This is a genomic window from Pantoea sp. FN0307 (assembly GCF_050113815.1).
Lineage (GTDB): Bacteria > Pseudomonadota > Gammaproteobacteria > Enterobacterales > Enterobacteriaceae > Mixta > Mixta alhagi.
In genome coordinates this window covers 115,344-346,029 of sequence record NZ_JBNJSO010000003.1, presented here as the reverse complement: position 1 = coordinate 346,029, position 230,686 = coordinate 115,344, and the positions used below count along the sequence as shown (strand labels likewise).

Here is a 230,686-nt window from a genome sequence, read left to right as displayed (position 1 = left end):
AGCTCTTCTTCCACCGGCGCAACGGCATCAACCGGCTGCGTCTGTTCCGGCAGGAGTTCTTCTTCCACCGGCGCAACGGCATCAACCGGCTGCGTCTCTTCCGGCAGGAGCTCTTCTTCCACCTGCGCAACGGCATCAACCGGCTGCGTCTCTTTCAGCAGGATCTCTTCTTCTGCTGACGCAACAGCCTCTGTTTTCGCTTCTTGCGGCTGCGCTTCGCGCGCTACGGCTTCAGTTGTCGCCACGATCCCGGCAGCCAGCTTCCCGGCGTCCGGTTTTTCGGCCGCAGGCTCTGGGTTTTCGGCCGCGTTTTCCGCTTGATCCGTTAACGTCTCTTTTTGTTCTTCTGACTGCGCAGGCGTTTCTTCACGACCAAAACCCAGCCAGGAAAAAAAGCCACGCTTTTTCTCTTTTGCCATTGTGTGACTACACTCCTCGATGGCTTTCATCCGGTCGTCTGTTGCGCCGGGCTGAAAAAATAACCTGATAAAGAATTCATTAGTCTAACACTTTCCAGCGAGCGCAACACCAGCACCCTTTTTAACGTTTCCTCAACCGCTTTCGCCCGTTAAACTACGCAACAAATTATGACGAGTTGTGAGCATCATGAATAAAAAACCCCAGGGCGGTGCCGGACAAATCCGCATAATTGGCGGACAGTGGCGCGGTCGAAAACTGCCGGTTCCGGACAGCGCCGGATTGCGACCTACCACCGATCGGGTACGCGAAACGTTGTTCAACTGGCTGGCACCCGATATTCAGCAGGCGCGTTGCCTGGACTGTTTCGCGGGTAGCGGCGCGCTCGGGCTGGAGGCGCTGTCACGCTATGCCGGTTCAGCGACGCTGCTGGAGCTGGAAAAGCCGGTAGCCCAGCAGCTGACGCAAAACTTGCAAACGCTGAAAGCCAGCAATGCCCAGGTGATTCAGACCAACGCGCTCAGCTGGCTGGCGCAGCAGGGCGAACCCTACCACATCGTGTTTATCGATCCGCCTTTCCGCAAAGGTCTGCTGGAGCAGACGCTTCAGCTGCTGGAGAACAATCACTGGCTGGCTGATGAGGCGTTGATTTACGTGGAAAGCGAAGTAGAAAACGGCGCGCCGCCGGTGCCGGTTAACTGGCAGCTGCATCGGGAAAAAATCGCCGGGCAGGTTGCCTACCGCTTATATCGCCGCGCAGGCGTCTCACAGGAGCAGGAAGATGTGGCTTAATCTGGGTCGATTGTTAATGGTGTTCGTTTGGGCGTTTCTGTTGCTGAATATCGTGCACCCTTTTCCCAAACCACTGACATATTTTGTTAACGTTGCGCTGATTTTTATGGTGTTGATGCATGGCCTGCAGCTGGTATTGCTGAAAGCCACACAGCCAAAAGATGGCGTTAAGCTAAGCCGCATCACCCAGATTAAGATCTTCTTTTTCGGCGTGTTTGAGCTGCTCGCCTGGCAGAAAAAACACTATCCCGGGCAATAACGCCTTAAGGATGGTCAGGCGTAAAAGAGATAAAGCGGGTGCCCTGCACTTCAAGTTCGCCTTTTACGCCTTTATCCAGCTGATGGTAATCACGCTCTTTTAGCGTCAGCTTAATATCGCTATCGCCGTTTAATGGCTGAAACCAGGCCTCATAGCGCATCTCCTCTCCGGCAATCACTTCACGCTGACGTGAACGTCGGTTCGGTGCCGGAAACTCACGTTTACTTTTAATTTCTACCGACAGCTGGCGTACCGGCGCAGCGTCATTAGCCGCGTTTTCGCGTCGTTGCTTAATGAACTGACGCGAAGCCAGCACCGCAATGATCGCCAGCACAATGATAAAAATTAATGGGGGCTTACTCATCTCAGCCTCTGACTCCGGTAATTGCGTTTTTTGTTGCAGGCAAGGATACAACCAGCGCCCTTCCATTGTCACATTACGCCCCGCTAACCTAAACTGATTGCAGGATGTTGTTAACACAACGGCGGACAGGCAGAGCGCTGCGCTTGCAGGCTGATGCGGAAGCCGCCCCTTTCAAAAAGGACAACGTAATGATTTGGTCGTTTCTTGCAGTACTTTTTTCCGGCTGGCTCTATGTCGATGCGTCCTATCGCGGGCCGCAATGGCAGCGCTGGCTGTTTAAACCGGTTACCCTGCTGCTGCTGCTGGCCTGGGCCTGGCAGGCACCCACACGGAATCCCACCGACTACCTGATCCTGCTGGGTCTGCTGGCAACCATGGTAGGTGATGCGTTAACGCTATTGCCGCGCCAGCGCATGATGTATGCGCTGGGAGCATTCTTTCTTGCGCACCTGCTGTATACCATCAATTTCGCCAGCCATATGACCATGAGCTTTTTCTGGCCTATCCCGCTGACGCTGCTGATTGTGGGCATTGTCTGGATCGGCGTGATCTGGTCGCGGCTGGAGGAGCTGCGCTGGCCGGTATGTACCTTTATCGGCATGACGCTGGTCATGAACTGGCTGGCAGCGGAGCTTTATTATTTCCGGCCTACCGATTACAGCTTTTCATTGATGGCAGGGGCGACACTGCTGACGCTGGCTAATCTGGTTTGGTTTATCAGCCACTATCGCAAGCGTTTTACGGCGGATAACGCCATTATCGCCGCCTGCTATTTCGCCGGTCACTTTATGGTTGCCCGCTCGCTTTGGCTGTACTGACCATGATATTGCCTCTTGACTCTGGAGGTAGCTCCAGAGTGTAGGATGCAGCTAAGTTTATTTGCTGCATCATTAAGGAGGCGCAATGAGCAAACCTTCTACCTGCGGTCCCGGGCCATCCAGGGCCGCCCTCCGCCTTAACCACAGACAAGGTAAAGCCCCGCTGCAGACGGGCCAGTTTACCCTATCCCCGGCTTCGTCCACTTCAGACACCGCACCATCCTGTCAACAGAAATGCTGTGCCGACAGTTCGGTTTGCGCGCCAGCGCCAGGTCCGGCAGCCGGTTCGCGCTATCGTTGGATCATTAATGGAATGGACTGCCCTAACTGTGCACGCAAAGTGGAAAACGCGGTCAGCGTGTTGGCTGGCGTACATGATGTGCAGGTGCTGTTCGCCACGCAGACGTTATTGATTCATGCAGAAAGAGACGTCAAAGCCGAGGTGGAACACACGGTAAAGCAGGCCGGTTTTTATTTGCAGGATGCCTCTGCGCCTGCAGAGACATCAGCAGGGTTCTGGCAGGAAAATCGCCTGCTACTGGTAATAAGCCTGCTGATGCTGGCGAGTTGGCTACTGTACGCTATCTGGCCAACATGGAGTCAGACAGCGTTTATCTCTACCACGCTGGTCGGGCTCTGGCCGATTAGCCGAAAAGCCTGGCAACAGGCGCGCAACGGCAACCCTTTCGCTATTGAGACCTTAATGACGGTTGCGGCAGTCGGCGCGCTGTTTATCGGCGCCAGCGCCGAAGCGGCAATGGTGCTGCTGCTCTTTCTGCTGGGCGAGCGGCTGGAAGGCATCGCCGCCAACCGTGCGCGGCGCGGCGTTACCGCACTGATGGCGCTCAAGCCGGATAAAGCGATTCGCGTACGTAACGACCAGCGGGAAGAGATTGCCGCCAGCATGCTGCGTCCCGGTGATGTTATCGACGTTGCGGCAGGAGAACGTCTGCCTGCCGATGCCCGCCTGCTTTCCTCGTTTGCCAGCTTTGATGAAAGCGCGTTAACCGGTGAATCCATTCCCACGGAACATCAGCAGGGTGACGTGATTGCGGCAGGCTGTATCAGCATAGATCGTCAGGTCAGGCTTTCAGTGGTCTCCCTGCCAGGGGAAAGCGCCATTGACCGCATTTTACAGTTGATCGAAGAGGCTGAGGCGCATCGAGCGCCGCTTGAACGCTTCCTCGATCGCTTCAGTCGCATCTATACGCCGCTGGTTATGCTGCTGGCGTTGCTGGTGGCTCTGCTGCCGCCTTTGCTGCTGGCTGCCGACTGGCAAACCTGGATCTATAAAGGGCTGACGCTGTTATTGATTGGCTGCCCGTGCGCGTTGGTTATCTCTACGCCCGCAGCAATTACTTCTGGTCTGGCCGCCGCAGCCCGACGCGGCGCGCTGATTAAAGGCGGCGCGGCGCTGGAAAAACTGGGCGGCATCCGTCTGCTGGCCTTTGATAAAACCGGCACCCTGACCCAGGGCAAACCAGAACTCACCGATATTATTCCGCTGGCTGAGATGGAGCATGCGCCGCTTTTGCTGCATGCCGCAGCGGTCGAACAGGGCGCGACCCATCCGCTGGCGCTGGCGATTGTCGCGCAGGCACGTCAGCTGAATCAGCCGCTGCCGCAGGCGCAAGATCAGCGGGTTCTGGCAGGGCGCGGTATCGAAGCGCATATCAACGGACAACGCTGGTTATTAACAGCGCCCTTGCCGGGCCTGCCGGATGCGCTGGCGGCGCGGATTGACGCGCTGGAGCGCTCTGGCAAAACGGTAGTGGTGATTTATAAAGAACAGCAGCCGCTTGGCCTGCTGGCGCTACGCGATACGCTACGGGAAGATGTGCGACCAGCGCTGGCTGAGCTGCAACAGCTTGGCGTAAAAGCAGTGATGCTGACCGGTGATAACCCTCGCGCCGCCGCCGCAATCGCCACAGAGATCGGACTGGAGTATCGGGCAGGGCTGTTACCCGCAGATAAAGTTGCGGCGATCCGGCAGCTCAGTGAGGCTCAGGCGGTGGCGATGGTTGGTGACGGTATTAACGATGCGCCGGCGATGAAAGCGGCCACGCTGGGCATTGCAATGGGCAGCGGCAGCGATGTGGCACTGGAAACAGCCGATGCCGCCTTAACGCATAATCGCTTAACCGGGCTGCCGCCGATGATTCGCCTGGCGCGCGCCACTCAGGCCAATATTCGGCAAAATATCGCTATCGCGCTTGGGCTGAAAGCGCTGCTGCTGGTGACCACACTGCTTGGCCTGACCGGCCTGTGGTTGGCAGTGCTGGCGGACAGCGGCGCGACCGCACTGGTCACCGCCAATGCGCTGCGCCTGTTGCGCAAGCGCTGAAGCTTGCGCCTGGCATGGGAAAGCATTAAAACATCGTAGCGGCCTGCATGAACCAGGCCATCACATCAGTTAAGGAAGCGCCTCATGTCTGACATTTTAAATAAAATCCTGGCGGTGAAGCGTGAGGAGATCGACGCGGCAAAGCGTGTTTCCTCGCTTAGCACGCTGCGCAATCGCGCCCGTGCGCAGACTCAGCGTGATTTTATCGCTGCGCTGCGTCAGCATAACCAGCAGGGCAAGCCGGGCATCATCGCCGAGGTAAAAAAAGCCAGTCCGTCGAAAGGGCTAATCCGTGCGGATTTTAATCCCGCCGGGATTGCTGAAAGCTATCAGCAGGGCGGCGCGGCCTGTCTCTCCGTGTTAACCGACGTGCAGTTTTTTCAGGGCAGCGAAGACTATTTACAGCAGGCGCGCGCGGCGTGCTCGCTGCCGGTGCTGCGTAAAGATTTTATGATTGATAGCTGGCAAGTTGAAGAAGCGCGAGCCATGGGCGCTGACTGCATTTTGTTAATCGCCGCTGCACTGGAAGATAGCCAGATGCAGGAGCTGGAAGCGCACGCGCATCAGTTGGGCATGGCGGTGCTGGTTGAAGTACATGATGGTCATGAGCTGGAGCGGGCGCTAAACCTGACCACGCCGTTGATTGGCATTAACAACCGCAATCTGCGCAGTTTTGAAACCTCCATTGATACCACGCTTGGCCTGCTGTCGCAGCTGCCAGCGGATCGTCTGGTTGTCACTGAGTCGGGCATTGGCACGGTCCAGGATGTTCAGCGGCTACGTCAGGCGGGCGTCAATAACTTCCTGGTTGGCGAAGCCTTTATGCGCGCCGCTGAACCGGGCGCGGAGCTGGCGAAGCTGTTTTTCTGACCGTCAGGAAAGGCCCTTACGCAGCAGATAGCGATAGGGCTTTTCATCCGTTTCCTGCGCCACCAGCGTATGCTCCATAAAGCGACAGAAGCCAGGAATGTCACGGGTTGTCGCCGGATCGTCAGCAATAATCAGCAGCGTTTCTCCATCCTGCATATGACGCACGGTTTTGCGCACCATCATTACCGGTTCCGGGCAGCGTAGCCCAAGCGCATCCAGGGTTTGATCTGGGTTATCGAAGCGATCGCTCATAATTGTCTCAATAGCGGAAGTCTGTTGTGCCCTATTCTACCCCCGGCATTCTGTTGCGCAAGCGATCGGCTAAAGGTGAACGTTTGCGTTAAAATTAACCATTGCAATGCGGAAACAACGCGGTAAGATGCCGCCGCTCTCCTGTATCGACAGGCAGGCAACATCGTCAGCGTACAGGTAACCAGGACTTTTGGAAGCCTGTACATAAAGTAACGCGTTCCGCTGCGTCAGCAGCAAAAATGCGATTACGCTGATTTAACAATGGGTTCCCTCACCCCAACGTAAAAAGGTAAATTATGATCTCCTTTACACCGCGCCAGCGGAAGCATGCGCTTGTCTGGCTTTCCCTGTTTCATATTCTGGTTATCTCCTCCAGTAATTATCTGGTACAGCTGCCTATTTCTGTTTTTGGCTTCCATACAACCTGGGGCGCTTTCAGCTTCCCATTTATCTTTCTGGCTACCGATCTGACCGTGCGTATTTTTGGCGCACCGCTGGCACGCCGCATTATTTTATCGGTCATGGTTCCGGCGCTGTTTATCTCCTATGCCATCTCTGCACTGTTTTATAACGGGAGCTGGCAGGGAGTAAGCGCGCTGCATGAGGTAAACCTGTTTGTTGCGCGTATCGCCTGCGCCAGCTTTATGGCCTATGCGCTGGGACAGGTTCTGGACGTTCATGTTTTTAACCGACTGCGTCAGCTTCCCCAGTGGTGGATTGCACCCGCCTGTGCCATGTTTTTAGGCAATATCAGCGATACCATCGCCTTTTTCTTTATCGCTTTTTACAAAAGTACCGATGCTTTTATGGCTAAGCACTGGGTGGAAATCGCGCTGGTGGATTACAGCTTTAAAGTTCTAATCTGCATGGTTTTCTTTTTGCCAGCCTATGGCGTACTGCTTAACGCGGCGCTTAAGCGCATGGCGGAACGCTCACAACGCGCACAATACAATTTCGGCTAAGCGGCAATAGCCAGCTGGCGTCAGCGCGTCTAAGATCGTGACATACGATTGGTTGCTTTTACGCGCTGATTCGGTTTGTATTAAGCTTTGTATTGCCAGGCAAATAAATAAAAGGGAACCTGATGCGTCAACTTACGAAATATCTTGGAATAGGTTTACTGGTAGTGGGCCTTGCCGCTTGCGACCAGCAGGATAAGGCCACGGCAGACGATAATGGTGCCAGCGCCAGCACCGCAGCACAGACGGTATCGTTAATGGATGGCAAGCTGAGCTTTAATCTGCCTGCGGGAATGTCGGATAAAAGCGGCAAGCTGGGCACTCAGGCTAATAATATGCACGTTTATGCTGATGAAAGCGGTCAGCGTGCCATTATCGTGATTGAAGGCGACGCAACAAATGAAGGGCTGGACGTTCTGGCTCAGCGTCTGGAACAGCAGCAGCGCAACCGCGATCCACAGCTTCAGGTGGTAACCAACAAGGCGATTAACCTGAAAGGTGAAGCGGCACAGCAGCTGGACACGGTGATTTCCGCCAATAATCAAACCGCATGGTCCTCGGTGGTATTAGCGAAGACCGAAGGCAAACTCCTGACGCTGCAAATTACCCTACCGGCTGGCAATCAGCAGCAGGCGCAGACCCAGGCTGAAAACATTATCAACACTATTACGTTGAAATAAGCCGCGCCAAAAGTTGAGATAAAAAACGCCGCCAGATAATGGCGGCGTTTTTTTATCACGCAAACCAGGCGTGAGGCCTGCTCGCTAAGTTAAATTCCTGCTGTCTCACGAATATATTTGCGGGCTTTTACCGCATATTCAAAAGGATTGGCCAACGCAGGATCTTGCTCCGCCTCCACCACCATCCAGCCGCAGTAGCCCGCGTCATCCAGCAGCTTAAATACCGGTTTAAAATCAATCACGCCGTCGCCGGGCACGGTAAAGGTGCCGCGCTTAACGCCATCCAGGAAAGAGAGCTGTTGCTTACGCACTTCTGCCACCACCTCATCACGCACATCCTTCAGGTGTACATGATTGATGCGTGACAGATGTTTTTCCAGCACCGCCAGCATCGCCTGCTCACTATTTTCTGAATAGTAAAGATGACCAGTATCGTACAGCAGATAGACATCATCATTCGTTAACGCCAGGAAGCGGTCGATTTCAGCCGGCGTTTGAATGCCGGTGCCCATATGATGATGCAGGCAAACCTGCATTCCCTTCTCAGCGGCGATTTTTGCCAGCTCGTTATACCCTTCTGCGGTTAAGTACCACTCTTCATCAGTAAACACCGGCTTATGCTCGAACACCGCCAGCGAAGTACCCTGAATGCTTTTACTTTGCTCAGAGCAGCCGATAACTTTCGCGCCCATCGCATGCAGAAAATTCATATGGTTGATGAACTCATCGATGGTTTTCGCCTTTTCGCCATTGGCGAAAAAAGTGCTGAACCAGGCGTTACAGATCTCAATGCCACGGATCTCCAGCATGGGTTTTAATACTGCCGGATCGCGTGGGTATTTGCTGCCGACTTCACTGCCGCTAAAGCCAGCCAGCGCCATTTCACTTACGGTCTGCTGAAAAGTATTCTCTTTCCCCAGCTCTGGCATATCGTCATTGGTCCAGCCAATCGGCGCAATCGCCAGCTTTACGTTATCTTTGTTCATGATGCATTCCCGATTCGGTACGGCGGCCTTTAGCCGTCATGCGGTCAGGCTCCAACGGAGCTAACCACCCTATTTGCCCAGCAGTTCGCGCTCTATCAGTTCGCGCGTTTCCACCGCCTGATACTTCATCTTTTCCGGGTAACCAAACAGCGCCGGGGTAATAATCGACTCGCCGCCCACTTTCCAGCTGCGGCTGGCAAAGTCCATTTCACGCAGCGTTTTAAACAGCGCGGTGAAATCCACCTCGCCTTCACCCACGCCAACGTGCTGATGCACTGCGGCATCAACGCCCGGCGGGTTGACGATATAACGGCAGTGTTTGGTGTGATTCATGGTATCGGCAATCAGTACGTGTGAGAGATCGTCGCCCACGTACTCCAGCATGCTTTTTACATCGCCTTTGCCGTTGTCATAGAAAAAGGTGTGCGGCACGCTGTAGACATACTTAACGTTCTCGCTGCGGAATGACTTAACGATGTCGGCGGTTTCATTGTTGCGCTCGCAGAAATCCCACGGATGTGACTGAATTTCAAGGCGGATCCCTTCGCGCTCTACGATCGGCAGCAGCTCTTCCATTGAGCGATAGAACATCTCTTCGCAAATCTCCGGCTCGTTCGGATTACCGGACAGCTCGGTATTGATGACCTGTACGCCCATCTCAACCGCAATTTCAATCATGCGTTTCCAGTTTTTAACTGCCGCCTGGCGACGCAGCTCATCAGGGCCTGACCAGCGATAAACCACGATAAACGAGGAGATCTCCACGCCGGTGGCTTTCAGCGCGTTTTTGTACTCCGTCATAATTTCCCGGCTGGCCTTCGGGTGCTTATAAAAAGGGTTAATCTGCGGATGCGGCGACTGCTCAATATACTTGTAGCCCCAGTCAGCCACCTGATGAACCATCTTTGTGATGCCTAAATCTCTAATGACATCCACATCGAAAGCGATCTTCATAACCTTCTCCCTGATTGCTCAGTGCATGATGCACGCGCTTCCCGCCAGGGCAGGAAGCGCGCGGGAAATTAAGCCTTATCGTAAAATGCCGGGCGTGGCGGCAGCTCAACGGGCTCGATAGCGCCGCTGTTCTGTGCCTTCAGACAGGCATCGGCAGCCACGGAAGCGGCATAACCATCCCAGGCGGATGGTCCGGTCAGGGAGCCGCTACTGACATCATTAATAAATGCCTGCAGCTCTACGTCATAGGCATCGATAAAGCGATCTTTCCAGTCGGTAAGAATGGAGGTGGAAAGTTGGGCGCTTTTACGCATCTGTACGGCAGAGGGTTCCGGCAGTTTGGCTATGCCCTCTTCGCCGACCACTTCGCACTGGATATCGTAGCCGTAGGCGCAGTTAACAAAGATTTCTACGTCGATGCGGATGCCCTTCTGCGTTTCAAACAGCACGATCTGCGGATCTTTCAGACGAGCATGTGTTTTTGACGTCACGCGCGGGAAAACCACCTGCACGGTTTTATAGTCATCATTGGTCAGCCAGCGCAGCACATCCAGTTCGTGAATCAGCGTGCTGGTGATTGCCATATCGGTGGTATAACTTTCCGGCACCGTTGGATTACGGTGCGCGCAATGCAGCATCAGCGGCTCGCCGATCTCACCGTCAGTAATCACTTTTTTCAGCGCACGATAGCCCACATCGTAAGGACGCATAAAACCAACCTGTACCAGACGTTTGCCGAATTTCATTTCGGCATCAACGATGCGACGGCAGCCTTCGGCGGTCATCGCCAGCGGTTTTTCACAGAAAACCGGCTTACCGGCGGCAATAGCAGCCAGGGTAAATTCCTCATGCGTAGGATCCCAGGACGTCACCAGCACCGCGTCCACATCAGGCGAGTTCACCACGTCATGACCATTGGCGTACACTTCCGCCTGCAGGCCAAGTCGCGTCAGTGCCGCCTTCGCGCTTTCAAGATTAATATCAGAGACCGCCACTACGGTGGCGCCCTGCAACACTTTGCTGCAGCGACGAATATGTTCCTGGCCGATTGCGCCGGTGCCGATAACGCCAAGTTTCAGAGTCATGATGTCTCCAGAATTCAGGGTAGGCGCGAACCCGCCAGGCAGGCTGGCAAGATTCGCTGTCAGGATAGATGTCAGATAGTTAAGGGCTAAATTTTTTAATAGTCAGTATTTACGTGCCTGCTCGACATGCTCGTTCAGCATCTTAGCCACGGCATCAATGCGCTCGGAGGTGGAAACCTGCGCGCCGCCGACATGCCACCAGCTGAAATACTTATGCACCATGGTTTTGGGCAAAACTTTCACGTCAATCAGGGTTGATACGGTTTCTTTACGCGCCGCTTCCAGCGCATGGCTTAGCTCTTCCAGCGTGGTCACACGCCATGTTTTACAGCCGTAACCGGCAGCGATGGCGGCGAAATCAACCGGGATAAAGCCGCCGTCCAGCTTGCCGCTTTTGTTATCACGAAAGCGAAACTCGGTGGTAAAGCTGTCCATGCCGTGTTCCAGCTGAAGGTTGTTGATACAGCCGTTGGTCATATTGTCGAACAGCACGACATTGATTTTGGCTTTCTCCTGAATCGAGGTCACCAGCTCGGAATGCAGCATCATAAAAGAGCCGTCGCCCACCAGCGCATAGACTTCGCGTTGGGGTTCAGCCAGCTTGACGCCGAGCGCGGCGTTAATCTCATAGCCCATGCAGGAGTAGCCATACTCAACGTGATAGCCGTTCGGCGCTTTGGTGCGCCAGACCCGTTGCAGATCGCCCGGCAGGCTGCCAGCCGCCGCGACGATAACTGCATCCTCCGGCAGCTGCTCGTTCAGGGTACCCAGCACGCTGCTCTGAGTCAGAAAGGAGCCGGTCAGGCGATTAAACTCGGCGAACAGCGCTTCGCGATCGATGCTGTCATCAATTTCCGGCACAAAATTTTCTTCACTGTAAGCCACCTGATAAACGCGCTGCGTTTCCTTGAGCAGCTTGCTTTGCGCCTGTTCGATTTTAGCGCCCCATTCGCTGCTAAAACCTTGCGCGCTCAAACGTTCATTCAGTGCGGCCAAAGCTTCACGCGCATCGGCAACCACCTGCACGCCATCCAGTTTGTAAGCGTCGAAATTGCTGATGTTGATATTGAGGAAGCTGACGTCGGGGTGCTGGAATATCCATTTTGATGCGGTAGTGAAATCGGTGTAACGCGTCCCGACGCCAATCACCAGATCGGCCTCTTTCGCCAGCAGGTTAGCGGCCAGGCAGCCGGTTTCGCCAACGCCGCCTACGTTCAGCGGATGATCGGAAATTAACGTGCCTTTGCCCGCCTGCGTTTCCGCGAAAGGAATGTGATGCTGTTCAGCAAACTGACGTAGCGCCTCGCCAGCGCCGGAGTATTTCACGCCGCCGCCGCAGACAATCAGTGGCTTACGCTTGCGTGCCAGCAGCGCTAATGCGTCCTGTAACTGCGCTTCAGTAGCGGGACGGCGATCTAACCGATGCACACGCTTTTGAAAGAAATAATCAGGGTAATCCCAGGCTTCGCCCTGCACATCCTGCGGCAGCGAAAGCGTCACCGCGCCGGTTTCCGCCGGATCGGTTAATACGCGCATGGCATTGATGCAGGCGGTCATCAGTTGTTCAGGACGGCTCACGCGATCCCAATATTTACTGACGGCACGAAACGCATCGTTGGTGCTCAGGCTCAGGTCGTGGCTCTGTTCAATTTGCTGTAGCACCGGATCGGGCTGGCGCGTAGCGAACACATCGCCAGGCAGCAGCAGCAAGGGAATGCGGTTAGCCGTGGCGGTTGCGGCGGCGGTAATCATATTGGCTGCGCCGGGACCCACGGAGGAGGTGCAGGCGATGATTTCACGACGCAGTTTCTGTTTGGCGTAGCCAGTAGCGGCATGCGCCATCCCCTGCTCGTTGCGGCCCTGATGCACTATCAGATCGCCACTATCCTGTTCTAACGCCTGGCCAAGACCCAGCACGTTACCGTGGCCGAAAATGGCGAAGATGCCCTTAACGAACTTAGTTTCAACCCCGTCAACGCTCAGGTACTGATTATCAAGAAATTTCACCAGCGCCTGTGCCGTGGTTAATCTGATCTTGCCCATTTGCTTATCCTTTACCCGTGGAGTAACCGTTAACAGGGTGCGCCGTAATTCGCCTGTGCTGGCGACCAAAACGCTAATCGCCCGACGGCTGATTAGTGAAACGTGAGGCGATTATAAACAAATATTTTTTTCATAAAATACGATTACAGAAGAAACATTTCATTTTGCGAGTGAGATCAAATTATGGATTCAGCCAGCCCGCAAAGCGGCTTCGGTACAGCGAGAAGTGAAACAACAGCAGAACATTGCGTAAAAAATAAATATTCCATTTCATTTACTGTGCGTTGTTAGCTGCTTCAATATCTGTGCTAAAGCAAGAGAACATCGGCTTTTCATCGCAATTAATCACCGCTTTCAGGGCAGCAGAAACGCCAGAAGATTTTTACCCGCCTCACAGTTTTGGGTTGATAATTTCATTTTATATTGTTTTTGAAATATTTATTTCCCATACTGCCAACACAGTTGATCCGGTGCGATCGGATTATCGGGATTTCCCGTAAGATCTCTGGAGACGCTCGACAGTGACTGCTTATCACAAAAGGAAATCACAAGGTATGAGTACACAACAGAAGCGGCTTGATGTGATTTGCATTGGCCGTATTGCCGTTGACCTCTACGGTCAGCAAATCGGTGCGCGTCTGGAAGATACCAGCACCTTTGCCAAATATCTCGGCGGCTCCTCTGGCAATGTCGCTTACGGCACCGCCATTCAGGGCCTGAAATCAGCGATGCTGGCGCGCGTCGGCGATGAGCACAATGGCCGTTTCCTGCGTGAAGAGTTGCAGCGCGTAGGCGTCGATACCGAATTTTTGATTACCGATAAAAGTCGTTTAACCGGCCTGGTGATATTGGGAATTAAAGATCAGGATACCTTCCCGTTAATTTTCTACCGCGATAACTGTGCGGATATGGGCCTGACGCCGCAGGATATTGATGAAGACTATATTGCTTCCGCCCGGGCGGTTGCCGTAACCGGCACCCACCTTTCTCATCCCGACACGCGTGCGGCAGTATTAAAAGCGCTGGAGATTGCGCGGCGGCACGGATTACGTACGGCGCTGGATATTGACTATCGTCCGGTGCTGTGGGGACTGACATCGCTGGGCGATGGCGAAACCCGTTTTATCGAATCAGGGCGCGTGACTCAGCAGCTACAGGAAGTGCTGCACTATTTCGATTTGATCGTTGGAACAGAAGAAGAGTTTCATATCGCCGGCGGCAGCACCGATACGCTGACGGCATTGAAAGCGGTACGTCAGGCCAGTAAAGCGACGCTGGTATGCAAGCGCGGCCCGTTAGGCTGCGTTGTTTTTGAAGGCGATATTCCGGACAGCTGGGATCACACCACGCTACAGAGCGGCGTGCGCGTGGAAGTGTTAAACGTACTGGGCGCGGGCGACGCCTTTATGTCGGGTCTGCTGCGCGGCTGGCTAAACGACGAAGGCTGGCAGCAGGCCTGTCGCTATGCCAACGCCTGCGGCGCGCTGGTGGTATCGCGTCACGGCTGCGCGCCGGCAATGCCAACCAAAGCGGAGCTGGATGATTATCTCAGCCGCGATAGCGAAGTAAAACGCCCCGATCGCGACGTGCGGCTTAACCATCTTCATCGGGTGACCACCCGCAAGCAGAACTGGCAGGAGCTTTGCGTGTTTGCGTTCGACCATCGCAAACAGCTGTTTGATATGGCCCAGGAGGCGGGTGCCGAACCAGCACGTATTCCGCAGCTAAAAATGCTGTTGTTGCAGGCAGCTGAAGCGGCGGCCAGCGAGGCCGGTTTAGAAAATCACAGCGGTATTCTGGCCGATACCACATATGGTCAGCAGGCGTTAAATGCCATCACCGGCAAAGGCTGGTGGATCGGGCGCCCTATTGAAATGCCCGGATCGCGTCCGCTGCGTCTTGAGCATGGCAACATCGGCTCACAACTGATCGACTGGCCGCAGGAGCATGTGGTGAAGTGCCTGGTCTTTTACCATCCGCACGATAAGGCCGAGCTGCGTGAACAGCAGGATGCACTGATTCGCGACGTCTGGCGCAGCTGCAATAAATCGGGCCACGAACTGCTGCTGGAAGTGATCCTGCCGGAGGATAACCCGGATCGTCAGGAATCTTACTATCTTGATATTGTTCAACATTTTTACCGGCTTGGCGTACAGCCTGACTGGTGGAAGCTGCCGCCGCTGTCGCTGCAAAGCTGGCAGGCACTTGGCTCCATCATTGAGCAGCACGATCCCTGGTGTCGGGGCATTCTGCTGTTAGGGCTGGATGCGCCGGAAGATAAGCTTAAAGCGGGATTCCGCGACGCGGCGCAGGCTCCATGGGTGAAAGGCTTTGCCGTAGGGCGGACCATTTTCGGTCAGCCGTCGCGCCAGTGGCTGCAGGGCGAACTGAACGACGAACAGCTGATTGAACAGGTAAAAAACAACTATCTGACGCTCATCGGCTACTGGCGTGAGGCACGGCCGGTACGCCAGGCCAGCTAATATCCAGAGCCATCACGCCGCTGATATCATACCTGTCGGCGGCGTGATTTTTTTTAACCGCAATCGCGCTGAATTGCCTGCTTTTCTGCTTTCTTATCGCTCTACGGCACGCGATTTAGCACCACTTTTTGTGAGGTGATTCATGTTGCGATGAAATAAAGTCTGCTAATCCGTGATTCAAATGAAATTTTCCATTCGTCTGGTAGAATATTGCTCAGCAAAATGCCCATCATTTTTAGCAGGCCGAAGTAATGACAACTAATCCTACCCAGCTTTCCCTGTTACAGGACGACATTCGTCGTCGTTACGATACGCTCAGCAAGCGCCTGAAACAGGTTGCACGTTATATCCTTGATAACAGCAATAGTATTGCTTTTGACACTGTCGCCTCTATTGCTCAGCAGGCTGACGTACCGCCTTCTACGCTGATTCGCTTTTCGAATGCTTTTGGCTTCAGCGGCTTTAACGAAATGAAGCAGGTTTTTCGCCAGCATTTAATGGAGGAAACGGTTAACTATACCGAGCGTGCGCGTCTGTTTCGGCAAACGGCTACCGACGAGGCTGCTGCCTCGCCTGAAAATCCGGCGGAGATCCTGAATGTGTTCACCATGGTGAACTCTCAGGCTTTACAGCAGTTAGCGATGCAGACCAACCCTGAGCAGCTTAATAAAGCGGTGGAGATGCTTAATAATGCTGAAAATATCTATGTCATTGGCCTGCGCCGCTCTTTTAGCGTGGCGTCTTATCTGACTTACGCCCTGCGCCATCTGGAGCGTCGCGCTTTCCTTATCGATGGTTTAGGCGGCATGTTCACTGAGCAGCTCAGCCTGGTGAATCCCAAAGATGTGGTTATTGCCATCAGCTATTCGCCTTACGCCCGTGAAGGAGTGGAACTGGTGGAGATGGGCGCCCGACGTGGCGCGCAGCAAATTGCCATTACCGATAGCCAGGTAAGCCCGCTGGCTGCCTTCAGCGATGTCTGTTTTGTGGTGCGCGAAGCGCAGGTGGATGGCTTCCGTTCTCAGGTCGCCTCTTTATGTCTGGCACAGACGCTGGCGGTATCGCTGGCGCTGCACAATGCCAAAGAGTAGTTCTGCTGCTCATCCCTTCTGACAGTCATAAAGCAGCCCGTGCGGGGCTGCTTCTGACGATTGCGGCTACCGGTGACCAGGCTGCAGTTTCTGACTACGGAGTGGTGCCCTGATGAGTTCCTGGCTTAAGTCACGAGGCGTTCAGACAGCAGAGTACAGCCGCGCAAGCACCTTACTTTGCCAGAAAAAAAGGCAGCCTTTCCGGCTGCCCTGATACGCTTTACCGTGCAGGTTTATTTCTCTTTAGCAGGATAATCGTCGCTGTTAACCCAAGCGTGATCCTTCTCCCAGGTAAATTTCCACTTCCGTACCGGCCCGGCCATGACGTTCAGATAATAGTTATCGTAACCGGCAAGCGTGGCGACTGGGTGGTAGCCGCGCGGCACCGTAACCACATCGCGGTTATAGGGCGCCATACATTCGTCCAGCGAGCGATCGTCGGTATAAACGCGCTGCATGGCGAAGCCCTGCTCTGGTTGGAAACGATGATAGTAGGTCTCTTCCAGATAGGTTTCATCCGGTGAGTCCTCCCGATCATGCTTGTGGCTGGGATAAGAGCTGGTATCGCCCTCATCGGTATACACCTCTACCACCAGCAGACTATCGGCAGGCTTATCATCTGGCAGGATATTATGCACCAGCCGCTTGTTGCGCCCTTTACCACGATGCTCAACGCCCACATCCTGTGGCGCAATCAGCCGTGCGGGTAAATCGCCCTGCCCCGGCGCGCTGCATACGGCCAGCTCCAGATCGGAATCAGCCATCACCTCAACACGATCGTGATGCGGCACATAAACAGAGTAAGGGGGCGTGCGCTCGAAAGGCGACTGCCGTTTGCCAATATCGGGAAACTCTGCATGTTGCGTTTTCACCGACGCCAGCCCCGCAACCAGCACCAGGCACAGCTCTTTCTCCCCGCTTTCCAGCGTCAGGGTTTGCCCTTTTTTCAGCAGATAGACATCAAAGCCAACAAAGCGCCAGCCAGCGCTTTCTGGCGTAATGTGTTGAATACGCCCGTTGGCATCAGGCTGCTGACGTTTAGCAAGTAACGACATTCGCTTCTCCTTGTAAACCCGTTAGCCCAGCGTTGGCATACTGAATTCAGATACTGTTTGCTGGCCGCTCGGCCAGCGTGCCGTTGCCGTTTTCATCCGCGTATAGAAACGCACGCCGTCCGGGCCATGAACATTCAGCGCACCAAATACCGAACGCTTCCAGCCGCCAAAGCTGTGGAAGGCTATCGGCACCGGCACCGGAACGTTGACACCGACCATACCCGCCTCTACGTTTTGTACAAAATCACGTGCGGTATGCCCATTGCTGGTAAAGATGGCGCTGCCATTGCCAAACTCGTGGCTGTTTACCAGCGCCAGCGCGCTCTGGTAATCAGGCGCGCGCATAATGCCCAGCACCGGTCCGAAAATCTCTTCGCGCCAGATAACCATATCTGTCGTGACGTTGTCGAACAGGGTGCCGCCAACATAGTAGCCTTCTGCATGGCCCGGCACCTGAAAATTTCGGCCGTCCACTACCAGCGCCGCCCCTTCCGCTACGCCTTTATCGATATAGCCCAGTACCTTCTTCTGATGAACGGCAGACACCACCGGCCCCATTTCATTTTCTTCGCTGCCTTTATGCATGCCCGGCCCTACGCGCAGCGCTTTTATCAGCGGCGTAAGGCGCGCAATTAGCTTATCGGCGGTATCGTCGCCCACTGCCACCACGACCGGCAGCGCCATGCAGCGTTCACCCGCCGAGCCGAAAGCGCCGCCCATGATGGCATTAACGGTGGCGTCCAGATCGGCATCCGGCATCACAATGGCATGATTTTTGGCCGCGCCGAATGCCTGCACACGCTTGCCATAAGCGCTGGCGGTTTTATAAATATGTTCCGCTACGCCCGACGAGCCGACAAAACTCACCGCCTGAACGCGGCTATCGGTATACAGCTGTGCGGCATCTTCATTAGAACAGTGTACGACGTTGAACACGCCATCCGGCAGGCCAGCTTCGCTCAACAGCTCAGCCATGCGCACGGCAGCAGAAGGATCAAGCGCCGGCGGCTTCAATACAAAAGTATTGCCGCAGGCCAGCGCGATCGGGAACATCCACATCGGCACCATCGCCGGGAAGTTAAACGGCGTAATGCCCGCCACCACGCCCAACGGCTGCATCAGCGAGTAGCTGTCAACGCCGGTGCCGACGTTCGGCGAATATTCCCCTTTAATCAGGTGCGGAATGCCGCAGGCGAACTCCACCACCTCCATGCCGCGCGTCAGCTCGCCCAGCGCATCCGACCATACTTTGCCGTGCTCGCTAACAATCAGCTCCGCCAGTTCGTCGCGGTGCTTTTCCAGCAAGGTTTTAAAATTAAACATAACGCGCGCGCGGCGCAGCGGGGAGGTATTAGACCACTCCGGGAAAGCGTTATGCGCCACTTCTATCGCCTGTGCGACCTCATCCGCCGTGCTCTGCGTGAGTTCGCGCACCACTTTACCGGTAGCAGGATCGTAAACCGGAATAGTTTCATTGCTGGCGCTATAGGTGATTTTGCCGCCAATAAAGTTTCCAACGATATTCATGTGCATGCCTCTTGATATGGTGGTTCCCGCCGAACGGCCCGTTGCGCTTCGCCATCGGTAAGCGGGGTTTAGCCTGTTTCCGTGCATTGACCCTATTATATTGAAATAAATTTTTCAAATAGTTCAGATTGGAAAATTCATTTTTAGCGGGATGGATCGCATTTTTTTCGTAACATCACAACGCCGTTTCAGCCGCTAAGGGCCACATTAGCGCTATTCTCCGGCGCTTTACCGCACAGCTTAGGGCAGCCCCGCACGCGCTTTCCCCCGGTTCCTGTTGATGGAAAATGAAATTTTTGCGAAGCAGATCCAAAAATTATCATTTCACTATTCCATCAATTTGAAATAAATGTTCTCTTTAGGCCAACCGCCCGGCACGTCATCACGTCGGCTTTTACTTAACGTTTTGCAGGAGCACATCATGGCCATCGATCCCACCCGTTTCTGTATCAACCGCAAAATCGCACCCAATCTCAGTATTGAATCGTTCTTCAAACTGGTTCAGCGGCTTGGCCTGAATAAGGTGGAATTGCGCAATGACATGCCCAGCGGCAAAGTGACCGATAACCTAAGCCATCAGCAGGTGAAAAACCTGGCGCAGCAGTACGACATGGAAATTGTGACCATCAATGCGCTTTATCCCTTTAACCGTATGGATGAAGCGCTGCTGGCGCAGGCGGAAGGGTTATTGAAAGAGGCGCAGGCAATTGGCGCTGGCGCGCTGGTGCTCTGCCCGTTAAACGACGGACAGCCGATCGCCGCAGAAAAAACCATCGCCGCGCTGCAAAAGCTCGCGCCGCTATTTGAGCAGTATGGTGTGAAAGGGCTGGTAGAGCCTCTGGGCTTCCCGCAAAGCTCACTGCGATCTACCGTTCAGGCACAGGCGCTCATCCGCGATGCGCAGGTGCCCTTTAACGTGCTGATCGATACGTTCCACCACCATTTATATGAGCAGGCTGAACAAGAGTTTGCTTCCGGTATTGATATTGATCGCATCGAGCTGGTGCACCTCTCCGGCGTAGAAGATGCGCGTCCAACCGCAGAACTGACCGATGAAGAACGTATTATGCTCAGCAACGGCGACGTGCTGAACAGCGTTGCGCAGGTGCAACGCCTTGAGCAGATGGGCTATCGCGGCATTTACGCCTTTGAACCTTTCTCCTCAGACCTGGCGAACTGGAGCGAGGCGGATATCGAACGTGAAATCCGCCAAAGTATTGAACTGTTGCAGGCTTGATGCCGGTACAGTTCTGAAGAAGTTATCTGTTATTTGTGTCTTTGCTGTTTCTTGCCTCCTCTGGGGGCCTTTTTTATCCCTTCTCTGCAGGCGAATCAGATCTTTTCAGCATTGCGGTTTCGCATGCGCCACGTCAGCAACAGCGCCAGACACACCAGCAGCGCGCTCAGCAGATAAATAACCGGTACCCCTGCATAGCTCATGATAAAACCGGCGACCGGCCCGGTAATACCCAGCGACAGATCCATAAACGCGGTGAAGGTAGCCAGCGCGCTGCCCTGGTTTTGCTGCGGCACCGCCTTCACCGCCGCTACGCCCAGCGCCGGGAACACCAGCGAAAAGCCTGCGCCGGTCAGCAAGGCGCCAAGATTAGCCAGCCACGGAGAAAAAGAGAGCCAGACAATAAACAGTCCCAGCGCCTCCACACCAAAACAGACAATCGCCACCCGCAATCCGCCGTAGCGGTTGATACTGTTGGGAAACAGCAGGCGAGTGCCGACAAACGCCAGGCTGAACAAGGTTAACGAGAAAGCTGCGCCAGGCCAGCCTTTCGCCTGATAAAACAGCGTAATAAAGGTGGCGATAACGCCAAAACCCGCTGAGGCCATCGCCAGCAGCAGGCCGAACGGCCAGATTTTCCCCAGCACCGCGCGAAACGGCAGCGGCTTGCCTTTACTGCCGTTTACCGACGGTCGCGGCAACGCCAGCACTATGGCGATAATAACGATCAGCATGATCACCACCGCCAGCAGCAAAATACCGCCCAGATGGTAAATCAGCGCTCCCAGCGGCGCCCCCAGCGCCATCGCGCCGTAGGTGCAGATACCATTCCAGGATATTACCCGTCCAATATGCAGCGATCCCACTACGCTAACGCCCCATAAGGTAGAGCCAGTGCCGGCAAAGCTTTGCCCAATCCCCAGCGCCAGCCGTCCAATACAGAGTAACGTCAGGCTAATCAATGGCCAGGCAGCGCTCAGGGCTGCCAGCGCATAACAAATACCGCTAAGCAGACAGCCGAACAGGCCAAAAATCACTACTTTTTTCGGACCCCATAAATCGGCATAACGGCCAGCGTGAGGACGGCTGAGCAGCGTAGAAAGATATTGCAGGCTAATCACCAGTCCCGCCCAAAAAGCGCTATAGCCCATAACGTCATGAACGTAGCCGGGTAATACCGCCAGCGGTAGTCCGATGGTGAGATAGCTGGCAAAGTTGAAAACAACTATTGAAAGAATGCGCTGATTCAGACGAAATGCGCTGGGGGAAGCTTCCGTCTCAGGCTGTCCAGACATAATATTTAACTCGTTACGGGTAAGCATCACTGGCTAAATTTTTACTATACGCAGGTTAGTGACAATAATCAGTTCGTTAGCAATTGTTAGCAGCTACAATTATCGTGGTGAAATTATTTACAGGGAACACTATGCTCGTACCGCAGCAGGAAAAAATGGGACAAAATATGTTGCTTAAAATGGCAACGCTGGTGGTTATTCTGGCAGGGATCCGTGCTGCATCAGATATTATCGTTCCTTTTCTACTGGCAATTTTCCTGGCGATTATCCTGAATCCGCTGGTGAACATGCTCATGCGCCGTGGCCTGCGCCGTAGCCTGGCGATTACGCTGGTCATGGTCGTGGTGCTAATGGTGATTTTGATGTTGGTCGCCATGCTGGCCAGCTCGGTCAATGAGTTTTCCCTGGTTTACCCGCAAATACGCACCATTCTTGAACAGAAGCTGACCGTGCTTCAGCATTATGCCGGACGGCTAAGGATCCCCGTTTCGTCGACCGCGCTGGCGGAACAGCTCGATCCCAACGCCATTATGAATGTGGCGACAACGGTGTTACGCCAGTTTTCCGGGGCGATGAGCAATTTTGTCCTGCTGATCATGACCGTTATTTTTATGCTGTTTGAAGTGCGCCATCTGCCCTATAAGCTGCGCAATGCGCTGGCTAATCCGCAGATTCGCATTGCCGGGCTGCATAAAGCGCTGAAAGGCGTAACCCACTATCTGGCGTTAAAAACGCTGATCAGCCTGATTACCGGCATCGCCGTCTGGATATCACTGCTGCTGCTGGATGTGAAATTTGCCTTGTTCTGGGGCGTGGTCGCCTTTGTGCTGAACTTTATTCCCAATATCGGGCCGATTATCGCCGGGGTTCCGCCTTTCATCCAGGCGCTGGTGCTGAACGATTTCTATGATGCACTACTGGTGGCGGCGCTGTTCAGCGCCATTCACATGGTCTTCGGCAATATGCTGGAGCCGCGCGTGATGGGCCGTGGCCTGGGTTTATCGACGCTGGTGGTATTTTTGTCGTTGATTTTTTGGGGCTGGCTGCTTGGTCCGGTAGGAATGCTGCTGTCGGTGCCGCTGACCAGCGTCTGTAAAATTTTGATGGAAACAACGCCCGGCGGCAGCAAGCTGGCTATTTTATTGGGCAATGGACGTCCGCAGGTGAAGCGCAACCGCTAACCCTCAAACAGATGATCATAGACGCGCTGCAAATGCAGCGCCATGCTGTCGCGGGCAAGCTGTGGATTCTGTTGCACAATGGCGGCCGCGATCATTTGATGGTCATGGTTTAACGCCTGAGGGAAATCTCGGTCGGCAAAATGATTTTCCAGCCTGACAAAACGCTGGCTTTTACGCCGGTTCCACAGCTGCTCCATCATCTCCCGCAGCACATCATTCCCGGTCATTTCGCTGATCAACAGGTGAAAGCGCTTATCCTCACGCAAAAATTCATCATCATTAACTCTGTATTGCGCCAGCTGATGCGCAACCTCAAGCAGCTCCCGTCGCTGCTCTGCCGTACCGTGACGCGCCGCCAGTTCAGCGGTCATCGCCTCGAACGCCTGACGCGCTTTAATCAGATCGCGTAGGCTAAAGGTATCTTCGGGTTCTGCTGGTTTTACCGGCAGCGGATTAACCACCAGCACGCCGTTACCGCTACGGATCTCTACCCAGCCGGTGACTTCCAGCGCAATAAGCGCTTCACGCACTGAAGAACGACTGACGTTAAGCTGTCTGGCCAGCTCACGCTCCGGCGGCAACAACGTGCCAGGGGCAAACTCGCCGCGTGCGATCGCCGTGCTTATCAGGCTGGATATTTGCCGATAAAGCCGCTCGGTTTTGATGGCGGGTAATGTCATAAAATGCCCTCTTCCGGTTAACGTAGCTTAAACGCACTCATAAGGCGTTATTGTTGCCGCGCCCACTATTTTATCGGGCGCTGCGCCTGATAATGGGACACCTATCACTCTTTCAGGCAAAAAACTCTCCTATTCTGGCCCAGCGGCCTGACCAATGGCCTCTTACCTCTACCGGCAGGCCCGCTGCTTTGGGCCGTCGAACCATGAAAAATCGCATACAGGAGAGCTTATGGAACACACCTGGCGCTGGTATGGCCCTAACGACCCCGTTACGCTGGATGATGCGCGCCAGGCGGGCGCTACCGGCATCGTTACCGCTCTGCATCATATTCCGAACGGTGAAATATGGACCATTGATGAAATCAAAGCGCGACAGGCGCAGCTGGCGGAAAAGGGGCTTTACTGGTCAGTGGTGGAAAGCGTTCCGGTCCATGAGGCGATTAAAACCCAGCGCGGCGACTGGCAACGTTATATTGCCAACTATCAGCAGTCGCTGCGCAATCTGGCCGCCTGTGGCATCGATACCGTTTGCTATAACTTTATGCCGGTGCTTGACTGGACGCGTACCGATCTGGGCTGGCAGTTACCTAACGGCGCGCGCGCCCTGCGCTTTGACGCCATCGCTTTTGCCGCTTTTGAACTGCATATTCTCCGGCGTCCCGGCGCACAGGAAACCTACAGCGAAGAAGAGCAGCGTCAGGCAGCCGATTACTATGCCGCCATGACGCCGGAAGCGATCGCCACGCTGACGCGCAACATTATCGCTGGTCTGCCTGGTGCAGAAGAAGGCTATACGCTGGAACAGTTTCAGGCGCAGCTGTCGCAATATGATGGCATCGATAAAGCGCGCCTGCGTGAACATATGGCAACGTTCCTGCGCGCTATCGTACCGGTGGCGGAGGAGTCAGGAATGATGCTGGCGGTACACCCGGACGATCCGCCGCGCCCTATCCTTGGCCTGCCGCGCATTATCTCTACCCAGGAAGATATGCAATGGTTAACCGAGACGGTGAACAGCCTGCATAACGGTTTCACCTTTTGCACCGGCTCTTACGGCGTGCGCGCCGATAACAATCTGGTACAGATGGCGAAAACCTATGCTGACCGCATCCATTTCATTCACCTGCGCGCCACACAGCGCGAAGAAAACCCCAACAGTTTTCATGAGGCGGAACATCTGGCGGGCGATGTGGATATGGTCGGCGTCATCAAGGTGATTCTGGAAGAGGAGCAGCGCCGACGTCGTGCCGGCAAAGAGCGCGCTATTCCTATGCGCCCCGATCATGGTCATCAGATGCTGGACGACCTGCATAAAAAAACCAACCCCGGCTATTCCGCTATTGGTCGCCTCAAAGGGCTGGCTGAGCTGCGTGGCGTTGAGCTGGCGCTAAAGCAGTGCTTTTTTACCGATTAATCACGCTTACGTTTCTTCAGGACTCAACTTCCCTGCCAAAGCGCCGACGTCAGGCGCTTTATTAACTCACGCCATTTTTTAATCCTGCTGACAGCGGAAAAAACGCCCCTTTCCTGCCATGATTTAAGCAGGCCGCTGCTCCAGCAGAGTGTGCTGCCCTGACGGTAAACGGTTATTTTCTATACGCATTTAGACGCTACTTTTAGCACAGATGTAACATTTTTTGCGTTCTGGCGATATACTGTGAAATCGCAGGGTAATAGTTTCTTAAAGTTATTATCGCAGGCGATGATAAATTGAGCCGGATCTCCCGGCAGGAAAAATTTCCTCAACGCCGCGATCTGACATTTCTCACTTCGGTTTGCATCGTTGAGGAAATTAAATTAATCAGCAAACACAGGGCGAATGATATGAAACTACGTAGGAAGCGTGTAAAACCTATTGCGCTTGATGACGTTACCATCATTGATGACTCACGTTTACGCAAGGCAATTACCGCCGCATCGTTAGGCAATGCGATGGAGTGGTTCGATTTTGGGGTATATGGTTTTGTCGCCTATGCCCTGGGTAAAGTTTTTTTCCCTGGCGCCGATCCCGGCGTTCAGATGATCGCCGCACTGGCGACCTTTTCCGTTCCTTTCCTGATCCGTCCGTTGGGCGGGCTGTTCTTCGGCAGGCTTGGCGATAAGTATGGACGCCAGAAAATCCTGTCGATCACTATTATTATCATGTCGCTCAGTACTTTCTGTATCGGTTTAATCCCCTCTTACGCCTCGATTGGTATTTGGGCACCAATACTGCTGCTGCTGGCGAAAATGGCTCAGGGCTTCTCCGTTGGAGGGGAATATACCGGCGCGTCGATCTTCGTGGCGGAATACTCGCCTGACCGCAAACGCGGCTTTATGGGAAGCTGGCTCGATTTCGGCTCCATCGCCGGCTTTGTGCTGGGCGCGGGCCTGGTGGTCTTGATCTCAACCATTGTTGGCGAAGAAAACTTCCTGTCGTGGGGCTGGCGTCTGCCGTTCTTCCTGGCGCTGCCGCTGGGCATCATCGGTCTGTATCTGCGTCATGCGCTGGAAGAAACGCCTGCGTTCCAACAGCATGTGGAAAAACTGGAACAGGGCGATCGTGAAGGCTTGCGCGAAGGGCCAAAAGTCTCTTTCCGCGAAATTGCCACTAAGCACTGGAAAAGTCTGCTGGCCTGCGTTGGCCTGGTAATTGCCACCAACGTGACTTATTACATGCTGCTGACCTATATGCCGAGCTATCTCTCGCATAACCTGCACTACCCGGAAGACCATGGCGTATTGATCATTATCGCTATTATGATAGGCATGCTGTTTATCCAGCCGATCATCGGCCTGCTGAGCGACCGTTTTGGCCGTCGTCCGTTTGTGATTATCGGCAGTACCGCGTTGCTGCTGCTGGCAATTCCCGCCTTTATGCTGATTAACAGTAATGTGCTGGGGCTGATTTTTGCCGGTCTGCTGATGCTGGCGATTGTGCTTAACTGCTTTACAGGCGTAATGGCCTCATCGCTGCCAGCGATGTTCCCGACACATATTCGCTACAGCGCGCTGGCCAGCGCCTTTAATATTTCGGTATTAATTGCCGGTCTGACGCCAACTGTGGCGGCCTGGTTGGTAGAGGCGTCTAACGATCTCTATATGCCGGCTTACTATCTGATGGTGATCGCGGTTATCGGTTTAATTACCGGTATTATGATGAAAGAGACCGCCAACAAACCGCTGAAGGGCGCAACCCCGGCGGCCTCGGATATTAACGAGGCGCGTGAAATCCTGCAGGAACATCACGATAATATCGAGCATAAAATCGACGATATTACCGAAGAGATCGCTAAGCTGGAGGAGAAACGTAAGAATCTGATCCAGCAGCATCCGCGCATTAACGAGTAACAAAAAGGCCCCTCGCAGAGGGGCTTTTTTTTAGGCCGCCCACTTTAGTTTTGCAGCAACGATCCCATTCACGTAGCGCCATTTCACTCTTCTGCCGCCGCTGCGCAGGTTGCCGTCTGGCTTGCTGGCCCATTAGCGCCCACACTTAGACTTTACGTGTAAGGAGGAAGACTATGCGGATACACCACCTGAGCTGTGGTTCGATGTGTCCTTTTGGCGGCGCGTTGTATGATGGCTTCAGTAAAGGATTGCATGCCCACCTGGTCTGTCACTGCCTGCTGATTGAGACCGAGCGCGACGGGCTGGTGCTGGTTGATACCGGTTTTGGCGAGCAGGATCTCTGTCACGATTCACGTATCGCCCTTTTCTTTCGGCAGTTGAATAATATTCAGCGTCGCCCCGAACTTAGCGCGTTGGCGCAGATTCAACGTTTGGGCTTTCAGGCGCAGGATGTCCGCCATATTGTACTGACGCATCTCGATTTCGATCACGCCGGTGGGCTAACCGACTTTCCCCATGCGCGTGTTCACCTGCTGCAACAGGAGCTGGAAACCAGTCATCACCGCAACAACTGGCTACAGCGACGACGCTACCGCCCGGCTCAATGGCCCGGCAACGTCCAGTGGCAAACCTACCAGCCGCAGGGCGAAAGCTGGCAGGGATTTACCGCAGTGAAAGCGTTAAATGGCCTTCCCCCTGAAATTCTGTTCATTCCGCTGCCGGGCCATACGCCAGGGCATGCGGGCGTTGCCATTCAGCAGGATGATGGCTGGCTGCTGCACGGCGGCGATGCCTGGTTTTATCGCGGAGAAATGTATCAGCAACAGCGCCATTGCACGCCGGGGTTACGTTTTTATCAGTGGATGATAGCGACTGATAATGCGGCGCGGCGGGAAAATCAGCAGCGGCTACGGACGCTGTCGCTGAGCCGCGAGGAAAACATCACTCTGTTTTGCAGCCACGATGCAAAAGAGCTGGCCAGAATGCAGGCGCGCAGCCGATAAAAAAACCCCGGCGACAGGGCCGGGGACGACTATCAGGCGTTGTGTTCAATAACCCGCTGCTGGCTTTCAATCGCAATTTTGCGCGGTTTCTCGCTTTCAGGGATCTCCTGATACAGCGAAATTTCCAGCAGGCCATGCTCCAGACGCGCACGCTCCACTTTGACATGCTGCGGCAGAGCAAAGCTGACGCTAAAGTTATGTCGGCTGATGCCGCGATGCAGCCAGGCGCTTTTTTCATCCTGCTGGTGTTGTTCTTCAAGGCGTTTACCGCTAACGGTCAGCTGGCCGCCTGTGGCGCTGATGTCCAGCTCTTCCTCTTTCCAGCCCGGAACGCTGAGCATTATGGAATAGTGGCTTTCATCAAGACGTTTAATATCACAGGCTGGCGTGGTGGCCAGCGGCGCATCCCCGGTTAACTGACTAAACAGCCGATCGATACGGTTAAAACGATCGGAAAACAGCGTGTCGGTAACGTCGGGGAACAGAGAAAGTGATTTGAATGCCATGAATAACCTCCTGAAAATCTCTCATTGAGCCGTCAAAAGCTTAAACATGTCAGGGAGAGCGCCTCCCTGAGCACTATGTATGTGCTGGCAACCTTTTTTCAAGCGGCGCTTAAAATAATGATTTTTTATATTAAAAATAACTGCTCAGATCCGGCAGGAATATTAAACGGCGGAATGTTGCCTGGCTGTTAAATATAATTATTAAGTCACGGTTACGGTTAATTTTTTGCCTGAAATGTCGCACGGGAAGTTTCCCCCGATAATCTAAAAGCGCGTACACTATGATGACTTTTTCACCTGTACAGCAAATAACTATGTCTGATATTTCTCTGATTAATCGTCCCAGAAGATTACGTAAAAGCGCCGCGCTGCGCGATATGTTCCAGGAAACCACGCTGAGCCGCAACGATCTGGCCCTGCCGATCTTTGTTGAAGAAGGCGTGGATGATTACAAAGCGATTGAAGCGATGCCGGGCGTTATGCGCATTCCGGAAAAACGCCTGGCTTATGAAATTGAACGCATTGCTAAAGCAGGTATTCGTTCAGTAATGACCTTCGGTATTTCCCATCATACCGACGCCACCGGCAGCGATGCCTGGCAGGAAAATGGCCTGGTGGCGCGTATGTCGCGCATCTGCAAAGATACGGTGCCGGAAATGATCGTTATGTCCGATACCTGCTTCTGCGAATATACCTCACACGGCCACTGCGGCGTATTGTGCGATCACGGTGTTGATAATGACGCAACGCTGATTAACCTTGGCAAGCAGGCAGTGGTCGCCGCGCAGGCGGGCGCTGATTTTATTGCGCCCTCTGCGGCAATGGATGGTCAGGTTGCAGCGATTCGTCGGGCGCTGGATGAAGCTGGCTTTACCGATACCGCGATTATGTCCTACTCCACTAAATTTGCGTCATCCTTCTACGGCCCGTTCCGTGAAGCCGCAGGCACGGCGCTGAAAGGCGATCGTAAAACCTATCAGATGAACCCCATGAACCGTCGTGAAGCGATCCGTGAGTCATTGATTGATGCGGCGGAAGGGGCTGATTCGCTGATGGTTAAACCGGCGGGCGCTTACCTGGATATCCTGCGCGATATTCGTGAACGCACTGAATTGCCGCTGGCGGCTTATCAGGTAAGCGGTGAGTATGCGATGATCAGGTTTGCCGCTCAGGCAGGCGCGATCAATGAAGACGCGGTGATTCTGGAAAGCCTGGGAGCGATTAAACGCGCCGGCGCGGATCTCATCTTCAGCTATTTTGCTCTCGATCTGGCAGAACGTAATCTGCTGTAAGGTCTCTTACAGGCAGCCGACCGGCTGCCTGTATCACACTCATTTATAGGTTTTTTCCTTCTCAGGTTTACCTCCTTCCGCAGGCCAGCTAAGGTAAATATTTCACTCAGATTGCTACTGCTTGCCAGGCGGCGCGCTGACGTTGATTTATCCCTGAATCATATCAGCGTGAATTCACCCTGAAGTTGTGCCTTTTCTGACCGATACTGTCACCAGAAGTACATAAATCAAAAAATATAAAGTTTGAAGGCTTTTATGAAAACACCAGGAATCCCTGCAAATGAGCCTCAGCGTCTGAGCGAGCTTCATGCGCTGAAAATATTAAACACGCCCGCCGAGGAGCGTTTCGATCGTCTGACGCGCCTGGCGAAACGGCTGTTTAACGTTTCAGTATCGGTTGTCAGCCTGCTGGATGCCGAGCATCAATGGTTTAAATCAGGAGACGGCATCAGCGTTACCCAAACCGCACGCGATATCTCTTTTTGTGGCCATGCCATTCTGCAGGATGATGTGATGGTGGTGGAGAATGCCTGCAACGATCCGCGTTTCTATGATAATCCGCTGGTGATCGGCGAGCCGCATATCCGTTTCTATGCGGGATGCCCGCTGCGCGCGCCTAACGGGGCCAAAGTGGGCACGCTATGCATTCTGGATAACCAGGCGCGCACTTTTAATGGTGAAGACGTCTGCGCGCTGCGCGACCTGGCCTCTATGGCTGAAGCAGAGCTGCTGAATTTCCAGGCAGCCACTTCTGACGAACTCACGCAGATATCCAACCGACGCGGCTTTATGACCCTGGGACAGATGCTGCTGAAAGAGTGCGCGCTGCGCCACTACTCTGCCTGCCTGGCGTTTTTCGACCTCGATCAGTTTAAACAAATCAACGATACCTTTGGGCATCGGGAAGGCGACCGGGCCTTGATGGATTTTGCTGACGCGCTGAAAACCAGCTTTCGTCAGTCGGCGTTATTTGCCCGTCTCGGCGGCGATGAGTTTGTGGTGCTGTTTATCGATACGAATCAACAGCAGGCGAACGCGCGGCTGGAAGATTTTCGTGCCGAGCTGCAACGTTATATGGAGCCGCTTGATCGCCGCTACCGCCTGGATTTTTCCGTAGGAATGGTGGAGTTTGATCCCACCCAGCCGCAACCGCTTACGGGATTGCTGAGTCAAAGCGACGATATTATGTATCAACATAAAAAAGCGCGTCGCCAGCGCCACTAAGCTGCTTATTCAGTCTCTGCCGCACACTGCCACCACCAGACGCGATCGCACAGCTTTTGATGCCAGGCAATCAGCCCGGGCGCATCCAGACGCTCAAGCAGCTGGCGCGCCGCCGGAGAAGTCAGATCGGGAAAAGCCAGCGCCTGACGCGCCTGCTCCAGCGTATCACCCTCTGGCTGGAGCCGCTGCCACAGTCGTTCACGCTTTTCCGCCAGCTCATCAGCGGAAAGACAGGCAAGCTCATTTTCCATTACCCGTAAAAAACGCTGAATATGCGTTAACAACGCGGCGGCATTATGCTGCGGCGACTGCAGCGCAAACAGTATTCCTGTGCGATCGGCCGCATGATGAAAACTGCAGCTCACCACGTAGCCGACCTGCTGTTCTACGCGCAGACGCTGAAAGAAGGCTGGCTGATAAATCAGCGCCAGCATCCGCCACGCCAGCTGTGCCTCAAGACCAGGCTGCGTCAGCGGGCAAAACAGCAGCAGGGCCGTATCGCCCTGCGTCAGGCGCAGAGCGTGCTGCTGCCCCGGCTGCGGCTCGCATGGCAGCCAGTCGGTTACACGTTGTACGCGCCCCGGCATGCGGCTCAATAGTCGGGAGAGCCTTTGGGTCAGCGCCTGGCCGCCGCCAACCAGCGCCGCCTGCCAGACAATTTCATTGAGTTTCGCACAGAGCGACTGCTGCGCCAGCAGCCAGCGCGGCAGTTGGCTAAGCAGCTGACGTACCGGGATCTCACCCTGCTCTTGCTGCTGCTCTCGCTGCCAGGCGCGCGCGCCTGCATCCAGCGAGGTAAAGGTGTGCAGCCGCGAAACGATCGCCGCCAGCGCTGCCACCATCAATGCCGGTTCACCGCTCAGCTGAAGCTGCCAGATGCCCTGCCGCCGTTCAACGCTTAATCTGCCGCCCTGATGCGCCAGGCTGGCTGATAACGCACGCAGCGCCGCCTGTAAGGCGTAGCCCAACGCGTCGGTAATGGGTTTCTCCGGCACCGGACGCAGCGTTAATACCGCAGGCGCAGAGGCAGGTAAATAGAGTAAGGGAACCGCTCTGTGAGGTAGGGTTTGCGGCGCCAGCAGCGGCGGAAAAGGCCAGAAACGCAGCGGCAAAGCGGTAGTGGCGGGAGTATGCTGCAAAGGCGCGTGGATAAACTCAAATCCGGCCGATGAGGTCATCTCGCCCTGTACGGTCTCATCCAGCCACAGTCGGCTGACTTCGGCGTTCTGTAACTGCTCCAGCCAATGTTGCCACTTATCTGGCGTAACTGACGCGGGCGGCGCGAAGCCGAACGCCCGATCGCGTAGGCGATCGAGCGCGCTTTTATCGGCATGCTGGCGCTGCGCCAGCTGCAAATAATGGTTTAACTGGGAGGCGGTAAAGTCAGCAAGCTGAGCAAGCCACTGCCGCAGCGCAGCCTCCAGCGTTGCAGTGAGCGTGGGGCGCACATGGGCCGGTACAAAACAGACGGCAATCAGCGCCGCCCCTCCGCCGCGCCAGACCTCCTGCAAACTCACGCCATCACAAATATCAGCGGCTCGCAGCTGCGCCAGCAGGCCGCCTTCCGCCTCATCCAGTAGCAGCTGCTGCAACAGTGCGCACCAGCCCGCATCGCTCTCCTGCCAATGGTTAAGAGCCAAGGTTAGCGTGAATTGCGACGCGCCTGTGATGCGCACCGCACCATCCGCACGCGCCTGTAAATGGGCAGGCGATACAGCCGGGGCGTCAATGGATACGGGCAGGCTTGCCCCGCAGCACCGGGCAATAGCTTCCAGCTCAGCCAGCGGCTGCGGGCCGGAAAGCCAAAGCGTCATCGCCCCCGCATGATAGCGCTGCTGATGAAACTCTTGCAGCGCCTGGCGTAATCGGCTGTGATCTTCGCCAAAGCTGGCGCGGTTGCCGACGTGGAAACGCTGCATCGCGGGCGGGCCCTGAAAAAAGTACCGCTGTGCCACGCCGGTTAGCGTTTGGGCATCCTGACACAGCAGACGATATTCGGCGTCAATCACCGCCGTTTCCTGCGCAATCGCCTCTGATGAAAGCTGCGGGCACGCCAGCATATCCACCAGCCGCATCAGCCCCGCTTCCAGCCCGCTGGCGGGCAGGCTAAAGAAATAGGCGGTGCGATCGGCGCGAGTGGTAGCATTAAGGCGGCCTCCCTGCGCGGGTACCCAGCTCATGAGCCGCTGCTCACCGCTATAGCTTGCGCTGCCGGTAAACAGCAGATGCTCCAGCAGATGCGCCAGGCCCGGCCACTGCTCTGGCTCATGATCGCTGCCGCTGGCGACCTGTAGCAGCGCTGCCGCTTCTGACGCCTGCGCGTCGTGCAGCAGCCGCACCGTCAGACCATTATCGAGCCGTAACGAGGCCGCCTGCGACATTATGCGTTCGCCTTAAAGATCAGCTGAGAATTAACCCGATTGCGGAACTGCAGCTGGCTGATTTGCATCTGGGTGCAGTTGGCCGCCTCGCGCGCCGCAATGATTTTGCCGTGATGCGGCGATTTCGCACAGACCGGATCGGCATTATCGGCATTGCCGGTCAGCATAAAGGCCTGACAGCGGCAGCCGCCGAAATCCTTCTCTTTTTCGTCACAGGAGCGGCAAGGCTCCGGCATCCAGTCAAAGCCGCGATAGCGATTAAAGCCGAAAGAGTCATACCAGATATGCTGCAGGTCATGCTCCAGCACTGACGGAAACGTGACCGGCAGCTGACGCGCGCTGTGACACGGCAGCGCGGTGCCTTCCGGCGTCACGCTGAGGAAAATCGCGCCCCAGCCGCCCATACAGCCTTTGGGACGTTCTTCATAATAATCTGGCGTAACAAACAGCAAATTGGTCAGGCTGCCGCTTTCCGCCATGCGCTCGCGGTACTGCTTCACCACCTGCTCGGCACGTTCAATCTGTTCGCGCGTTGGCAGCAGGCCTTCTCGATTGAGCTGCGCCCAACCGTAAAACTGACAGGTCGCCAGTTCGACGTCATCCGCCTCCAGTTCGATGCACAGCTCGATAATGCGATCGATCTGGTCGATATTATGGCGATGCAGCACGAAGTTCAGCACCATCGGATAACCGTGCGCTTTGACCGCCCGCGCCATTTCCAGCTTCTGCCGGAAGGCTTTTTCCGAACCGGCCAGCGCGGCGTTCAGGGTTTCATCGCTGGCCTGGAAGCTGATTTGAATATGATCCAGCCCGGCCTCAGCAAAGCTATCAATCTTTTTCTCGGTCAGCCCGATGCCGGAGGTGATCAGGTTGGTGTAAAAACCGAGATTGCGTGCGGCAGCAATCAGCTCCGGCAGATCTTTACGCACCAGCGGCTCGCCGCCGGAAAAGCCGATCTGCACGCTGCCCATCGCCCGTGCCTGTCGAAATACTTCAATCCACTGCTCAGTAGTCAGCTCTTTATCTTGTTGAGCAAAGTCGAGCGGGTTGGAGCAGTAAGGGCACTGCAGCGGGCAGCGGTAGGTTAACTCCGCCAGCAGCCACAGCGGCGGATTCACCGCCGGTTTCCGTTCAGTCACGGAAGATGATCCACTTCTGTTCATAGGCCTGACCAAAAAATTCAGTAACGTCGTTGCCCAGATCGGGCACGCCGGGGAAGCGCGCGCTCAGCTCGGCGACGATATCGCCCAGCGTCCGCTTGCCGTCCACCAGCAGTAAAATTTCAGCAGCGCTGCCGTTGAGTCGCGCCATTCCTTCCGGATAGAGCATAACATGACAGTTCTGCGTCTCTTCCCACTGCAGGCGAAAGCCACGGCGGAACTGCGGCGTCTGTAAAGCGTTGATTTCCATTACACCAGTCTCGTTTTATGCCAGGCGAGATCCGCCGTTACCGTATGGTAAGGCGGTCGTTTTATTTCATACGCCATCGTCATCGCGTCCAGCATGCTCCACAGGATATCCAGCTTGAACTGCAGGATTTCCAGCATGCGCTGCTGTTTCTCTACCGTGTCGCAATACTCCAGCGCCAGTTGCAGGCCATGCTCCACGTCGCGGTTCGCCTGGCTCAAACGGCTGCGGAAATAGTCGTAGCCTTCCGCTTCGATCCACGGATAGTGCTGCGGCCAGCTGTCGAGCCGCGCCTGATGGATCTGCGGCGCAAACAGCTCGGTCAAAGAGCTGCAGGCTGCTTCCTGCCAGTTAGCGCGTCGGGCAAAGTTGACATAGGCATCTACGGCGAAGCGTACGCCGGGCAACACCAGCGCTTCCGACTGCACCACCTCGCGTTTCAGGCCTACCGCCTCGCCCAGTCGCAGCCAGGCCTCAATGCCGCCTTCGCTGTCGCCGTTGCCGTCGTGATCGAGAATGCGCTGCACCCACTTGCGACGCACCTCCGGATGCGGACAGTTAGCCATAATGGCGGCATCCTTCAGCGGAATATTGGTCTGATAGTAGTAGCGGTTCGCTACCCAGCCCTGAATCTGTTCGCGCGTGGCTGTGCCGTTATGCATCGCGATATGGTAGGGATGATGAATATGGTAATAAGCGCCTTTGGCGCGCAGCGCCTGTTCAAAAGCCTGCGGCGAAAGCGGCTGTGCCTGCGTCATGGTTATACCTCGATTAACATGCCATCCCAGCTCACTTCGATGCCCTGCTGCGTCAGGCTTTGGCGCTCGGCGGACTCTTCATCCAGGATGGGGTTGGTGTTGTTAATATGAATCAGAATTTTGCGTTCTGCCGGCAGTGACGCCAGCAGCGCAGCCAGCCCCTGCTCTTCTGAGAGCGCCAGATGGCCCATATCTTTACCGGTGTTTTTGCCGACGCCGGTGGCCGCCAGTTCGTTATCACGCCACAGCGTGCCGTCAATCAGCAGGCAATCCGCCTTTTGCAGCCATGGCATCAACGCATCATCAGGCTCGCCCAGCCCCGGCGCGTACAGCAGGCTTTTACCGCTGCTGCCGTCTTCAATAAACAGCGCCACGTTGTGGCCCGGCAATGGCCGATCGCGCCAGGGCGAGTAAGGCGGCGCATTGCTTAACAGCGGAATGGCGGTAAAGCGCAGGCTTTGGCACACGCTGACGCTAAAGGTCTGCTCCGGCACGATGGCGTGATGAATCAGGCCGCCGTTCCAGTGGGAAAGCATGGTGAATACCGGAAAGCCGGTAGTGAGATCCTGATGGACCTCCTCCGTACACCAGACATGATGCGGACAGCCTTCACGCAAATTGAGTAAGCCCGCGCTATGATCGATTTGGCTGTCGGTAAGAATAATGGCGCCAATACCGGTGCCGCGCAGCACGTCGGGATTATTCAATTCGGGCGAAGCCAGCAGCTGATGGCAAATATCGGGAGAGACATTGCACAGCACCCAATCTTTTCCGTTATCGCTAATAGCGATAGAGGATTGCGTACGCCGCGAGGTTTTCATCGTGCCGTTACGCACGCCCTGGCAGTTTTTACAGTTACAGTTCCATTGCGGGAACCCTCCGCCAGCTGCGGAGCCAAGAACTTTGATCTGCATGTGATAACCGGGAAAGGAAAGAAACAGGCCCGCGACTGGCGCGGGCACAGGGATTAACGGTTGGAAATGTACAGAGTAACTTCCAGACCCAGACGTAAATCTTCAAATGCAGGTTTGATCCATGCAGACATAACTTTTCTCCTCTTAGCGTTAAAAATGACGGATTGTCACCATTAATTGCGGCAGGCAATCCGTGAGTTGTCAAATATGAAAATTTGGCAGCGCAGATGTTGCTCTAATGTGACCTGAATCGCAACTTTTCTATTGACCCCACGTGCGCTTTAACACGTGTAGCCAGTTACGCCAGGCCAGCTTCTCTTGCAGTTGCGCATCAATGCCGGCAGCGGCTAACGCCTCAAAAAGCCGGGGCATACCGCTCACATCGCCCAACGGCTCCGGCACGCTAATGCCATCAAAATCCGAGCCGAAGCCAACGCGATCTTCACCTAACTTATCAAGCAGAAAACACAAATGTTTAACAATTTCGTTAAGTGAAGTCTCAGCGTTGCGCGCGCCATCGGCGCGCAAAAAGGCGTTGCCAAAGTTTACGCCGACAAAGCCATCGCTGGCAGCGATAGCTTCCAGTTGCGCATTGGTCAGGTTGCGCGGCTGGGCGCAAAGCGCATGCGCATTGGAATGCGTGGCTACCAGCGGCGCATCGCTCAGCTCGGCGGTTTGCCAAAAGGTTTTCTCGTTCATATGAGAAAGGTCGATCAGCAGCCGCCGCTGATTGCAGGCGCGGATCAGCGCCTTGCCCGCCGCCGTCATTCCCTCGCCGGTATCGGGCGAACCGGGAAAAGCGCCGTTCACACCAACACCGAAGCGATTAGGCAGATTCCAGAAAGGCCCAATGCTACGCAGGCCGAGTTGGTAAAAGCGATCCAGCAGCGTCAGCTCCTCATCCAGCATCTCTGCGCCTTCGATATGCATCACCAGCGCCAGCACATCCTGCTGCAGGCACTGTTCAATATCGGCGGCCGTCACACAGAGCCGCGCCCGTCCAGCAGAGGCCTCCGCCAGCTGACGCAGAATGGCGATTTGCGCCTCGGCAATCGCCAGCGCGTCGTGCTGCGCCTGCACCAGGCTCACTTCCTGGCCGCGCTCTCCCGCCAGCCAGGCGACCGGCGGCACAAAGACCGCAAACAGCCCGCCAGCAAAGCCGCCCTGCCGCATACGTGGAAAATCGAGATGGCCCTGCTCCCGACCGGCGAAAAAAGCCTGCGCCGGATTATCGGCATGATTTACCCACAGGCGCAGCAACAAATCGTTGTGGCCATCAAAAAATTTTCCCGCAGTGATCATTTTAACGTTGCTAAATCCTCGATCAGCGCCTGGTGAAATTTCTCCGGCGCTTCCATTTGTGGCGCGTGTCCCATGCCGTCAAACTCTACCAGGCGGGCATGAGGAATGCGTTTTGCCGCCTCTTTGCCCAGCACCTCGTAGTGACCCAGCTGCGCCTTCACCTCCGGCGTGGCAATATCGCTGCCGATGGCGGTGGTATCGGCAGTACCGATAAACAGGGTGGTGGGAACACGCAGATCCGGCAATTCATAATAAACCGGCTGGGTATAGATCATGTCGTAGATCAGCGCAGAGTTCCAGGCGACTTTTTTATGCCCCGGCCCGCTGTTCAACCCGGCCAGCATATCAACCCATTTGTCATACTCCGGCTTCCACTGACCAGAGTAGTAGGTTTGCTGCTCATACTTTTTGATGCCTTCCGCCGACAGTTTCAGCTCGCGCTGATACCAGTCATCCACCGATCGCCAGGGCGCGCCCTTTGCTTTCCAGTCTTCAAGGCCGATAGGATTCACCATCACCAGCTTTTCGGTCTGCTGTGGATACATCAGCGCGTAACGCGTCGCCAGCATGCCGCCGGTAGAGTGGCCGATAACGATCGCTTTCTTCACGCCGAGATGCTGTAGTAGCTGATGGGTATTGTTAGCCAGTTGCTGGAAGCTGTACTGATAGTTAGCTGGTTTGGTCGAGGTACAAAAACCGATCTGATCCGGGGCGATAACCCGATAGCCTTGCTGGCTCAGCGCGCGCAGCGTGCTTTCCCAGGTGGCACCGCAAAAGTTTTTGCCGTGCATCAGCACCACAACGTGACCGTTGGCATTGCCGACCGGCTTAACATCCATATATCCCATGCTGAGCGACTGCTGCTGGGAAGAAAAAGTGAAGTGCTGTAGCGGATAAGGCATCGGAAAGCCTTCCAACTGCTCGCCGTAAGAAGCCGCAGCGGCGTTGCCCGCCGCCAGCATCAGCCCCAGGGCCAAGGACGTTAGCTTATTCATTATTTTGCTCCTGTGTAATGTGACCGCCGAAGCGGTAAAAAAACAACCAGTACGGCAAAAATATAAGCGCAATCAGGCCAGTCTGGAGCATGACTTAAGTAAAAGCAGGTAAAGGCAACTGCTCACTTTAGAAACTAAAGCGATAACCGGCGTTAAACTGTCGCTGATTAAACTGGCTTCCGGTGGAACTGTCCCCCTCCAGATAGAACACGTGCTGGCTGGCAATCTGCGCGCTAACGCCAAGGCCATTATTCCACGCGTTGCCTTTAAAGCTGTGCCATTCCGGCGAACCGTTGAGGCGATAATGAGTTTCACCTTTAAACTCACGCACAATGCCGCTTTTCAGGTAGAGATTGAGCTGTAAGCCATCCTGCTGCACACGATAGCCGAGCAGTGCGCTGGCGCGGCCCAGCAGAGAGTGATAGCCATCGAGGTCGATATGCAGACCGTTGGAGGCGACGAGACGATCATCTTGTTGACGGCTCCAGCTTAGTTGCAGCTGCGGTTCAAGGTAAAAACCCTGCGGTGCTGAGAAGAGCTCGATGCGTTTGCCGCCCTCCAGCGATGCGCTGTAACTATCCGTTGCGCCATAACCAGAGACCGTTGCCCCCTGAGAGTCTCTGACGTTAAAGCTGTTTTTCAGCCGCCCATATTTCACCATGCCATCCAGCCACAGGCCGTTATCCGCCAGCGCAGTGAGATAGATCCCGGCATGTTGCGATCGTTGATCGCCTCTGCCGGAAGCGTAATGGGCATTGCCGTGGGTGACGCCCATAAAGGCACCAAGAATGACCGGCGTTTCAGGCGTAATCTGTTTATCAATACCAAATTGCATGCCGGAGTAACTCAGGCGAAAACCGCTGAGTTTGCCGCTGCCAAAATCATCAAAGCGCCCGCCGATGCCACGGATCCAGCCGTTGCCCATATCTTTCTTTTGCCGCAGCTCGCCAAAGCGCTGCATCAACGTCTGCGTCTCGGCATAGTTAATCAAATAGGTAATATTCAGGAAATTAGCCCCTGCATCGGCCGTGCTGGTGAGCTCCGGCTGCTCGGGCGTCGGTACCGGTGCGGGCGCAGGCTCAAGGTTTTCCTCCAGATCCAACGCTGGCTTCGGCGTTACTTCTGGTGCGGGCGCGGGTTCCGGCGGCGCAGGTGCAGGACCTGGCGGCGCGGGGGTAGGTTCTGGTTCTGGTTCTGGCGCGGGCTCTGGTGCAGGTTCTGGCGGCACGGGTGCGGGCTCAGGGATCTCTGCAGTGCCGGTGGCGGACAGCTGCCAGTTCGGTCCTGTTTTTTGCAGCCCAAACAGATAGCCGCCCAGCTCCACTTTTTCCGTGGTGGGCGAAAGCGCAAAGCGTGCCTGACCATCCTGCGTTTTTACCATCGTCAGCACTTCCTGACCCGTGGTGCGCATATCGCCACGATTGAGTATCTGCAAATAGTGCCTGCCTGCGCTGTTGCCGGTTACCACCAGTTGATCGCTGCGCTGCGCAGCGATATCCGTCGTCAGCGCAAAAGTGCCGCTTCCGGCCAGATTGCCTACCGTAAGATGCGATCCCGGCTCGCCGCTCATAAAGTTAACCGTGCTGTTGTCCAGGGTTAAATTATCCACCCTGGCGTTGCCCGGCATATTCCACTGGCTTTGCTCCATTTTAATATTTAAAGAGCCGCCGTTAACCCTGTCGCTGGCAGTTACTCCCGTCAGCAGCGAGCCTGCCGTCATATTCAGATCGATATTACCGCCAGCGGCACTTACGCTGCCGACAATATCGATTAGCCCACTCAGGCTGATACGGCTGGCGCGAGATCCAGGAATATATTCAGTGCCCAGCGCCATATCCAGCGGCGAGGCCATACGAATAACCGTTTTTCCGGTTAAATCAATTTCACTGCCGCTTACGGCGTATGCGCCAATCGTTCCGCTATTGCCGGTAATCGCCAGGTTATCACCCTGTACCTTTCCCCCGCGCAGCGCCCATATGCCTATTGCCAGCCCATTGTCGCTGCGGATATCAATATCGCTCCAGGAGAGATTAACACTGGCTCCTTCAAACTGCGCCGAGACCGCATAAGAGCCGCTGGAAAAAATGTGGTTTCGCTGCGTCTCGCTACCGTTGAAGTTAACCGTTGCCGCCTCGCCACGCGCAACCAGTGCACCGCTGCGCTCGCTGTAAAGCGAGCTGCCTGCCCCGATCGTCGCCACGCCCTGCTCTCTGACTTCCAGCGCGTTGGCGAGATGACTGCCTGCGGTTTTAATCTGCAGTTCATCTGCCGTCAGCGTACCCAGGTTCCAGATCCCCATTGCGTCTTTGCCATGGGTTTCAATCCGGCTGCCGCGACCTAAATCTACCGTTGAGTTGGCCTGAATATTCATGCCGTAAGCGCGATCGCCTGCGGTGGTAATGGTAAGCCGGTTCGCCTTTAAACTGGCTGGCTCGCCGGATGCGCGATTATCCCGACCAAAAATATAGATACCGGTTGCCTCTGCACCGTGCGTCTGAATAAGCGAGTTCTCACCAATATCTATTCGGGTTCCCGCGTCGGAAATATATAATCCGTTGCCTACACCATGCGTAATTACGGTTAGCTCATCTGCTAATAAAGAAGCGTGATTACCCAGATAAACACCATTGGCCATCAGAGCGTTATTATTTACTTCAATACGGCTGCCGCGGCCTAAATTAATCTGCGCATCCTTTGCATCAACCTGAATACCGTAATGGCCATTGACATTAACCTTTAGTTGATTCGCCTGCAGAGTAGAATTATCGCCTTGTAAAAGAATGCCGCCTGCTACCGGCCCATTAACATTAACGCTGACGTTATTGCCTAAATTAATGGTGCTATTTGTTGCGCTAACGGGGTTACAAATACCGCAAAGGCCATTTTCACTACCCGTCACCACTATTTCATTTCCTTCACTTAGCGTCAGGAGACTATCCTTTTCCGCAGTAACCGACGCAAGCAAGGCCGCATCGTATGCCACAGGGGTAAAAGAGAGTAATGACAAAGATAAAGTGCCGCTAAGCGTTACGCTGTGCCGAATAAAATTCACTAAGGGTTTTATTTTAAATAAAGGTGTAATCACTGACTTTTTCCTCTTAAGCCTCGCCTGTTTCCGCTCGCAAAAAAAATATCACCGCTTGTTATTGCGGTAATAACCATGACGCATCAATAAAACAGAAGAAAAAAATTAAAAGGCGCACACAAAAATACCACCGTTATTAAAACCCTAGCATGAATATGAGTTATCTGGTTATTAACCCAAAAGAAATCATATTTATTAGATGATTGCTTACTGGCTGATTAAGAATATTTAAATAAACAATAGCGTTAAAATATTGATTAAGCGTCAGCAATAATAAATGCCCGCTTGCCCCACGAATTTTCTGATTCATGTAAGGAATTTATTTCAAACGAAATAAAGCGCATCTTCTACACTTAATTTATTCAACCGAGTAAGGAGAACGATAATGAACGAACAACTGCGGCAGGCTGCGTCGGAACTGGGAGAGATACTCAAAGGGGCAAAAGTTAAGCTGGCAACGGCAGAATCCTGTACCGGTGGTCTGGTCAGCATGTCGATGTGTTCCGCCAGCAGCAGTGCAGATTATTTCAGCAGCGGTTTCGTGACTTATACCAATGAAGCCAAAATGCGTTTGTTGAAAGTTGACAAGCGGACGCTGGAAAAATTTACCGCCGTTAGTCAGCCGACCGCCAGAGAGATGGCAGCGGGCGCAAAGGCACAATCTGGCGAAGCGGTGAGCCTGTCGGTTACCGGCTATGCCGGACCTGACGATGGCCCGGACGGCACGCCAGCCGGTACGATCTGGTTTGGCTGGGGCTTACCGGATGGGACCATTAAGGCAGAGAGAAAGCAGTTCAGCGGCGACAGCGAATCTGTTATTAACCAGGCGGCGCTTTTCGCTCTTACCCGACTAATGACCCTGTTAAAAGAAGCGAATCAATAAAAAAAGGGTTTCAGCATTCCGGCTGAAACCCATGGGTAGTCTTTGAAAGCGGTTAAACGTGACGTAACGTTTCGGTCAGGCCCGGCACCAGAATAACTTTGCGGCACTCTTCCTGCCGCTTTTCAAAAATCTTATAGGCTTCTTCCGCCCGCTCCAGCGGCATATGGTGCGTAATAATTTCTTCCGGCTTGATTAAGCCCTGCTCAATTAAATTCAGCAGCTCCGGCAGATAGGCCTGAACATGTGTCTGACCCATTTTAAAGGTCAGCCCCTTATCAAACGCATCGCCAAACAGGAAGCCGTGGATAAAGCCTGCGTAGACGCCCGGCACGCTAACGATCCCGCCGCGTCTTACTGCTGCGATACACTGACGCAACGCTTTACCGCTACTGCCTTCCAGCTTCAGGTTAGTCATCACGGTTTCGGTCAGGCTGCCTTTCGCCTCAAATCCTACGGCATCAATCACGGCATCGACGCCACGATGGTTGGTAGTGTTTTCGATAATGTAGGCCGCCGGATCGTCATTGTCATCGAAGTTAATAGGGATCACATCATAGCGATCCCGGGCAAACGCCAGCCGATAGGGGTGATGATCCACCATAAAGATTTTTTCCGCGCCGAGCATACGTGCACAGGCAGCGGTAAGCAGACCAACGGGACCGGCACCGAAAATAGCCAGGCTGCTGCCTTTGGTCACCTGCGCATTTTTCACTGCCTGCCATGCCGTTGGCAAAATATCGGATAAAAACAGCACCTGATCGTCAGCCAGCACCGGCGGCACCTTGAACGGCCCGGTATTTGCTTTCGGTACGCGCACATACTCCGCCTGTCCGCCCGGCACGCCGCCATAAAGAGCGCTAAAACCAAACAGCGCAGCCGGTGAGGTAATCTGTTTTTTATTCAGGATCGCGCCACGTCCGGGATTGGTGGTTTCGCAGGCGGCAAACTCCTGCAGACGGCAGAAGAAGCAGTCGCCGCAGGCAATAACAAAAGGAATAACTACCCGGTCTCCTTTCTGCACCGCCGTTACTGCGGAGCCAGCTTCTACCACTTCGCCCATAAATTCATGGCCAAAAATATCGCCATGGGAAGTGCCCGGGATCTTGCCGCGGTAAAGATGCAGATCGGAACCACAGATGGCCGTCGCCGTTACACGCAAAATAATATCATCCGCAGCTTCAAGGCCGGGATCGGGAACATTATCAACTTTGACACGATGCGGGCCATGATAAGTCAGTGCTTTCATTGCCTTTCTCCATGTTGAAAAGTGAATGAGATGACCATCTCTTGACACAGGAAATATAAAAAAAACCCGCATCAAGCGGGGAGCGCATCTGCGCCAACACCAGGGAATCTATTAGTTAAAAGTTAGTATCTTGTGGCGATTCCGCAAGCAGCGGCGGGCAAAAACGCGAGATTTGTGGATAGTCAGTTGGGCAGAGCAGCCTGACAGCAGCAAAAGAAGATAAGAAATAAAAAAGCGATGCCTGAAAAGGGGCGCAGCATCGCTTTGTTAGCAACAATGTTTTTGCGTGAACATAAACCGTTACTAAATAGCACTAAGGAATTTTAATCTGTTACACCATGGGGTTTAACAGTCAACATGCAACGATAAGAATCTCTGCTGTTTAATACAGTGGTCGGCTAATAAATTGTGGATGCTTTTGCCGGTTAATGTGTTCTGAAACCAACAGTGACTTATAGATAAAATCGGCCATGCAGTGTAGTGAGCGTGCGTTCATTTTTTTCAGGCCAAAGTTCATCATCACCTTGCGTTTATGGGCCGATACGGTCTTCACAGAGATGTTCATTATTCGAGCTATCACGCCAGGGGTGACGCCACGTATCAAATATTGCAGTACTTTGCGCTGCTGGTTAGTGAGTAAAAACTCCATCGGCCTGACGCCAGCCGTGGATTCAGCAAGCTTGTCTAACAGCGCCGCAGCGGTAATTTTACGCGGTATAACGCCCTGGAAAGAATGATGGCTTTCATGCTGCTCTGAGAGATCGTCTGTAATAAAGAAAACTCTTAGCGTCCTTTTATCCAGTGATGCGAACAGATGTCGTAAAGGTTTTCGCTCATTAGTATCAATAATGATAACCAGTTCATTATCTTCTTTTTCAGAAAACGGATTTCGGGAATGATAAAAAAAGTTCCAGGTCTTATGACCCGCCTGATTCAGTAAGGCGCTTATGCCGTTGGCGAAAAAAAAGTTATCAGAACACACAATGACTTTCATAATACTTCAACATCCCTTTTTGAATAATTACGCAACCAATTTATCAGAACCATCACCATTACCAATAAAGCGAGCATTGCGTCATTCCCTGAACATCATGCTTTAAACCAAATGATTCTCGTATTTCAGGAAAGCCATCCTGGCCCTCCGATAACTCAAATGATATTACCGTTACCGTTAGTTGAGGCAATGACAAACACTTTAAATAAGCTTCTCATCAAATTTAAGAAGTTAAGCCATTCCCTTAAGATAAAGGCAACCGCATGATATTACTGCATAAATAATGCAACAAAACTGTGATAGCTGCACTTTATAGCAAAGATTTACGCTTCGCAATGTTCGATTAACTTGAAGCGGGATAAAAAACAAAGCCGTGAAAAAGTATTTTTATTAGTGGTTATTTAAAGATTTTATTTTTCTCATGTAATTTCACATAATACTGCGTACTGGTAACAAAAAAGATGCTGAAATGCTGCGCCACATATATAAGGCAACTTTTGTCATCTTTTCATTAAATAAACATGTAATTTTATGCCGTTGTATGAAATAACGAAACTTCTGAGGCTTTATAAAGGGTTCATTTACTCCAAATATGGATTAAAAGGGCATGCACATTCTTATAAAAGCGTGATAATGTCTTAATCAACAGTAGCACGTAAATGACTAGCAAACAGGATGTGGCTATGGGTCCAGTTTATCTTATTCACGAATCTATTTATTTTTATCCAAAAAACCATAGGCTTGTCTGTCACTCTCAGGGGAAAGAAGATACTTCACTGACCCAGCCAGCAACAAAATGCCTTGAACTATTAATAAAAACTCATGGGCTGGTATCACAAAATGATCTGTATGATTATGCCTGGGGAGAAAACAGTCATAACGTTTCCCCCAATACGCTTTACCAAAACATTTCGCTAATCCGCAGGGCGCTAAAAAATATTATGCCTGGTGCAGATCGATGGATCATTACCGTACCTCGCAAAGGCTTTAGGTTTGATCACAGCATTTCCACCAAATTGCAGAGCACTGAAGAAATATTACCTGCCATTATCGCAGCCCCTACTTTCCGCATAGAGCCGCAAGGCAACGCTGCGCAGTTTAAGACATTAATCCCGGTTTCCTTTTTTTTGCTTTGCTGCAGCCTGCTTTTCTTTGTTAATTCGGTAAACGCTGACTTTAAAAAATTCATGGGAAGTTATGATAAGATAGCTGAATACGGTGCCTGCCAGCTCTATGTTTCTCGCAATGATTTGCCCCTGAAAGAGAAAATAGACAACACGCTAAGTCAATATATCGACTGCAAAGCTTATCCGCATGTTTATATCACCTACGATAGGTTTATTAAACATATCTCATTCTTCTCTTGCCAGAATCCACTTAACGAAGACAGGAGGTCCTGTACATCCTGGTCGTTAGGAAAAGCCATATGAAAAGCAAGATTAAGTTCATTGTGGCGATTTTATTAGTTATTGGCGTAGCTATCACTTACTTCACCGTTAATAACCGTGACCGTCACTTTTCCTGCCTGGTACAGCATCATGTTCAAAACAATGGCATGCGTGCAAATATGCTGATGCGTTTCTTTTTTGATGGTTCTTCTGGTTTCGTTATCATGAACGGCGAATTTATTGATGCTTCAGGCCATCATAAAGTATTAAGCAGAAAGGTTTTGTTTGATTTTACCGTCAATAATAATAACTATTTATTAACCTCAAAAGCCATTATCCCCTCAGCTTTTGATGAAGTTGATAATAAATCGTTAGTCTGGTTACTTGAGCGGTTTTATACCGATATCAAGCAGCCAGCGCAATATAATATTTATAGCGATGGTAAGGGTGGGCATATATTTATGAATGGTGACGTTCCTGTACTACTCTGCACCGGTACCTGAAGGAATCCTCTTAAGCGGCACCAACACTATTTTTCCTTTTCAGGCCCCGCAAATGCGCCTTATTACGGGGCCTGCTTTTTAGCTTCTTCAGTATGTCAGACCTGATAAATCAAATAAGGCTTTATCTTGTAAAGATCGCGTTCGCTGGCATTCAGGCTGTGATTAACAGAAGTCTGAAAAGGCAGAACAGAAATATCAGGAAGTGATGAGAGGAGTGTTTTACCCACGATTATAGGTGAGTAAAATTTAACCGCGCCTTTTGAAGCCGCAATCGGGCGGTTAAAAATTAAACAATAACGAAATCAACATATTGAAATTTAATTATTTTAATAATGGCTGCGTTAGTTTTTTTGCGCGTTGGGTAAATCACCTGATACGGCAGGATATGTGTTAAGGTTTATAAAACCCTTCGAGGATAAATGATGACGCACTTTCAATGGCTTTTGAATCTCATCAAAAGGCGGGAATCCGGCGTGCAATGTCCAGTCTGCAAGCGTTTCTCCAACCAGACCGCGCTAAAAAGATCGGTAGGCCACACTATGCTCTGTCCACACTGCAAATCACTTTTTGCGGGTAAGCGTTAAGCGATACAGTAACAAAGCAGGTCATTTTGCATGGCCCTAACGAAATAAAATTAACGTCTTCCATTGACGTTGATTTTTGCTTATCGCACCGGATTAGCCGCTCTGCCTTTTACTGAGAATGATTTCACCGCTGTTTTTCAAAGACTCAGCAGCGCTATTTTACAGCGCCTGCGCGCAGGCCCAGGCGGAGCTCCAGGCCCACTGGAAGTTATAGCCGCCCAGCCAGCCGGTGACATCCACCACTTCACCGATAAAATAGAGACCGGGCACGTCACGCGCTTCCATGGTTTTCGAAGATAGCTGCGTGGTATCCACGCCGCCCAGCGTGACTTCTGCCGTGCGGTAGCCTTCGGTGCCGTTGGGTTGCACACGCCAGGCATGCAGGTTTTCGGTAAGCTCGCGTTGCTGCTTAGCGTTAAGCTGCTTTAGCGTCACCTCCGGTACAACGCCCAAGATCTGCAATACCTCCACCAGCCGCTTTGGCAGCGGCTTCGCCAGCGTATTCTTCAGGCTCTGATTCGGGCGCGCCTCCCGCTCCTCATTGATAAAAGCGTCGAGATCCTGTTCCGGTGAAAGATCGATGGTGACAAACTCGCCTGGCTGCCAGTAGCTGGAAATTTGCAGCACCGACGGCCCGGAAAGGCCACGATGGGTAAAAAGCATCGCCTCTTTAAAGCGCTTGCCGTTGGCTGCTTCAATCGTGGTGGGTAGCGAAACGCCCGACAACGTCTGTAGTTGTTCCAGTAGCGGCTTATGCAGCGTAAAGGGCACCAGCGCGGCGCGCGTGGGATAAACGCGCAGACCAAACTGCTCTGCCAGCCGATAGCCGAAAGGCGAGGCACCCAGTCCCGGCATTGACAGCCCGCCACTGGCGATAACCAGTTTATCGGCCCGCACTTCCGCCCCGTTGAGCTGGACAGCATAACCCGCCTCATCGCGGTTAACCGCCAGCACTTCGCTACGCAGCCGCAACGTTACGTGCCCTTTCTCACATTCCGCCATCAGCAGATCTACAATTTGTTGTGCCGAGTCATCACAAAAGAGTTGGCCAAGCGTTTTTTCGTGGTACGCGATACCGTACTGGTTAACCAGCGCAATAAAGTCCCACTGCGTATAGCGCGCCAGCGCCGATTTACAAAAATGGGGATTATGCGAGAGATAGGCCGCCGGTTCGGTATAAAGGTTAGTAAAGTTGCAGCGGCCGCCGCCGGACATCAGGATTTTGCGGCCCGGTTTTTTGCCGTTATCCAGCAGCAGCACACGCAGGCCGCGCTGCCCCACCTGAGCCGCACAAAACAGCCCGGCAGCCCCTGCGCCAATGATGATAACGTCATACTTTTCCACTGCTCACTCCTGCCTACCGGGCAAAGACCGCGATTGTAATAGCTTGCTCTCGTCCAGGCCAGCGTAACCAAAGCGAACTGAAAGTAACATAATATAACTAACGGATTTGTTAGCTTTTTTACTGCCTGATGACGCGCGTTTTACACTTTTATGGCAAAAAAAGTCTAATTTTTCTTTCCCCAGGCGCGGTTTGTCGCTGATAATGCGCCGCGTTCATGTCCCCGAAAATGGCGTAACGCTTATGCTACATCTGTTTGCTGGCCTCGACTTTAATACCGGCCTGTTATTAGTGCTTGCTCTGCTGTTTGTCCTGTTCTACGAAGCCATTAATGGATTCCATGATACGGCTAACGCAGTTGCGACGGTAATCTATACGCGTGCGATGCGTGCGCAGCTGGCCGTAGTGATGGCTGGGGTTTTTAACTTTTTTGGTGTGCTGTTAGGTGGTTTGAGCGTTGCTTATGCCATTGTACATCTGCTTCCTACCGACCTGCTGTTGAATGTCGGTTCGGCGCACGGGTTGGCTATGGTCTTCTCCATGCTGCTCGCCGCTATTATCTGGAACCTGGGAACCTGGTATTTTGGTTTGCCTGCGTCCAGCTCCCATACGCTTATTGGCGCTATCATCGGTATTGGCCTGACCAACGCCCTGATCACCGGCACTTCCGTGGTGGATGCGCTCAATATCCCGAAAATGATCAATATTTTTGCTTCGCTGATCCTGTCGCCAATTATTGGCCTGGTGGTAGCGGGCGGGTTGATCTTCCTGCTGCGCCGCTACTGGAGCAATACCAAAAAGCGTCGTCGTATTCATATGACGCCCGCCGATCGTGAAAAGGAAGACGGCAAGAAAAAGCCGCCGTTCTGGACGCGTATCGCGCTGATTATTTCCGCTATCGGCGTCAGCTATTCTCACGGCGCGAATGACGGACAGAAAGGCATCGGCCTGATTATGTTGGTGCTGATTGGCGTTGCCCCTGCAGGCTTCGTGATTAACATGAACGCCTCTGGCTATGATATTACGCGCACCCGCGACGCGGTAAACCATCTGGAGCAGTATTACAGCCAGCATGGCGATGCGCTGCAGCACGTGGTTGAGCTGACGCCGCCTGCACTGCCGACGCCGGAAGAAGTGCCGAACGGGCCGAAAGAGTTTCACTGCGATAGCTCACGGGCGCTGATTGCGATTAACCGTGCGCAGCTGCTGTTGAACAACCTTTCCAGCTACGATGCGCTTAGCGTTGAACAGCGCAGCCATCTGCGTCGCCTGCTGCTCTGTATTTCGGATACTGCTGAAAAAGCGGCCAGGATGCCGGATGTTAAGGCTGAAGATAAACGCTTCCTTGGCAAGCTGAAAGGCGATCTGCTGAATACCGTTGAGTATGCGCCGATCTGGATTATCGTGGCAGTGGCGCTGGCGTTGTCGCTCGGTACCATGTTTGGTTGGCGTCGTGTCGCCACCACCATCGGTGAGAAAATTGGTAAAAAAGGCATGACCTACGCACAGGGCATGTCAGCGCAGGTAACAGCGGCGGTGTCGATTGGCGTTGCCAGCTATACCGGGATGCCGGTCTCCACCACCCATATTCTGTCATCATCCGTGGCAGGCACCATGGTGGTTGATGGCGGCGGCGTTCAGAGCCGTACGATTAAAAGTATCGCTCTGGCGTGGGTGTTTACCCTGCCCATCTCGATTCTGCTTTCGGGCAGTCTCTACTGGATTGCGCTACAGCTGATCTGATGTCTCTGCGGGCCGGTTAATCCGGCCCGCTTCTTTTCTGATGGCGCTTAATGCCAAATCGCTAATCCCACCAGGCTGATGAAAACCAGAGCGCATAACGCGCTGGTCAAGACAAATTGCCCACGTACCCGCTCACAGCGGCGAATAAATTCTTCGTCATGATGATCGAGGTAGTACCGTTTCCAGATATAGCGCACCAGCCTGACTTGCTTACTCGGTTGACCGTGCGCGGTAAAGAAGCCAGCGCCGTCCACATACTGATAGAGCAACGGATCGCACCCGCGCAGCACAATCAATAACGCCCGCAACGAAGAAAAGTAGCGCGCCATATTTACCAAACAAACCACACACAAAGCCCAGAAAAGCGCGACGGTGCTAATCATGTCTCCCCTCCCGGCTTACAACTGCCGAAGCGTATGCAGCGGGGATACGCTGAATACGCCCCACCCTGATTCGCCAACCACCATTGAACCGGTCTGAATTATTCTGAACTGAAGAGCACGGTGTTCTGCACAAGCAGGACCGCTAAGATTTAGTGTAGGAGATGTGTTTAAAATTTTTCCAGCTTCGATTTTCATTAGGGCTGAAAAGCAGGTAAAACACTCCTTGATCCGGCTCGCAAAGCAGGCGTGCTGGCAGCACATTTGTTAACAACTGGCGCTATACTGACGCTATGTGACACATGGAAGGAGTTCCATTATGGCTTATAAACATATTCTGATTGCCGTTGATCTTTCACCGGAAAGTAAGCTGCTGGTTGAAAAAGCGGTTTCTCTGGCGCGCCCTTACGATGCCAAAGTTTCCCTGATTCATGTGGATGTGAATTATTCCGATCTTTATACCGGTTTGATTGACGTTAATCTGGGTGATATGCAGAAGCGTATTTCTGAAGAGACGCATCATGCGCTGACTGAGCTGTCGCAGGGTGCCGGCTATCCGGTTAGCGAAACCCTGAGCGGCAGCGGCGATCTGGCGCAGGTGTTGGTTGAGGCGATTAAAAAATATGATGTGGATTTAGTGGTTTGCGGACATCATCAGGATTTCTGGAGCAAGCTGATGTCTTCTGCTCGCCAGCTAATTAATACTGTGCATATTGATATGCTGATTGTGCCGCTGCGCGATGAGGATGAAGAGTAAGCGTGGTGAAAGCAGTAGGCGTATAAGTTGCCTGGCCGCAAAAAATTGTGCATGCGAGAGTAGCAGGCGTGTAAGTTGTCTGGCTGCAAAAAATTGTGTATACGAAAGCAGTAGGCGTGTAAGTTGTCTGGCCGCAAAAAATCGTGCATGCGTGGGGCGTTCAGGCCGATCGCAAAGACGCAAAACGCGTCATCCCTGACAGCTCGGCCCGCGCCATCCCTGGCGCGGGACGCTTTACTCTTCTGCCTGAACGCCCCACGCTTTGAGTTAAGAGTCTATTTGTTCGATTAAAGGAACAAAACCTTACTACCTTTTTGACCCGTTTAGCCCACTAACGGCGGGTAAATATCAAAGCGATGGCTTTTGGTGGTGACCGCCGACTGGGTTGCCACGCCTGCCAGCGGCGGCGCATAGTCCGGGCGTTTTACCACCACCCGCTTTTTCGCCAGCTGGCGCGCAGGCAGCAGCAAGCCATCCGCATCATTATCCGCGCCCACCAGCGACTGAAACACGCGCATCTCTTTCTTCACCAGCGCGCTTTTCTGGCGATGCGGATACATGGGATCAAGGTAAACCACATCCGGCGCAGGCGTAATGGCCTCCAGCGCCGTCAGGCTTGAGGCATGCAGCAGCGTCAGCCGCTGCTGTAGCCAGCTGCCGATCTCCGCATCCTGATAGCCGCGACGCAATCCATCGTCCAGCAGCGCTGCTACCACCGGATGCCGCTCCAGCATTCGTACCCGACAGCCGATTGCGGCGAGCACAAAGGCATCGCGCCCTAACCCGGCGGTGGCGTCCACCACATCAGGCAGGTAATCCCCTTTGATACCGACCGCTTTGGCTACCGCCTCGCCGCGCCCGCCGCCGAAGCGACGTCGATGCGCCATCGCGCCGCCGACAAAGTCGACCCAGATGCCGCCCAGCTTTGGCTCATCGCGCTTGCGCAGTTCCAGGCGATCCGGCGTCATCACTAATGCCATCACCGCGTGTTCATCCTGCTCCAGCCCCCAGCGAGCGGCTAAAACAGATAAGGCACCGTCTCCGGTGCCTGATTCATCAACTAAAGCAATTTTCACGCCTGGCGTTATCCCTGAATACCGTAATGTTCCAGCATCGCATCAAGCTGCGGCTCACGGCCACGGAAGCGTTTAAACAGCTCCATCGGCTCTTCAGAACCGCCGCGCGTCAGGATATTGTCCAGGAACGACTGACCGGTTTCGCGGTTGAAAATGCCTTCTTCTTCGAAGCGAGAATACGCATCCGCTGCCAGCACATCCGCCCACAGATAGCTGTAGTAGCCTGCTGCGTAGCCGCCAGCAAAGATATGGCTGAAGGCGTGCGGGAAACGGCCCCATGCCGGGCTTGGCACTACCGCTACCTGTTTTTTCACTTCAGCCAGCGTTTCCAGAATCTGTGCGCCCTTAGCCGGATCGAACTCAGTATGCAGGCGGAAATCGAACAGGCCGAACTCCAGCTGACGCAGAATAAACAGCGCCGCCTGATAGTTTTTCGCCGCCAGCATTTTATCTAACAGTTCCTGCGGCAACGGCTCGCCGGTTTCATAGTGACCAGAGATAAACGCCAGCGCTTCCGGCTCCCAGCACCAGTTTTCCATAAACTGACTCGGCAGCTCAACAGCATCCCACGGTACCCCGCTGATGCCGGAAACGCCCGGGACATCCACTCGCGTTAACATATGATGCAGGCCGTGACCGAATTCATGGAACAGCGTGGTGACTTCATCATGCGTGAACAGCGCCGGTTTGCCGTTGACCGGACGATTGAAGTTACAGGTCAGATAGGCGACCGGCTTTTGCAGGCTGCCGTCCGCTTTACGCATCATACCAACGCAGTCATCCATCCAGGCTCCGCCGCGCTTGTTTTCACGCGCATAGAGATCAAGATAGAAGCTGCCGCGCAGCTCGCCGCTTTCATCAAACAGGTCGAAGAAGCGCACATCCGGATGCCAGACATCCACATCTTTACGCTCTTTAGCGCTGATGCCGTAGATGCGTTTTACCACTTCAAACAAGCCGTTAACCGCGCGTTCTTCCGGGAAGTAAGGACGCAGTTGCTCATCGCTGATCGCGTACAGATGCTGTTTCTGCTTCTCGCCGTAATAAGTAATATCCCACGGCTGCAGTTCATCAATACCGTGCTGCTGTTTAGCAAAAGCGCGCAGACGCTCCAGCTCTTTTTCCGCCTGCGGACGCGCGCGCTGCGCCAGATCGTTGAGGAAATCAATGACCTGTGATGGGTTTTGCGCCATTTTGGTCGCCAGCGATTTATGGGCGTAAGAGTCAAAGCCCAGCAGCTGTGCCAGCTCGTGGCGCAGCGCCAGCTCTTCCGCCATAATCGGGCCGTTATCCCATTTACCGGCGTGCGGCCCCTGGTCAGAAGCGCGCGTCGCATAGGCGCGATACATCTCTTCACGCAGCGCCTGGTTATCGCAATAGGTCATCACCGGCAGATAGCTGGGAATATCCAGCGTCAGCAGCCAGCCTTCTTGCCCTTTGGCCTCCGCCTGCGCTTGGGCCGCCGCCAGCGCGCTTTCCGGCATTCCGGCCAGCTCGCTTTCGTCGGTGATCAGTTTGCTCCAGCCCATGGTCGCATCCAGCACGTTGTTGCTGTAAGTGGAGCCAAGCTCCGACAGACGCGCAGCGATTTCACCGTAGCGCTGCTGCTTCTCTTTCGGCAGACCAATACCTGACAGCTCGAAATCACGCAGCGCATTATCCACCGCTTTTTTCTGCTCCAGGCTTAGCGGCGCGTAGTTGTCGCCCTCTTTCAGGTTGCGATACGCCTGATACAGGCCTTCATGCTGACCGACCCAGGTGCTGTATTCAGAGAGCAGCGGCAGCGTCTGTTCATAAGCCTGACGCAGCTCCGGGCTGTTTTTGACTGAGTTAAGGTGACTTACCGGTGAGAAAATACGGCCCAGACGATCGTCCACCTCCGCCAGCGGCTGACACAGGTTTTCCCAGCTGTAGGGCGCTCCCTGAGCCACCACTTTTTCTACCGTTTCGCGGCACGCCGCCAGCGCCTGCTCAACGGCAGGTACGACATGTTCCGGCTGTATGGCAGAGAAAGGGGGAAGAGTAAATGGCGTCAATAATGGATTGGTCATCGCGCAGTCCTTTAAGTTTGATGTGGGCGCGCACGGGCGCAATATGACTAACATGCGGTTAAGCCGCCCGAAAATCAATGGGCGCGCCCGCTGCTTTAGCGTTACTGATCTGAATTAGTCAGTTTGTTATAGTCTCTCTCCCGTTGATTGTTGATACTTAAGGATGAGAACATCATGTGGTATGTACTGGCGGCGGCGCTCCTGGCGCTTCTGTTTTTCCGCCCCGCTGTGAAACCTTTGCTGTTGGTTGCTCTGGCGCTGGCCTTTTGGCAACAAACGCTGCTGTGGCCGGGTCTGCTGCTGCTGGCTGGGCTGGCGTTGACGGCGTTGATACGCAAAAACTTTGCGCACCATTCGCGTCTGATGCCGGTACTGGAGGCGATTCTGGTCGCCGGTGCCGTGGCGCTAACGCTTCATCTTGTGCCCGGCTTCAATAATCCGCCCATCGTCATGAAACAGCAGGCAGGCCCGCTTAGCGCGCCTTTTACATTTTACTACAACCTCGATAAAGCGCTGGTGCCCTTCATTTTGCTGGCCTGTTTGCCTACCCTGGTGCAGGCGCCTGCGTCCGCGCCGCGCTGGCGTTTCGCCTGGCCTGCGCTGATCGCCGCTATTCCGGCTCTGCTGTTACTGGCTACGCTGGCAGGTGGGTTGCGCATTGAACCGCACGCGCCCGCATGGCTTGGCGAATTTATGCTGGCAAACCTGTTTTTCGTGTCGCTGGCGGAGGAAGCGCTGTTCCGCGCCTGGCTGCAGCAGCGACTGAGCCAGTGGATTGGCCGCTGGCCGGGTTTGCTGATTGCCGCGCTGCTGTTTGGCCTGGCGCATATTGCCGGCGGCCCGCTGCTGATTTTCTTCGCCACGCTGGCTGGCGTTGTTTACGGTCTGGCCTGGCAATGGAGCGGCCGGCTATGGGTCGCGACACTGGTGCATTTTGCCTTTAACCTGACGCATCTGCTGCTGTTTACTTACCCCGTACTGCAACGCTAGCCGAGTATTTTTATCGGCGTCCAGCTATACTAGCCACAGTTTCCGCCGGAGCGTCCATGCTCCGGCCTCATTTCATCAGGCATCACCGGATACATTGTTTATATGCTTAGTTACCGTCACAGTTTTCACGCTGGCAACCATGCGGATGTGCTGAAGCACACCGTACAAAGCCTGATCATCACCGCGCTGAAAGAGAAAGAAAAACCGTTTCTTTATCTCGATACGCACGCTGGCGCTGGCCGTTATTTGCTGAGCGGCGAACACGCGGAGCGTACCGGTGAATATCTGGAAGGAATTGCCCGCGTCTGGCAGCAGGACGATCTGCCGGAAGAGCTGGCTCCTTATATCAGCTGCGTAAAAGCGCTTAATCGTGGGCCGGGCCTGCGCTATTACCCTGGCTCGCCGCTGATTGCCCGCCACCTGCTGCGTGAAGATGACAAGCTGGAGCTGACGGAGCTGCATTCCAGCGATTTTCCTCTGCTGCGCAGCGAATTTCAGAAAGACAGTCGCGCCCGCCTGGCCCGTGCCGATGGCTATCAGCAGCTTAAAGCCAAGCTGCCGCCGCCATCGCGCCGTGGTTTGATTCTGATTGACCCGCCTTATGAGATGAAAAGCGATTATCAGGCGGTGGTGAAAGGGATTCAGGAAGGCTACCGTCGCTTCAGTACCGGCGTTTTCGCCCTGTGGTATCCGGTGGTGCTGCGTCAGCAGATCAAGCGCATGGTGCACGATCTGGAAGCGACCGGCATCCGCCGTATTTTGCAGATTGAGCTGGCGGTACGCCCGGACAGCGATCGCTTCGGCATGACCGGATCCGGCATGATCGTGGTTAACCCGCCGTGGAAACTGGAACAGCAAATGCGCGACCTGCTGCCCTGGCTGCACCGCGTGCTGGTACCGGCAGGCACTGGCCACACCAGCGTTAACTGGATCACCCCGGAATAAGCGCAGGGCCAGGTGGTGCCGCTATCAATAGCGCGTTTCGCCTTTTACCATCGGCCTGTCCATCTGGCGCGCGCGTCAGATGGACAAAGCGCTTTCGCTACAGATTAAATACCGCAAAATCGCGCGCCAGCTCGGTGGCGGGGAATATTGCCTGGCACTCCGCCAGTAGCCGGGGCATATCCTCAAAACGATAGCGTGAGCTAAAGTGAGTGGCGATAAAGCGCTTTGCGCCTGCGTCTCTGGCCACGGTTGCTGCCTGCACGGTAGTGGAGTGTCCCCGACCATTGGCTTTTTCCTCCATCGCCGCCTCCAGCGTGGCTTCGTGCACCATTACGTCCACTTCAGCCGCCAGCGCCAGCGCGGTTTCCACCGGCGCGGTATCGCCGAATATCGCCAGCTTTCTTCCCGGCGTGGCGGGGCCAAGGTAATCACGTCCGTTAATTACCCGCCCGTCTTCAAGCGTGACGATCTCACCCTGTTTCAGCTGCTGAAACCAGGGGCCGCGCGGCACATTGTCCGCCTTAAGCCGCTGAGCATCGAGAAAGCCCGGTTTATCATGCTCTTCAATACGATAGCCAAAACAGGGCAGAACATGATTTAACGGATAAGCGGTGACTTTGAATTTGCCATTATCAAATACCTTTCCCGCCTCGATCTCAACGATCTCAAGCGGATAGGTAACAAAGGATCCGCTCAGGCTAAGCGTGGTCTCCACGAAGGTTTTCAGGCCCGCCGGGCCGTACAGCGTCAGCGGCTCGCTGATGCCGCCCATGGAGCGGCTGGTCAGCAGCCCGGGCAGACCGAAAATATGGTCGCCATGCAGGTGGGTAATAAAAATTTTATCCAGCTTGCCTGGCTTAAGCGCGCTGCGCATAAACTGATGCTGCGTCGCTTCGCCGCAGTCAAACAGCCAGTAGTCGCCCCGACGCGATAAGGTCAGGGCAATAGCGGTAACGTTACGCTGCAGGCTTGGCGTTCCGGCACCGGTGCCAAGAAAAGTCAGTTGCATAGGATTAACCTTGTTGATGTTGAATGGCTTCCCAGCTCAGCCCGAAGCGGGCCAGGTATTTACGTAGCCGATCGGCATCGTTCGGCTGCTTCTTTTGCTGGCGCGAAACAGCAAACGGCTTACGTCCCGCTTCTCACAGGCTGGCGGATTGCTGGCAGATCGTCAACACCGTTTCCGCCGATCGTTATTCTGTGCATCCTTTATGCTTATTTATAAATCTTTATTCGCAAGCCTGCCGTTAACCAGAAATGTAACCCTGTTTAAGGCCGCCAGCACATCGCTTCCGTACGCCTGAAACAGCAGCCAGAAGGAAACGCACAATGAAATCGCAATATCAGGTGTTATCAGCGCCCAACAGCGCGCCGGTAAAAATGTGGACCAATGGCGTACCGGTAGAGCCGGAGGCGCGTAATCAGCTGCTGAATACGGCAAAAATGCCTTTCATCTTCAAACATCTGGCAGTGATGCCCGATGTCCATTTAGGCAAAGGTTCCACTATCGGCAGCGTTATTCCAACGCGTGGTGCCATTATTCCGGCGGCGGTCGGCGTTGACATCGGCTGCGGCATGATCGCGGTGCGTACTTCGCTGGCCGCTGGTGACCTGCCCGAAAATCTCTACGGCATCCGCAGCGCCATTGAGCGCGCGGTTCCACATGGCCGCACCAGCAACCGCTCCGGCAACGATAAAGGCGCCTGGAAACGCGCGCCGGATATTGTGGATCAACACTGGGCCACTTTACAGAAGGGATTCAGGCGCATTACCGATAAGTATCCGGCGCTGCTGAAAACCAATAATTACGCCCATCTTGGCACGCTCGGCACCGGCAACCATTTTATTGAACTCTGTCTGGACGAAGCGGACCGCGTGTGGGTCATGCTGCACAGCGGCTCACGTGGCGTAGGCAACGCCATCGGCACCCTGTTTATTCAACTGGCGCAGCAGGATATGCGTCAGCATATCGCTAACCTGCCGGATCGCGATCTCGCCTGGTTTGCTGAAGGCAACCCGCATTTCGACGATTATATCGAGGCGGTCGGCTGGGCACAGGACTACGCGCGTCATAACCGCGAGATAATGATGCAGCAGGTGCTGGCGGCCCTGTCACGGGAAATCACCAAACCCTTCAGCGCCACGGCGGAAGCGGTTAACTGCCACCATAACTATGTGCAGCGCGAAAAGCATTTTGGCGAACAGGTGCTGGTGACCCGCAAAGGCGCGGTATCGGCCCAACGCGGCGAGATGGGGATTATTCCCGGCTCGATGGGCGCGAAAAGCTTTATCGTGCGCGGGCTGGGCAATGAAGAGAGCTTTTGCTCATGCAGCCATGGCGCTGGGCGCACCATGAGCCGCACCGCCGCTAAAAAACGCTTTACCGTGGCCGACCAGCAGCGTGCCACCGCCCATGTGGAGTGCCGCAAAGACAGCGATGTGATTGATGAAATTCCCATGGCCTACAAGGATATCGATGCGGTGATGGCGGCGCAGTCTTCGCTGGTGGAAATCGTGCACACCCTGCGTCAGGTGGTCTGTGTTAAAGGGTAAAAAAACACGGCTATCAACACGCTCAGAGGATAACGCCGGCTAAAAGCGCCTGGCTGCACAAAAAGACGGCTCCTGTTGCAATCATAGGCGCAAACTTTGCGGGAAATCACCGAGTAACGGTACACTGACGCCAGTTTTCTTTTCTTACTTTGGAGTTCGCTCAATGACCCGACATTATGATTATCTTGCTATTGGCGGCGGCAGCGGCGGGATTGCATCCATTAACCGTGCGGCAATGTATGGGCAGAAATGCGCCCTGATCGAAGCCAAAGAGCTGGGTGGTACCTGCGTCAACGTAGGCTGCGTACCGAAAAAAGTGATGTGGCATGCGGCTCAGATTGCTGAAGCGATCCATAACTACGGCCCTGATTACGGTTTCGATACCACCGTGAATAACTTTAGCTGGCAGACGGTGGTAAAAAACCGTACGGCCTATATCGACCGCATTCATACCTCATACGAAACGGTGCTGGGCAAAAACAACGTAGACGTGATTAAAGGTTTCGCCCGTTTTGTTGATGCCCATACGGTAGAAGTGAATGGTGAGAAAATCACCGCCGACCATATCCTGATCGCCACCGGTGGACGTCCGGTTCAGCCGACGATCCCGGGCGCGGAATATGGCATTAACTCTGACGGCTTTTTTGAGCTGGATGAGATGCCGAAGCGCACCGCTGTGGTGGGTGCGGGCTATATCGCGGTTGAGATCGCGGGCGTGCTGAATGCGCTGGGCTCAGAAACCCACCTGTTCGTGCGTAAAGATGCGCCGCTGCGTCAATTCGATCCGCTACTCAGCGAAACGCTGGTTGAAGTGATGAACGCCGAAGGTCCCACGCTGCACACCCAGTCGGTGCCAAAAGCGGTAGTGAAAAACAGCGACGGCAGCCTGACGCTGCAGCTGGAAAACGGCCAGGAACAAACCGTTGATTGCCTGATTTGGGCCATTGGCCGCGAACCGGCGACCGATAATCTGAACCTGGCCGTGACCGGCGTCGCGCTGAATGAAAAAGGCTATATCCAGGTTGATAAATTCCAGAACACCAGCGTCTCCGGCATTTATGCCGTTGGCGATAACACCGGCGCGGTTGAGCTGACCCCGGTTGCGGTGGCTGCAGGCCGTCGCCTCTCCGAGCGTCTGTTTAACAACAAGCCTGATGAGCATCTGGATTACAGCAATATCCCAACCGTGGTATTCAGCCATCCGCCGATCGGCACCGTTGGCCTGAGCGAGCCGCAGGCACGCGAGCAGTATGGCGACGAGGCGGTAAAAGTCTATAAGTCATCCTTTACCGCGATGTACACCGCCGTTACGCAGCATCGCCAGCCGTGCCGTATGAAGCTGGTTTGCGTCGGCCCGGAAGAAAAAATCGTGGGTATTCACGGTATTGGCTTCGGCATGGATGAAATGCTGCAGGGCTTCGCGGTAGCGTTGAAAATGGGCGCCACCAAGAAAGACTTTGATAACACCGTTGCGATTCACCCCACCGCAGCGGAAGAGTTTGTCACCATGCGCTAAGCATCTTAACGGCTCACATAAGAGGGGAGCCGTTATTATTGATAAACCGCCTGCAACCAGGCGGTTATGCGCTTTTACTTACACGCGTTCTCCCGACTTATCCTCCGCAAGCGCCTTTGCGGCACACACCAGCGACAGATGACTCAGCCCCTGCGGCATATTGCCCAGCCAGCTTTTAGTGTGCGTATCGAACATCTCATTGAAAATCTCAATATTGCCGCGTTGACACAGCTGCTCAAGGATCTCATCCATAGTGCGCCGCGCCTCTTGCCGTTGACCCAGCTCCGCCAGCGCCTCTACCAGCCAGAAGGCGCAGGCGACGAAAGTGGCTTCCTCTTTTTCCACATCCGAATAGCGATAAAGCATCACGCCGCCGTGACCCAGCTCCTCGCGTATCTGCGTCAGGGTCGATAACATTCGCTGCGGATTGACTTTACTGCCGTAATAATGGGTCAGCGCAACGGCGGCATCCAGCCGCTCGCTCCCGGCATAGAAAGTGTAAGCCTGACGCTTTTCCGACCAGCAGTGCGTTTCGATCCAGTCGCGAATGCGGTCCCGTTCACGTTCCCAGCGCTGCAGCCAGGTCGGCTCAATATGATCATCCCGCGCCAGCTCTACCGCCTGATCGAGCGCCAGCCAGCAGGCCATTTTGGAATGCGTATAGTGCTGCTCTTCCGGCAGCTCCCAGATACCGGAATCCTTTTGCCGCCAGCCGTCGGCGCAGTGATTCGCCAGTTTGCCCAGCAAGCGTGAGGTAGAGAGATCCAGCACGTGCCCCGCCTGGATAAACAGCCGCGCGGTCGCCAGCATATCGCCATACATACTCAGTTGAACCTGATCGCGCGCGTTATTGCCTACCCGCACCGGCTGCGTTCCCTGATAGCCCTCCAGCGGCGGAATGCGTTCTTCCGGCACCTGCCCGCCTTCCAGCGTATAGCAGGCGCGCAGGCCGCCATCATGTCGCCGTATGGTGGCCGATAGCCAGGAAAAGGCCGCTTTACAATCTTCCAGCGAGCCAAGATAGACAAACGCCTTGATGATCAGACAGGCATCACGGATCCAGGCGTAGCGATAATCGTAATTTTTGTCGTTGCCGAGCTTTTCCGGCAGCGAGCTGGTGGCGGCAGCGGCCAGCGCACCGGTTGGCGAATACCAGAGAAATTTCAGCGCCAGCGCCGAGCGACGCACATGATTATCGTAAGGGCCATCCCAGCTCAGGCCGTCCGCCCAGTCGCGCCAGGCGATGTGGCTGGTCTCAATCCGTTCGTCGATTTTCTCCGGTGCCGGGATCGCCAGCGGTTCGCGTTCGGTGGTGACTAACGCCACCAGCGTGCGGGAATCAGGTGAGGCGGTAAAGGTGGCAGTAAAGCGCTCATCGCCGCATTCATTAATCTGTACATCATCCGTCAGGCGCAGCATCGCCATCAGTTCGCCAACGTGATAAACCGGATGACCGTTGATGCGCTTTTGCCAGGGCGAACAGGTCTCCGCGCGCGTGCCGGGCTGAAAAATTATCTGCATCTCAACGTTTCCGCTGATGCCTTCCACGCGACGCGCCAGCTCATTCCACGGCAGCCGTCCCGCCAGCGTACTGTTCAGTGATTCCGTTATCAGCACTTCGCCCGTTTTTGTCTGGTAGCGCGTCTCCAGCACATTGCTGTTTTCGCGATAGCTGCGCTGCATTTGCCATTCTCCCTTCGGCGCCACCTGGAAATAGCCGCCCGTCCCGGCGTCCAGAATGCGATCGAACAGCGGCGGCGAATCCATATTCGGCGCGCACCACCAGTCGATCGCTCCGTCAGGCGCAATCAATGCAACGGAACGTCCTTCGCCAATCGCGGCGTAGTCGCCCAGCCCGGCATAACCTTTTTGCCTGGCGGGAGAGTGATAAGTCATGTTTTTCACAGGCGATGTTTTCCTTTTCTGGATAGCGGTACAGGCTCGCATAAACGGTTTTAACATCGTTACGACACCAGTTCCGCGCTACGCTGGAAGGGTCTTTAAAGCGTAGTACACCAGTGATCGTTGTCACATCCTGCTCAAACGCATTGTTCCGTATAACTCTTACCAGGTAGCATAGGGCGACAGCAAGAAGGATTTATGTTCTCTCATTAATGGAGTATTCAGCATGAAAGCAGCCGTTGTAACTAAAGATCATCGCGTAGCCGTAGTCGAGAAAACGCTGCGCGCGCTGGAACATGGCGAAGCTCGTCTGAAAATGGAATGCTGTGGCGTTTGCCATACCGATTTGCATGTAAAGAATGGAGATTTCGGCGATACCACTGGCATCACGCTGGGCCATGAAGGGATTGGGATCGTAGAAGAGGTCGGGCCGGGCGTAACCTCGCTCAAACCCGGCGACCGCGCCAGCGTTGCCTGGTTTTATCAGGGCTGCGGTCACTGTGAATATTGCAACAGCGGTAATGAGACGCTCTGCCGCGAAGTTAAAAATGCGGGCTATAGCGTCGATGGCGGCATGGCGGAAGAGTGCATTGTGGTGGCCGATTACGCGGTTAAGGTGCCAGATGGCCTCGATCCTGCCGCAGCCAGCAGCGTGACCTGTGCAGGCGTCACCACCTATAAAGCGGTGAAAGTTTCCGGTATCCGTCCGGGCAAATGGATTGTGATTTACGGCCTGGGTGGCCTGGGTAACCTGGCGCTGCAGTACGCGAAAAATGTCTTCAATGCCAAAGTGATCGCGGTGGATATCAATGACGAACAGCTCGCCTTCGCCAGTGAGATGGGCGCGGACATGGTAATTAACTCACGTACTGAAGATGCGGCGAAAGTGATTCAGGAACGCGTGGGTGGCGCACATGCGGCAGTGGTGACCGCCGTGGCGAAATCCGCCTTTAACTCAGCGGTAGATGCCATGCGTGCCGGTGGCCGCATTGTCGCCGTTGGCCTGCCGCCGGAATCGATGAGCCTGAATATACCGCGTCTGGTGCTAGATGGTATTGAGGTTGTTGGCTCGCTGGTGGGCACCCGCGAAGATCTGGCCGAGGCCTTTCAGTTTGCTGCCGAAGGCAAGGTGGTGCCGAAAGTGCAGCGCCGCGCTATTGAGGAAATCAACGAGATCCTGCATGAGATGGAGGAAGGTAAAATCCGTGGCCGCATGGTAATCGATTTTACTCGCTCATAACCCTCTGGTCCGGCGCGCCTGTTGCGCCGGGCCCTTTAAATCATTTCTGTTACCAGCGATCGACGACGATGCCGGTAACACTGCCGTTGCGACTCTAGCCAGTCGGTCTTGATTGAAAACACGCTGGCACCGGCTGCCAGAAGAAAACGCCAACGGCTTATCAGGCTTTAATTCCGTTAATTTCCAACGTCAAGCCCACAGAAGACAAGGCAACGGGCAACCCGCTCCGTTATAAAAACAGAGCGTAAGTAAACGTCGGGATGTACCCTTAAAGACCGACGCCGAACAGCGTCGCGAACCGGGGTTTAGCGCAAAAAATGTGATCGCCGTCAGCCTTATTTAACCTGATCCGGTGGTTTTTTACTCTCGCCGCGTCTGCTCTTCCTGCTGTTTCTGCTCTTCCGCTTTGCGACGCGCCTGCTGCCAGGCCTGCCGACGATTAAGCAGCGGCGTGACCGTAACACCATGGATCACTACGCTGGCGGCAACCAGCGTTAAGGCCATATCAACCATCGCGTCGGCCTGCGGGCCGGACATGCCATGCACCCAGGCGTAAGCGATATAGTTAATACTGCCGATGCCGCGAATACCCAGCCAGCCAATCAGTATGCGCCGTCCAACAGGTATTCCGGTGCCGATAGTGGCGATCCATACCGCCAGCGGGCGGATAAACAGAAACAGAATAGCCGCCAGCAGCAGGCCAGTACTGTTCCAGTGCAGCGCCAGCGTAACGCCCAGCACCACCACCATCAGCGCCGCCAGCAAGCGTTCGACCGTGTCGCCAAACGATAGCGCATCCCCCACGACCAGCCCTACCGTATGCGCCGGCGTATAATCCTGCTGCTGCACATGACGCTGGTTGGGATTCACCAGCAGTTCGGCGGGTGGGATACGTTCGTTTTCCGGTTGCTGCTCAGGCGGGAAAGTTCGCATGACGTGGATCTCAGCGCGGCGTAACCCTACGCCCGCCGCAAAGGCCGCCAGGAAGCCGGAGGCTTCAACATACTGCGCCGCCGCATAGGTAATGGCGATCAGCGCCAGCGTCAGAAAATCGTTCGGTGCGGTATCGCTGTTCACGGTTCGCAGCCGGGTCGCCACAATGCCAACGATGCGACCAAAGCTGTAGCCAATCAGCGTGCCCATCCCAATCGCCCACAGCACATCTTTGGCCAGCCAGTGACCAAAGAAACCGGCTGAAAGCGGCTCGGTGTTATGAAACAGCAGTAGCGCCAGCATCAGCAGCGGCAGCGCCGAGCCGTCGTTTAATCCCGCCTCGCTGGAGAGCGCGACACGCAACTCATCCTCATCACCCGCGTGGTTAACGGAGATCAGGCTGGCCAGCACCGGATCCGTTGGCGCGACAATAGCCGCAAACGCCAGCGACAGCGGCCAGGAGAAGCCGGCAATCAGATGAATGACCACCATCATTCCCAGTACCGTCAATAACATGGCGGGAAACGCCAGAAGCAATCCATCACGCCAGTTGGCGAGCCGCTGCGGCAGACGCAGCTTCAAACCGGTAATAAACAGCGAGGCGGCCATGGTGATTTCAGTGATATGCGTGGTTAGCTCAGGATGGCTTAACAGATCGAGCGAGACAAAGTTGAGTACCCAGGGACCAAACAGAATGCCGATCAGCAGAAACAGGCCGAAAGAGGTCACCGGGCCACGGTGGATCCAGCCCGATGCCAGAGACATAATTAAGAGCAACCCGCCGCTGGTAGCGGTCCAGGCAAGGAAATCCATATTACTCCTGTGATAGTGACTAATGAGTAGATTAAGCCTGGCATATATCGTTGGTTGACGCGGGGAAATGCTTTACGGTGAGTAACAACAAGGTCGGATGCGTTGGTGCGCTATTTCATGTGCAGGGGCGATCAAGAAAAAGCCATGCCGGGCGGCATGGCTTCGGTACAGCGATCAACAGCGGCGGCAAAGGTGCGGCTAATCAGTGGCCTTTCTTATCCTGACGCGTGATGTAATCGAGCCAGCCCATAAGAAAAGCTGAAAAAACAAAGGTCAGATGAATAATGACGTACCACATGAGCTTATCGTTAGCGACATGTCGCGCCTCCATAAACACCCGCAGTAGGTGAATGGAAGAGATCGCCACGATGGATGCCGCCACTTTGTTTTTCAGCGAACCGGAATCCATTTTCCCCAGCCAGCTCAGTTTCTCTTTATGCTCGTCAATATCGAGCTTAGACACAAAGTTTTCATAACCGGAAAGCATCACCATCACCAGTAATCCGCCGACCAGCGTCATATCCACCAGCGACAGCAGCAGCAGAATCAGATCGTTCTCTGCAATATCCAGAATATTGGGCAGCAGATGGATAATTTCCTGAAAAAACTTAATTGTCAGCGCCAGCAGCCCCAGCGATAAACCAATATAAACGGGTGCCAGCAGCCAGCGCGATGCGTACATCAGGTTTTCGGTGAAACGTTCCATACAGTCCAGTCAATTGATTAACAAGATGCTCAGTATATACCCGACATCCTTCACGTTGCATATAACGTTGGCTTTGTTTGCCTGCTTCAGTCACTGACTCGTGTAAGCTCCTGGCGGGATTTATAAGGATATCTCCAGGGCTTTATGACGTTATTGCAGCGCTTCATGTTCACTTTCCGGCAGCGGGGGCGGAATGGTCTGCGGCAGGTTGATCAAAAAACTCACGCCACCCTGCGCGCGTGCCCGGGCGCTGATTTCTCCCTGATGCATTTCAATAATTGCTTTACAGATGGCCAGACCCAGCCCAACTCCCGGTACGGCGGACTCCTTATCGCCACGCGTGAATTTATCGAAAATCTTCTCCTCCAGCCCGGCGGGAATGCCCGGCCCGCTATCCCACACCTCAATTTCCAGCCGTCCGCTCTGCTCGGCGGCGCGAATACCACGCGGCATTTGCGGCCCGGCATATTTCACGCTGTTTTCCAGCAGATTGATAAATACCCGCTCCAGCAGCGTGCTGTCGCCATGCAGCCATACCAGCCGATCCGGCAGCGCCAGCTGCACGTTATCGTGCGGCAACAGGCTTGAGAGCTGGGTCAGGGCGCTGCCGACGATCTCTTCCAGCGACAGCCACTCCTGTTGCAGATTCAGCCCGCCCGACTGAATGCGCGCCATATCCAGCATATTGCTGACCAGCCGGATAGTGCTGAGGGTCTGTTCACGGATCTGACTGGCCTGCGGCGCAAATCTGGAATTTTCTCCGGCAAGATCAAGCATCAGCATCTCCGCCTGGCCAAACAGCACGGTAAGCGGCGTGCGCAGATCGTGCGACAGCGCCGACAGCAGCGCGTTTCTCAGCTGTTCCCGCTCGGCCGCCAGCCGCGAAGCCGCTTCGCTGCGCGCCAGAGCGACACGTTCCAGCGCATTGGCCAGCAGCACGCAGTAGGTTTCCAGTAGCCGCTGCTGTTCCGGGATCATTAGCTGACGCAGATTCTCCGGCTCAATCACCAGCAGCCCCCAGCTTTTTTCATGCGTTTTCAGCGCCAGCATTTGCCAGGGCATGGCGGGCAGCGTGTCGGTTCCTGCGCCAGCAGGCTGCCCTTTGCTGAAGCTCCAGCGGGCAATCGCCCCGTCGGGCGGCAGCGTCAGACTGCTGTCGCCGACAATCTTCAACTCGCCGTTCTCATCCGGCAACAGCAGCGCGCTGCGCGCCTGCAGGGTAGCCAGCAGACTACGCTGCCCCGCTGCGGCGATATCCTCATAGCGCAACGCACTACTGAGCGAGCGAGCCATTTCGTACAGATAGCGCGCCCGCTGTTCACGATAGCGTGCCACGCGTGCCTGGTAGCGCACCCCGGCCGTGAGGTTGCCGACAATCACGCCCACCGCCAGCATCACCGCAAAGGTGACCAGATACTGTAAATCGGAAACCGCCACCGTCCCGGTAGGCGCAACAAAAAAGAGATCGAAGGCGAGAATATTCATCACCGTCGCCGCTACCGACGGCCAGCGTCCATAGCGTAAGGCGATAATCACCACGCCCAGCAGATAGATCATTACCCCGTTGGCGGTATCAAAACCGGTCAGCCAGTATTGTCCGACCAGGGTGATCAGCGCGCACAGCAGCAGCGCCGCCAGGGTACCGCGCAGTTGGGTGACCCACTTTTCACTAAACGTGCGTGTATCATTGCGTGCCTCAGGCGCGTCGCGCGCCGCCTCTTCCAGCGCCACCACCACCAGATCCAGCTCCGGTCCTGACTGCCCCAAACGGTCGGCAAAGCTATCGCGTCGCCAGCGCCGCATGGGCCGTCGGCCAATAACGATTTTGCCAAGATTGTGCGCTCGTGCGTAACGCAGCACTGCCTGCGCTTCGTCGCTTTCCGCCAGCGTGGCGGTTTCTGCGCCCAGCTCCTGCGCCAGCCGCAGCGTGCGTAGAATAGCGCGCCGCCGCGCTTCAGGAAGCCGGTAAAGTCGGGGCGTTTCAACATAGACCGCATGCCAGACGCTGCCCAGACGCGACGCCAGCCGGGCAGCGGTACGCACCAGCTTCTCGCTACCGGTATGATCGCCGATGCAGAGCAGAATGGCATCACGGGTGTGCCACACCTTTTCCCGCCCCTGCATATCACGCCAGGCGCGCATCTGATCGTCAACCCGATCGGCAGTGCGCCGCAGTGCCAGTTCGCGCAGGGCAAACAGGTTTCCTTTGCGGAAAAAGTTCTCAATCGCCCGCTCCGCCCGATCGCCAACGTAAACCTTGCCCTCTTTCAGGCGCTGGCGCAGATCGTCCGGCGGCAGATCCACCAGCACCACCTCATCCGCCTTATCAAAAAAGGGATCGGGCACCGTCTCGCGGACCTGGATGCCGGTGATGCCGCCGACCACATCGTTCAGGCTTTCCAGATGCTGAACGTTTACCGTGGTCATGACATCAATGCCCGCCTCCAGCAGTTCATCAATGTCCTGCCAGCGCTTCGGATGGCGCGAGCCTGCCACGTTGCTGTGCGCCAGCTCATCCATCAGAATCACCGCCGGACACCGCGCCAGCGCCGCATCCAGATCGAACTCCTCATAGCGCGAACGTCCGGTTGCCCGACGCGGCAGTAACGTCAGCCCTGCCAGCAGACGTGCGGTTTCCTCACGACCGTGAGTTTCCACAATCCCGACCAGCACATCCAGCCCCTGAGCACGCAGCCGTCGCGCCTCCTGCAGCATGGCAAAGGTTTTGCCAACGCCTGCGCAGGCGCCAAAGTAAATTTTGAGCTTGCCGCGATGGCTGCCGTGTAACAACAGCGCGTCAGGATCGGGGCGGGCTAACTCACCGTTCATCAGCATCCCTGAAAAGATAAAAAGAGAAGGTTAATTACCGCCAGCCTGTGCCGGAGCGGTAAAGAAAGCCAGGATCGGCTAGCGTGCGGGAGCCAGCGCATCCAGAGCCATATTTAGTTTCACCACATTCACCCCGGATTCGCCAGAGAATTTCAGCAACGGGCGTTCGGTATTGTCATCAATCAGCCGCTGCACGGTGCTGAGCGGCAGCTGACGCGCTGTCGCCACGCGCGTCGCCTGCCATCTGGCCGCCGCTGGTGAAATGTGCGGATCCAGCCCGCTGGCGGAAGCGGTGACTAAATCAACAGGCACTGACCGGCTGGCCTGTGGATTTGCGGCGCGCAGCATCGCCACCCGTTCGCGAACCGCCTGGTCCAGCGCTGGGTTATTTGCCGCCAGGTTACTGCCCGACGAAGCCGCGCCGTTATAGGGCGTTTCCGCCGTGGCCGATGGCCGTCCCCAAAAATAGTCGGGGCGGGTAAAGGCCTGGCCAATCAGCGCCGAGCCGCGCACGCGCTCTTCTGCCGACAGCAGCGAGCCGTTGGCCTGCAGCGGAAACAGCCGCTGCGCCAGCTGTGTGACGACCAGCGGGTAAATGCCCCCCGTTAACAGCGCCAGCAGAACGAACAGCGTCAGAGCGGGACGTAAAATAGACATATTTTTCTCCTCAGGCCCAGCCCAGCAGGGTGAGCGCCATATCAATCAGCTTAATCCCGGCGAAAGGCACCAGCAGACCGCCCACGCCATACAGCCACAGGTTGCGACGCAATAACGCCGCCGCGCTTAGCGGTCGATAGCTAACGCCCTTCAGCGCCAGCGGGATCAGAAAAACAATCACCAGCGCATTGAAAATCACCGCCGACAGAATGGCGGAGTTGGGTGAGTGAAGATGCATCACATTAAGCTGGTTGAGCTGCGGATAAGTTGCGGCGAAAGCGGCCGGAATGATGGCGAAATATTTTGCTACGTCATTGGCAATACTAAACGTGGTCAGCGAACCGCGCGTCATCAGCATCTGCTTGCCGATATGCACGACCTCCAGCAGCTTGGTAGGGTTAGAGTCGAGATCGACCATATTGCCCGCCTCTTTTGCCGCCTGAGTGCCAGAGTTCATCGCCACCGCCACGTCTGCCTGCGCCAGCGCTGGCGCATCATTGGTGCCGTCGCCGGTCATCGCTACCAGACGCCCTTCCGCCTGATACTGACGAATCAGTGCCAGCTTGGCTTCCGGCGTCGCTTCCGACAGGAAATCATCCACGCCCGCTTCTGCGGCAATCGCCGCCGCCGTCAGCGGGTTATCTCCGGTGATCATCACGGTTTTAATGCCCATTTTGCGCAGTTCGGCAAAGCGCTCGCGGATACCGCCTTTAACGATATCCTTCAGCGCCACCACGCCCATGACCCGCTCGTTGTCCGCTACCACCAGCGGTGTGCCGCCGGTACGGGCGACCTCTTCAACCAGCGCCTCGACCTGCGACGGGAAGAGACCATGATTGGCGGCGATATGTTTGCGCACCGCATCCACTGCGCCCTTGCGAATGCTACGTCCCTGCACGTTAACGCCGCTCATGCGCGTTTGCGCCGAGAACGGAATAAAAGTGGCGTCCATGTTTTGCAGATCGCGCTCGCGCAGATTAAATTTCTGCTTCGCCAGCACCACAATGCTGCGCCCTTCCGGCGTTTCATCCGCCAGCGAAGCCAGCTGCGCTGCATCCGCCAGTTGCTGTTCGCTGACGCCCGGCGCAGGCATAAAATGCGTCGCCTGACGATTACCCAACGTAATGGTGCCGGTTTTATCCAGCAGCAGCACATCCACATCGCCTGCCGCCTCTACCGCACGCCCGCTGGTGGCAATCACGTTAGCGCCCAGCATGCGGCTCATGCCCGCCACGCCAATCGCGGAGAGCAGGCCGCCGATGGTGGTCGGGATCAGGCATACCAACAGCGCCACCAGCACCGTAACGCTGACGGCATGACCGCCCCACGCAGAGAACGGCCACAGCGTGACGGTTGCCAGCAAGAACACGATGGTCAGCGAGATCAGCAGAATGCTTAAGGCAATTTCATTTGGCGTTTTCCGCCGTTTCGCCCCTTCCACCATCGCAATCATGCGATCAAGAAACGTTTCTCCTGGATTCACGCTGCACTGGATCACCAGCCAGTCAGAAAGAATACGCGTGCCGCCGGTGACCGAAGCGAAATCGCCGCCCGACTCGCGAATTACCGGAGCGGACTCGCCGGTGATCGCGCTCTCATCCACCGAGGCGCCGCCCTCCACCACTTCGCCGTCGCACGGCAGGATATCGCCCGCCTCCACCAGCACCCAATCACCCTTGCGCAGGGTTTCTGCCGCGACCTGCCGCCAGGGTTCATCGTGACGTGGCGTCCTGAGCTTTTTGGCAAAGCTGGTTTTTTTTACGCCTTTAAGGCTGCTGGCCTGTGCCTTACTACGCCCTTCCGCCAGCGCTTCGGCAAAGTTAGCGAACAGCACGGTAAACCACAGCCACAGCGCAATCGCGCCGGTAAAGCTCGCCTCACCGGCCAGCAGCCTTGCCGCCATCGCCGCCGCCAGCAGGGTGGTCAGCAGGCTGCCAAGATAAACCAGAAACATCACCGGATTACGAAACTGCACGCGCGGATGCAGTTTTTTGCACGCGTCGACGATAGCGACGCGCATTAGCGCCGCATCAAACAGCGCCTGTTGTTGACGACTCATCAGCTTCTCCGCCCGTTAACGCAAAACAGGATGTAAATGCTCTGCCACCGGCCCTAACGCCAGCGCAGGAATAAAGGTCAGTGCCCCCACCAGCAGCACGGTGCCCGTCAGCAGGCAGACAAACAACGGGCCGTGGGTTGGCAGTGTGCCGCTGCTGACCGGCTGGATCTTTTTCGCCGCCAGCGAACCGGCAATCGCCATCACCGGAATGATGATGCCGAAGCGGCCCACCAGCATGCAGAACGCCAGCAACAGGTTCCAGAACGGGGTGTTGGCGCTGAGGCCGGCAAAGGCGCTGCCGTTGTTGTTGGCCGCCGACGAGACGGCGTACAACACTTCGCTAAAGCCGTGGGTGCCGGGGTTCGCCATGCCTGCGCGTCCAGCTTCGCTCATCATCGCCAGCGCGGTGCCGAGCAGCACCAGCGTCGGCGTGACCAGAATTGCCAGCGCGGTCAGTTTCATTTCACGGACGTCGATCTTTTTACCGAGGTACTCCGGGGTGCGGCCTATCATCAGGCCAGCGATAAACACCGCCAACACCACGAACAACAGCATGCCGTACAGCCCTGCGCCGACGCCGCCGAACACCACTTCGCCCAGTTGCATCAGCCACATCGGGATCATGCCGCCCAGCGCGGTAAAGGAGTCATGCATGGCGTTTACTGCGCCGCATGAGGCAGCGGTGGTGATCACTGCAAACAGGCTGGAATTAAGAATGCCAAAGCGTGTCTCTTTGCCTTCCATATTGATGGCGCTGTCTGCGCCCAGCGTCAGAAAGTGCGGATTGCCGCGCAGCTCAGCCCACATCACCACCGCAACCGCTGTGATAAACATCAGGCTCATGCTCCAGAGCAGCGCATGGCCCTGTCGGCGATCGCCTGCCACTTCGCCAAAGGTGAAACAGAGCGCGGCCGGGATCAGAAAGATCGCCAGCATTTCAATCAGGTTGCTGATCGCGTTGGGGTTTTCAAACGGATGAGCCGAGTTAACGTTAAAGAAGCCGCCGCCGTTGGTGCCGAGCATTTTAATCGCTTCCTGTGAGGCGACTGGCCCAAGCGCCAGCGTCTGTTTTGCGCCTTCCAGGGTTTGTAAGTCCACGCTGGCGTTCCATGTTTGCACCACGCCCTGGCTCACCAGCAGCAGCGCGATAATCAGGCTCAACGGCAGCAGCACAAACAGCGTAATGCGTGTCAAATCACGCCAGGCATTGCCCAGCGTAGTCAGGGATTTACTGGTGAAACCACGTATCAGAGCAAACGCCACGGCAATACCGGTAGCCGCTGACAGGAAGTTTTGTACCGTCAGGCCGACCATCTGGCTAAGGATGCTCATAGTGGTTTCACCGCCATAGGATTGCCAGTTGGTATTAGTGACAAAACTCACGGCAGTGTTCAACGCCAGGTGCCAGCTCAGATTGGGCAACTGCTGCGGATTAAGCGGCAGCGCCTGCTGGGTCAGCAAAATAACCAACAGAAATACCAGCCCTGCGGCGTTAAACAGCAATATCGCCAGCAGATAATGCAGCCAGCCCATGCTTTTTTTATCGATACCGCAAAGCCACCCTATTCTGTTTTCCAGCGCTGGCAGCACCGGCCTGTCACGCACCATACCCGCTATCACCTTGCCCAGCGGATTTGCCAGCAGCATCAAAACTGCCAGATAGCTGGCTAACAGTAAAAATGCGGAAGCTATCATTAAAACGCCTCCGCATTCACCAGGGCATAAACCAGATACCCCAGCAGTAAAAACAGCAGCACAATACCAGCCACAATTTCTGTACTCACAGCCACCTCCACGGCGCATTTCAGTTAGCCGCAAGGATAAAAAAGTGCGTATAAAATTGGCGTTAAATTACCGGGCCGGGGTGTAAAAAAAGTATAAAAATGGAGGGAGGGCTGATTGTAAAAACATCAATCTCTATTGCTCAGCTATAAAGCAGCGGCCCGCTTCGGCGGATTCGGCAAACGATCTTCCCGGCGTTATTCTTTCCGGCTTACGCCTTGTGGTTAAGACTGGCTGACAGGCAATACACAGACCACCGCAGCGGCAGTTGTTGAGATAGTAACTGATTTTTATTATCATTTGGTTTTCCATCTCTCTAGCCTGACCCATGCGCAAACTTCTTTTTCTGCTGTTACTGCTCAGCCACTCTCTTCTTGCGCGGCAAATCATTGATATTACTGGCACAACCGTTACCGTTCCCGATCGGCCTCAGCGCATTTTTCTGGGGGAAAGCCGGATGCTCTATACGCTCGCCCTGCTGCAACCCGGCTATCCGGCGGCACATATCGCGGGCTGGCCTGGCGATCTGGCAAAATATGATGCGCAAAGCTGGCAGCAGTATCTGCAACGCTTTCCCCAAATGGCGCAGATCCCTCAGTTGGGAACAGGCAGCGTTCGCGAACTGAACGCTGAACGGGTTTTACAACTGCATCCCGATCTGGTGATCCTGCCACGGCTGGCGAAAACCGGCGGCGAAGAGGCGCGTTTTCGCCAGGTTATGCAGCAGGCGGGTGTGCCGGTTATTACCGTGGATTTACGTGTCGACTTGCTGCATAACACGCTTCCCAGTATCAAAATTCTGGGCGACGTGCTGAACCAGCCGCAGCGCGCGCAGGCGTTTAGTGCGTTTTATCAATCCCATATGCAACGCATTCAGCAGCGCCTGGCGAACCGACAAGGCCCACGCACCACGGTAATATTACATCTGCATCTGGGGCGCCGCGATACCTGCTGCACCACAGCGGTTAAGGGTAACCTCGGCCAGCTGGTGAGCTTTGCAGGCGGTGAAAATATCGCGGCCGGTACGGTAAAAGGGGTATTCGGTGAGCTAAATCCAGAGCAGGTGCTTGCCGCCCAGCCGCAGGTCTATATCGCCACCGGAATGGCCCGCGCCGACAGCGATGCCAAAACCGTTGCGCTGGGGCCGCAGGTTAATGCGCAGCAGGCCAGACAAAGCTTCCAACAGGTAATGGCTGCCCAGCCGCTGATCGGACAGCTGGCGGCGGTGCGCAACGGACGTGCGGGTGCATTGTGGCACAACTTCTATCTCAGCCCATATCACGTCGTTGCTACCGAATGGATCGCTAAAATGCTCTATCCGCAGCTGTTTGCCGATGTCGATCCGCAGCAAACCATGCAACAACTTTACCAGCAGTTTTTACCGCTGGATTTTTCAGGGACCTTCTGGAGTCAATTATCAAATGAATAAAATCGCCCCGTGCCTGCTGGCCAGCCTGCTGCTGCCGCCAGCGTTGCAGGCCGAGGAAAATACGTTGGTTGTCACGCAGGAAACCGCTGATGACACGGGCTATCAGCCACACAGCAGCGTGACTGCCACGCGCTCGCCAATGAAAATCATTGATACGCCGCAGAATGTGACGGTGGTGCCGCAGCAGTTTCTCGACGATCGCGATGCGCAGGATGTGGATGAGGCGCTGAGCTATGTCAGTGGTATTACTCAGTCCAACACGCTGGGCGGCACGCAGGACGCCATTATTAAACGCGGCTTTGGCGATAACCGTGACGGCTCCATTCTGCGCGATGGCGTGCGTTCGGTTCAGGCTCGCAACTTTACACCCACCAGCGAGCGCGTAGAGGTGCTAAAAGGGCCCTCCTCCATGCTGTACGGCATGAACGAGCCGGGCGGCCTGATTAATGTCATCAGTAAAAAGCCGCAGCTGACGCCGCAGGTGCATCTGGAAGGACGCAGCAGCAGCTTTGGCGGCGGCGGCGGTCAGCTGGATGTCACCGGCCCGCTTGGCACCACAGGCTTTGCCGGACGCATGATTATCGATCATAGTGAAACCGACTACTGGCGCAACTTTGGCCGCAACCGTCAAACGGTGATTGCGCCCTCGCTGATGTGGTACGGCGAAAACACCACCGTACGCGTCTCCTGGGAGCACATGGAGTATCTGACGCCGTTCGATCGCGGCACGGTAATTGACTCCCGCACCGGCAAGCCGGTGGATACCCCGCGTGAGCGCCGATTCGATGAAGGCTACAACGCCACGCGTGGCGATCAGGACACGCTCAGTTTCCAGCTTGACCAGACGCTGAACGATCGCTGGCGTTCACAGTTAACCTATAGCTTTAGCCGCAACCGCTACAGCGATAACCAGGCGCGCGCCACCGCCTTTGATGCAGAAACCGGCATTCTGACACGTCAGGCGGACGCCACTGCCGCCGCAGAAAGTCGTTCGCAGATGGTGCAACTGACGTTTAACGGCGACGTTGACTGGGGCCAGGTCAATCATCAGTTGATGTTCGGCTTTGATTACGAAGCGGATCGCACCTTCCGTGGCGATATGATCCGCGGCACAAAAGATAGCTCGTTTAATGTTTACGATCCGGTTTATGGCGTTCTGCCTGCCTCAACAACAGTCAGCGCTAAAGACAGCGACCAGCGGGAAAACGTCGATAGCCGCGGCTGGTTTATGCAGGATGCGATGCGCCTGAATGAGCACTGGCTGCTGCTGGGCGGGCTGCGCTATGACAGCTTCGACGTGATGTCGGGCAAAGGCCGCCCGTTTGTCACCAATACCGACGCTTCCGATAGCCGTCTGGTGCCGCGCGCCGGGGTGGTTTACAACATCAATAGCTGGTCGAGCCTGTATGCCAGCTATACCGAATCCTTTAAGCCGAATACCTCTATCTCCACTCAAATCGGCGCGCTGCCGCCGGAGCTGGGCAAAGCGTATGAAGTGGGCGCGAAGATCGATCTTGCGGGTCGGGTAACCGGTACGCTGGCATTGTTCGATATTCACAAGCGCAACGTGATGGTCAGCGAACTGGTGGATGGCGAAACCGTTACCCGCACGGCAGGTAAGGTGCGTTCACAGGGTGTGGAGCTGGATGTCGCGGGCAAGTTGACCAACAGCCTGAGCCTGGTCGGCAGCTATGCCTGGACCGACGCGCGCGTCACGTCCGATCCGGATAATAACGGCAACGAACTCGCTAACGTCGCGCGCAATACCGCCGCACTGTTTCTCACCAACGATTTCGGTTCCACCGGACTGCTGCCGGCAGACGACCTGCGTGCCGGGATTGGCGCACGTTACACAGGACGTCGTGCCGGTGATGCCGCCAACAGTTTTTATCTGGATGATTACATCGTCGCCGATGCCTTTGTTGCATGGAGTACGCCAGTGGATAGTTATCGGGTGAAATGGCAGGTCAACGTGAAAAACCTGTTCGATACCACCTGGTACTCCTCCAGCGGCAATAACCTGCGCGTGGCGGTAGGCGACCCCCGTGAAATTGTGCTCAAGGCCAGCGTTGATTTCTGATTTCTGTTAGCGGGCGCCGCGTTGCGCCCGTTTTTTTGCCGTTTCGCTGTCTGATTCAGACAGATCCCGCCCCAAAGCCGCTATCCCTTCCTACACTTATGGACAAAAAGGAGGAAAGAGATGTTAAAGCTGATGCGTTCATTGTTCACCAGTCCGGAAAAACTACTTCAGGTCATGTCCCAGGATGATGTCCAGGATTCGATTGACGATGGTGATCGTATTGTTATCGATGAAAATGGCAGCGCGATGGTCAATATTCACAGCAAGGAGGTGCAGAAAGATTTTGCCCGCCACGTCGAAGCATTAAAGAGGGCATAACATGGGAACGGCAATATTTATGGTGCTGATGGTTTGTGGCTACTGGTACAGCAGTCGCGATCTCTCTACGCGCTTCAAATTTAAACGTACGTTTGGCTGGGACGTCTATTTCCTGGTCGCACTTTATGGCTGTATTTTTGTTATCCAGGGCGTGATTGCCACCGCGATTATCTGGCTGCTGTTGCTGGTCACCTCTGCGGTGATGAATAAACTGCCGCAATATTTCGGCAGCGGGCATCATCATTACCATATCGAATTTATGAACTGGAGCTTTCTTGGCATTCAGGCGCCGGTGGTGATTATGCTGACCTTTGCCGTGCTGTTTTGTCTCTATCGCTCTAACTGGGCGGGCAGCGCGCGGCTTGATGGACGTGGCCGTCGCGAACTCTATAATTCGCTTACCCGTACCAATGGCGTGGAACATCTGCTTTATCAGTGTATGGAAGGAGGCGAACTGGCGTGGATCACGCTGACCTCCCACCGTATCTATATCGGCATGATCATGTCCTCTTCCTTCGACAGTTCTGATGCCAACAACGTGGTAGTGATCCCGATGCTGAGTGGCTACCGTGACAGTAAAACGCTTGATTTGGTGGTGGAGCACAACTACAGCGCCTGGTATGCCAAACACGATATTGACCTGACCTCAGAGCCGCAGTCGGCGCTCGATTTTCGTAAGGTTATCCTGCTTGACCAGATCGAAAGCCTGTCGCTGTTCGATCCCGCCAGCGCGCTGGCGCTGAATATGCGTGAAGACAGTGATTAAGCCAAATATGCTAAGGTGAAGTTTCACTCTCGGGCAACCGGTTTATGGTTCGCCCGCCATCTGTCGGAGCCTGTTGATGTCGTTCTCCTTTCTCACTTCGCTCGCCGCCGTTTCTGCCGCCGACTGGGATGCGCTACTGCCTGATAACAATCCGTTTTTACGTTACGCTTTTTTGCGTTCGCTGGAAGAGAGCGGCAGCGTTGGCGCAGAAAGCGGTTGGCAACCCGCACACTGGGTCGCCCTGGAACAGGGACAGCTGCGTGCGGCGCTACCAGGCTATCAGAAAAGTCATTCCTGGGGTGAATATGTGTTTGATCACAGTTGGGCGGACGCCTGTTATCGCGCCAACATTCCCTATTATCCGAAATGGCTGGGCGCTATTCCGTTTAGTCCGGTCAGCGGGCCGCGTCTGCTGGGCGATGCCACATCGCTGACGGCGCTGCTGGAAGCCTTGCCTGAGGCGCTTGCCCGCCAGGGGTTCTCTGGCGCCCACATTAACTTTACCGATCCACGCAGTGATGTGCTGTTGGCTGCGCAACCCGGCTGGCTGTCGCGCCTTGGCTGCCAGTATCACTGGCATAATCCCGGCTATCGCGATTTTCAGGATTTTCTCGATACCTTGATGTCGCGCAAGCGTAAGCAGATCCGTAAAGAGCGTGAACAGGTTGCCGCTAATGGCATTAGCTTTCACTGGCTCAGCGGCGGTGAGCTAAGCGAAGCCCAATGGGATTTTGTTTATACCTGTTATGCCAATACCTACGCAGTACGCGGACAGCAGCCTTATCTGACGCGTGACTTTTTCAGCCTGCTGGCGGAGCGTATGCCCGGCGCGATCCAGGTGGTTTTTGCCCAACGCGGGACGCAGCCGGTGGCGATGGCGTTTAGCCTGATCGGCGACGATACCCTGTATGGCCGTTACTGGGGCTGCCTGGCGGAATTTGACCGTCTGCATTTCGAGACCTGCTTCTGGCAGGGAATGGATTATGCCATTGCCCACGGCCTGCGCCATTTCGATGCGGGCGCACAGGGAGAACATAAACTGGTGCGCGGTTTTGAACCTACGCTTACCCGCTCATGGCACTGGCTACGGCATGAGGGATTACGCGCAGCGGTTGGCGATTTTTTACAGCAGGAGCAGGCGGGCGTACTGGCCTGGGCGGAGGAAGCGCGTGATGCGCTGCCCTACCGCCGTGGACAGGCTTAGTGATCGCCGACAAAGTTGCCGGTTTGATGACGCCACAAACGGGCATACAGCCCGTTATGCGCCAGCAACTGCTGGTGATTACCCATCTCGATAATTTTGCCCTGTTGCAGCACCACCAGCCGATCGAGTCTGGCGATTGTCGAGAGACGGTGGGCAATGGCGATCACCGTTTTGCCCTCCATCAGGGTATCCAGACTCTCCTGAATCGCCGCCTCTACCTCTGAATCGAGCGCGGAAGTGGCCTCATCCATGATCAAAATTGGCGCATCCTTTAACAGCACGCGTGCGATAGCGATACGCTGGCGCTGACCACCGGAAAGCTTCACGCCGCGCTCGCCCAGATGCGCATCCAGCCCGATACGCCCTTCGTTATCGGAAAGCAGCGGAATGAATTCATCGGCGCGCGCCCGACGGATCGCCGTCCACAGCTCCTCTTCGGTAGCGTCCGGACGACCATACAGCAGGTTATCGCGAATGGATCGATGCAGCAGCGAGGTATCCTGGGTGATCATGCCAATCTGTGCCCGCAGGCTGGTTTGGGTGACTTTTGTAATATTTTGACCATCAATGCTGATGCTGCCGCCTTCCAGGTCATACAGCCGCAGCAGCAGATTAACCAGCGTCGATTTTCCCGCGCCCGATGGTCCAATCAGCCCGATCTTTTCGCCGGGCTGAATATCCAGGTTGAGGTTATTGATTACCCGCCGACCGCCGCCATAGTCAAAATGGACATTTTCAAAACGGATCCCGCCCTGCGTTACGCGTAGCGGTTTAGCATTCGGCTCGTCGGTGACGCTTAGCGGCTGCGCAATGGTGGTCAGGCCATCCTGAACCGTACCGATATTGTCAAAAATGCCGTTGACCACCCACATAATCCAGCCGGACATATTCACAATACGGATCACCAGCCCGGTTACCAGCGCAATCGCGCCGACGGTGATCAGCGACTCGCTCCACAGCCACAGCGCCAGCCCGCAGGTGGAACCGATCAGTAAGCCATTCAGCGTAGAGAGCGTTATATCCATGCTGGTCAGCATCCGGCTGGCCTGCTGCGTTTTCTGCGTTTGCTCGCCTATCGCCTCCTGCGCGTAGCGCTGCTCCAGATCGGTATGAGCAAACAGCTTTAACGTGGTGATGTTGGTATAGCCATCAACAATGCAACCCATCAGCTTTGAACGCGCCTCAGAAGAGATCACCGATCGCGCTTTGATACGCGGCACAAAATAGCGCAGCGTGCTGGCATAAGCGAAAATCCAGGCGATCAGCGGCAGCATCAGCCGCCAGTCCGCTTCGGCAAACAGCACCAGCGAGGTGATGGCGTAAATAGAAACGTGCCACATAGCGTCAACGGTCTGGACTGCCGAATCACGCAGCGCATTACCGGTCTGCATAATGCGCTGGGCGATTCGCCCGGAAAAATCGTTCTGGAAGAATTTCAGGCTTTGACGCAGCACGTAGCTGTGGTTCTGCCACAGGATCAGGCTGCCCAGGCTGGGGCCAATGCTTTGATGGATGAGCAGATCGTGCAAACCGATAAACAGCGGACGCAAAATCATCGCTACCGCCGCCATCCACAGCAGCGTTCCCCAGTTTTCCTGAAAGAAGATGGCAGGCGTTGAGGCGTTGACCATATCGATCAGCTGACTTAAATAACGGTAGAGCGCGACTTCAATCAGCGCAACAATCAGGCCGACCGCCAGCAGCGCGGCAAAGCTGCGCCAAACCTGACGCAGAAAATAACTGTAAAAGGCTCCAACGCTATCCGGCGGTGCTTCGCCGGGTGCATCCTGAAAGATATTGATATAACGTTCGAAACGGCGAAATAGCATAAATGTGCTCATTTTTTGCCCTACGAATCACTGATCTTAGTGCAAATAGCCGCAATGGTTTAACTTCGAAATGTAAAAGCGCAGGACAAAACTTTCCACGCGGAGGCGAAGATGACAAAAAAACTGGTGATTTTTCTACACGGCGTTGGCAGCAACGGTGACGATCTGGCCGGGCTGGGCCCGCACTGGGCGCCGCTGCTGCCTGCCACCGCTTTTGCCGCGCCCGATGCGCCCTTTCGCTTCGAGCATGGTCCCGGCTTTCAGTGGTTCAGCCTGGACGGCGTAACCGCGCAAAACCGAGGGGAACGGGTAAGAGAAGCCCGCGCCGCCTTTGATAAGACGCTGCATGGTTTGCTGAGCGCGCATCAGATTACACAACCGGAAAAGGTACTGCTGGTGGGCTTTTCGCAGGGGTCGATTATGGCGCTGGATGCGCTGGCGTCCGGGCGCTGGCCGTTAGCGGGCGTGGTGGCTTTTTCCGGTCGCCTGGCTACGCCCGACCCGCTGATGCCGGTACGTAACGCGCCGGTACTGCTGGTGCACGGCAGAGCCGATCCGGTGATCCCGTGGGAGGAGACGGAATCTGCCGCGCTGCGCCTGAAGGCAACGGGCATGTCGGTAGAAACCCTGTTTGAAAGCGGCGTCGGCCATACCATTTCCGGCTCCGGTGCACAGCGAGCGGTTAATTTTATTGCCCGCTGCTTTAAAGGCAGCGAGCACTAATCATTACAGGCGTTAAGGCCAGCACCGGCGCAGGGCGGCAAACGCCTGCGCAGCAGCAACCTGCGGCGGTTGCTGCTTCAGCCGATCGTTAAACACCTCAATTCCGACCGGGCCGCGATAGCCTTTACGCTGCAGCGCAGCGACAAAATCCGCTACCGGCAAAATGCCATCACCGGGCAGCAGACGATGATGACGCGCGCTATCGATCAGCTGCGACATATCGTCTGGCGTGACCGCCTCAGCCATATCGCACAACTGTACTTCGTAAATCCGCTGCGGCGGAATGTCTTCCAGCACGCTGGCATCATCGTCACGCGCGGCGATATGGAACAGATCCACCACCAGCCCGACGTTGGGCAAATCGAGCCGTTTCAGCCGTTGCCAGGCCGTCCCCAGCTGGTTATCCACCGTGCTCCAGGCCATCGGCTCATACATGATGCGCAAATCATGCCGCGCCGCCTCGGCGGAGAGCCAGCACAAATCTTCATCAATCAACTCAGCCTGGCAATCCTCGCGTGTGCAGGCAGGTGCCTGAACCGTGCGGCAACCTATTGCCTGCGCCAGCTGAAAAAACTGCTGCGCCTGCTGTCGCTTCTCTTCACGCAGTGCCAGCGGTGCGCCAGCGAAATCGCGCAACACCTGACAGTTGGTGAACCCCAGATTAAGCCGCTGCGCCTGCGCCCGGATGGCCTTTGCACCGCCTTCTGCCGCCTGCACATTTTCCTGCCAGATCTCCACCTCATCGAAACCAGCCTGCTTCGCGGCGTGCAGCAGCGTAAGCGGTTCGCCTTCCAGCAGTACCAGATTAAGAAATACAGGGTTAGCCATTCATCCTCCTTGTTCACCGGGAAAACCGGCGCGTAAATTGCGCCGCCCGGTTTAACTGTAGAAGGTTATCTAGCCCAGCAGGGTAACCAGGGTGAAACCGGCAAAGGTCATTAGCAACGAGCCAACAACATGAACCAGCACGTGACCCATTGCCCAGATATATTTGCCGCTTTGCATCAGCAACATGATTTCTGTGGAGAAGGTGGAAAAGGTGGTCAGCCCGCCACACAGTCCGGTGACAATCAGCAATTTCCACTCTGGAGAAAGGTGCGGATTCTTCATAAACCAGGCGGTGGCGATACCGATGATCAGGCCGCCCAGCAGATTAACCAGCAGCGTACCCGGCGGTAAATTTGGAAACAGCGCATTAAAGCGCAACGAAATTAGCCAACGCAGCGTACAGCCTGCGGCGCCCCCGAGCATAACTGCCAGCATAGATTTCAACATTGTCGTTAAGGCTCAATAATGGTTTTAATTCAACGAGATATGACGCAGCAAGAAGGCAGAGCGCTATCCTGACATGCGTCACACCTTCCCGGTGAGAAAGTGTGGTGTCAGGCGTCATCAGCGCTCAAAGGAAGAGTAGCGGTTGGGTAAGGTGGAACGCCATCACCCCGGGCAGTTATTTTAGCCACAGCCTGAGCGGCCTGGCAATGAAAACACTCTGGCATTCTGCCTACAGTGAACGATGATGCAGCTGCTCACGCCCTTGAGTCACAACCTTTTGTTATGATATAACGTTTCGCTCTTTATACTACCAGGAAAAGGATATGTCCGATAAGCTTGTTCAACGGCTGCAGGCTATTGATGCGCTGCGTGGCCTGGTGATCCTGTTAATGCTGCTGGATCACGTGCGTGAAACCTTCTATCTGCATAAACAACTTGCCGATCCGATCGATGTCGCTAACACCGATCCGGCGTTGTTTATCAGCCGTACTCTGGCGCATCTGTGCGCGCCGGTTTTTGTATTTTTAACTGGTCTCTCCGCCGCGCTTTATCAGCAAAAAAAGCAAAGCCGTAAGGCCGTGTCGCTGTTCCTGCTGAAGCGCGGTCTGGTGCTGGTGGCACTGGAGCTAACGCTGGTTAACTTCGCCTGGACCTTTAGCTTCCCGCCGGAAGTGCTCTATTTACAGGTGATTTGGGCGATTGGCCTGAGTATGCTGGCGCTTGGCGGGCTGCTGTGGCTGCCGCTGTGGGCTATTGTCACCATCGGAATTGTGCTGGTGGCGGGACATAATCTGCTTGACCATATTCATGCTGCACCCGGTACGTTCTGGCACCTGCCGTGGGCGATCCTGCACGATCGCGGCTGGATTGAATTAGGCGATTCGCTGCGGATGCGTACATCCTATCCGGTGCTGCCGTGGATTGGCGTCATTGCGCTGGGCTACTGTGCGGGCCAGCTCTGGCAACCGGCCTGCAACCGCGCAACGCGCGGCAAAATATTGCTGACCAGCGCCGCCAGCCTGCTGGGGCTGTTCGTGCTACTACGTTTGCTTAACGGCTATGGTGAAAAGCCGTGGCAGGCGGGCAATACGCTGGGCGAAAGCGCAATGGCGTTTTTTAATATCACCAAATATCCACCCTCCCTGCTGTTTATCTGCCTGACGCTGGCAGTTGGCCTGACGCTGCTGGCGCTGTTTGAACGTATCGAAGAGCGCAGTCGTACTATTGCCTGGCTGGCGGTATTTGGCAGCGCGCCAATGTTTTTCTATTTGCTGCATCTTTACGTTCTGAAAGGTATGTATCTGGTCGCTGAAGCAAGCTGGGGGAAAAATCAGGGTGACTGGTTCGGCTTCGATGCCGTCTGGCAGCTGTGGTTCTGTATGCTGCTGCTGGCGCTGCTGCTGTGGTGGCCGGTACGCGCCTTTGCCCGACTAAAGCAACAAAGGCGTGATATCCGCTGGCTGAAGTATTTCTGATCGGTAAGTGATGGCTATACTGACCCGCCTTTAACCGGGCGGGTCATACTGGCGATAACTTATTCCTTGCCCGCTAACTTTTAACACCTCAATGCAATAAGCGATTTAGCAAAATAAATTGATGAAATAAGTATCATCAACATTTTTGCAAATTACACTCTTTACTCATCAATGATGCGCTGATGTTAATTACGCCAATTGAGCCGATAAATTATTTTTGTTTATTACGCAATTAGCTAAAATAGTTAATCTGCTAAATTATCTGGTTAAGGCCACGTTTACCGGATACGACGAGGCAAAGGCGTAAAGATAGCATTGCTGCTTCACAGAGACCTGGTGAAAGGCACGTCTCTCATGAATCAAAGAGATGTAAAACAGAGAGCCTGCTCCGGCGCCAGCAGCGTGGCCGACGCCGGTAAAAATCAAATTAACGTACCTGAGAGGAGGCATTCACAGGTTCGAAGGCATGACAATGCCGCCGCAGCCACTGCGCAGAGCGAAAAACCGCGCCGCCGTTACGGAACAGCAGCCAGGCCACTTTACCTTTCTTCAATACGATAAAGGATCCCAGATGGGGAAGCTCACGGGATCGTAACCATGTGGTATTCATCAGTCATCTCCTCCGTTGTGAATTAGCTTGCTGAATAATTAAAGACCAAACAAAACGAAACGGCCTGCTTTTTTTCACTGATCCGACCTGCGGAAAGCGCGTTGTGATCCTGAGCCAGGAAGAGTTTATTATGGGTAGCCGCAGAGGCTTTTCTGCCTTTCTGGCATTAACAGACGAGGCGCCAGATATATATTTCAGGCGTCATTCATAAAATATAACATTTTCATTTACCCGTTATGTAACGCGAACTTATGCTCTATAAAACGCCATAAGAAAAACTTTTAGCTGCCATCGCCTTGCAATATCATTCTCAACCGCTAAATTTAAAAACGTTGGATGCGCATATATTTATCGCCCACTGATAAATATATGCATTCTGTTAATACACACGAGGAGAAATAATATGACTCAGCATCGTGGTGGTTCAGGTAACTTTGCAGAAGATCGTGAAAAAGCCTCTGAAGCCGGTAAGAAAGGCGGCCAACAAAGCGGCGGTAACTTTAAAAATGACCGCGAAAAAGCCTCTGAAGCAGGCAAAAAAGGCGGACAAAATAGCCGCCGCAGCTAATTTAAAGCCGGGTAACTCCCTGTAAAATTAGTTAACCCGTAGTGCGCGCTGGCGTACTGCGGGTAAGTGTGTTACTTCTTGCGCCCGTTCTTTTTTCTCTGCTTTATCGCCTTCTTTGTATCAGCCTATTCCCTGCCCTTTTATTAATAAGCCAGGCAGCGCAGACTTTATTTAAAACAAGCGAGGCGGTAGCAGCAGGATGAATCCTAATCTCATCATTCTGCCGTTGCAGTTGTTTATTTTTGTCTATACTGAAATTAACAGGGCATGCCACCCCTGAACTTATAAATTATTATCCTTTGGTTATGGAGATTACGATGAGTATTAAAACGCTGGAAGAGATGTTTATTCACGATCTGTCTGATGTTTACAGCGCTGAGAAGCAAATTAGTCGTGCCCTGCCAAAAATGGCGCGTGCCGCTAGCGATGAGAATCTTATCGAAGCGTTCAAAACTCATTTGGAAGAAACCCAGGGCCAGATCGAGCGTCTTGATCAGCTGGTAGAAGCGACCCCTGAAGTGCGTATTAAGCGTATGAAATGTCATGCGATGGAAGGCCTGATAGAAGAAGCGCAGGAAATCATCGATTCCGTCGAGAAAGGCGTGGTGCGTGATGCTGGCCTGATCGGCGCAGCACAGAAAGTGGAACACTACGAAATCGCGGCTTACGGCACGCTGCGTGCGCTGGCACAGAAGCTGGGCTATACAGAAGCGGCTCGCCTGCTGGAAGAAACGCTGCAGGAAGAGAAAGCCACTGATGAAAAGCTCACCCTTATTGCTGAAAAAGCGCAGTAATTGTTGAGTAGCAGTCAGGTCACAGGGCCTGACTGCTCATCTTGTTTCTCAGTTATGTAGCAAACACTCCACCTGAAATTTTTCCCCGTAACGCTGTACACCCGCTAAAAATGTTTCAGTCGTCAGCGGTTCTGGCGGCGGTAACAGCGGCGATCTCTGTTTCAGTTCCTCATCAAAACGCGATAACGTTGCGAAATCACGCGGGAAGCGTTCCGTATCAACACCGACAAATGCGCCTTCATCGGTAGCGTAATTCAACAGCTGTTGCCAGCGTTCAATCGAAGCCATCCCGATACTTTCCGTGCCGTGAGAAAACAGCAGTAGATCGATATTACGGAACCGAGGCTGACGCTCAAGATAGCGCTGTAGTGAGCTGGCAGAAGGCTCGGTACAGAAGGTCAGCCAGAAAGGAATCGCATATTGCTGCATGGTGGTCCAGGGATCCATTAACAGGAAATTATCCACCACCAGCCGCGAAGCGATCACGCCTGCCGAAAGATACCAGTCACGATAAATTTCGGCAGTCACAAAGCTCAGCGCTTCCGGGTTTTCATAACGCAGCTCTACCAGTTTCCAGTTCTGGCTGTTCGCCAGTTTTTTCAGCTCGGCCATCAGGTGCGCATCAAACCCCCACTCTGCCTCCGGTACGGTAACGTCCGGCGCAGGCGGCTCCCATTTTTCACGTTCAACGCCGTTACGTGCCAGATATTCCATTACTCGTGGCCCGCCAGAGAAATATTCCTGCTCCGTTGCGCCCCCTACCGCTCCAAATTGATAAAAAGAGCGATCGCTGGTACGCGTGGCGGGCCACTGCTGCGTACAGTGATTGATTACCAGCGTTCCGCCTGGCGGCAGCGCGCTAAGCAAAAACTCATGATATTCCAGCGGCAGTTTACGGTGCTTTAAACGGAAATAGGACATCTGGTCCAGCATCAAACGATCCTGATTCGGATCCTGCATATGATGAACCGCCAGATGGGGTGAGGCCGCCAGCAACGCATCGGTAATCGGCTTGCCGTCCGCCATGCCTTTCTGTGCATCATCCGGGTCGTTGTGCGATGAACGTACCGGACACAAAAATGTTTGCGGCAGCCAGGGCACGCCCATCGCCGCCGCCAGATGTACCATCGCGCCGTTAGAGGAGCCGACAAAAGCGGCCTGATACTGCTGCTGCGGATATTGATTCGCTACCCAACGCGCGATGCCTTCAATATCCAGATGCTGCGCCTGACTTAGCGTAATGCCTTCAGCCATACCGCCAAGCGCATAGCCCCATTCACGGACGCGCTCAGGCAGTAAATTCAACGCCGGCAGCATGCGATCCAACGTAGGCGACTGGCTTGGGCTGCTAAAAGGGCGCTGATGTAGCGCATTGCTGAGCGCCATTACCATCGTTGCCGAAGAGTCAAAGCGGGCAACGCCTTTTGGTGGTTTACTCATGGTTTTCCTGCTCCTTCTGCACGCGAGCAATAAAAGGTCGGATAGCGCGGCTGTAGCTCCACGGGTAAACGTAGTGCAGCGTATGCGTACCTTGCGGGATGGTCATCAGCTCGCCACGCGGCAGCAGCGCCACCATCTCTGTGACCCAACGAGCGGGCGAAACCACATCAAACGATCCTCGCACCACCAGCGTTGGCGCTTTGATATGTGGCAGCCGCTGCTCGATGCGATCGCGCATCATGAGGCGCATGGTATTCATGGCGCGCCAGATACCCGCTTTGGCATAATCGATACGGCTAAGCGCGGCGGGAGAACGATGCGCTTCCCGTCGGCCATTGATCCAGTCGCGCCAAATTTGGCGCAGCAGCGTACGGTTATGACGATCGACAGTAGGCCCTTGCAGTACCAGCCCGGCAACCGCTTCAGGATGCGCAACCGCCAGCGCAGCCAGCACCTGGCATCCCATAGAGTTGCCGATAAAAATAGCGCGCGACAGCTGATTTTGCTGCATCCACAGCCATAACGCCTCTGCCAGTTGATCAACGCTTAACACCGGCTGCGAGGCCGGAAGCGAACTGCCGCCAAAACCGGGCAGATCAGGAACCAGTACGCGATATTCCCAGCCTAATGCCAGCGCCAGGTCTTCCATGGCACGCCCGGACAGCACCAGACCATGCAACAAAACCACCGGCAGGCCAGGGCGGCTTTCTGGCGTTACGCGGGTAAACATTCGCCACGGCCCGACTTGCTGGTAATAGCCCGCCAGACCTGCCTGATGGCTATGAATGCCCACCGGCGGCGTCTGCTGCCATTTACGCCATTGCTTAACAAATAGCGCCGTCCCGGCCACTGCTGCGGCCATACCGAGAAGAAGTGTGCGGTTATTCGGCCCGCGCCTCCGGGTTGCTCTCTTCATCAGCTGCTCTCAGGTTAGGGATACCCGCTAAGTTTAGGCGTTAAATAACGCTTCGCCTTGTTTGCCGGGACGCTTAATCAGAACGGTTGATAAAAATGTGCGGCGGTTATCAACAAAGGGCGTTTAAGAAACAGGCTGTAGGCCCTTGTCAGCGCAAAACTTTTAGCGGTGAAAACACCGCCGATAAGGCGATTGGATAAGAGCGAAACAAAGCTGGAGACAAGAAGAATGAAGCGGAAGGATACATAAAGCGGGTTTGATAACCATCGGTCGTTCCCTGGCCGCGGTTATCGAGGGTGTTAGTGCGGCGCTGCCGTTAGTTCAGCGCGCCGGGCGGCACATGCTTAAAGGTTTCAACATAAGCGCGAAACACATACCGAAAGAACTTTTTCATAACCCATGACCTGCTTAACTTTTGTTGAAAAAAACAACGAAAATTATAACGGCAGCGGTTTTTTTCAGCAACTTTTTTTGAAGCGGCTCACAAAATTGACGGCGATTATGCAAAGCCTGACTTAAACAAAAGCTAAACGAATCCTGATTATAGGCCTTTTTTCAACGTGGGTTATCACACAAGCCATTGATTTAATGCTGAAGATATTCACCCTGCGCCATGATGACCACGCCAAACATTGAACCATCATGCTGAATCCCGGAGAATGAACGTCTCTTTTTCTTTTTGTCCTGAATTCCATGAAATCCACTTTTGAAAACTGGCTGGCGCCAATGAGCATTCTGCTGCTGGGCTTTCTCTCCGCGCTGCTATTGCCTGCGCCCTCTCCGGGTCCGCAGTTTACTGCCCGTATGATGTCGCTGTTTCATTTCAGCGATCTCAATCAGTTTTATACCTTTGTGCTCTGCCTGTGGTTTTTGCTGCTGGGCACGATAGAGTTTTTTGTGCTGCGCTTTCTCTGGCGTCGCTTTGGTAAGGTTTAAACGTTCTGTTGTCTCGTCAGCTTTATAATTAACTGGCCCAGGAAGTAGACGGCCGAAGAGGCCGTCAGATAAGTTGTTTTCTTTCTCGCAATCAAAACCACTCTTTAAAAATAGTGGAATTAATGCACCAGAAAAATAATCTAAAATTATTATTTCACAATCATTAAATGAAAATATAAAAACCTCGAATTATTTATTTATTTATAACCAACCATTAAGCAGACAAAGAAAAGTATAAATTAACTATATGTAAAACTATTTTTTTATTTTTATAGTTAATCTCAAAAAAAGACAGATTAAATATTAACAACATACAAAGGTAATTTATGAAATGAAAAGAAAGTTATTTTTATCATTCTTTAAATACTCCATTTTTTTCGCAACCATACTCATTGTGTCTGGGTATTTTCATTATGGTTTTTTTGAGAACATACCCAAGAAAGTATGTTACTCAGTTATAACAGCTATGGTTTTTGTAATATTAAAACCATTGATAACAAGGAGATCAGACTAATGAAATGACTAAACCGTGAAGAAACTCAACTAGCTTCGGGCGGAAGAGATGCATCCCAGGCGGTAGGCACTCTTATTAGAGGATTGTTAGGTAATATGTCAAAAATACCACATGGTGGGCTTTATGGCTCAGTGATAGGGGGCTATTTAGGCGCAAAAATTTATGACAGCGCAAGAGAAACGATTGTCATTCCCCCCGATGTTAAATTGATTATATAAACAATGGTCGCCCCTGGGGAACAATCAATATACCAACTTCTCCTGTATGGCATTAATCATGCAAAAGATAGCATGATGTTTTTCAAGTCAGGCACCATGCCATTTTACAGAAATATCGCATTAAGCGGAATCAATTACTGTGACTTACCATGCGTTTTCTTTATTCAAACGACTATATTTATTTTTTAAACCAATCCGCGTTATTAATACCGCTGTAAAATTGAGCGCTGCTCAACGTTAATCATTGCCTGGTTATGCCTGTGATTTCAGCTGCCAGGCATGCTGTAACACTGCCGCCCGCTCCGGACAATTTTCCTAAAGTTGTGCAATATCAATGCGGCCGTACGCTGATTTCCCCCGATTTCATCAGACTGTGCCAGGCTTATATCCTGCAAAGGCATATTTCGCCTGGCCCGAACGGATGGTTATTAAGGAGAATGTATGGCTAAAAAATTGACTATCGCCGCTCTGATTGCCCTTTTCACGCTGCCGGCTTTTGCCGAAGATAGCGGCGGCTACAAAAGCGGCGAAAAACCGCCGGAGAATCAGGACAGCGGTTATAAAGGAACGGAAGACACGACCTCAGCGCGGCTTGAGCTGGTAAAAACAATGCGTGACGGCGCCTGGGTAACGGTTGAGGGTTATATCGTTAAGCAGAAAGACGCTAACCGCTATCAGCTGCGCGGTCACGGCGATCAGACTATCGATCTGGTTATCCCGGAAAAGGTCTGGGCAGGGAAAACCTATGATGCCAAAGACCAGGTGCGCCTGAACGGTCGCGTACGTCAGGATGGCGAACGTCGCTGGATTGATGTGCAGCAGCTGGGCGACCCCTGATAGCGCAGCGGTAATTCATGTGGTTAATGACCGCAGGAGATGGCAATGAATAAAATCCTGACGCTGTGTCTGGCTACACTGCTTGCCGCACCAACGCTGGCCGCCGATGGCGGCTTTAATCCGGACGGCAAAGCACCGCCGCCGGAAGATCAAAAAGATGGCTACCGTGCAGTAACAGATAACCAGCAACTGAATACGGCTCATCAGCTGGCACAGCTTTCTACCGGAACCTGGGTAACCCTGCAGGGCAACATTATCCGGCAAACCGGTAAAAAAACCTGGGAGCTGCGCGATCGCACTGGCACCGTCCAGTTACAGATTGACGACGGCGTCTGGCAGGGGCAGGAAGTGAAACCGGATGATTTGATTTCAGTTAACGGTACTTTACTGCGCTACGGCAAAAGCCTGCTGATTGACGTAAAAAAATTACATCTGCTTTAACACTCCGCTCTCCTGTTCCCTTGCTGTAAAAGCAAGGGAACGCTTACCTACATCCCTTTTCCTCTGCTGTTAGCTAAACAATTTTTGTACTGTTAGGCTAAGAAGTGTGAAGCTGATCGCTTCAGCGTGGTTAAAATTCAAACAACTTTTAAAGTTTAAACAAATTATTCAATTTTATTACGAGAATGTTATATTTCTCAGCACGCCTATAACGTGTGGTTAACCCATGCCGTTCGTGCGGTTATGTCACTCGCTTTTTTAGTTATGGAAAGAGAGCAACCCGCCTGACAGAAGCTGGACGCTCTCGCCTGCAATTACCTGTTGAGCAATCAACAGACGGAGATGTCGCCACATGCGTAAAAAAGCATTGCTTCTGGCGCTGTGTATGAATGCTTTCGGCCTAAGTAAGCATGCAGTAGCAGAAGATAAAAAGGACGTCGATGTACTGCTCATCGGCGGGGGAATTATGAGTGCCACCCTGGGAACCTATCTTCAGGAGCTGGAACCAGACTGGACTATCGAAATGGTAGAGCGTCTGGATAACATCGCAGAAGAGAGCTCAAACGGCTGGAACAACGCCGGTACAGGCCACTCCGCGCTGGCGGAAATGAACTATACGCCAGAAAAAGAGGATGGCTCTATCGACATCAGCAAAGCCATTGAAATTAACGAATCCTTCCAGATTTCTCGTCAGTTCTGGGCCTCTCAGGTACAGAAAGGCGTTCTGCACGATCCGCGCAGCTTTATCAATTCTACCCCACATATGAGCCTGGTCTGGGGCGAAGAAAACGTTAATCTACTGCGTAAACGTTATGAAGCGCTGCAAAAGAGCACGCTGTTCCGTGGCATGGAATACTCTGAAGACCACGAACAAATCGCTAAATGGGCGCCGCTGATGATGCAAGGCCGCGATCCGCAGCAGAAAGTGGCCGCCACGCGCATTGATATCGGTACTGACGTCAACTTCGGTGAAATCACGCGCCAGCTGGTGGCATCAATGGGGAAAAGCCCAAACTTCAGTCTGAAGACCCGTCACGAAGTGCGCGATATTGAGCGTAACGACGATGGTAGCTGGAACGTTACCGTTGCCGATCTCAAAAACAACGGCGCAGAGCGCGTGATTAGGGCGAAGTATGTCTTTATTGGCGCTGGCGGCGCGGCTCTGCCGCTGCTGCAGAAGAGCGGCATCCCGGAAGCAAAAAACTACGCTGGCTTCCCGGTAGGTGGCTCCTTCCTGGTAACGGAAAATCAGGAAGTCGTTAAGCAGCATCTGGCAAAAGTGTATGGTAAGGCTTCGGTTGGCGCGCCGCCGATGTCCGTGCCGCATCTGGATACCCGCATGCTGGATGGAAAACGGGTTCTGCTGTTTGGCCCCTTCGCCACCTTCTCGACCAAATATCTGAAACACGGTTCCCTGTGGGATATGTTCGGCTCCATCACCCCCAGCAACCTGATGCCGATGGTACATGTCGGTCTGGATAACTTTGACCTGGTGAAATATCTGGTCGGCCAGCTGATGCTGAACGATGACGATCGCTATGCGGCGCTGAAAACCTGGTTCCCGCAGGCGAAAAAAGAAGACTGGCATCTGATCCAGGCAGGTCAGCGCGTGCAGATCATCAAAAAAGATGCAGAAAAAGGCGGCGTATTGCGCCTGGGCACCGAAGTGGTAACCTCTCAGGACGGCACCATTTCTGCTCTGCTGGGCGCATCGCCAGGCGCTTCTACGGCAGCGCCAATTATGCTGAATCTGATGCAGAAAGTGTTTAAAGATAAAATCGCTACGCCAGAATGGCAGGCGAAGCTGAAAGAGATGATCCCCTCTTACGGCCAGAAACTGAATGGCAATATCAGTGCCACCGAGCATGAGCTGGCGGAAACCAGCCGCATCCTGCAACTTGATTATTCGCCGATGACGCCAGCCGCCGCTAATGACGAAACGTCTCACGCCGCTGCAGCGGCAGGCAAGTAAGCCTTAACGTTTCAGATCGGTGCGCTATTCAGGGGCGGCAGCAATGCTGCCCCTTTTTTAATCGTATCAGCCATACAGCCAGAACTTTATCGCTGTTATAAATAGCCCAGCAGTTGGAACCAGCCGTAATAGAGCGGCAACAATACAACGATGCTGACCAGCGCCACCAGCAGGCAAAGCCTGAGACCGTCTCGCGCTGACACATTGCCTAATCCCATCGCCAGTACAATCGGCGAGGCCTGATAGGGCAGCAGCGGCGTGGCGTAGGCCAGCACCTGAAGCATAATGACACTGCCTAACGGAAAACCGGAAGCGGTGGCGAAACTCTGCGCCATCGGCGTAAACATCGCCGGGACGCCGTTAGCGGTTACCACAAAATTCAGGGTGCTGGTTAAAGCGCTCAGCGAAATGAAATTCACGAAAGGCGTGGCGGGATCAAGCGGCGTAATGTCCAGCAGCGCCTGCGCGATAATGTTGCCGAGGCCAGAATCAACCACCACCGCCGTCACGCCTAAAATGGCTGCGACATACAAACAGGTTCGGAAATTAACGCCGCTGGCGAACGCGTCGCTGGAAATAAAGCCCACGCGCGGCAATAAGCAGAAGCAGGCGGCGCACAGACCGATCCAGGCGGGTGAAATGCCGTGCTGGCTGTCGGTCATCCACAATATCAACGTCAACAGCAGCAGGATAATCAGACGCCACGCCTTGCCACTGAGGGCAGGCAGGCGCGCACTATGCGTCACCGCCTCAGGCCGTGCCGGAAACAGCCAGCAGATGCACAGCGTTAATATTACCCCTTTCAGTACCCCCACCACCGGTGCCTGTAAAAACAGCCACGGCATATAGCCCAGATGGAGATGATAAGCGGTTTCCGCCGCCCCGCTCATGACCAGATTTGGTACGTTGGCGGGCAGAATGCTGGCAGAGAGCTGAAAAGTGCCAAACCCCACCGCCAGCGCCAGGCCAACCCAGCCGCGGCTGCCCTCTTTTATTCCTGCCTGCTTCGCCAATGCCCCGATCACCGGCATCAGTAACGCAATGCGGCCCATATTAGAGGGCATCACAAACGCCAGCAGATAACTGATAACGATCGTTCCGCCTACCATGCGCGGCCAGCTGGCGCTTAAGCGCGGTACCAGCGCATGTGCCAGCCGATCGGCCAGCCCTACTTTGCGGATCGCCACGCCCAGAATAAAACCGCTCAGCACCAGCCAAAAGGCAGATGAGGCGAAGCCGCCAAACACGCTGGCTGCTGGCGCAATGTGCAACATCATTGCGGCGGCGAAGAACAGCAGTGCAGTAATGAATTCCGGCAGGCGCGCACTGGCCCACAGCAGAATCGTAACGGTAACCACCAGTGCAGTTAGCCACAGGTGAGAATCAGAGATAAGCACAGCGCAGCTCCTTGCCAGCACGCTAAAAAGCCTGATTTTTGGCTGATTAAGATTTCTTCTAGTAGGGTTAAAGAGTATTGATTTTCATTTCGCCCGGGTAAAGCGCTTCCTGGCCAAAATTGTGATTGTCGTCACCGGAGGAAAAGCATGACGAATGCACCTGATATCCAACAAGAACTCCAATTGCTCGATCGCTACTGGCGCGCCGCTAACTATCTGTCAGTGGGCCAAATCTATTTAATGAACAATCCCCTGCTGCGCGAGCCGCTACAGCCTGAACATATTAAACCGCGTCTGCTGGGTCACTGGGGCACCACGCCCGGCCTTAATTTTATCTATGCACACCTTAATCGCGTTATCCGCCATCGCGATCTGGATATGATCTATATCTGCGGGCCGGGCCACGGCGGGCCGGGCATGGTGGCGAATACCTGGCTGGAAGGCAGCTACAGTGAGATCTATCCGGAGATCAGCGAAGACGCTATCGGCATGCAGCGACTGTTTAAGCAGTTCTCCTTTCCCGGCGGTATTCCCAGCCACGCCGCGCCGGAAACCCCAGGCTCGATTAACGAAGGCGGCGAGCTGGGCTATTCCCTGTCACACGCCTTTGGCGCGGTGTTCGATTATCCCGATCTGATTGCCGCTTGCGTGATTGGCGACGGCGAAGCGGAAACCGGCCCGCTCTCTTCCAGCTGGCACGGCATTAAATTCCTCAACGCCGCCCGCGACGGCGCCGTGCTGCCGATTCTGCATCTCAACGGCTATAAAATTGCCAATCCGACGCTGCTTGGGCGCAGCAGCGATGAAGACCTGCATCAGCTATTCAACGGCTACGGTTATGAACCGCTGTTTGTCTGCGGCGACGAGCCAGAGAAAATGCACCGGCAGATGGCGGAAACGCTGGATAACGCCTGCGATAAGATCCACGAGTATCAACGCCGCGCCCGCAGCGGCGACGCGCCGGAAGCGATCCCGCGCTGGCCAATGATTATTCTGCGGAGTCCGAAAGGCTGGACCGGCCCGAAAACGGTAGAGGGCAAAAAGGTTGAGGATTTCTGGCGCGCGCATCAGGTGCCGGTCTCTTCCTGCCGTGAGAATCAAGAGCATCGTCAAATTCTGGAGCAGTGGATGCGCAGCTATCAGCCGGACGATCTGTTCGATGAACAGGGCAGGCTGAAGCCGGAGCTGCGTGCGCTCGCCCCGCAGGGGGAAAAGCGCATGGGCGCATCGCCTTATGCCAACGGCGGACGGCTACGCCGCGAGCTGGATACGCCTGATATCCGCGAGTTTGCCGTGAAGGTCACCACGCCTGGCGAAAAGCAGGTGCAGTCCACCGAAATTCTGGGGCAATATCTGCGCGCGATTTTCCAGCGTAATAAAGATAATTTCCGTCTGTTTGGCCCTGACGAAACCGCATCCAACCGTCTGGGCGACGTGTTCGACGTTACTAACCGCACCTGGATGGAGGAAGTCAGGTCTTACGATGAACAGCTGGCGCGCGATGGCCGGGTCATGGAGATCCTGAGCGAGCATCAGTGTCAGGGCTGGCTGGAGGGCTATCTGCTGACCGGACGTCACGGCCTGTTTAACTGCTATGAAGCCTTTATTCACATCATCGATTCGATGTTTAACCAACATGCGAAGTGGCTGAAAGTCACGCGCAAGCTGCCGTGGCGCGAGCCGGTATCCTCGCTGAATTATCTGCTCTCTTCTCACGTCTGGCGACAGGACCATAACGGCTACAGTCACCAGGACCCTGGCTTTATGGACCATGTCGCCAACAAAAAAGCTGATATTGTGCGCATCTATCTGCCGCCAGACGCTAACACGCTGCTGTGGGTAGGCGATCACTGTCTGAAAACCTGGGACCGCATTAACGTTATCGTGGCGGGCAAGCAGCCGGAGCCACAGTGGCTGACCATGGATCAGGCTATCAAACATTGTGAAGCGGGTCTGGGAATTTGGTCGTGGGCAGGCACTGAACAGCCAGGAGACGAGCCGGATGTGGTGATGGCCTGTGCCGGCGATGTACCTACCATGGAAACCCTGGCGGCAGTGGATCTGCTTAAAACCTGGTTGCCGGAGCTGAAAGTTCGCGTCGTCAACGTAGTAGACCTGATGGCGCTGCAAACCCAGGATCAGCACCCGCACGGCATGGAAGATGCCCAGTTTGACCAGATATTTACCCGCGATAAACCGGTAATCTTCGCATTTCATGGCTATCCCAGCCTGGTTCACCGGCTCACTTATCAGCGCAACAACCACCATAACTTCCATGTGCGCGGCTTTATGGAAGAAGGCACCACCACTACGCCGTTCGATATGACGGTGATGAATGAACTGGATCGCTATCACCTGGCGCAGGAGGCCATCCAGCGTATTCCATCGCTAACAGGCAAAGTGGATCACATCCTTGACGCGCTGGCAGAGAAAATTGCCGAACATCATCGTTACGTGCGCGAACATGGCGAAGACTTGCCGGAAGTACGCAACTGGAAATGGCCATCGCAGCAGGGCAGCAGCGACGTGCCGGAATAATCTTTGGGCGGCCTCCTGCGTGGGGCCGCTTTTTTCACTTACCGCCATACCTCATACAGCATCCACAGCGCCGTCAGCGCCAGCGAACCGGCCATTACGCTATTAAACAGACGTCGTTTCCACTCCACCGTCAGCAGCACGCGCAGCCGTTCGCCCAGAAACGCCCAGAGTAAAATGCAGGGCAGATTCAGTAGCGCATATCCTGTCAGCACGGTAACAATGCCGTTATCGGCGATATAGAGCAGCGCCACATTGCTGACCATCAGCCATGCCTTGGGGTTAATCGCCTGAAACAGCGCGCCGCCTAGCGTGGTCATGGGTCGTGCTTTGGCCTGTAGCGTAGGCGCTGCCGAACGCCAGATTTTCCAGGATAACCACAGCATCCAACCACAGCCCAGCAGCGTTAACGGTTTGCGGATCTCCTGCATCCAGCCCAGCAGCAAATCCAGCGCCAGTGCCAACAGCAGCAGCTGCACCATGCAGCCCAGCAAAAAACCGCCGATCATCGGCAGCGTGCGACGCAAACCAAAGTTAACGCCAGAGGTCGCCAGTAACAGATTGTTCGGCCCAGGGGTTATCGACATTACGGTGACATAGCTGAAAAAAGAGGGATCGATCATGGCAGGCTCCAGGCTGATAACAGAAGCTTTATGTTATGCAGCGCCGGAGAATGGTAACAGAGACAGCAAAAGACTATTGTAATGGGTACAAAGCCTGTTTGATAAAATTGTACCCCACCGTTCAGGGAGCAACTGTGTCCATCGATCTCAGCGAAAACCGGCGTTATCAGCAGCTGGCGGATAATTTTGCCAGCGCCATTCATGACGGCACCTGGCTGCCAGGCAGCCGTTTGCCGGCGATTCGCCGGGTGGCAATGGCGCAGCAGGTCAGCATCAATACCGTTCTGAGCGCCTGGCGGCTGCTGGAAGATCGCGGGCTGATTGAGTCACGCCCGCAGTCCGGTTATTACGTGCGCAGCATGCTGCCCGCGCCGGAAAAAAGTCCGGGCTATCTGACCACCATCAGCACGCCGGGGCAGGCCAAGCTGGATCTGATTGATACGGTGTTTGCGGCGCAGAATCACCCCGACTATATCAATATCTCCCTGGCCTGCCCGCGTGATGGCGACTTCTACCCCACGGCCAAACTGGCGCGTATTACCGCCTCGCTGCTACGCCGCCATCCGCAGATTATCGGACGCTATGCGCTGCCGCCGGGTAGCGAAACCTTACGTAAAGAGATCGCGCGGCGCGCCAGCTATATGGGTATGAAACTCACAGCCGAAAGCGTTACGCTGACGCATGGTTGTATGGAAGCGCTACAGCTGGCGCTGCGCGCCACGACGCGTCCGGGCGACTGCGTGGGCCTGGAGACGCCGACCTACTTTTTCCTGTTTCCGCTGCTCTCCAGTCTTGGTCTGAAGATGCTGGAAATCCCTACCGATCCACAAACCGGCCTGTCGCTGGATGCGCTGGAGATGGTGTTACAGGAAGGTCGTATTCAGGCGCTGATCGCCATGCCCGGCCTGCAAAACCCGTTGGGCTGTAGCATGACGCCGGAAAATAAAAAGCGGCTGGCGGCGCTGATGAATCAATGGCAGGTGCCGCTGATTGAGGATGGTTTATATGATGAACTGCAGTTCCGCGAGCCACAGCTGCCGACGGTAAAGGCGTTCGATCGCGACGGCTGGGTGATCTACTGCACCAGCTTTACCAAAACGGTGGCCCCGGACTTTCGTATCGGCTGGATGGCGGCAGGCCGCTACAGCAAAGAGATTGCCCGGCTGAAAGCCTTCTCTTCTATGGCGGAATCGGCGTTGCTGTGCGAGACGCTGGCACAGTTTCTGGCTACCGGCGGCTACGATCGTCACCTGCGATCGCTGCGCCGTCGCTATGCTGCCAATCTGGATGAAGCGCGGGCGTTAATTGCGCAGCATTTTCCGGTTGGCACCCGCGCCACGCTGCCACAGGGCGGCTTTGTTTTCTAGATAACGCTGCCGGACAGCATTGATACCGAGACGCTGTTTCATCGATTGTTGCAGGAAAAAATCTGCCTGACGCCCGGCGCGCTTTACACCCTGAGCGATCGCGCTAATCATGCAGTACGTCTTTCCTGCTGTTATCCCTTTGACGATCGTTATCGTTACGCCATCAGTCGTGCGGGCGCGGTGGCCTGTGAAATGAGCGGGTTGCCCGCTGGCGCGGTTGAGCCCCGGCAGGCTTGATCCTCTGCCTTTACGGGATACCGTTGCGCCCCCATTTTACGTAACCTTCCCGCCCGGTAAGCCGTTCATAATAGGCGCGAACGGCGGGATAATTTGCATGCTCAAGCGGCGTTTCATACCAGCGGTTAACCGACAGGCCAATAGGAATATCCGCCAGGCTAAAGCGATCGCCTGCAATATAGCGTCCGGTTTTTTCCAGCTGCTGATTTAAAATCCCCATGGTGTAAGTCCAGCCTTTACAGGCGGCGGCCAGCAGCCGTTCGTTCTGATGGGCGGGCGACTGACGCACCAGCGCCATAAAGGCGTAGCGCCAAGCCGTATTCAGTTCGGTGGCCTGCCAGTCTATCCAGCGATCAACCAGCGCACGCGCACGCGGGGCAGTCGGATAAAGCCATTCACCCTGGTAAGCGTTTGCCAGGTAGCGAATGATGGTATTCGATTCCCACAGCACAAAGTCTTCATCTTTGATCACCGGTATCATCGCATTAGGATTCAGCGCCAGGAAGCGCGCCTCATGGGTAGATTTGAACCCCTGGCCCCACTCTTCCCGCTGATAAGGCAGGGAAAGCTCGTCGCATAGCCAGAGCACTTTACGCACGTTGATAGAGGAGGCGCGTCCTAATATTGTCAGCATCAATTCAGCCCTGAATTTTTATATGGTTACTCTATTCATAGTGGTTGCCGTTGACGTTAGCAACGTAAACAGGGTAGTAATCAGTTTTCTGCCGTTATCAGGGCGCCCCTCTTCGCAAAATCTGGATGAAACGTGGCCGCTTATTGCCTGGCACGCCCCGATCGGTATCCACACAGGTATAGGGGTCTGTGAAATAAGCGTATGCTCCACAAGTTAAAATATTATGTCTAAAATCTTCATTGTCTCTATATATAAGATAGTTTTATCTTTTAGCAAAAGGTGATGCTTCTCATAAAATATGAATTAATCGATCTAATCACATAAAAAGCCAGCTTTTATTATCTGATTAACTGACGCTATGACATTCATGTCTCTCAATAATTAAGCATTGGGATAATCATGGGAAATTTAAAAAAAAGTGCCATATCTAATATAGTGGGATTATGCTTCAGTATATTACTTGCTCATCTTTCTTCATTGAGAATAATGTACGATGGCAGTTATCAACATACATGGGATGTTATTACTATCGTGATGGTATTCTTCGGCATCAAATATATAACAGTGTTACTCATTGACTTTATCTTCAAAAACAAACGACCATGAAAGCAAACTACACGAGGAAAATAAAATGAAAGAAATTCCTTTGAGCGTATTAAATAAAATAACTGGAGCCAGAGGAGCTCCTGCTACACCAGCTAATAACATTGGCGCATCTATGATTACAGGAGCTTTAGCTGGCATGTATTTGGGTTAGTTAAAAACCTGCTTATTCCCCCCCATCAAAAAAACCTTTAAGCGGCAAAAAATATATTGCCGCTTTCTGGGATAATTAACGTACCTGGAAAAACCTGCTTATCGAAAAACTTGCTTATCCAGTAATTACTGACCAGCTTGTAAGAAAAGTGAGTTGGGGACCAGAAGCAAGGTATAAAGCAATCTAAATATTGACGTTAGCAACCTAAACAGGGTAGTAATCAGTTTTCTGGATCAACGTTGGGATGGTTATGGCACTCACTCTTCCGTTTAAGCAGGTCGATGTTTTCAGTAATATCGCTTTCTGTGGTAATCCACTGGCGGTGATCCTTGATGCCAGCGCGCTGAGCGATGCGCAAATGCAGGCTATCGCCCGCTGGACTAACCTGTCTGAAACCACCTTTGTCCTGCCGCCTCAGCATCCTGACGCTGATTATCGGGTGCGCATTTTTACTATTGAGGGCGAGCTGCCGTTTGCCGGTCATCCTACGCTGGGTACGGCGCACGCGCTGCTGGAGGCGGGCCACCCGGTTAAAACGCCGGGCCGTATGGTGCAGGAATGCGGCGTGGGGCTGGTGTCCATTTCTGTGGCCGCCAACGGCGATCTGGCCTTTGCCGCGCCGGAGGCGGTGCTAACCGGCTGGGAGCATCCCGGCATCGCCGCCGCCCTGAACAGCGAAGCTTTTGATATGCAGCAGGCGGTGACAATTGTTGATATGGGTATCCGCTGGTTGCTGGTGCCAATGGCCTCGGCGCAGGCGGTGCTGGATATTGTTCCCGACGTACCGCGTCTGGCGCAGCTGTTGCAGGATGCCGGGGTCTCTGGCGTGATGCCGTTTGGCCCGGCCAGCGACGGCAAAGTGCAATATGAGGTGCGCGGATTGCTGGTGGAACAGGGCGCGTTAACGGAAGATCCCGTTACCGGCAGCGCCAATGCCTGCCTGGCGCGTTATCTGGCGGCACAGGGCCGCCCGCATGATTATCTGGCGCGTCAGGGCACCGTTATTCAGCGTAACGGCCTGGTTTCCGTTCAGTACCGCGATGATGGCATCTGGATCGGCGGCAAAGTCGTTACTCTTATTGACGGCACCCTGACGGTGTAAATCTTATGCGGCCAGTGCGGAAGCCCTCCGCCTGGCCTGCCATCATCATCGCCTGTTCAGGGTTACAGAAACATGCCGCCAGATGCCTCGATGCGCTGGGCGGTGATCCAACCGGTATCTTCACTAAGCAGTGCAGCCACGGCACGTCCAATATCATCCGGCTGTCCGGCGCGTCCCATAGCAGTTTGCGCAGCGATCCAGGCATTAACCTCCGGATTATCGCGCACCGAACCGCCGCCAAAATCGGTTTCGATCGCACCGGGCGCCAGAATATTTACCGCAATACCGCGCGGCCCCAGTTCACGCGCCTGATAGCGCGTCAGCACTTCCATTGCGCCTTTCATTGATGCGTATGCCGCATAGCCGGGCGGGCTAAAACGCGCCAGTCCGCTGGAAACGTTGAGAATGCGGCCGCCGTCATTAATCAACGGCAGAAGACGCTGTGTCAGAAAAAAGGGACCTTTGAAATGGGTGAGCATCAGCGTATCGAATTGCTGCTCGCTGGTTTCAGCAAAAGCGTTGTACATGCCAACGCCTGCATTATTGAACAGATAATCAAAGCGCTCACGTTGCCACTTCGTGCGCAGCGTCTGCTGCAGGCGTTCGATAAAATCTGCGAAGCTCGGCACCTCAGCCACATCCAGCTGCAGTGCCACAGCGCGCTGGCCCAGAGCATGAATGGCTTCGACCACTTTTTCTGCTTCCTGCTGCTGTTGACGCCAGGTAATTATCACATCAACGCCTTTTTCCGCCAGTTTCAGCGCCGCATTACGTCCTAAACCCCGGCTGCCACCAGTTATCAATACAATTTTATCGCTCATGATGCGTCTCCTGCCTTTTTATCGCTTAAAAATCCAGCATATTGAAAACATTTTGTGCGATAAACTATGCTAATAACGTTTCACTGTTTCATTCCTGATAACAAACGGTGCATAAATGGATAAAATTCACGCAATGAAAGTGTTTGTCACGGTGGCGGAGATGGAGAGCTTTACCCGCGCGGCAGAAAGCCTTGGACTACCGAAAGGCAGCCTGTCGCGTCAGGTGCAGGCGCTGGAAGATGGATTAGGCACACGTCTGCTGCATCGCACTACCCGACGCGTACAGCTTACTCAGGATGGGCTGGCCTATTACGAACGCTGCCGCGATGTGCTGGCAACGCTGGAGGAGATGGATGCGCTGTTTCAGAACGAACCGGCCACGCTAAGCGGCCGCCTGCGGGTAGATATGCCGGTGGCGCTGGCGACCGATATCGTTATTCCACAGCTGCCGCAGTTCCTGCAGCACTATCCTGGCCTGGAACTGGAGCTAAGCAGCAGCGATCGACAGGTGGATGTGATTCGGGAAGGCTTTGACTGCGTGGTGCGCGTCGGCCAGCTTCAGGATTCCGGCCTGATGAGCCGTACGCTGGGCCTGCTGCAAATGGCAAACTGCGCCAGCCCCAGCTATCTGATGCGTTTTGGCATGCCGCTGCGGCTGGAAGAGCTTTCACAGCACGCGATGGTGCATTACAGCCAGCAATTTGGCGGCGCGCCCGCAGGCTTTGAATATTATGACGGTCAGCGCAGCCATTTTATCCAGACCGGCGGCGCGCTGACGGTTAACTCGACGCAAGCTTATCGTCACGCCTGCCTTGCCGGGCTGGGTATTATTCAGGCACCGCGTCACGGTATTCAGCCGCTGCTGGAAAATCAGCAACTGGTGGAAGTGCTGCCCGGTTTCCACGCCCGCGCTATGCCGCTGTCACTGCTTTGGCCGCACCGCCGCAATCTGGCCCAGCGGGTGAGAGTTTTTATGGAATGGCTGACGCAGCTGTTGAAAGGCTACGTTGCGTAACAGCGCGGCTATAATGACAAGCTAAAGCCCTAAACAAAAGGATGATTCCGGTTGATGACGGACAAAAACGCCCAGCCTCCTGTTGAGCAGGCAGAAGAGAAACCCCTGATTAATATCAAGACTGGCAACGCTACGGTTGATCGCTCGATTAGCCGGGTTTCACATTTTATAAGGTGGTTTCAGGCGATCCCGGCGGTAGCGCATTTTATTCGCGCCGGAGCACGTTTTACCGATCGCATGGGCAGCCAGTTTGGCGCCGCAATTACCTATTTCTCGTTTTTATCGCTGATCCCGATTCTGATGGTCTCTTTTGCAGCGGTGGGTTTTGTGCTGGCGTCGCATCCAACGTTGCTGAACGAATTGATTGAACGCATCGCCAACAGCATCAGCGATCCCACGTTAGCCAGCACGTTAAAAAATACGGTCAAAACGGCCGTTCAGCAGCGTACCACGGTGGGTATCACCGGTCTGCTGGTCGCGCTCTATTCAGGTCTTAACTGGATGGGCAACCTACGTGAAGCGATTCGCGCCCAGTCGCGTGACGTTTTTGAACGGGGTAAGGAGGATAAAGAAAAAATCTACTTTAAATATACCCGCGACTTTATTTCCCTGACCGGGCTGGTGCTGGCGCTGATTATTACTTTGTCGCTGACCTCTATCGCTGGCTCAGCGCAGGATGCGATTGTGCGGGCGCTGGGACTGGAAGATATCGAATGGCTGCGTCCGGCGATGACGCTGATTGCTCTCTCGATTTCTATTTGCGCCAACTATTTGCTGTTTCTGTGGATTTTCTGGATCCTGCCGCGCCATCGTCCCCATAAAAAAGCGCTGCTGCGTGGCACGCTGCTGGCGGCAATCGGCTTTGAGATCATTAAATTTATTATGACCATGACCCTGCCGAAGTTGGCCGCTTCGCCCTCCGGAGCTGCTTTTGGCTCAGTGCTGGGGCTGATGGCGTTTTTCTACTTCTTTGCTCGCCTGACGCTGTTTTGCGCTGCCTGGATTGCCACTGCCAACTATAAAGATGACCCCCAGCTGGAACTACGCAAGAAAAAATAGCCCATGCACGACGCGGTATATCAGACGAAAATACCGCGTCGTGTACACTATTTAAGCAACAGTTAGCATGAATAACTAACCCCTCACTTTTATTTTCCCGTTTTGCAGTGATTCCCGCCAGAAAACCAGCCATTCACCCTGCCATCCGCCGATAAAGCTTTATTGTTAAAAATTATCCTCTTTTCACCTGCTGAAGCCAGCCGTGACGCGGCTTTTCACCGTTGAACGCGCCTGAGGCAGTGCGTAAGATTCCTGAACACGATTTACAAATAAGAAACAATTATGCAAGCATCCATCGCTCCAACAATCGATACTGAAAACGACAACGCTCAGGTTAACTCGCGCAGTAAAGTGGTTATTGCGTCGCTGGTGGGAACCGCTATCGAATTCTTCGATTTCTATATTTATGCCACCGCCGCAGTGATTGTTTTCCCACATATTTTCTTTCCGCAGGGTGACGCCACCGTCGCCACGCTACAGTCGCTGGCAACTTTCGCCATTGCTTTTATCGCGCGCCCTATCGGCTCAGCGCTATTTGGTCATTTCGGCGATCGTGTGGGTCGTAAGGCCACGCTGGTTGCCTCGCTGTTAACCATGGGGATCTCTACGGTAGTTATTGGTCTGCTGCCCGGCTACGCTACCATTGGCGTTTTTGCACCGCTGCTGCTGGCGCTGGCGCGCTTTGGTCAGGGGTTGGGTCTGGGCGGCGAATGGGGCGGCGCAGCGCTGCTGGCAACGGAAAACGCGCCCGCGAAGAAACGCGCGCTCTATGGCTCTTTTCCGCAGCTTGGCGCGCCGATTGGCTTCTTCTTTGCCAACGGCACCTTCCTGCTGCTCTCCTGGCTGTTAACTGACGAGCAGTTTATGAGCTGGGGCTGGCGTGTGCCGTTTGTGCTGTCGGCGGTGCTGGTGATTATTGGCCTTTACGTGCGCGTGTCGCTGCATGAAAGTCCGGTATTCGCTAAAGTGCAGAAAGAGAAAAAGCAGGTACGCATTCCCATCGGTACACTGCTGAGCAAGCATCTGGGTGCAACGATCCTTGGCACCTTTATCATGCTGGCGACCTACACGCTGTTTTATATTATGACCGTTTATTCAATGAGCTATGGCACCGCGCCGGTTCCAGCCGGTCTCGGCTTTTCACGCAACAGCCTGTTGTGGATGCTGATGGTGGCAGTGATCGGTTTTGGCGTGATGGTGCCGATCGCCGGTCTTCTGGCTGACCGCTATGGTCGCCGTAAAACCATGATCGTGATTACGTTGGGGATTCTGGTTTTTGCGCTGCTGTTCCCGTCGCTGATGGCATCTGGCAGCCAGACGATGATGATGGTGTTTCTGCTGCTCGGCCTGAGCATTATGGGCCTGACTTTTGGCCCGATGGGCGCGCTGCTGCCGGAGCTGTTCCCCACAGAGGTGCGTTATACCGGCGCGTCATTTTCATACAATCTGTCGTCGATTCTCGGCGCATCGGTAGCACCTTATATCGCCGCCTGGCTTAACGCTAATTACGGCCTGTTTGCCGTCGGTCTCTATCTGGCGGCAATGGCATTGCTCACGCTCATTGCGCTAATCGCCTGTAAAGAGACGCGCCATCAAACGCTATATGAGGCGTAACCAAAAGCGGTAATAAAAAAGGCGTCTAAATGACGCCTTTTTTACGTTGCGCGTTACTTCTGCTCCTTCATTTGCTGTAAGACATTCACGCACTGATTGTCTTCATTATCGCTGGGGGAAATCAGCGCCAGTAGCGCTGCTGCCGGAGTCAGTACCGTGCCTAACGCTACTGCCGCCGCGCCGCGCGCCAGCAGCGGGCCTTTTTTCACGCCTGCATCCGGGTTTTTAAAGGTACCGCGCACGTATAGCGGCGAGCGCAGAGTAACAATACGTACGCCTTTGCTTTCCGGATTGATAGAGAGATCCATGCGCTCATTGGCAAAGTTAACGTTACCGGAAAGGTAAACCACGGCATTCGTGGTATCAAAAACAAACAGCCGCGACGAGGCAACGCCGTTACGCACCTCCAGATTGGCGGCTGCACAGTTGATACGCACTTCTTCATCGCCAAACAGCTTGCCCACCACGTAGTTACCCACGTTCAGACCAATAATCTCCATCAGGCTACGGCTGATCACGCCCTCGTTCATCAGCAGCTTCATATCGCCATCGCTGGTAGCCAACAGATCCGCTACGGAATTGCCGGTGCCGCTTAACTTCGCATCGCCATTCAACTCACCCATACTGCTACGCATCGCCTCTACGTCCGGTAAAAGCTGGCGCAGATGCAACCGACGAGCATGCAGGTCAGCCCGGCCACGCATGGGCGTTCGGCTACCTTCCAGACGAATAGTTGAATTGATAGAGCCGCCCGCAATGCCAAAGCGCAGCGGATCCAACAGCAGATCGCCATCTTTTAGCTGTAAATGGGTATAAAGATCGCTTAACGGTAGCGAATTACTGTGCTCGATACGCTTGCCGCTGAATTTCACATCAGCATCCATTACGTCCCAGTTTTTAGTATCGAAACGATCATGCGGCAGCACACGATCGGCAGGTTGATTGCTGTTGTCGCTACCTTTTGCTTTTGTACGCTTGCTGCTGTCGCTGTCTTTGCCAGAATCCACGCCAATCAGCGGCCCTAAATCCGCCATGCGTAGCTGGCGAGACTCTACTTCCCCGCTCAGCTTCGGTCGCGGTTTGCCCTGCGTATAGGTCAGCGTGCCGTGAACATCGCTATCGCCGATATGACCATTGAAATTCTCGTAATGGTAAACGGTAGCGCCCTTTTCACGGAATTTTACTTTCAGATGACCATCGGTCTCATATGGCGGGGTATCCGGCAGCAGTACGCCGGTTAAATCGTAAAGGTTAGCCAGCGTATCGCCGGAAAAACGCACGCGCAGATCCAGCCCGCCCAGATTACGCGGATCCTGCAGGCTGCCGGTAATCCCGACGCGCGTCGAGCCATTGCGTACCTCAGCCTGCACCGGGAAAGGCGTCGTTTTGCTGCGCAACGACAGCATGCCGCCCAGCTTACCGCTTCCCTCAAGCTGCTGATCGTTCCAGGTGCCGCTGGCGCGCCAGCCAAAGATGAAATCCGCTGCGCCCTTCTGCTTATCATCGCCGCCAGCAATCTGGCTATAAGCCACCGGCTTGCCCAGCGGATCCACTTCCATTTTCACATTGGCTTTATTAATGGCATCGCGCCAGGCGATATGCGCCCGATCAAACACAATATTATCCAGGCGAAAAGACCAGGCGGAAGGCTGCTGCTCCGTCTCTGGCTGGTCGCTGCTGGCGAGTTCAAAGGTCCAGTTGTTCTTTTTATCGGCGGTTTGGATCAGGCGGGCGTTTGGCTGCTGAAGCTTGATCCAGGGAATAAAAATCTCTTTGTGCAGCAGCGCCAGCGGTGAAATTGTCGCGTCGGCACGCTGTAAGTGCACCATTGTGACGTCAGGAATATCGGGCGGATTGCCCAGAACAATATCTTCGGCATGTATTTGCGGCCAGGGCACCCAACGACGCCAGCCCGGCTCATCGCGGTTGCGCACCCAGTTAACGCCAAGGTCGCCGCGAATCGCGAAAGGTCGGTTCAGCTCCGTAGAGACTTTCTGGTTGATGGTTGGCTTCAGGCGATTCCAGTCGAAGGTTGCGATTACAACCACAATCACCACAACCAGCAAACAAAAAATCCCAATAACCCAGCTGGTAACTTTTCCTGTGCGTGACATCTCCATCTCCTTACCTGCAATCTATCTGGTAAAGATAGTAGAGAGGAGACAAATCAGCATCCGGCAAGCTGAAACGGCAGATTAACCAGTTCATCAAAAGGCTGCGGACGCGCAAAGAAATAGCCCTGCGCAGCGAAAGCGGGCGAATTGCGCACCTGCTCCCACTCTTCGGCCGTCTCCACTCCTTCGACAATCACCCCTTTACAGTAGCGATTAATCAGCGCCAGCAGTGATGTAAACAGGCAGCGGCCCTCTTCGCTGTTACGCAACAGAATAAACAGCTCGCGTGCCAGCTTGATGTAATCGTAGCTTAGCTCTGTCAGCGCAGAAAAGTTCGCCATGCCGGAGCCAAAGTCGTCCAGCCACAGCGCGCCCAGTTCCGGCATCTGCACCACCATCTCTTCCTGCGGCAGAACATGATGCTCAACCAGCTCAAAGCGAACCCAGGGCAGGCGGGCAATCAGCGCACGCAGCGGCGCGTGATGCTGAATCGCCAGTAGCGCCGGCCCGTCGATATTCACCGACGCAACACATCCGGCATCTTCGAAAAAGCGTTCCCGCTGGCTTAGCAGCTCCAGCTGTTCCTGAATAACATATAAGCGTTGGGGAATATCCAGTGCAGCGAAATAGCGTTCCGGCGACAGTTTCTGACCCGGCGCAGACGCATGCGACACCGCAGTCAGTAGCTCAATTGCCATCAGGCGGCCCGTAACCTGATAAATCGGTTGGAAGGTGTAAAAACGCTGGCATCCCAGCCAATAGTGCCGCTGTTCTTGATGTTGTTGCATGACAATTGAGGAAGGAAGCCGATGACTTATTTTATTCATCATCATGATTTTTATCCTGATAGTCAGGCCCTGTTCCTGAGTCAATCGCAGCATACTGGTAAAGTTTTCGGAGCCAGCGCTGCGTTGAAGGCAGCTACTTTAACAGCAAGAAACCTTTTCAATCGTAACAATAACATGGTGATTTATTGCTTTATCGCTGCTTATCTCAGCAAATTAACAACTTAAGTTAAATTAAAACGCTGTTTTAAAATATTGACTCACCGCCGCGCTCGGTGGAGACTAAAGCCTTTTATTACGGGGGTGATTATGATGGCAGGGAAAAAAATAGCGGTAATCGGCGAGTGCATGATCGAACTTTCATCACAGGGAGAGGCGCTGAAGCGAGGCTTTGGCGGCGATACGCTGAACACCGCCGTCTATATTGCACGTCAAACGCAGGCTGATCAGCTGACGGTCGAGTACATTACCGCACTGGGCAACGATAATTTCAGCAGTGAAATGCTTGCCGCATGGCAGCAGGAAGGCGTGCAGACCGGGCTGGTTCAGCGCCTGGATAACCGCTTGCCTGGCCTGTACGTGATTGAAACTGATGCGCACGGCGAACGCACCTTTAGCTACTGGCGTAATGAAGCCGCTGCGCGTTTCTGGCTGCAAAGCCCACAGGCAGAGGCGATTTGCCAGCAGCTGGCGCAATTCGATTATCTCTATCTCAGCGGCATCAGCCTGGCGATTCTGTCAGCAGAAGATCGGCAGCGGCTGATGACACTGCTCTCTGCCTGTCGCGCTAACGGCGGCAAAGTCATCTTTGATAACAACTATCGACCACGCCTTTGGGCAAGCCGCGAGGCGGCGCAGCAGGCCTATCAGGCCATGCTCAGCTGCACCGATATCGCTTTTCTGACGCTGGATGATGAAACCGCGCTATGGGATGAAGCGCCTGTAGAGCAGGTGATTGCCCGCACTCGCGCCGCCGGCGTAAGCGAAATCGTTATCAAGCGCGGCGCGGATGCCTGTCTGGTGGCGCTGAACGATGAGCCGCTGCTGGAAGTACCGGCCATCCGGCTGGAAAAAGAAAAAATTATCGATACCACCGCAGCGGGCGACTCCTTTAGCGCAGGCTATCTGGCGGTGCGGCTGTGCGGAGGCAGCGCGCAGGAAGCGGCGCAGCGTGGTCACCTGACTGCCAGCACGGTTATCCAGCATCGCGGCGCAATTATTCCGCTTAATGCTATGCCGCGCTAAAAGCGGCGCTTATGCTGTAGGCTCCGCTATCGCTCAGGAGAGTAAGCAATGCTTAAGGTTTGGGGACGTAAAACTTCATCGAATGTACAGACTGTGATGTGGTGTATTGGCGAGATGGGGTTGCCTTACCAGCGCATCGACATCGGACACAAATATGGCGGTAACCATACATCAGAGTTTTTGGCGATGAACCCCAACGGCCTGGTGCCGGTGCTGCGTGATGGCGACAGCCAGCCGCTGTTTGAATCCGCCGCCATTGTCCGTTACCTCGCCAGCCGCTATGGCGATGATGCGTTCTGGCCACAGGACGCACTGGCGAGAGCGGCGATTGATGTCTGGGCGGAATGGGCGAAATCTAACGTTTATGTCAGCTTTATGCGCCCGATATTCTGGCCGGTTTTTGTCGTCGCCCCGCAGGAACGGGATGAGCAGGCGATTGCCGCTGCGCTGGATAATCTAACGAAACTATTAAAGATTGCCGACCAGCGGCTGGCGCAGCACGATTATCTGGCGGGCGATCGGCTTACGGTAGCGGATATCCTGTTTGGCACACTGCTTTACCGCTATTACACGTTGGAAATAGAGCGTCCCGCGTTGCCTGCACTGGAAAATTATTATCAGCGCTTAACGCAGCGTCCGGCCTATCAGGAGCATGTGATGGTGCCCTATGCCGAGTTGCGTAACTGGTAGCGCCAGATAAGCGACCTTCTCATCCTCAACCGCTTCCGGTTAACAGCCCCTGCCAGTTATGGGGCTTTTTCCAGGCAGCTTAACGTTTTCTGTTACGCGTTAGCGTCACTGCGACCGCAAAAATAATAACGGCAAGAATCAGAGAGATAATAAAGGTTATATTTACCAGCATATTACCAATCTGCTCTGCGCCAGCCACGCCAGCTATATTTGCTATCCGATATTGAAGATCAACCGAAATAAACTGTGGCACAATAAGATTGAGCATCAGCAGTAAAATGACAAAACCCAATGTCCACACTATCCATTTAATAATTTTCATTAATTTACCCGCACTGTGCCAAAAGCTTTCATACTCGTTCCTGGGATACTAAATGTAGTAGTTTGCAAAAGACTAGCACGCAAATAATGAAAATCTGGAATGTGATTAACTGTTATACATCCTTCACTTAAGCCTCTTGGTCCAACCGGATGTAACCGGAACCGCCCGCGCCTGATGCCATTCTCAAAAGTAAAATCATCTATTTGCCCGTCATCTCGGTATAATGCAAACCATTCATTACGGTCAGTTCCGTAGCCATAGCGCAAAGCCATATCGTATAAAAATCCCATTCGCCCGCCTGACTGACGATTGAGAATATAGTATCGCCCTTTTGGAATCGGACCAATATTCTCCCGCCCTGTCATTGTAGGATTATTTCGACCATATTTCTGGCCAGAGAAAGCAGGGAACTTCCCCACATCTTTACATTCTAATATTGATAAAGGCATACCATTGAGCGTGAAAATGCATTCTATAGCCATAACTACTCCTTGTTATTAATCAAAGCTTTTTGATTAAACCACGTTTACTATCCCGTATAATGATAACGCCATCTAATTTTAAAGATCTTATATTCACTAATAACCTTGCTACATTCCCCCGGAAAAAACCAATAATCTTCTCGCTACATTCTTCTTTAGACAAAAATTATTAATAAACCTAACTATTTTCCCATAAGATAAATTCAACTTTCCCGCGCCAGGCTAATTCTGATTCTGCCGGTTAGCGCACAGTAAATGCTGGACGCGCACGCCCCTTAACGCCAATGATTAATGATGCCCCGCCTTCGTAGTACCTGGCTCCGGCACCTAACATCACGCTAATCAGGACAGGTTATGAAAGCAGATATTTTCAATCTCTGGCCACAAGGCGACGCGCCCGGAGCCAGTCAGTCGACCGCTAAACCGCAAATCATCGATTTAGCCAAAGAATTTGAACCTTACAATCGGGCAGCGTCCGGCGTTCGCTGTCCTGAACTGGCCGTCTGGTATCCGGAAGAATCAAACGGCACCACGCTGCTGGTCGCGCCAGGCGGCAGCTTTGCGCGCATTATGATTGATAGCGAAGGCAGTTCGTTGGCGACGTTCTTCACCGCAATGGGTTATACGCTGGCGGTAATGACCTATCGCCTGCCGGGAGATGGACATCATGAAGGGGCCGATGCGCCGCTGGCTGACGCACAGCGGGCAGTTCGCGTTTTGCGCGATCGTGCCGCGCGCGGCCTTAACGGTAAACGCATTGTGATGCTGGGTTTCTCCGCCGGCGGATACGTTGCCGCCAGCGTGGGTACGCGCTTTAGCGAAAAGCTTTATCCACCGCAGGATAACGCAGACAAACTCTCGGCGCGTCCTGATGCGCTGGTGCTGGTCTATCCGGTTATCTCCATGCGCGATGGTCTGGCGCACGCCGAATCGCGTCAGCGGCTGCTTGGCGCATGGCCGGACGATAAAACTCTGGAAGCTTATTCGCTGGAAACCCGCGTGACGCGTGAAACACCACCGGTGCTGCTGATCCATGCCGTTGATGATGAAAGCGTGCCGGTCACCCACAGCATGGCCTTTTTCAGCGCCCTGCGGGAGCAAAAAGTGCCGGTGGAACTGCATTTTTATGAGCGCGGCGGCCACGGCTTTGGGATGCGCAATCTGGCCGATTCGCCGTTAGCCAGCTGGCCAATGCTGGTAACTGAATGGCTGCGGGCGAAAAAAACCGCTACCACCACAGTCTGACAGCGCGCAAAAAAACGCCGGTGAGATTTAACCCTCACCGGCGATGATTTTATGACTGTGGCACCGGAATATCTGACACTTCCGCTTTGCCCTCTTCCTGTGTGGCAGCCACCGGAGCCGGCGGCGGGGTCATGATTTTCTGCCAGCTCTCATGCAGCGCTTTGATATTGGCTTCTGGTTCGCCCTGCGGCTGCATCAGCGCCATCGTCAGCTCCTGCGACAGCTGTTGACGCAGCTCCTGGTTCAGCGCAGTCAGCGTCAGGCTATTCAGGAAATCCTGCCGGTATTTTTGATACTGCTCCGGCGCAATATCCACTACCGCGTTTTGCTGCGAGCGTAAACGCTGGCTCATCAATACATCGGTATCGGTACGCGCATAAGTGGCGAACAATTTATTCAGCTCGGTGGTTTTCTGCGCCATCAGCGCGTCAAACTCCGACTGCGGCAGGCCATTATCACGCACGTTAGCCAGCTCGTGAGCAATCAGGGTCATATTCTTCTCCAGCGTTTCTGCGCTGGAATCCATGCTGATCGCACACTGCGCCCGCTGGTAAAGCACGCGGCAGTCAAAGCCCACCTGAACGCCCTGCGCTTTGCTGTCGCTTAATACGCGCTGGACATGCCAGAACAGCGCTTCACGCGCCAGATCGCTCTGCCAGTAGCGGATAAGATTTTGCGAATCACGGATGGGCTGCCAGGGCATATCCCAGATTAGCGACAGACGATCCTGCTTCAGGCTGGGATTCACCAGAGTAACCGGCTGCGGCGGCAATGGAGCAAGCGTCGGCATCGGTGCTGGCGTATCACGCTTGCCTGTTAACGGCGAGAAGGCTTTATTAATCTGCTCGCTAAGGGCGCGGCTATCAACATTGCCAACCACAAAGAGCGTCATGGCATCGGGCGTATACCATTGCTTATAGAAGCTGCCAAGCTGATTGATATCAACCGGTGCTTTGGGCTGCTCGGCGGGATCGTGCCCCAACAGCGTGGAACCTTTCAGCCGGTAACGCCACCAGACGTCACGTGGATTAAGCGGCCAGCTGGCGATGGGATCGTCAGCGCCAAGCGCGGTGTTTACCACCTGCTCATTGATCGACATTTTGCCTGCCGTGGCAGAAAGCCAGCTTAACGCCTCCTTCAACAGTTCCGGGCGGTTATTTGGCAGGCTGAGATTGTATAACGTGAATTCATAGGATGTAACGGCTGGCGGCAACGGACGATCGGGGTCCATTCCCTGCTGCCAGAGCGAGCGCTGCTGCGCTGGATCAAGCTCGGTATTATGGACCATCGCCAGGCGAGGCAGCAGATGACTAAAGCCGGTTTGCTGGGCATTTTCCATCAGCGATCCGGTATTCACTATCAGGCGAACTTCCACACGATCGTTGGGACGCTGCGGCGTGCTGAGCAGCTGCCATTTAAAACCGTTATCTAATTTACCCTGCTGCCAGGCGGGATCGGGTTGTAGTGTTTCAGCCTGCAATGTGCCGCTGACGGCCGCCAGCAACAACCCACCAACCAAAAGACGCATTCTGGTGCCCTGCATGTGAACCCCTACTCAATTACCAACTTAATCTCATTGATGACGCACGATAGTCTGACGCTATCTTCCTGTTGATAACGCACAGCGGGCGCACCGGCAGTTAGACCACGCAAAAACGAGGTTGTCACACAACGACGTGAAATAAAATGAACGCTAACCGTGCCCGGCCATCTCCGGTGCAATGAGCTGACACAGTCTGTGTGGGCTTTATTATGCAAATGCCCGCTGCAAGGGCAAGTCACAGCGGGCACAGATAAAGGTTTTTTATGGTTATTTATAGATTTAGCGCGTTTGTAGCGTCGCAGGCGTTCATAAGCTGTACAACTCATGACGCCATATGCGGCGGTTACCCAATAAAAAAGGACGCGGCCTGATTGCCAGGCGGCGTCCTCATGCACGTTAGCGCAGGGCGATGCGCTTTATATCAGGCGTTAGACCGACGTTTCCGGCAGTTTTTTCGCCTTTTTCGCTGATGACAGCTGATCGTGCAGCTGCTTTTCATCCAGCTGATCGACCCATTTCGCCACTACGATTGTCGCCACCCCGTTACCGACCAGGTTGGTTAACGCCCGTGCTTCGGACATAAAACGGTCGATGCCCAGAATCAGCGCCAGTCCGGCGACCGGCAAATGGCCTACCGCAGAGAGCGTTGCGGCCAGCACGATAAAGCCGCTGCCGGTAACGCCCGCCGCGCCTTTCGAGGAGAGCAAAAGTACGACCAGCAGCGTGATCTGATGGAAAATATCCATATGACTGTTGGTGGCCTGGGCGATAAATACTGCGGCCATCGTCAGATAGATTGAGGTGCCGTCAAGGTTAAATGAATAGCCGGTAGGAATAACCAGCCCGACCACTGATTTTTTACAGCCCAGCTTTTCCATCTTATCCAGCATGCGCGGCAATGCGGACTCAGAGGAGGAGGTGCCAAGCACAATCAGCAGTTCTTCTTTGATATAGGCGATAAATTTAAAGATATTAAAACCGGTAACGCGGGCGATAGTGCCCAGCACCAGCACCACAAACAGAAAGCAGGTAAGGTAGAAGCAGATAATCAGCTGACCCAGCTGCACCAGCGATCCAACGCCATATTTACCGATGGTAAAGGCCATGGCACCGAAAGCGCCAATCGGAGCAAGGCGCATAATCATATTGATGATGCCAAAGATGACTTTCGAGAAGCTCTCAATCACGTTAAAAATCAGCGTGCCTTTATCGCCCAGTCGATGCAGCGCAAAGCCAAACAGAATAGCGAACAGCAGAACCTGCAGGATATTGCCGCTGGCAAAAGCGCCAATGACGCTGCCGGGGATCACATCCAGCAAGAAGGCCACAATGCCCTGCTGCTCTGCCTGCTGGGCATAAACCGCCACTGCCTTGGCATCCAGCGTAGCGGGATCGACATTCATACCGGCACCCGGCTGGATCACATTTACCACTACCAGGCCGATGATCAGCGCAATCGTGCTGACCACTTCAAAATAGAGCAGCGCCACCGCGCCGGTGCGGCCAACCGCTTTCATGCTTTCCATACCGGCAATACCGGTGACGACCGTACAGAAAATCACCGGCGCGATAATCATTTTGATCAATTTGACGAAAGCATCACCCAGTGGTTTCATCTGGGCACCCAGTTCCGGGTAAAAATGCCCAAGCAGGATACCGACGGCAATCGCGGTTAATACCTGGAAATACAGGCTCTTAAGCAGAGAAGTTTTCATAAAAGCGTATCCGTTGACGGCGTGGGGACGAGGCGTTAGCTGTTTTTATCATCAATACATAGCGCGAAAAAATAACACTGCATTAACAAGATTGATATGTTCTGTCACCACCCGAACGGGCCATAATCAAAATTTATGAACTGAAACGCTTCAGTTAAAAGATCTATAACCAGATATTCAGAATTAAATGCTGGGGTTTTGCAGGCCTCGCTATACCCTTCACGCGTTATGAGCGGGAGCGCGGCCCTTTACCACTAGTTTTGAGGAGAGAGTGTTGCCAGCCATTTCTCGAAATCTTTCAGCGACAGCGGCCCGTCAAACAGATAGCCCTGCCCAATGGTAATGCCGCGCGCCAGCAGCCAGTCGCGTTGCGAAGCCGTTTCAACGCCTTCCGCCACCACATCCAGCGCGGTGATTTCCGAGATAGCCGCCACAATCCTGACCATCGTATCGTCATTGGGCAGCGCCGACACAAAACTGCGATCCATTTTTAGCTTGCTGATTGGCAGCGAGCGGAACTGATGCAGATAGCTCAGATTCGCATAGCCGGTGCCGAAATCATCCAGCGCTACCGCCACGCCCACCTCCTGCAGCGCGCCAAGCAGGCTTTTTGCCTGAGCGGTATCGCCAATCTGCGCGGTTTCGGTTAACTCCAGCACCAGACTGCCGTGTTGAATACGGTGGCGCTCTAACAGCTCCTGCAGATGCCAGACAGTGCCCGGTTCGCGTAGCTGCATAGCGGAAATATTTACGCTCAGCGGCAGCTGAATACCCCGCTTCTGCCAGGCTGCCAGTACCCGGCACGCCTCTTCCAGCGCCCAGCGCCCAAGCGCGCCGATAACGCCAATTTCCTCAGCATTGGTGATCAGCTCTTCCGGCAGGCTATAGCTGCCGTCTGGCTGGCGCATGCGCAGCAACGCCTCTGCGCCGACCAGCTCCCCGCTGGCCATATTAATCTGCGGCTGTAAAAACAGTGCAAACTGCTCCTGCTCCAGCCCCTGCAAAATATCGTGTTCCTGCGTCAGCCGCCGCTGCGCCCGCTCGGTGAGCAACGGATCGAAAAACAGAATCTGATTTTTGCCCTGGTGACGGGCAGACATCATGGCGGAAACCGCGCGCCCCAACAGTTCTGGCGCGTTCATATTGCTGGCGTCGCGCTGAGCAATACCAATGCTGAGCGTCGGGCGTAGCTGCACCTCATGCAGGCTGACCGGCTGATGCAGACGATTCATCAGATTACGTGCCAGACGGTAGGCACGAAACGGGTTGTTCGCCTTTTTTACCAGCAGCGCAAAATCGCTGACGCCAAGCTGACCCAGCACGGTTCGCTCTTCAATAACGCCGCGAATTTTTTCCAGCAGCGTCAAAGTTAGCGTATCGCGCTGCTCTTCCGTCAGCACGCCGTTGGCTTCCAGCAGCGTCTCTATGCGCACCACCATTACGGTAAACGGCCCGCTGTAGACGGCGGCTTTTAAGTGCTGCTCCAGCAGCGCCAGAAACAGCGTGCGGTTGGGAAGGTCGGTTAAAACATAATGCGTGGTCAGGCGGCTCATCTCATCATGCACCGACTCCAGCACCTGCAGGTTACGGTTATAGCTGCGAATTAGCATGCCGATTTCATCGTCATGGTGCAGCTTTGGCAGCGGCAGTTTATGGGTCAGGATATCCTGCGGCGGCAAATCCTGTAGCGCATGAGCAATATCGCGCAGCGGATGGATCACTATCCGGTTAATACACCAGCTGATCGCAATGGAGAGGATCAGCGCCAGCAGCAGATAAGTGGTCAGCATTGTGGCCATGGTGCTGAGGATAAACTGGTACACGCGCCATGAATCGGCCTGCAGCACCAGATAGGCCAGTGGCTTCGGCGAGGCGGCGCTCTCCACCGAATACAGCGGTACGGTGATCTGTACCGGCAGTTCAAACAGCCGGGCAATCAGGCGCGGCACCGCTTTTTCATTCTCAAAATCAGTATGCAACGCCTGAAAAGCATTAGGCAGCACCACTTCGGCGCGTGAAAGAATACCGGCGGGTTTTAAAGATTGCAGGATGCGTTCAGCCTGCGGGATATTGGCACGCAGCACCGCTTCGGACAGCGGCTGACGCACCGTATGCGCGATGTTTTCCATCTGCTGGGCGTAGTCTGTCCTGCGCTGCTGCACAAAATGAAAAAGTTGAATAACGATAAAAATACAGATAGTCACTACCGCAACGCCAGATACCGTTGCCATCTGCTTGATCGTAAGTGACCGACTAACGCGCAAAGCTATTCTCCAGGCCCCGGGAAGCGGGCAATAACGATAAAAGCAACCAGGAGTATATCTCATGGTTGCTGTTTTTTAAGCAATGATGGTGACGGCAGGAAACCGTTTTAGGGTTTTTCCAGGCAGGACGCTACTTGAAGTCAGCGTAAGGAGCTAAAGGCTGCGGCGGCAGGTCGAGGTCGCCTTCCCAACCGCTCAGCGAATAGCGAGCGTAAATCAGACCGTGGCTGGGCGTATAATCTTTCGCCTGCTGAATATCCACTGCCACGCCCAGCGTCCAGTGCGCCGTCAGACGTCGCTCTACCGCCGCACGCAGCGTATAGCCGAAGCCGCTGCCGGAACTTCCTGCGACGGTTTCATTCGCCGTCGTTTCAAAACCAGGATAAACCGGATAGCGCTGCTGCGAATGGGTTTTTGAACGCGACCAGGAAACCGAGCCGCCAACCTCAAATGACCAGTTCTCAGTGCGCTGCCGCCAGTTTAACGGCACCGCCAGGGAAAAATATTGTTGCGGGCTGTAATAGCCTCCCTGCCCAAAAGCATAATCGCTAAGATCCTTTTGGTAATGCCACAGCATGCTGTTCAGGCCAATGGTGGCGCGCCGGTTATCCTCGTTTATCAACTTATAATAGTAGCCTGCCATCAAACGCTCGCGACTGTTATCGGCAACATTTTTACCGGTGATTTGATGCGCACTAAGATCGGCCCAGACGCCATGCGATCCGCCGCGATCGTAGCTCAGGCCGACTGCGCCGCCAGTCGCCACCACGCCGCCCCAACTTTTTCCGCCCTGCGGGCTGGGATCGCGCGCGCCGGCATAGGCCAGCAGCGAGCTGGAAATCGGTCGCCGCGAGGCGGTAAAAGTCAGGCCCACATCCTTAACATCGGTGTTCCAGCTGACGCCGCCCACCCAGTTCACAACTTCAAAGCCCATCGGCGACGTGCCGATATCCGCCGACCAGCGATCGTTTTGCCAGCCTGCGCCTACGGCCACCCCTTCCGCACGCTGTTTCAGATTGCCGCTACAGCCTGCGGTGCCGTTATCGGCACAGGTGCCGAACACTTCGGTATGTTGGCCGTTTTCAGTGGAAAACGTGCCTGCCGAAACGTCAACGCGATCGACGCGCACAAAGCTTTTTCCAGCGGCCAGCGGCGTCTCCAGCTGCAACATAGTGGTATGCGCGGTGAGATCGGAAATCCCGCCGGTGCCTTTATTACGCGAATAGTCCTGCTCCAGCTTCAGCGTGGTATCCTGGCGCTGGTAAAGCTCGGCGCCATCGCTGCGAATACCGCGCTTCAGCCAGTCATCGCTCGGGTTATTACGCATTAACCGGGTAAAAGCGAGGTTATCTTTCGGCAGCGTCGGCGTAATGCCACTGGCCACCATCGCCTGCTGATAATCCCGTAAAGCCCGTTCAGGCTGCTGCTCCAGCCGCGCCGCATCGCGAAACACCAGCGCGCTGCCTTGCGAAGGCGCTTCCTGCTGCGCGCGCGGTTTCAACTGCTGATATAGCTGACGCGCACGCGCGGCATCGTCCACGCTTTGCCAGGCATTCGCCAGCCGTCGTCCGACATTAAGGCTCGCCTCCGCCGCTCCGACAGGCATCGCGTTCAGCGCGCTACGCGCCTCGGCCTTGCGATTCAGCGCCACCAGCGCTTCTATCTGCCCCAGCGCGGCGTCCTGACTGGTTTTATCCTGCGCCAGCACCTGTTGGTAACCTGCCAGCGCCTGCTGCGGATAGCCTTCTGCCAGCGCCCAGTCAGCCAGCGTAATATCGCGCCGTGGCGAGGCGGGCAGTTCATTAAGCAGCGCGACCGCCGCGCTATTATTGCCCGCTGCCCGCTGCGCCTCAGCCTGCGCATAAACTTTATTCTGCTGCAGGCGTTCTGCCAGTTCGCGCATATTCTGATCCCAACGCGCCTGCGGCAGGCTGTTAAGCTGGATCAGCGCTTCGTCATCCCGATCGCTGCCGGAGAGATAAAGGCTGTGGGCATAAACTTGCGTGGGATCGGCTGGCAGACGCTGCGCCATGGTGGTCATCAGGCTATCAGCGCGCTGCGGCTCGCCGGTATTAACCAGCGCGTTGGCCAGCCGATAGTTGAGCCAGACATCGTCCGGCGCGTTTTGCTGCGCCGCGCGATATTTTTCCGCCGCCTGTGCCCAGTTGCCCTGCTGGGCCAGCGTATCCGCCTCGGCGCGCAGCATATCGCTACGCAGGCTGTTCAGCGTGCTGCCAAGCGCCCGCTGCTGTTCGCTGCTTAGCCCATTGATAAAGGCGATCGCTTTTTGCGGCGACTGCTGCTGATAAATTGCTGCCAGCCGCCGCACCGCCGTACTGTTGGTGCGATCCATTTTCCATGCCTGATGGAACAGCCGCTCCGCCTCCGCACTGTTTTTACGTGCCAGCGCCACATCGCCTAAACCGACCAGCGCATAGCTATCGCTATTATCCAGCGTGCGCGCCTGCTGATACTGGCGCTCGGCTCCGGCAATATCGCCTTGCGCCAGCGCCTTATCACCGTTTTCGATCGTCAGCCAGTAGCGGTTGGTTTGCAGCAAACTCTGCCACATGCCCACGCTGGTACTTTGCTGACCTGCCTTCAACGCCTGCTCAAAATAGCGGGCAGCGGCGGCACGATTATTGGCACGCGCCTGCGCCTGCCCCATTGCGCCCAACAGCTCGGCGTCGTTTGGGTTTAGCCTCAGTGCCGCCTGCAGGGCCGGTATCGCCTCTGCGCCTGCGCCTTTATCCACCAGCGCCAGCCCGCGCGAACGCAGCTGGAAGGCGGGATCAGCCAACATTTTTTGCCGACGCGCCAGCTCCTGTTCGCCGTTTTCACGCGCCTCGCCGCTGGTAAAGGTTGCCAGATATTGTTGCAACTGCGCCACGCTCTCTGCGGTGACCGGCTGCGCCTGAATATTGCTCAGCCACAGTTCGGCAGCCTGATCGCGTCCGGCCGGATTCGCCGCCAGCGTTTTCAGCTTTTCGGTCGCCTGGGTGGAGTTATTATTCTGGTACTGTAGCCGCGCCAGCTGCATACGCACGCCGACGTTGCCCGGATAGCGCTGATCCAGCGCCTGCAGATTAGCCAGCGCCACCGACTGCTGGCCGTCGATACGGGAGACCAGGCTCCAGTACTCCAGCGCCAGGTTCACGTCGGGGAAGGTGCCGTTAAACAGCGTATCCCAGGCCGCCCGCGCCTCCGCTAAACGACCGGAAGTTGCCAGCAAACGCGCCTGCTGCAGCTGCTGACGCCCCTCGGCGTTAATCAGCAGCATGCCGGACTGCGCTTCTTTTGTTGCCCGTGCGTCGGGCGCAATCTGCTTTAACTGCGCCATATACTGCTGCGCTTTACCCTGATCGCCCTGACGTAACGCCAGCCGCAGATGGGCGGCAATCACTTCCGGGTTATCAGGATCGATTTTATCCAGGCGATAAAGCGCCTGCGACACCAACTCATATTTGTTGGTCGCTTCCCCGGTGCGCACCTGTTCCAGCAGCCATTCAACCGGCGACACTTCGCGCGCCGCTTCGGCCGCCCAGGCAGGCAAACTGTTGATGCCGAGCATGCCCGGCAGTAAAAGGCTCAGGCAGCTTAATCTGACGTTGCGCATTGCGGATCCCACGCCGGTAGCAGGTCACCCTGCAGGTTGAAACGGTAGCGTTTATCACTCCAGCCACTGCCAAACAGGTTAAGAACGCCACTGTAGTAGGCGTCGCTGCCGGGTGGACTTTGCTCCAGGCGCTGTTGCTGTGCTGTCAGCGCACTTGAGCCTTCCAGGAACGGTAGCAGCGCCGCCGAAAAGCCCACGTTGCCATGATTCGCTGGCTCACCGGTCAGCACATTCACGCGCTCCGGCGGCGCGCCTGATGCTTCTGTCAGGCGTGCCATCGGCGCAAAATGCGCCAGCAGCGGCGCTTTGCGCGGATCCTTATCACTCAGCATGCCGGCCCACAGATAGACCCGGATAGCGTCATAGCTGCCGATCGGCCCTTTTGTTTTATCAGGACGCCAGCCGCTGCCGCTCTGCCAGACATACCAGTCCGGCGCAAAGCCTTTCGGGGCGGTCTGCTGCAACAGACGCAGCGCGTTGCGGTTGATCTCCGGCCAGGGGCCTTTTAACGCGCTAAGACGTGTTAACAGCTGCAGTGGCAGATAGCTGGGATTAATCATCCAGCTATCCGACTGGATAAAACCTGCTTTGCCCGGCATCAGCATCAGGCCAAAGCCTTTCAGAGTGGCGACTTCCTCTTTCGCGACCCGGTTTAACAACAGCGTGCCGGTGACCTGATAGCTGCGGCTGTGCCATAACTGGCTTGCCTGCAACAGCGTCCAGCCGATCCACACATCGGCGTCGGAAGCGGGATTCTCATCCAGCACCTGCCATTTACCGCTTTTACTCTCCTGCCCCCACAGCCAGGCAGGTAAACGCTGCGTCAGATCGCCCGCCGCCAGGTTGTTTTCCGTCCAGCGCAGCAGCAGATCGAACGTTGGCCGATCGTTGGCCACCAGCGCGAAAAACAGCGCGTAGCTCTGTCCTTCAGAGGTGGTGATATTTTTCCCCTCCCAGGGATCGATCACCCGTCCCTGATCGCTGATGTAGTGGTGTTTAAACTGCTCCCACTCCGGCCAGGTGGCGCATTCCGCACTGGCGCGCCCTGCGGCCAGTAACATCAGCGCCAGCATTGTGTAACGCAGTATTAGCGCAATCACTCATCATCCTCATTACCCAGTCGACGACGCGTCACCAGCCGCATCAGCCGCCAAACCATCAGAGCCACCAACAGTACGACAACCACCGCAAACAGCCCCATCAGCAGCGGATGGGACGCCAGCGCGTGCCAGAGACGTTCCCACCACGGCAGATGCCCGACAAAGTAACTGTCGCCTACGCGCAGGCTGTTAATGCCAGATTCGCGGATAATGGCGGCGGAGCCGTAGATCGCGGCGCGTTTACCGCTATCAAGCAGGGCGTTATTTAACAGCTGGTAAGCGCGTGGGCTGTCCGCCAGCAGCGCCACGACGCTGCGCTGATCGTGGAAGGGAGACTGGAAGCCAATGATCGCCGCCATCGGTCCGTCGGAAACAATGGTGGTGCGGCTGGCGGCGGTGCGATCGCCTGCCGGCGTATCAACATTATCCAGTACCGCCTGGCGCATCGGCTTATTCACCCAGCTTTTTGCCCGCTCGACCAGCAGATTTATGCGGCTATCTTCGCGTAAATCATCAGGTACTGTGCCGATCAGCAAGATATCTACATCCGTTGATTTGGCTTTTGACCAGTCGTCGCTGATCTGCACGTTTAGCGCCGGAAAACCGGTTTGCGCGCCGATATTGCCTACGGCATTCAGCAGAGCGCTTACCTGTTCAGCCTGCGGCTGGGCGTTCACCAGAACCAGCGTCTGCGATAAATCGGCCATGCGGCTGAACGGGAAACCAGCGTTGGCGAAAGCACGCAGCGAAGGCATCGCGATATAGTGACGATAGCCGGAGAGATCGATAGTGGAATTACCATCCACTACCACATGATTCGTTACCGGCGACACCGTCTCACAGCGTCCATCGCTGCTGCCGCCGATCACGGTGGCAGCGTAATCGAAATCGAAACGCAGCTGGTTAATCACTCCCAGACGCAGCGCCGGAATAGTGAGCGAAGTGCCGTTATCCTGTAATCCCTGAATCAGCGGAATATGCAGCAGCTGTTTGCCGCTATCGTCTTTTACCTGCAGCGGGTAATCCTGCATAAACTGGTTATTCAGGTTAACCGCCAGCCGCGAGCCGTCGTTTTGCAACGGCGAGGTGTAACGGTAGGCCAGATCCATTTTGATACCGCGCGCGCGCACCAGAAACAGGTCCGGCGGCAGGTTTAGCGTCAGGCTAATCGGAGAGGGCTGAATGCCGTCTGCCTGCAGCTGGTTTTCATACTGTTGCAGCTCAGAGAACCGGGTGGCGCGATCGGTACGCACCCAGTTTGGCGCATCATAAGGCTGGCGAGCCGTCAGCTGTTTCACCTGTTCAACGGTAGCGGACTGACCGCGCAGCAGCACATCGCCCTGGGCGATACCTTTTACCGCCGTGAGCAGATCCTCATTGTTGCGCCCCAGAACCAGCAGCATCTTCTGATAGGGGTTGTCGGGCTGACTGATGATTTCCACGGTGGGTTTATCAACTGCCGGATAATCCTTCAGGAAGTCGGGCCGGTGCGCGTTGGTGGCGAAAACCACCGCATGCTGCTGTTGCGGCAGCTGATTATAGAGCACCGGAAATGACTGGCCGCGCCACTGCGCCCGTACGCCAAACCATGAGGCGAGCAGCGCCGCCGCGTGTTGCTCATCAGAGTTCGGCGCGCTGGCAAATATCATTGGCAGCTGCAACGGACGATTATCACGGCTGTCGAAAAAAGGTTCCGGGAAGTCAGAAAGGTCGTTTTTCAGCGGCAGTTTTTGCAGCGTTAAATCGAGCCGACTCTCTTTACCAATATCGAGCCAGATGGCGCTGTTGGCAGGATTTTCACAGATGTTGGTGTAATGCCCGACCAGCTCGAAGCGCACACGGTTAAAATCGCTGATGAAGCGTGGATCGATGTTAACTGTCGTCTGGCTCTCTTTACCCAGCTGTTCCGGCGTGATGGTTACCAGCCCCACCAGCTCATCATTCAGGTAAATCTTGAAATGCGATAAGGTTGGCAGCAGCGCCGGTGAAGGGCGCCAGGTCAGATGCAGCACCGCCTGCGTTACCAGTTCATCGCTGCGTACGCCAAACTCGATTTGTCCATCCGTACGGATGCCCCGTAGCGCCAAACTGCCCGGCGGCGGCGCAACGTTAGTGAACTTTAACTCGCTGTTACGCACCGGCGCACCGGCAACTGACAGCGTAACAACCGTGGCCACGGGCTGAGCGTCAGCGGGTTGCGCATCGGCAGGCTGAATCTGAGCGGGCGCAGCAGCTTCCTCCACCTGAGCAATACCCATCGCCTGCTGCGCAGGATGGGGTTCAGGGGCAGCATGGGCTAGCGGGAGCAGCCCCATCAGCATTGCGGTAAACCAGCTTATTTTTCTCGTCATTGTCGCATCATCAGTTGAGTCATTGTTTCACACCGGCAACGCCTGCCGTTGCGCTTCCTACGCCTTTGGGAAAAAACGACGCCAGCCAGGAAAGGAAGGCAGTCAGCATTAAGAACAACTGGCGTAATCGCGCCGGCCCATACTCAGCCAGGCGGATATAGCCTTTAAAGCCCAAAATCATTATGTCGGTCAGGCTTTGAATCGGTTTATCTTCCGGGAAGCCGTCCTGCCACAGCGCCCAGGTATCAGCGCGGGCAAAGGTACACTGGATAAATTCAATATGTTCCGCCGTGGAAAGGTTAGTCAGACGGATACCGGCCCGGCGGCCAAATACGCGCTGCACCTTTGCCGGGAAGCTGAACTCCTGCTGACCACGTCGCAGCAGCAGAGAGATCTCTTCGCCATCTTTCAGCGCATCCGTTTCGCGCAGTTCGACGCCTACGCCGCCGTCCGAATAGTCGCGCAGCGTACAGGGCAGCATATGACCATCCTGACGGGCAATCGCAGCGGGCATCGCCATCTCCACGCGATGCGCCTCACGAATCTGACGCGCTTCGACCGAAACAGCCACCGCCCCGCCAAGAATAATCATGTTGTAGAACACCCACAGCAGGCTAACCAGTACCGTCAATACCTCATTTTCCGGGCCGTAAGCGATACGCCAGACCGCCATGAAAACGCCTGCCAGATTAAGCAGCACCAGAGCCATATAAGGCTTGGTAATCACCCAGTCGAGATGCTGTTCTTCCACCAGGCCGCCCTTCGCCGTCACGTTAAATTTGCCCTTGTGCGGATTAAACAGCGCCACGGTGGTGGGCCGGGCAATGTACCAGGCCAGCACCGTTTCATAGACCTCACTCCAGAAAGAGTGACGGTAGCGGCCCTGAATGCGCGAGTTGGTCAGGCTGGTATGCAGCATATGCGGCAGCACATAAATGGCGATCGCTAATGCCGGGGCAAAAATGATATAGGCATGCGCCAGCAGGAAGGCGAGCGGCGCCAGCAAAAAAATCAGGCGCGGAATGCCCGACAGGAAGTGCAGCATGGCGTTGGCATAGCAAAGTCGCTGTACCAGCTTCAGGCCACGGCCCATGAGGGGGTTATCGAGACGGAAAATTTGCACCATGCCGCGTGCCCAGCGAATACGCTGACCGATATGCGCAGAAAGACTTTCCGTTGCCAGGCCAGCCGCCTGGGGGATGCGTATATAGGCGGAAGTATGGCCGCGACGATGTAAACGCAGCGAGGTGTGCGCATCTTCCGTCACGGTTTCTACCGCGATGCCGCCGATCTCATCCAGCGCGCTGCGGCGCAATACCGCACAGGAGCCGCAAAAGAAAGTGGCGTCCCAGGTATCGTTGCCATCCTGTACCAGACCATAAAACAGCGTGCCCTCGTTCGGCGTGCGACGAAAACGGCCCAGGTTGCGCTCAAAAGGATCGGGAGAGAAAAAGTGATGCGGCGTTTGCAGCATCGCCAGCTTTTTATCTTTGATAAACCAGCCCAGCGTCATTTGCAGGAAAGAGCGCGTCGGCACATGGTCACAGTCAAAAATAGTGACAAATTCGCTCTGACATTCGGTACGCAGCGCATTATTAATATTGCCCGCCTTGGCGTGCTCATGCGTCGGGCGCGCCACATAACGCACGCCAACGCTGGCCGCAAAATCGCGAAACTCCTGGCGGTTACCGTCATCAAGAATGTAGATATTGACCTTATCTTTCGGCCAGTCGATGCCCAGCGCGGCGTAAATTGTGGGTTTTACCACGCTCATCGGCTCGTTATAAGTGGGCACCAGCAGGTCAACTGTTGGCCACAGGCGCGGATCTTCCGGCAGCGAGACCGGCTGACGATGCAGCGGCCACAGCGTCTGGAAATAGCCCAGCACCAGCACCACCCAGGCGTAAGTTTCCGCGCCGATAAGCAGCAGACCGAACGTCAGGCTGAGCGGATCGTCCCAGTTCAGCGTGGAGGTATAACGCCACCAGAGATAGCGGCAGGAAACCGTCAGCGACAGCACGATCAGCATCATGGTCGCCAGCCGACCCGGCACACGGCGCACCACCATCGCCAGCCCCCACAGCATCGCCACAAAGATAAACTGTGTAAAGAGATCAAGCGGCTGAGAGATACAGAGCAGCGCCAGCAGGGCAGCAGCAATGCTCGATAAAACAAAGACTAATTTGCGCAGCGCTGGCGGCAAGCGGCTGAGCCGCTGTTCCAGCCGATCGCCATGTTGAATACGCTGCGGCAGGCGATCAAGCCACTGATGAAAGCCCTGACGCCAGCTGAACAGGTGGCGAAACGCGTTAAACCTTTTGCGTTGACTAACAGCGCTGCCATCCTGCGGCAGGAAAAGCAACAACCACAGGCTCTGTGTAAAAAAGCGCACGATGTCCAGCGGGCGCGGGCGCTCCGGGGAAATATGCGGGTAGAGCGTGCGGCGCTGCGCAATAATCCGCTGCCAGCCAGCGCTTTCAAAACGCAGCAGCGACCAGCCCAGCACCAGCCAGAAGCAGTGAATGCTGGCCGCCAGCCTTGAGGTGCCAGCCTGAAGATAGCCGTTATAACGCGCGCTCAGTGCCTGCCAGGCTGGCGCCGCAATTAGCCAGCGTAACGGATTCATACGCTCTCCTCGCGGATATGCAGCATTAGCCAGCTCGCCAGCGTGGTGATCTCTTCGCTGGCCAGCGCCAGCGGCCGGTATTCTCCCAGCGGCTGTTTATTCAGCAGTGCTTCAAACAGCGCTTCATCACGATGTATCATCAGCGGAATCAGATTGCGCAGCGTGCTGATCCACAGCTGATGCAGATCCTGCTGAACTTTGCTATTGGCGTTAAACTGGTTGAGCAGATAAAGCGGCTGAAGCTCGTCAACGGGCTGATGCAGCCGCAAATGAACGTTGCCGTCGGCTACCAGTAGCTGAATCAGCTGATTAGCCTGGGCATAAACCGGCTGCAGCCAGGGCTGCTCGCCGCCCGGCAAATCGAGTAAAACCCAGCGGTAATGGGTTTTTAACGCGTCAAGGTAAGGCAGCCATCCATTTACGAACGGCGCTGGTTCGGTGTAAAAGCGCGTGCGTTCTGCGCAGGTTAGCTGGCCAAACGGGATAAAGTCAGGGCCGTTGGGGTAGCGTAACGCCACATGCTGTGGGTCTTCACCGTCCAGCATGGCGCGCATCCAGCCGCGAGTCTCGCTCTGCGGCGTATTAAAATGCTGGCGCAGCTGATTGCTGGGCGACCAGTCCATCACGATGGTCGGCTCGCCCAGCTGCTGTAACGCCCAGGCCAGAGCCGCCGTCACGGAAGTGGTGCCCGCGCCTCCCCGCACGCCCTGTAGCGCTAAGACCGGCATGCATTTTCCTTTTGTTGCGCGGATAGCTCATTTAATAATGGCCAGCGTGCAAGAATAGACGCCAGTCGTTCTTCACGCGCAATATCAACATAGCGAAATGCAGAAAAAGAAAAAGCTTCGCCAAGCTTACTAATGTCATCATTTAGCCTGAAATTGTCAGACATAACAGAAATTTCTTGCGGTTTTTTCATTTACCTTGCCATTTAGAAAGACATTGAATAGCGTTGAGTTTCCTTACCCACAGTAAGGATAAAGACATAAGCGTATGAGCTGGCACTTTATTATATTTGTTTAAATTATCCAGGCGAAATAAATCCCTGTCTATAATAAAATAGCTTCTGTTGAACCAATTTGCGAAACTTCTATGGCACTCTCTTTTACGCTCGGCATTGAGCAGGTTCAGAATGAATTAATAGAAATGCAGCCGCCGGGCTGCTACTGGCTTACCGTTAACCGGCCTGATGATGCCCGGTTGCTGGCGCGTCAGGTTATTGGCGCTCAGCAGGCGCTGACGCTAATTAGCGCTGGTGAAAAGCCGCAATCATTACTGGAACCCGCGCTGCCCAATGGGCCAGAGCGTATTCCTTTTTATTCTTTGCCGGAAAAACGTCGTGCGCTGTTAGATTTACCGGAAGATTTAGCCCGCACGCTTTCAGCGAAGCCGCGATTGATATTATTTTTCACTAATTTTTCTTTCATAGAAAAACTATCACCTGTGGAATTAATCGCATGGATAAAAAAAATCAACCGTACACTGGCCGCTCGGGATTGCTGCCTGTTAATTATTACTTCCGGCTCCGGTGTAAATAGTTTACGACAGACTTTACTGAGCACCTTTCGGCAATTAAACGGCCTGGCGCATCTGGAATATCAGCAGGACAGCTGGAATTACCGTGTTAGCTGGTGGTGTCACGATCAACGTTTGATGGCGGATCGGGCGCTACGCTTAACCGCACGTGACGCCGGCTTTGCGGCAATGCGTGAAAATGACCAGAATACGCCGTTGACGCTGAATGATGAAGCCATCTGTATTGCAGAACGCCAGGTTCTGGAGGGCGCGCCGCCCCTCTCCAGCCACTGGCAGCTGTTTGACAGTAACGATATGGTTGCCTCACGCGCCCAGCAGGCGGATTCCGCTACGGTGATTTTCTCGCTAAATCATAACGAGGAGATCCGCATACTCTCGCAGCATATCCACACTCTGCGGCGCATGCGCGGAGCCGCGCTGAAGATTATGGTGCGTGAAATGCAAACCAGCCTGCGTTACAGCGATGAGCGGCTGCTGCTGGCCTGCGGCGTTAACGCCATCGTGCCCTTTGGCGCACCGATGTCGCGCTTTTTGACCACGCTGGAAAGCCTTCAGGGACAGCGTTATAACCGCCATGTGCCTGCCAATCTTGATGCACTGTTGCAGTCGCTACAGCCGCTGCAGCAGCGCGGATTTCTATCGCTGGATACCTTTTGCCAGTCGGTTACGCAGCTGGTCAGCAATACGCTACTGCCGGAAAACGGCAAAGGGCTGCTGGTGGCATTGCGCCCGGTGCCTGAGCTAAGACCAGAGCAAGCGCTCACATTGTGTAAGCCGCGTCGTTATGGCGACCTGGTAACGGTACGCGGCGATCGGCTCTATCTGTTTCTCTCCTCATGCCGCTATAACGATCTTGATACCGCGCTGAAGTTTATTTTCCGTCTGCCGCACGATGAGCTGTTTTCCAACCGTCTGGTCTGGTTTGAAGATTTACAGATCCTTTCGGAAGTCAGGCAGATGAAAACGCTGGTGCCGGAGGCGTGGAAAGATATGCCGCCAGCAACGAAGGTGGCGCAGCCGGAAGTAACGCCGCCGCAGCCGGTTGAACGTCAGACACCGCAGCCGGTAGTGCTCAGCTTTAATAAATCGGGGGTTGTGCGCGAATGACACTTATTGATGGCGTGCAGATTTTAATTCTGCTGGTGCTGATCGCGCTGCTGCTGAGACCACTGTATACCCGTTGGCTTCCCGCCCGCTGGCGCAGCGTCACGCAGCGGCTGTTGTCGCCACGCTCATTAAAATATGAAGGTACCTGGCAACGTCGGCCTAACAAAACGGATAAAGATAAATAATGACTGAGAGTAAAAAGACGCCGTCTTCCACGGCTGCTTTCTGGCGTAGCTGGCGCGGGCTGGGCGGCTGGAATTTCTATTTTTTAATTAAGTTTGCGCTGCTGTGGTTCGGCTATCTTAATTTTCATGCCTTGACGAACCTGGTATTCCTCGCCTGGCTGTTGTTTCCCCTTCCCTCGCTGCGGCTGCACCGTCTGCGTAGCTGGATCTCATTACCGCTCGGCTTTGCGCTGTTCTGGCACGATACCTGGCTTCCCGGCCCGGAAAGCATTATCAGCCAGGGCGGGCAGCTGGCAAGCTTTTCCGGCGCTTATCTGCTTGACCTGGTGAATCGGTTTATTAACTGGCAGATGGTCGGTGCCGCCTTTGTGATGCTGGTGCTGTATCTGTTTATTTCTCAGTGGTTACGGATCACGGTGCTGGTGACGCTGCTGCTGATCTGGATAAACCTCATTAATCTTGCCGGCCCGGCTGTTTCACTGTTGCCAAATAAGGCGGCCACGCCGGATGTGGTGTTGAACAATAAAACACCAGCCAATAACGCCGCTGCGGATAAAAACGCGCTGGATGAATCCGCCCCGCCGACCAGCGCCAACCTGACCGCTTATCTGAACCGCTTTTATCAAACGGAGAAACAGCGCGTTACGCAATTCCCGGCTGCGCTGTCGCCTGACTCGCAGCCGTTTGACATCCTGATTATTAATATCTGTTCGCTCGCCTGGTCAGATATTGATGCGGTTCAGCTGCGTGACCATCCGCTGTGGAAGCATTTTGATATTCTGTTCAGCAATTACAACTCGGCAACCGGCTACAGCGGCCCGGCCGGTATTCGACTGCTGCGCGCCAGCTGCGGTCAGACTTCCCATAGCGATCTTTATAAACCTGCGGATCGGCAGTGCTACCTGTTTGATAACCTGGCAAAGCTGGGCTTTAAAGAACAGTTAATGATGGACCATAGCGGCGTATTCGGTAATTACCTGAAGGAGCTGCGTGTGGATGGCGATCTTCAGGCACCGTTAATGTCGCAGGCCGGGATTGCGCCGGAACTGACCTCGTTTGACGGTTCGCCGGTCTATAACGATGCGCAGCTGATGCAGCGCTGGCTGGACGATCGTATTCAAAGCAGTGATGCACGCACCGCGACCTTTTACAACCTGATCCCGCTGCATGACGGGACGCGCGCGCTCGGCAGCACCGGCACCGCACCCTATAAGCCGCGTGCGCAGGTATTGTTCGATCAGCTGGATGCTTTCCTGACGAACCTGGAAAAATCGGGACGCCAGGTTCTGGTGATGGTGGTGCCGGAGCATGGGGCCGCCGTGGTAGGCGATAAGATGCAGATGTCCGGTCTGCGTGATATTCCCAGCCCAGGCATTACCCACGTTCCGGTAGGCATTCGTTTTGTCGGCATGAAGGCACCGCATCAGGGACAGGCGTTAACCGTAGATACCCCGACCAGCCTGCTGGCGATTTCTGAACTGATTTCACGCGTGGTTGACGGACAGGTATTTAATGCGGCGAATGTAAATATGTCGGTGCTGACGGAAAATCTGCCGCAGACGCCGGTTGTTTCAGAAAATGATAATGCGATTGTGATGATGTATCAGGGCAAGCCGTGGATACGCCTGAACGGCGGCGACTGGGTGCCCTATCCGCAATAAATCCCGGTTCTGGCGGTCGCGTTATACACCGGCGTCCGCCACGTTTTAACATCGGGAGATAAGAAGTCCGTACCGTTTCACTACGCTGACTTGATCGTTAACCGTCAGCGTACGCTAAACGATGCGGGCTTTTTTAATGGCCGTGAGACTCAGGCAATATCGTCCGGAGCAATTTGCTCGATCAGGCCATCGATAATCAGGATTACCTGCGAGCTGGCCTGCTCCATTTTCTCCAAAAAGTCGGCCATTGCTTTAACATCATTCTGGCAAAATGCGGTTAACGCTGCACGTCCACTGTTATGAACTTCAGCGTGAGGCCGTTCAAGCTGACGAAATTTCTCGTTTCCGGCAAACAGCACAAGCCCTTCCCCTTCGTAATACCATTTGCCCAATCGGCATTCATGATGGGTGTTAACTTTGCCTCTCTTATCTTTATTGAACAGCAGGGAATAGACCTGTTGCTTCCAGACAATATGATCAAGTTTCACCGTATTCAGAAATTGTTGCCGGGAAATAAAGCGCATAACGGATTGCATACGCGTTGAACGTTTGATCACCTCTTCTAAGGCTTCGCAGGCTTCATTAACCTCTTGTCTAACAATTACGTGGGCCTTAATTACGGTTGTACAGTTATCAGCAACCTGATCGGCTGACTTTTTAATATCGTTAGTAATTTTTTCTATTTTGCCTGACTGGTTTTTTACTTCTTCCGCAAGGCATTTTACTTCCTTTGAAAGCACAGTAAAACCACGCCCCATGGTGCCCACCCGGGCAGCCTCTATCGCTGAATTGATCGCCAGCAGATCGGTTTGGTTAGCCAGACGGTTAATATCGCTTACGCATTCCCTGATATCCTCTACCGATGCCTGTAGCGCCCGACTGACCTCATTGCCATTTTCAGCATGCTTTTCAAACTCGCACATCTTATCCAACAGCGCATGAATAAAATTTCGTGCCTGTAGGTTCTTTTCATTAAGTTTTTCAATAATTTCCTCCTCTTTTTTCAGCTGATCGCTGGAGGTAAGCAACGAGTTGCGAATAACCTCAACGTTATTAATTCCTGACAGGAGGTTTTGACAAATAATACGTTCATAAAGCGAATTATGATGTGTTGCTATTATTTCTTTTAGCACCATTTCATTTTCATCTACCGGTTTCTTCCTTGACCTAAACAATCCAGCAGTAATTTCCATATTAACCCTTATTATTCATCTATTAATTTGTAGGCGTTACACCTTTTATACCCCGGCCATTTCCTTTTATGAAGTCTTAAGTTCGACCATAAGAACGTTCTTATCATTATGATATCTGGCCTGGTAAGTATAGTGTCTGCTTTGTATAAAAAGGTCATCAAAGCTAAAGAACTTAATTTGAGAGATTTCTTGTAATAGTTAGCGAAATGCATATTAAAGAAGAACTATGTATCTCGCCAGATTAGCTAAGAGGTAACACATCAACGCCTTTTAACTTCATAAAGTTAAACTAAAAAAATTATTATCAATAACGATAATCCTGTTAATTAAATCTAACCCAACAGATGGCAATAAACACAATAAATTATTGAAAGGAATTCAATAAGTTTAGGATGGGATCACCTGTATATAAATACAGTGACATTTCACCCTGTTTTACAAGGAGTAGATGATGGGAAACAACAAAAATGACGGTTTGACTAAAGATAGTATTCCTACCGATGGCGTGATAGGCGGGAATACTATGATTGTCTGGCCGAAAACAAACAAGCCATCTCCTGAGGAGATTTTCAATCAGATTACCAGTACCGGCTTCGATCCGCTTACCGGTAATGGTTGGTTACCTGCTGTTGATGGCATGCAAATCGCTGTTCCGCAACAAATGCGAAAGGAGACGCTGGCCTCCATTACTCAGGTTAAGCAGAGCTATGCCTCACCGCAGGGAAATAGCCTGATGAGCGCGGATTTTTGGGTATTTGAGCCAGCGTACGCCGAACCATCAATGTGGAATTCGGAAGTGCCGGTTATTACTATTGTGCCAGCCAGCGTGATGACGGATGCCTCCCTTCCTGCGGCGGGCTCTTCCCTGCCTAAAAGCGTAGGCGTTAATACGCGCATTCTGGATGAAGTACATGGCGGGAAACAGCACCTTGCCGCCGTCGGGACAAAAAAAAGCTTATTTCATATACCGCTAATCCCGGTAAGAGCCACAAAGTATGGCGGTTCGACGGCTTTTTTCTGCGGCATGATGCCTGGGGAATTTAACTTTCTGGAGTTCTACCTCAGCTTTCCGGCCAAAGGAGTAAAAGAGCAGAAACTCCCCTGGAAAACATCAGTCAAGAGTGGAAAATTGCGCCCAGCCGGAGCGACGGTTGGTAGTAATACACATGATTTTATTGCCTGTTTTCCACCTGGCAGTAAGCAGGCACCCCTGTATATTGCTATGACTTGCGTAATTACAGCAGAAAAAGTGCGACAGCGTCAGGCTGCTGAAAACCAGGCGGCAACAGCCAAAGGCACCACTGAAGCAAAAGCCAGAGCGCAGGCGGAAGCTAAAGCGAAAACGGCCGCTGAAGCAAAAGCCAGAGCACAGGCGGAAGCTAAAGCGAAAGCTGCCACTGAAGCAAAAGCCAGAGCACAGGCGGAAGCTAAAGCGAAAGCTGCCGCTGAAGCAATCGCCAAAATAGAAGCGGCAATGCCGCCCTTATTCTGGGCGGCCTGCCAGGTACCATAGAATTTACTATTGCGGGCTACGGCACATGGATTGGTTCCTCCGCCACGGCAACCACCATAGCTAAAGAAATCACTATCGGGGGCAGTTACTACATTAATCAGCTTTTCAAAGCGCCTCAGTTAGTTAAAAGCCTGCAAAGCGCGTGGCTTCAGGGTGCCGCAGCGTTGCTTAGTTCATCCAGCCTAAGTGCAGCCGTTATTATTGCAGGGCTCTGGCCAGCAAATGCTGGCAAAGGTAGCGACAAAGTTCCTCTGGCACTTTCGCTGCCGTTAGACGCCTTAACAGGGACAAACCCTCCTCTCCAGCCAGGCGTTAATACTGTGGAGCTACCGGTGCGCGCCTCGCTGGCAGAGGAGCATTACCATCCTGTGCTGAAATTACTAAAAACAGGGGATGGCGGTCTGTCAAAAACGGTACCGGTGCTTAAAGTAGAACGCGATGAAAAAACAGGGCTGGATCGCATTATCGTTCCCGCCGGAAAGGACACCCCGTCACGCACGATATTAATTAATCCCGTTCCGGTAAATACGCCATCACCCTCACATACCGGTGATATACATGGAAACTCACTTTTTGATTTCCCTCGCCATCTATCCGGTGAAATTCAGCCGATACCCTATGCTCAGGTGATCACGACGCCAATAGCGGATATTGTAGAACCTCAGGATTTTATCTACTGGCGCCCCGATGCCAGCGGTACAGGCGTAGAGCCTGTATATGTAGTGCTTAGCAATCCTTATGGTGAAACGAATGCTAAAGGTAAACATAGCGGACGCGAGTTTCATACTGAAAAGGCAGGCGGCCCGATTAAAGATCTGGATTGGCGTACTGCCGTCATTGATCGTGAAGGAATAGAAGAAGTAAAGCTGCATACAGGGCGGTTTGCTGAATCTGCTGCAAATAAAGTAATGATTGAACGACTGGAGAAAATCCTGAAGGGTGAGCTGCAGGCTACAGATATCGATAAACGCTTTTATACCCATGAGATTAGGGAGCTTGAGCGATATCGTAACTTAGGGATTAAAGATGAAGCAATACCCAGCAATCAGGCAGAAGTCTGGAACAATACTCATACAGCTACCTTAGAAGACTACAAAATTAATGAGAGGCATGAGCCTTTATATACGCCTGAGGCCGTTAAAGCTTCAGAGGAGCAAGCCTGGAGGGAAGGACTATGATTGATTTTAAAACGATGATTGAAAAAGAGAGCGTTAGCGATGTGGTATCTTTCTTTGCCAGTTCAACAAAAGGGATCGGATATCCTCAATTAGATAATTTTTTTGTACGTTACCGGTTTGATGTCGTAGGTAATGGCGAGCTGTTGAAAACATTTGAAAGACTACATAAAGCAGGCATTGTGGAGTGGGGAGATAAGATGCTTATCAAAAAAGGCCCCAACTGGAAACAGCCTGACTTCGTTAAACAGAAGAAATATGGTATCGAATAATCGATAATCTTGCTGCCTTAACTAAAAAAGCCCGCCAATCGTCTATTGCCAGGCTTAAAGATGAATGTAGACTTCAGGCCACGTCATAAAGCTGCGGCGGAACGGATACAAGCTTGCCCGCCGCGCCTAAAGCTTAACTCACTTTCTGCTGCTCATCCTGATCCACGGCGAAACAGGCAATCTGCTGATCGCCATACTGCTTCAACTGCGGCTGTAACTGGACGCAGGTGCCGAAACGGCGACGGCAGCGCGCGTTAAAGGCGCAGCCGGGCGGCGGGCTCAGCGGGCTGGGCAGCTCGCCGGTCAGCTTGATACGTTCGCGGCGGTCGTCCGGATTCAGACGCGGCGTCGCGGAAAGCAGCGCCTGCGTATAAGGATGACGCGGATTGGTGAAAATTGCCTCTTTGGTGCCTTTCTCTACGCAGCGACCCAGATACATCACCATCACCTCATCGGCAATATGTTCCACTACCGATAAATCATGCGAAATAAAGACGTAAGAGAGCCCCATCTCCTGCTGCAAATCCATCATCAGGTTCAGCACCTGCGCGCGCACCGAAACATCCAGCGCCGAGACCGGTTCGTCGGCGATCAGCACATCAGGATCCAGCATCAGGCCGCGTGCAATAGCGATACGCTGACGCTGCCCGCCGGAAAACATATGCGGATAGCGGTCATAATGTTCGGTCTTTAGCCCTACCTTGGCCATCATTTCCAGCGTTTTTTCCCGGCGTTCCGCTTTGCTGAGCGACGTATTGATCAGCAACGGCTCTTCCAGTATCTGGCTCACTTTCTTACGCGGGTTCAGCGAGCCGTACGGGTTTTGAAACACAATCTGGATTTTTTGCCGACGCAGCGACTGCGCCTGCGGATCGTGCTTCAGCAGATCCTGACCATGCCAGAACAGCTGCCCTTCAGTCGGCGTTTCAATCATTGTCAGCAGGCGGCCCAGGGTGGATTTGCCACAGCCTGACTCGCCCACCACCGCCAGCGTTTTCCCGCGTTCAAGGTTAAAGGAAACGCCGTCCAGCGCTTTTACCAGCCGTGGCTCGCCGAACAGCCCCTTCTTCACCGGGTAGTGCTTTTTCAGGTCGATAGCCTGCAGCAGGTATTGCTGCTCTTGAGTTTCAGGACGCATAGGTTGGTCTCCCGGCATCATCCAGCGGATAGTGACACTTGGACTGACGCCCCGGAATATCACGCAGTTCAGGTTCTTCCACACGGCAATGGTCGGTGGCGTAAGGGCAGCGCGGGTTCAGCAGGCAGCCGCTGGGCCGATCGTATTTGCCCGGCACCACGCCCGGCAGCGAAGCCAGACGTGCTTTATCGGCCGCAAATTCCGGCAGGGCGCGCAACAGCGCCTGGGTATAAGGATGGCGCGGCGCTTTGAAAATATCGCTCGCCTTGCCCGTTTCCACCACCTGTCCGGCATACATCACAATAATGTGCTGCGCGGCTTCCGCCACCAGCGCCAGATCGTGCGTAATCAGGATCAGCGCCATGTTCTCCTGCTTTTGCAGCTCCAGCAGCAGCTCAATAATCTGCGCCTGGATGGTAACGTCAAGCGCGGTTGTCGGCTCATCGGCAATCAGCAGACGTGGCCGACAGGCGATAGCCATAGCGATCATCACGCGCTGGCTCATACCGCCGGAAAGCTGGTGCGGATAGACATCCAGCCGCGATTCCGGATCGGGGATGCCGACCTGATTCAACAGATCAATAGCGCGTTGTCGCCGGGTACGACGGTTGCCGCCCTGGTGAACTTTTATCGCTTCCATAATCTGATAGCCGACGGTATAGCACGGGTTCAGGCTGGTCATCGGATCCTGGAAAATCATCGCCACTTCCGACCCCACCAGTTGACGCCGCTCTTTTTCAGAGATGCGCTTCAGGTCGCGCTGGTTGAATTCCAGCTTATCCGCCATTACGCGGCCGGGATAATCGATCAGCCCCATAATCGCCAGCGAGCTAACCGATTTACCGGAGCCAGATTCCCCTACGATACCCACAACCTGGCCCTGTTCAACCTGGTAACTAATGCGGTCAACCGCACGGAACGGTGCTTTCTCTTCGCCGAAATGCACCGACAGTTTTTCTATATTTAATAATGCCATCTCGGTGCCTCTTTACTGCTTGAGTTTCGGGTCGAGCGCATCACGCAAGCCATCGCCCATCAGGTTAAATGCCAGTACCGTCAGCAGGATCACCAGTCCAGGAAAGGTGACCACCCACCAGGCACTCTGCGCATACTGCAGAACGTCGGAGAGCATGGTGCCCCACTCCGGCGTCGGCGGCTGCGCACCCATACCGAGAAAGCCCAGCGCGGCCATATCCAGGATCGCGTTGGAGAAGCCCAATGACGCCTGCACAATCAGCGGTGCCAGGCAGTTAGGCAGAATGTTAATAAACATCTGGCGAATGGCACCGGCCCCGGCTACACGGGAAGCGGTGACATAGTCGCGGTTGATTTCCACCAGCACCGCAGCGCGGGTCAGACGAATATAGTGCGGCAGCGCAACAAAGGTCAGCGCCAGCGAAGCGTTAACAATCGACGGGCCGAAAATTGCCACCAGCACCAGCGCCAGCAGCAGGCTTGGCAACGCCAGCATAATATCGACCAGACGCATAATGGTGGCATCCACCGCTCCGCCAACGTAGCCCGCCAGCAGACCGAGGATCACCCCAAGGATCAGCGACAGCAGCACCACCAGACAGCCCACCAGCAGCGACAGCCGCGCGCCGTACATCAGGCGCGACAGTACATCGCGGCCCACGTCATCAGTACCGAGGAGGTATTGCCAGCTGCCGCCCTCCTGCCATACCGGCGGACGCAGCAACGCGTCACGGAACTGCTCCGCCGGGCCATGCGGCGCCAGCAGATCGGCGAAAATCGCAAGTGTCACCATTATCACGATATAGACCAGGCCGACGACCGCGCCCTTATTGCGTTTAAAATAGTGCCAGAACTCCTGAAAAGGGGTCATCGGCACGGGTGCAGCGCTGACGCCGCCCGGATTTACAACAGACATAGCGCCCCCTTATTTTTTATGTCGAATGCGCGGATTTACCACGCCATAGAGCAGATCAACCAGCAGGTTAACCAGAATAATCAACGTGGCGACCATCAATACGCCGCCCTGCACTACCGGATAATCGCGGCGCTGTAAGGCCTCAATCAGCCAGCGTCCCAGGCCCGGCCAGGAGAAGATAGTCTCGGTCAGGATCGCGCCCGCCAGCAGCGTACCGATTTGCAGACCGATAACGGTAACCACCGGCAGCATCGCGTTGCGCAGCGCGTGGACAATAATTACCCGCATCCGCGTCAGCCCTTTGGCGCGGGCGGTACGAATATAATCTTCGCCCAGCACTTCCAGCATTGATGAGCGAGTCATGCGTACAATTACCGCCAGCGGGATGGTGCCCAGCACGATAGCGGGCAGGATCATATGCATCACCGCGTCATGGAAATCGCCCGGCTCGCCCCAAATCAACGTATCGATCAGAACAAAGCCGGTCAGCGGCTGCGTATCATCCAGGAACACCGCATCGCCTAATCGTCCTGATACCGGCGTCAGGTCAAGCTGCACCGATACCAGCATAATCAGCATGATGCCCCACCAAAAAATCGGCATCGAATAGCCGGTCAGCGAGATGCCCACAGCGGTATGGTCGAATATGGAGCCGCGTTTTACCGCTGCCAGCACGCCAACCGGGATACCAATAGCGACGGCAAACAGCATGGCGCAAATGCCCAGCTCCAGCGTAGCCTTGAAGCGCGGCACAAATTCATCCCATACCGGCGTACGGCTTTTCAGGGAGATGCCGAGGTCGCCGTGCAGCACGCCATTGATGTAGGTGAGATATTGTTTCCACAGCGGCTGATCCAGCCCCAGTTGGGCCATAAGCTGTGCGTGACGTTCAGGGGAGATCCCGCGTTCGCCGGCCATGATCAGTACCGGATCGCCGGGGATCAAGTGTACAAAAGCGAAAGTTAATAAGGTAATACCGATAAACGTTGGGATCACCAGACCCAAACGTCGGAATATGAACTGCAGCATAATCCGGTTTCTCTATTTTTATCCCACCGCTCAGGGCGGGTTTTTGCTCACATCCTGCGCTGGCGTGAAGCCAGCCGCGACGCAATAGATTGCGCCTTAGCCATTTTTTTCGTCCGGGAAAGAGGATGAAAACGCTTCAGCCTGCAGACATCGCCGTCGGGCCATCGCGACCCGTAAAATCACCGGCAGCGACAGCAACGTAATTTATCGGGCCAGACGCTGCCGGCCCGGTAGATTATTCAGCGATATCAACGTTTACGAAGTAGTGGCCGCCCAGTGGATCTACCACGTAGTTGGACACTTTTTTACTTACCGGCTCATAGACCGTGGAGTGGGCGATAATCAGCGCAGGCGCCTGATCGTGCATTACCACCTGAGCCTGCTTGTAAAGCTGAATACGCTTTTCATGATCGTCCGTGGCGCGGGCTGGCTGAATCAGGTCCTCAAACGACTTATCGCACCAGCGCGAGTAGTTAGAACCATCTTTTGCCGCCGCGCAGCTGAACAGCGTGGCGAAGAAGTTATCTGGATCCCCGTTGTCGCCGGTCCAGCCCATCATCACCGTCTGGTGCTCACCATCTTTGGCGCGCTTCAGATATTCGCCCCACTCATAGGTCACGATTTTGGCTTTCACGCCGATTTTCGCCCAGTCGGACTGGATCATTTCAGCCATACGGCGCGCGTTCGGGTTGTAAGGACGCTGGACCGGCATCGCCCACAGGTCGATAGCAAAACCATCGGCCATGCCTGCTTCTTTCAGCAGCGCTTTGGCTTTAACCGGATCGTAGGAGTAATCCTGCACCGCATCGTTATAGCCCCACATGGTCGGCGGGATCAGGTTTTTCGCTGGCTGACCGGCACCCTGATAAACGGCCTCAATGATTGCGTTTTTGTTTACCGCCATGGTCAACGCCTGACGCACTTTCAGGTTATCCAGCGGTTTTTTCTCGACGTTAAACGAGAGATAGCCAACGTTCAGACCTGGCTGCTCCATCAGGTTGATGTTCTTATCCTGCTTCATGCGGGCAATATCCGCCGGGTTCGGGTAAGGCATAACATGGCACTCGCCTTTTTGCAGTTTGGCGTAGCGCACCGAAGCATCCGGCGTAATAGAAAACACTAAACGATCGACTTTCGGCCTGGTGCCCCAGTATTCGGCGTTGGCTTTGTACAGGATGCGTGAGTCTTTTTGATACTGCAGCAGCTGGAACGGGCCGGTACCAACAGGATTGAGGTCGACTTTTTCCGGCGTACCCGCCTGCATCATCTTGTCAGCATATTCTGCTGAGAGAATAGAGGCGAAATCCATCCCAAGGTCGGCCAGGAAAGGTGCTTCCTGACGGGTCAGCGTAAAGCGCACGGTATAGTCATCAACCTTCTCAACTTTGCTGATCAGGTTGGGCATGTCCATGCCTTCGAAGTATTCGTAGTTACCGCCAGAGACGCCGTGATATTTGTTGTTTTTATCAAGCTGACGCTCAAAGGTGAATATCACGTCATCTGCATTAAAATCGCGGGTGGGTTTGAAATCTTTAGTGGTGTGCCACTTCACGCCTTTACGCAGGTGGAAAGTATAGGTTTTGCCATCTTCGCTAATGTCCCACTTTTCGGCCAGCGCCGGATGCAGCTCGGTAGTACCGATAGTGAACTCCACCAGACGGTTATAAACCTGGCGGGAGCTGGCATCATAAGTGGTACCGGAGGTGAACAGCTGCGGGTTAAAACCTTCTGGCGATCCTTCTGAACAATAAACCAGAGTCTTTGCCTGAACGCTAACGGCAACGGTCATCGCCATCAGGCTCAGGCCGACCTTTAGCACCCCTGATTTAGCCAAGGAAATACTCATGCTTATGCTCCAATATGTGATGTGTGTTGTGCGCGTATGCCCGGCCTGTGTTTTTTTTGTGCGGCCGGTGCGAGTTGCCCGAAGGCAACAGGAGAGAAGGGGTGGCGGGTGGTTCTGATAGCATGAAATCTATCAGAAGAATCTGCTTCCCTTACTCCAGTGAAACATCAATTTGTCAACAGAATGAAAGAACGTCAATACAGATATGAGGTATTTACACAGAGTGTGAGAAACAGCAAGCAAACATAAAAAAAACCATCCGATAACAAAACCAGTTGGAAAGTTTATTGCAAAGCCGTTTAACCCTATAAACGTCGGGTGAAAAATGCGCCAGCCAGTAGGTTTAACCGCAAAAAAACGATTAAAATTTATCGTTGAACGCTGCATAACTGAACGATTAGCGAGCTGTTCAGTCAAAGAGCTAGCTAAAAATGCTGCGATATCGGCACAAGAAAACGGCAATATGCAATCTTCGGCCATAAGTTATGCGTAGAGCGAATTAAGCACAGAAGCCAGATGTGACGGTGAGCGAAAGGATAAAAGCGCGATTAATGCTGGTTTTCCTGCGCTGGTGGCGCCTGAGGTGCAAAAGAGGAAGTTATGGCCTGAGCGCGCGTCATAACTTTAGATAATGGTCCGGGAAATGGCATAAAACTATCGGTTCTCTAATTCCGGATGATAAAGCATGTTGATTTCATCAATTCGACGCTGATTCATATTAATCTGGCAACGTGCCTGCGCCTCACCATAAGCATGCGTGTTTTCCTCAGGCGCAGCAATGGTGTCGCAGTAGCTCTTCCTGTAATCCAGCCATAGCCGCTGACTGTTGATAAAATTATTGGCCATTCGCGTTTTTTGTAGTTTACTGCCTAGCCACCAGCGCATTTCATCTGCCGTTTTTATTTCCTTAAGCTTTTTATTGTAAGCCAGATTTAAAGCGCTTTCCGATCTTTCCGTAATAGTAATAATGCATTCGAGGCTGTCCTCATCTGGACGAAAACAGGGCTTTAGCATATTGCCATCTAGCATACTTGAACCATAAGCGATGGATATAAAAAACAGCTGAAAAATTAAAACACATGATTTTTTCATTTTAAATATTCTACCCTGGCCCGGTTTCTTGCATCCATTTGATAATAGTTATTGTCTTTAAGATGCTGAATTATTTTTTCTCTGCTGCTTCCCTGCGCGATTAATTTTGCCATAACTTTGGCATTTTTATTACCCTGGTAAAGAGTATCAATAAATATGTCCTTTATTTTCTTATCTATCCGCTCCCAGGATAAGCGCGGTGTGACATTTGTCGAATGCCTGAGATAAACGCCGCGGGCATAATCAATCTTTGTATGCCAGGCGATCTCAAACAGCTGAATCTGCTGCTGATGGGTAATTTCTCCAACCATTGGGCCAAACACCGTGACAAACTGCTGCGCCGCCCTGCCGCTCAGGCCCGCCGCGCGGGAACAGATCACCGCCTTATGCTCTTCCAGGCCAGCCTGACGCAATATGCTGTAGATTTCCCCTGCGCTACGTAGCTTCATATCAAACCCCCGCCCTAACGTGACACCAGAAAAGCCTCCCGGCCAGTGCAGCACACGTGAAAACCAGGGGGTTGGCGTCGCCCGGTAAGGCACCGTTGCGGTGCTGTAGTCCAGCCCTTCGTTATCAAAGGTGAACTGTCCCTGACTCACCCGCAGTAAACCGCCAGGATGATGCGGCTGGTTATCGGGCGACATCGCTTTTAACGCATCCATAAAGTAGATGGAAACAGGCGTAACCAACCCGGAAGGTGAAAGATTCAGCAGGCGCTGATACCAGCGGATCGCTTCTAAAGTCTGCTGGCCGCAAACGCCATCAATAGCCAGCCTGCGTCCAGTGGCGAGCCGGTAACCGGCATTCATCACCATACGCTGTAGCTTTTTCACTTCACTGGGTTGATTGGTGCCGCAGGTTCCAACTGATGTAAACAGGCGATTGGGATGCAGCACCATGGGGTCATGGTATTTCCTGCTCATTGAAATCCTTTTTCAGAACACAAAAAGGCGTTATCGCAGAGCGAGGAAACCAGAAACGTGACGGGGAAAAAAAAGCCGCGGTTTTGAGCCAGGTCTTATAAAGATCGCTGCCCTGAAACGCAAAAACCCCAGTCATTGCTGACTGGGGCTGGGAATTTGGTCGGCGAGAGAGGATTTGAACCTCCGACCCACACGTCCCGAACGTGTTGCGCTACCAGGCTGCGCTACTCGCCGATGGGGGCGCATCTTACTGAGGTCGCCGTCAGGCGTCAATGACTTTTTCATGCAGCGCGCATCAACTGCATGAAAAGCATTCACTCAGGCGGGGTGCGCCCTGCGGGTTAACTTTTGCTGCTCGTTACGGTCGCAGGAGCCTGACACCAGTTATTCGCCGCCTTGATCCCGCCATCCGGCGAGGTATAACCCAGACAGCCAAGAATGGTATCGAAGAACTCAACGTGACGATGGGTTTTCCCAATGCGCTGCTGTGCCTGCAAACGTTCAAAAGCCTGCTTATTGCGCGCATCGGCCAGATATTTATCAGAGGCCCAGACAATCATTGGTACGCGGAACTGCTCTGGCGGTGCCATCTCACGCGGCGTACCATGCAGATGCATATTGTCACTGATCGACTCCCCGTGATCGGAAGCGTAAAACACAATCGCTTTCTTATCACGCAGCTGATCATAAACGCTGTCCAGCACGGTATCGGTATAAAGCACAGAATTATCAAAGGCGTTAATTAGCTGGGCTTTGCTGCACTCCTCATCCACGCCCATACATTCTGGCGTATAGCGTGCGTAGCTACGCGGATAGCGCTGCGAATAGAGATAGTGCGAACCTTTGGTATGCAGCACCACCAGATGTTTGCCGTTGGGATGACGATCGAGCGAGGCTTTCAGCTCCGGGATCAGCAGCATATCGTCCACTGCCTTGCCCTGGTTACGCGGTTCTGAGCCAATCTGCTCGCGAAAAGCGAAGTTATCGACATGGGTATTATCGTAAAACCAGACTTCGCTCTGCATGGCGAACAGCTCTGAACTGAAGCCCAGCGATTTCAATACGGCGAAGATATTCTCTTCTTTCAGCGTCCGACCAGGGTTATCCATGGTGCCGCCTTCACGAACAAACATGCAGCGCAGCGAGAGCTTGGTAGCGGTATCGCAGGACTCACCGCGAAAAGCCACCAGATTTTTTTCATGGGAAAGCTTAGGGGTGGTGTCGCGCTCATAGCCCAGCAGCCCCATGTGATCCCAGCGGGTGGTTTCGCCAATCACAAACACCACGTAAGTATCATCAATACCGGGCGGGGCCACGTAGGTGAATTTTTTCGCCGGATCGAGCAGCTCTTGCCCGTCAACGGTTTCGTCGATGCGCGTCCAGGCAAACAGACCCAGCGCCGACAGCCAGTTAGAGGGTAAATAAGAGTGCGCCACCACGCCGCCATAGCTGGGCAGATCGATGTTAGTGATCTCTTCGTTGGCTTTTTGCAGCTTGTCAAAATAGCGAATCGGCAGCCAGACCAGCGCGACCGCCAGCAGCATAATCGCTATCGGCCTGATCCGCTGACCGGGCGTTTTAAGCTGTTCGATTAATGTCAGGCGCAGCCGGTTACGCCAGATCATCAGCAGCGGTAACGCGCTGACCAGCACCATCCACAGAACAAACTGATAGCCCACCACTTCTTTAGAGAGATCGGTATCGGTGGTCATCACTGAAGCGATGATACCGTAGCCAATCACCACATTAAAAAAGGCCATATAGTAACCGGCGGCCACGGAAAACAGCACCAGCATGGTAGCCAGGATACGGTAAAAAAGTTTTCCGCCCAGCGACAGCAAACGCATCAGGAAGAAAGTGAGCAAAACGATAGCAACGACTTCTGCCGCCGCTGATAGCCAGTCAGAAAAAGTAGACTTGCTGAGGAAAGGATCAAACCGACGATAAAATATGGGGAGATTCAGTAAAATACCAATGTAGAGTGACAGCAAAAGAGAGAGTTTTTGCTGAGTAAGTGATTTTATATAATTCATTCGACCTTCTATATTCCCGGCGTAGCAGTTACTTTACGAGCATTCTTCAGACCGCTTCGTTGCGCCAGAGTTCTCACCGGTAATCGCAATATTCATTTTGTGTGATGAACAAGAGGATTCTGAACGGAAAAAGGAACCTTTTCCGGTGAAGCGCTGCCAGTTAACCACAATTAGCCGACCGGATCAGCGAAATTTCGCCATCGTAACCAGAAAGCACACCCTTAATAGACGGGAATTAGCGGCAAATAAAAGAGCGAACGCGCAAAAAGTGGCGTTCGCCAGGCTGTATTAGTTGATGATATTTAGAGTGACATCGATGTTATTGCGGGTCGCATTCGAGTAAGGGCAAACGATATGCGCGGCGTCCACCAGCTTTTGCGCTTCTGCCTGATCCATACCCGGCAGATGGATATTCAGCGTGACTTCAATACCAAAACCGGTCGGCAACGGGCCAATACCTACTTCGCCTTCGATAAAAGCCTCTTTCGGCATATTGATTTTATCGCGCGCGGCCACAAACTTCATCGCGCCGAGGAAACAGGCGGAGTAACCTGCCGCAAACAGCTGTTCCGGGTTAGTCGCTTCGCCGCCTGCGCCGCCCATCTCTTTGGGTACGCCCAGTTTTACGTCCAGCACGCCGTCAGAAGAGGTAGCGCGACCGTCACGTCCGCCCGTTGCCTTTGCTTTTGCCTGATAAACGACTTTTTCTAATGACATAGATAACCCTCTGGTTGGTTTATTCGCTATTAAATCGCGAGCTATTTAATAAGCCCGGCATTATAGATCTTAGTTGCTTCCACTACCGTTGTCAGTGGCTGAAAAGTAGACGGCTAACGGATGAGACTATCGCGCAGCCTGTTCAACTGTGCTTTCATATCCTGTAGCGTCGCGACATCACACTCCGCAGCACAGACTACCGCTTCAGGAATGCTTAATGCTTTTGCGCGCAGCGCCCGCCCCGCTTCGGTTAAGGTGACCACCACCTGGCGTTCATCCTGTCTCGAACGCTGGCGCAGTACCAGCCCTGCCGCTTCCAGCCTTTTTAGCAGCGGCGTCAGCGTGGCGGAATCCAGAAACAGGCGCTCGCCAATGTCGGAAACCGTAATATCATCCCGCTCCCATAGCACCAGCATCACCAAATATTGTGGATAGGTAATATCAAGCTGCGTCAGCAGCTGCCGGTAAAGCTTGTGCATCGCCAGATTGGCGGAATAGAGCGCAAAACAGAGCTGGCTATCCAGCGACAGTAGCGCACCCGAAGCTTTTTTGTCATCTTGATGTTTACTCATGCGTGACAAGTTAAATAGTACACTACATAATTGCAAGCGATATTTAAACCAGGCCAGGAGGGTAAGATGCAATCACTGGAAGAACAGGCAAGACGCTATGCCACCGAAGTGCACGCCGCAGCCGGACAACGCCGCAAATATACCGATGAACCCTATATTGTTCATCCAGCGGCGGTAGTAGAGCTGGTGCGCAGCGTTACGGATAATGAACATATGCTGGCCGCCGCCTGGCTGCATGACACTGTGGAAGATACCGGCACTACGCTTGCGGATATTGAACGGCAATTTGGCGCTGAGGTCGCTACGCTGGTCGGCATGTTGACCGACAGCAGCCAGCCGCAGGCAAAAAATCGGGCAGCGCGTAAAGTGGCGCATTTTCGTCATACTGCCGACGCCGCGCCGGACGCACAAACCATTAAGCTGGCAGATATCATTGATAACACGCGCGCTATCGTGCAGTACGACCCCGATTTCGCACGCATTTATCTGGTGGAAAAACAGGTGCAGATCGGCTTGCTACAGCAGGGTGACGCCACGCTTTGGCAGCAGGCGAAGGTGACAATAGAACAAGGCATGGCGCAGCTGCGCGAAAAGCCTTACAACGTGCCGGAAGCCTGGTTTACTCGTCAGGCGGCAAAATATGTGCTCTGACCATCATGCTGAGGCAATTCTGATAATCGCGCTGCGTCAGTGGTTCCAGTGATAAATAAAGTGCGGTCACTTTTCTGATTAAAAAACAACCAGTGCAGAGTGACCCTTGTGATTATCAACGGAATTATTTTTTGACTTAAGCCGTTATATCAGACGTTTATGCCAGCAAAAAAGCGTGCTTGCTGGCAGATGCTTGATTATATCTGATATCGCTCGTTCCTCCTCAACCCTGCATACGAGACGATAATCATGAGCAAAAAACCCTGCCTTACTATTAATCCTCTGTTTGAAGACGGCTTCTCTGCCACCTCCCCCGCTGACTATTACGCCTTCGCCAATCTCTCTGGCACCGCGCGCAATGTAGAAAGCGGCAATTACGTTCAGGTTACCCTTAACGGCCAGACTTATCAGGGTCTGGTGGATAAAAATGGCGAATGGCGTATTCCCCTGTCGCCCTCAACGATTACCAACCTGATTAATGTTGATCCCAGCGTCACTCACGATCTGGTGGTCAGCGTGACCAACAACCAGGGCTACGCCACCGAGCAAATCCGTAAGGTGTCGGTTGTTGATATGTTAGATGGCCGCGCGGCGGGTATCGCCATTAGCCCTATTGCCGGGAATGATGAACTGATCGGACGGGAAAAGATGCACGGCCAGGTGATCTCCGGCCTGACGGAGCGGGTAGCGGAAGGCGAGATGGTGACCATCACGCTGGAGGGAAAAAGCTGGCAAGTGCCGGTAGATGCCAACGGCGCATGGAGCAGCGTGCTCACGCCAGAAATGATGAAAGACCTGACGCCCGGCGAGCATACCCTTACTGTTAGCGCACCGAGTATTTATGGCGACAGCTACAGCAGCGACGAGCGCACCTTTACCGTAACCAACGAAAAAGGTACCTCGTATGCGGCAGAGATTAACGTCAACAGTATCACTGGCGATGATCTGCTGACGGCAATTGAGCAGCAAAGCAGTCTGATCGTCAGCGGCACCACCGCCAATGTAGCCAGCGGTAAAGAGGTTTGGGTACAGCTCGGAGACGATATCTATGCCGCAACGGTAAAAAATAATCACTGGCAGGCGGAGATCCCGGCCAGCGATCTGGCGGAGCTGAATAATGGCCCTGCCACGCTGATCGCCTGGGTAAAAGATCTACGCGAAACCGCCACCACGGTACGCGAATTTACCGTCGGTGAATCATTAACCATGCCGTATATCACGCTCGATGTGCCTTACAACAACTTTGACGCCGATGACATCCAGTGGGCGCTGCTAACAGAAGTGCTGTCCGGTCATGTCACTAACGTCGCGGCTGGCAGCTACCTGAATATCACCTTTGGCGATCTGCGCTATCAGGCGCGGATAGATGAAAATGGCGACTGGCGTTTGCCGGTTGCCCCTGACGATCTGTTATCACAGCCAACTGGTGAGATACCGCTGGTACTGAGCATCACCAATGCACAGGGCGAAACCGCTGAACTCAGCAAAACCATCTATTTTAGCGGCATCGATACCGGCAGCGAAACCAGAGTGGTGATTAATCCTGTCTCCGGCGATGACATCATCAACGCACGCGAAAAACAGACGGAGCTGACCATCACCGGGGATAGTTTAAATGTGCCAGCCGGACAATTGGTTGAGTTACGCTTCCCCGATGCGCTGGGCAATAACGCCTTTTTCGGTATTGTTGATCAAACGGGCGAATGGCGCGTTTCTCTCTCTGCCGATGATTTGAAAAATTTACCGGCGGGTGCGCTACGCATAGAAGTCACGGTTCCGGGTTCAACCCTCAACGGCGGCCCGCTGACTGGCGAGCACTGGGTCACTATCGAACCGGGCAACGCCACAGAAAACGTTGCCTCCCTGACGATTGATTCGCTGGAAGATTATAGCCGTCTGACGCTTGACCAACTGAGCGGCCTGGTGGTCAGCGGCAGTGCTACCAACATCTCCGACGGCAGTGAAGTCTGGCTACAGCTGGGCGACTGGGCCTGGACCGGGGAAGTACATCAGGGTCAATGGCAGGTCACGATCCCGGCAGATAAAGTCCCTGAGCTACGTACCGGCGGCGTTATTTTTGAAGCCACGGTGCGGAACAACGCCAACGGCGACAGCGCTGACGATACGGTTTACATTAATCTCGATCCGGCGGTGCCACCTGACGGCCCTTATGTGCGGCTTGATGCAGTTTGGGGCGATGATGTCATTATCCGTACCGACGATATCCGACCAGATTATCTGATTACCGGTACTTTTACCGGCAACGACTGGAGCGATATTAACCTGACGTTAAACGGCAAAAGCTATAGCGCACAGGTAACCAACGGTAGCTGGATGGTCTGGATCCCGGATCAGGATATTCGCGCCCTGCCCGATGGCGAGGTTCCGATAAAGGTACAGTGGGGCGAGCTAAGCGACACCAGCACCCTGACGCTGAATACCGATACCGACGTGCCGCTATTTGGCGCTACTCTGGATACGGTAGACGGACAAAATCTGATCACCTCTTTCGAGGTTTATGACAAGGGTTTGACCCTTAGCGGCGGTGTGCTGGACGCCAGCGTCGCGCCGCTGGGCACGCGCGTAAACATAGAGTTCCATAGCAAGCACTATCAAACCACGCTGACGGGCGATGACACTAATCCACGCTGGAGCCTGACGATCCCCGCCGAAGATATGCAGGCGCTGGACAGCTATGATGCACAAATCGTTCGCGTCACGCTGGGCGAGGCGGGGCAACACAATGTGGTTACTGCCCGAAATCTGGAATTTACCGAGGATGAAGGTAGCAGAGCCTATACCCCGCAAATGCTGATAAACCCGCTGGGCGACGACATTATCGACCAGAGCGAAGTGGACAGCGTACAGGTGCTCAGCGGCACCAGCCTTTATTTTTGGACCGGTCAACAGGTTGTAGTTACCCTGGATAATTTACGCTGGGAGACCACCACTGACAGCAGCGGTCACTGGAAAGTGGCCATTCCGGCAGGCGAGCTGGCGGGCATTGCCGACGGCGAGCATCGCTTAGAGGCGGGCATCTATTTCAACGATCCCGATAGCGGCGAATGGGCCATCGCCAATGAAACGTCGCTGACGTTCAATACCGGCACGTCTGACGCCATGCTATCGGCGAAGACCTTAACGCTGGCCGACCTCGGACTGGATCAGGGGCTTGTGGAGGACGCATCGCACAGGGAAAGTACATCATTACCCGATGACGCGCTGACATCTGCTGGTTTTGTGTTGCCAGCGGCAACCGGCGATCTCTGGGCGATAGCTGAACGGGCAGAGCTTGATACAACATCATATCTCATCCCTCCCACCGCACCTCAGACAGATCCGCTGATTCATCATCCCGTCTGAGCGTCAGGCATAAAAAACCCGCCATCAGGCGGGTTTTCAACGTTCTGTGCATTCAGTCAAGCAGCTGTCGCCCCAGATAAGGATTGGAGTGCAGCAGTTGCATCAGCTTTTGGGCGCTACCTGATGGGCGGGTGCGTCTCGCTTCCCAGCTTTTCACTGAAGAGACGCTCACGCCCATCACGCGGGCAAATTCATCAATTTTCATACCGGTCATTTCGCGCAGGCGTTGTGGTTCTGGCACTGAAACCGTTTTTTCTTGCTGCGCTACAGGGGCACCAACGACATTCCGTGTTAATACAATTTGTTCAAGACTGCTAAGTAACTCAACCATGGGGTCTTTTACTTCCATAGCAAACTCCTAAAACTCACTTTGAACAACGTGAAGGAAAACAGAGATAAGAACCTGAAGCCCAGGCTCAGAATGCCGGTTTGTTGCATAAATGAAGGGGTCAGAACTGTGCAACATCAATCGGGAATTTAATTATTAGATGATTCCTGGGGTTTTGCCGCCCAATTTTAAAAAATTTTTTGATCTTGCTGGCGGCTTTTAGCCGTGCCGCCAGTTAGCGCCTTACCAGGCCTGCATTCTGCTTAAAAAGAGTTATCACAAACACGAAATCGCTAACTTCACGATAATTCGTGATTAATTCATTCTTCCCCATATTCAGCCTAATCGCATTGATCTATGCTTTAGACACCTTAAAAAGGCGGCGAGATGCGGCCTTATTAAACAGCGAGTTTGTTAATTTACAGGAGTAAACGCTATGGCGACCGGAGTTTCCCGCGGCTGGACGCGTCTGTGGCTGCCGTTGGCAGCAGTACTGGTCATCCTGCAGCTTACCGGCTGCGGTGATAAAGAGGGTGAACAGCGCAAGGCCTTTAGTGATTTTTTACAGAATACCGTCATGCGCAGCGGCGAACATTTGCCTGCGCTGAGTGAGGATCAAAAACAGCGCTTTGGTAATTACGCCAGCGATTACGCTATTATTTATGGCTTTTCACAACAGATAAACAAAGCGGTGGACCAGGGTCTGCGTCCGGTAGTGGACGAGCTGTCCGCGCTGCGTGTTCCGCAGGATTATCTGACGCGCCGCGATGCGCTGCGTCAGGCAAGCGGTACGCTGAGCGTGCTGGCGCAGCAGCTGCAAAACGCGAAAAGCCAGGCGGACAGCAGCAAAGCCGCGCTGAAACAGCCTGACGATCTGAAGTCAATTTACGATCGCGCCTATACCCAGGTCGTTACACAACCGGCAGCTACCCTGCAGCCGCTGCTGCCAGCGCTGCAATCGCTGAGTCAGGATGTGGTGCAGGCAGGTGATTTTCTGCAACAGCAGGGAACGCGCGTTTCCTTTAATGATAACGGTGTGCAGTTCCCTACCCAGGAGCAGGCCAGCCAGTACAATACGTTAATGAGCAACGTATCATCGAAAGCGCAGGCGCTGACGCAGGCGCAAAACGCCGTACAGAATGGGCTACGGTAAAAACCACAGCGGGTGCCCTATACATTTCGGCACCCGCATTTCGGTCCAGGCAAAAGTGTGATCTGCCGCATTTTTATCCAAAAGTTTATTGTGATCAATATCACAATTTAGAAACAAACTAACAGCAATAAACTGTGATCTTAATCACATAAACCCGCGTGAGTGCGGTGATTATTTCAGCATAGCGCTTTTCAGGAAGCCTCTTTATGTGATCCTACTCACGAAAAACGCCCTTTTCCCTCCCCCAAAAGCGTGATCTCTCTCACATCAGGTGGCTCACTACGCAGCGTCATAAACGCGTGCTAGAGTCCGCCTGCATACAGTAATTCGACGGCTCCCCGCCGAAGCGTCTTAACAAAATCACGCGCTCTCTTATTTGTCAGCGCGTAACAATAAGGGGTGTGTTTTTATGTCCTCATCAGTCAAGGTCAAGGTTCAAAGCTTTGGTCGCTTTCTGAGTAATATGGTGATGCCCAATATCGGTGCGTTTATCGCCTGGGGTATCATCACCGCGCTATTTATTCCTACCGGTTGGTTACCTAACGAAACGTTAGCGAAACTGGTTGGCCCGATGATTACCTACCTGCTACCACTGCTGATCGGTTATACCGGTGGCCGCCTGGTAGGCGGCGATCGCGGCGGCGTAGTTGGCGCTATCACCACCATGGGCGTGATCGTTGGTGCCGATATGCCGATGTTCCTTGGTGCCATGATTGCCGGTCCGCTGGGCGGCTGGGCGATCAAAGCCTTTGACCGCGCGGTAGAGGGTAAAATTAAAAGCGGCTTCGAGATGTTGGTTAACAACTTCTCCGCCGGCATTATCGGCATGCTGCTGGCTATTCTGGCGTTTCTCGCCATTGGTCCGCTGGTGGAAGGTCTCTCCCGTATTCTTGCCGCTGGCGTGAATGTCATGGTGCAGAACAACCTGCTGCCGTTGACCTCTATCTTTGTGGAACCGGCGAAAATTCTGTTCCTGAATAACGCCATTAACCACGGTATCTTCTCGCCGCTGGGCATTCAGCAGGCCAGCGAAGCCGGGAAATCCATATTCTTCCTGATTGAAGCGAACCCGGGTCCGGGCATGGGCGTGCTGATGGCCTATATGTTCTTTGGTCGAGGCAATGCGAAACAGTCTGCTGGCGGAGCGGCCATTATTCACTTCCTGGGCGGCATCCACGAAATCTACTTCCCGTATGTGCTGATGGCGCCGCGCCTGCTGCTGGCGGTGATCCTCGGCGGTATGGCCGGCGTCTTCACCCTGACGCTGCTCAACGGCGGCCTGGTCTCTCCGGCTTCCCCGGGTTCGATCCTTGCCGTCCTGGCGATGACGCCAAAAGGGGCCTACTTCGCCAACATCGCCGCTATTCTGGCTGCTTTCGCCGTCTCCTTTGTGGTGTCCGCAATTCTGCTGAAAACCAGCAAAGTCAAAGACGAAGACGATATCGAAGCGGCAACCCGCCGTATGCAGGATATGAAAGCGCAGTCTAAAGGTCAGGCGGGTGCGCCTGCTGCTGCCGCGATGAACGGCGATCTGAGCCACGTGCGTAAAATCATCGTTGCCTGCGATGCCGGTATGGGTTCCAGCGCGATGGGCGCCGGCGTGCTGCGTAAGAAAGTGCAGGATGCCGGGCTGACGCAGATTTCCGTCACCAATACCGCCATCAATGCCCTGCCGGGCGATGTTGACCTGGTGATCACCCACCGCGACCTGACCGAGCGCGCCATGCGCCAGGCACCGCACGCACAGCATATTTCGTTGAATAACTTCCTCGACAGCGGTCTGTACAGCGATTTAACCGCACGTCTGGTAGAAGCGCAGCGCAGTGCCAGCCATCGTGAAAAGGTAACGGCTACCCTGAGCGACAGCTACGACACCAGCAACGAACATCTGTTTAAGCTGGGTGCCAGCAACGTTTTCCTTGGTCAACACGCCGCCAACAAAGAAGAGGCGATCCGCTTTGCCGGTGAGCAGCTGGTGAAAGGCGGTTATGTTGAGCCGGAATATGTCGATGCGATGCTGGAACGTGAGAAACTGACGCCAACCTATCTGGGCGAATCCATTGCGGTGCCGCACGGAACGGTTGAAGCGAAAGATCGCGTGCTGAAAACCGGCGTGGTGTTCTGCCAGTATCCGCAGGGCGTACGCTTCGGCGAAGAAGAAGAAGATATCGCCCGCCTGGTGATTGGTATTGCCGCCCGTAACAACGAGCATATCCAGGTTATCACCAGCCTGACCAACGCGCTGGATGATGAAAGCGTCATTGAGCGTCTGGCCAACACCACCAGCGTGCAGGAAGTGCTGGATCTGCTAACCGGTCAGCCCGCCTGATCGCTTACTTAAATTAAGGGGCCACGTCGGCCCCTTACCCTTTTCTTGTTTAAAGGTTTAGCAACGATGAAAGCATTACATTTCGGTGCCGGTAATATCGGTCGTGGATTTATCGGCAAGCTGCTGGCAGACGCCGGTATTGAACTGATTTTCGCCGACGTGAACCAGGCCGTGCTTGATGCGCTGAACGCGCGCCACCAGTATCCGGTTCACGTTGTCGGTGAACAGGCGCAGGTAGAGATGGTCACCGGCGTTAGCGCGGTAAATAGTACCAGCGATGAGGTAATCGCCCTGATTGCCGAGGTTGATATCGTTACCACGGCGGTTGGCCCACAGATTCTGGAGCGCATCGCTGGCAGTATCGCGCGCGGCCTGGCCAAACGCAGTGATAGCGCTAATTCCCGCCCGTTAAATATTATCGCCTGTGAAAATATGGTGCGTGGCACCAGCCAGCTAAAACAGCATGTGCTGGCCGCCCTGCCGGAAAATCTTCACGCCTGGGTTGAGCAGCACGTCGGCTTTGTCGATTCTGCCGTAGACCGTATCGTGCCGCCGGGCGAAGCGGGCAGCAACGATCCGCTGGCGGTTACTGTCGAAACCTTTAGCGAATGGATTGTGGATAAAACCCAGTTCAAAGGCGAGTTACCCACCATCCCGGGCATGGAACTCACCGATAACCTGATGGCGTTTGTTGAGCGTAAGCTCTTTACCCTGAACACCGGTCACGCGATTACCGCTTACCTGGGACAGCTGGCCGGGCATCAAACCATTCGCGACGCTATCCTCGATCCGGCGGTACGCGCAGTGGTTAAAGGTGCGATGCAGGAGAGCGGCGCAGTATTGATCAAACGCTACGGTTTTGATCCGGGGAAACATGCCGCCTATATCGACAAGATCCTGGGCCGCTTTGAAAACCCTTACCTGAAAGATGACGTAGAGCGCGTTGGTCGTCAGCCGCTGCGTAAGCTCAGCGCCGGTGACCGTTTGATCAAGCCTACGCTGGGCACGCTGGAGTATCAGCTACCGCACGATAATCTGGTGAAAGGCATCGCTGCCGCCATGCATTATCGCAGCGCGCAGGATCCGCAGGCGCAGGAGCTGGAAGCACTATTGAAATCAGCGGGTCCGCAGGCTGCGCTGGCACAGGTTTCCGGTCTTGATATTAATAGCGAAGTGGTTGCCGCGGTGGTTAAGGCCTATGCTGCAATGCCATAATGCGCACGCTGCCGATGCGGTTTAACGGCGAGCAACGAGGGCACAGCCCGGCTGTGCCCGCGCGCAGAATGATAAATGTACAGGCAACAATGGAAGAGAAGCAGGCTTTTGAAAATCAGGTGCTGGAGCGCCTGAATGCCGGACGCTCGGTAAGAAGCTTCCTGATTGCCGCCGTCGAGCTGTTGACCGAGGCGGTCAATCTGCTGGTGCTTCAGGTGTTTCGCAAGGATGACTATGCGGTGAAATATGCCGTCGAGCCGCTGCTATTCGGTAATGGCCCGCTGGGCGAGATGTCAGTCAGGCTGAAGCTGATTTACGGCCTGGGCGTGATTAGTCGCCAGGAGTATGAAGACTGCGAGCTGTTGATGGCGCTGCGTGAAGAGCTGAACCATGACCACAGCGACTACCGTTTTAGCGATGATGAGATTCTGGGACCCTTCAGCGAGCTGCACTGCGTCAGCGCCTGGCCGCCCCGCCCTGACTTCTCTGCCGATGACGAGCAGCTGCGTGCCATGCAGCAACAGCGTTATCAACAGGTGCTGCGTTCAACCATGGTGCTTTCGCTGACCGAGTTGATCTCCCGCATCAGCATGAAGCAGGCCTTTAAAAAGTAGCCCCGCGTCCCGCACGCTTTTCGTGTATCCTATCGGTTATTCATCAGTACAGGTAATCGTCATGAAAGAGCAGGAAAAAGCCGAAATCAAGCGCCTCAGCGATCTGCTGGATGCGCTCAATCGTAAAGAGCCGATGTTACTGGAATCGGGCGATGCGGAGAAACTCGGCGCGCTGCTGAAAGAAAAAGAAGCGCTGGTCAAAGAGATCGAACGTCTGCGCGACGTGCGTGACCAGAAGCTGAGCAAAGAAGCACAGAAGCTGCAAAAATTGCCTTTCAGCCGGGCTATCACCAAAAAAGAACAGGCAAATATGGGCGCGCTGAAAAAAAGCGTGCGCGGCCTGGTGGTGGTGCACCCAATGACCGCGCTGGGTAAAGAGATGGGTTTGGAAGAGATGACGGGCTTCGCGCCTAAAGCTTTCTGAGTCTGCAGGCCGGGATTAAGCCCGGCCTGATGCCTTACCCGGCCACAACCTGCGCCAGCTGCTGCTCCAGCGCATCCATAAACTCATAGCGCCGACGGTACTCCGCGCGTTTTTTACTGGCGATCTCTTCCAGCGGTTTACGCGGCATCGCCAGCGGCAGCTGGTACAGACCATTCGGCAGCGCCTCCCCATTTAACGACAGCCAAAATTCACTGTAACTGGCGTGAAACACCTCTTTTTTGCTGTGGCGATAGCGCAGGCTGCGAAAAACATGCGTATTATCCCCTACCGCCTGAATCTGTTTAATTTGGCAGCGCCCGGCCAGGTAAAACAGCGTTTCCATTAATACGCGTTTAGGGAACAGGCCGTGGCTGGCTTTCGTGGCCTCGCGGATCATATCGGCATTTACCGTTTTACGGGGTCCCTGTAATCCCCCAATTAATATTGCTCGCTGCCCTTGCTGTTCAATAAACGAAAAAGAGAGCGAGGCAAGGGTCACCGCGTTATAGAGCAGTACCAGTGTTATTTCGCCTTCCCGATCGTAACGCCCGGTACTGCAAACAATATCAAACTGCTCATTATTTTTACCCTGCAGGCGCGCCATGGTTTGATCAACCGGCGACAGGAACAGCTGATATAACGTATGCGGCAACTGCTGTAGGGTACGGTAATGCGCCAACAGCGCCTGCGCCCGCTGTTTCACACTAAATAGCGAGCAAAGGTAAGGGCGATGGATCTTCGCTGGCAGCAATCCCTGAATAAGCAGAGCCTGACGCATGGCCGGCAGTTCAGCCATCTGCTCCATATAGGAAAAAGTGGTTACGGGATAAGCCAGCGAACGCAGTAAAAACTTCAGCCGAAAGCGTGGGCATTCCCAGAGTTTATTTGGCTTAAATTTCCCGAAGCTTAGCTGGAAAAACAGTGACCCCATCGACAGTCCGGGCGTCGGGTTCTCAGTAATAGTTGACATAATATTTATCAGAATGGATGAACTATATGGCGATATTACGGCAGCGAAGATAAACAGGACGTTAATGCGCTAATAGATTTAGCAAGCAGGAGAGTTTATTTAATAACAATACGGAGGATAGAATATGACTAAACACAAATTAATAAGATACTCTCTAAATAAAACCGGCAGGCCTTAGCCCACCGGTTCTTTACTCGATCGTAGCCTGCGCTTATTTTGCGTTAGCAAAACGTGCCGCAGCTTCGTCCCAGTTCACTACATTCCAGAATGCTTTGATGTAGTCAGGACGTTTGTTCTGATATTTCAGGTAGTAAGCGTGTTCCCATACGTCCAGGCCCAGAATCGGGTAGCCGGAAGCGCCGGAAATAGCTTCGCCCATCAGCGGGCTGTCCTGGTTAGCAGTAGAAACCACCGCCAGCTTGTCGCCTTTTTTCACCAGCCACGCCCAGCCGGAGCCAAAACGGGTTGCCGCTGCTTTTTCAAACTCTTCCTGGAATTTCTCAACGCTGCCGAAATCTTTTTCAATCGCAGCTTTCAGCTCGCCCTGCAGAGTCGTGCCGGTTTTCAGACCTTTCCAGAACAGGCTGTGATTGTAGTGGCCGCCCGCGTTGTTGCGCAGTACGGTTTTTTTCTCTGCCGGAACCTGATCCAGTTTGGTGATCAGCTCATCAACCGGCAGGTCAGCGAACTCGGTGCCTTCCAGCGCTGCGTTAGCGTTGTTAACGTAGGTCTGGTGATGTTTAGTGTGATGGATTTCCATCGTCTGCTTGTCGAAATGCGGTTCCAGTGCGTCGTATGCGTAAGGCAAGGATGGCAGTGAATAACTCATGTTCATCATCTCCATTTATTGTAGGAGCGGCACTTTTTAGTTGTAAGCACCGCGTAAGCAGTTGGATCATTATAGTTAAATTAATGATCGGGAAAAGGATTATCAATGCCCCTCTCTTTATAAGGTTATAACAGATATCACTTACGCGTGCGTGGACCGAACAACGAATATGAACGGAATATAACTGCCGTGCAGATTACGGGCAGTTATATCTGCATTTCAGCAGAATGAGCTTTGTCTTATATTTTAATCCTGCGACCATGTCAGCCGCTGAGGATGCGTATAAACCGTTGCACGGCCTGGCTTGCTGAAACCCACCAGCGTCAAATTACTGCGTTCGGCGACGTCCACCGCCAGTTTGGTGGCCGCTGAGACGGCAAACAAAATTTCCACGCCGCACATGGCTGATTTCTGCACCATTTCATAACTGGCGCGGCTGGAAACCAGTGCCGCCCCACGAGCCCATCCCCGACGGCTGCGGTAACCCAGCAGCTTATCCAGCGCAACGTGACGACCTACATCCTCACAACCGCCGGTCAGATCGCCGGCATCTCCAATCCATGCCGCCGCATGGGTACAGCCGGTCAGCTGTCCGACCGGCTGAAAATCTTTTAGCTGGCGCAATGCATTATCCAGCAAGCGCAAATCAAACTTCTGTGTAAACGGCAGCGGCTGGATCGGTTTCCCGATCTCATTAAGCTGTTCAACGCCGCATACGCCGCAGCCGGTGCGCCCGGCCATTGCCCGACGCTGGGCCTTCAGCGCCATAAAGCGGCGGCTGGAAAGCTCTATTTGTACCTCGATTCCGTTACAGCCGGGCACTACATCCATGCCGTAAATCTCTTCCGGCGCGGCGATAATGCCTTCCGATAAGGAAAAACCCAGCGCAAACGCTTCAAGATCTTTTGGCGTGCTCATCATAACAACATGTGAAATGCCGTTATACACCAGCGCCACCGGCACTTCCTCGGCCAGCCAGTCACCGCGTGATTCCGCCAGCGCATCGCGCTGCCATACCTGTACTTCGCTTACGCCGGTAAGAGGCGTTATCGTCCCGACATTTTGTTGATCTTCAGATTTCAATTTACGTCTACCCGATTGCCACAACCACACAGGCTAAGGTGTAACCTTAAGCCGCACAGCGTGTGAATTTTGTGCCGCAATTCTGAACCTGCCGCCTGCGCATGGCAAAAAAATCGCTACACATAAAATGCGAATAACGTAACCGTATCCCTTTAATTAAAATATCCACGTCAAAGCGACGCCCTTAAAAGGTCGGAAAATTCACATCACCGTTAATTAATTTAATCAAACCTTTAAATTGAACAATTTAAGCGATATACCTCTTTATAATTAACCGTTTAAAAAACGATAACAATATAGTTACTTATTGACGCTCATCAAAAAAATTAGCCTGAAGAGTGTTATTTTTTGGGGCTCCGGCAATGTTTTGAGCAAAAAATAATACTATGCATATTAACAGACGCAGTTTTTTTAAAATCTGTGCGGGTGGCATGGCAGGGACAACTCTAACATTATTAGGCTTTACGCCCTCTGCTGCCCTCGCAAACGTGAGAGAATATAAATTGCTTCGGGCAAAGGAAACCCGAAATAACTGTACTTATTGTTCCGTTGGCTGCGGCATGCTGATTTATAGCCGAGGCGACGGTGCTAAAAACGCCGTTTCCTCTATTTACCATATTGAAGGCGATCCCGATCATCCGGTCAGCCGGGGCTCGCTCTGCCCGAAAGGGGCCGGCGTTCTGGATTATATCCATAGCGAACAGCGGCTTAAATACCCTGAATACCGCGCGCCAGGCAGCGATAAATGGCAGCGTATCAGTTGGGAAGAGGCGTTCGATCGTATTGCCCGGCTGATGAAGGCCGACCGTGATGCTAACTTCCAGCAAAAGAATGCGCAAGGCACAACGGTAAACCGCTGGACCACAACCGGCATGCTTTGCTCCTCCGCCGCCAGTAACGAAACAGGCCTACTCGATCATAAATTCGCCCGTGCTTTAGGCATCGTCGCGCTGGAAAACCAGGCGCGCCTCTGTCACGGCCCAACGGTATCGGCTCTGGCTCCCAGCTTTGGCCGGGGCGCGATGACCAATAACTGGAATGACATCAAAAACGCCAATGTTGTGATGATTATGGGCGGCAACCCGGCGGAAGCCCATCCGGTGGGATTTAAATGGGTTATTGAAGCCAAAACCCATAATAAAGCCAAAGTTATCGTGGTCGATCCGCGCTTTAACCGTTCGGCGGCGGTAGCGGATATGTATGCTCCACTGCGCGCGGGCAGCGACGTGGCCTTTCTGATGGGCGTGGTTAATTATCTGCTGGAGCATAACCAAATCCAGCACGAATATGTTAAAGCCTATACCAATGCCTCACTGATCGTCAGCGAAGGCTACCGCTTTGAAGAGGGCCTGTTCAGCGGCTACGATGAAGCGTCGCAGCAATATGATAAAAGCAGCTGGCATTATGAACTGGACGCAAACGGCGAGGCCAGGCGTGACCATACGTTCACGCATCCACGCTGTGTGCTGAACCTGCTGAAAAAACATGCCAGCCGCTATACGCCGAAAATGGTCAGCCGCCTGTGCGGAACATCGCAGGAAGCGTTTCTCACCATTTGCCAGACGCTGGCCAGCACCAGCGTGCCCAACCGCACCGCCACCATTCTCTACGCGCTGGGCTGGACGCACCACACCAACGGCGCGCAAATCATCCGCACCGCTGCGATTATCCAGCTGCTGTTGGGTAACATTGGCATGCCGGGCGGCGGTATTAACGCGCTTCGCGGCCACTCAAATGTCCAGGGCTATACCGATCTCGGCCTGCTGGCGCAAAGCCTGCCGGGCTACTTGCCGCTGCCTTCTGAAAAGCAAACCACGCTCTCTCACTATTTGCAGCAGGCGACGCCCGTTTCTCCACTGCCCGGCCAGGTTAACTACTGGCAGAACACCGATAAGTTTTTTGTCAGCCTGATGAAAAGCTTTTACGGCGATAACGCCACGGCGGATAACCAGTGGGGTTACGACTGGCTGCCCAAGTGGGACAAAAGCTATGACTGCATGGCGCAGGCAGAGATGATGGAAGAGGGGAAATTCAACGGCTATATCATTCAGGGCTTTAACCCGCTGGCTGCCTTCCCCAATAAAAACAAAGCGTTCCGGGCCTTATCTCGCCTGAAATATATGGTGGTTATCGATCCACTCAGCACCGAAACGGCCAGCTTCTGGCAGCACCACGGTGAATTTAACGATGTCGATCCTGCCAAAATCCAGACAGAAGTGTTCCGTCTGCCCTCCTCCTGCTTTGCAGAGGAAAACGGCTCGGTAGCGAACTCTTCCCGCTGGCTACAGTGGCACTGGGCCGCCGCCGAGCCACCGGCGGAAGCGCTGCACGACGGTAAAATTCTGGGCAACATCTTCCTGCGCCTGCGCGAACTTTATCGTCAGGAAGGCGGCACCGCGCCGGAACCGTTACTGGCAATGAACTGGAACTATACCGATCCTGCCAACCCGGAACCGGAAGAGGTAGCGCGTGAAAGCAATGGTCAGGCGCTGACCGATATTTATGATGATAACGGCAAGCTGCTGCTGAAAAAGGGCCAACAACTTAACTCCTTTGCTGAACTGCGCAATGACGGCACCACCGCCAGCGCCTGCTGGATCTATACCGGTAGCTGGACCCCGGAAGGCAACCAGATGGCGCGGCGTGATAATGCCGATCCTTCCGGTCTGGGCGCAATCTCCGGCTGGGCATGGGCATGGCCCGCTAACCGCCGCATTCTGTATAACCGCGCCTCCGCCGATCCACAGGGTAAAGCCTGGGACCCGGAACGTAAGCTGATTGAATGGAATGGGCAGCGCTGGCAGGGCTACGACGTGCCCGATTATCCGTTAACCTCGCCGCCAGAAAAACAGGTTGGGCCGTTTATTATGCTGCCGGACGGCATGGGGCATCTGTTTGCGCTGGATAAGCTGGCCGATGGCCCTTTCCCAGAGCATTATGAGCCGATGGAAAGCCCTACCGGCACCAATCCGTTGCACCCAACTCAGGTCCACAGCCCGGTAGTACGTATTTTCCAGCGCGATGCCGATACGCTGGGGCAAGCTGATAAATTCCCTTATGTAGCAACCACCTACTCGATTACCGAGCTGTTCCGCCACTGGACCAAGCATGCGCTGTTAAACGCTATCGCTCAGCCTGAGCAGTTTGTTGAAATCGGCGTTGAGCTGGCGGCCGATAAAGGCATTAAGGCTGGCGATGAGATCAAAATCAGCTCACAGCGTGGCTATATCAAAGCCAAAGCGGTGGTGACCAAACGCCTGCGTCGTCTGACCATTAACGATAAGCAGGTGGATACCGTCGGCATACCTTGCCATTGGGGCTTTGAAGGCGCGACAAAAAAAGGCTTCCTGGCCAATACCCTGACGCCGTCAGTTGGCGATGCCAATTCACAAACGCCTGAATACAAAGGCTTTCTGGTTAACGTGGAAAAGGTGTAAGGGAGAACGATTATGGCTTATCAATCGCAAGACATCATCCGCCGCTCCGCGACCAACGGTTTAACGCCGCCGCCGCAGGCGCGCGATCATCAACAGGAAGTGGCGAAGCTGATCGACGTAACAACCTGCATCGGCTGCAAAGGATGCCAGGTCGCCTGTTCAGAGTGGAACGATATTCGTGATGAACCCGGTACTAACGTCGGAGTGTACGATAACCCGATCGATATGACCGCGAAATCCTGGACGGTTATGCGCTTCTCGGAAGTAGAAGAGAACGGCAGGCTGGAGTGGCTGATCCGCAAAGATGGCTGTATGCACTGCGCCGATCCTGGCTGCCTGAAAGCCTGCCCGGCGGAGGGCGCTATCATTCAGTACGCAAACGGCATCGTTGATTTTCAGTCTGAACACTGCATCGGCTGCGGCTACTGCATTGCAGGCTGCCCTTTCAATGTGCCGCGCATGAATAAAGAGGATAACCGCGTTTATAAATGCACCCTCTGCGTGGATCGCGTTACCGCCGGTCAGGAGCCTGCCTGCGTGAAAACCTGTCCTACCGGCGCTATCCACTTTGGCAGCAAAGCGGACATGCAGCAGCTGGCGGCAGAGCGCGTCGAGGAACTGAAAACGCGCGGCTATAAAAATGCTGGTCTTTACGATCCGGCAGGCGTCGGCGGTACGCACGTTATGTATGTGCTGCACCATGCCGATAAACCGCAGCTTTATCACGGTCTGCCGGAAAGCCCCTGCATCAGCCCGACGGTGACCTTCTGGAAAGGGATTTGGAAACCGCTGGCGGCCATCGGTTTTGCAGCCACCTTTGCCGGTTCGCTTTTCCATTACGTGGGTATCGGCCCGAACCGGGTCAAAGACGATGAGGATAGTGAACAGCAGGACAAAGAGGATCGGAAATAATGAAAAAACGCGACCTGATTGTGCGCTACAGCGCGCCGGAACGCATCAATCACTGGATTGTGGCATTCTGCTTCATGTTCGCCGCCGTTAGCGGTCTGGGCTTTTTCTTCCCATCGTTTAACTGGTTATTAAACCTGCTGGGCACGCCGCAGCTGGCGCGCATTCTGCATCCTTTTATCGGTGTAGCGATGTTCCTGGCCTTTATGCTGATGTTTTTCCGCTACTGGAAGCACAACCTGGTTAACCGTGACGACATTGAGTGGGCAAAAAACATCCATAAAGTTGCCATGAATGAGGAGGTCGGCGATACCGGCCGCTATAATTTCGGACAGAAGTGTGTATTCTGGGCTGCTATCATCAGTCTGTTGCTGCTGCTGGCGAGTGGTATTGTCATCTGGCGTCCTTACTTCGCCGCTGCCTTTCCCATTCCGCTTATCCGGCTGGCCTTACTGGTGCATTCGCTGGCGGCGGTGGGCCTGATTGTGGTGATCATGGTGCATGTTTACGCTGCGCTGTGGGTAAAAGGCACGCTGACTGCAATGGTGGAAGGCTGGGTGACGCCATTATGGGCGAAGCAGCACCATCCGCGCTGGTATCGCGCTGTTCGTGAACAGCAGAGCCAACCGACAAAACAGGAAAAACGTCCCTGATGACTATTCGCATCATCCCGCAAGAACAGCTGGAGAAGAGCGACAAAACCACGGCGGATATGATTCCGCCGTTACTTTTCCCCAGGCTGAAAAATTTATACAGCCGCCGCGCTGCGCGTCTGCGCCAGCTGGCAGAAAAAAATCCGTTGGGCGACTATCTGCGCTTTGCCGCGTTTATTGCCGAAGCGCAGGAGATCGTACTTTACGATCACCCGCTGCATATGGATCTCCATGCGCGCCTGGTAGAAACTGCCGCCAGCGGTAAACCGCCGCTGGATATTCATACTTTGCCGCGCGATCCCCACTGGCAACGTTTGCTGCATTCGCTGATTGCCGAACTGAAGCCGGAGATGACCGGTCAGGCATTGGCGGTGCTGGAGAATCTGGAAAAAACTTCTGCGCCGGAGCTGGATGCGCTGGCGACTGCCCTGCTGGAGCATGATTTCGCCCAGGTAAGCAGCGATAAGGCGCCCTTTATCTGGGCTGCCCTGTCGGTTTACTGGGCGCAAATGGCGGCGTTAATTCCTGGCAAAGCGCGCGCTGAGTATGGTGAACAGCGGCAGTTTTGCCCGGTCTGCAACAGCGTGCCGGTATCCAGCGTGGTGCACATGGGCACCCAGGGCGGCGGACTGCGTTACCTGCACTGCAACCTGTGTGAAAGCGAATGGTATGTACTGCGCGCCAAATGCACCAACTGCGAGCAGACGCGCGATTTGCACTACTGGTCGCTGGAAAGTGAACAGTCGGCAATAAAGGCGGAAAGCTGCGGTGACTGCGGCACCTATCTGAAAATGCTGTGGCAGGAGAAAGATCCGGCGGTTGAGCCGGTAGCTGACGATCTCGCCTCGCTGATTCTGGATGCGCGTATGGAGCAGGAAGGCTTTGCACGCAGCAGCCTGAATCCGTTTCTGTTTCCTGGCACTGACTAATCGTTAACGGCCAGGCCGCCGACGGCGACGGCGACGGCCTGGCAATTTCAACTATTTGCTGGCAGGGGATCACCTTAATGAAACTTATCGGCAGTTATACCAGCCCTTATGTACGCAAAATTTCAGTTATCATGCTGGAAAAAGGCCTGACCTTTGAGTTTGTCAATGAATCGCCCTGGACCGAAGAGAGCCACGTACCGCAATACAATCCGTTAGGCAAAGTTCCGGCGCTGGTCGATGATAACGGTGAGTGCTGGTATAACTCGTCAATCATCGCCGCGCGGCTGGAAACCCTGCCACAGACGCCAAAACTGTTACCGGAAGATGCTTTTCAGGCGGTAAAGGTCAGGCAGCTGGAGGCATTGGCTGACGGGATCTGCGACGCAGCGCTGGTTATTGTGCGGGAACAGCTGCGCCCGATTGAACAGCAGTCGCCAGAAGAGATGCTGCGCCAGCGGCATAAGATTCAGCGCGGGCTGGATGCGCTGGAGCGTGAAGCGGCAAACCAGACCTGGCTTAACGGCGAGCAGCTTAATCTTGCTGATATCGCTGCCGCCTGCGCCATCGGCTATCTTAATTTCCGTCACGTCGCGCCGAACTGGTGCGTTAATCGCCCGTCGCTGGTGAAACTGGCGGAAAAAATGTTTCAGCGTGAAAGCTTTGCCCGCACGGTGCCGCCTGCGGCCTGAACGGAGGTACCGGATTACAGCCTAATCACCCGCCTGGACTCTGCGCTGGCGGGCGTAATTATCGCGCCCTGCTCGCTCACAGTGTAGCGACCCTGCTGCACCTCTTTAACTTCATGGATATTACGCAGACAAAGCGTCCAGTTTGTCGCGCAGCCTTCGCCCTGCACCGTTAACGTTTCCCCTTCGCGACGCGCCCTCAGCGTAAACAGCGTCGCACCGTCGGCGGCGGGCACCTCACACCGTGCTTCACGCCCATCATCCAGGCTAAACAACTGGAAAGCTGTCTCTTTATGCCAGTCATAGTCTGGTTTTTGATCGTTACTGCCCAGCGCCAGCAGCGTATTATCGCGATCGTAGAGCGGCAGGCTTAAGAAAGTATGCCGCTGCGCCAGGTTGTATTCTGTTTTCTGGTTATCAAATTACGTTTATTGATAACTGTGATCCGGATAGCTTATTGGTTTGGCATTAGGCGTTATCGGAAAAAGAAGCTCTGTCGGTGCACATGCGTTTCGTTTATTTCGTATATTTTTCTTTTCGTATATTTTGATTAATCTTTTAATGCTGCCGCTGCCTGTATTTATGCTAAGCATCAGTTAAATAAAATAAATAGCTAAATTTATTATTATATTTTCCGAACTTCATTTCTAACCCCAGTAAAAAATATGACGGACTCAATTCTGGGCAGCTTGATCCTCCCGGCTGCGAAAAAATTGAGGCCGCTTTGCGTGGACAAAGAGAAATGGCTGCATTTCTCTCTACAAAGCTGGAAACGCAAAAAATATCAATTCAGGATGCAAATAACGTTGCTCATCATATTGAGTTACCCACATCCGCCCTGATGTTGCTAATGAACATACTGGGAGAACAGGCCGAAGGTAACGCAGTCAGGTTGTGCCAATTCATGCTGATTAACTACGCAGGAAGCTGCCAATATTCTGAATGTTTCCCGACCTCACATGGTGAAGCTTTCAGAAAGTGGAACGTTGCCATTTCATAAAACGAGTCGTCATCGCCGCGTGCTGTTTTCTGACCTTATGCAATACAAAGAAAAGCGTGCCAAAGAAAGTAATGAAGCACTACAGGAGTTGGTAGACCAGAGTCAGGAGCTGGGCTTTATTAATGAAACATTCCAGGCCTGAAAAAGCCGCCTGTGAACGCGGATGAATATCTACAGACGCTATTAAGACAGAGCCTGCCGATGACGGTTAAAGCGCTGGAAGGCTATCGCTTTATGCTATAGCTCGCGCCTGAAAGGCAGGTTAGGCTGGACGAAAAACAACAACGCCGGACAACCTGTAAAGATTGCCCGGCGTGAATCATCACAAGAAAGCGGTTACTGCAGCAGAGAAATATCCGCCACCTGCAGGAACAGCTGACGCAGTTTCGCCAGCAGCGTCAGACGGTTAATACGCACCGCCGGATCCTCGGCGTTAACCATTACCTTGTCAAAGAAGTTATCTACCGCTTCGCGCAGCTGCGCCAGCTCGATCAGCGCATCCTGATAACGCCCTTCAGCAAACCACGGTTGCAGCTTGCTCTCCAGCGCAGTCACAAAAGTCGCCAGCTTGATCTCTTCATTCTCTTTCAGCAGCGACGCCTGCACGCTGCTGTTCAGCGGTTCAGTCGCTTTTGCCAGAATGTTAGAGACACGCTTGTTGGCGGCAGCCAGCGAGGCAGCATCTTCCAGCGTGCGGAAGTGCGAAACCGCCTTCATGCGCGCATCGAAATCGGCCGGACGGGTAGGACGACGCGCCAGCACCGCCTGAATCGTATCGACGCTGTGGCCCTCTTCCTGATACCAGGTACGGAAACGGCCCAGCATAAAGTCGATCACCTCATCCACAACCTTCTCGTTGCTCAGCTTGCTGCCATACAGGCGCACCGCTTCTTCGGTCAGGGTTTGCAGATCGAGCGGCAAATGCTTCTCAACGATAATGCGCAGCACACCCAGCGCGGCACGGCGCAGCGCAAACGGGTCTTTATCGCCTTTTGGATGCTGTCCAATGCCGAAGATACCGGCCAGCGTATCCATCTTATCGGCAATCGCCAGCGCACAGGCAACCGGGCTGGAAGGCAGATCGTCACCGGCGAAACGCGGCTGATACTGCTCGTTCAGCGCTACGGCAACCTCTTCTGCCTCACCGTCATGGCGCGCATAGTGCATGCCCATTACGCCCTGGGTGTCGGTAAACTCAAACACCATATTGGTCATCAGGTCGCATTTGGAAAGCAGACCGGCGCGGGTCGCCATATTGACGTCCGCACCAGTCTGGGCGGCAATCCAGCCCGCCAGCGCCTGAATACGGTCAGTTTTGTCACGCAGCGTGCCCAGCTGCTGCTGGAACAGCACGGTCTCCAGACGCGGCAGATTATCTTCCAGGCGTTTTTTACGGTCGGTATTAAAGAAGAATTCGGCATCGGCCAGACGCGGACGCACCACTTTCTCGTTACCGGCGATAATCTGCTGCGGGTCGCTCGATTCAACGTTAGCGACAAAGATAAAGTGCGGCAGCAGTTTGCCGTCATTGCCGTAAACCGGGAAATATTTCTGGTCGCCTTTCATGGTGTAGACCAGCGCTTCCGCCGGCACCGCGAGGAATTTTTCCTCAAAGGTCGCCGTCAGTACGACTGGCCACTCAACCAGCGAAGCCACCTCTTCCAGCAGGCTGTCGCTCAGATCCGGGTTGCCGCCGATCCCACGCGCCGCCGCTTCGGCGTCCGCTTTGATTTTGGCTTTACGCGCTTCGTAATCCGCCATCACTTTACCGCGCGTTTCCAGAATCTCCGGATACTGGTCAGCGTGATCGATGGTGAACTCCGGCTCACCCATAAAGCGATGTCCGCGCAGCGTGCGGCCTGACTCAATGCCCAGAATGGTAGCCGGGATCAACTCGTCGCCCAGCAGCAGCGTAACGGTATGTACCGGACGCACAAATTGCACGTCGCTGTCGCCCCAACGCATCAGCTTCGGTACCGGCAGCTTCGCCAGCGCCGTGGCGATCATGCCCGGCAACAGCTTCTGTGCGCTCTCGCCCTGCACCTGGGCGCGATACATCAGCCACTCGCCCTTATCGGTTTTCAGACGCTCGGCCTGATCCACGGTAATGCCGCAGCCGCGTGCCCAGCCTTCAGCCGCTTTGGTCGGCGCGCCGCTGGCGTCAAAGGCCGCAGCGATAGCCGGGCCGCGTTTTTCAATTTCGCGATCCGGTTGGGCCGCGCTCAGGTTGGCCACTTTCAGCGCCAGACGACGCGGTGCGGCATACCATTTCACCTCGCCGTGGGCGAGGCCCGCGCTATCCAGTTCGGCGGTTAGCTGAGCGGCAAAAGATTCCGCCAGGTTACGTAGCGCTTTTGGTGGCAGCTCTTCGGTGCCGATTTCCACCAGAAAAGTTTTGTCAGTCATGGCTGCCTCTTATTTGTTGTTATTGCACATCGGGAAGCCCAGCGCCTCACGGGAGGCATAGTAGGCTTCAGCCACGGCTTTGGTCAGGGTGCGAATACGCAGAATATAGCGCTGACGCTCGGTAACCGAGATCGCTTTGCGGGCATCCAGCAGGTTAAAGCTGTGCGCCGCTTTCAGAATGCGCTCGTAGGCCGGTAACGGCAGCGGTTTTTCCAGCGCCAGCAGCATCTGCGCCTCCTTTTCATACTGCTCAAAGCAGGTGAAAAGGAAATCCACGTCGGCATATTCGAAGTTATAAGTGGACTGCTCAACTTCGTTCTGATGGAACACGTCGCCGTAGGTGGTTTTACCCAGCGGACCATCGCTCCAGACCAGATCGTAAACGCTGTCGACGCCCTGGATATACATCGCCAGGCGCTCCAGGCCGTAAGTGATTTCACCGGTAACCGGTTTGCACTCCAGGCCGCCAACCTGCTGGAAGTAAGTGAACTGCGTGACTTCCATGCCGTTCAGCCAGACTTCCCAACCGAGCCCCCAGGCGCCCAGCGTCGGGTTTTCCCAGTTGTCTTCCACAAAGCGGATGTCATGAACGCCAGGATCGATGCCCAGCTCTTTCAGCGAGCCAAGATAGAGTTCCTGGATGTTGTCTGGTGACGGCTTAATGATCACCTGGAACTGATAATAGTGTTGCAGACGGTTCGGGTTTTCCCCGTAGCGCCCGTCGGTAGGACGGCGAGAAGGCTGCACATAGGCAGCGGCGATAGGCTCCGGGCCCAGCGCTCGCAGGCAGGTCATCGGGTGAGAAGTGCCAGCGCCTACTTCCATGTCCAGCGGTTGAACAATGGTGCAGCCCTGACGCGCCCAGTAATCCTGCAAGGTCAGGATCAGGCCCTGAAAGGTCTTGGTATCAAACTTTTGCATGTTGAATTCGCACGCGATACGGGTGAGTTAAAAAAGTGTGCGTCAGTATACCCTTTGACCGGGCGTTATGCAGCCTGTGATCTCGTCTGGCCGCCGCTTTGTTTCATTAAGGTTCAACCGCAGGCGACGGCGGGATGGAATCTGATTCCTGCTGGCGGAAAGTTGTTGAAGCGCGGCGGCCTGGCTACGCTCATAAACGTAAGTGCTCGCTTTATGAGGAAAAAATGTCGGCGCAAAAGATCAGTTGGATAGATAATTTACGTGCGGTGGCCTGCCTGATGGTCATCATGATCCATACCACTACCTGGTATATCACCAACAGCGGCCAGGTGGCGGAATCTGCCTGGGATAGCGCAAATCTGCTGAACTCCGCTTCGCGCGTCTGCGTACCGCTGTTCTTTATGATTTCCGGCTACCTGTTTTTCGGCGAGCGCAGCGCGCAGCCGCGTCATTTTCTGCGCATTGTGCTCTGTTTGCTGTTTTACAGCGCCGTCGCGCTGATCTATATCAGCTGGCTGACGCCGATCAGCGAAAAGCTTTCACTGCTGCATCTGCTACAGAAACCGGTGTTTTATCACCTGTGGTTTTTCTTTGCGATTATCACTATCTACCTGTTTTCGCCGCTGATTCAGGTGAAACCGGCCACGGCGCGCTACGTTATCTTGATGGTTCTGGTGGTAGCAGTACTGGCGAATCCAAACACCGCCGAGCAGGCTGCAGGCCGCTTTCAGTGGCTGCCGGTAAACCTCTATATCAGCGGGGACAGCATCTACTATCTGCTCTATGCCCTACTGGGCCGTGCGCTTGGCACCATGCAGTGTGACAGGCGCGGCGTGAGTTGGCTGATGGCGCTGCTGTTTATCGTGTGCGTGGCGGGCATCTCGGTCGGCACCAAAAAAGAGCTGCATGTTAACGGCGCATTTTCCGATCTCTGGTATCTCTACTGCGGGCCGTTGGTATTTATCGGCGCGCTGAGCCTGTTTGTCCTGTTTAAAAACTGCCTTAACCGACCCCTGCCGGGACTGGCGCTGATTTCGCGCAATTCCCTGCCGATCTACGGCTTTCATGCGCTGTTCATCCACTTTATGCGTACGCACTATCTGGACCATAAACAGTGGCCGCTGCTGGATATTGCGCTGGTTTTCACCACTACGCTGGCGGGCAGCCTGCTGCTCGCGCTGGCGCTGCGTCGCCTCGACCGGCGTCACCTGGTGAGTTAAGCGCTAGCTGAACGACTCAGTCTCCATCAGCATGCTAAGCTGCTGATAAATTTTGGCAAAATGCGCACGCCGCGCCTGATAACGTTGATGGCGTTGCGCATCGGGCTGATGACGCTGCGCTAAAGGCAGCATGGGCAACAGCGTTTCTGGCGGCTGCTGCGGATGCAGCGCCAGCTGCGCCAGACGCGCGGCCCCCAGCGCCGGACCAACATCGCCGCCCTGGCAATAATCCAGCGTCTGTCCGCAGATATCCGCCAGCATCTGTCGCCAGTAAGCGCTGCGCGCGCCGCCACCGATCAGCATAATGCTGGATGGCTTGATGCCGCAGGCATGTACCGCATCCATCCCCTCCGCCAGCGCATAGCCCACGCCTTCCAGCACCGCCTGCGCCAGCTCCGGCCTGCCATGCTGATGGGTCATCCCGAAAAACACGCCTTTCGCCTGCGGATTATTGTGTGGCGTGCGCTCGCCTGAAAGATAAGGCAGGAAAAACAGCGGCGGCACATCGGATCGCGCCCGTTCGGCTTCCGCCAGCAATGTCGGCACATCGGCGCAGCCGGTCAGCGCGGCAGTCCACTCCAGACAGGCGGCGGCGCTGAGCATCACTGACATTAAATGCCAACGATCCGGCAGCGCATGACAGAAGCTGTGTACCGCGCTTTCCGGATTCGCCAGAAAACCCTCGCTTACCACAAAGTAAACGCCGGAGGTGCCCAGCGACAACATGCCCTGCCCGGCGTTAATCATCCCGCTACCGATGGCACCTGCGGCATTATCGCCGCCGCCCGCCACTACCGGTACGCTTTCCATTCCCCATTGCTGCGCCAGCTGCGCATGCAAATAGCCGGTGATCTGGTTGCCTTCAAACAGCGTCGGCATTTGCGTCAGGGTCAGCCCGCAGGCGTTAAGCAGCGTTTCGCTCCAGCAGCGCTGCGCCACATCCAGCCACATGGTGCCTGCCGCATCGGACATATCGCTGGCGAAAACACCGGTCAGCCGCCAGCGCAGATAATCTTTCGGCAGCAGTACCTTAGCGATACGCGTAAAAATCTCTGGCTCATGCTGCTTTATCCACAGCAGTTTGGGCGCGGTAAAGCCCGGCATCATCAGGTTACCGGTGATCCTGCGCGCTTCAGGCAGCGCCTCTTCCAGCTGCTGACACTGTGCCAGGCTGCGGCCATCGTTCCATAAAATCGCCGGACGCAGCGGTTGATGCTGCGCATCCAGCAACGTTGCGCCATGCATCTGCCCGCTCAGACCAATGGCCCGAACCTGGCTCAGCGGGTGCTGCTGAGCCAGTGCCCGCATCGCCTTATCGGTCGCCTGCCACCAGCTATCGGCATCCTGCTCGCTCCACAGCGGCTGCGGACGAGAAACCGTTAGCTTTTCCGTCTGGCTTGCAACCACCTCGCCCGCGTCGTTCAGCAATACTACCTTCACGCCGGAGGTGCCTAAATCGATGCCGATAACCATGCTGCGATTCCCTTTGATTGATTAACGATAGAGCCAGCCGTTCACCAGGTTTTCCAGTTGCTCCTGGCGGCCGCTCTGATGCTGTGGATTAAACTGCTGCGCTAACGCATGCGAGGCCAGCGCCGCCAGCGACATTTCGCCCTGCAAAATCTGCTGGCCCAGTTCGCCATTCCAGCCGCTGTAGCGCTGTGCCACACGGCGATCAAGCTCGCCCGCTTCAATCATGCGCACCGCCACTTTTAACGCCAGCGCCATGGTATCCATCGCACCAATATGACCGTAAAAAAGATCGTACTTGTCGGTGCTTTGACGCCGCACTTTGGCATCAAAGTTCAGCCCGCCGGTAGAGAAACCGCCCGCCTTGATAATTTCATACATTACCAGCGCATTTTCTTCGACGCTGTTAGGGAACTGATCAGTATCCCAGCCCAGTTGCGGATCGCCACGGTTGGCGTCCACCGAACCGAAAATACCCAACGCAATCGCGGTGGCGATTTCATGATGAAAGCTGTGTCCGGCCAGCGTGGCGTGGTTCGCTTCCACGTTGACTTTAATCTCTTTTTCCAGACCAAACTGCTTCAGGAAACCATAAACCGTGCCTACATCGTAGTCATACTGGTGTTTGGTCGGCTCCTGCGGTTTCGGTTCGATCAGCAGCGTGCCCTGGAAGCCCGTTTTATGCTTGTGCTCCACCACCATCTGCATAAAGCGGCCCAGCTGTTCGCGCTCCTGACGCAAATCGGTATTCAGCAGGGTTTCATAACCTTCTCGTCCGCCCCACAGCACGTAGTTCTCTCCGCCGAGCTGGTGCGTTGCCTGCATGGCGCTGCACACCTGGCTGGCGGCCCAGGCGAACACTTCCGGGTCAGGATTTGATGCGGCGCCCGCACCGTAGCGCGGATGGGTAAAGCAGTTGGCGGTGCCCCACAGCAGCTTAACACCGGTTTGCTGCTGTTTTTCCTGTAGCACGTCGGTCATCAGCGCCAGATTATGCTGATAGCTTTTCAGCGAATCGCCTTCCGGCGAGACATCCACATCGTGAAAACAGTAAAAAGGGACATTCAGCTTATAAAAAAACTCAAAGGCGACCTCTGCCTTACGCTTCGCCATCTCCAGCGCATCGCCCGATTTTTGCCATGGGCGATCGAACGCGCCGACGCCGAACATATCTACGCCTGTCCAGCAGAAGGTGTGCCAGTAGCAGGCGGCAAAGCGCAGATGTTCCGCCATGGTTTTACCCAGCAGGATCTCCCCAGGATTATAGTGACGAAACGCCAGCGGATCGCTGCTGTCCGGCCCCTGATAGCTAACGCGTTCAATCTGATCGAAATAAGCCTGCATCGTTTACTCCTTAACAAGTTGACCGGAAATGGTCAGCGAAGATGGCTCTATTTTGGTAAGCGTCAGCCTCTCTCTCAATTACGTTATTTCACACCGCAATTAAGATAATTATTAACTGTGCGTCACGTCGCAAAATAGGGCTGGCGGCGGCTTTTACTTCGCGTCGACGCGCAAAAAATAACGTTACCGAATCTCTTTCACGCTAAAACATCGATCGCCATCATAAAACCAGCAATAAACCAAAAAACGTAATGCCGGGATAAAAATCTGTAATTGAAGAAAGCATGCGCTCAGGTCAAGAATCCAACAGCCTGTTCAGGAACCTTCTGATAAAAAACACCTCAACCTACAGGGTAATGATGATGAAAATGAAACAGAATTTACTGGCCGTTTGCGCCGCGCTGGCTCTGTTTAGCCAGGCCGGCAACGCGCAAGAGGTCAAGATCGGCATGGCTATTGACGATCTGCGCCTTGAACGCTGGCAAAAAGATCGCGATATTTTCGTCAAAAAGGCTGAAGCGCTGGGCGCCAGCGTATTTGTCCAGTCAGCCAACGGCAACGAAGAAACCCAGATGGCGCAAATTGAAAATATGATTAATCGCGGCGTTGATGTGCTGGTGATTATTCCTTACAACGGCCAGGTATTAAGCAATGTGATTGCCGAAGCGAAGCAGGAAGGCATTAAAGTACTGGCTTACGATCGCATGATTAATAATGCCGATATCGATTTCTATATCTCTTTTGATAATGAAAAAGTAGGCGAACTTCAGGCGCAGAGTATTGTTAAGCAGGTGCCGCAGGGGAATTATTTCTTAATGGGCGGCTCGCCGGTGGATAATAATGCCCGTCTGTTCCGCGCAGGCCAAATGAAAGTGCTTAAGCCGCTGATTGATGAGGGCAAAATAAAAGTCGTCGGCGATCAGTGGGTGGACGCCTGGCTACCGGAAAATGCGCTGAAAATCATGGAGAACGCCCTAACCGCCAATAATAACCAGATCGATGCGGTGGTTGCCTCTAATGATGCTACCGCTGGCGGCGCAATTCAGGCGCTTTCCGCGCAGGGGCTGGCGGGGAAAGTGGCTATCTCCGGTCAGGATGCGGATTTGGCGGCGATCAAACGCATTATGAACGGCACGCAAACCATGACGGTATATAAACCGATCAGCAAACTGGCCGATGAAGCGGCAAAAATCGCCGTTGAGCTGGGGAATGATAAACAACCACAGTCCAACGCCACGCTCAATAACGGCAAGAAAGCGGTTCCCGCCTGGCTGTTAACGCCGATCCCGGTTGATAAAAGCAATATTGACAGCACCATCGTCGCTGACGGCTTCCATAAAAAGAGCGATCTCTAAGCCCGCTGCCGCCGCCCGGCGGCTATTCCATTGCTGGAGAAAGTCATGACCACGCTACTGGAAATGAAAAACATTACCAAGCGCTTCGGTGCCGTAAAGGCCGTGGACGATATTTCTTTGCGCCTTGAGCCGGGCGAAGTGGTGTCGCTGTGTGGCGAAAACGGCTCAGGTAAATCGACGCTGATGAAGGTGCTGTGCGGCCTCTATCCGGCGGGCGACTACGAAGGGGAGATCCTGTTTTCTGGCGAACCGCTGCGCCCTGCCAATATTCGCGATACCGAACGCAAGGGCATCGTGATTATTCATCAGGAGCTGGCGCTGGTCCGGCAGCTTACCGTGCTGGAAAACATCTTTCTCGGCACCGAGATCGGCCGGGGCGGCGTGGTGGATGACGAAACCATGGCGCTACGCTGTCAGCGGCTGCTGAAGCAGGTAAAGCTGGATATCTCGCCGCATACGCGCGTCGGCGATTTGGGGATTGGTCAACAGCAGCTGGTGGAAATCGCCCGTGCGTTGAACAAACAGGTGCGCCTGCTGATTCTGGATGAGCCAACCTCTTCCCTTACCGAACAGGAGACCAGCGTACTGCTGGGGATCGTTAAGGATCTGCGCGATCACGGCATCGCCTGCGTTTATATCTCGCACAAGCTCAACGAGGTTAAGGCGATATCCGACACCATCTGCGTGATTCGCGACGGCAAGCATATCGCCACCTGTGCGGCAGAGGGCCTGAGCGAGGACGATATTATTACCATGATGGTCGGGCGCGAGCTGACGGCGCTCTATCCACGTGAGCCGCATGAACAGGGCGAGGCGATCCTGCGCGTGGAAAATCTTACCGCCTGGCATCCGGTTAACCGTCATCTGCGGCGGGTAAATAATGTCTCCTTTACGCTGCGACGCGGGGAGATCCTCGGTATCGCCGGGCTGGTCGGGGCCGGACGCACAGAGACCGTTCAGTGTCTGACCGGTCTCTGGCCTGGGCGCTGGGAAGGCCAGATCACCATCAAAGAACATCGGGTTAATCCGCGCCGCTGGGACTGCCAGCAGGCCATTCAGCACGGCATCGCCATGGTGCCGGAAGATCGTAAAAAAGATGGCATCGTGCCGCTGCTGGGCGTAGGGAAAAACATCACCCTGGCGGCGCTGGGGCAGTTCAGCAACACATTCTCTGTTCTGGATGAGGCGCGCGAGCAGGTTGCTATTAATACGTCTATTCGCCAGCTACGGGTGAAAACCTCTTCCGCAGAGTTGGCGGTAGGTCGCCTGAGCGGCGGCAATCAGCAGAAGGCGGTGATCGCGAAATGCCTGCTGCTTAACCCGCAAATTTTGATCCTCGACGAACCCACGCGCGGCATCGATATCGGTGCCCGCGTCGAAATTTACAAGCTGATCCATCAGCTGGTGCAACAGGGCATCGCCATTATTGTGATCTCATCCGAGCTGCCGGAAGTACTGGGATTAAGCGATCGCGTACTGGTAATGCACGAAGGACAAATCAAAGCTGACTTGCCGAACCATAACCTGACGCAGGAACAGGTGATGGAAGCGGCCCTGCGGAGTGAACATTATGCTTAAAACCCATACCGCTATGCTGCCCACCAGCGGCGGCGGCGCGCCAGGCAAGCTGCGCCTGCTTAATCTGCAGGTGCTGGTAATGCTGGCCGCGATTATTGTGATTATGCTGTTTTTTACCTGGATGACCGACGGCGCTTATCTCAGCGCGCGCAACGTCTCTAACCTGCTGCGCCAGACAGCGATCACCGGCATTCTCGCGGTGGGGATGGTGTTTGTGATTATCTCTGCGGAAATCGACCTGTCGGTTGGCTCAATGATGGGGCTGCTGGGCGGCGCGGCGGCGATTTTTGATGTCTGGCTGGGCTGGCCGCTGCCGTTGACCATTGTGGTTACGCTGGCGCTCGGCCTGCTGCTGGGCGCCTGGAACGGCTGGTGGGTCGCCTATCGTAAAGTCCCCTCGTTTATCGTCACGCTGGCCGGGATGCTGGCCTTTCGCGGCGTGCTGGTCGGGATCACTAACGGCACTACCGTCGCGCCCACCAGCCCGGCGATGTCGCAAATCGGGCAAAGCTATCTGCCGGACGGCATTGGCTTCGGTTTCGGCGTTATCGGCCTTGGTCTGTTTATCGCCTGGCAGTGGCGGCTGCGGCTGCGGCGTCAGCAGATGGGGCTGGAGCAATCGCCAGCCCGCAACGCAGTGACACGTCAGACGATGACCGCGCTGCTGGTGCTGGGCGCGATTTGGCTGCTGAACGACTATCGCGGCGTGCCTACGCCGGTGCTGATTCTGGCATTGCTGATGCTGGCCGGGATGTTTATGGCGACCCGCACCGCTTTTGGTCGCCGTATTTATGCGATTGGCGGCAACCTTGATGCGGCCCGCCTTTCTGGCATCAACGTTGCGCGCAACAAAATGGCGGTTTTCGCGATTAACGGCCTGCTGGTAGCCGTGGCGGGATTGATCCTGAGTTCACGTCTGGGCGCGGGTTCACCTTCCGCCGGTAATATTGCAGAACTGGATGCTATCGCCGCCTGCGTTATCGGCGGCACCAGCCTGGCGGGCGGCATCGGCTCGGTAGCGGGCGCGGTGATGGGCGCGTTTATTATGGCCTCGCTGGATAACGGCATGAGCATGATGGATGTGCCGGCGTTTTGGCAGTACATCGTTAAGGGCGCCATCCTGCTGTTAGCGGTATGGATGGACTCCGCCACCCGGCGGCGCGTGTAATCGTCGAAGCAGATCACAGGGCTCACCAATTTTTTTCTGCGGCTGGTTTCACTGTGGTAATCAAGATGCAGAATAAAAAACAGGAGTGATCATGTTTGAGAAACGTTTTCGCATCAGCCTGCTGTTTAATGCCAATAAAATCTATGACCGCCAGGTTGTGGAAGGTGTCGGTGAATATCTGCAAGCCTCGCAAACCGACTGGGATATTTTTATTGAAGAGGATTTTCGCTGCCGTATCGATAACATGCATGAGTGCCTCGGCGACGGCGTGATCGCGGACTATGACGATAAAGATATCGAGGCGCTGCTGCAGAATGTGGATGTGCCGATCGTGGGCGTGGGCGGCTCTTATCATCGGCCAGAAGATTATCCGCCCGTGCACTATATCGCGACCGATAACGCCGCGCTGGTAGAGAGCGCTTTTTTGCATCTGAAAGAGAAAGGCATTAACCGCTTTGCTTTTTATGGCCTGCCCGCCTCCTGTGGCAAACGCTGGGCGCAGGAGCGGGAATATGCCTTTCGGCGGCTGGTAGCGAAAGAGCGCTATCAGGGCGTGGTTTATCAGGGCATGGAGACCGCACCCGCCTACTGGCAGCACGCGCAAAACCGGCTTGCCGACTGGCTGCAAACGCTGCCGCAGCAAACCGGTATTATCGCCGTTACCGATGCGCGTGCCCGCCATCTGTTGCAGGTATGTGAGCATCTGAAAATTCCGGTTCCGGAAAAGCTGTGCGTGATTGGCATTGATAACGAAGAGCTGACGCGCTATCTGTCGCGCGTGGCGCTCTCCTCAGTGGCGCAGGGTACCCGACAGATGGGCTATCAGGCGGCCAAGCTGTTGCATCGGCTGCTGGATCGGCAAACCTTGCCGTTACAACGCATTCTGGTGCCGCCGGTGAAGGTTATCGCCCGGCGCTCAACAGATTTTCGCTCGCTGCACGATCCGGCAGTGATTCAGGCGATGCACTATATCCGCTTTAACGCCTGTAAAGGGATCAAGGTTGAGCAGGTGCTGGATGCAGTAGGCATGTCGCGTTCCAACCTTGAAAAACGCTTTAAAGATGAAACCGGCGAGACCATTCACACCATCATCCACAGCGAGAAGCTGGAACGGGCACGGGCGCTGCTGGTCTCCTCTTCCGTGCCGATTAATGAGATTTCACAGATGTGCGGCTACCCTTCACTGCAATATTTCTATTCGGTGTTTAAGAAAAGCTACGCCAGCACGCCGAAAGAGTACCGGCAGCAAAATGCGGAGGTGATTAGCTAGCGAGGAGCAGCGTTCTGGATTTTACAACGTTAGCGACGGCGGTTTTATCAACGTAGTTCAACCAGATCCCATAAGCTGTGTTGCCCGCTAATATCGTTAATGTTTAATAGATACGGTGTCGGAGTACAGAGCGCCAGACTAAGAGAACCGGCGATAAAAGTTTGGCTCACGAAGGAGTGCGCCAGTGCCGTGCTATCAATCTGCGCCATTTGCCATACATGGCCGCCAGATTGCTTCAAAATCGCCTCTTTACATGTCCAGATGCGCCAGAATGCAGCAAGCTGAAGAGGTTCTGGTTCTGCTGCTATTAACTGGCGCTCGCCTGCACTGAATACTGCATCAGCGAGCCGTGGCCAGTTTTCACGAGGTCGGATAATCTCAATATCACAGCCGACTTCTCCTTCATCGCTGACTATCAGCGCAATATTATTTCCGCTATGGCTGAGGTTAAACCACAGCGGCACACTGGCATGAAAAGCGGGTTTGCCATTATCGCTATAGATAACTTCAGGCAACGGCAGCGGGAAAAGCATGCGGCTAAGCAGCACGCGTCCGGCCAGCCACGCCGCACGCCGTGGCCCTGTGGGAGCTAACTGACGCAGGCCTGGCGAAAGCGGCTGCTGTTGCAAATCAGAAATTTTGCCCAGCGCAACCTGGTACATCTTTAAGCCCAGCGTTTGATAATAATGGAAGTATTGATGCCGCCGAAGGCGAAGTTATTGCTTTGCAGGTATTCGCAATCAATATGGCGGGCCTCGCCCATGATGTAATCCAGCGCGCCGCATTGCTCATCCGGCTGCGTCAGATTTATCGTTGGCGCAAACCAGCCTTCACGCATCATTTGCAGGCACATCCATGCTTCCAGCGCACCGCATGCGCCCAGCGTATGGCCAAAATAACTTTTTAATGAAGAGATTGGCGTTTTGTCGCCGTAAATCATCGCTGTCGCCTGGCTTTCTGCAATATCTCCCCGCTCAGTGGCCGTACCATGCGCCGAAATATAACCAATCTCTCGCGGCGTTAATCCAGCCATACGCAGCGACTGTTCCATGCATATCTGCATCGTCTCCCGCTGCGGTTGGGTAATATGCGCAGCATCACAGTTGGTCGCAAACGCGACGATTTCACCGTAAATGGTTGCGCCGCGTGCTCTGGCATGCTCAAGCTCTTCAAGGATTAGCGTCCCGGCACCTTCACCGATGACCAGTCCGTCGCGTTGCTGATCGAACGGCGACGGCGTGATTTCAGGCGTATCGTTGCGCTGGCTGGTAGCAAACAATGTGTCGAATACGGCAGCTTCAGAGGGACAAAGTTCCTCTGCGCCCCCTGCAACCATCACCGTTTGATAACCGTGGCGAATGGCTTCCCAGGCATAGCCGATCGCCTGACTGCCGGAGGTACAGGCGCTGGAGGTTGGAATAACCCGACCACGAAGACCAAAAAACAACCCGGTATTTACCGCCGTGGTGTGCGGCATCATTTGCACATACGTTGTGCCACTGATGTTATTGGTGTGTTTCTCAGTGAGCATGGTGGCAAATTCGCTTACCGGACCGGTGCTGCCGGTGGATGAACCGTAAGCGATACCTGTCTGACCATTTATCAGCACCGGATCGCCGATCAGACCAGCCTGTTCCAGCGCCAGCTCAGTTGCGCGGGTAGAAAGCAGCGAAACCCGCCCCATAGCGCGGATACGCTTGCGGGTATAGTGATCGGGCAAGCTGAAATGATCGATCGGCGCGCCCAGCAGCGTATGCAGACCCTCATAGATCTGCCACTCCGGCATTTTACGTACCGCGTTTTGATAAGTCAGCAGACGGCGAGAAACATCCTGCCAGGTTTCGCCTAAAGCGGTAACGCCACCCATACCCGTAATAACGACACGGCGAATCATAGCATCCCTCCGTTCACAGAAATGACCTGTCGAGTAATATATCCCGCAACGTCAGACATTAAATAACGGGCCAGTCCGGCAACTTCTTCTGCCTGTCCCATGCGCTTCATGGGGATAAGCGCCATTGCCTCTTTTAACGCCACCTCTTCCATCTCGATCATACCGGTATCAATCAGCCCGGGTGCGATGCAGTTAACGGTAATTTTGCGCTTTGCCAGCTCAATCGCCAGCGCTTTAGTCGCGCCGATAATCCCTGCTTTAGCTGCGCTGTAGTTTACCTGGCCACGATTGCCCATGACGCCTGAGACCGACGAAAGCGTAATAATGCGTCCGCCGCGTCGTGCGCTAATCATTGGCATAATGCAGGGATGAATGACGTTATAAAAGCTGTCAAGGTTGGTGTGTATTACATCATCCCAGTCATTTTCACTGAGCGCCGGGAAGGCTCCGTCCCGGGCAATACCGGCATTGTTTACCACACCATACCATGCACCATGTGTAGCAATCTCCTGCTCAAGAATGTCACGGCACTGTTGACGATTACCAACATCAAAGCAGAGTAGACGACCCTGGCCGCCAGCCCGTTCTATCGCCTGTAGCGTTTCTCTGGCACCCGCCTCATCGCGATGGTAATGCACGCCAATGATGAAACCATCAGCGGCAAGCTGACAAGCGATAGCGCGTCCGATTCCTTTACTGGCGCCGGTGACCAGCACTGAACGATTCATCCTTTATTCCCCTGATTAAAAAGCGAATTCAACTCTTCCGCCGTCGGCTGGAAAGTATTTACGCGGCCTGTCGCCGCTGTCTCTTCGTCGATACGAATCGCACAGTCAAAACTGCCGAAACGCTCATCTTGCATCAGCAAGCTGACGTTAATATCCAGCGTGACGCCGCCAGGTAAATGCCCCACCGCGCAAACCAGCTCACGCGCTCCCAGAACCATGCCAAGCGCGATGCTCTGTTGACCACGCCGTTGGCGATGCCAGCCGGACCAGACGCCCACGGTTTGCGCCATTAGCTCCAGCGCAAACCAGCCGGGTAAGTTGCCTTGTGCATCAAGGAATGGTGCCAGCACACCGTCACGGTTCACTGCCACCCGGCAATGAGCGCCATTGTCCGTCACGCAAACAACATCGTCTAATAACAACATTGGCGCATCGTGCGGCAGATACGCTACCGGCGGCAAATAGTGACTCATACGCTTCTCCCCAGCAAAATGCTGGCATTATTACCGCCAAAGGCAAAAGAATTCGACAGGATCACCGGACGAACCAGCGGCTGTGCCTGTCGCAGAATAGCGCAGGCAGGCAGCGTAGGATCGATGGGGGACAGACTAAAATCCTGTGGTGGCAGCGGCAGGTTCTTCTGCAAAATCAGGGCACTGATAGCCGCTTCGGTAATGCCCGCCGCGCCTAACGTGTGACCGGTCAGATGCTTGGTTGAGCTACAGGGCACGCGCTCACCGAACAGGTCATGTACTACTTTCGATTCAATTTGATCGTTAAGCGTGGTGGCGGTACCGTGCAGATTGATGTAACCCACATCATCAGGCTGCATGTTAGCCTCTGCCAGCGCCTGACGAATAGCGCGAATGGCTCCTTCGCCCTCCGGATGCGGTGCGGAGATATGCCAGGCATCGCTGGATTCACCGACGCCCAATATCGCAATAGGCTGCGGTTCACGCGTTAGCAACATCAGCGCTGCGCCTTCACCGATAGTTATGCCACAACGGTCGCGGCCAAACGGTTGGCACAGACTGGGCGATAACGATTCCAGGCTATGAAAGCCGCCGATCGGCATACGGCTCAGCGTATCCGCGCCGCCGACAAGGGCCACATCAGCCAGACCGGCCTCGATCAGACGCCGACCGCTGATGATAGCCCGGGCGCTGGATGAACAGGCGGTAGATAGCGTAAAAGCCGGCCCTTCCAGACCCAGCCAGTTCCTGAGAAAGCGCGAGGGATCGCCCAGTTCCTGCTGCGGATACTGCCAGCACAGGCTTGGCTCATTATTAAGCGTCAGACGAACATGTTCGTCTCCTTCATTCAGCCCTGAGGTGCTGGTACCCATCACAACAGCGATGCGATCACGGCCAAATTGCGTAATAGCGCGCTCTACCTGAGGCTGAATTTGCGCCAGCGCCGCCAGCAGCAACTGGTTGTTACGGCTGCGGTGCGCAGACAGCGCGTCGGGTATAGCGGGCAATTCGCCGTCCACCCCACCCAACACTGCCTCGGGATGATTATGTAACCAACCGGCACGCGCACGCATGCCAGGAGCAACCCCTCGCACCAGGTTGGCAGCAATCTCTGCGGTATCATTCCCTAATGCGTTAAGCAGGCCGAAGGCAGAAATATAAATCATGTCAGTCACCCAGATATTGAATGGTGATGTGGTATTTAAAGACGTATTGCTCAATGCTGACAGGCATACGCTGGCCTTTTCGCCGCATATAAACGATCGCGGTGACCAGCTTACCGTTAGCATTGCGTAATTCACGCCTGTCGCCTTTATCGTTCAACGTCCAGCCCGCGGGTAGTTGCTGTTGCCAGACGACAATCGGCCAATGGCTGAGCATAACGTCTGCCAGCACCTGGCTGGCTGGGGGAAGCTGCGGTACGATAACAGACTGCTCGGTATGCAACCCTTTTTCGTCATAGGTCACTAAAAACAGGCGGATCCCGATGGATGACAAGCCTGCCAGAGTGATTTTTTTATTATCGGCATTTAGCATCACCAGCAACGATTGCGTCTGGCCATTAAACGTCCCGGTCAGCAGTTGCTGAGAATTGACCGCAGAGGAAATGCCTGGCGCAGGGAGCGTAACGCGTGTGCCTGGCTCCAGCCAGGCCTGTGGTCGGCTACTGCTATTATGCTGTAAATCATGGCTACAACCGGTCAGCAGCACTACGGCGAGCAGGCTAACGCCACGCCAAATGTTATGTAACTTCATTTTTTCTTTTCTCTTTTTCTATCAGGCATCGCCAATGGCGAGAGCAGCCAGGCAGTAAAGATGCCGCTGACCAGAACAATGCCAAAACTGCTGATCGCTTGCGTGGCGCTAAAAACCAGCATCCCCAGCGTGAGTAAAGTTGTCATCATCGCCAGCGTAATCGCCAGGAGCGAAGTTAACGGTGTGCCGCGCGGGTTGCTAAAAAACAGCGTGTAGTTGATGCCGATACCCAGCACCAGCACCAGGGCCAGCAACGAAAATAGATTCACCGAATGCCCGCTGAATGAAAGCACCGCCAGCCCGCACCCTAACGACAGCACGGAGGGCAGCAGGCTTACCAGCCCTTTGCGCCAGCCGAGACGCGCTATAGCGCCGCAGGCAAACACCAGCAAGGCCACGCCCAGCAGACCGCTCAGCACCGTGCGGTAAAGTGCAAATAACGTATCAAACGCCTGCTTGCGATCGATCCATGCCACCCCTGGCTGTTTATCCGCCAGTCGGCTCAACGCCGCGCTATTTTTTACGCCGTCGACCGGGAGCAGCACACCACTTGTGCCATCAGGCAATGTCAGCCACATCAGACGCCAGCCTTCACTGACGGGGCTGGCAAGCCAGGCATCTACCGATACAGGCATGGCGCTGAGATCAGGGTTAACCGTGCCCAGCCCGGCATGTTGTAGCAACCGCGTTACGGCGGGCATAGCTGCGCGCAATAGCTGTAAATCCTGCTGCTGCCGTGCCAGTGAATTAAGCGGGATGGTACGGTAGTGGCTTATCATACCTGCGCGTCTCGCCTGCTCCAGGGTTGACGCAAAAGTTTCCATCCGCGTCAGCGTTTGCTCTGGCGTTTTGCCGTAAACCACAAACCATTTTTGATCAACGCTTTGTCCGGTCAGACGCGTGATGGTTTTTTCCTGTGCCAGCAGCGTTGGCGGTAACGCCTGTAACTGCGAGATATCGTCATCGATACGCAGCGTCGCGAGTCCGGCCAGAGAAAACAGCGCCAGTGCCGCCACCAGCCCCCAGGAAAGCGCTTTTTTACGTCGCCATGCAGCCAGCCAGCGCAGCATCCAGGTCATTAACGGTACCGGGCGCACCGGCAGGCCACGACACAACCATGGATGCCAAAAAAGCACGGTTAAACAGGAAGCGCTTAGCCCTACCGCCGCAAAGATCGCCATCTGCCGAATGCCGGGGAAAGGCGCAATCATCATGATCAGATAAGCCGCTACGGTAGTCAGTAGCGCCAGCAGCAGTGCGTTACGTACTTTCGCCAGGCTTTGCCACGGCGTGGTCTCTGCACCATGCACCATACGTTCTGTCAGAAAATAAAGCGTATAGTCTGCTGAAATACCGATAATGCTCATGCTCATGACCAGCGTCATCAAATGAAGCTCGCCAAAAATAAGCAGAGTGACGACAGCCCCCGCCAGCGCACCGATGGCTATAGAGATCAGGCATAACAGCAGAGGGCGCAGCGATCGAAACGTCACAATAATCAGCAGAACTACGCCAAGAAGGGTCGCCACGCCGAGGGTTGAAATATCCCGTTTCGCCTGCTGACTGGCATAGTCGCTGTAAAACACCGTGCCGCGTGATAGCAGCCGCGCCTGTGGATATTGCTCTCTGAGCTTTTGCTGCATCGCGTCCAGCGTAGTGACCAGTTGCCGGGTTTGTTGCATATCAAACGCGTTATTCGCCAGTTCACCGTGCAGAAAGTACCAATAATTGCCTTCCTCATCTTGCGTAACCAGCCAGCCATCCATTAGACGCAGACGCTGGCTGTTTTGCGCCAGTGCCAACTGCGAGCCACGCATCAACATCAGCGGGTCGTTTTGCAGTTCTTTGCTACTGACGCCGGCAAAAGCGGAATAAAGCTGCGACAGGATCCATTGCGCCTGTGCTTCACCACCATTCTGCAAGCGCGTACGCGTCGCGCTATCAATCAATCCGTTACGATGTTGCCAGAAAAACGCTCCCCAGGCCTGTTGACTGGCTACATCCATCTGCCCTTTTACATCGGCGAGCGCACGCGAATCTTTAAGCTGTGCGTACCATGCCTGAGCGACTGTAGGATCGGCGGTTTTTCCGGGGCTGACCAGCCAAACCATCTGGCGATCAAGACGCTGTATAAAGCCATCATTTAACGTGGGAGGTATCGCTCCCAGCGCCTGCTTTGGCAGCATTGCCAGCACGCTGCTGTTCATTCTGGATTGCGGCAGCAATAGCAGTAACAGGCTCAGCAGCGCCAGACATACGATGCCCCACAATAGCGCCGAGCGCCGAGCGCTAATAGGCGGCAAAGTGTTGGCGTTCTTCATCAGTTAACCGGGTAGGCGACAGTTGGTGTTGGGAAAGCGTAATATCGGTGCAATCGCCTTGTTTATCATTGAGTTGAATCGTCTCAAGGTATGTCTGCCCGGCAAGATCTATGGTGGCGAATATTTTATCCAGCGGCGTGGTAACAGGCGTTAAACGCAGCGACCAACGACCTTCACCGTTGTCCTGAAAATTGATACGGAAATTTTGCGCCAGCACTTTACGATCCGCCTGAAATAACGCACGCAGCAGGTGATTAAACTGGAACATTTGCGGATTGTTTTCTGCGGTGAGTACCTGTGGTGCCTGGCCGTTGATCACCTGAACCATACGTGAATCATCCAGCAGCATCATCATCGGGAATGGGCTTTTTTGCTCCCAAAGCAGCCCGGTGTCACGGGCGATCAGCATATCCCCCTGCGAACGCAACGGCTGCGGTAAATCTTTAATGGCGCGCGTTTGCGTAAAATGAGCACGGATGACAGGTTGTTCAGTAAAGCGCTGCTGAAGTTCATCCAGGGTAACAGCGCTGGCCCATGGGCTGAGCAGCAAAATAAGTAAGGGCCAGTATTTCATTGGGCGGCTCCAAGACATTCAAACAGCACAGGCGGACTGACGAAACACATCTCCCGGCTACTTTCTTCCACGGCAACCTGTATGGTGTAGCCAGTTGTCGTGCGCTTGCCTGTAGCTGCATCGAAAATCTGGTAGCCGATACGCAGGCGGTTCTCATACTCCTCCAGTTGCGCACGAACGCGAATGCGCTGCTCAAAGGTCAGGGCGTTGCGATATTTGACACGCGTATCGACTATCGGCCAAACGTAACCTGATGCCTTCATCTGGCGGTAGCCGTAGTTAAACTGGTTCAATAGTTTTTCACGGGCAATTTCAAAATAACGAAAATAGTTGCCATGCCATACCACGCCCATAACGTCAACATCGTGAAACGGCACGGTAAGCTCTAGCTCGGTCGTAAAGCGGGGATCGTCAAGCACTCTCTATTCCTTATCGTCGGCGTCAGGTAAATGCCAGAAATCAAAAAAGTTAAACCAGTCCAGCGGCGCCAGCAGTGCGTAGTGCTCAAGGCGGGCAGCATAGCGGTTGACTGTATGTTCCAGCGCTGTCTGGCGTTCTGCGCGAGGCAGCAGTAGCGGATCGGCAAACGGCTCGCAGTAGATATGGAGTTTATTCTGTTGCTTAAGGGCAAAAATCAGCAGTACCGGACAACGCAGCACGGCAGCGAGCACAAACGGCCCCTGGGGGAAAGGTGCAGGTTGGCCCATAAATGGACTCCAGACCACCCGCCAGTCGCCGCCTCGCTGGCGATTAACCGCAAGGCGATCGCCGACTATCGCTACCCATTCACCGCGATCCAGTTTTTCTTTCAACATAATGGCCGTATCCGGGCCAATGTTGGTGACCGGTATCAGATTCAGCCCAGCCTGCGGCACGTTCTCAGCCATGATCTGTTTAAAACGTTGCGCATTTTCGCTAAACACCAACGCATTAATGACTTTCCCACCCTGCAACTGTGCCAGCGCACGGCAGGCTTCAACATCGCCTAAATGGGACGCCAGCAGCAACTTACCCTGGGGTTGATGCAGGTTAAGCACCGCTTCCACGCCAGGGGCCAATACCACATCGCGTCCTACCTGTAGCTCACCGCGCCAGCTGGCCACTTTATCCAGCATGGCGTCACCGAAACGCAGGAAATGACGATAGCTGTTGAGATGTGGCGGCGTAATCCCATGACGTGCCTGCAATTCACGACGCACGCGCGCCAGCCATGACTGCGATGCCCGGCGGGCAGAATTAGCCGTTAGCCAGTAAACGCCAACGACCGGCCAAAGCAGAAGTGAGAAGGCTCGACGTCCCAACAATCGCCAGACTGCCAGCATGATGCGCATTCCCCACAATCCTTTCACTTCGCGTTGTTTCGCCCAGTGATGTGTACGCCGTCGCATTAACAGTGAAGGAATACGTGGGAGCATGCCGAAGAACAGACGGGTATGCATCAGCGATATCCGTATGTTGTCTTTTAGCGCATCAAAATGCGACAGCCCATCCTGCGGATAAGTGACACGGGTTGGCACAAAGTAGCTGGTATTGCCCTGCCAGTAGAGACGCACCATCACTTCAGTATCAAAATCCATACGTTGACCCAACGTGATGCGTTGTGCCAGTTGCAGTGTCGGAGCGATCGGGTAAACGCGAAAGCCACACATACTGTCTTTCAACTGCAATGAAAGCGTTTCGATCCATACCCAAATATGTGTGACCCAACGCCCGTACAGGCGCGAGCGCGGAATCGAGTCATCATAAACAGGCTGGCCGGAAATCAGCGCGTCGGGGTGCTGCGCCGAAAGCGCCAGCATTGCCGGAATATCTTCAATGGCATGTTGCCCGTCGGCATCCACCTGTACCGCATGCGTAAACCCTGCCTGAGACGCCACCTCCAGGCCACGGATCACCGCCGCACCTTTGCCTGAATTTTGTGCAAGACGGATAAGCGTCAGCTGCGGGTAAAGGACGGCGAGCTCTTCAAGCGTCTGCCGTGTTCCTTCATTGCTACCGTCATCGACAATAATTATTGGTAGCTGGAACGGAGCGAGGCGTGCAAGCACTTGCGCCATCATTGTGCCGTGGTTGTAGCAGGGGATTACGGCACAGGGCGTATATTTTAACGGCATAAGCGAAGCTTCCCGCTGCTGGCCGTATGACGCACATCCCCCTCATGACGCTGAAAGCTGAACGTCAGGATCTGCCGCTCCTCCTGCCAGCTCAACGTTAACGTAACGGTATTACCCGGCAGCAGCGGCGCCTGAAATTTCACATTCTGCATGCTGTGAAAACGAAAGTCGGGGGCCAGCAGCATCCCAGCGTAGTGCATCACCCAGTCAAGCTGTGCCACACCGGGCAACAACGGCTGAACAGCAAAATGCCCCTGGAACCAAAACAGCGTCGGATCGAGATACAGGACAATCGCAGCCTGCCCGGGTGCCATCTGATAGATTTCAACTTCACGGGCTTTCATGAAATGTCTCCTGTAATTGTGCATAGACACGCTTATTCATACTATTAACGGGGATCTCATCCACTATCCGCCAATAGCGGGGAATGGCGACCGGTTCCAGCCAGGGAAGTAGCGCGCGTCGCCATGACAGTTCCAGCTTCTTACCGCTTGTCTGCTGCCACATCCTGCGTAGTGGCTCTTCCAGTACCAGCACAGCGCCAATTCCCTGTCGTCCGCCCCGCGTGACCGGTAACGCCGCTGCATCACGGATACCCTCCAGTGCCATCAGGCGGCGTTCCACTTCGCTTAGTGAGATGCGCTTTTCTTCAATTTTCACGACGCGTCCATGTCGTCCGACCAGGTGAAATAACCCGTTATCTTCAAGCTGTAAAATATCATCCAACAGCAATCCTTCTTGCTGGGCAATCAACGGTGAGAAGACGCGAAAAGCGTCATCCTCAGGCGTAATACGTACGCCCGGAAAGGGAAGCCACGGAATCATATCTTGATGGCGGTGCCGCCAGCCGAGAATGCCGGTTTCAGTGCTGCCATAGATTTCATCAGGCCAGACGCCAAACCAACGCTGCGTATCGAGGACGTGCTGCCATGAGAGCATACCGCCAGCGGAAAGGATCACCTTCACGGGCGGCGGCGTCAGCTTATGATCCAGACGCTTAAGAAAAGCCGGACTGCTGACGAAGAGATAACGGTGCTGATGATCAAGCGCGGCCAGCTGTTCAGCATAATAGAGCATCGCAGCGTGCAGCGGCATTCCAAGCGCTAAGGGCAAGAAGATGCGGAAAGTCAAACCATAGAGGTGCTGGGGAACCACAGATGCAACAACCCGGCAGCCTGACAGCTGCCCGCCAAAGCGGTCGGCCAGCAGGGCAGCTTCTTTATCAAGCGCAGCGATGCTTTTTATTACCCGTTTGGGCTGGCCTGTAGAACCGGACGTGTAGAGTTCAATGCAACGGCTGGGCGTGATAGTGGGCAACACCGTGGCTTCCGGTGCGCTCGTGTTTGCTGAGGAAACCACGCGTAGCACACCGTGCCAGTCCAGCGCCTGGTCGCTCAACACACCGTGAAACAACGAACGCTGCTCTTCCAGCAGGGAAACCCGACAGTGTCCGGGTATCACCGGCGTTTTACCCGCGCTTAGCGTTGCCAGTAACGCGACAATAAACAGGTAGCTGTTCTCGAAACAGAGCGCCCAGCGCTCTTCGTCTTGTTGACCTTGCAGCTCATCAACCAACAGGGCGACATCATAACGCAACTGCCCTAGCGTCCAGGTATGATCGCCAAGCCAGGCGATGACGGTATCATCCGGACGAGATTTACTAAGCCACTGCGATAAAGGGAGAATGTGATTCATGATGTTTTCCGCTTTATTACCTGACGCCGCACCAGCCATTCGGTCGCCATCAGCGTCCCCATCAGCACATAAGCGATGATACCGTTCCATGCGGTCCACAGATGCATATCGCCCTGTAGCGCAGTAAACAGAGCGATACTGCCATTGATAATGAAAAAGAGGCACCATACCTGGGTGACACGCCGGGTGTAACGAACGCCTTCCGGGGGAAGCTGAGGCTCACGCAGGCGCGCCAGGCGTTCGACCAGCGGCATTGCCGTCCATAACGAACCGCCAAACAAGATAAGCATTAACAGGTTGACGACCACCGGATAAAACAGCAACAACTGATGCGTTTTTAGCAGGGTACTGGCAACGCACAGGACAATACCCACCAACGATGCGCTTTGCATCATAAAGCGCATCGGCCCCGCTTTCCGTTTTGCCTGCCATAAGCGTAACACCAACAACGCTATTATTAAGGGCAGCAACCAGTGCAGACTGTTATGCGACAGGCCGAACCAGACCACAAACGGCCAGGCCAGCAACGTCATTCCTGTTACTACCTGAACACCCGGTAGCTTTCTGAAACCACACACGATAATCAGGCTTCGCGTAACAGACGCTCTACCGCGTCGACAACATCCTGCACCGTGCGTACGGCTTTAAATTCTTCCGGTTTGATCTTCTTGCCGGTTTTTTTCTGTAGCTGCACAATCATATCCACAGCATCAATACTATCCAGCTCGAGATCTTCATACAGGCGGGCGTCGGGTTTGATATCGTCAGGATCGATTTCAAACAGTTTGGTCAGAAGCGCAGAAACTTCCTGATAGATTGCTTTTTGTTCTGTCATAGCAGGCTCGTTATCAAACGCGTTGTGAATGGATAAAAGAGGCCAATGTAGCCACAGAGAAAAAGTGCTGGCGCGTTTCTTCACTTTCAGCAGAAAGTACGATGCCATACTGGTTTTTTACTGCCAGTCCCAACTCCAGAGCATCAATAGAGTCCAGCCCTAAGCCCTCCCCGAACAGCGCCGCATCAGTGTCAATATCGTCTGCTGTCAGCTCATCCAGATTCAATGTGTTGATAATGAGTTGTTTAATTTCTAAATAAAGCGCTTGCATTATTAAGTCCTGGAAGTGTTCTCAACTGATTGTAATTGCGCTAAAAGATGCCGGTTCAGCTGCCTTGCCGCCAGCGCCGGTTCTTGTGTATTAGCATGATAAAAATATTCAATCTGTACCCGCTGACCTGCGGTAACCTCGAACAGAGGTTTTGCCGGGGGCACGTTATACCATTTGCTCTGTTTGTCGAGCAGATGTTCGCTGCAACGAATAGTCACTACACGAAGATCGCTACAGCAGCGTACTGCGATATTGGCCGCGCCGCGTTGTAGGATCATCTCTTCCCCAGGCCGGGTACGCGTGCCTTCCGGAAAGATTAATAGCGTGTCGCCATGGGCCAGCCGCGCCTGGCTTTGTGCCAATAATCGATCGGCCTGGCTGTTGACCAGATAATCCGCCGCGCGGATTACGCCGCTAACAAACGGATTTTTCAGCAGCGCCTCCTTTACCAGGCAATCCGTTTCTGGCATGACGGAAGCAATGAGCACATAGTCAATTAACGTTGGATGGTTTGCCACGACCAGACAACCACGCTCGCTACGCAAAATCTCAGCGCCGTGAATGCGGTACGCCAATACGCCAACCCCCTTCGCCACCATCAGGAAAAAACGGAAGCTGGCTGAAATAGAGCGGCGGGCAACACGCCGCCGTCGTTTTTTATCGCGAACAATAAGTAACAGGAGATTAAACCAGATCAGCGACAACAAAAGCCCGCCGATGCCGAACAGCGCGAAACAAAAGCCCGTCATTAACAAACGCCAGAGCCGATTCAACCAGGCGAACTGTCGCATCATTTGCGGCTCCAGTTCCACTGAACCTTCTCTCCGGCAACGGTGAACTCAGCGGTATCGTTCAGGTAATGTTGCAAAAATTGCAGGCTCTGCGGCAATGGCGGCTCCGCCCCTTCGCTTCCACTCTGGGTTGTGCAGCGCAGCATAGTGCCCGTTTCAAACACCATCGCTACAGCCCATGCCCAGGTTGGCATGTGTGGCGGCAGAGTTGGATGATAAAAAGCAGGTAACAGACCGTCGAAATCCACCATCAATACGCGTTGATAACCCGCCTGCAACAGACAAATGACCTCACATAGCCCTTGCTGAAAAGTATCCATACCTGCCGATAATGAGGAAGAAACTATCGGCTGCTTTGCAGCGATCGTCAGATTCCCTACCGCAGAGTTATGTACCGACATGGCGAAGTCAGTCGGCGACATATCTTCGCCATACGCCAGAGCCTGAAGAAGGCGATAGTTGCGCTCCAGTTCGCCGTGGCGACTACTGAAAAGCACCGCGTCAATACGGTGGCGACGTAACATTGCCAACCCGCAGTCCACAGCTAATTTGCTGCCGGAACACAGCCGTCTGGCGGTCATCATCGGGAGTTCTGTCAATTTTGCCTGTGGCTCGTCAGGGTTGATGGCATAAGGCTGACGCGCCCAATCTCCCCATTGCGAAGCGTCACTGAGTCCAGGCGCTCTGGCCTGCCAATCGATAAGGTTTAAGGTAAATTTCATCAACGGCATCCGCAATCGATCAGCCACTCTGTGGCGCATTAATCAACGCCACAACCTGCTGGAATATTAAAATTTCTCACATAGCAATAAAGAATGACCAACGCCGAGATTATCGATGCGTTGCTCCACCCGGAAGCCAGCCATTTCCAGATAGTGATAAAACTTCTCTACGCTGTAAAAGCGACTATTACCGTTGGCCATACAGGTAAAATAGAGCGATGTAGCATTCAGGCTGAATGATGCAGCGTCGAATTTCTGCGCATCCCAGAACAATTCCATTACACACAGCCGAGCGCCCGGCTTCATCTTATCTGCAATGCGCTTGAGCATTGCGATAATTTGATCGGGAGAAAAACAGTCGAGGAATTGACTCATCCACCAGATGTCGGCCTCTTCAGGCAACGGCGCGTCACCCAGCATATCTACCGCATGAAAACCGATACGATGCGACAGACCTGCATTTTCAATATTCTGGCGGGCAAGTTCAATTTGTTGTGGCAGATCAAGCAGAGTAACTACGATATTTTCGTCGTACTGACAACATTTCAACGCCCATTTCCCGGTATTGCCGCCAATATCATATAATTTTTTTGGCCCGCTGGCGAAAATATAAGGTAGTGCCGCGTTAAAAGCAGCATCAGAATAGAAATGATCAAATGCGAACCAGCTTTCGCGAGCGGGCGAAGGTAGCTGTGACAGTACCGGGTAGATCGTTTCCGCATCGCTAAATACTTTTAATCCGGCAGGTTTTGTTTCTTCTAATGCCTGTTCTAAAAAGAATAACCCCTGATAACAGACATCCTGAGTGAAATCCATATTTACACGCGTCATGGTGTCGTGCAGCAAAAAATGCCCTACTTTCGCCAGACGATAGTATTTATCCTGGCAAGTCACAATGCGACCGCTTAACCCCATATCCAGCAGGACGCTAATAGCATATTCGCTCAAATCACAGTGGGCAACGATCTCTTCCAGAGTAGCGCCTTCCTTTCCGATCCTGTCGAGATATTCCAGCACACCGGCGTTACGTAAGCATAATGCCGTCTGAAATAACATTGGCGCAAAAGCAATTCGTTGCGCTTCGGTAATAGCATCCAGTGCGCTGAGCGTGTCCTTTTCGTACATGAAGAGCAATCCTGTCCTGGGGAAAATGAGGTTATCGGACCATTACTGGTCCGACTTTAGGGTAAATATTTATTACATAGCGCTGGTGGCGAGATTGATCTGGATGTCTTTGTCTAAATTGCGGACCCAGCGATTATAATTTTTGTGAATTTTACCACCGGACGCCAATAAATTAAGGCTGTTCTCATAGTTGATGGCGTAGCCGGTAGCCGAGTAATTAATCAATACTTCGGCCATATGGTCACGTGACTGCTGGCGCGCTTTGATAACGTTCGGACCCGCTTCGCTCATAATCCACTTACGCTGAGCACCTGCTTTCAAAATCGCATTTTTGACCTGCGTTTGCGTATGGCCAGCGTTAATTGTGGTGTGAATATTATCAACTGGCGCAGTACGTGCGCAGCCTGCCAAAGCCCCTATAACCGCGAAAACGGTTAATAACTTAACTAAACTTTTCATAAGAACTCCATTCAAAGTAGTGCACTAATAAAGTGAAATTTCCAGCCTGATTTCATTGTTTCAATGAAGACGATATCACTGTTAGTCTGATACCAGACAGAACAGTGGAAACGCCCTGCCTATCTTAATAAATCTATTTGATCGCTGATAGGGCTTTAACAAGGTTTATCGTTATCTGTGTCAGCCCCTGAGGTCGTTTAATTAACGACAAAAAACTTGCAACAATAAAAAATTAGCTTTTCCCGCGAGACTTTTCCTCACTGAAATAGATGACTCTTCTTATTTGGCTTAAGTTTTCAGGTTACACTGTTTATCTGTCAGTATTGAGAATCAGCTCATTACGATAAAGGTCTTTTTTAAGCCACAACAATTTATTGCATTTTGGCGTAAGCCCTTCTGATCGCCGTCATATTTGTATTAATTTCATCCAGAAAAAGAGACCTTATACAAACAGCTCACCCTAACGCCCGTCAGCAATCAGCAATCAGCAATCAGCAATCAGCAATCAGCAATCAGCAATCAAGAAAGAGCGTCAGCCATTATAATGGGTTCCGCCACGCTTTGTTCTACCAAAAGGCCGTCTGTTTAGCTCCTGTTTTTACTTTACTTGTCGCCCGACATACTATCTACGCCATGAGTGACCGTTCGGTCCACGCGGATGCATTAAGGAAGCTGGGATGAAAGCGAAGTCGACAACCCTTTATGATGTGGCACAGTATGCCGGCGTCTCTTACCAGACCGTTTCGCGGGTAATAAACCAGGCGGAAAACGTATCAGAGAAGACCCGACAAAAAGTTGAAGCAGCGATGCTGGCGCTGAACTATGTGCCTAACCGCGTGGCACAGCAGCTGGCGGGCAAAATTGGTCACACTATCGGGCTTGCGACCTCTGATCTTTCACTGCACGCGCCTTCGCAAATTGCCGCCGCCATTAAATCCCGGGCTGGGGAAAAACGTTTTAACGTCGTGATTTCAATGACCGAGCAGAGCGGCGCGGCAGCGGCCAGAGCGGCAATTAATAATCTGCTGGCACAGCGCGTGGACGGCCTGATCGTGAATATTCCGCTACAGGATGAAGAGGCGCAAAGCCTGGTGGCGCTATGTCGGGAGGTGCCGGTGCTGTTTCTGGATGTCTCGCCGCAGCTGGACGCCAACAGCGTCATTTTCGATCCTGACCAGGGCGCACGTTTGGGCGTGGCGCATCTGCTGGAACTGGGTCATCGGGAAATTGCGCTGTTAGCCGGGCCGCAAAGTTCAGTTTCGGCGCGTCTGCGCTTTGAAGGCTGGCAGCAGACGCTGGCGCAGCATCAGCTACAGGCAACGGCGATCATGGAAGGTGACTGGAGCGCGCTTTCCGGCTATCAGCAGGTGACGCGGCTGTTGAATGAAGGCCCACAGCCTGGTGCGATTCTGGTAGCGAACGATCAGATGGCATTAGGCGCGCTACGGGCCATTACTGAAGCGGGCCTGAAAGTGCCCGGTGACATCTCGGTTATCGGTTATGACGATACCGCTGACAGCGCCTGCTTTATTCCACCGCTGACCACCATCAAGCAGGATTTCAGAATGTTAGGGAAAAACAGCGTGGAGCGGCTGGTGGAGATGATCTGTCAGCCCGATGCGCCGACGCGTTCTGAGCTGCTGCCGGTTAGCCTGGTAATACGTAAAACCACCGCAGCGCCGGGAAGTGAGACGCTTTCTCCGCAGGCGCTGTCAGATGCGCTGATGCAGCTGGCGCGTCAGGCGGCACGTCTGAAATAGTCGCCCCGAGGCGTTGCTTTCCCGACGAATCAGAAGCGTATCATTAAATATTTCAGAAGGTTAGACAAGCCGTCCCCATTATACATTTACTTGCGGGTCAGGCCACGGCCTCGCCCGTTTGCGGCAGGCTGATGCCAGCAAAGCCGCCCACTACCCCCTTTTCGGCTACTCCTTCCCAGATTATTTGTGAATCCCATCACCGATTCCGGCTACGCGCCTTTACATCCCTGTGAGTCAAAACCATATTGCTATTAAATGTGAGCGCATCACAAAAGCATAAGGAAAAGCACATGACTGTAACAGCAGGCACATCAGCCGCCACGCTAAGCGCCATCCTGGCACGTCGCGACTGGGAAAATCCGGCGGTAACCCAACTCAATCAGCTCCCTGCCCATCCGCCCTTCTGCAGCTGGCGATCGCCGGAGGCGGCGCGAAATGATACGCCTTCCACCAGCCTGCAGAGCCTGAACGGGCACTGGGCATTCAGCTATTTTTCCCGACCGGAAGCGGTGCCGGAAAGCTGGCTGCAACAGGATCTGACTGACGTGGATGATATCAAGGTGCCCTCAAACTGGCAGATGCTGGGTTACGATGCGCCAGTTTATACCAATGTGACCTACCCGATTCCGGTTAACCCACCTTTTGTTCCGGCAGATAACCCAACAGGTTGTTACTCGCTCACATTTCATGTGGATGAAAGCTGGCTCGCCTCTGGTCAGACACGTATTGTTTTTGACGGCGTGAATTCCGCCTTTCATTTATGGTGCAACGGCCACTGGATCGGCTATGCCCAGGATAGTCGTCTGCCCTCCGAGTTTGATCTGAGCGCAGTGCTGCAGCCGGGCGCTAATCGTCTGGCAGTTATGGTGCTGCGCTGGAGCGACGGCAGCTATCTGGAAGATCAGGATATGTGGCGCATGAGCGGCATCTTCCGCGATGTCTCACTGCTGCATAAGCCCCACACCCGCATTAGCGATCTGCAGGTGGTAACCCAGCTTAATGAAAGTTTTAGCCATGCCGAGCTTAAGGCGCAGGTAGTGGTTAACGGCGCGTCGCTGTCGGACGTGCAGGTTACGATGCAGCTCTGGTTCGGCGAAGAGATGCTGGGCGAGCGTCAGCAACCGCTCGGCAGCGAGATCGTTGATGAGCGCGGCGCCTGGAAAGATCGCACCACGCTGCGCCTGCCGGTTGCCGCGCCGCAGCTCTGGAGCGCCGAAACGCCCACGCTTTATCGTCTGGTGGTGCTGCTGCATGACCGTAGCGGTATGTTACTGGAGGCGGAGGCCTGTGATGTTGGCTTCCGTAAGGTAGAAATCTCGCAGGGTCTGCTGAAGCTGAACGGCAAACCCCTGCTGATCCGCGGCACCAACCGCCATGAGCATCATCCAGAGAACGGTCAGGTGATGGATGAAGAGACCATGCGCCGCGATATTCTGTTGATGAAACAGCATAATTTTAATGCGGTGCGCTGCTCGCATTATCCGAATCATCCGCTCTGGTACCGACTGTGCGATCGCTACGGACTGTATGTGGTAGACGAAGCCAATATCGAAACGCACGGCATGGAGCCCATGAACCGCCTCTCCAGCGATCCCGTCTGGCTGCCCGCGATGAGCGAGCGCGTGACGCGCATGGTGCAACGCGACCGCAATCATCCCTCAATCATCATCTGGTCGCTGGGCAATGAGTCGGGACACGGCGACAATCATGACGCGCTTTACCGCTGGATTAAATCTAACGACCCGACGCGACCGGTGCAGTACGAAGGCGGCGGCGCTAACAGCGCGGCCACCGATATTATTTGCCCGATGTATGCGCGCGTCGATCAGGATCAGCCTTTCCCGCAGGTGCCAAAGTGGTCGATAAAAAAATGGATCGGCATGCCGGATGAGCATCGTCCGCTGATTCTGTGCGAATACGCACACGCCATGGGCAACAGCTTTGGCGGCTTTCATAAATACTGGCAGGCGTTTCGTCAGTATCCGCGTTTGCAGGGCGGTTTTGTCTGGGACTGGGTCGATCAATCGCTGACCCGCTATGACGATAACGGCAAACCCTATGCCGCTTACGGCGGCGACTTCGGCGATAAGCCGAACGATCGTCAGTTTTGTATGAATGGCCTGGTCTTTGCCGATCGCACGCCGCACCCGGCGCTATTTGAAGCGCAGCAGGCGCAGCAATTTTTCCGCTTTACGCTGAACAGCACGCAGCCGGTTGAGCTGGAGATCGCCAGCGAATATCTGTTCCGCCGCTGCGATAACGAACAGCTGATCTGGACGCTGGCGCAGGAAGGCTGCACTCTGGCCAGCGGCACGGTTCATCTGGATATCGCGCCTGAAGGCACGCAGCTGATTACCCTCAGCGATCTGCCTGCGATTACCGCCAGCGGTCAGGTATGGCTGACGGTGCAGGTGCAGCAAATTGCCGCCACCGCCTGGTCTGAGGCAGGACATATCTGCGCCTGGCAGCAGTGGCCGTTGGCCTCGCCATTAACATTGCCCGCCGCGCCGCACGGTACAGGCGAAGCTCCTGAGCTTCGCGTCAGCGAGCACGCCTTTGATATTCAGCTTGGTGCACAGCGCTGGCAGTTCAGCAGGAAAAGTGGCCTGCTGACTCAGTGGTGGAAAGGCGGGGAAGCGGCGTTGCTACAGCCATTACAGGATCAGTTTACGCGTGCGCCACTGGATAATGATATCGGCGTTAGCGAAGCCGCACGCATCGATCCCAACGCCTGGGTAGAGCGCTGGAAAGCGGCAGGCTTCTATGAGATGGAGCCGCAGCTGGAACGGTGCGAAGCAGAGCGTCTTAGCCGTGAAGTACAACTGCATACGGTGCACAGCTGGCGCTATCAGAACCAAATCCTGTTTATCAGCCGTAAAACGTATCGCATCGACCACACCGGTGAACTGCATATCAGCGTGGATGTGGATGTCGCGCCAGGCATCCCGGCGCCAGCACGTATTGGACTCACCTGCCAGCTGGCGCAGGTGCAGCCGCAGGTAAGTTGGCTCGGCCTTGGCCCGCATGAAAACTATCCGGATCGCAAACAGTCTGCCCGCTACGATCGCTGGCAGCTGCCGCTGGCGGCGCTCTATACCCCGTATGTTTTCCCCAGCGAAAACGGCCTGCGCTGCGACAGCGAATGGTTGCAGTATGGCGACAACGAATGGCGTGGTCGTTTCCACTTTAATCTCAGCCGCTACAGCCAGGCACAGTTGCGCGACGTTACGCACCGCCATCTGTTACAGGAGGAGCCGGGAAGCTGGCTGAATCTGGATGGGTTCCATATGGGCGTAGGCGGCGATGACTCCTGGAGTCCCAGCGTCTCGCCGGAATATCTGCTACAGGATAACCATTATCACTATGAAGTGAGCTGGGTGCGTGTTTAACACGCGCTGAGCGTTAGCCGGGGCAGGTTTGGCCTCTCTGCCCCGCGATAACCTTAAGGAAAAACGTTATGTATTACCTGAAAAATACCAACTTCTGGATGTTCGGGCTGTTCTTCTTCTTTTACTTTTTCATCATGGGAGCCTATTTTCCGTTTTTCCCGATCTGGTTGCATGACATCAACCACCTCAGTAAAAGCGATACCGGTATTGTTTTCGCCTGCATCTCGCTGTTCTCCCTGCTGTTTCAACCTGTGTTCGGCCTGCTTTCCGATAAGCTGGGATTAAGAAAACATCTGCTGTGGATTATTACCGGCATGCTGGTGATGTTTGCGCCCTTCTTTATCTACGTGCTTGGCCCGCTATTGCAGACCCACATTCTGCTCGGCGCGATTGTCGGCGGCATCTACCTTGGCTTTATTTACAACGGCGGCGCGCCCGCTATTGAAGCCTATATTGAAAAAGTCAGCCGCCGTAGCCAGTTTGAATTTGGTCGCGCGCGTATGTTCGGCTGCGTGGGTTGGGCGCTGTGCGCCTCGATTGTCGGCATTATGTTCACCATCAATAACCAGTTTGTGTTCTGGCTTGGATCGGGCTGTGCGGTGATTCTGGCGATCCTGCTGTTTATCGCTAAACCGCAGGCGCAGCCTTCCGCCACGGTTGCCGACTCGCTGGGCGCTAACCCCTCGCCCTTTAATCTGCGTCTGGCGCTGGAGCTGTTTAAAAATCCTAAGCTCTGGTACTTGTCGCTGTATGTTGTCGGCGTTTCCTGTACCTATGATGTGTTCGACCAGCAGTTCGCCAATTTCTTTACTTCGTTTTTTGCCTCCGGCGAACAGGGCACGCGCGTCTTCGGCTACGTCACCACGATGGGCGAGCTGCTGAATGCCAGCATCATGTTCTTTGCGCCGTTGATTGTGAACCGTATTGGCGGGAAGAATGCGCTGCTGTTGGCGGGCACCATTATGTCAGTGCGCATTATCGGCTCCTCTTTTGCCACTTCAGCGCTGGAGGTGGTGATCCTGAAAACTCTGCATATGTTTGAGGTGCCGTTCCTGATTGTCGGCTGCTTTAAATATATTACCAGCCAGTTTGAGGTGCGTTTCTCTGCCACTATCTATCTGGTCTGCTTCTGCTTCTTTAAGCAGCTGTCGATGATTTTTATGTCGCTGTTTGCGGGCTATATGTACGACAGTCTGGGCTTCCACGGCGCTTATCTGGTGCTGGGTCTGGTGGCGCTCACCTTTACCCTGATCTCTGTTTTCACCCTGAGCGGAGAAGGCCCGCTCACAGCGCTACGCGCACGCGGCAAAAAAGAGGCGAAACCCGCCTGATGGCACTGGCTGAAGGTGAGTAAATGCATTATCCGTGCCGCAGCGATCGGGCTGCGGCCTTTTTTTAGCCCAATCTGAACAGCAGCATAATCTGCGAGAGCCGGGTAAATACCACTTCCATTAGATGATAAAAGTAAGGTGCGAAATGATTCATTAACGGCAACATCACCAGCATTCCTATGCCGAGCGTCAGCGGAAACCCCACCACAAAAATGGATAGCTGCGGCGTCAGGCGGTTCAGTAAGCCAAGCGTCAGGTTGATTGCCAGCAACAGCGTGATCACCGGCAGTCCCAGCGCAATGCCGAACTGAAAAATCAGGCTGCCGGAAGTCGCGATGGCACTAAATGCGTCGCGGTTCAGCGGCGCGGTGCTTACCGGCAGCAACTGAAAACTTTCCGCCAGCACTTCCAGCATCAGCAAATGACCGTTAAACAGCAGAAACAGCAGGATGGCCAGCAGGTTCAGCAGGCGGGAAACCACCGGCATATTATCGCCGCCGTTAGGATCGTAAAACATGGCGAAAGAGAGGCCCATTTGCAGCCCGATAATCTCACCGGCATAGCGTACGGCAACAAACAGTAACTGGATAGTCAGGCCCATCGCCGCCCCGATCAGCAACTGCTGGCAGCCGACCCAAAGCCCCATAATGGAGATCAGTGGAATGGCGTTATCAGGCAGATTTTGCCCCAGCAGCAGGGCGATAATCGCCGCCAGCCCCACCTTAACCCGAGCGCTGATCGACTTGTCATTAAATACCGGCGCGGTGCTAAACAGCGCCAGCACACGCATCAGCGGCCAAAAGTAGTGGCTCACCAGCAGTGGCAGCGCATCCAGCGACAGACTCTGCATATCAGCCAATCATCTGAGGAAGAGTAGTATAGAGCGCCCGCATATAATCCAGCATCGTTGAGAGCATGCTCGGTCCAAGCGCGACCACCACCGCGACAATCATCAGAATTTTGGGAATAAAACTCAGCGTCATTTCATTGATTTGCGTGGAAGCCTGTAAAATACTGACGATCAGGCCGGTGACCAGTGCCGCCAGCAGCAGCGGCGCGGCCAGCATGAGTCCTACCCGGATGGCCTGAAACCCCATCGCCATTACGCTTTCTGGCGTCATCTGTTATCCCGTCAGTTGATAAAAGTCTGAGCCAGCGAGCCCATAATGAGCTGCCAGCCATCCACCAGCACAAACAGAATCAGCTTGAACGGCAGAGAAATGGTGGCGGGCGGCAACATCATCATCCCCAGCGCCATCAGCACGCTGGCGATCACCAGATCGATAATCAGAAATGGAATGAATACCGCGAAGCCGATTTGGAAACCGGTTTTTAGTTCGCTGGTAACAAAAGCGGGCAGCAAAATACGCAGCGGCACCTCATCCTGACTGGCGTAGTTATCTACCTTCGCCATGCGGGTATAAAGCGCCAGATCGGCTTCGCGCGTATGGCTCAGCATAAATTCACGCATCGGCTTCGCCGCGCGCGGCAGCGCCTCTTCCATGGTGATCTTATCCTGCGACAGCGGCAGCCAGGCATTCTCATACACCTGATTAAACACCGGCGACATCACAAAAAAGGTAATAAACAACGCCAGCCCCAGCAACACCTGATTAGGCGGCGTGGAGGGCGTACCCAACGCATTACGCAGCAGGCCCAGCACAATAATGATGCGGGTAAACCCCGTCATCATCAGCAGAATGGCAGGTAAAAACGTCAGAGAAGTGAGCAGAACCAGCGTCTGGATCGGCAAAGACCAGCTTTCGCCGCCGCCGCCCCGCGTCAGCAGAATATCGCCGTTGGCGGCCAGGGCCGCATGCGGCAGCAGCAGTAAAGACAACAACGCCAGCGCCAGCCGGCAACGCGTTACGGTAGAGAGTAAAGAACTCATTGTTCAGGTTCCGCTTTGCCGCGTTTCAGCAAGCGCCTCAGGGTAAGCTGAAAATCTGCCGCCGCCGCAGTCTGTGCCTCAGCGGGGTGAGCAAGGCGGCTAAGGCGGGTAATCGCGCCCGGCGTAACGCCCAGCAGCAATCGTTGACCATCCACCTCTACCACCACCAGACGCTCGCGCTGGCCGAGCGAATGGCTGCTTTTCACCACAATCGCTGCCCCCTGCGCGCGGCCATGGCTGACAAAGCCACAGCGACGCGCCAGCCAGGCGCAGAAAATAATTAGCAGGACGACAATCGCCAACGCGCCGCTCACCTGAGTGATCAGCGAGAGGGTGGTAGAAGCATCATTCATAACAGATCTGCATTCTGGTTAACCGTCACCTGCTTAAACGCTGCATACGTTCAGAAGGCGTAATAATATCGGTGATACGAATACCGAATTTATCGGAAACCACGACCACTTCGCCCTGGGCGATAAGATAGCCGTTAATCAGAATATCCAGCGGTTCACCAGCCAACCCATCGAGTGTGACCACTGAGCCCTGGCTCAGACGCAACAACTCTTTGATTGTCATTTTGGTACGGCCCAGTTCCACGGTCATTTTTACCGGGATATCAAGGATAAGCTTGAGATCTTCGCTAAATGCAGCAACCTGTGTGTCTTTCGTTATAACCGGTGCGTTAGCCTGACTTTCCTTAGTCTGCTGCTCGGCTAACGCTTCCCCCCAAAGGTTGTCTGTAGACTGATCCTCAGTCTCAGACGGTTGTTTTGCGTCACTCATGGGGATATTGCTCCTTATTTAATGACGGTAAATTAGGCTTTAATAATTTCTCGATTTTGAGAGCATATTGACCGTTAACACAGCCATAGCTGCCCGAAAGAACCGGGAAACCATCAACACATGCTTCAATGTATTCCGGCTTGTCCAACGGAATAACATCGCCCTTTTGCAGCGCGAGAATTTTTGACAGGCGTGTTTGCATGTCGGTGAAGTTCGCCACCAGCTCCAGTTCGGTATCTTTTACCTGCGAAGCCAGTACTGTGCGCCACTGAGCATCTTCCTGTTGCGAATTTTCCAGTGGCGGATTACTTAACAGCTCACGTAGCGGTTCAATGATGCTGAAGGGAATACAGATATCAAATTCGCCGCTTTGCGAACCTATTTCCACATAGAAGGGCGTGGTCACCACAATATCGTTAGGCGACGAGGTGATATTAGTGAATTTAACCTGGATCTCAGCGCGCACATATTCAGTTTCTAATTTGAAAATAGAGCTCCAGGCGTAATCATACGCCTCCAGCGCCATCGACAGCATACGCTTGATAATACGCTGCTCGGTTGGCGTGAATTCACGTCCTTCCGCCTTGGTGAGAAAACGCCCGTCGCCGCCAAACAGGTTATCAACCGCCATAAAAACCAGGCTGGGCGAGAAAACAAACAGTGCCGTTCCGCGTAGCGGATTCATATGCACTAAATTGAGGTTGGTCGGCACCGGGAGATTACGGGCAAAGTCATGGTAGGGCTGGATTTTTATATTGCCAGCGGTGATATCCGGACTGCGTCGTAACAGATTAAACAGCCCCATCCGAAACTGCCGGGCAAAGCGTTCATTAATAATCTCAAGCGAGTGCAGACGTTCACGTACCACGCGGCGCTGAGTGTTGGGATCGTAAGGCTTGATGTTTTCATCGCCAATCAGCTCTTTCTCGACCTGTTCAGGTTCACTACTGCCGCCGCCGTTGAGCAAGCGATCAATTTCAGCCTGCGATAATATGCTGTCAGACATAAGCGTTACCGTAATATAAAGGCGTTAAACAAAACATCCGTAACAGTCACTCCTGGGGTTTCATCAAGAGGCATGTTTAATATTTTTTTAATATCCTGGATTAATTGCGACTTGCCTTCGTTAACCGATAACTCTTCCGCGCTGCGTCCGGAAAATAGCACTAATAAACGGCTGCGTACTTCCGGCAAATATTTTTCTATCTTGGTTTTATCTTCTTCATTACTTACGCGCAGCGTTAAGCCAATATAAAGAACGCGATCGTACTCTTCACCGCCAGGCTTCAGGCTAACGGTAAAGGTATCCAGCGGGACATAAATGGGCGCTATCGGCTCGACAACTTCAATGACCTCAGGAGGTGTATCATCTGACAGCAGGCGCGCCTGCATGTTTTTCATTTCGTACATAGTCCAGGCGGCAATGGCGCAGGCAGCTATCGCCAAAAGTAAAATGACAAAAATAAATAACGATCTTGCTTTACTTTTCCCTGTCTTCGTCGACTTTTTTTTATTTGACATCGAATTAACAATTCCTGTTATAAACTACCTGACGTTCAATTATACAGATCCATTGAATAGCAAATTCTATTACAAGCAAGCCCCTGAACAATTCGTCAAAAAGAAGAAATTACTGATGGTAAATCATTGACTCTATTCTTCATGCAAAAATGCTTATGCCCGTGGGAGAATAAATTCGCTGAGGCGTAATTTCCTCTTCCACATCAATTAGCGGTTCTGCACCGGTCTCTTTTTGAGAAAGCGAAGATTGCCCTGAATCAGCATCAGCTGAAGAACCCCATGCTGCAGCGCCATCATGGCCAACGCTACCCTGACCCAGCTGAATTCCCGCTTCGGCCAGCGAGGTACGCAGATGAGACATAGCGGCCTCCAGCGCAGCGCGCACCGGCTGATGATCGGTAACGAAGTGCAACTGAACCTGATCCTGATCCAGACGCAGCTTGATCTGTAACGGCCCTAAATGTTCCGGATGTAAACGCAGCTCGGCATGATGAACGCCATTACGGGTAAAGGCGCTAAGTTTCTGGCTAAGCGCCTGCTGCCAGGCTGGCGATCCTACTTCCGGTTCCAGCACGCCATATGCGACCGGTAGCAGGGTGCTGGACGTTGAGGATGTAGCAGCGGGTGTCGCCAGCGATGCCGGGGAGGTAGCGGGTGCGGCGGTAAGAGGCATTGTCTGCGCGCGATTATCAACGGACAGAACAGCATTGTCACCTTCACCTTCCAGACCCTGCGCTACGCCGATAGCTTGCTTAATTAAGGCGTCAGGAGCGGGGCTTTGCTGCGTGTTCGGCTCGGCAGGCTTTCCGCTGTGATGAGCGGCCCGCGGGCTGGCGATCATGCGCAGCATCTCATCGGCGGAATTTTGATGTGCCGTTTGCAACGTGCCTTTTTCTGTTGTGGCCTGAAGCGCATCGGTGTCATTGATTAATGCATGTAGCGCATTGCCAGGCTGCCCGATTTGCGGCGCAGCGACAGCTTTAGCCAGGCTGGCCATAGCAGGTTGCGCAGCGGCAGTGGTTTCTGCCACGGCCGCAGACGGCAGCGAGGCACATATGGCATCAGGCAGAACAGCCGGCAGCAGCCAGGCCGCAACCGCATCAAGATCCTCTTCGTTCAGTTTGTCGCTGGCTGGTCGTTGCTCTTTTCCCTGTATAAGAGGCATACACCTGTCCGTAACAGCGGCGAGTTCACTATCCAGCACACTGGCGAAACCGGTATCGATACTATTGCCTGCCGCCGCTGCGGGGGCCACGCCCGGCAGGGAGGCGATGGTATTAATCATCATAAACCGCTGTTCCTTAAGCTTGCGCGCTGCGCGAATTCATCCATTAACTTCTGATCCAGGCGATTTTCTTTCGCCTGCTTTACACTATCGGCCCGGCTAACCAGGGTTTCAAAGGCGTTCAGCCGTCGCTTGTCTTTTTTCCAGCGATCCAGTGCCTGATCGACCGACTGCTGGCAAGCAGCAACATGACCGGCATGCTGTTTAACAACCCGACCAAGCGACGAGATAAAAAATTGATGGCTGAGCAGGTTGATCACCGGCATGCCGGTAGCTGACATCGTCGTCTGTAACTGTTGTCCATATTCCTGCTCATAGCGGGTTAGCTGCTCAAGCTGTGCGGCGGCATTGGCGTGAACCTGGCGCACCTTGCCAAGCTGGCTCGTGGTATCGCTTAAAGTCTGTTCCGCCAGCTCGCACAACACCTTCATTGGGGAACGCTGTGTCATTCGCTACTCTCCTTGTGGTGATCAGGTAAATCGGGAAACAGCGCAGAGAGCGCGGCGAACGAGGCTTCATATTCGCTGCGGTCATAGATTCCCTGCTGCAAAAAACGCTCCATTTGTGGATAGAGCTCAATCGCCCGATCCAGCAAGGGGTCGCTGCCGGCAGCGTAGGCGCCGACGCTAATCAAATCGCGGTTACGCTGCCAGGCAGAAAGCAGCTGTTTGAAACGCTGTACTTTTTTGTAGTGTTGGGGTGGGATCAGCTCGGTCATGGCGCGGCTGATAGAGGCTTCAATATCGATGGCGGGATAGTGTCCCGCCTCCGCCAGTCGACGCGACAGCACCACGTGACCATCCAGAATCGCACGCGCCGAGTCGGCAATCGGGTCCTGCTGATCGTCCCCTTCGGTAAGTACGGTATAAAATGCGGTAATCGAGCCGCCTCCCTGCACGCCATTGCCGGCGCGCTCCACCAGCGCAGGCAAACGAGCAAAAACCGAAGGCGGATAGCCTTTGGTGGCCGGAGGTTCGCCAATTGCCAGCGCAATTTCACGCTGCGCCATCGCATAGCGGGTTAACGAGTCCATAATCAGCAAGACGTTTAACCCCTGGTCACGGAAGTCTTCCGCGATGCGCGTCGCGTAGTCGGCGCCCTGCATCCGCAAGATAGGTGAAACGTCGGCCGGTGCGGCGATCACGACAGCGCGGCTTAGCCCTTCTTTTCCCAGGATATTCTCAATAAAATCTTTAACTTCGCGGCCACGCTCGCCAATCAGCCCAACCACAATAACATCCGCTTTGGTATAGCGCGCCATCATGCCGAGCAGCACCGATTTCCCCACGCCGGAGCCGGCAAAAAGCCCCATTCGCTGCCCACGCCCGACGGTTAACAGGCCATTAATAGCGCATACGCCCACGTCCAGCACAGACTTGATCGGCTCACGCAGCAAAGGGTTAAAAGGCGTGGAAAAAAGCGCGCCGCGCTGGCGCGTTTCGGGGGCAGGCAGGTTGTCCAGCGGTCGGGCGCGCGCATCCAGCACCCGACCCAGTAATGCCTGTCCCAGCGGTAACATTTTGCCTTTAGTCGTACCGGTATCCGGGGCATAAATTCGCGCGCCCGGCAGAATGCCATCCGTATTCTCCAGCGGCATCAGATAAAGCAACTGTCCGTTAAAGCCGACAACTTCGCTTTCCACGCTGTCGCCGCCGTGCGCGCTGTCACGCTCTACCCGACACAATGTGCCGATCGGCAGCGTTAAGCCCACGGCTTCTAATATCAGGCCGGTAGCTCGCGTTAATCTGCCGTAGCGGCGTATGCCGGATAAGCTCACCATCCGCTGTTCTTTGTCATCAATGGCTTGCAGCCATCGTGCAAGTCGCTGACTCATGCGCCATAATCCTCACGGCTGAGCTGACACAGCGCCTGCCAGCTGCTGGAAACGGTGGCATCCAGTTCGCATTCTGCCGAGGTGATGCGGCAGCCGCCGGGCAACATAGCGTCATCGGCGCGCAGCTCCCAGCCCTGTTGCGCCAGTACGGTACCCAGCTGCTCCTGCACCGTGGAAAACTCGTCGGCATTTACCCAGAGCTGAACAGGCCCCTGGAACAGCGGCTCCTGCTGCAACAGCGACTGGATTTTCTCCAGCAGCAAATTGTTGTCGAAAGCCAGCTTTTTACCCAGGGTGGCACGGGCTGCTGTCAGCGCCAGCTGCACCAGACGCGACGGAATGACCTTCTCAAGGTTATCAATCGCCGCCTGGAACGAGTGCAACAGCTCGGTAAATTGCGCCGTGGTTTGTTGCTGGCGTTCTCTGGCTTCTGCCAGGCCCTGCTCAATACCGGCCTGATGCCCCTGTTGAAAACCCTCCTGGTGCCCCTGTTTACGACCTTCTTCAATGCCCTGCGCCAGCCCCTGCGCCAGACCTTTTTGTTCTGCCTGGCGTCGCAGCCGTTGCAGTTCTGCCTGCTGCTGCTCTGGCGTCGATTCGCTGTTCATGATCTGCACATCGTCAGACAGCATATCTGCTTTACAAAGATCTTCCGGCTGCCAGATCTGCCAGCCGGTTAACTGCTGAAGATCAGACATAGACATCCTCACTGCCGCCAATGTTAATTTCACCGCTTTCCGCTAAGCGGCGCACAATCTGCAGAATGGTTTTCTGTTCGGCTTCCACCTGCGACATACGTACCGGCCCGCGTGCACTGAGATCCTCGCGCATAATATCGGCCTGACGCTTCGACATATTGCGGAAGAACTTATCGCGCAGCGGCGCCTCTGCGCCTTTCAGGGCAATAATCAACGTTTCGTTATCCACATCCTGCAGGATGCGCTGGATACTGCGATCGTCGGTATCCAGCAGATTTTCGAACAGGAACATCTCGTCGATAATTTTCTGTGCCAGCTCATGGTCAAATTCACGTACCGCCTCAATCGCTGCCTCTTCCTGCTGCGATTTCATCAGGTTAAGAATTTCGGCAGCCGGACGAATACCACCCATTTTGCTGCGTTTGAGGTTCTGGCCATGTAGCAAATTATTCAGTACTTCTGTCAGTTCCTGCAGCGCCGCAGGCTGTACGCCGCCGAAGGTGGCAATACGCAGCATGATGTCGTTACGATCGCGCTCATCAAAGCGCGTCAGCACGTCCGCCGCCTGGGCACGTTTCAGATGCACAAGAATGGTGGCGATGATTTGCGGATGTTCTTCATGAATCAGTTCAAATACCGCCAGCGGCTCCATGAAGTTCAGCGTTTCAATGCCGCTATTATTGCCCTGGGTATCCAGCAGATCTTCCAGCAGGCTGGAAGCGCGCTCTTCACCCAGCGCCTGTATCAGCACATTGCGCAGATAATCATTGGTATTAACGGTAAGCGCGGCGAAATCGCCCGCATCTTGCTGGAACTCTTTTAGCACTTCAGCCAGTTGCTCATGGGTAAAGCCACTCATGCTGACCATCGCGCTACTGATTTGCGTTACTTCATGGGTATTGAGATGACGAAAGACCTCCGCAGCACGCTCTTCGCCGAGCGTTAGCATGATGATCGCGCTTTTGTCGCATGCATTCATGATGACTGTTCCTTATTCATCCACTGACGGAGTACCAGAGCGATAACCTGCGGGTCCTGCTCAGCCATACTGCGCAACTGCTGCACGTTGACTTCAGTTTCCACACGCTGCTGCGCTTTCGCCTGCTCACGCATTTCTGCTTTACGTAGCTGTGCATCCAGCTTGGCCTGACGCGCTTCCTTTTCCAGTTCGAGACGCTGTAGCGCCAGCTCCTGATGCTTAATCCAGAAAGGCTGCAGCATCTTGCGCCATAGCACCAATGCCACCAGCAGCACCAGCAAATAGCGACCCGCCATCAACATCGAATCGATAAAGACAGGACGCAGCCAGAACGGCGTTTCAGGCTCGGCCGGCTCATCAGTAAACAGGGAGTTGACTACGTTTAAGCTATCGCCGCGCTCGCTGGAGTAGCCCATCGCCTCTTTAACCAGCGCCTGGATCTTCTCCATTTGTTCTTTATCCAACGCGACCGGCTTGCCTTCCTTATCCAGCTGATAGTTCACCACGACCGCCACCGAGAGGCGTTCGATCGTGCCGGGGCTGCGTTTGGTATGGGTAAGCGTACGGTTCAGTTCGTAGTTGGTGGTTTCATCTTTTTGGCGGCTATAAGGCTGAGTTGATACGGCCTCGCTATTAGCGCCCTTCTGTAAATTATTTGCCGTAGCGGGTTGCTCAATCGGTGCGGTGGTGGGAGCGGAGGGCTGATTGCTTAGCGCGCCCGGCACGCCGCCCGGCCCTGCTTTATTCCCCTGCTCGCTGCTGTTGATTTGGCGGCTACGTACGGCCATGTTTTCCGGCGCGCTGTTCGGCTGATATTGCTCTGCCGTTTGCTCATGCGTAGTGAAATCAATCTGCGCGGTGACCTGTGTTTTGACGTTGGCCGCGCCTACCACCGGAGCCAAAATAGCCTGAATACGTTGGCGATAATCCGCTTCGATCTCATTGATATATTTAAGCTGATTGGTCTGGAGCGCCTGATCGCCGCGCTGAGTCAGCAAATTACCACGCTGATCGACCAGCGTGACATTATCGACATTCAGGCCGGGCACCGCACTGGAGATAAGCCAGCTAATCGCATTAACCTGCCCTGCACCCAGTGAGCGGCCCGCATTTAAATCCAGCGTTACCGAGGCGGAAGGTAACTTTTGCTCGCGTACAAACAGCGTTTGCTTAGGGATCGCCAGGTGCACGCGCGCGCTGCGTACCGGGCCCAGTTTCTCAATAGTGCGCGCCAGTTCGCCTTCAAGCGCGCGCTGGTAGTTAATCTGCTCGTTAAACTGGCTAAGACCAAATTTTTCCTGGTCGAGCAGCTCGAAACCCACCTGTCCGCCTTTTGGCAATCCCTGCTGGGCCAGTTTCAGGCGGGCCTCATATACCCGATCGGCGGGCACCATAATGGCACCGCCATGCTCCTGAAAACGGTAGGGCACGTTCATCTGTGTCAGCTGCGCGACAATGGCTCCGCCATCTTCATCGCTGATATTGCTATACAGAACACGGTAATCGGGAGATTTCGCCCAAAATAACAGCGCAATAATCACTGATATAAATGCAGCGGCAAGAATAATAAACAGAAAGCGAGGATTCGCACGAAATCGCTCTACCATCGAGGTAAAGTTTAATTGGGTGTTAGGTTTACTACTGTTATCACTGGCATCCATGCGGTCATCCTACCTGAATAAAAGATGATGCAATCTGCACCATAAGCCATTAGTCTGCGCGCCAGTTCCGATACCAATATTAACAGGCGGAATGCCTTTTACCGGCAACGCGCCTTTAAGGATTATCCTCCATTTGATAAAAATATTAAGCGCTAATAAATGCGAGCTTATGTCGGCTATTTGCATTATCTACCACATTCAGAAACATGTTATTCTCACTATTAATCAGAAGTTAATAAAAGGAAAAAGGCTGGTATGACGTTTGCGTCTGTCAGCGTTTATTTATAAGGGAATGCTATGTCAATCCAATCTACAGGTGTGCTGGAACAGATTCAATTTCTGGCGAATAAGATTTCAATGTCAGGAAATAGCCTGTCTGTTCATGATACAAAAAATAGCGAACCAGTATCTTTTTCCGGCCTTTTACTTAACAGCCTTAACAATATTAGCCAGTTACAAAACCATTCCAAAAGCCTGTCAGAGAATTACATGACTGGCACCCCGGGCATTGGTCTCAATGACGTCATGGTTTCCATGCAAAAATCTTCTATTGCGCTCAACCTGGGCATCCAGGTTCGTAACAAATTAGTCAGTGCTTATCAGGAAATAATGAACATGTCCGTGTAACGAGAAAGGTTCATTATTTATTTCAGGTATTTCTTATCTAACTGACATCGCAATCGGCAGCCTTCCCTGCGGTATTTATTATCTGTCATCAGAAGGTTACTTGCTGCCACAGGCTACGCGTTGGTTTCGGATATGGCTGCTCTTTATAGAAATCAGTGCGGTAAGAAAAGTGAAATCATCCCATTGAATAATACAACTGTGAATATCCAGAGCGACTTTGTTTTAACCGGAGCGGAACTGCAAAAAATCACTGCGCTGATTTATCAGCGTGCGGGCATCGTATTGACGCATCAAAAACATGACATGGTTTATAACCGCCTTACGCGCCGCTTACGTCAGCTGGGCATGAAAACCTTTACCGCTTACTTAAATTCACTGGAGTCAGATCCATTCAGCGATGAATGGCAACAGTTTATTAATGCCCTGACAACCAATCTGACCTCCTTTTTCCGGGAGGCCTACCATTTTCCCATTCTGGCTGAACATGCTCGCTCAAGGCAAAGCAACTATAGCGTTTGGTGTACCGCCGCTGCGACAGGCGAAGAGCCCTGCTCTATCGCTATGACGCTGCATGAAGCGCTGGGTCCCCATCTCAATGGTCCGCGTATCTGGGCAACGGATATTGATACCGAAGTGCTGGCAAAGGCTGAAACCGGCGTTTACCGACATGCGGATATTCAAAATCTGACGCCGGAACAAAAGCGCACCTGGTTTTTACGCGGTACCGGCGCGCAGCGGGAGCAGGTTAAAGTGAAGCCCGCGCTGCTCTCTAACATTCATTATCAGCAGCTCAATTTATGTCGCCTGAGTGGCGGGTCCCCGCCCCCTTTGATACCCGCTTCGACGCCATATTTTGCCGTAATGTCATGATCTATTTTGATAAACCAACCCAACTTCGCATTCTGCAACGCTTTGAGAACATGCTAAAGCCGGGCGGCCTGCTGTTTGTCGGACATTCAGAAAACTTCAGCAATATAAACGGGCCGTTTCGTCTGCGCGGACAGTCGGTTTACTGCCTGGCTCAGGAGCGAACATGAATAAAATCAAGGTACTTTGCGTTGATGACTCGGCGCTAATACGCAGCATTATGAGCAAAATCGTCAACGAACAGCCCGATATGGAAATGGTGGCAACGGCCCCCGACCCGCTTATCGCCCGCGATCTGATCAAGCGCCATTCGCCTGACGTCCTCACGCTGGATGTAGAGATGCCGCGCATGGATGGCCTGGACTTTCTGGAACGCCTGATGCGCCTGCGTCCGATGCCGGTGATCATGGTCTCATCCCTGACGCAGAAAGGGTCAGAAATTACCCTCAATGCGCTGGAGCTGGGCGCCATTGATTTTGTTACCAAACCTCAGATGGGGCTGCAGGACGGTATGCTGAAATATAGCGAACTGATCGCCGATAAAATTCGCGTGGCTGCCCGGGTACGTAATTTTCAGCGCTATAGCGAAACTTCTGCGCCGGCACGCCTGCCAACCGGCCCCTTAATCGGCAGTGAGAAAATCATTGCGATCGGCTCATCAACCGGCGGTACGGAAGCATTGCGCCAGGTATTAACCGCCATGCCGCTTAACTGCCCCGGGATCATGATCACTCAGCATATGCCTGCCGGTTTTACCCGCTCCTTTGCTGAACGGCTAAATAAGTTATGCCGTATTACGGTGAAAGAGGCGGAAAACGGTGACCGGATTTTGCCCGGTCATGCTTATCTGGCTCCTGGCGGCATTCATCTTGGACTGACCCGTAGCGGGGCGAACTATCACGCCCAACTGCAGGATCTCCCGCCGGTAAACCGCCACTGTCCTTCCGTGGATCTGCTTTTTCATTCTGTCGCGAAATATGCCGGGAAGAATGCGGTCGGCGCGATTTTAACCGGTATGGGTCATGACGGTGCGCAGGGAATGCAGGCGATGCACCAGGCAGGCGCCCGTACCCTGGCGCAAAGCGAGAGAACCTGCGTGGTGTACGGCATGCCGCGCGAAGCCGTCGCGCTCGGCTGTGTGGATGAGATTGTCGATATCGATCAGATGTGTCAGCACATCCTGAGCAATGTGGTCGGGCAGGCGCGCCGTATATAGCGGTTTATCAGCATGACCAACCCCTGTTATTTCACTTTCACTATGGACAGATAATAAAAATGGCAGACAAGAATTTACGTTTTTTAGTGGTAGACGATTTCGCAACCATGCGTCGTATTGTGCGTAATCTTCTAAAAGATTTGGGCTACCACAACGTAGAAGAAGCAGAAGACGGCAACGATGCGATGGGCAAGCTACAGCTTTCGCCGTTCGATTTTGTCATCAGCGACTGGAATATGCCCAATATGGATGGCCTGGAACTGCTCAATGAAATCCGCAAAGACGAACGCCTCAAAACCTTACCGGTGCTGATGGTGACGGCGGAAGCCAAAAAAGAAAACATCATTGCGGCGGCGCAGGCGGGTGCCAGCGGTTACGTGGTTAAGCCTTTTACCGCCGCCATACTGGAAGAAAAACTGACGAAAATCTTCGAAAAACTGGGATGGTAGGAAGCATGGAAGCAGAGCAGAATGCGCAATCCGCTGAAAATCTAAGGATTATTTTTTCACAAATTGGACATCTGACGCGTCAGCTACGTGACAGCTTAAATAATTTGAGCCTCGATCGCGCCATTATGGATGTGGCAGAGGTCATGCCAGACGCCCGTGATCGCCTGAATTATGTGGTCAATAAAACCTCTCAGGCCGCCGATCGCGTACTCACCTGCGTGGAAATCGCCCGTCCTTTACAGGACAACCTTAACAGCACGGCGGACAGCCTGGCGGCGCGCTGGGATGAGTGGTTTGAAAATCCGATTGAGTTGACCACCGCTCGTGCGCTGGTGATCGACACACGGCAGTTTTTAAAACAGACGCCGGACGTTGCTCAGCAGACCAATCAGCAGCTAATGGAAATCATGATGGCGCAGGATTTTCAGGATCTTACCGGTCAGGTGATCAAGAAAATGATGGATATGATCGCCCATATTGAGCAGGGTCTGATACAGATGCTGGTGGACAATATGCCGGAGAAACCACAGGCCGCCGTCGCCGCCGACCACCCGGGTAACCTGAAAAATGGCCCGCAGCTTGATCATACCAAAGCAGGCGTCGTCGCCTCGCAGGATCAGGTTGATGATCTGCTGGAAAGCCTTGGCTTTTAGCGATGTCTGAAGAAAGTGATGTAGAAAAAACGGAAGACCCCACGCCCCACAGACGACAAAAGGCACGGGAAGAAGGACAGATCCCACGATCCAAAGAGCTGACCTCTTTGATGATGCTACTGGTGGGATGGTCGCTGATGCTGGCAGGCGGTGAGAATGTGGTCGGCCACCTTACCCATCTGTTAAAAGGCGGGCTGACATTCGACGCGCTGCTGGCACGCGATCCGGCACAACTCTGGCTTCATCTGCGCAATCTGGGCGATCTCGCCATAAGTGCGCTGCTGCTGCTGCTGCCGGGGCTGTTCCTGACCGGGTTAATGACGCCCATGCTGCTGGGTGGTCTGCAGCTCGGCGGTAAATCTTTTAAGCTGGATCTGAAGCGGCTTTCACTGCTCTCCGGTCTTAAGCGCATGCTTTCCGCGCAGTTCGTCTCTGAACTGTTAAAGGGTTTGCTGAAGGTCACGCTGGTCGGCTGCGTTTGCGGTTTTTACCTGTTTATGCATAAGCAGCAACTGATTCACCTGATGAATCAGCCGCTGAACGATGCGCTGCGTCATTTTGGCCAGTTGATTATGGACTGTCTGCTGATGGTGATCCTGGCGCTGATCCCAATGGTGGGTTATGACGTTTTCTACCAGCTCTTCAGCAATATGAAAAAGCTGCGTATGAGCCGACAGGAAATACGTGACGAGCATAAGCAGCATGAAGGCGATCCCCATATTAAAGCGCGTATCAAGCAGCTACAGCGTGCTGCGGCAACGCGCCGCATGATGGCGGAGCTGCCAACGGCCGACGTGGTCATCAATAACCCCACGCACTACTCCGTTGCGTTGCGTTACAAAGAGGGCGCGATGGCTGCGCCTGTTTTAATCGCTAAAGGCGCAGGTGAAACGGCAATGCGTATTCGCGCCGTGGCTGAAGAGCACAATATTCCAATGCTGCAGGCAGCGCCGCTGGCGCGTGCACTGTATCGCCACTGCGAACTGAATGCGCCGATTCCCACCACCCTGTATAGCGCAGTGGCGGAAGTTCTCGCCTGGGTTTATGGCCTGCGCCGCTGGCGTAACGCAGGCGGCATACGTCCGAAAAAACCCGTCAATCTTCCGGTGCCTGAAGCGCTGGATTTCAAACCTAAGAGCCAAGAGTGATGTCAAATTTAGCGAGCAAACTACGCTTGCCGCAGTTTAAACAGACGCAGTGGCAAATTCTGGCCGGCCCGGTATTGATCATGCTGATTCTGGCTATGATGATTTTGCCGCTGCCGGCGTTCTTACTGGATATGTTGTTCACCTTCAATATCGTGCTGTCGCTGATGATATTGCTGGTGGCGATGTTTACACAGAAAACACTGGAATTTTCCGCCTTCCCTACCGTGCTGCTGTTTTCAACGCTGCTGCGGCTGGCACTGAATATTGCCTCCACGCGTGTGATCCTGCTGGAGGGTCATACCGGCGGAGCGGCGGCTGGCCGGGTGGTCGAAGCTTTTGGTCACTTTCTGGTTGGCGGTAATTTCGCTATCGGCATAATCGTGTTCGCCATTCTGATCATTATTAACTTTATGGTCATCACCAAGGGTGCCGGACGTATTGCGGAAGTCGGCGCGCGCTTTGTGCTGGACGGCATGCCAGGCAAACAGATGGCGATTGATGCCGATTTGAATGCCGGGTTAATTGGCGAAGATGAAGCAAAACGCCGTCGTAACGAAGTGACCCAGGAATCTGACTTTTATGGTTCTATGGATGGTGCCAGTAAGTTTGTGCGCGGTGATGCGATTGCCGGTCTGCTGATTATGGCCATCAATATCATTGGCGGCCTGACGATCGGCATGCTGCAACACGATATGTCATTTGCCCAGGCTGGTGAGACCTACACGCTGCTGACTATTGGCGACGGGCTGGTCGGTCAGATCCCCGCGTTGATTATCTCTACCGCTGCTGGCGTCATCGTGACGCGGGTTGCCACCGAGCAGGACGTAGGCGAACAGATGGTCAGTCAGCTGATGACGAATCCACGCGTCATGCTGCTCTCCGCCGGCGTAATCGGCCTGCTGGGTATTATTCCGGGCATGCCTAATCTGGTGTTTTTACTTTTTACCTCTGCTCTACTCGGCACCGCCTGGTGGCTGCGCGGGCGTGAACAACAGGCCGCGCTCAGCGGTACGCCTTTGCAGGGCAACAAGGATCGTGAAACGGCAAAAGGCAAAGCGGAAGCGGCCCAGGTGGCAGAGGCTTCCTGGGAGGACGTACAGCTGGAAGATGTACTCTGTCTGGAGGTAGGCTATCGTCTGATTCCGCTGGTGGATACTGCGCAAAGCGGGCAGTTGCTGGCACGCATTCGTGGTATCCGCAAGAAATTTGCGCAGGATATGGGCTTTCTGCCGCCGCCGGTTCACATTCGCGATAATCTTGATTTAGCGCCCGGCGACTACCGCATTCTGTTAAAAGGCGTTGAAATTGGCCGTGGCACCATTCAACCTGAACGCTCAATGGCGATCGACCCAGGCTGTGCGGAAGGCGAGCTGCCGGGCGTAGCCTGCCAGGAACCCGCGTTTGGTCTGCCTGCGGTATGGATTGATGAGATATTGCGCGAGCAGGCAACGATTCAGGGCTATACCGTGGTTGATCCCAGCTCGGTGGTCGCCACGCACCTTAATCACCTGATTGGTCTGCATACCGATGAGCTGTTCAGCCGCCAGGAAACGCAGCTGCTGTTGGATCAGGTCGGTAAAGAGATGCCTAAGCTGGTGGAAGATTTCATTCCAGCCGTGCTGCCGCTGAACACCTTTCATAAAGTACTGCAGAACCTGCTGGCGGAGCGCGTCTCTATCCGTGATATGCGAACCATCATCGATACACTGGCCGAGTTCGCCCCAGGGCAAAATGATGCCGACGAGCTGACGGCGCAGGTACGAATTCGACTTGGCCGTGCCATTACCCAGCAATGGTTCCAGAATAATCAGGAGATTCAGGTTATTGGGCTGGATACCGAGCTGGAGCGCTTACTGACGCAGGCGATTCAGAACGGCAGCGCCATTGAGCCCGGCATTGCGGAAAACCTGATTGCACAAACCGAACGCGCCATTCAGCAGCAGGAAGCGATCGATGCGCCGCTGGTCCTGCTGGTTAATCAGCCACTCAGGCTGATGCTATCTCGTTTTCTGCGGCGCGTTTTTCCACAGCTGGCCGTGCTTTCTAACCTTGAGCTGACCCATAACTGTACGGTACGCATGACCTGGGTGATTGGTGGCAAAAAGTGAGGACAAGATCTGTCTTAACCCTTCTGCTGGCGGTTGCATCGCTGCCAGCTTTGGCTATGCATGGTTCGTGGAGCGGCGCGGCGGCCGGACCTTTGCTCAGCGTGGGTAAGCAGACCTATGTGGGAGAGCCGCTGCGTCCGGCTGTGCCGATACCCGCTAATGCGGCGCTGCGTCGCATTAGCTGGCGCATAAGTTTGCTTTCGCCATCGCCGACAGGGCTGGAGATCAAGCTTTGTAGCGTGACGGCCTGTATCCTGCTGGATCGGTTAACAGGCCAGAAAGCGGCGCCGTTACCCTTTTCGCCGGGAGAGGCGTTACGTTTTATCTATGTGATTAACACGAAAGGGCAGCTGAAGCCGCCCGTTCGTGTGGTCAGTCATCAGGTAACCATCAATTATCAGGCGGGTCGTTAGTCAGATAGTAAGCGCGCGGAGACGGCAAAATTATCAATAATGATGTGCTGGCATTACCGGAAGGGCGAGATAACTTGTGCAAGATATGCCTTGTTACCCTTTTTACTTTGATGCAATGAAGACATCTCTTTTTTTAATAGCGCCATGCGACCTTCCAGTGCCCGGTTTATCTCTTCTTCATTACTTTGTAGCGTTATTAAAAAATTATAAAATTGTTCTTTTTCATCGCTGGACAGCGTATCGGGAACCTGTTCCAGCACAGCACGCAGGGTAATAATATAGCGCTCCGCCATTGTGACGAAATTACCCCATTCTCCCTGTTGCGCCATAACCAGCATAGCCTGATTCATTTTATAAATATTATTGTGTTCTTCAATAAGGAATGTAGCCATAGCCTGCCTGTTTTCAACGTGGTTCGATTTCTTTCCATGCCTCAGCGATATTGGTTAATATCTCATCAACATGTGCTAACTGAGAAGGATCGTTATTTAAATTAGCCTGTAATAGCGTGCGCGACATATAGTGATAAAGTGCATCCAGATCGCCTGCGATCTGTTTTCCCTTTTCATGATCGAGGGCGGATCGTAATCCATTATCAATAATGTTAATTGCTTTTGAAATCATTTCACCGCGTTTAGCGATGTTGCCGTTTTCAAAATAAAGGCGCGCGCGCACAATGGCGCTGTGCGCGCCATCGAACAGCATAGTAATCAACTGATGCGGCGTCGCACCTGCCACCTTGCTGTGAAGATCGACCTGCGCGTAGGCCTGGGTTCCTTGCTTTGCGTACATGTTAGTCTCCATAAAAATAAGCAGGTATACGCCTGCTTATTTTGGCGGTTTGCGCACATTATTTATTAAGGCTGGATAACATTGAGATCAGCTGGTTACTCAGGCTAGTTAACTGCGACATGGTCGAGTCCAGATTCTGGAACTGAACGCGATAGCGCTCTACCTGCGCATCGATCAGCTTTTGGGTTTTATCTATCTGCTCTTTTACCAGCTTGACCTGCTCATCAAGGCTATCGGTGGTGTTTTTGATGATGCCGTCGGTTTTGCTCTCTTCGTCACCGGCATATTTGGTAATAATATCAGTCAGCGTGGAGGCCAGGCCCTGATTTCCGGCATGGTCTTTAAACATCTGGCCAATTTGATCGGGATTATCGGCAATCGCTTCGTCCAGCGTTTTCTCACTTAGCGTCATCTGACCTGTGCCGGCATCGAAGGTGATGCCCAGCGAAGCCAGGGCGTTATAGTCGCTGTTTTTATCGCCATAGACACCGTTAACCGCAGCGCGCAGTTCACCCACCATACTACGCAACGTACCATCGCCCATCAGCGCGCCGTTCTCCTTGTTGGGTTTGGCCACCTCGTCGTCTTTCAGGCCAGAGGCGTCGTTCGGCACATATTTACTGGAAGCGGTGGTTTGCTTTAGCAATGCATTGTAGTTTTTGACAAAATCCTGCAGCGTACTTTTGATGGCGGAGTTATCTATGCTGAGTGTGAGCTGCTCCGACGCTCCCTTTTCAGAGGTGGCTTTCAGATTTAGGGTAACGCCTTCGATGATGTCGGTAATATTATTACTGGATCGCGTGTACGTGATGCCATCAACCTTCAGTTGTGCATCCTGTGCTTTGGAAACGACAATCATGCCATTCGTCTCGTCCTCAGCCTCTCGTCCGCCCTCCTGGGTATTCAACAGCGCGCCCAGCGTATCGTCACCCTCGACGCTTACCGACATTTCGCCGTCGGTACCGGCGGTGCGTGAACTGAGCACCAGCTGATAACCATCATCGGTACGCTGCACCGAGGCGCGTACATCGCCCTCTTGCTTATTGATCGCTTTCGCCATCTGGTTAAGAGAGGTTTCATCATCTGCCAGTTTGACTTTCAGCTCTTTGCCATTTTTTTGCGTAATGGTAATAGTACGGGTTGTTCCGGTGGTTTCACCCAGGTTTTCAGCGGCGTCTTCGTAACCCGTGGTGCGCAGCTTATGGGAAACCGCCAGCTGCATTACGGTGACATCATGCGCATCGGCGTTGGCCTCCGCCGTGGCGGTAGCCGTAAAGGCCTTGTTGTCACTGACCTTCAGCGTATTAAACGCTTCACCGCTGAGCTTCTTAACGCTGCCATGCAAGGCATCGAGCGCGCTGGAGATTTTCCCCCATGCGGAAATTTTGTTTTCGTAACCGCTTTTTAAATTGGTGTAGGGCGTCAGACGGGTTTGCTCTGCAACTTTCATCTGCGCCAGCATGGCGGCCGTATCAAGGCCGGAACCAATACCGAGGGAAGACATGGTTGGCATTATCTACTCCTTTAGGGATTATTATTTAAACCTGTTCTCTTTTAGCTATCGGTTTAAACGGCGCGGAGATAAGTTTTTATTTTCAAATCCCATCATTATAAGCGTAACGCTTTCGTTATTATGCAACGGACATTCTATTATTAACGCCTTATAAAAGCCTTAATTATTACATCTTACCTTAAAATTTTAAACCTCTATAACCCGCCAGAATTGCTGGCTTTTATACGCTTTGATGTTTATTTAAAAAATAATCCAGGGATTTAAATATTCCTCTTACCAAATCTTTATCTTTGCCTGAAATTTGCGCAAAAGGCATTTTTTTTGAATTTATTTTTTAGAGAATTTATCTGAGGCCGATATTTTTAATATGCGCTTGTTAACGCATCAACAAATTGCAGAGAACTGCAATAAAAGAACTCAACCTATATATGAGGGAACAATATGTCACAGGTGATTAATACTAACGCCCTGAGTTTGATGGCTCAGAATAACCTGAATAAATCACAGAACTCTCTGGGTTCTGCTATTCAGCGCCTTTCTTCCGGCCTGCGCATTAACAGCGCAAAAGATGACGCGGCAGGTCAGGCAATCAGTAACCGTTTCACCTCTAACATTACCGGCCTGACTCAGGCTTCACGTAATGCGAACGACGGTATTTCTCTGGCTCAGACCACAGAAGGCGCGCTGAACGAAATCAATGACAACCTGCAGAACATTCGTCGTTTGACCGTACAGGCTTCCAACGGCACCAATTCCGCTTCTGACCGCCAGTCAATTCAGGACGAAATCACCCAGCGCCTGTCTGAGATCGACCGTATCTCTGAACAAACTGACTTCAACGGCGTAAAAGTGCTGAAGACCGATCAGAGCCTGACGATTCAGGTTGGCGCGAATGACAGCGAAACCATTAGCCTGAACCTGAAGCAGATCAACTCCGAGACGCTGAACATGGCGAAATTCGACGTCAACGCCTATGCCGACCGTCCTGATTTAGGTACCAAAGCTGCCAAAGGTATGGATATTACCACCGGTACTGGCACATCCGCCAAGTCGCATACGCTGACTGATGCTGACTTGCAGAAAATGAAAGAGACGGCCTTCGGTACGGGCGGTACCGGTGATATCTATATTGGTAGTGATGGCAAAATCAGGGCGATAGGCACTAAAGCCGACACGACGACTGAAGTCGCTGTAGAGCTCACCCCAACAATTACCGGTACCGGGACAACCAGTGCGACTTTTGCCGTAGGCGATGCAGTCAAGGATCCGAGCGCCAAGCTGATGGAAACGGTGGATGCGGCCCTGAAACAGGTCGACAGCCTGCGCTCAAGCCTGGGTGCCGCGCAGAACCGTTTTGCTTCAGTGATCAGCAACCTGGACAGCGCAGTAAACAACCTGTCTGAGTCACGCTCGCGTATCCTGGATGCAGACTTCGCTTCTGAAGTTTCCAACATGAGCCGTGCTAACATCCTGCAGTCTGCCGGTACCACCGTGCTGGCCCAGGCTAACCAGGTTCCGCAGAACGTGCTGTCCCTGCTGCGCTAAGTTTAACGCGGCGAGCGTAACGCTCCTTTAGCTTAATAAGCTGACGCCCTGCTTTTATCGGTAGGGCGTTTTTTATGTCTGTGACTTACCGCCTGACTGCAGCCGGCCATCACGTCGGCAATAGAAACGACACCGCGTCGGCTATAGGTAAGCAACATCACGCAGCAGCAGACGGCATCACGTCAGCAGCAGATAAGCAACATCACGCAGCAGCAGACGTCATCGCGTCAGCAGCAGATAAGCAACATCATGACAGGCTAAGCGGGCTGGCAAAGAGCCAGAGCCAGAGCCAGAGCCAGAGCCGGAAAAAAATATAAAGGAGGACAACAGAAGGATAAAACGCGGAAATAAAAAAGGGCAGCCGCGGCGCATCTGTTGCCGCTGCTGCCCAGAAAAAATTACAGCGTCTCGTTGACGCTCTTCTCAACCAGTTCCATCTCTTCGCTGGTAAGTAATTTCTCGATATCTACCAGGATAATCATTCTTTCATCCACTGAGCCCAGGCCCAGCAGATAATCCGTGGAGAGCGTAACGGAAAAGTCCGGCGCCGGCTTGATCTCTTCAGCATTCAGCGATAGCACATCAGAAACGCCATCCACGACAATGCCCACTACCCGCTGCGCCAGGCTCAATACAATCACCACTGTTTTTTCATTAATCTCTGTGCCAGCCAAATCGAATTTAATACGCAAATCAACGATCGGTACAATCACGCCGCGCAGGTTGGTGACGCCGGTAATAAATTCCGGCGTATTGGCGAGGCGGGTTACCCGTTCGCAGCCACGTATCTCCTGCACCTTTAATATTTCGATGCCGTATTCTTCATTACCCAGCGTAAAGACCAGGTATTCGTTGCCGTGATTGTCGGTTGCTGTTTTCTTTTCAGTTGCGGAAGCTGTCATTTTGTTTGTCCTTAAACAGGGAGCGCTTGCCCGGCTTTCGTCGCGACGCGCTTGGATTTACACAGTTTCGCCAGCGCAGCGACGTCAAGAATCAACGCCACGCTGCCATCGCCTAAAATGGTTGCGGCAGAGATACCGGGCACTTTGCGATAGTTAAGCTCAAGATTTTTTACCACTACCTGATGCTGGCCAATGAGCTGATCGACCATCAGGGCGTAACGCACGCCAGCACTTTGTAAAATCACCGCAACGCTGTCATTAATCGCGGCAGGCTCCTCTGTCATATCAAATATGTAGTGCAGCGTAATGAGTGGAATATATTCGCCCCGCACCTGCAGCATCAGCTCATCGCCTGCCATACGATAGAGAGAATCTTCGGTGAGTTTCAGCGACTCCATAACGGCGCCAAGCGGCAGTACATAGGTTTCATTGGCAACGCGGACCGACATACCATCAAGTATCGCCAGGGTTAACGGCAGAATAATGCGGATCGTCGAGCCTTTATTTTGCTCAGAGGTAATCTCTACATGGCCGCCCATTTCCTGAATATTGCGTCTCACCACATCCATGCCGACGCCGCGCCCGGAGACATCGGTTACCTTTTCCGCAGTGGAGAAGCCAGCCGCAAAAATCAGCATCCAGACATCTTCATTACTGATATTTTCGTTAATTGCCATCCCCTGAGCGTGCGCACGCGCAAGGATCTTTTCACGGTTCAGGCCTGCGCCATCATCACTGACTTCAATAACAATATTTCCGCCCTGATGCTCCGCTGACAGCGTCAGGTTGCCCATCGGGGATTTGCCTTTCGCGATGCGTTCCTCACGGCTTTCAATACCGTGATCGAGGCTGTTACGAACCAAATGCGTCAGGGGATCGATGATGCGTTCAATCAGGCTTTTATCCAGTTCGGCGGACCCGCCTACCAGCGTCAATTCAACCTCTTTGCCCAACTTGCCGGCTAAGTCATGTACCAGCCGTGGGAAGCGGCTAAATACATACTCCATCGGCATCATGCGAATGGACATCACCGATTCCTGTAGATCGCGCGCGTTGCGCTCCAGCTGAACGATGCTGTTTAACAGCACGTCATTTGCTGATGGCTCCAGAGTGGCGGAAAGCTGTGACAGCATCGACTGGGTGATAATAAGTTCGCCGACCAGGTTAATGATCTGATCAACCTTTTCTACCGCAACGCGAATGCTATTGGACTCGGCGGCCTGCGCACGAGCGGCGGGCCTGACGGGCGCGCTTTTCGCCGCTGCCGGAGGGCTTTCAACAGCTGCGACTGACGTTACGCAGCTGTCTGTTTCTGCCGGCGCGCTGCCCGCTGTAATAGCTACCTGTTCCGCTTCAACGATGAAGCAGAGCACAGCCTCGATTTCATCGGCGCTGGACGTGGTTTCTAACTGAACCTGTAGCCGATCTTCTTGCTGTTGCTGGCTAAGCACTTTCCCCAGATTAGAGAGCTCATCAACCAGCAGACGCCCCTCATCTTGTTTAACATTTAACAGGGTAATATTCAGGAAAGCGCGTTCTGCTGGTGCATTTACCGGCGCTGCTGCAGCCGTGGTTGCCTGATCTGCCGAGCCATCTTTACTTTGTTGCGCAATTTGCCGTAGCGCCTCGCAAATATAGTTAAATGTTTCTTGGTCTGGTTCCTGAGAAGATTTATAGGCATCAAGCTGATCTTGCATAATATCCTTGCTCTCCAGAAACAGATTAATGATTTCGCCGGTTAGCCGCAGGACACCGCAGCGCGCATCATCCAGAAGGTTTTCCATTAAATGGGTGGTTTCTTGCAATATTTTAAAACCGAACGTTCCAGCACCGCCTTTAATAGAATGCGCTGCGCGGAAAATAGCATCTAACATTTCCTTGTCGGGCGAAATGACATCAAGCTGTAGCAGATATTTTTCCATATCAGCTAACAGCTCATCGGCTTCATCAAAAAAAGTCTGATAAAAATCGCTTACATCCATATTGTTCAACCCTATCCTGATTTAATTCGCAAGCGCGGCGGCATCTTCATTGGTTTGCGGCGTAATTTTTAACTCATCTTTTATCGCATCAATATTTTCATGGCCGGTAACACTCTGGATTAAGCTATCGTCCCTGATCAGCGATTTTTCTTTATCCTGGCTTAAAACCAGAATACTAATACGGCGGTTGATGGGGTTGTGTGGCTGCGTGTTGTCCAGCACCATTGAATCTGCCGTTCCCACTACCCGCAGAAATTTATTGGCCGCCAGGCCGGCGGCTATCAATGCGCGGCGCGAAGCGTTTGCGCGATCGGCGGAAAGTTCCCAGTTGCTGTAGCCAGTATCGCCATGCGCATAAGGAAGCGAGTCAGTATGTCCCGTCAGGCTAATACGATTGGGTAGCTGGTTGATAACCGGTACCAGCGTTTCGAAAATGCCCCTTAAATATCCCTCCAGTTCTTTGCTGCCCAACTTAAACATCGGGCGGTCCTGGCTATCAATAATTTGAATGAGCAATCCATTTTCGGTGAGCTGCATGCGCAGGTTTGATTGAAAGTTGTTGAGCCGGGGATCGGTTTTAATCATGTTTTGCAGCCGATCGCGGGCTCTTTTTAACCGTTGCAGATCGGCGTTATCGCGTGGTGTGGATCGGTTAACTTCACCCGTCTTATGCACCACATCGCTACCGCCGCCCGGTATAACGCTTTCACTCAGGCTGGGCTGGTTACCCTGTGAGAGCGCAACCTTTAAGGGCATTTGAAAATATTCTGCAATTTGGTGTCTCTGCTGCGGAGAAGTACTGGTGATCAGCCACATCACAAGGAAAAAAGCCATCATCGCCGTCATAAAATCGGCGTAGGCAATTTTCCATGAGCCTCCATGATGACCGTGGTCCTGCTTTTTCCGCTTGCGGACGATAATCACAGGATGCTTATTTTTACTCATGGTACGCTTCCCGAATCACTGCTTGTATTCGATTTCACCTGGCGCACATGCTCTTCAAGCTCAATAAAGGTAGGACGTTCAGTGGAATAGAGAATTTTACGTCCGAACTCGATCGCTATCTGTGGCGCATAACCGCTCATGCTGGAAAGCAACGTTACTTTGATGCATTGCAGCATCTTCACTTTCTCGCTGCTTTTTTGACGCAGCAGCGCTGCCAGCGGCAGGATAAACCCATACGCCAGCAGAATCCCCAGGAAGGTACCTACCATGGCGTGCGCGATCAGTTCGCCCAGCTCAGCGGCGGGTCGATCGGCCGCAGCCAGCGCGTTAACTACCCCCATTACGGCCGCCACGATGCCGAAAGCAGGAAAAGCGTCACCCACCGAGTTCAGGCTGCCAGCAG

Annotated in this window: 201 protein-coding genes, 1 tRNA gene, 6 pseudogenes and 1 riboswitch (2 of these 209 only partly in view); of the genes and pseudogenes, 88 read left to right on the top strand and 120 right to left on the bottom strand. The window is 54.1% G+C overall.

Translation table 11 applies throughout. The features are described 5' to 3' along the window. A protein-coding gene (gene ftsY, locus ACQE3Z_RS12065; protein WP_426973995.1) for a signal recognition particle-docking protein FtsY crosses the window boundary here: on the bottom strand, nt 1-419 show its 5' portion. It extends 1,219 nt beyond the left edge of the window; the window shows 419 of its 1,638 coding nt (coding positions 1-419); the start codon lies at nt 417-419; its stop codon lies off the left edge, out of view. Nucleotides 420-606: 187 nt separating this feature from the next. Here ftsY and rsmD point away from each other — a divergent pair, with 187 nt between their 5' ends. Beyond that, the gene (rsmD, locus tag ACQE3Z_RS12060) at nt 607-1,209 is read left to right on the top strand and encodes a 16S rRNA (guanine(966)-N(2))-methyltransferase (RefSeq protein WP_250651476.1); all 603 of its coding nucleotides are present in this window, start codon (nt 607-609) and stop codon (nt 1,207-1,209) included. After that, on the top strand, nt 1,199-1,468 hold the full coding sequence (locus ACQE3Z_RS12055; RefSeq protein WP_250651475.1) for a DUF1145 family protein: 270 nt from the start codon (nt 1,199-1,201) through the stop codon (nt 1,466-1,468). Before rsmD ends, ACQE3Z_RS12055 begins: the two co-directional genes overlap by 11 nt. Nucleotides 1,469-1,472: 4 nt before the next feature. Here ACQE3Z_RS12055 and ACQE3Z_RS12050 read toward each other — a convergent pair whose 3' ends face one another. Next, nucleotides 1,473-1,832, bottom strand: a complete 360-nt coding sequence (locus ACQE3Z_RS12050) for a DUF2500 domain-containing protein (RefSeq protein WP_426973994.1) — start codon at nt 1,830-1,832, stop codon at nt 1,473-1,475. A gap of 188 nt (nt 1,833-2,020) precedes the next feature. On the opposite strand from ACQE3Z_RS12050, the gene ACQE3Z_RS12045 reads away from it, so the two are divergent. The 3 genes from ACQE3Z_RS12045 to trpC all read left to right on the top strand — a co-directional run bounded on the left by ACQE3Z_RS12045 (nt 2,021) and on the right by trpC (nt 5,864). Then, nucleotides 2,021-2,650 (top strand): lysoplasmalogenase, encoded by a 630-nt coding sequence (locus tag ACQE3Z_RS12045; protein WP_426973993.1) that lies wholly within the window; start codon nt 2,021-2,023, stop codon nt 2,648-2,650. A gap of 85 nt (nt 2,651-2,735) precedes the next feature. Further along, the gene (locus tag ACQE3Z_RS12040; RefSeq protein ID WP_426973992.1) at nt 2,736-4,994 is read left to right on the top strand and encodes a zinc/cadmium/mercury/lead-transporting ATPase; all 2,259 of its coding nucleotides are present in this window, start codon (nt 2,736-2,738) and stop codon (nt 4,992-4,994) included. An 84-nt stretch (nt 4,995-5,078) separates the two neighbouring features. Further along, a complete protein-coding gene (trpC, locus tag ACQE3Z_RS12035; RefSeq protein WP_426973991.1) occupies nt 5,079-5,864 on the top strand; it encodes an indole-3-glycerol phosphate synthase TrpC in 786 nt (261 codons plus the stop codon). A 3-nt stretch (nt 5,865-5,867) separates the two neighbouring features. Here trpC and tusA read toward each other — a convergent pair whose 3' ends face one another. Beyond that, complete coding sequence (tusA, locus tag ACQE3Z_RS12030; RefSeq protein ID WP_085068686.1) at nt 5,868-6,116, bottom strand: sulfurtransferase TusA; 249 nt, start codon at nt 6,114-6,116, stop codon at nt 5,868-5,870. Between the two features lie 296 nt (nt 6,117-6,412). On the opposite strand from tusA, the gene ACQE3Z_RS12025 reads away from it, so the two are divergent. Continuing rightward, the gene (locus ACQE3Z_RS12025; RefSeq protein ID WP_426973990.1) at nt 6,413-7,078 is read left to right on the top strand and encodes a 7-cyano-7-deazaguanine/7-aminomethyl-7-deazaguanine transporter; all 666 of its coding nucleotides are present in this window, start codon (nt 6,413-6,415) and stop codon (nt 7,076-7,078) included. 122 nt (nt 7,079-7,200) lie between these two features. Beyond that, nucleotides 7,201-7,755: a DcrB family lipoprotein gene (locus tag ACQE3Z_RS12020; RefSeq protein ID WP_250651470.1), complete on the top strand. Its 555-nt coding sequence runs from the start codon at nt 7,201-7,203 to the stop codon at nt 7,753-7,755. Between the two features lie 89 nt (nt 7,756-7,844). On the opposite strand, the gene iolE is transcribed toward ACQE3Z_RS12020, so the two are convergent. The 4 genes from iolE to iolD all read right to left on the bottom strand — a co-directional run bounded on the left by iolE (nt 7,845) and on the right by iolD (nt 12,823). Next, a complete protein-coding gene (iolE, locus tag ACQE3Z_RS12015; RefSeq protein WP_426973989.1) occupies nt 7,845-8,741 on the bottom strand; it encodes a myo-inosose-2 dehydratase in 897 nt (298 codons plus the stop codon). 69 nt (nt 8,742-8,810) lie between these two features. After that, on the bottom strand, nt 8,811-9,695 hold the full coding sequence (locus tag ACQE3Z_RS12010) for a sugar phosphate isomerase/epimerase family protein (RefSeq protein WP_250651468.1): 885 nt from the start codon (nt 9,693-9,695) through the stop codon (nt 8,811-8,813). A 68-nt stretch (nt 9,696-9,763) separates the two neighbouring features. Beyond that, the gene (locus ACQE3Z_RS12005; RefSeq protein ID WP_426973988.1) at nt 9,764-10,780 is read right to left on the bottom strand and encodes a Gfo/Idh/MocA family protein; all 1,017 of its coding nucleotides are present in this window, start codon (nt 10,778-10,780) and stop codon (nt 9,764-9,766) included. 102 nt (nt 10,781-10,882) lie between these two features. Beyond that, nucleotides 10,883-12,823 carry a 3D-(3,5/4)-trihydroxycyclohexane-1,2-dione acylhydrolase (decyclizing) gene (gene iolD, locus ACQE3Z_RS12000; protein WP_426973987.1) on the bottom strand — a complete coding sequence of 647 codons (1,941 nt, stop codon included), beginning with the start codon at nt 12,821-12,823 and terminating at the stop codon, nt 10,883-10,885. Nucleotides 12,824-13,377: 554 nt separating this feature from the next. Here iolD and ACQE3Z_RS11995 point away from each other — a divergent pair. Both ACQE3Z_RS11995 and ACQE3Z_RS11990 read left to right on the top strand, forming a co-directional pair. Then, complete coding sequence (locus ACQE3Z_RS11995; RefSeq protein WP_426973986.1) at nt 13,378-15,306, top strand: bifunctional 5-dehydro-2-deoxygluconokinase/5-dehydro-2-deoxyphosphogluconate aldolase; 1,929 nt, start codon at nt 13,378-13,380, stop codon at nt 15,304-15,306. Nucleotides 15,307-15,557: 251 nt separating this feature from the next. Continuing rightward, nucleotides 15,558-16,397, top strand: coding sequence for a MurR/RpiR family transcriptional regulator (locus ACQE3Z_RS11990; RefSeq protein ID WP_250651464.1), 840 nt, complete (start codon nt 15,558-15,560; stop codon nt 16,395-16,397). A gap of 233 nt (nt 16,398-16,630) precedes the next feature. On the opposite strand, the gene iolB is transcribed toward ACQE3Z_RS11990, so the two are convergent. Both iolB and ACQE3Z_RS11980 read right to left on the bottom strand, forming a co-directional pair. After that, entirely contained in the window at nt 16,631-17,452 is an 822-nt protein-coding gene (iolB, locus tag ACQE3Z_RS11985; protein ID WP_426973985.1) for a 5-deoxy-glucuronate isomerase, read from the bottom strand. Between the two features lie 21 nt (nt 17,453-17,473). Then, nucleotides 17,474-18,979, bottom strand: coding sequence for a CoA-acylating methylmalonate-semialdehyde dehydrogenase (locus tag ACQE3Z_RS11980; RefSeq protein ID WP_426973984.1), 1,506 nt, complete (start codon nt 18,977-18,979; stop codon nt 17,474-17,476). 421 nt (nt 18,980-19,400) lie between these two features. On the opposite strand from ACQE3Z_RS11980, the gene ACQE3Z_RS11975 reads away from it, so the two are divergent. After that, complete coding sequence (locus ACQE3Z_RS11975) at nt 19,401-20,216, top strand: TIM barrel protein (RefSeq protein ID WP_426973983.1); 816 nt, start codon at nt 19,401-19,403, stop codon at nt 20,214-20,216. Nucleotides 20,217-20,311: 95 nt separating this feature from the next. Here ACQE3Z_RS11975 and ACQE3Z_RS11970 read toward each other — a convergent pair whose 3' ends face one another. Next, a complete protein-coding gene (locus tag ACQE3Z_RS11970) occupies nt 20,312-21,511 on the bottom strand; it encodes an MFS transporter (protein WP_426973982.1) in 1,200 nt (399 codons plus the stop codon). Between the two features lie 131 nt (nt 21,512-21,642). Between ACQE3Z_RS11970 and ACQE3Z_RS11965 the strand changes: the two genes are divergently transcribed. After that, complete coding sequence (locus ACQE3Z_RS11965; RefSeq protein WP_426973981.1) at nt 21,643-22,692, top strand: AI-2E family transporter; 1,050 nt, start codon at nt 21,643-21,645, stop codon at nt 22,690-22,692. Here the strand turns inward: ACQE3Z_RS11965 and ACQE3Z_RS11960 are convergent. Continuing rightward, the gene (locus ACQE3Z_RS11960; protein ID WP_426973980.1) at nt 22,689-23,372 is read right to left on the bottom strand and encodes a FadR/GntR family transcriptional regulator; all 684 of its coding nucleotides are present in this window, start codon (nt 23,370-23,372) and stop codon (nt 22,689-22,691) included. The genes ACQE3Z_RS11965 and ACQE3Z_RS11960 overlap by 4 nt on opposite strands. A 229-nt stretch (nt 23,373-23,601) precedes the next feature. Here ACQE3Z_RS11960 and uxuA point away from each other — a divergent pair, with 229 nt between their 5' ends. From uxuA to ACQE3Z_RS11945, 3 genes are all read left to right on the top strand, one after another. Next, a complete protein-coding gene (gene uxuA / locus ACQE3Z_RS11955) occupies nt 23,602-24,786 on the top strand; it encodes a mannonate dehydratase (RefSeq protein WP_426973979.1) in 1,185 nt (394 codons plus the stop codon). Nucleotides 24,787-25,196: 410 nt separating this feature from the next. Then, nucleotides 25,197-26,702: a glycine betaine/L-proline transporter ProP gene (gene proP / locus ACQE3Z_RS11950; protein ID WP_426973978.1), complete on the top strand. Its 1,506-nt coding sequence runs from the start codon at nt 25,197-25,199 to the stop codon at nt 26,700-26,702. A gap of 173 nt (nt 26,703-26,875) precedes the next feature. Next, nucleotides 26,876-27,706, top strand: a complete 831-nt coding sequence (locus ACQE3Z_RS11945) for an MBL fold metallo-hydrolase (RefSeq protein ID WP_426973977.1) — start codon at nt 26,876-26,878, stop codon at nt 27,704-27,706. Nucleotides 27,707-27,738: 32 nt separating this feature from the next. Here the strand turns inward: ACQE3Z_RS11945 and ACQE3Z_RS11940 are convergent, their stop codons facing one another. After that, complete coding sequence (locus ACQE3Z_RS11940; RefSeq protein WP_426973976.1) at nt 27,739-28,212, bottom strand: Hsp20 family protein; 474 nt, start codon at nt 28,210-28,212, stop codon at nt 27,739-27,741. Between the two features lie 314 nt (nt 28,213-28,526). On the opposite strand from ACQE3Z_RS11940, the gene hemB reads away from it, so the two are divergent. Both hemB and ACQE3Z_RS11930 read left to right on the top strand, forming a co-directional pair. Beyond that, on the top strand, nt 28,527-29,504 hold the full coding sequence (gene hemB / locus ACQE3Z_RS11935; RefSeq protein ID WP_426973975.1) for a porphobilinogen synthase: 978 nt from the start codon (nt 28,527-28,529) through the stop codon (nt 29,502-29,504). 255 nt (nt 29,505-29,759) lie between these two features. Beyond that, nucleotides 29,760-30,728 (top strand): sensor domain-containing diguanylate cyclase, encoded by a 969-nt coding sequence (locus tag ACQE3Z_RS11930; RefSeq protein ID WP_426973974.1) that lies wholly within the window; start codon nt 29,760-29,762, stop codon nt 30,726-30,728. Nucleotides 30,729-30,733: 5 nt separating this feature from the next. Here ACQE3Z_RS11930 and pqqF read toward each other — a convergent pair whose 3' ends face one another. From pqqF to ACQE3Z_RS11885, 9 genes are all read right to left on the bottom strand, one after another. After that, nucleotides 30,734-33,109 (bottom strand): pyrroloquinoline quinone biosynthesis protein PqqF, encoded by a 2,376-nt coding sequence (gene pqqF, locus ACQE3Z_RS11925; protein ID WP_426973973.1) that lies wholly within the window; start codon nt 33,107-33,109, stop codon nt 30,734-30,736. Beyond that, a complete protein-coding gene (pqqE, locus tag ACQE3Z_RS11920) occupies nt 33,109-34,272 on the bottom strand; it encodes a pyrroloquinoline quinone biosynthesis protein PqqE (RefSeq protein WP_426973972.1) in 1,164 nt (387 codons plus the stop codon). Before pqqE ends, pqqF begins: the two co-directional genes overlap by 1 nt. After that, nucleotides 34,241-34,519 (bottom strand): pyrroloquinoline quinone biosynthesis peptide chaperone PqqD, encoded by a 279-nt coding sequence (gene pqqD, locus ACQE3Z_RS11915; RefSeq protein WP_426973971.1) that lies wholly within the window; start codon nt 34,517-34,519, stop codon nt 34,241-34,243. The genes pqqE and pqqD overlap by 32 nt, the downstream gene beginning before the upstream one ends. Beyond that, nucleotides 34,519-35,274, bottom strand: a complete 756-nt coding sequence (pqqC, locus tag ACQE3Z_RS11910) for a pyrroloquinoline-quinone synthase PqqC (protein ID WP_426973970.1) — start codon at nt 35,272-35,274, stop codon at nt 34,519-34,521. Before pqqC ends, pqqD begins: the two co-directional genes overlap by 1 nt. A gap of 2 nt (nt 35,275-35,276) precedes the next feature. Further along, nucleotides 35,277-36,188, bottom strand: coding sequence for a pyrroloquinoline quinone biosynthesis protein PqqB (gene pqqB / locus ACQE3Z_RS11905; protein WP_250651450.1), 912 nt, complete (start codon nt 36,186-36,188; stop codon nt 35,277-35,279). A gap of 53 nt (nt 36,189-36,241) precedes the next feature. After that, nucleotides 36,242-36,319: a pyrroloquinoline quinone precursor peptide PqqA gene (gene pqqA, locus ACQE3Z_RS11900; RefSeq protein ID WP_071883753.1), complete on the bottom strand. Its 78-nt coding sequence runs from the start codon at nt 36,317-36,319 to the stop codon at nt 36,242-36,244. 130 nt (nt 36,320-36,449) lie between these two features. Further along, on the bottom strand, nt 36,450-37,490 hold the full coding sequence (locus tag ACQE3Z_RS11895) for a dipeptidase (RefSeq protein WP_426973969.1): 1,041 nt from the start codon (nt 37,488-37,490) through the stop codon (nt 36,450-36,452). Beyond that, complete coding sequence (locus ACQE3Z_RS11890) at nt 37,487-38,485, bottom strand: alpha/beta fold hydrolase (RefSeq protein ID WP_426973968.1); 999 nt, start codon at nt 38,483-38,485, stop codon at nt 37,487-37,489. The genes ACQE3Z_RS11895 and ACQE3Z_RS11890 overlap by 4 nt, the downstream gene beginning before the upstream one ends. Before the next feature lie 127 nt (nt 38,486-38,612). Then, on the bottom strand, nt 38,613-41,387 hold the full coding sequence (locus ACQE3Z_RS11885; protein WP_426973967.1) for an autotransporter outer membrane beta-barrel domain-containing protein: 2,775 nt from the start codon (nt 41,385-41,387) through the stop codon (nt 38,613-38,615). A gap of 568 nt (nt 41,388-41,955) precedes the next feature. Here ACQE3Z_RS11885 and ACQE3Z_RS11880 point away from each other — a divergent pair. Next, nucleotides 41,956-42,453, top strand: coding sequence for a CinA family protein (locus ACQE3Z_RS11880; protein WP_426973966.1), 498 nt, complete (start codon nt 41,956-41,958; stop codon nt 42,451-42,453). A 52-nt stretch (nt 42,454-42,505) separates the two neighbouring features. On the opposite strand, the gene ACQE3Z_RS11875 is transcribed toward ACQE3Z_RS11880, so the two are convergent. Together ACQE3Z_RS11875 and ACQE3Z_RS11870 are read right to left on the bottom strand one after the other, a co-directional pair. Then, entirely contained in the window at nt 42,506-43,699 is a 1,194-nt protein-coding gene (locus ACQE3Z_RS11875) for a zinc-dependent alcohol dehydrogenase (protein ID WP_250651445.1), read from the bottom strand. A gap of 382 nt (nt 43,700-44,081) precedes the next feature. After that, complete coding sequence (locus ACQE3Z_RS11870; RefSeq protein WP_426973965.1) at nt 44,082-44,693, bottom strand: helix-turn-helix transcriptional regulator; 612 nt, start codon at nt 44,691-44,693, stop codon at nt 44,082-44,084. 683 nt (nt 44,694-45,376) lie between these two features. Here ACQE3Z_RS11870 and ACQE3Z_RS11865 point away from each other — a divergent pair. The 3 genes from ACQE3Z_RS11865 to ACQE3Z_RS11855 all read left to right on the top strand — a co-directional run bounded on the left by ACQE3Z_RS11865 (nt 45,377) and on the right by ACQE3Z_RS11855 (nt 47,168). After that, a complete protein-coding gene (locus tag ACQE3Z_RS11865) occupies nt 45,377-46,123 on the top strand; it encodes a winged helix-turn-helix domain-containing protein (protein WP_426973964.1) in 747 nt (248 codons plus the stop codon). Further along, nucleotides 46,120-46,584 carry a hypothetical protein gene (locus ACQE3Z_RS11860; protein WP_426973963.1) on the top strand — a complete coding sequence of 155 codons (465 nt, stop codon included), beginning with the start codon at nt 46,120-46,122 and terminating at the stop codon, nt 46,582-46,584. The genes ACQE3Z_RS11865 and ACQE3Z_RS11860 overlap by 4 nt, the downstream gene beginning before the upstream one ends. Before the next feature lie 419 nt (nt 46,585-47,003). Then, nucleotides 47,004-47,168, top strand: a complete 165-nt coding sequence (locus ACQE3Z_RS11855) for a YnfU family zinc-binding protein (RefSeq protein WP_426973962.1) — start codon at nt 47,004-47,006, stop codon at nt 47,166-47,168. Between the two features lie 159 nt (nt 47,169-47,327). Here the strand turns inward: ACQE3Z_RS11855 and ACQE3Z_RS11850 are convergent, their stop codons facing one another. Further along, nucleotides 47,328-48,512, bottom strand: coding sequence for an NAD(P)/FAD-dependent oxidoreductase (locus ACQE3Z_RS11850; protein ID WP_426973961.1), 1,185 nt, complete (start codon nt 48,510-48,512; stop codon nt 47,328-47,330). Between the two features lie 241 nt (nt 48,513-48,753). On the opposite strand from ACQE3Z_RS11850, the gene pitA reads away from it, so the two are divergent. Continuing rightward, nucleotides 48,754-50,253, top strand: coding sequence for an inorganic phosphate transporter PitA (gene pitA / locus ACQE3Z_RS11845; RefSeq protein WP_426974077.1), 1,500 nt, complete (start codon nt 48,754-48,756; stop codon nt 50,251-50,253). A gap of 47 nt (nt 50,254-50,300) precedes the next feature. Here the strand turns inward: pitA and uspB are convergent, their stop codons facing one another. Further along, nucleotides 50,301-50,636: a universal stress protein UspB gene (gene uspB, locus ACQE3Z_RS11840; protein ID WP_085068755.1), complete on the bottom strand. Its 336-nt coding sequence runs from the start codon at nt 50,634-50,636 to the stop codon at nt 50,301-50,303. Between the two features lie 316 nt (nt 50,637-50,952). Here uspB and uspA point away from each other — a divergent pair, with 316 nt between their 5' ends. Further along, nucleotides 50,953-51,390 (top strand): universal stress protein UspA, encoded by a 438-nt coding sequence (gene uspA, locus ACQE3Z_RS11835; protein WP_426973960.1) that lies wholly within the window; start codon nt 50,953-50,955, stop codon nt 51,388-51,390. Nucleotides 51,391-51,713: 323 nt separating this feature from the next. Here uspA and rsmJ read toward each other — a convergent pair whose 3' ends face one another. Together rsmJ and prlC are read right to left on the bottom strand one after the other, a co-directional pair. Beyond that, entirely contained in the window at nt 51,714-52,466 is a 753-nt protein-coding gene (rsmJ, locus tag ACQE3Z_RS11830) for a 16S rRNA (guanine(1516)-N(2))-methyltransferase RsmJ (RefSeq protein WP_426973959.1), read from the bottom strand. Between the two features lie 8 nt (nt 52,467-52,474). Beyond that, the gene (gene prlC / locus ACQE3Z_RS11825; RefSeq protein ID WP_426973958.1) at nt 52,475-54,517 is read right to left on the bottom strand and encodes an oligopeptidase A; all 2,043 of its coding nucleotides are present in this window, start codon (nt 54,515-54,517) and stop codon (nt 52,475-52,477) included. 174 nt (nt 54,518-54,691) lie between these two features. Between prlC and ACQE3Z_RS11820 the strand changes: the two genes are divergently transcribed. Together ACQE3Z_RS11820 and ACQE3Z_RS11815 are read left to right on the top strand one after the other, a co-directional pair. Then, a complete protein-coding gene (locus ACQE3Z_RS11820; RefSeq protein ID WP_426973957.1) occupies nt 54,692-55,507 on the top strand; it encodes a CPBP family intramembrane glutamic endopeptidase in 816 nt (271 codons plus the stop codon). 102 nt (nt 55,508-55,609) lie between these two features. Then, nucleotides 55,610-56,452 carry a 23S rRNA (adenine(2030)-N(6))-methyltransferase RlmJ gene (locus ACQE3Z_RS11815; protein ID WP_250651435.1) on the top strand — a complete coding sequence of 281 codons (843 nt, stop codon included), beginning with the start codon at nt 55,610-55,612 and terminating at the stop codon, nt 56,450-56,452. A 97-nt stretch (nt 56,453-56,549) separates the two neighbouring features. On the opposite strand, the gene rnz is transcribed toward ACQE3Z_RS11815, so the two are convergent. Together rnz and ACQE3Z_RS11805 are read right to left on the bottom strand one after the other, a co-directional pair. Continuing rightward, on the bottom strand, nt 56,550-57,461 hold the full coding sequence (gene rnz / locus ACQE3Z_RS11810; RefSeq protein WP_426973956.1) for a ribonuclease Z: 912 nt from the start codon (nt 57,459-57,461) through the stop codon (nt 56,550-56,552). A gap of 4 nt (nt 57,462-57,465) precedes the next feature. Continuing rightward, nucleotides 57,466-57,636, bottom strand: a pseudogene (locus ACQE3Z_RS11805) (sigma 54-dependent transcriptional regulator); the annotation flags it as partial. Nucleotides 57,637-57,781: 145 nt separating this feature from the next. Here ACQE3Z_RS11805 and ACQE3Z_RS11800 point away from each other — a divergent pair. Both ACQE3Z_RS11800 and gorA read left to right on the top strand, forming a co-directional pair. Continuing rightward, entirely contained in the window at nt 57,782-59,005 is a 1,224-nt protein-coding gene (locus ACQE3Z_RS11800) for an RtcB family protein (RefSeq protein WP_250651433.1), read from the top strand. 163 nt (nt 59,006-59,168) lie between these two features. Next, a complete protein-coding gene (gene gorA / locus ACQE3Z_RS11795; RefSeq protein WP_426973955.1) occupies nt 59,169-60,521 on the top strand; it encodes a glutathione-disulfide reductase in 1,353 nt (450 codons plus the stop codon). A 78-nt stretch (nt 60,522-60,599) separates the two neighbouring features. Here the strand turns inward: gorA and ACQE3Z_RS11790 are convergent, their stop codons facing one another. Continuing rightward, nucleotides 60,600-62,426 (bottom strand): glycoside hydrolase family 15 protein, encoded by a 1,827-nt coding sequence (locus tag ACQE3Z_RS11790; RefSeq protein WP_426973954.1) that lies wholly within the window; start codon nt 62,424-62,426, stop codon nt 60,600-60,602. Between the two features lie 223 nt (nt 62,427-62,649). On the opposite strand from ACQE3Z_RS11790, the gene adhP reads away from it, so the two are divergent. Further along, on the top strand, nt 62,650-63,663 hold the full coding sequence (gene adhP, locus ACQE3Z_RS11785) for an alcohol dehydrogenase AdhP (protein WP_426973953.1): 1,014 nt from the start codon (nt 62,650-62,652) through the stop codon (nt 63,661-63,663). Between the two features lie 360 nt (nt 63,664-64,023). Here the strand turns inward: adhP and ACQE3Z_RS11780 are convergent, their stop codons facing one another. The 7 genes from ACQE3Z_RS11780 to kdpF form a co-directional block, all read right to left on the bottom strand. Further along, entirely contained in the window at nt 64,024-65,409 is a 1,386-nt protein-coding gene (locus tag ACQE3Z_RS11780) for a cation:proton antiporter (protein WP_426973952.1), read from the bottom strand. 202 nt (nt 65,410-65,611) lie between these two features. Beyond that, entirely contained in the window at nt 65,612-66,115 is a 504-nt protein-coding gene (locus ACQE3Z_RS11775) for a TIGR00645 family protein (RefSeq protein WP_426973951.1), read from the bottom strand. A gap of 150 nt (nt 66,116-66,265) precedes the next feature. Continuing rightward, nucleotides 66,266-68,944 (bottom strand): two-component system sensor histidine kinase KdpD, encoded by a 2,679-nt coding sequence (gene kdpD, locus ACQE3Z_RS11770; protein ID WP_426973950.1) that lies wholly within the window; start codon nt 68,942-68,944, stop codon nt 66,266-66,268. Between the two features lie 78 nt (nt 68,945-69,022). Beyond that, nucleotides 69,023-69,601 (bottom strand): potassium-transporting ATPase subunit KdpC, encoded by a 579-nt coding sequence (gene kdpC, locus ACQE3Z_RS11765; protein WP_426973949.1) that lies wholly within the window; start codon nt 69,599-69,601, stop codon nt 69,023-69,025. Between the two features lie 10 nt (nt 69,602-69,611). Then, nucleotides 69,612-71,660, bottom strand: coding sequence for a potassium-transporting ATPase subunit KdpB (kdpB, locus tag ACQE3Z_RS11760; RefSeq protein ID WP_426973948.1), 2,049 nt, complete (start codon nt 71,658-71,660; stop codon nt 69,612-69,614). 15 nt (nt 71,661-71,675) lie between these two features. Further along, nucleotides 71,676-73,355: a potassium-transporting ATPase subunit KdpA gene (gene kdpA, locus ACQE3Z_RS11755; RefSeq protein WP_426973947.1), complete on the bottom strand. Its 1,680-nt coding sequence runs from the start codon at nt 73,353-73,355 to the stop codon at nt 71,676-71,678. After that, nucleotides 73,355-73,444, bottom strand: a complete 90-nt coding sequence (kdpF, locus tag ACQE3Z_RS11750; RefSeq protein ID WP_426973946.1) for a K(+)-transporting ATPase subunit F — start codon at nt 73,442-73,444, stop codon at nt 73,355-73,357. Before kdpF ends, kdpA begins: the two co-directional genes overlap by 1 nt. A 326-nt stretch (nt 73,445-73,770) precedes the next feature. Here kdpF and ACQE3Z_RS11745 point away from each other — a divergent pair, with 326 nt between their 5' ends. The 5 genes from ACQE3Z_RS11745 (at nt 73,771) to ACQE3Z_RS11725 (ending at nt 79,239) form a co-directional block, all read left to right on the top strand. Beyond that, nucleotides 73,771-74,871, top strand: a complete 1,101-nt coding sequence (locus tag ACQE3Z_RS11745) for an ABC transporter substrate-binding protein (RefSeq protein WP_426973945.1) — start codon at nt 73,771-73,773, stop codon at nt 74,869-74,871. After that, complete coding sequence (locus tag ACQE3Z_RS11740) at nt 74,864-76,951, top strand: TonB-dependent siderophore receptor (RefSeq protein ID WP_426973944.1); 2,088 nt, start codon at nt 74,864-74,866, stop codon at nt 76,949-76,951. Before ACQE3Z_RS11745 ends, ACQE3Z_RS11740 begins: the two co-directional genes overlap by 8 nt. A 120-nt stretch (nt 76,952-77,071) precedes the next feature. Further along, on the top strand, nt 77,072-77,269 hold the full coding sequence (locus ACQE3Z_RS11735) for a hypothetical protein (protein ID WP_426973943.1): 198 nt from the start codon (nt 77,072-77,074) through the stop codon (nt 77,267-77,269). Between the two features lies 1 nt (nt 77,270). Beyond that, nucleotides 77,271-78,035, top strand: a complete 765-nt coding sequence (locus tag ACQE3Z_RS11730) for a hypothetical protein (RefSeq protein ID WP_250651422.1) — start codon at nt 77,271-77,273, stop codon at nt 78,033-78,035. Between the two features lie 76 nt (nt 78,036-78,111). After that, nucleotides 78,112-79,239 (top strand): GNAT family N-acetyltransferase, encoded by a 1,128-nt coding sequence (locus ACQE3Z_RS11725; protein WP_426973942.1) that lies wholly within the window; start codon nt 78,112-78,114, stop codon nt 79,237-79,239. Here the strand turns inward: ACQE3Z_RS11725 and ACQE3Z_RS11720 are convergent. Further along, nucleotides 79,236-81,068, bottom strand: coding sequence for an ABC transporter ATP-binding protein (locus ACQE3Z_RS11720; RefSeq protein ID WP_426973941.1), 1,833 nt, complete (start codon nt 81,066-81,068; stop codon nt 79,236-79,238). The genes ACQE3Z_RS11725 and ACQE3Z_RS11720 overlap by 4 nt on opposite strands. A 111-nt stretch (nt 81,069-81,179) precedes the next feature. Here ACQE3Z_RS11720 and ACQE3Z_RS11715 point away from each other — a divergent pair, with 111 nt between their 5' ends. Continuing rightward, a complete protein-coding gene (locus ACQE3Z_RS11715) occupies nt 81,180-81,791 on the top strand; it encodes an alpha/beta hydrolase (RefSeq protein ID WP_426973940.1) in 612 nt (203 codons plus the stop codon). A gap of 12 nt (nt 81,792-81,803) precedes the next feature. On the opposite strand, the gene ACQE3Z_RS11710 is transcribed toward ACQE3Z_RS11715, so the two are convergent. Next, on the bottom strand, nt 81,804-82,619 hold the full coding sequence (locus tag ACQE3Z_RS11710; RefSeq protein WP_426973939.1) for a sugar phosphate isomerase/epimerase family protein: 816 nt from the start codon (nt 82,617-82,619) through the stop codon (nt 81,804-81,806). Between the two features lie 69 nt (nt 82,620-82,688). Continuing rightward, entirely contained in the window at nt 82,689-83,066 is a 378-nt protein-coding gene (crcB, locus tag ACQE3Z_RS11705; RefSeq protein WP_426973938.1) for a fluoride efflux transporter CrcB, read from the bottom strand. Between the two features lie 101 nt (nt 83,067-83,167). Next, nucleotides 83,168-83,242: riboswitch (Fluoride riboswitch) on the bottom strand. A 147-nt stretch (nt 83,243-83,389) separates the two neighbouring features. Between crcB and ACQE3Z_RS11700 the strand changes: the two genes are divergently transcribed. After that, nucleotides 83,390-84,541, top strand: a complete 1,152-nt coding sequence (locus ACQE3Z_RS11700) for a DUF1624 domain-containing protein (RefSeq protein WP_426973937.1) — start codon at nt 83,390-83,392, stop codon at nt 84,539-84,541. Nucleotides 84,542-84,968: 427 nt separating this feature from the next. Here the strand turns inward: ACQE3Z_RS11700 and ACQE3Z_RS11695 are convergent, their stop codons facing one another. Then, nucleotides 84,969-85,151, bottom strand: coding sequence for a hypothetical protein (locus ACQE3Z_RS11695; protein WP_250651415.1), 183 nt, complete (start codon nt 85,149-85,151; stop codon nt 84,969-84,971). Between the two features lie 403 nt (nt 85,152-85,554). Between ACQE3Z_RS11695 and ACQE3Z_RS11690 the strand changes: the two genes are divergently transcribed. Both ACQE3Z_RS11690 and ACQE3Z_RS11685 read left to right on the top strand, forming a co-directional pair. Then, nucleotides 85,555-85,719, top strand: coding sequence for a general stress protein (locus tag ACQE3Z_RS11690; protein ID WP_085068825.1), 165 nt, complete (start codon nt 85,555-85,557; stop codon nt 85,717-85,719). A 317-nt stretch (nt 85,720-86,036) separates the two neighbouring features. Continuing rightward, nucleotides 86,037-86,513 carry a ferritin-like domain-containing protein gene (locus ACQE3Z_RS11685; RefSeq protein ID WP_426973936.1) on the top strand — a complete coding sequence of 159 codons (477 nt, stop codon included), beginning with the start codon at nt 86,037-86,039 and terminating at the stop codon, nt 86,511-86,513. Between the two features lie 48 nt (nt 86,514-86,561). Here ACQE3Z_RS11685 and ACQE3Z_RS11680 read toward each other — a convergent pair whose 3' ends face one another. Next, nucleotides 86,562-87,953: a hypothetical protein gene (locus ACQE3Z_RS11680; RefSeq protein ID WP_426973935.1), complete on the bottom strand. Its 1,392-nt coding sequence runs from the start codon at nt 87,951-87,953 to the stop codon at nt 86,562-86,564. Continuing rightward, nucleotides 87,946-88,869: an alpha/beta fold hydrolase gene (locus ACQE3Z_RS11675; protein ID WP_426973934.1), complete on the bottom strand. Its 924-nt coding sequence runs from the start codon at nt 88,867-88,869 to the stop codon at nt 87,946-87,948. The genes ACQE3Z_RS11680 and ACQE3Z_RS11675 overlap by 8 nt, the downstream gene beginning before the upstream one ends. A gap of 693 nt (nt 88,870-89,562) precedes the next feature. Between ACQE3Z_RS11675 and ACQE3Z_RS11670 the strand changes: the two genes are divergently transcribed. The 4 genes from ACQE3Z_RS11670 (at nt 89,563) to mqo (ending at nt 93,787) form a co-directional block, all read left to right on the top strand. Continuing rightward, the gene (locus ACQE3Z_RS11670; protein WP_250651411.1) at nt 89,563-89,805 is read left to right on the top strand and encodes a DUF1158 family protein; all 243 of its coding nucleotides are present in this window, start codon (nt 89,563-89,565) and stop codon (nt 89,803-89,805) included. 1,173 nt (nt 89,806-90,978) lie between these two features. Then, on the top strand, nt 90,979-91,374 hold the full coding sequence (locus ACQE3Z_RS11665; RefSeq protein WP_426973933.1) for a YgiW/YdeI family stress tolerance OB fold protein: 396 nt from the start codon (nt 90,979-90,981) through the stop codon (nt 91,372-91,374). A 45-nt stretch (nt 91,375-91,419) separates the two neighbouring features. Beyond that, on the top strand, nt 91,420-91,815 hold the full coding sequence (locus tag ACQE3Z_RS11660) for a YgiW/YdeI family stress tolerance OB fold protein (RefSeq protein WP_426973932.1): 396 nt from the start codon (nt 91,420-91,422) through the stop codon (nt 91,813-91,815). 352 nt (nt 91,816-92,167) lie between these two features. Beyond that, nucleotides 92,168-93,787 (top strand): malate dehydrogenase (quinone), encoded by a 1,620-nt coding sequence (gene mqo / locus ACQE3Z_RS11655; RefSeq protein ID WP_426973931.1) that lies wholly within the window; start codon nt 92,168-92,170, stop codon nt 93,785-93,787. 95 nt (nt 93,788-93,882) lie between these two features. Here mqo and ACQE3Z_RS11650 read toward each other — a convergent pair whose 3' ends face one another. Further along, nucleotides 93,883-95,184 (bottom strand): SLC13 family permease, encoded by a 1,302-nt coding sequence (locus tag ACQE3Z_RS11650; protein WP_426973930.1) that lies wholly within the window; start codon nt 95,182-95,184, stop codon nt 93,883-93,885. 147 nt (nt 95,185-95,331) lie between these two features. On the opposite strand from ACQE3Z_RS11650, the gene ACQE3Z_RS11645 reads away from it, so the two are divergent. Beyond that, a complete protein-coding gene (locus ACQE3Z_RS11645) occupies nt 95,332-97,722 on the top strand; it encodes a phosphoketolase family protein (protein WP_426973929.1) in 2,391 nt (796 codons plus the stop codon). 38 nt (nt 97,723-97,760) lie between these two features. Here the strand turns inward: ACQE3Z_RS11645 and ACQE3Z_RS11640 are convergent, their stop codons facing one another. After that, nucleotides 97,761-98,342, bottom strand: coding sequence for a LysE family translocator (locus tag ACQE3Z_RS11640; RefSeq protein WP_426973928.1), 582 nt, complete (start codon nt 98,340-98,342; stop codon nt 97,761-97,763). Nucleotides 98,343-98,476: 134 nt separating this feature from the next. Here ACQE3Z_RS11640 and ACQE3Z_RS11635 point away from each other — a divergent pair. Further along, nucleotides 98,477-99,946 (top strand): annotated as a pseudogene (locus tag ACQE3Z_RS11635) (PLP-dependent aminotransferase family protein). A gap of 10 nt (nt 99,947-99,956) precedes the next feature. On the opposite strand, the gene ACQE3Z_RS11630 reads toward ACQE3Z_RS11635, so the two are convergent. Beyond that, nucleotides 99,957-100,580 (bottom strand): glutathione S-transferase family protein, encoded by a 624-nt coding sequence (locus ACQE3Z_RS11630; protein ID WP_250651403.1) that lies wholly within the window; start codon nt 100,578-100,580, stop codon nt 99,957-99,959. A gap of 631 nt (nt 100,581-101,211) precedes the next feature. On the opposite strand from ACQE3Z_RS11630, the gene ACQE3Z_RS11625 reads away from it, so the two are divergent. Both ACQE3Z_RS11625 and ACQE3Z_RS11620 read left to right on the top strand, forming a co-directional pair. Then, nucleotides 101,212-101,337: a hypothetical protein gene (locus ACQE3Z_RS11625; RefSeq protein ID WP_426973927.1), complete on the top strand. Its 126-nt coding sequence runs from the start codon at nt 101,212-101,214 to the stop codon at nt 101,335-101,337. Between the two features lie 250 nt (nt 101,338-101,587). After that, the gene (locus ACQE3Z_RS11620; protein WP_426973926.1) at nt 101,588-102,439 is read left to right on the top strand and encodes a PhzF family phenazine biosynthesis protein; all 852 of its coding nucleotides are present in this window, start codon (nt 101,588-101,590) and stop codon (nt 102,437-102,439) included. A 62-nt stretch (nt 102,440-102,501) separates the two neighbouring features. Here the strand turns inward: ACQE3Z_RS11620 and ACQE3Z_RS11615 are convergent, their stop codons facing one another. After that, complete coding sequence (locus ACQE3Z_RS11615) at nt 102,502-103,260, bottom strand: SDR family NAD(P)-dependent oxidoreductase (protein WP_426973925.1); 759 nt, start codon at nt 103,258-103,260, stop codon at nt 102,502-102,504. Nucleotides 103,261-103,375: 115 nt separating this feature from the next. Here ACQE3Z_RS11615 and ACQE3Z_RS11610 point away from each other — a divergent pair, with 115 nt between their 5' ends. The 3 genes from ACQE3Z_RS11610 (at nt 103,376) to ACQE3Z_RS11600 (ending at nt 106,948) form a co-directional block, all read left to right on the top strand. After that, nucleotides 103,376-104,275: a LysR family transcriptional regulator gene (locus ACQE3Z_RS11610; protein WP_426973924.1), complete on the top strand. Its 900-nt coding sequence runs from the start codon at nt 103,376-103,378 to the stop codon at nt 104,273-104,275. Between the two features lie 54 nt (nt 104,276-104,329). After that, nucleotides 104,330-105,334, top strand: a complete 1,005-nt coding sequence (gene yhjD / locus ACQE3Z_RS11605; protein ID WP_426973923.1) for an inner membrane protein YhjD — start codon at nt 104,330-104,332, stop codon at nt 105,332-105,334. Between the two features lie 282 nt (nt 105,335-105,616). Further along, nucleotides 105,617-106,948, top strand: coding sequence for an MFS transporter (locus ACQE3Z_RS11600; protein WP_426973922.1), 1,332 nt, complete (start codon nt 105,617-105,619; stop codon nt 106,946-106,948). Nucleotides 106,949-107,001: 53 nt separating this feature from the next. Here ACQE3Z_RS11600 and ACQE3Z_RS11595 read toward each other — a convergent pair whose 3' ends face one another. Both ACQE3Z_RS11595 and pdeH read right to left on the bottom strand, forming a co-directional pair. Beyond that, nucleotides 107,002-109,062, bottom strand: coding sequence for an AsmA family protein (locus ACQE3Z_RS11595; protein WP_426973921.1), 2,061 nt, complete (start codon nt 109,060-109,062; stop codon nt 107,002-107,004). 53 nt (nt 109,063-109,115) lie between these two features. Further along, nucleotides 109,116-109,895: a cyclic-guanylate-specific phosphodiesterase gene (gene pdeH / locus ACQE3Z_RS11590; RefSeq protein WP_426973920.1), complete on the bottom strand. Its 780-nt coding sequence runs from the start codon at nt 109,893-109,895 to the stop codon at nt 109,116-109,118. Here pdeH and ACQE3Z_RS11585 point away from each other — a divergent pair. The 3 genes from ACQE3Z_RS11585 (at nt 109,872) to ACQE3Z_RS11575 (ending at nt 111,782) form a co-directional block, all read left to right on the top strand. After that, nucleotides 109,872-110,075: a hypothetical protein gene (locus ACQE3Z_RS11585; protein ID WP_426973919.1), complete on the top strand. Its 204-nt coding sequence runs from the start codon at nt 109,872-109,874 to the stop codon at nt 110,073-110,075. The genes pdeH and ACQE3Z_RS11585 overlap by 24 nt on opposite strands. A gap of 84 nt (nt 110,076-110,159) precedes the next feature. Next, entirely contained in the window at nt 110,160-111,092 is a 933-nt protein-coding gene (locus ACQE3Z_RS11580; RefSeq protein WP_426974076.1) for a sugar kinase, read from the top strand. A 48-nt stretch (nt 111,093-111,140) separates the two neighbouring features. Continuing rightward, on the top strand, nt 111,141-111,782 hold the full coding sequence (locus ACQE3Z_RS11575) for a glutathione S-transferase family protein (protein ID WP_426973918.1): 642 nt from the start codon (nt 111,141-111,143) through the stop codon (nt 111,780-111,782). Between the two features lie 79 nt (nt 111,783-111,861). Here ACQE3Z_RS11575 and ACQE3Z_RS11570 read toward each other — a convergent pair whose 3' ends face one another. Together ACQE3Z_RS11570 and ACQE3Z_RS11565 are read right to left on the bottom strand one after the other, a co-directional pair. Beyond that, nucleotides 111,862-112,104 (bottom strand): hypothetical protein, encoded by a 243-nt coding sequence (locus ACQE3Z_RS11570; RefSeq protein ID WP_426973917.1) that lies wholly within the window; start codon nt 112,102-112,104, stop codon nt 111,862-111,864. Then, a complete protein-coding gene (locus ACQE3Z_RS11565; protein ID WP_426973916.1) occupies nt 112,104-112,586 on the bottom strand; it encodes a DUF2778 domain-containing protein in 483 nt (160 codons plus the stop codon). Before ACQE3Z_RS11565 ends, ACQE3Z_RS11570 begins: the two co-directional genes overlap by 1 nt. Nucleotides 112,587-112,940: 354 nt before the next feature. On the opposite strand from ACQE3Z_RS11565, the gene ACQE3Z_RS11560 reads away from it, so the two are divergent. After that, entirely contained in the window at nt 112,941-113,831 is an 891-nt protein-coding gene (locus ACQE3Z_RS11560) for an alpha/beta hydrolase (RefSeq protein WP_250651394.1), read from the top strand. 49 nt (nt 113,832-113,880) lie between these two features. On the opposite strand, the gene ACQE3Z_RS11555 is transcribed toward ACQE3Z_RS11560, so the two are convergent. The 9 genes from ACQE3Z_RS11555 to bcsR all read right to left on the bottom strand — a co-directional run bounded on the left by ACQE3Z_RS11555 (nt 113,881) and on the right by bcsR (nt 129,965). Further along, on the bottom strand, nt 113,881-115,374 hold the full coding sequence (locus ACQE3Z_RS11555) for a M16 family metallopeptidase (RefSeq protein WP_426973915.1): 1,494 nt from the start codon (nt 115,372-115,374) through the stop codon (nt 113,881-113,883). A gap of 428 nt (nt 115,375-115,802) precedes the next feature. Further along, nucleotides 115,803-117,089 carry a dicarboxylate/amino acid:cation symporter gene (locus ACQE3Z_RS11550; RefSeq protein ID WP_426973914.1) on the bottom strand — a complete coding sequence of 429 codons (1,287 nt, stop codon included), beginning with the start codon at nt 117,087-117,089 and terminating at the stop codon, nt 115,803-115,805. A 254-nt stretch (nt 117,090-117,343) separates the two neighbouring features. Next, entirely contained in the window at nt 117,344-119,353 is a 2,010-nt protein-coding gene (hmsP, locus tag ACQE3Z_RS11545; RefSeq protein WP_426973913.1) for a biofilm formation regulator HmsP, read from the bottom strand. Between the two features lie 130 nt (nt 119,354-119,483). Next, on the bottom strand, nt 119,484-122,969 hold the full coding sequence (bcsC, locus tag ACQE3Z_RS11540) for a cellulose synthase complex outer membrane protein BcsC (RefSeq protein ID WP_426973912.1): 3,486 nt from the start codon (nt 122,967-122,969) through the stop codon (nt 119,484-119,486). After that, the gene (gene bcsZ, locus ACQE3Z_RS11535; protein WP_426974075.1) at nt 122,951-124,042 is read right to left on the bottom strand and encodes a cellulose synthase complex periplasmic endoglucanase BcsZ; all 1,092 of its coding nucleotides are present in this window, start codon (nt 124,040-124,042) and stop codon (nt 122,951-122,953) included. Before bcsZ ends, bcsC begins: the two co-directional genes overlap by 19 nt. A gap of 23 nt (nt 124,043-124,065) precedes the next feature. Beyond that, nucleotides 124,066-126,420, bottom strand: a complete 2,355-nt coding sequence (gene bcsB, locus ACQE3Z_RS11530) for a cellulose biosynthesis cyclic di-GMP-binding regulatory protein BcsB (protein WP_426973911.1) — start codon at nt 126,418-126,420, stop codon at nt 124,066-124,068. A 19-nt stretch (nt 126,421-126,439) separates the two neighbouring features. After that, nucleotides 126,440-129,046 carry a UDP-forming cellulose synthase catalytic subunit gene (bcsA, locus tag ACQE3Z_RS11525; RefSeq protein ID WP_426973910.1) on the bottom strand — a complete coding sequence of 869 codons (2,607 nt, stop codon included), beginning with the start codon at nt 129,044-129,046 and terminating at the stop codon, nt 126,440-126,442. Next, nucleotides 129,043-129,774, bottom strand: coding sequence for a cellulose biosynthesis protein BcsQ (gene bcsQ / locus ACQE3Z_RS11520; protein ID WP_426973909.1), 732 nt, complete (start codon nt 129,772-129,774; stop codon nt 129,043-129,045). The genes bcsA and bcsQ overlap by 4 nt, the downstream gene beginning before the upstream one ends. Further along, complete coding sequence (gene bcsR, locus ACQE3Z_RS11515; protein WP_426973908.1) at nt 129,762-129,965, bottom strand: cellulose biosynthesis protein BcsR; 204 nt, start codon at nt 129,963-129,965, stop codon at nt 129,762-129,764. Before bcsR ends, bcsQ begins: the two co-directional genes overlap by 13 nt. A 173-nt stretch (nt 129,966-130,138) precedes the next feature. Between bcsR and bcsE the strand changes: the two genes are divergently transcribed. The 3 genes from bcsE to bcsG are packed head-to-tail and all read left to right on the top strand — an operon-like array spanning nt 130,139 to nt 133,535. Then, nucleotides 130,139-131,689 (top strand): cellulose biosynthesis protein BcsE, encoded by a 1,551-nt coding sequence (gene bcsE, locus ACQE3Z_RS11510; RefSeq protein ID WP_426973907.1) that lies wholly within the window; start codon nt 130,139-130,141, stop codon nt 131,687-131,689. Beyond that, nucleotides 131,686-131,874 (top strand): cellulose biosynthesis protein BcsF, encoded by a 189-nt coding sequence (gene bcsF / locus ACQE3Z_RS11505; RefSeq protein ID WP_426973906.1) that lies wholly within the window; start codon nt 131,686-131,688, stop codon nt 131,872-131,874. Before bcsE ends, bcsF begins: the two co-directional genes overlap by 4 nt. Beyond that, nucleotides 131,874-133,535, top strand: a complete 1,662-nt coding sequence (gene bcsG / locus ACQE3Z_RS11500) for a cellulose biosynthesis protein BcsG (RefSeq protein ID WP_426973905.1) — start codon at nt 131,874-131,876, stop codon at nt 133,533-133,535. Before bcsF ends, bcsG begins: the two co-directional genes overlap by 1 nt. A 149-nt stretch (nt 133,536-133,684) precedes the next feature. On the opposite strand, the gene ACQE3Z_RS11495 is transcribed toward bcsG, so the two are convergent. Continuing rightward, entirely contained in the window at nt 133,685-134,728 is a 1,044-nt protein-coding gene (locus ACQE3Z_RS11495) for a methyl-accepting chemotaxis protein (protein ID WP_426973904.1), read from the bottom strand. A gap of 451 nt (nt 134,729-135,179) precedes the next feature. Between ACQE3Z_RS11495 and ACQE3Z_RS11490 the strand changes: the two genes are divergently transcribed. From ACQE3Z_RS11490 to ACQE3Z_RS11480, 3 genes are all read left to right on the top strand, one after another. Further along, nucleotides 135,180-136,241, top strand: a complete 1,062-nt coding sequence (locus ACQE3Z_RS11490) for a colicin-like bacteriocin tRNase domain-containing protein (RefSeq protein ID WP_426973903.1) — start codon at nt 135,180-135,182, stop codon at nt 136,239-136,241. Nucleotides 136,242-136,405: 164 nt separating this feature from the next. Beyond that, entirely contained in the window at nt 136,406-137,419 is a 1,014-nt protein-coding gene (locus ACQE3Z_RS11485; protein ID WP_426973902.1) for an S-type pyocin domain-containing protein, read from the top strand. After that, nucleotides 137,416-137,688 carry a hypothetical protein gene (locus ACQE3Z_RS11480; protein WP_426973901.1) on the top strand — a complete coding sequence of 91 codons (273 nt, stop codon included), beginning with the start codon at nt 137,416-137,418 and terminating at the stop codon, nt 137,686-137,688. Before ACQE3Z_RS11485 ends, ACQE3Z_RS11480 begins: the two co-directional genes overlap by 4 nt. Nucleotides 137,689-137,821: 133 nt before the next feature. Here the strand turns inward: ACQE3Z_RS11480 and dppF are convergent, their stop codons facing one another. From dppF to ACQE3Z_RS11425, 11 genes are all read right to left on the bottom strand, one after another. Then, on the bottom strand, nt 137,822-138,826 hold the full coding sequence (gene dppF, locus ACQE3Z_RS11475; protein ID WP_250651384.1) for a dipeptide ABC transporter ATP-binding subunit DppF: 1,005 nt from the start codon (nt 138,824-138,826) through the stop codon (nt 137,822-137,824). Further along, nucleotides 138,816-139,802 (bottom strand): dipeptide ABC transporter ATP-binding protein, encoded by a 987-nt coding sequence (gene dppD / locus ACQE3Z_RS11470; RefSeq protein ID WP_250651383.1) that lies wholly within the window; start codon nt 139,800-139,802, stop codon nt 138,816-138,818. Before dppD ends, dppF begins: the two co-directional genes overlap by 11 nt. A gap of 12 nt (nt 139,803-139,814) precedes the next feature. Further along, nucleotides 139,815-140,717 (bottom strand): dipeptide ABC transporter permease DppC, encoded by a 903-nt coding sequence (gene dppC, locus ACQE3Z_RS11465; protein ID WP_426973900.1) that lies wholly within the window; start codon nt 140,715-140,717, stop codon nt 139,815-139,817. A gap of 9 nt (nt 140,718-140,726) precedes the next feature. Further along, entirely contained in the window at nt 140,727-141,746 is a 1,020-nt protein-coding gene (dppB, locus tag ACQE3Z_RS11460) for a dipeptide ABC transporter permease DppB (RefSeq protein WP_085068897.1), read from the bottom strand. A gap of 235 nt (nt 141,747-141,981) precedes the next feature. Then, nucleotides 141,982-143,592 carry a dipeptide ABC transporter periplasmic-binding protein DppA gene (dppA, locus tag ACQE3Z_RS11455; protein WP_426973899.1) on the bottom strand — a complete coding sequence of 537 codons (1,611 nt, stop codon included), beginning with the start codon at nt 143,590-143,592 and terminating at the stop codon, nt 141,982-141,984. A gap of 654 nt (nt 143,593-144,246) precedes the next feature. Further along, nucleotides 144,247-144,684: a lysozyme inhibitor LprI family protein gene (locus ACQE3Z_RS11450; protein ID WP_426973898.1), complete on the bottom strand. Its 438-nt coding sequence runs from the start codon at nt 144,682-144,684 to the stop codon at nt 144,247-144,249. Then, nucleotides 144,681-145,607 carry a peptidoglycan-binding protein gene (locus tag ACQE3Z_RS11445; RefSeq protein ID WP_426973897.1) on the bottom strand — a complete coding sequence of 309 codons (927 nt, stop codon included), beginning with the start codon at nt 145,605-145,607 and terminating at the stop codon, nt 144,681-144,683. The genes ACQE3Z_RS11450 and ACQE3Z_RS11445 overlap by 4 nt, the downstream gene beginning before the upstream one ends. Before the next feature lie 157 nt (nt 145,608-145,764). Next, nucleotides 145,765-145,841: transfer RNA gene (locus ACQE3Z_RS11440), tRNA-Pro, on the bottom strand. A gap of 107 nt (nt 145,842-145,948) precedes the next feature. Continuing rightward, nucleotides 145,949-147,640: a kdo(2)-lipid A phosphoethanolamine 7''-transferase gene (gene eptB, locus ACQE3Z_RS11435; RefSeq protein WP_426973896.1), complete on the bottom strand. Its 1,692-nt coding sequence runs from the start codon at nt 147,638-147,640 to the stop codon at nt 145,949-145,951. Between the two features lie 288 nt (nt 147,641-147,928). Beyond that, nucleotides 147,929-148,357 (bottom strand): organic hydroperoxide resistance protein, encoded by a 429-nt coding sequence (locus ACQE3Z_RS11430; RefSeq protein WP_426973895.1) that lies wholly within the window; start codon nt 148,355-148,357, stop codon nt 147,929-147,931. Nucleotides 148,358-148,470: 113 nt separating this feature from the next. Beyond that, nucleotides 148,471-148,929: a MarR family winged helix-turn-helix transcriptional regulator gene (locus ACQE3Z_RS11425; protein WP_426973894.1), complete on the bottom strand. Its 459-nt coding sequence runs from the start codon at nt 148,927-148,929 to the stop codon at nt 148,471-148,473. A gap of 66 nt (nt 148,930-148,995) precedes the next feature. Here ACQE3Z_RS11425 and ACQE3Z_RS11420 point away from each other — a divergent pair, with 66 nt between their 5' ends. Further along, nucleotides 148,996-149,580, top strand: coding sequence for an HD domain-containing protein (locus ACQE3Z_RS11420; protein ID WP_426973893.1), 585 nt, complete (start codon nt 148,996-148,998; stop codon nt 149,578-149,580). Between the two features lie 249 nt (nt 149,581-149,829). Beyond that, the gene (locus tag ACQE3Z_RS11415) at nt 149,830-152,943 is read left to right on the top strand and encodes a hypothetical protein (protein WP_426973892.1); all 3,114 of its coding nucleotides are present in this window, start codon (nt 149,830-149,832) and stop codon (nt 152,941-152,943) included. A 52-nt stretch (nt 152,944-152,995) separates the two neighbouring features. Here ACQE3Z_RS11415 and ACQE3Z_RS11410 read toward each other — a convergent pair whose 3' ends face one another. Further along, the gene (locus tag ACQE3Z_RS11410; RefSeq protein WP_426973891.1) at nt 152,996-153,292 is read right to left on the bottom strand and encodes an HTH-type transcriptional regulator; all 297 of its coding nucleotides are present in this window, start codon (nt 153,290-153,292) and stop codon (nt 152,996-152,998) included. Nucleotides 153,293-153,707: 415 nt separating this feature from the next. Here ACQE3Z_RS11410 and ACQE3Z_RS11405 point away from each other — a divergent pair, with 415 nt between their 5' ends. From ACQE3Z_RS11405 to ACQE3Z_RS11385, 5 genes are all read left to right on the top strand, one after another. Continuing rightward, on the top strand, nt 153,708-154,424 hold the full coding sequence (locus ACQE3Z_RS11405) for a DUF3053 domain-containing protein (RefSeq protein ID WP_426973890.1): 717 nt from the start codon (nt 153,708-153,710) through the stop codon (nt 154,422-154,424). Nucleotides 154,425-154,833: 409 nt separating this feature from the next. Continuing rightward, nucleotides 154,834-156,753, top strand: a complete 1,920-nt coding sequence (locus ACQE3Z_RS11400; RefSeq protein ID WP_426973889.1) for a PTS mannitol transporter subunit IICBA — start codon at nt 154,834-154,836, stop codon at nt 156,751-156,753. Between the two features lie 66 nt (nt 156,754-156,819). Beyond that, a complete protein-coding gene (gene mtlD, locus ACQE3Z_RS11395) occupies nt 156,820-157,968 on the top strand; it encodes a mannitol-1-phosphate 5-dehydrogenase (protein ID WP_426973888.1) in 1,149 nt (382 codons plus the stop codon). A gap of 68 nt (nt 157,969-158,036) precedes the next feature. Beyond that, the gene (gene mtlR, locus ACQE3Z_RS11390) at nt 158,037-158,582 is read left to right on the top strand and encodes a mannitol operon repressor MtlR (RefSeq protein ID WP_426973887.1); all 546 of its coding nucleotides are present in this window, start codon (nt 158,037-158,039) and stop codon (nt 158,580-158,582) included. Between the two features lie 61 nt (nt 158,583-158,643). Beyond that, the gene (locus ACQE3Z_RS11385; protein WP_085068923.1) at nt 158,644-159,006 is read left to right on the top strand and encodes a YibL family ribosome-associated protein; all 363 of its coding nucleotides are present in this window, start codon (nt 158,644-158,646) and stop codon (nt 159,004-159,006) included. A gap of 34 nt (nt 159,007-159,040) precedes the next feature. Here ACQE3Z_RS11385 and ACQE3Z_RS11380 read toward each other — a convergent pair whose 3' ends face one another. The 3 genes from ACQE3Z_RS11380 to fdhD form a co-directional block, all read right to left on the bottom strand. Beyond that, nucleotides 159,041-159,976, bottom strand: a complete 936-nt coding sequence (locus tag ACQE3Z_RS11380) for a VirK/YbjX family protein (RefSeq protein ID WP_426973886.1) — start codon at nt 159,974-159,976, stop codon at nt 159,041-159,043. A gap of 211 nt (nt 159,977-160,187) precedes the next feature. After that, complete coding sequence (sodA, locus tag ACQE3Z_RS11375; RefSeq protein WP_085068927.1) at nt 160,188-160,805, bottom strand: superoxide dismutase [Mn]; 618 nt, start codon at nt 160,803-160,805, stop codon at nt 160,188-160,190. A gap of 246 nt (nt 160,806-161,051) precedes the next feature. Further along, the gene (fdhD, locus tag ACQE3Z_RS11370; protein ID WP_426974074.1) at nt 161,052-161,855 is read right to left on the bottom strand and encodes a formate dehydrogenase accessory sulfurtransferase FdhD; all 804 of its coding nucleotides are present in this window, start codon (nt 161,853-161,855) and stop codon (nt 161,052-161,054) included. Between the two features lie 419 nt (nt 161,856-162,274). Between fdhD and fdnG the strand changes: the two genes are divergently transcribed. The 5 genes from fdnG (at nt 162,275) to ACQE3Z_RS11345 (ending at nt 168,505) form a co-directional block, all read left to right on the top strand. Beyond that, nucleotides 162,275-165,325, top strand: coding sequence for a formate dehydrogenase-N subunit alpha (gene fdnG / locus ACQE3Z_RS11365; protein WP_426973885.1), 3,051 nt, complete (start codon nt 162,275-162,277; stop codon nt 165,323-165,325). A gap of 12 nt (nt 165,326-165,337) precedes the next feature. After that, a complete protein-coding gene (gene fdxH / locus ACQE3Z_RS11360) occupies nt 165,338-166,237 on the top strand; it encodes a formate dehydrogenase subunit beta (protein WP_426973884.1) in 900 nt (299 codons plus the stop codon). Further along, nucleotides 166,237-166,887, top strand: a complete 651-nt coding sequence (gene fdoI, locus ACQE3Z_RS11355) for a formate dehydrogenase cytochrome b556 subunit (RefSeq protein WP_250651366.1) — start codon at nt 166,237-166,239, stop codon at nt 166,885-166,887. The genes fdxH and fdoI overlap by 1 nt, the downstream gene beginning before the upstream one ends. After that, complete coding sequence (gene fdhE, locus ACQE3Z_RS11350; RefSeq protein WP_426973883.1) at nt 166,887-167,816, top strand: formate dehydrogenase accessory protein FdhE; 930 nt, start codon at nt 166,887-166,889, stop codon at nt 167,814-167,816. The genes fdoI and fdhE overlap by 1 nt, the downstream gene beginning before the upstream one ends. A 77-nt stretch (nt 167,817-167,893) precedes the next feature. Next, nucleotides 167,894-168,505 (top strand): glutathione S-transferase, encoded by a 612-nt coding sequence (locus ACQE3Z_RS11345; protein WP_426973882.1) that lies wholly within the window; start codon nt 167,894-167,896, stop codon nt 168,503-168,505. A 14-nt stretch (nt 168,506-168,519) separates the two neighbouring features. On the opposite strand, the pseudogene ACQE3Z_RS11340 reads toward ACQE3Z_RS11345, so the two are convergent. Beyond that, a pseudogene (locus tag ACQE3Z_RS11340) lies at nt 168,520-168,891 on the bottom strand (alpha-xylosidase); the annotation flags it as partial. A 276-nt stretch (nt 168,892-169,167) separates the two neighbouring features. On the opposite strand from ACQE3Z_RS11340, the pseudogene ACQE3Z_RS11335 reads away from it, so the two are divergent. Continuing rightward, nucleotides 169,168-169,644: pseudogene (locus ACQE3Z_RS11335) on the top strand (helix-turn-helix domain-containing protein). Between the two features lie 194 nt (nt 169,645-169,838). Here the strand turns inward: ACQE3Z_RS11335 and glyS are convergent. Both glyS and glyQ read right to left on the bottom strand, forming a co-directional pair. Continuing rightward, a complete protein-coding gene (glyS, locus tag ACQE3Z_RS11330; RefSeq protein ID WP_426973881.1) occupies nt 169,839-171,908 on the bottom strand; it encodes a glycine--tRNA ligase subunit beta in 2,070 nt (689 codons plus the stop codon). Between the two features lie 9 nt (nt 171,909-171,917). Then, a complete protein-coding gene (gene glyQ, locus ACQE3Z_RS11325; protein WP_085068944.1) occupies nt 171,918-172,829 on the bottom strand; it encodes a glycine--tRNA ligase subunit alpha in 912 nt (303 codons plus the stop codon). A gap of 224 nt (nt 172,830-173,053) precedes the next feature. On the opposite strand from glyQ, the gene ACQE3Z_RS11320 reads away from it, so the two are divergent. Further along, nucleotides 173,054-174,049 (top strand): acyltransferase, encoded by a 996-nt coding sequence (locus ACQE3Z_RS11320; protein WP_426974073.1) that lies wholly within the window; start codon nt 173,054-173,056, stop codon nt 174,047-174,049. Between the two features lie 3 nt (nt 174,050-174,052). On the opposite strand, the gene xylB is transcribed toward ACQE3Z_RS11320, so the two are convergent. Both xylB and xylA read right to left on the bottom strand, forming a co-directional pair. Beyond that, nucleotides 174,053-175,522, bottom strand: a complete 1,470-nt coding sequence (xylB, locus tag ACQE3Z_RS11315) for a xylulokinase (RefSeq protein ID WP_426973880.1) — start codon at nt 175,520-175,522, stop codon at nt 174,053-174,055. Nucleotides 175,523-175,543: 21 nt separating this feature from the next. Further along, entirely contained in the window at nt 175,544-176,863 is a 1,320-nt protein-coding gene (gene xylA, locus ACQE3Z_RS11310; protein ID WP_426973879.1) for a xylose isomerase, read from the bottom strand. 362 nt (nt 176,864-177,225) lie between these two features. Here xylA and xylF point away from each other — a divergent pair, with 362 nt between their 5' ends. The 4 genes from xylF to xylR all read left to right on the top strand — a co-directional run bounded on the left by xylF (nt 177,226) and on the right by xylR (nt 182,234). Further along, entirely contained in the window at nt 177,226-178,218 is a 993-nt protein-coding gene (gene xylF, locus ACQE3Z_RS11305; protein ID WP_426973878.1) for a D-xylose ABC transporter substrate-binding protein, read from the top strand. Between the two features lie 45 nt (nt 178,219-178,263). After that, on the top strand, nt 178,264-179,796 hold the full coding sequence (locus ACQE3Z_RS11300; protein ID WP_426973877.1) for a xylose ABC transporter ATP-binding protein: 1,533 nt from the start codon (nt 178,264-178,266) through the stop codon (nt 179,794-179,796). Beyond that, nucleotides 179,789-180,964 (top strand): xylose ABC transporter permease XylH, encoded by a 1,176-nt coding sequence (gene xylH, locus ACQE3Z_RS11295; RefSeq protein ID WP_426973876.1) that lies wholly within the window; start codon nt 179,789-179,791, stop codon nt 180,962-180,964. Before ACQE3Z_RS11300 ends, xylH begins: the two co-directional genes overlap by 8 nt. A gap of 91 nt (nt 180,965-181,055) precedes the next feature. Beyond that, complete coding sequence (gene xylR / locus ACQE3Z_RS11290) at nt 181,056-182,234, top strand: D-xylose utilization transcriptional activator XylR (protein WP_426973875.1); 1,179 nt, start codon at nt 181,056-181,058, stop codon at nt 182,232-182,234. A gap of 47 nt (nt 182,235-182,281) precedes the next feature. On the opposite strand, the gene acpT is transcribed toward xylR, so the two are convergent. From acpT to ACQE3Z_RS11195, 19 genes and pseudogenes are all read right to left on the bottom strand, one after another. Beyond that, on the bottom strand, nt 182,282-182,896 hold the full coding sequence (gene acpT / locus ACQE3Z_RS11285) for a 4'-phosphopantetheinyl transferase AcpT (protein ID WP_426973874.1): 615 nt from the start codon (nt 182,894-182,896) through the stop codon (nt 182,282-182,284). 2 nt (nt 182,897-182,898) lie between these two features. Beyond that, nucleotides 182,899-184,128: a beta-ketoacyl-ACP synthase gene (locus ACQE3Z_RS11280; RefSeq protein WP_426973873.1), complete on the bottom strand. Its 1,230-nt coding sequence runs from the start codon at nt 184,126-184,128 to the stop codon at nt 182,899-182,901. Beyond that, entirely contained in the window at nt 184,125-184,856 is a 732-nt protein-coding gene (locus ACQE3Z_RS11275) for a 3-ketoacyl-ACP reductase FabG2 (protein ID WP_426973872.1), read from the bottom strand. The genes ACQE3Z_RS11280 and ACQE3Z_RS11275 overlap by 4 nt, the downstream gene beginning before the upstream one ends. Then, complete coding sequence (locus ACQE3Z_RS11270) at nt 184,853-185,329, bottom strand: 3-hydroxy-fatty acyl-ACP dehydratase (RefSeq protein WP_426973871.1); 477 nt, start codon at nt 185,327-185,329, stop codon at nt 184,853-184,855. The genes ACQE3Z_RS11275 and ACQE3Z_RS11270 overlap by 4 nt, the downstream gene beginning before the upstream one ends. Continuing rightward, the gene (locus tag ACQE3Z_RS11265; RefSeq protein ID WP_426973870.1) at nt 185,326-186,495 is read right to left on the bottom strand and encodes a beta-ketoacyl-[acyl-carrier-protein] synthase family protein; all 1,170 of its coding nucleotides are present in this window, start codon (nt 186,493-186,495) and stop codon (nt 185,326-185,328) included. The genes ACQE3Z_RS11270 and ACQE3Z_RS11265 overlap by 4 nt, the downstream gene beginning before the upstream one ends. 1 nt (nt 186,496) lies before the next feature. Next, nucleotides 186,497-187,084 carry a DUF3261 domain-containing protein gene (locus tag ACQE3Z_RS11260; protein WP_426973869.1) on the bottom strand — a complete coding sequence of 196 codons (588 nt, stop codon included), beginning with the start codon at nt 187,082-187,084 and terminating at the stop codon, nt 186,497-186,499. After that, the gene (locus ACQE3Z_RS11255; RefSeq protein WP_426973868.1) at nt 187,081-189,405 is read right to left on the bottom strand and encodes an MMPL family transporter; all 2,325 of its coding nucleotides are present in this window, start codon (nt 189,403-189,405) and stop codon (nt 187,081-187,083) included. Before ACQE3Z_RS11255 ends, ACQE3Z_RS11260 begins: the two co-directional genes overlap by 4 nt. Continuing rightward, nucleotides 189,374-189,979: an outer membrane lipoprotein carrier protein LolA gene (locus ACQE3Z_RS11250; protein WP_426973867.1), complete on the bottom strand. Its 606-nt coding sequence runs from the start codon at nt 189,977-189,979 to the stop codon at nt 189,374-189,376. The genes ACQE3Z_RS11255 and ACQE3Z_RS11250 overlap by 32 nt, the downstream gene beginning before the upstream one ends. After that, entirely contained in the window at nt 189,976-190,398 is a 423-nt protein-coding gene (locus ACQE3Z_RS11245; protein WP_426973866.1) for an acyl-CoA thioesterase, read from the bottom strand. Before ACQE3Z_RS11245 ends, ACQE3Z_RS11250 begins: the two co-directional genes overlap by 4 nt. 3 nt (nt 190,399-190,401) lie before the next feature. After that, entirely contained in the window at nt 190,402-192,093 is a 1,692-nt protein-coding gene (locus ACQE3Z_RS11240) for a glycosyltransferase family 2 protein (protein ID WP_426973865.1), read from the bottom strand. After that, the gene (locus ACQE3Z_RS11235) at nt 192,084-192,437 is read right to left on the bottom strand and encodes a hydroxymyristoyl-ACP dehydratase (RefSeq protein ID WP_426973864.1); all 354 of its coding nucleotides are present in this window, start codon (nt 192,435-192,437) and stop codon (nt 192,084-192,086) included. Before ACQE3Z_RS11235 ends, ACQE3Z_RS11240 begins: the two co-directional genes overlap by 10 nt. Next, nucleotides 192,424-193,788 (bottom strand): AMP-binding protein, encoded by a 1,365-nt coding sequence (locus tag ACQE3Z_RS11230; protein WP_426973863.1) that lies wholly within the window; start codon nt 193,786-193,788, stop codon nt 192,424-192,426. Before ACQE3Z_RS11230 ends, ACQE3Z_RS11235 begins: the two co-directional genes overlap by 14 nt. Beyond that, nucleotides 193,785-194,366 (bottom strand): hypothetical protein, encoded by a 582-nt coding sequence (locus ACQE3Z_RS11225; RefSeq protein ID WP_426973862.1) that lies wholly within the window; start codon nt 194,364-194,366, stop codon nt 193,785-193,787. Before ACQE3Z_RS11225 ends, ACQE3Z_RS11230 begins: the two co-directional genes overlap by 4 nt. Nucleotides 194,367-194,371: 5 nt before the next feature. Beyond that, nucleotides 194,372-194,623 (bottom strand): acyl carrier protein, encoded by a 252-nt coding sequence (locus tag ACQE3Z_RS11220; RefSeq protein ID WP_426973861.1) that lies wholly within the window; start codon nt 194,621-194,623, stop codon nt 194,372-194,374. Nucleotides 194,624-194,636: 13 nt separating this feature from the next. Then, on the bottom strand, nt 194,637-194,894 hold the full coding sequence (locus tag ACQE3Z_RS11215) for a phosphopantetheine-binding protein (RefSeq protein WP_426973860.1): 258 nt from the start codon (nt 194,892-194,894) through the stop codon (nt 194,637-194,639). Continuing rightward, nucleotides 194,869-195,685 (bottom strand): annotated as a pseudogene (locus tag ACQE3Z_RS11210) (lysophospholipid acyltransferase family protein). The gene ACQE3Z_RS11215 and the pseudogene ACQE3Z_RS11210 overlap by 26 nt, the downstream one beginning before the upstream one ends. Further along, complete coding sequence (locus ACQE3Z_RS11205; protein ID WP_426973859.1) at nt 195,685-196,407, bottom strand: beta-ketoacyl synthase chain length factor; 723 nt, start codon at nt 196,405-196,407, stop codon at nt 195,685-195,687. Before ACQE3Z_RS11205 ends, ACQE3Z_RS11210 begins: the two are co-directional and overlap by 1 nt. Before the next feature lie 66 nt (nt 196,408-196,473). Further along, nucleotides 196,474-197,532, bottom strand: coding sequence for a methyltransferase (locus ACQE3Z_RS11200; protein ID WP_426973858.1), 1,059 nt, complete (start codon nt 197,530-197,532; stop codon nt 196,474-196,476). Between the two features lie 72 nt (nt 197,533-197,604). Then, nucleotides 197,605-197,991, bottom strand: a complete 387-nt coding sequence (locus tag ACQE3Z_RS11195; RefSeq protein ID WP_426973857.1) for a hypothetical protein — start codon at nt 197,989-197,991, stop codon at nt 197,605-197,607. 677 nt (nt 197,992-198,668) lie between these two features. On the opposite strand from ACQE3Z_RS11195, the gene ACQE3Z_RS11190 reads away from it, so the two are divergent. The 3 genes from ACQE3Z_RS11190 (at nt 198,669) to ACQE3Z_RS11180 (ending at nt 204,471) form a co-directional block, all read left to right on the top strand. After that, complete coding sequence (locus tag ACQE3Z_RS11190; protein ID WP_426973856.1) at nt 198,669-199,751, top strand: LacI family DNA-binding transcriptional regulator; 1,083 nt, start codon at nt 198,669-198,671, stop codon at nt 199,749-199,751. A gap of 290 nt (nt 199,752-200,041) precedes the next feature. Then, nucleotides 200,042-203,140 (top strand): beta-galactosidase, encoded by a 3,099-nt coding sequence (locus ACQE3Z_RS11185; protein ID WP_426973855.1) that lies wholly within the window; start codon nt 200,042-200,044, stop codon nt 203,138-203,140. A gap of 68 nt (nt 203,141-203,208) precedes the next feature. Then, complete coding sequence (locus ACQE3Z_RS11180; RefSeq protein ID WP_250651345.1) at nt 203,209-204,471, top strand: MFS transporter; 1,263 nt, start codon at nt 203,209-203,211, stop codon at nt 204,469-204,471. A gap of 64 nt (nt 204,472-204,535) precedes the next feature. On the opposite strand, the gene fliR is transcribed toward ACQE3Z_RS11180, so the two are convergent. The 13 genes from fliR to fliF all read right to left on the bottom strand — a co-directional run bounded on the left by fliR (nt 204,536) and on the right by fliF (nt 215,123). After that, a complete protein-coding gene (gene fliR / locus ACQE3Z_RS11175) occupies nt 204,536-205,321 on the bottom strand; it encodes a flagellar biosynthetic protein FliR (RefSeq protein ID WP_426973854.1) in 786 nt (261 codons plus the stop codon). Between the two features lies 1 nt (nt 205,322). Further along, nucleotides 205,323-205,592: a flagellar biosynthesis protein FliQ gene (gene fliQ, locus ACQE3Z_RS11170; protein ID WP_426973853.1), complete on the bottom strand. Its 270-nt coding sequence runs from the start codon at nt 205,590-205,592 to the stop codon at nt 205,323-205,325. Between the two features lie 11 nt (nt 205,593-205,603). Next, nucleotides 205,604-206,362, bottom strand: a complete 759-nt coding sequence (fliP, locus tag ACQE3Z_RS11165; RefSeq protein ID WP_426973852.1) for a flagellar type III secretion system pore protein FliP — start codon at nt 206,360-206,362, stop codon at nt 205,604-205,606. Continuing rightward, nucleotides 206,359-206,715 carry a flagellar biosynthetic protein FliO gene (gene fliO, locus ACQE3Z_RS11160; protein WP_426973851.1) on the bottom strand — a complete coding sequence of 119 codons (357 nt, stop codon included), beginning with the start codon at nt 206,713-206,715 and terminating at the stop codon, nt 206,359-206,361. The genes fliP and fliO overlap by 4 nt, the downstream gene beginning before the upstream one ends. Nucleotides 206,716-206,740: 25 nt before the next feature. Continuing rightward, nucleotides 206,741-207,145 carry a flagellar motor switch protein FliN gene (gene fliN, locus ACQE3Z_RS11155; RefSeq protein WP_426973850.1) on the bottom strand — a complete coding sequence of 135 codons (405 nt, stop codon included), beginning with the start codon at nt 207,143-207,145 and terminating at the stop codon, nt 206,741-206,743. After that, nucleotides 207,138-208,151: a flagellar motor switch protein FliM gene (gene fliM, locus ACQE3Z_RS11150; RefSeq protein ID WP_426973849.1), complete on the bottom strand. Its 1,014-nt coding sequence runs from the start codon at nt 208,149-208,151 to the stop codon at nt 207,138-207,140. The genes fliN and fliM overlap by 8 nt, the downstream gene beginning before the upstream one ends. A gap of 5 nt (nt 208,152-208,156) precedes the next feature. Next, on the bottom strand, nt 208,157-208,666 hold the full coding sequence (gene fliL, locus ACQE3Z_RS11145) for a flagellar basal body-associated protein FliL (RefSeq protein ID WP_426973848.1): 510 nt from the start codon (nt 208,664-208,666) through the stop codon (nt 208,157-208,159). A gap of 139 nt (nt 208,667-208,805) precedes the next feature. Beyond that, complete coding sequence (locus ACQE3Z_RS11140; RefSeq protein WP_426973847.1) at nt 208,806-209,954, bottom strand: flagellar hook-length control protein FliK; 1,149 nt, start codon at nt 209,952-209,954, stop codon at nt 208,806-208,808. Beyond that, complete coding sequence (gene fliJ / locus ACQE3Z_RS11135; RefSeq protein WP_426973846.1) at nt 209,951-210,400, bottom strand: flagellar export protein FliJ; 450 nt, start codon at nt 210,398-210,400, stop codon at nt 209,951-209,953. The genes ACQE3Z_RS11140 and fliJ overlap by 4 nt, the downstream gene beginning before the upstream one ends. Beyond that, nucleotides 210,397-211,785, bottom strand: coding sequence for a flagellar protein export ATPase FliI (gene fliI / locus ACQE3Z_RS11130; protein WP_426973845.1), 1,389 nt, complete (start codon nt 211,783-211,785; stop codon nt 210,397-210,399). Before fliI ends, fliJ begins: the two co-directional genes overlap by 4 nt. Further along, nucleotides 211,782-212,483 carry a flagellar assembly protein FliH gene (locus ACQE3Z_RS11125; protein WP_426973844.1) on the bottom strand — a complete coding sequence of 234 codons (702 nt, stop codon included), beginning with the start codon at nt 212,481-212,483 and terminating at the stop codon, nt 211,782-211,784. Before ACQE3Z_RS11125 ends, fliI begins: the two co-directional genes overlap by 4 nt. Beyond that, nucleotides 212,476-213,462, bottom strand: a complete 987-nt coding sequence (gene fliG, locus ACQE3Z_RS11120; protein ID WP_426973843.1) for a flagellar motor switch protein FliG — start codon at nt 213,460-213,462, stop codon at nt 212,476-212,478. Before fliG ends, ACQE3Z_RS11125 begins: the two co-directional genes overlap by 8 nt. Next, nucleotides 213,459-215,123: a flagellar basal-body MS-ring/collar protein FliF gene (gene fliF, locus ACQE3Z_RS11115; RefSeq protein ID WP_426973842.1), complete on the bottom strand. Its 1,665-nt coding sequence runs from the start codon at nt 215,121-215,123 to the stop codon at nt 213,459-213,461. Before fliF ends, fliG begins: the two co-directional genes overlap by 4 nt. Nucleotides 215,124-215,420: 297 nt before the next feature. On the opposite strand from fliF, the gene fliE reads away from it, so the two are divergent. The 8 genes and pseudogenes from fliE (at nt 215,421) to ACQE3Z_RS11075 (ending at nt 222,604) form a co-directional block, all read left to right on the top strand. Then, nucleotides 215,421-215,750 (top strand): flagellar hook-basal body complex protein FliE, encoded by a 330-nt coding sequence (fliE, locus tag ACQE3Z_RS11110; RefSeq protein WP_426973841.1) that lies wholly within the window; start codon nt 215,421-215,423, stop codon nt 215,748-215,750. Nucleotides 215,751-215,882: 132 nt separating this feature from the next. Next, nucleotides 215,883-216,787: pseudogene (locus ACQE3Z_RS11105) on the top strand (CheR family methyltransferase). Further along, a complete protein-coding gene (locus ACQE3Z_RS11100) occupies nt 216,784-217,833 on the top strand; it encodes a protein-glutamate methylesterase/protein-glutamine glutaminase (protein WP_426973840.1) in 1,050 nt (349 codons plus the stop codon). Before ACQE3Z_RS11105 ends, ACQE3Z_RS11100 begins: the two are co-directional and overlap by 4 nt. Before the next feature lie 59 nt (nt 217,834-217,892). Continuing rightward, on the top strand, nt 217,893-218,282 hold the full coding sequence (gene cheY / locus ACQE3Z_RS11095; protein ID WP_426973839.1) for a chemotaxis response regulator CheY: 390 nt from the start codon (nt 217,893-217,895) through the stop codon (nt 218,280-218,282). Nucleotides 218,283-218,287: 5 nt separating this feature from the next. Beyond that, a complete protein-coding gene (gene cheZ, locus ACQE3Z_RS11090) occupies nt 218,288-218,935 on the top strand; it encodes a protein phosphatase CheZ (protein ID WP_426973838.1) in 648 nt (215 codons plus the stop codon). 2 nt (nt 218,936-218,937) lie between these two features. Beyond that, entirely contained in the window at nt 218,938-220,083 is a 1,146-nt protein-coding gene (gene flhB, locus ACQE3Z_RS11085; protein ID WP_426973837.1) for a flagellar biosynthesis protein FlhB, read from the top strand. Continuing rightward, on the top strand, nt 220,083-222,191 hold the full coding sequence (flhA, locus tag ACQE3Z_RS11080) for a flagellar biosynthesis protein FlhA (RefSeq protein ID WP_426973836.1): 2,109 nt from the start codon (nt 220,083-220,085) through the stop codon (nt 222,189-222,191). Before flhB ends, flhA begins: the two co-directional genes overlap by 1 nt. Nucleotides 222,192-222,247: 56 nt before the next feature. Further along, on the top strand, nt 222,248-222,604 hold the full coding sequence (locus ACQE3Z_RS11075; protein WP_426973835.1) for a flagellar protein FlhE: 357 nt from the start codon (nt 222,248-222,250) through the stop codon (nt 222,602-222,604). A 53-nt stretch (nt 222,605-222,657) separates the two neighbouring features. Here ACQE3Z_RS11075 and ACQE3Z_RS11070 read toward each other — a convergent pair whose 3' ends face one another. The 3 genes from ACQE3Z_RS11070 to fliD are packed head-to-tail and all read right to left on the bottom strand — an operon-like array spanning nt 222,658 to nt 224,909. Next, nucleotides 222,658-222,996, bottom strand: coding sequence for a flagellar protein FliT (locus tag ACQE3Z_RS11070; protein ID WP_426973834.1), 339 nt, complete (start codon nt 222,994-222,996; stop codon nt 222,658-222,660). A gap of 13 nt (nt 222,997-223,009) precedes the next feature. Further along, on the bottom strand, nt 223,010-223,396 hold the full coding sequence (gene fliS / locus ACQE3Z_RS11065; protein WP_426973833.1) for a flagellar export chaperone FliS: 387 nt from the start codon (nt 223,394-223,396) through the stop codon (nt 223,010-223,012). 58 nt (nt 223,397-223,454) lie between these two features. Then, a complete protein-coding gene (fliD, locus tag ACQE3Z_RS11060) occupies nt 223,455-224,909 on the bottom strand; it encodes a flagellar filament capping protein FliD (protein ID WP_426973832.1) in 1,455 nt (484 codons plus the stop codon). A 441-nt stretch (nt 224,910-225,350) separates the two neighbouring features. Here fliD and ACQE3Z_RS11055 point away from each other — a divergent pair, with 441 nt between their 5' ends. Next, nucleotides 225,351-226,454 (top strand): FliC/FljB family flagellin, encoded by a 1,104-nt coding sequence (locus ACQE3Z_RS11055; protein WP_426973831.1) that lies wholly within the window; start codon nt 225,351-225,353, stop codon nt 226,452-226,454. A 74-nt stretch (nt 226,455-226,528) separates the two neighbouring features. Continuing rightward, the gene (locus tag ACQE3Z_RS11050; RefSeq protein ID WP_426973830.1) at nt 226,529-226,771 is read left to right on the top strand and encodes a hypothetical protein; all 243 of its coding nucleotides are present in this window, start codon (nt 226,529-226,531) and stop codon (nt 226,769-226,771) included. Between the two features lie 81 nt (nt 226,772-226,852). Here ACQE3Z_RS11050 and cheW read toward each other — a convergent pair whose 3' ends face one another. The 4 genes in view from cheW to motA are tightly spaced (at most 21 nt apart) and all read right to left on the bottom strand, a layout consistent with a single transcriptional unit that may run on beyond the window. Beyond that, nucleotides 226,853-227,356 (bottom strand): chemotaxis protein CheW, encoded by a 504-nt coding sequence (gene cheW / locus ACQE3Z_RS11045; protein ID WP_085069041.1) that lies wholly within the window; start codon nt 227,354-227,356, stop codon nt 226,853-226,855. A gap of 11 nt (nt 227,357-227,367) precedes the next feature. Then, the gene (gene cheA, locus ACQE3Z_RS11040) at nt 227,368-229,338 is read right to left on the bottom strand and encodes a chemotaxis protein CheA (protein WP_426974072.1); all 1,971 of its coding nucleotides are present in this window, start codon (nt 229,336-229,338) and stop codon (nt 227,368-227,370) included. Nucleotides 229,339-229,359: 21 nt separating this feature from the next. Next, a complete protein-coding gene (gene motB / locus ACQE3Z_RS11035) occupies nt 229,360-230,283 on the bottom strand; it encodes a flagellar motor protein MotB (RefSeq protein WP_426973829.1) in 924 nt (307 codons plus the stop codon). Continuing rightward, on the bottom strand, nt 230,280-230,686 hold the final stretch of the coding sequence (gene motA / locus ACQE3Z_RS11030; RefSeq protein WP_426973828.1) for a flagellar motor stator protein MotA. 481 nt of this gene lie beyond the right edge of the window; the window shows 407 of its 888 coding nt (coding positions 482-888); its start codon lies beyond the right edge, outside the window — the gene reads right to left on this strand; the stop codon is at nt 230,280-230,282. The genes motB and motA overlap by 4 nt, the downstream gene beginning before the upstream one ends.

Excerpts from the sequence above, each read along its gene's own strand:
- rsmD (WP_250651476.1), top strand. The coding sequence starts at position 607 with ATGAATAAAAAACCCCAGGGCGGTGCCGGACAAATCCGCATAATTGGC.
- ACQE3Z_RS12055 (WP_250651475.1), top strand. The coding sequence starts at position 1,199 with ATGTGGCTTAATCTGGGTCGATTGTTAATGGTGTTCGTTTGGGCGTTT.
- ACQE3Z_RS12050 (WP_426973994.1), bottom strand. The coding sequence starts at position 1,832 with ATGAGTAAGCCCCCATTAATTTTTATCATTGTGCTGGCGATCATTGCG.
- ACQE3Z_RS12045 (WP_426973993.1), top strand. The coding sequence starts at position 2,021 with ATGATTTGGTCGTTTCTTGCAGTACTTTTTTCCGGCTGGCTCTATGTC.
- ACQE3Z_RS12040 (WP_426973992.1), top strand. The coding sequence starts at position 2,736 with ATGAGCAAACCTTCTACCTGCGGTCCCGGGCCATCCAGGGCCGCCCTC.
- trpC (WP_426973991.1), top strand. The coding sequence starts at position 5,079 with ATGTCTGACATTTTAAATAAAATCCTGGCGGTGAAGCGTGAGGAGATC.
- tusA (WP_085068686.1), bottom strand. The coding sequence starts at position 6,116 with ATGAGCGATCGCTTCGATAACCCAGATCAAACCCTGGATGCGCTTGGG.
- ACQE3Z_RS12025 (WP_426973990.1), top strand. The coding sequence starts at position 6,413 with ATGATCTCCTTTACACCGCGCCAGCGGAAGCATGCGCTTGTCTGGCTT.
- ACQE3Z_RS12020 (WP_250651470.1), top strand. The coding sequence starts at position 7,201 with ATGCGTCAACTTACGAAATATCTTGGAATAGGTTTACTGGTAGTGGGC.
- iolE (WP_426973989.1), bottom strand. The coding sequence starts at position 8,741 with ATGAACAAAGATAACGTAAAGCTGGCGATTGCGCCGATTGGCTGGACC.
- ACQE3Z_RS12010 (WP_250651468.1), bottom strand. The coding sequence starts at position 9,695 with ATGAAGATCGCTTTCGATGTGGATGTCATTAGAGATTTAGGCATCACA.
- ACQE3Z_RS12005 (WP_426973988.1), bottom strand. The coding sequence starts at position 10,780 with ATGACTCTGAAACTTGGCGTTATCGGCACCGGCGCAATCGGCCAGGAA.
- iolD (WP_426973987.1), bottom strand. The coding sequence starts at position 12,823 with ATGGGCAAGATCAGATTAACCACGGCACAGGCGCTGGTGAAATTTCTT.
- ACQE3Z_RS11995 (WP_426973986.1), top strand. The coding sequence starts at position 13,378 with ATGAGTACACAACAGAAGCGGCTTGATGTGATTTGCATTGGCCGTATT.
- ACQE3Z_RS11990 (WP_250651464.1), top strand. The coding sequence starts at position 15,558 with ATGACAACTAATCCTACCCAGCTTTCCCTGTTACAGGACGACATTCGT.
- iolB (WP_426973985.1), bottom strand. The coding sequence starts at position 17,452 with ATGTCGTTACTTGCTAAACGTCAGCAGCCTGATGCCAACGGGCGTATT.
- ACQE3Z_RS11980 (WP_426973984.1), bottom strand. The coding sequence starts at position 18,979 with ATGAATATCGTTGGAAACTTTATTGGCGGCAAAATCACCTATAGCGCC.
- ACQE3Z_RS11975 (WP_426973983.1), top strand. The coding sequence starts at position 19,401 with ATGGCCATCGATCCCACCCGTTTCTGTATCAACCGCAAAATCGCACCC.
- ACQE3Z_RS11970 (WP_426973982.1), bottom strand. The coding sequence starts at position 21,511 with ATGTCTGGACAGCCTGAGACGGAAGCTTCCCCCAGCGCATTTCGTCTG.
- ACQE3Z_RS11965 (WP_426973981.1), top strand. The coding sequence starts at position 21,643 with ATGCTCGTACCGCAGCAGGAAAAAATGGGACAAAATATGTTGCTTAAA.
- ACQE3Z_RS11960 (WP_426973980.1), bottom strand. The coding sequence starts at position 23,372 with ATGACATTACCCGCCATCAAAACCGAGCGGCTTTATCGGCAAATATCC.
- uxuA (WP_426973979.1), top strand. The coding sequence starts at position 23,602 with ATGGAACACACCTGGCGCTGGTATGGCCCTAACGACCCCGTTACGCTG.
- proP (WP_426973978.1), top strand. The coding sequence starts at position 25,197 with ATGAAACTACGTAGGAAGCGTGTAAAACCTATTGCGCTTGATGACGTT.
- ACQE3Z_RS11945 (WP_426973977.1), top strand. The coding sequence starts at position 26,876 with ATGCGGATACACCACCTGAGCTGTGGTTCGATGTGTCCTTTTGGCGGC.
- ACQE3Z_RS11940 (WP_426973976.1), bottom strand. The coding sequence starts at position 28,212 with ATGGCATTCAAATCACTTTCTCTGTTCCCCGACGTTACCGACACGCTG.
- hemB (WP_426973975.1), top strand. The coding sequence starts at position 28,527 with ATGTCTGATATTTCTCTGATTAATCGTCCCAGAAGATTACGTAAAAGC.
- ACQE3Z_RS11930 (WP_426973974.1), top strand. The coding sequence starts at position 29,760 with ATGAAAACACCAGGAATCCCTGCAAATGAGCCTCAGCGTCTGAGCGAG.
- pqqF (WP_426973973.1), bottom strand. The coding sequence starts at position 33,109 with ATGTCGCAGGCGGCCTCGTTACGGCTCGATAATGGTCTGACGGTGCGG.
- pqqE (WP_426973972.1), bottom strand. The coding sequence starts at position 34,272 with ATGAACAGAAGTGGATCATCTTCCGTGACTGAACGGAAACCGGCGGTG.
- pqqD (WP_426973971.1), bottom strand. The coding sequence starts at position 34,519 with ATGGAAATCAACGCTTTACAGACGCCGCAGTTCCGCCGTGGCTTTCGC.
- pqqC (WP_426973970.1), bottom strand. The coding sequence starts at position 35,274 with ATGACGCAGGCACAGCCGCTTTCGCCGCAGGCTTTTGAACAGGCGCTG.
- pqqB (WP_250651450.1), bottom strand. The coding sequence starts at position 36,188 with ATGCAGATCAAAGTTCTTGGCTCCGCAGCTGGCGGAGGGTTCCCGCAA.
- pqqA (WP_071883753.1), bottom strand. The coding sequence starts at position 36,319 with ATGTCTGCATGGATCAAACCTGCATTTGAAGATTTACGTCTGGGTCTG.
- ACQE3Z_RS11895 (WP_426973969.1), bottom strand. The coding sequence starts at position 37,490 with ATGATCACTGCGGGAAAATTTTTTGATGGCCACAACGATTTGTTGCTG.
- ACQE3Z_RS11890 (WP_426973968.1), bottom strand. The coding sequence starts at position 38,485 with ATGAATAAGCTAACGTCCTTGGCCCTGGGGCTGATGCTGGCGGCGGGC.
- ACQE3Z_RS11880 (WP_426973966.1), top strand. The coding sequence starts at position 41,956 with ATGAACGAACAACTGCGGCAGGCTGCGTCGGAACTGGGAGAGATACTC.
- ACQE3Z_RS11875 (WP_250651445.1), bottom strand. The coding sequence starts at position 43,699 with ATGAAAGCACTGACTTATCATGGCCCGCATCGTGTCAAAGTTGATAAT.
- ACQE3Z_RS11870 (WP_426973965.1), bottom strand. The coding sequence starts at position 44,693 with ATGAAAGTCATTGTGTGTTCTGATAACTTTTTTTTCGCCAACGGCATA.
- ACQE3Z_RS11865 (WP_426973964.1), top strand. The coding sequence starts at position 45,377 with ATGGGTCCAGTTTATCTTATTCACGAATCTATTTATTTTTATCCAAAA.
- ACQE3Z_RS11860 (WP_426973963.1), top strand. The coding sequence starts at position 46,120 with ATGAAAAGCAAGATTAAGTTCATTGTGGCGATTTTATTAGTTATTGGC.
- ACQE3Z_RS11855 (WP_426973962.1), top strand. The coding sequence starts at position 47,004 with ATGATGACGCACTTTCAATGGCTTTTGAATCTCATCAAAAGGCGGGAA.
- pitA (WP_426974077.1), top strand. The coding sequence starts at position 48,754 with ATGCTACATCTGTTTGCTGGCCTCGACTTTAATACCGGCCTGTTATTA.
- uspB (WP_085068755.1), bottom strand. The coding sequence starts at position 50,636 with ATGATTAGCACCGTCGCGCTTTTCTGGGCTTTGTGTGTGGTTTGTTTG.
- uspA (WP_426973960.1), top strand. The coding sequence starts at position 50,953 with ATGGCTTATAAACATATTCTGATTGCCGTTGATCTTTCACCGGAAAGT.
- prlC (WP_426973958.1), bottom strand. The coding sequence starts at position 54,517 with ATGACCAATCCATTATTGACGCCATTTACTCTTCCCCCTTTCTCTGCC.
- ACQE3Z_RS11820 (WP_426973957.1), top strand. The coding sequence starts at position 54,692 with ATGTGGTATGTACTGGCGGCGGCGCTCCTGGCGCTTCTGTTTTTCCGC.
- ACQE3Z_RS11815 (WP_250651435.1), top strand. The coding sequence starts at position 55,610 with ATGCTTAGTTACCGTCACAGTTTTCACGCTGGCAACCATGCGGATGTG.
- rnz (WP_426973956.1), bottom strand. The coding sequence starts at position 57,461 with ATGCAACTGACTTTTCTTGGCACCGGTGCCGGAACGCCAAGCCTGCAG.
- ACQE3Z_RS11800 (WP_250651433.1), top strand. The coding sequence starts at position 57,782 with ATGAAATCGCAATATCAGGTGTTATCAGCGCCCAACAGCGCGCCGGTA.
- gorA (WP_426973955.1), top strand. The coding sequence starts at position 59,169 with ATGACCCGACATTATGATTATCTTGCTATTGGCGGCGGCAGCGGCGGG.
- adhP (WP_426973953.1), top strand. The coding sequence starts at position 62,650 with ATGAAAGCAGCCGTTGTAACTAAAGATCATCGCGTAGCCGTAGTCGAG.
- ACQE3Z_RS11780 (WP_426973952.1), bottom strand. The coding sequence starts at position 65,409 with ATGGATTTCCTTGCCTGGACCGCTACCAGCGGCGGGTTGCTCTTAATT.
- ACQE3Z_RS11775 (WP_426973951.1), bottom strand. The coding sequence starts at position 66,115 with ATGGAACGTTTCACCGAAAACCTGATGTACGCATCGCGCTGGCTGCTG.
- kdpD (WP_426973950.1), bottom strand. The coding sequence starts at position 68,944 with ATGAACGGTGAGTTAGCCCGCCCCGATCCTGACGCGCTGTTGTTACAC.
- kdpC (WP_426973949.1), bottom strand. The coding sequence starts at position 69,601 with ATGTCTATTTTACGTCCCGCTCTGACGCTGTTCGTTCTGCTGGCGCTG.
- kdpB (WP_426973948.1), bottom strand. The coding sequence starts at position 71,660 with ATGAGTCGTCAACAACAGGCGCTGTTTGATGCGGCGCTAATGCGCGTC.
- kdpA (WP_426973947.1), bottom strand. The coding sequence starts at position 73,355 with ATGATAGCTTCCGCATTTTTACTGTTAGCCAGCTATCTGGCAGTTTTG.
- ACQE3Z_RS11745 (WP_426973945.1), top strand. The coding sequence starts at position 73,771 with ATGCGCAAACTTCTTTTTCTGCTGTTACTGCTCAGCCACTCTCTTCTT.
- ACQE3Z_RS11740 (WP_426973944.1), top strand. The coding sequence starts at position 74,864 with ATGAATAAAATCGCCCCGTGCCTGCTGGCCAGCCTGCTGCTGCCGCCA.
- ACQE3Z_RS11735 (WP_426973943.1), top strand. The coding sequence starts at position 77,072 with ATGTTAAAGCTGATGCGTTCATTGTTCACCAGTCCGGAAAAACTACTT.
- ACQE3Z_RS11730 (WP_250651422.1), top strand. The coding sequence starts at position 77,271 with ATGGGAACGGCAATATTTATGGTGCTGATGGTTTGTGGCTACTGGTAC.
- ACQE3Z_RS11725 (WP_426973942.1), top strand. The coding sequence starts at position 78,112 with ATGTCGTTCTCCTTTCTCACTTCGCTCGCCGCCGTTTCTGCCGCCGAC.
- ACQE3Z_RS11720 (WP_426973941.1), bottom strand. The coding sequence starts at position 81,068 with ATGCTATTTCGCCGTTTCGAACGTTATATCAATATCTTTCAGGATGCA.
- ACQE3Z_RS11715 (WP_426973940.1), top strand. The coding sequence starts at position 81,180 with ATGACAAAAAAACTGGTGATTTTTCTACACGGCGTTGGCAGCAACGGT.
- ACQE3Z_RS11710 (WP_426973939.1), bottom strand. The coding sequence starts at position 82,619 with ATGGCTAACCCTGTATTTCTTAATCTGGTACTGCTGGAAGGCGAACCG.
- crcB (WP_426973938.1), bottom strand. The coding sequence starts at position 83,066 with ATGTTGAAATCTATGCTGGCAGTTATGCTCGGGGGCGCCGCAGGCTGT.
- ACQE3Z_RS11700 (WP_426973937.1), top strand. The coding sequence starts at position 83,390 with ATGTCCGATAAGCTTGTTCAACGGCTGCAGGCTATTGATGCGCTGCGT.
- ACQE3Z_RS11695 (WP_250651415.1), bottom strand. The coding sequence starts at position 85,151 with ATGAATACCACATGGTTACGATCCCGTGAGCTTCCCCATCTGGGATCC.
- ACQE3Z_RS11690 (WP_085068825.1), top strand. The coding sequence starts at position 85,555 with ATGACTCAGCATCGTGGTGGTTCAGGTAACTTTGCAGAAGATCGTGAA.
- ACQE3Z_RS11685 (WP_426973936.1), top strand. The coding sequence starts at position 86,037 with ATGAGTATTAAAACGCTGGAAGAGATGTTTATTCACGATCTGTCTGAT.
- ACQE3Z_RS11680 (WP_426973935.1), bottom strand. The coding sequence starts at position 87,953 with ATGAGTAAACCACCAAAAGGCGTTGCCCGCTTTGACTCTTCGGCAACG.
- ACQE3Z_RS11675 (WP_426973934.1), bottom strand. The coding sequence starts at position 88,869 with ATGAAGAGAGCAACCCGGAGGCGCGGGCCGAATAACCGCACACTTCTT.
- ACQE3Z_RS11670 (WP_250651411.1), top strand. The coding sequence starts at position 89,563 with ATGAAATCCACTTTTGAAAACTGGCTGGCGCCAATGAGCATTCTGCTG.
- ACQE3Z_RS11665 (WP_426973933.1), top strand. The coding sequence starts at position 90,979 with ATGGCTAAAAAATTGACTATCGCCGCTCTGATTGCCCTTTTCACGCTG.
- ACQE3Z_RS11660 (WP_426973932.1), top strand. The coding sequence starts at position 91,420 with ATGAATAAAATCCTGACGCTGTGTCTGGCTACACTGCTTGCCGCACCA.
- mqo (WP_426973931.1), top strand. The coding sequence starts at position 92,168 with ATGCGTAAAAAAGCATTGCTTCTGGCGCTGTGTATGAATGCTTTCGGC.
- ACQE3Z_RS11645 (WP_426973929.1), top strand. The coding sequence starts at position 95,332 with ATGACGAATGCACCTGATATCCAACAAGAACTCCAATTGCTCGATCGC.
- ACQE3Z_RS11640 (WP_426973928.1), bottom strand. The coding sequence starts at position 98,342 with ATGATCGATCCCTCTTTTTTCAGCTATGTCACCGTAATGTCGATAACC.
- ACQE3Z_RS11630 (WP_250651403.1), bottom strand. The coding sequence starts at position 100,580 with ATGCTGACAATATTAGGACGCGCCTCCTCTATCAACGTGCGTAAAGTG.
- ACQE3Z_RS11625 (WP_426973927.1), top strand. The coding sequence starts at position 101,212 with ATGAAAGAAATTCCTTTGAGCGTATTAAATAAAATAACTGGAGCCAGA.
- ACQE3Z_RS11620 (WP_426973926.1), top strand. The coding sequence starts at position 101,588 with ATGGCACTCACTCTTCCGTTTAAGCAGGTCGATGTTTTCAGTAATATC.
- ACQE3Z_RS11615 (WP_426973925.1), bottom strand. The coding sequence starts at position 103,260 with ATGAGCGATAAAATTGTATTGATAACTGGTGGCAGCCGGGGTTTAGGA.
- ACQE3Z_RS11610 (WP_426973924.1), top strand. The coding sequence starts at position 103,376 with ATGGATAAAATTCACGCAATGAAAGTGTTTGTCACGGTGGCGGAGATG.
- yhjD (WP_426973923.1), top strand. The coding sequence starts at position 104,330 with ATGACGGACAAAAACGCCCAGCCTCCTGTTGAGCAGGCAGAAGAGAAA.
- ACQE3Z_RS11600 (WP_426973922.1), top strand. The coding sequence starts at position 105,617 with ATGCAAGCATCCATCGCTCCAACAATCGATACTGAAAACGACAACGCT.
- ACQE3Z_RS11595 (WP_426973921.1), bottom strand. The coding sequence starts at position 109,062 with ATGTCACGCACAGGAAAAGTTACCAGCTGGGTTATTGGGATTTTTTGT.
- ACQE3Z_RS11585 (WP_426973919.1), top strand. The coding sequence starts at position 109,872 with ATGACTTATTTTATTCATCATCATGATTTTTATCCTGATAGTCAGGCC.
- pdeH (WP_426973920.1), bottom strand. The coding sequence starts at position 109,895 with ATGATGATGAATAAAATAAGTCATCGGCTTCCTTCCTCAATTGTCATG.
- ACQE3Z_RS11580 (WP_426974076.1), top strand. The coding sequence starts at position 110,160 with ATGGCAGGGAAAAAAATAGCGGTAATCGGCGAGTGCATGATCGAACTT.
- ACQE3Z_RS11575 (WP_426973918.1), top strand. The coding sequence starts at position 111,141 with ATGCTTAAGGTTTGGGGACGTAAAACTTCATCGAATGTACAGACTGTG.
- ACQE3Z_RS11570 (WP_426973917.1), bottom strand. The coding sequence starts at position 112,104 with ATGAAAATTATTAAATGGATAGTGTGGACATTGGGTTTTGTCATTTTA.
- ACQE3Z_RS11565 (WP_426973916.1), bottom strand. The coding sequence starts at position 112,586 with ATGGCTATAGAATGCATTTTCACGCTCAATGGTATGCCTTTATCAATA.
- ACQE3Z_RS11560 (WP_250651394.1), top strand. The coding sequence starts at position 112,941 with ATGAAAGCAGATATTTTCAATCTCTGGCCACAAGGCGACGCGCCCGGA.
- ACQE3Z_RS11555 (WP_426973915.1), bottom strand. The coding sequence starts at position 115,374 with ATGCAGGGCACCAGAATGCGTCTTTTGGTTGGTGGGTTGTTGCTGGCG.
- ACQE3Z_RS11550 (WP_426973914.1), bottom strand. The coding sequence starts at position 117,089 with ATGAAAACTTCTCTGCTTAAGAGCCTGTATTTCCAGGTATTAACCGCG.
- bcsC (WP_426973912.1), bottom strand. The coding sequence starts at position 122,969 with ATGCGCAACGTCAGATTAAGCTGCCTGAGCCTTTTACTGCCGGGCATG.
- bcsZ (WP_426974075.1), bottom strand. The coding sequence starts at position 124,042 with ATGCTGGCGCTGATGTTACTGGCCGCAGGGCGCGCCAGTGCGGAATGC.
- bcsB (WP_426973911.1), bottom strand. The coding sequence starts at position 126,420 with ATGACGAGAAAAATAAGCTGGTTTACCGCAATGCTGATGGGGCTGCTC.
- bcsA (WP_426973910.1), bottom strand. The coding sequence starts at position 129,046 with ATGAATCCGTTACGCTGGCTAATTGCGGCGCCAGCCTGGCAGGCACTG.
- bcsQ (WP_426973909.1), bottom strand. The coding sequence starts at position 129,774 with ATGCCGGTCTTAGCGCTACAGGGCGTGCGGGGAGGCGCGGGCACCACT.
- bcsR (WP_426973908.1), bottom strand. The coding sequence starts at position 129,965 with ATGAAAAAACCGCAAGAAATTTCTGTTATGTCTGACAATTTCAGGCTA.
- bcsE (WP_426973907.1), top strand. The coding sequence starts at position 130,139 with ATGGCACTCTCTTTTACGCTCGGCATTGAGCAGGTTCAGAATGAATTA.
- bcsF (WP_426973906.1), top strand. The coding sequence starts at position 131,686 with ATGACACTTATTGATGGCGTGCAGATTTTAATTCTGCTGGTGCTGATC.
- bcsG (WP_426973905.1), top strand. The coding sequence starts at position 131,874 with ATGACTGAGAGTAAAAAGACGCCGTCTTCCACGGCTGCTTTCTGGCGT.
- ACQE3Z_RS11495 (WP_426973904.1), bottom strand. The coding sequence starts at position 134,728 with ATGGAAATTACTGCTGGATTGTTTAGGTCAAGGAAGAAACCGGTAGAT.
- ACQE3Z_RS11490 (WP_426973903.1), top strand. The coding sequence starts at position 135,180 with ATGGGAAACAACAAAAATGACGGTTTGACTAAAGATAGTATTCCTACC.
- ACQE3Z_RS11480 (WP_426973901.1), top strand. The coding sequence starts at position 137,416 with ATGATTGATTTTAAAACGATGATTGAAAAAGAGAGCGTTAGCGATGTG.
- dppF (WP_250651384.1), bottom strand. The coding sequence starts at position 138,826 with ATGCGTCCTGAAACTCAAGAGCAGCAATACCTGCTGCAGGCTATCGAC.
- dppD (WP_250651383.1), bottom strand. The coding sequence starts at position 139,802 with ATGGCATTATTAAATATAGAAAAACTGTCGGTGCATTTCGGCGAAGAG.
- dppC (WP_426973900.1), bottom strand. The coding sequence starts at position 140,717 with ATGTCTGTTGTAAATCCGGGCGGCGTCAGCGCTGCACCCGTGCCGATG.
- dppB (WP_085068897.1), bottom strand. The coding sequence starts at position 141,746 with ATGCTGCAGTTCATATTCCGACGTTTGGGTCTGGTGATCCCAACGTTT.
- dppA (WP_426973899.1), bottom strand. The coding sequence starts at position 143,592 with ATGAGTATTTCCTTGGCTAAATCAGGGGTGCTAAAGGTCGGCCTGAGC.
- ACQE3Z_RS11450 (WP_426973898.1), bottom strand. The coding sequence starts at position 144,684 with ATGAAAAAATCATGTGTTTTAATTTTTCAGCTGTTTTTTATATCCATC.
- ACQE3Z_RS11445 (WP_426973897.1), bottom strand. The coding sequence starts at position 145,607 with ATGAGCAGGAAATACCATGACCCCATGGTGCTGCATCCCAATCGCCTG.
- eptB (WP_426973896.1), bottom strand. The coding sequence starts at position 147,640 with ATGAATTATATAAAATCACTTACTCAGCAAAAACTCTCTCTTTTGCTG.
- ACQE3Z_RS11430 (WP_426973895.1), bottom strand. The coding sequence starts at position 148,357 with ATGTCATTAGAAAAAGTCGTTTATCAGGCAAAAGCAAAGGCAACGGGC.
- ACQE3Z_RS11425 (WP_426973894.1), bottom strand. The coding sequence starts at position 148,929 with ATGAGTAAACATCAAGATGACAAAAAAGCTTCGGGTGCGCTACTGTCG.
- ACQE3Z_RS11420 (WP_426973893.1), top strand. The coding sequence starts at position 148,996 with ATGCAATCACTGGAAGAACAGGCAAGACGCTATGCCACCGAAGTGCAC.
- ACQE3Z_RS11415 (WP_426973892.1), top strand. The coding sequence starts at position 149,830 with ATGAGCAAAAAACCCTGCCTTACTATTAATCCTCTGTTTGAAGACGGC.
- ACQE3Z_RS11410 (WP_426973891.1), bottom strand. The coding sequence starts at position 153,292 with ATGGAAGTAAAAGACCCCATGGTTGAGTTACTTAGCAGTCTTGAACAA.
- ACQE3Z_RS11405 (WP_426973890.1), top strand. The coding sequence starts at position 153,708 with ATGGCGACCGGAGTTTCCCGCGGCTGGACGCGTCTGTGGCTGCCGTTG.
- ACQE3Z_RS11400 (WP_426973889.1), top strand. The coding sequence starts at position 154,834 with ATGTCCTCATCAGTCAAGGTCAAGGTTCAAAGCTTTGGTCGCTTTCTG.
- mtlD (WP_426973888.1), top strand. The coding sequence starts at position 156,820 with ATGAAAGCATTACATTTCGGTGCCGGTAATATCGGTCGTGGATTTATC.
- mtlR (WP_426973887.1), top strand. The coding sequence starts at position 158,037 with ATGATAAATGTACAGGCAACAATGGAAGAGAAGCAGGCTTTTGAAAAT.
- ACQE3Z_RS11385 (WP_085068923.1), top strand. The coding sequence starts at position 158,644 with ATGAAAGAGCAGGAAAAAGCCGAAATCAAGCGCCTCAGCGATCTGCTG.
- ACQE3Z_RS11380 (WP_426973886.1), bottom strand. The coding sequence starts at position 159,976 with ATGTCAACTATTACTGAGAACCCGACGCCCGGACTGTCGATGGGGTCA.
- sodA (WP_085068927.1), bottom strand. The coding sequence starts at position 160,805 with ATGAGTTATTCACTGCCATCCTTGCCTTACGCATACGACGCACTGGAA.
- fdnG (WP_426973885.1), top strand. The coding sequence starts at position 162,275 with ATGCATATTAACAGACGCAGTTTTTTTAAAATCTGTGCGGGTGGCATG.
- fdxH (WP_426973884.1), top strand. The coding sequence starts at position 165,338 with ATGGCTTATCAATCGCAAGACATCATCCGCCGCTCCGCGACCAACGGT.
- fdoI (WP_250651366.1), top strand. The coding sequence starts at position 166,237 with ATGAAAAAACGCGACCTGATTGTGCGCTACAGCGCGCCGGAACGCATC.
- fdhE (WP_426973883.1), top strand. The coding sequence starts at position 166,887 with ATGACTATTCGCATCATCCCGCAAGAACAGCTGGAGAAGAGCGACAAA.
- ACQE3Z_RS11345 (WP_426973882.1), top strand. The coding sequence starts at position 167,894 with ATGAAACTTATCGGCAGTTATACCAGCCCTTATGTACGCAAAATTTCA.
- glyS (WP_426973881.1), bottom strand. The coding sequence starts at position 171,908 with ATGACTGACAAAACTTTTCTGGTGGAAATCGGCACCGAAGAGCTGCCA.
- glyQ (WP_085068944.1), bottom strand. The coding sequence starts at position 172,829 with ATGCAAAAGTTTGATACCAAGACCTTTCAGGGCCTGATCCTGACCTTG.
- ACQE3Z_RS11320 (WP_426974073.1), top strand. The coding sequence starts at position 173,054 with ATGTCGGCGCAAAAGATCAGTTGGATAGATAATTTACGTGCGGTGGCC.
- xylB (WP_426973880.1), bottom strand. The coding sequence starts at position 175,522 with ATGGTTATCGGCATCGATTTAGGCACCTCCGGCGTGAAGGTAGTATTG.
- xylA (WP_426973879.1), bottom strand. The coding sequence starts at position 176,863 with ATGCAGGCTTATTTCGATCAGATTGAACGCGTTAGCTATCAGGGGCCG.
- xylF (WP_426973878.1), top strand. The coding sequence starts at position 177,226 with ATGAAAATGAAACAGAATTTACTGGCCGTTTGCGCCGCGCTGGCTCTG.
- ACQE3Z_RS11300 (WP_426973877.1), top strand. The coding sequence starts at position 178,264 with ATGACCACGCTACTGGAAATGAAAAACATTACCAAGCGCTTCGGTGCC.
- xylH (WP_426973876.1), top strand. The coding sequence starts at position 179,789 with ATGCTTAAAACCCATACCGCTATGCTGCCCACCAGCGGCGGCGGCGCG.
- xylR (WP_426973875.1), top strand. The coding sequence starts at position 181,056 with ATGTTTGAGAAACGTTTTCGCATCAGCCTGCTGTTTAATGCCAATAAA.
- acpT (WP_426973874.1), bottom strand. The coding sequence starts at position 182,896 with ATGTACCAGGTTGCGCTGGGCAAAATTTCTGATTTGCAACAGCAGCCG.
- ACQE3Z_RS11280 (WP_426973873.1), bottom strand. The coding sequence starts at position 184,128 with ATGATTCGCCGTGTCGTTATTACGGGTATGGGTGGCGTTACCGCTTTA.
- ACQE3Z_RS11275 (WP_426973872.1), bottom strand. The coding sequence starts at position 184,856 with ATGAATCGTTCAGTGCTGGTCACCGGCGCCAGTAAAGGAATCGGACGC.
- ACQE3Z_RS11270 (WP_426973871.1), bottom strand. The coding sequence starts at position 185,329 with ATGAGTCACTATTTGCCGCCGGTAGCGTATCTGCCGCACGATGCGCCA.
- ACQE3Z_RS11265 (WP_426973870.1), bottom strand. The coding sequence starts at position 186,495 with ATGATTTATATTTCTGCCTTCGGCCTGCTTAACGCATTAGGGAATGAT.
- ACQE3Z_RS11260 (WP_426973869.1), bottom strand. The coding sequence starts at position 187,084 with ATGAAGTTACATAACATTTGGCGTGGCGTTAGCCTGCTCGCCGTAGTG.
- ACQE3Z_RS11255 (WP_426973868.1), bottom strand. The coding sequence starts at position 189,405 with ATGAAGAACGCCAACACTTTGCCGCCTATTAGCGCTCGGCGCTCGGCG.
- ACQE3Z_RS11250 (WP_426973867.1), bottom strand. The coding sequence starts at position 189,979 with ATGAAATACTGGCCCTTACTTATTTTGCTGCTCAGCCCATGGGCCAGC.
- ACQE3Z_RS11240 (WP_426973865.1), bottom strand. The coding sequence starts at position 192,093 with ATGCCGTTAAAATATACGCCCTGTGCCGTAATCCCCTGCTACAACCAC.
- ACQE3Z_RS11235 (WP_426973864.1), bottom strand. The coding sequence starts at position 192,437 with ATGAAAGCCCGTGAAGTTGAAATCTATCAGATGGCACCCGGGCAGGCT.
- ACQE3Z_RS11230 (WP_426973863.1), bottom strand. The coding sequence starts at position 193,788 with ATGAATCACATTCTCCCTTTATCGCAGTGGCTTAGTAAATCTCGTCCG.
- ACQE3Z_RS11220 (WP_426973861.1), bottom strand. The coding sequence starts at position 194,623 with ATGACAGAACAAAAAGCAATCTATCAGGAAGTTTCTGCGCTTCTGACC.
- ACQE3Z_RS11215 (WP_426973860.1), bottom strand. The coding sequence starts at position 194,894 with ATGCAAGCGCTTTATTTAGAAATTAAACAACTCATTATCAACACATTG.
- ACQE3Z_RS11205 (WP_426973859.1), bottom strand. The coding sequence starts at position 196,407 with ATGAAATTTACCTTAAACCTTATCGATTGGCAGGCCAGAGCGCCTGGA.
- ACQE3Z_RS11200 (WP_426973858.1), bottom strand. The coding sequence starts at position 197,532 with ATGTACGAAAAGGACACGCTCAGCGCACTGGATGCTATTACCGAAGCG.
- ACQE3Z_RS11195 (WP_426973857.1), bottom strand. The coding sequence starts at position 197,991 with ATGAAAAGTTTAGTTAAGTTATTAACCGTTTTCGCGGTTATAGGGGCT.
- ACQE3Z_RS11190 (WP_426973856.1), top strand. The coding sequence starts at position 198,669 with ATGAAAGCGAAGTCGACAACCCTTTATGATGTGGCACAGTATGCCGGC.
- ACQE3Z_RS11185 (WP_426973855.1), top strand. The coding sequence starts at position 200,042 with ATGACTGTAACAGCAGGCACATCAGCCGCCACGCTAAGCGCCATCCTG.
- ACQE3Z_RS11180 (WP_250651345.1), top strand. The coding sequence starts at position 203,209 with ATGTATTACCTGAAAAATACCAACTTCTGGATGTTCGGGCTGTTCTTC.
- fliR (WP_426973854.1), bottom strand. The coding sequence starts at position 205,321 with ATGCAGAGTCTGTCGCTGGATGCGCTGCCACTGCTGGTGAGCCACTAC.
- fliQ (WP_426973853.1), bottom strand. The coding sequence starts at position 205,592 with ATGACGCCAGAAAGCGTAATGGCGATGGGGTTTCAGGCCATCCGGGTA.
- fliP (WP_426973852.1), bottom strand. The coding sequence starts at position 206,362 with ATGAGTTCTTTACTCTCTACCGTAACGCGTTGCCGGCTGGCGCTGGCG.
- fliO (WP_426973851.1), bottom strand. The coding sequence starts at position 206,715 with ATGAATGATGCTTCTACCACCCTCTCGCTGATCACTCAGGTGAGCGGC.
- fliN (WP_426973850.1), bottom strand. The coding sequence starts at position 207,145 with ATGAGTGACGCAAAACAACCGTCTGAGACTGAGGATCAGTCTACAGAC.
- fliM (WP_426973849.1), bottom strand. The coding sequence starts at position 208,151 with ATGTCTGACAGCATATTATCGCAGGCTGAAATTGATCGCTTGCTCAAC.
- fliL (WP_426973848.1), bottom strand. The coding sequence starts at position 208,666 with ATGTCAAATAAAAAAAAGTCGACGAAGACAGGGAAAAGTAAAGCAAGA.
- ACQE3Z_RS11140 (WP_426973847.1), bottom strand. The coding sequence starts at position 209,954 with ATGATGATTAATACCATCGCCTCCCTGCCGGGCGTGGCCCCCGCAGCG.
- fliJ (WP_426973846.1), bottom strand. The coding sequence starts at position 210,400 with ATGACACAGCGTTCCCCAATGAAGGTGTTGTGCGAGCTGGCGGAACAG.
- fliI (WP_426973845.1), bottom strand. The coding sequence starts at position 211,785 with ATGAGTCAGCGACTTGCACGATGGCTGCAAGCCATTGATGACAAAGAA.
- ACQE3Z_RS11125 (WP_426973844.1), bottom strand. The coding sequence starts at position 212,483 with ATGTCTGATCTTCAGCAGTTAACCGGCTGGCAGATCTGGCAGCCGGAA.
- fliG (WP_426973843.1), bottom strand. The coding sequence starts at position 213,462 with ATGAATGCATGCGACAAAAGCGCGATCATCATGCTAACGCTCGGCGAA.
- fliF (WP_426973842.1), bottom strand. The coding sequence starts at position 215,123 with ATGGATGCCAGTGATAACAGTAGTAAACCTAACACCCAATTAAACTTT.
- fliE (WP_426973841.1), top strand. The coding sequence starts at position 215,421 with ATGTCAATCCAATCTACAGGTGTGCTGGAACAGATTCAATTTCTGGCG.
- ACQE3Z_RS11100 (WP_426973840.1), top strand. The coding sequence starts at position 216,784 with ATGAATAAAATCAAGGTACTTTGCGTTGATGACTCGGCGCTAATACGC.
- cheY (WP_426973839.1), top strand. The coding sequence starts at position 217,893 with ATGGCAGACAAGAATTTACGTTTTTTAGTGGTAGACGATTTCGCAACC.
- cheZ (WP_426973838.1), top strand. The coding sequence starts at position 218,288 with ATGGAAGCAGAGCAGAATGCGCAATCCGCTGAAAATCTAAGGATTATT.
- flhB (WP_426973837.1), top strand. The coding sequence starts at position 218,938 with ATGTCTGAAGAAAGTGATGTAGAAAAAACGGAAGACCCCACGCCCCAC.
- flhA (WP_426973836.1), top strand. The coding sequence starts at position 220,083 with ATGTCAAATTTAGCGAGCAAACTACGCTTGCCGCAGTTTAAACAGACG.
- ACQE3Z_RS11075 (WP_426973835.1), top strand. The coding sequence starts at position 222,248 with ATGCATGGTTCGTGGAGCGGCGCGGCGGCCGGACCTTTGCTCAGCGTG.
- ACQE3Z_RS11070 (WP_426973834.1), bottom strand. The coding sequence starts at position 222,996 with ATGGCTACATTCCTTATTGAAGAACACAATAATATTTATAAAATGAAT.
- fliS (WP_426973833.1), bottom strand. The coding sequence starts at position 223,396 with ATGTACGCAAAGCAAGGAACCCAGGCCTACGCGCAGGTCGATCTTCAC.
- fliD (WP_426973832.1), bottom strand. The coding sequence starts at position 224,909 with ATGCCAACCATGTCTTCCCTCGGTATTGGTTCCGGCCTTGATACGGCC.
- ACQE3Z_RS11055 (WP_426973831.1), top strand. The coding sequence starts at position 225,351 with ATGTCACAGGTGATTAATACTAACGCCCTGAGTTTGATGGCTCAGAAT.
- ACQE3Z_RS11050 (WP_426973830.1), top strand. The coding sequence starts at position 226,529 with ATGTCTGTGACTTACCGCCTGACTGCAGCCGGCCATCACGTCGGCAAT.
- cheW (WP_085069041.1), bottom strand. The coding sequence starts at position 227,356 with ATGACAGCTTCCGCAACTGAAAAGAAAACAGCAACCGACAATCACGGC.
- cheA (WP_426974072.1), bottom strand. The coding sequence starts at position 229,338 with ATGGATGTAAGCGATTTTTATCAGACTTTTTTTGATGAAGCCGATGAG.
- motB (WP_426973829.1), bottom strand. The coding sequence starts at position 230,283 with ATGAGTAAAAATAAGCATCCTGTGATTATCGTCCGCAAGCGGAAAAAG.